This window comes from Comamonas sp. A23, assembly GCF_004522605.1.
Taxonomy (GTDB): domain Bacteria; phylum Pseudomonadota; class Gammaproteobacteria; order Burkholderiales; family Burkholderiaceae_C; genus Comamonas; species Comamonas thiooxydans.
Map to the genome: position 1 here is coordinate 1 of NZ_RSDT01000002.1, position 227462 is coordinate 227462.

Genomic DNA, 227462 nt, shown 5'->3' on the forward strand with positions numbered 1-227462 from the left:
GACGGAATCAAGAAGAATTAATTCTTCCTCATTACTGTTTTTGTGAGCGCTTGATAACTCCGAAGAGTTTGTTCCGAAGAACTGGCTGCTTGCCCTCAAACGCCCACGCTTATCGGCTGTATTTTTTTAAGGAACCAAGCGCAAAACCGGAAAACCCGATCTTGAATCTCGTTGCTTGCTGCGATCAGCGAAGCCTTGCATTGTAGCCCGTTTTCACCAGACTCAAATCAAAGTTTGAAACTTTTTGTCAACACCCAAAGGATCTTGACAAAAAGAAAAAGCCTTGCGGCTTTTTCTTTGATTTGGCGGAAACGGAGGGATTCGAACCCTCGATGAGGCTCTACACCCCATACTCCCTTAGCAGGGGAGCACCTTCGGCCACTCGGTCACGTTTCCGGAATGACGCTATTGTAAACAGCTTTTTTGTTCGTTTTTGGAAAGTTGCGAAAATTATTCGCTTTTATCCAAACCGAAGGCTGTGTGCAGGGAGCGCACGGCCAGCTCCAGGTACTTCTCGTCGATCACAACCGAAGTCTTGATCTCGGAAGTCGAGATCATCTGGATGTTCACACCTTCCTTGCTCAGGGCACGGAACATGGTGGAGGCCACACCCACATGGCTGCGCATGCCGATGCCGACGATGCTGACCTTGGCGATATTGGGATTGCCCACCACTTCGGAAGCACCCAGTGCAGGAACAACGCTTTCACGCAGCAGTTCCATGGCACGCTGGTAGTCGCCCTGACTCACGGTGAAGCTGAAGTCGGTCTTGCCGTCCTTGGAGATGTTCTGGATGATCACATCGACTTCGATGTTGGCATCAGCCACGGGGCCCAGGATGGCAGCAGCCACGCCGGGGGTATCAGGCACTCCCAGCACGGAGATCTTGGCCTCGCCACGGTTGAAAGCGATGCCGGATACGACAGCCTTTTCCATTTTTTCGTCTTCCTCAAAAGTAATCAGCGTGCCGGACTTGGCTTCTTCTTCCAGATCGATATCCCAGGGCGTGAAGCTCGACAGCACGCGCATGGGCACCTTGTACTTGCCCGCAAACTCCACGGAACGGATCTGCAGCACCTTGGAGCCCAGGCTGGCCATTTCCAGCATTTCCTCAAAGCTCACCGTACCCAGGCGCTTGGCAGCAGGCACCACACGGGGATCGGTGGTGTAGACGCCATCCACATCGGTATAGATCAGGCATTCGGCCGCCTTCAGGGCGGCAGCCACGGCCACGGCCGAAGTATCGGAGCCGCCACGCCCCAGCGTGGTGATATTGCCTTCTGGATCGATGCCCTGGAAGCCAGTCACGATCACGACACGACCTGCCTCGAGGTCGGCGCGCACGCGCTTGTCGTCGATGGACTCGATGCGAGCCTTGGTGTAGCTGCTATCGGTGCGCACGGGCACTTGCCAGCCCGCATAGCTGACGGATTCCATGCCTTCGGCCTGCAGCGCAATGGCCAGCAGCGCCGAGGATGCCTGCTCGCCAGTGGCGGCCAGCATATCAAGCTCACGATAGTACGAACTCTTGGCGTGGCTGGGAGCCAGTTCGCTGGCCAGACCCAGCAAACGGTTGGTTTCGCCACTCATGGCGCTGGGCACAACCACCAACTGGTGACCTGCCCGAGCCCATTTGGCCACACGCTTGGCGACGTTGCGGATGCGCTCTGTCGAGCCCATCGAGGTGCCGCCGTATTTATGAACGATCAGTGCCATTGGATACTAAAGGGTGACGAAACAGCAGCCACGGCGCAGATCACAAAGGTTTTGGCGCGCCGGCGGTTTTCGTACAGGTAAAAAAACCAAAACCTAGGAATTGTACCAACCGAGACTTGCCCCCTGGCGCTCTACAAAACCTCGCCCCACCTTGATGTGGATGCGGTGCCCTCGCGTAGTGCAAACGCCGAGCTGCGCCATGAGCTGCGCAAGCTGGGCCGCCGTCGGCGTCGTGCCATGCTCGGTGCGCAACCAATAACGCAGGACATTGCCCAGACGCAGCTCGCTCAAACCCTGCAATGCCTTGATGGCGGGCGGCACCCCCACCAGCAGCAGATCTGCCGCCGCCTGCTGATCCAGCAACTGCGACGCCTGGGCGCAATGGGCGCTGCTGCGTGCAAACGTGCTGCGAAACTGCGGAAAGACCTGCTCCAACACCGGCAGCAACTGAGCCCGGATGCGATTACGCGTGTAGCCTGGATCGGCATTCGTCGGATCCTCGACCCAGCTCAAATTCCTGAGCCGCAGCCAGTCACGCAGCACCTGCCCCGGCACCTCCAGCAAGGGCCTGAACCATTCCAGCCCTGCTCTTTGCCAATGCCCTGGCATGGCCGCCAGACCGGCCACACCTGCACCGCGCGAGAGCGCCAGCAGCAAGGTCTCGACCTGATCGTCGGCATGCTGAGCCAGCGCCATGGAGCGCACCGCATCCAGCGCAGCGCCCTGCGCATCGAGCCAAGGCTGCCGGGCCGCCTGAATCAAAGCCGCATAACGCCCCTGGCGCGCCGCATCTTCGGGGCTTTGCCCCTGCACATTGCGCGCATCGATGGCGCAGACCTTGAGGGCAATGCCGTGCCGGGCACACAGTTGCTCACAGTGCCGCTGAAATTCATCAGCCGCCGCCTGCAAACCGTGGTGCACATGAATCGCCCTCACCCGCCCCGGCCAGCGCGCATGGCAGGCCAGCAGCAGAGCCGACGAATCGGCTCCGCCGCTGAAGGCCACGGCCAGTGGCAGCGGCGGCTCGAATGCCGCCATCGCTGCATCCACCCGAGCAGCCGAGGCCCGCAACAAGTCAGCATCTGACTGGGCTTGCATGAACAACAGACTCCCTATTTCCAATTCAATAGCAGCTAGCGCTTACCCCAAAAGGGCTAGAAACACACTTCACTCAAAGCCCTTCGGCAAAAACAAATGGCTCCCGAAGGAGCCATTGTGCGCAAGCAGCATCAAGTCCGCGGGATCAGCGGTTGTCAGCCTTGGTGTCGGCAAACTTGCCATAGCTCTGAATGCGGTCGTAGCGACGATCCTGCAGCTCCTTGGGCTTGAGATCGGTCAACTGGCGATAGGCATCGCCCAACGCACGCTTGAGGAAGGCACCCATTTGCTTGTGATCGCGGTGAGCGCCACCCACAGGCTCGTTGACGATCTTGTCCACCAGACCCAGCGCCTTGAGGCGGTGAGCGGTGATGCCCATGGCGTCCGCTGCTTCCTGAGCCTTTTCGCCGGTCTTCCACAGAATGGAAGCGCAGCCTTCGGGACTGATCACCGAGTACACGGAGTACTGCAGCATCAGCACCTGGTCTGCCACGGCAATGGCCAGCGCACCGCCCGAGCCACCTTCACCGATGATGGTGGTGATGATGGGGGTCTGCAGCTGAGCCATTTCGTAGATGTTGCGACCGATGGCCTCGGACTGACCACGCTCCTCGGCATCGATGCCGGGGAAGGCGCCGGGCGTGTCCACGAAAGTGAACACGGGCAGCTTGAACTTCTCGGCCGTCTTCATCAGACGCAAGGCCTTGCGATAGCCCTCGGGACGCGTCATGCCGAAGTTGCGCAGCGTACGCTCCTTGGTATCGCGACCCTTTTGATGACCGATCACCATGCAGGGCTGGCCGTTGAAGCGTGCCAGGCCACCAATGATGGACTGGTCATCCGCAAAGTGGCGGTCGCCGTGCATTTCGACAAAGTCGGTAAAGCACTCGCGCACATAGTCGAGCGTATAGGGGCGCTCGGTATGGCGTGCGATCTTGGTGATCTGCCAGGGGGTCAGGTCGCTGTAGATGTCCTTGGTCAGCTGCAGGCTTTTCTTGCTGAGCTGATCGATCTCTTCCGAGATATCTACTGCGCTTTCAGTCTGCACATAGCGCAGTTCTTCGATTTTGGATTCGAGTTCGGCAATGGGCTGCTCAAAATCCAGAAAGTTCTTTTTCGCCAACGTATTTCTCCTTGTGCCAGCCTGTTGCAATCCTTGCAATCGGCCAGTGGACAGATGTCATCAAGCCACAGGCTGCGCCTCGAGCGAGCGCCAAATATACCAAGTTGCAACCGTACACCACGGTTTCCAAGCCTCGGCAACTTCACGGGCATCGCTGCGACTGACAGGATCGCCCGAAAAATGATTGAGAGAGATGCCCTGTATCAAACCGGCATCATCCAGAGGCAGCACATTGGGCCGCCCCAGACAGTAAATCAGAAAATTCTCGGCCGTCCAGCGGCTGAGGCCGCGTATGGACATCAGCTCGGCAATGATGACTTCATCGCTCATCTGAGCCCATTCATCCATATGCAGACGGTTCTCGGTGAAGTGCAGAGCCAGATCGACCAGATAGTCCACCTTGCGGGCCGACAATCCCACCGCACGCATATCGTCCACCTTGAGCCTGAGCACCTGCTCGGGCTGCATGGCAGCGGGCAGCCTGACGAACTTGTTCCACAAGGTCTTGGCGGACTTCGCCGAAATCTGCTGCCCGATGATGGACCAGGCCAAAGTGGCAAAGGCCTGCTCCTGCCCGCAAGGCAACAGCGCCTGGCTGCCGAGTTGCGGGATCAGGCGCTTGAGCACACGGTCGCGGCGCATGAGCTGACGACAGGCCTCAGCCCAATAGGCGGGCACACCATCAGGCAAATCCAGATGGATCTTTGGAGCGGCCACTTTGGACGCAACTGCCTGCTTTGCAGTTGTACCCGCAGGCTGAGCAATGGCTGCGGCCCCCAAAGGCGCTACAGGCAAAGGCGCAGCCGGCCCCATGGGCACGGGCAGATCAGCCACCAGCGGCAGCTGTTCAAACTCCATGGTGTCCAGATGCTTGGCCGCACTCATGCACGACTCTCCGCACTGCTCACACAGTTGATGGAATATTGCATGCAGCCTCAGCCCTTGGCGGCCGCTTCCCAGGTCGTGCCCGCGGCCGAGTCCTTGAGGACGATGCCCTGATCAAGCAGCTCCTTGCGGATGCGGTCGGCCTCGGCCCAGTTCTTGGTAGCCTTGGCCTCTGCGCGTGCGGCAATCTGCGCCTCGATCGCTGCCGCGTCCACCCCTTCAGCACCAGCCTGCAGAAACTTCTGCGGCTCGGCCTGCAGCAGGCCCAGGCAGGCCCCCAGAGCCTTGAGCAAGCCAGCCACTTCGGGCGACTTGCTGCGGTTGACCTCGGCGGCCAGCTCGAACAGCACGGCCACGGCCTCGGGCGTGCCGAAGTCTTCGTCCATCGCCGCCTTGAAGCGGGCGGCATAGGGATTGCTCCAGTCGATCTGCACCTCGGCAGGCGTCACCAGGTCCAGCGCGGTATAGAGGCGCTTGAGCGCACCGCGCGCATCATCGAGATGCACATTGGAATAGTTCAGCGGGCTGCGGTAGTGACTGCGTACGACGAAGAAACGGATGGTCTCGGCGTCGTACTCCTTGAGCACGTCGCGGATGGTGAAGAAGTTGCCCAGCGACTTGGACATCTTCTCGTTGTCCACGTTGATGAAGCCGTTGTGCATCCAGGTCCGGGCGAACGGCTTGCCGGTCGCACCTTCGCTCTGGGCAATCTCGTTCTCGTGGTGGGGGAACTGCAGATCCGCACCGCCGCCATGGATGTCGAAGCTCTCGCCCAGCAGCTCGCAACCCATGGCCGAGCATTCGATATGCCAGCCGGGGCGACCTTCGCCAAACGGACTCTGCCATCTCACATCGGCCGGCTCGTCGGCCTTGGCCGACTTCCACAGCACAAAGTCCAGCGGGTCGTGCTTGCCGTCTGCCACGGCCACACGCTCGCCGGCGTTGAGCTCGTCCAGCGACTTGCCCGAGAGCTTGCCGTAGCCCGGAAACTTGCGCACGGCGTAGTTCACATCGCCGTTGCCGGCCTGATAGGCCAGGCCCTTGTCCTGCAAACGGGCGATCATGCCCAGCATCTGCGGCACGTATTCGGTGGCGCGCGGCTCCAGCGTGGGGCGCTCGATGCCCAGCGCATCCGCGTCCTGGTGCAGCGCATCGATCATGCGGTCGGTCAGGCTGCGTATGGTCTCGCCGTTTTCCACCGCTCGCTTGATGATCTTGTCATCGATGTCGGTGATGTTGCGCACATAGGTCACCTTGTAGCCGCTGGCGCGCAGCCAGCGCTGCACCACGTCGAAAGCCACCATGGAGCGTGCATGGCCCAGGTGGCAGAGGTCATAGACCGTCATGCCACAGACGTACATACGCACATGGCCCGGCTCAAGCGGCGAAAACGATTCCAGTGCACGCGACAGCGTGTTGTAGATACGCAAACTCATGAATCTTGAAATAGGGAGAGAGGGTGGCGAGCAGCAGCACTGGTCATGCCTGCGATGCATAAACCATGCCTGCCATTCCCTGAGGCTGAAAAATGCGCACTAGCATCCAGACACATCCCGGTCCGGCCAGACGCCTAAGCGCCGCACACCCCTCAGCTACAATTCCCCGCAGTATAAGCTCCCGCCGCAGCGCAGTTTTGCGGCGCCATGAAAGCACCTACATGCCTGTACGCAACTTGTTCAGTACCGCAGCGCGTGCGGCAGCCCTGGCTGCCTTGCTCGCTGCAGGTAGCGCCTACGCCGACGATTACACGGATGTTGCCCAGTTGCTCAAGAGCGGCAAGACACAGCAGGCGCTGCAAAAAGCGGACACCTATCTGGCCAAGAATTCACGCGACCCGCAGATGCGTTTTCTGCGCGGCATCGCGCTGAGCAATGACGGCAAGACCGAGGACGCGATTGCAGCGTTTCGCCAGCTGACCGAGGACTATCCCGAGCTGCCCGAGCCCTATAACAACCTGGCCGTGATCTATGCACGCCAGGGTGACTTGGATCGCGCCCGCGCCGCGCTCGAAGCCGCCGTGCGCAACAATCCGAACTATGCCGTGGCGCACGAGAACCTGGGCGATATCTATGCCCGCCTGGCCTATCAGTCCTATGCGCAGTCCCTGGCCAAGGGCGGTCGCCCCGCAGCCCTGAACCCCAAGCTCAAGCAGCTCAAGGACTTGCTGCAGCCTGCGGCCTCTCTCGCAACGCCTGCCCCGGCCCAGCCTGCACAGCGCTGAACCCGTTTTTTGCCATCGCCGCCCTTCTCCCTCTTGTGAAGCAGGCCGGCGCCCTCAGCTGCCTCAAGCCTGTTTTTCGCAGCCGCCATCCCTGCGGCCCTGCCCAAGGCTCACTTACCCAGGAATATGACCATGCTGAATTTCCGTCGAAACAGCCTCAAGGCCCTGTCTGCCATTGCGCTGACAGCCACTGTTTTTGCCATCCCCGGCCTGGCCCAGGCGCAATCCAAGGTGCAGCTCAAGACCAGCATGGGCGATATCGTGGTCGAGCTCAACGATGCCAAGGCCCCCAAGAGCGCGGCCAATTTTCTGCAGTATGTGCGTGACAAGCACTATGACGGCACGGTGTTCCACCGCGTCATCGACGGCTTCATGATCCAGGGCGGCGGCATGGACACCAATCTGAACGAAAAGCCCACACGCGCCCCGATTCCGCTGGAAGCCAGCAACGGCCTCAAGAACGACCGCGGCACGATTGCCATGGCGCGCACCGGCAACCCCAATTCCGCCACCTCGCAGTTCTTCATCAATGTGGTGAACAATGACATGCTCAACGCCCCCAAGCCCGACGGCCATGGCTATGCCGTCTTCGGCAAGGTCGTCAAGGGCATGGACGTGGTGGACAAAATCCGCGCCGTGGCTACGGGCAACCGTGGCATGCACCAGAATGTGCCCACGACGCCGGTAACAATCCTTTCCGCCACCGAAATCAAGTAAACAACCCGGCGGCGCTGCACCTGCCGGGCCGCGCCCGCCTCTTTACTCCATCCTCTAGAAAGCACAGACATGAGCAATCCCCAAGTCGAACTGCACGTGACCATCAACGTGGCTGACACCGCAACCCAGGGCGTGATCACGCTGGAACTGGACGCCGTGAACGCGCCCAAGTCCACCGAGAACTTCCTGAACTATGTGAACCAGGGCTTCTACAACGGCACCATCTTCCACCGCGTGATCAAGAATTTCATGATCCAGGGCGGCGGTTTCGCAGCCGACATGAAGCAAAAGGACACTGCGGCTCCCATTGAGAACGAAGCCAAAAACGGCCTGAAGAACGACAAGTACACGATTGCCATGGCTCGCACCAGCGATCCTCACAGCGCAACCGCCCAGTTCTTCATCAACACCGTGGACAACGGCTTCCTGAACCACACCGCCCCCACCGGCCAGGGCTGGGGCTATGCCGTGTTCGGCAAGGTGGTCAAGGGTGAAGAAGTCGTGGACGCCATCAAGAAGGTGCGCACCACCCGCAAGGGCTTCCACGACGACGTGCCTTTCGACGCCGTGGTGATCGACAAGGCCGTGGCCCTGTAATCTCCCCCTGAGGCGCTAACGCGCCTTCCCCCTCTCTGCTTCGCGGAGGGGGACGACGGCCTCGCTGCGGGGCGGCCCTTGCTTGCCGTCTCTTTGTGAGGCCGTTATTGTTTTCAGGCTGCGCACTTTTCATTCATGGCTGAATCTTCTGATCCACGCACTGCCGCTCCTCAAGTCGCGCAGCTCCAGGCTGAGCCCCACTGGCGCACGCTTGATTTCATTTCCGACCTGCACCTGCAGCCTTCGGAGCCGCAGACGGTTGAAGCCTGGCGCAGCTATCTGGCACGCAGCACGGCCGACGCCATCTTTATCCTCGGCGATCTGTTTGAAGTCTGGGTGGGTGACGATGCACTCGATGAGCCCGGCAGCTTCGAAGCCGAATGCGCTGCCGTGCTACGCGAGGCGGCGCAGCAGCGCCCGCTGTTCTTCATGGTCGGCAACCGCGACTTTCTGGCCGGTGACGAATTTCTGCGCCGAAGCGGCATGACCGGCCTTTGCGACCCCACGGTGCTGCGGTGGGCAGACACCAGCATCCTGCTCAGCCATGGCGATGCGCTGTGCCTTGACGATGTGGATTACCAGCAATTCCGTGCTGTTTCGCGCTCCGCCGCCTGGCAGAAGCAACTGCTGGCCCAGCCCCTGGCCGTGCGCCGCGCGATCGGCAGATCGGCACGCAGCGAAAGCGAGCAACGCAAGCAAAGCGGCGCACCCTACGCAGATGCCGACGCGCAGATGAGCGCCACCTGGATGCAGGCCGCGCAAGCGCCCTGGCTGATTCACGGCCATACCCATCAGCCCGCCGACCACGCACTGGGCGATGGGCAGTGGCGCATCGTGCTCAGCGACTGGCATATCGATGCAGATACGCATCGCAGCGAGGTGCTGCGAGTAACGCCCGAAGGCTGGCAGCGCATGCCGCCCGAGCTGGCCTGACGCACCGCCCCAGTTGGTACTATCCAATTCAGAGCTTCTTACGCTTGCCATTCATAGATTTCAGATTGAAAGCCATCCAAGTTCTATGAATAACAAGCGCTAGCAGCTATCAAATTTGCTGAACCGGCAGACACCCAGAGCCCGCTGCCCACAGAACTAAGGCATCAGACCTTGGAGTCAACTGCGGGATCTCAGACCGAGATCGCGGAAGCCGAGCCTGCTTGCTTGCGCAGCTCGAACTTCTGGATCTTGCCCGTGCTGGTCTTGGGCAGCTCGCCAAACACCACGGCGCGCGGCACCTTGTAGCCGGCCAGATGCTTTTTGCAGTGGGCAATGATGTCTTCGGCCGTGGTCTCGGCTCCGGCCTTGAGTTCGATGAAGGCGCAGGGCGTCTCGCCCCATTTGGGATCGGGCTTGGCCACCACGGCCGCAGCCAGCACAGCGGGGTGGCGGTAGAGCACATCCTCCACTTCGATGGACGAGATGTTCTCGCCGCCCGAGATGATGATGTCCTTGCTGCGATCCTTGATCTGGATATAGCCGTCGGGATGCTGCACGGCCAGGTCGCCGCTGTGGAACCAGCCGCCGCGAAAAGCCTCCTGCGTCGCTTGCGGGTTCTTGAGATAGCCCTTCATGGCGATATTGCCCTGGAACATGATCTCTCCCATGGTCTGGCCGTCGTGCGGCACGGGCTGCATGGTTTCGGGGTCCAGCACGGCCGCAGAGCGCTGCAGGTGGTAGCGCACGCCCTGGCGCGAGTTCAGGCGGGCGCGCTCGCCGATATCGAGCGCATTCCAGCTTTCATGCTTGGCGCAGACCGTAGCCGGGCCATAGGTTTCGGTCAGGCCATAGACATGGGTGATGTCAAAGCCCATGGCCTCCATGCCCTCGATCATCGATGCGGGCGGCGCTGCCCCTGCCACCATGGCCTTGACGCCGGCGGGCACGCCCTGCTTCATGGCAGCCGGCGCATTCACCAGCAGGCTGTGCACAATGGGCGCGCCGCAGTAATGGCTCACGCCATGGTTGCGAATGGCGTCAAAAATCGCCTGCGCATCCACCCGGCGCAGGCAGACATTGACCGCCGCGCGTGCGGCCACCGTCCAGGGGAAGCACCAGCCGTTGCAGTGGAACATGGGCAGCGTCCACAGATAGACGGCATGTTTGGGCATGTCCCACTCCAGCACATTGCTGATGGCGTTGTTGTGCGCGCCGCGATGGTGGTAGACCACGCCCTTGGGGTTCCCGGTGGTTCCGCTGGTGTAGTTCAGCGCAATCGCATCCCATTCGTCGCCGGGCAACTGCCAATCGAAACCGGCATCGCCCTGGGCCACGAAGCTCTCGTAGTCGATGGCACCGATCTGCTCGGCCGCCTCGCCGTAAACCGGGTCTTCGACCTCGATCACATAAATGGGCACAGTGCTCTGGCGCAGCTTGAGCGCCCTGGCCATTAGAGGCGCGAACTCGGGGTCCACGATCAAGGCCTTGGCTTCGCCATGATCCAGCATGAATGCCAGGGTCTCGGCATCGAGCCGGGTATTGAGCGTGTTGAGCACGGCACCGGCCATGGGCACGCCAAAGTGCGCCTCCACCATGGGCGGCGTATTGGGCAGCATCACGGCCACGGTGTCGTTCTTGCCAATGCCGATTTTCTGCAGGCTGCTGGCCAGCTGACGGCAACGCGCATAGGTTTGCGCCCAGCTCTGGCGCAGGTCGCCGTGAACAATGGCCAGGCGCTCGGGGTAGACCTCGGCCGTGCGGGCAATAAATCCCAGCGGCGTCAGCGCGGCATGGTTGGCAGTATTTGGGGCGAGGTTCAGATCGAAAGAACTTGTCATGTTTGTCTCCTGAGCGTTTTGTACTCCAGCATCCGTCACGCCAGGCTTACAAGCGAGCGCCATGCAGGCTTGTTGTGATCGGGATCAAGCAGTTGCGCCCGAAATGGCTGCACCGCGCCGGCAAACCGGCATGCGACATCCGCAGACAAACCAGAGCAATGCAAAAGGTCATTCAGCGAGACAGTACTTTCAACAGCTTCTGAAAATCGATAAATTCATTTGAAATCAACCACATGGAATCCTATTGAAAAATCCCCTCATTCCCCAGGCAGGGCCAACTCATGCAAGTCATCTATAAGACATCATTTATCTGACAGACCAATCACCAGGACTTCGAATCGCTTTTAGAATGCGCACATGTTTTGAGTACATGACTGCCTGCATCGGCAATGCAAGACCGGCATCTCTGCCCGCACGGAGCCGGTCGCAAGCCTCAAGACTGAGTGGCGGAGGAGACGTTTTAGAGGAGAGCCTGGCAATGACCCAGGCATCAGGAGACCTGAGCCTGCACCCATGGGTGCAGGCTTTTTTTTTGCCCGTCTGCCCCATTCCTGCCGCCCCCTCGGCCATTGCCGAAAAAGGCAGAATACGCGGGTGGCCATTCCCCAATCATTCATCCAAGAGTTGCTATCCCGCGTCGACGTGGTCGACATCGTGGGCCGCTATGTGCAGCTCAAAAAGGGCGGCGCCAACTTCATGGGCTTATGCCCGTTCCATAGCGAGAAGTCGCCCTCTTTCACCGTCAGCCCCAGCAAGCAGTTCTTTCACTGCTTTGGCTGTGGCAAGAATGGCAATGCCATCGGCTTTCTGATGGAGCATGCCGGCATGGGCTTTGTCGAAGCCGTGCAGGAGCTTGCCAACCAATGCGGCCTGCAAGTGCCGCAGGACGACATCAGTCCTGCCGAGCGCCAGCGCCAGGCTCAGCAAAAGCAAAAGGCGGAAACACTGAGTGATCTGCTGGAAAAAGCCGGCGAGTCCTATCGCAAGCAGCTCAAGGCAGCTCCGAAAGCCATCGAGTATCTGAAAAAGCGCGGCGTCTCCGGCGAAGTCTCCAAGCGCTTTGGCCTGGGCTATGCCCCTGCAGGCTGGCATGGTCTGGCCAGCGTATTTGCCGAGTACGACAACCCGCAGCTCGAAGAATGCGGGCTGGTCATCGTGGGCGAGGACGACAGTCGCCGCTATGACCGCTTCCGCGACCGGCTCATGTTCCCGATTCGCAATGTCAAAGGCGAGTGCATAGGCTTTGGCGGGCGGGTGTTCGGCGATGAAAAACCCAAATACCTGAACTCGCCCGAAACCCCGGTCTTCCACAAGGGCCGCGAACTCTACGGCCTTTACGAGGCCCGGCAGGCCCTGCGCGACATGGGCTACGCCCTGGTCACAGAAGGCTATATGGACGTGGTGGCACTGGCCCAACTGGGCTTTGCCAATGCCGTAGCAACGCTGGGGACGGCCTGCACGCCCGAGCATGTGCAAAAGCTGTTTCGATTCACCGATGCCGTGGTCTTCAGCTTCGACGGTGACGGTGCGGGGCGGCGCGCCGCCCGCAAGGCGCTGGATGCGGCCCTGCCACTGGCGACGGACACGCGCTCCATCAAATTCCTGTTCCTGCCTTCGGAACATGACCCTGACAGCTTCATCCGCGAATTCGGCCCCGAGGCCTTCTCGCGCTATGTGGGCGATGCCACGCCGCTGAGCCGCTTTCTCATCGAATCGGCCAGCGAAGGCTGCGACCTGGGACAGACAGAAGGCCGTGCCCATATGGCCAGCAACGCCCGGCCGCTGTGGTCGCTGCTGCCCGACGGCGCGCTCAAGCGCCAGTTGCTCTCCGAAATCGCAGCCCTGGCTCAGCTGGACTCGCGCGACCTCTCCGATATCTGGGCGCAGGAGGCGGCACGCACCGCCCCCATTGCCCGCCGCGCGCCTGCGCCCCCCGGCCCTCAGGCACCGGAATGGGATGCGCCTGCGGGCAACTGGGAAAGCGCTCCCGACTGGGCCGATGCCGCGGCACCGGCTCCCTCCTACCCGAGCCAGGGCAGCGGTGGCAACTGGTCGGGCCGCAAGGAATTCGGCCGCCAGCGCAAACCCTGGGGCAAGAAGGGTGAGGACTGGAACCCGCCGCAGCTGGGCCCGCGCCCCACGCCGGTCAGCCGCGAAGACCAGGCCGCACGCCTGCTGATGTGTCACATGGAGTTCATGGAAGAGATGACCCATGAGGACTTCGATGCCCTGGCTCGCTGCAACCAAAGCCATGCCCCCTTGTTCCGTTGGCTGGAAGCCCAGTTCACCGAATCCGGCCCGCGCTCCTGGGCAGTGCTGCGCGAGCAATTGCAAGGCTCTCCCTGCGAGCCGCTGGCCCAAAAGCTCATGAGCGGCGCCCATGCCAACCCCGAGGGCGAGGTGGACGAGTTGCGCAAGGAGTTGCGCGGCACTCTCAATCTGATCCTGGTGGATCATCTCAAGCGCGAAGAAGCCAAGGCCCTCAAGGAAATTGCTACGGACCCCACCGCGGCAAGACGTTACATTGAGTTTCAACAGCGGCGAAAAAATTTATCTGTAATTCTTAGCTCCACCTCTTGACATCTTTAAAAAAGGTATAATTTAGTGGATATAGGCAAGAGCGACAGCAACACCTCCGACCCGGGCACCGTGAAGAAATCACGTGATGGCAGCAACTGCATGGCCCATTTCTCGCAAGGATTGCATACCAAATGATCGCCCCAACATCTTGCCATGGAGTCTTTGTGCTCCACCGGACAGGCTAGGCCTGTTCTTGCGCCAGCTTTCATGGCGTTTGTTTGCATTTTCCGTTTTCCTTTGTGTGTTTGTGTGTGTTCGTACCGTGAGAGGTGTTCATGCCCGTTTCAAAGTCCGTGAAGTCCAAGCAGGCCCCAGAAGCTTCAGCAAAGCCCAAGACCTCTAAAACTTCCACTTCCGCAGCAGAGCCCGCGAAAAAGGCCAGTGCCGGCAAGCCTGCTGTGAAGAAGAGTGCTGCATCTGCAGCCGAAGCAAAGAAAGACACCACCGTGGTTACCAAGTCACAAGCCGAACTCAAAGCCATGGCCGATGCGCTGCTGGCGCAGGCAACTCCCAAGCGCGGCCGCAAGAAGGCCGAAGAAGACGACGACACAGCTGCCGCTCCTGCCGCCAAGAAGACTGTTGCCAAAAAGGCACCTGCTGCCAAGAAGGCCGCCGCCGTCAAGGCCCCTGCTGCCAGTGCCGATGCCGACAAGGCTCCCGCCAAGCGCGGCCGCAAGCCCAAGGCCAAGGAGGCCGACGAGGACATGGATGATGCAGACCTGTCGGATATCGACAGCGATCTGGAAGGCGAAGTCGAAGAGGAGGCATCGACCGAAGCGTCTGCTGCTCCTGCCGAAAAGGCCAAGCCTCTGCGCATGAAGATCAGCAAGGCGAAGGAACGCGCCTTGATGAAGGAATTCGGCCTGGACGAGACTGTTCTGACCGAAGAGGAAATGAACACCCGCCGTCAGCGTCTGAAGATGCTGATCAAGCTGGGCAAGACCCGCGGCTACCTGACCCACGCCGAAATCAACGACCACCTGCCCGACAAGCTGGTCGATGCCGAAACGCTGGAAGTCGTGATCTCCATGTTGAACGACATGGGTGTGGCCGTGTACGAGCAGACTCCCGATGCGGAAACCCTGCTGCTGAACAACACCGGCCAGTCGGCCACCACCGAAGAAGAAGCGGAAGAAGAGGCCGAAGCGGCTCTGTCCACCGTGGACTCCGAATTCGGTCGCACCACCGACCCCGTGCGCATGTACATGCGTGAAATGGGCACCGTCGAACTGCTGACACGCGAAGGCGAAATCGAAATCGCCAAGCGCATCGAAGGCGGTCTGATGGACATGATGGAAGCCATCTCGGCCTCCCCCGCGACCATCGCCGAAATCCTCAACATGGCCGAGGAAATCCGCGAAGGCAAGGTTGTCATCTCCACCGTGGTGGACGGCTTCGTCAATGCCAACGAGAACGACGACTATGTGGCCGAGGAAGACTTCGACGAATACGACGAAGAAGACGACGACGACGGCAAGGGCGGCTCCAAGGCCCTGACCAAGAAGCTCGAAGAGCTGAAGAACGAAGCCCTGGGTCGCTTTGACTCCATGCGCGAGCTCTTCGACAAGATGCACAAGGTGTATGACAAGGAAGGCTACGGCACCGAGGCATACATGAAGGTGCAGAAGGCCATCACCGAAGAGCTGATGACCATTCGCTTCACGGCCAAGACGATCGAGAAGCTCTGCGATCTGGTGCGCGCCCAGGTGGACGACGTGCGCAAGAAGGAACGCGAGCTGCGCAAGATCATCGTTGACAAGTGCGGCATGCCCCAGGAGCAGTTCATCAAGGACTTCCCGCCCAATCTGCTGAACCTGGACTGGGTCATCAAGCAAGTGGCGGCAGGCAAGAACTACAGCGCCGTGCTGGAGCGCAACATCCCGCCCGTGCAGGAGCTGCAGCAGAACCTGATCGACCTGCAGGCCCGCGTGGTCGTGCCTCTGGAAGAGCTCAAGCACATCAACAAGCGCATGAACAGCGGCGAGCGCGCCAGCCGCGATGCCAAGAAGGAAATGATCGAGGCCAATCTGCGTCTCGTGATCTCCATCGCCAAGAAGTACACCAACCGCGGTCTGCAATTCCTGGATCTGATCCAGGAAGGCAATATCGGCCTGATGAAGGCCGTGGACAAGTTCGAATATCGTCGCGGCTACAAGTTCTCGACCTATGCAACCTGGTGGATTCGTCAGGCCATCACGCGCTCCATCGCCGACCAGGCCCGCACGATCCGCATCCCCGTGCACATGATCGAGACCATCAACAAGATGAACCGCATCTCGCGCCAGCACTTGCAAGAGTTTGGTTTCGAGCCCGATGCGTCCATCCTGGCAGCCAAGATGGAGATCCCCGAGGACAAGATCCGCAAGATCATGAAGATCGCCAAGGAACCGATCTCGATGGAAACCCCCATCGGCGACGACGACGATTCCCACCTGGGCGACTTCATCGAGGACGGCAACAACACGGCGCCTATCGACGCCGCCATGCAGGCCGGTCTGCGCGATGTGGTCAAGGACATTCTCGACGGCCTGACGCCTCGCGAAGCCAAGGTACTGCGCATGCGCTTCGGTATCGAAATGTCCACCGACCATACGCTGGAAGAAGTCGGCAAGCAGTTTGACGTGACGCGCGAGCGCATCCGTCAGATCGAAGCCAAGGCGCTGCGCAAACTCAAGCACCCTTCGCGCTCCGACAAGCTGCGCAGCTTCATCGACTCGCTGTAAAGTCAGTCCGAGGAACCGGCTCGCCGGTTCCCTGCTACTCAAAGCCCCGACCTGCCCAGGTCGGGGCTTTTTCGCATGCAGCCCAGGTCAGCAAGCCTTCGCTTGCGGCCAAACACACCAAAAGACACATAACAACGGAGACAGACATGAATACCCCCCACTCGGACAATGCCCTGACACGCCGCCACTGGCTAAGCTATTCCGCTGCCTTGCTGTCTACACCTTTTGCAGCCATCGCCAATCCTCCCCAGCGCCTTGGCACGCAGCTGCGTATCGTGATCCCCGCCAACCCCGGCGGCGGCTGGGACCAGACTGGCCGCGCCCTGGGCGCAGTGCTGACCAGCAGCGGCACGGTGGACAAGGTCGTTTATGAAAACATCGGCGGCAAGGGCGGCACCATAGGCTTGGCCGAGTACACCAAACGCTATGGCAGCGACCCCAACAGCCTGCTGATCGGCGGCATGGTCATGGTCGGCGCCCTGGCATTGAACAAGAAGTCAGCAGAGCTGCAGCAGGTGCAGCCCCTGGCGCGCCTGACCAGCGACTATCTGGTGGTGGCCGTGCCCACCGACTCGCCGCTTGCCAACCCCAAGGCACTGGCCAAGGCCATGCGCGAGAACCTGCCGGCACTGACCATTGCCGGAGGCTCTGCAGGCGGTGTGGACCATATGTACGCAGGCATGCTGGCCCGCCTGGCCAAGGCCAATGCGGAGCAACTGCAATACAAACCCTTTGCCGGCGGTAACGATGTGCTCCAGGCCCTGCTGCAAAAGCAGGTGCAGGTGGGAATCTCTGGTTACAGCGAGTTCAGAGAAGCCTTGCAGGCGGGCAAACTGCGCGCCCTCGGTGTTTCGTCACGCCGTGCCATGTTCGGCATTGCCTCCATGCGCGACCAGGGTCTGGATGCTGAAATGTCGAACTGGCGTGCCGTCTTTACAGGCAAGAATCTGCCGGCAGAACGCGCCCAGCAACTGCTGGCTGCTATCGACCATGCAAGCAACCAGGACAGCTGGAAGCAAGCCCTGGTCAGCAATAATTGGAACTCTTCCTGGCAAACCGGCAAGGCACTACATGAATTTCTGGAGGTCGAAACCTCCACTGCCCAGCTGATGACCTATCTGCTCAAGCTCAAGAGCTGAGCCTCTTTGCGAGATAGCCTCATGAACATGGTCAACCACACCGCCGCCTCCGCCCGCCTGTCCATTGCCGTCATGGGTGCGGGCTCGGTGGGCTGCTACTTTGGTGCTCTGCTGGCACGCGCCGGCCACCCGGTCACGCTGATCGGTAGAACATCGCATATGCAGGCCATCAGCCAGCACGGGCTACGACTGCAGACGGCGACAGAAGATCTGAACATCCCAATCACCACCAGCACCGAAGCCAGTGCCGTGGCAGGCGCCGATGTGGTGCTGTTCTGCGTGAAATCCACCGACACCGAAGCAGCGGCTGCACAGATCAAACCCCACCTGGCAGCGCACACTCAGGTACTGAGCTTGCAGAACGGCGTGGACAACGACCGGCGCCTGCGCCTGGTACTGGGGCAGCAGCCGGTGGCTGCTGCCGTGGTTTATGTCGCCACCGCCATGGCCGGCCCAGGCCATGTGCGTCACTTCGGCCGGGGCGAGCTGCTCATCGCCCCCTGTCCGCAGGGGGACGAGATTGCACTCCAGTTCAGCGCAGCAAACATCCCCACCCAGACCTCGGACGGCGTGCTGACCGCACTCTGGCAAAAACTCATCATCAACTGCGTGTACAACGCACTCTCCGCCCTCACCCAGCAGCCCTATGGCTGGCTGATCGCGCAGCAGGGCGTACCCGCCGTCATGCAGGATATTGCCGCCGAATGCAAGGCCGTAGCTCTGGCCGACGGCGTGCTGCTGCCGGCCTCCGTGGACGAGGCTGTAGCGGCCATAGCGCGCACCATGCCCCGACAGTTCTCTTCCACGGCCCAGGATCTGGCGCGCGGCAAGACCACGGAAATCGACCATCTCAACGGCTATGTGGTGCGGCGCGGTCAGGCGCTGGGCATTGCCACGCCGATCAACCGTCTGCTGCAGGTGCTGGTGCAACTCAAGCAAATGCCGGCACAAAAGCAGGAACTATGATTTCCATAGCTGCTTGCTCTGACAAATCAATGGCTAGAGTCAATTTTTACACCCGGAAACACCTAAGCCAGTACTAACACTTCCGGCATGGCTCGCCACCCCGTCCCGAGGGCTGCTTCAGTTCTGCCCCTATTGCTACAAACCCTGAAGCAAGCGAGTCTTCTCCCTGATTCGTGGCTGACCCGCAACACTTGCGCGCTGTTTGTGGCCTTTATCACTTCAAGGCGTTGCAGTCGAAGATTTGAAGCTACTAAACTTGTAGCAAAATAAATTAACCGCTATAGTCCATTGGACATGGCACTGAAAGCGCCTAGTGCGCCCAGCTCGACAACATCATTGCGCAAGGAGAAGCGTCCATGAGCTCCAAGGAAAACGCCGCCATCAACCAGCTGTTCGAGAAGCTCGAATGCCGCTATGCGCTGCGCGTGCTGTGGGCTTTGCGGGATGGTCATCCCCAGACCTTCCGACTGCTGCAAGACAGTGTGGGCGGCATCACCCCCAACACCTTGAACACCCGTATCAAGGAGCTGCGCGAGTGCGGCCTGCTCGAGCATGGCAGCGACGGCTACACCGTCACCCTGACCGGGCAGGATCTGCTCAAGCGCCTGTCCGATGTACAAGCCTTTGCCAACCGCTGGGTTGCCGCGCGCGCCAAGAAGTAAACCTTGCCGCTGTTGCGGCCGGGGGACTGGCAGCAAGCGGGTGCACCACTATCATCCAAGGGCCCCAAGCGTGCTTGGCGGGCCCTTTTTTCCATCGCCTTTTTCTGCTTTGCGCTGAAAGGAAATCATCATGGCATTCAACACTACTGCCTCCGGCCTGCAATACGAAGACACCGTCGTGGGCGAAGGCGCCGAAGCCAAGGCCGGTCAGAACGTGACCGTGCACTACACCGGCTGGCTCTACAACAATGGCGTGCAAGGCGCCAAGTTCGACTCCAGCAAGGACCGCAACGATCCTTTCGTCTTTCCCCTGGGCGCCGGCATGGTCATCAAGGGTTGGGACGAGGGCGTGCAGGGCATGAAGGTGGGCGGCCAGCGCACGCTGCTGATCCCCGCCGCCCTGGGCTATGGCGCGCGCGGCGCCGGTGGCGTGATCCCGCCCAACGCCACGCTGAAGTTTGACGTGGAACTGCTGGCTGTCTAAAAACAGGCTGGTTCATCAAAAAAGCGGCTCTCCGAAGCCGCTTTTTTCTTTGCGAGAGGCTCGGCACAGATGGTGCTTATGTCTCATCCGCCTCAAACAGCGCCCTGTGCAACGACGTATAGGCCTTGTCACCCGCAGCATCTCGTATGCGTGGAGCCAGCGCTGCCAGTTGCTCATAACCCATGGCCGCCTCCACCGCCAGATTCAGCCGGAAGCCCTTGAGCCCAAGAGCCCCCGTGATGGACACCGCTATCGGATAGGCCCTCTGGTAGCGCCTCTGGGCGCTGCCAGGGTCGACGTCAGCAGTTGCCAACGATGCCGAACTGCTCTTTGAGAGCGAAGATGCATGGGCCTGTGCTGCAGCATCAGCCGCGACGGACGACTCTCTTGTGGCCAGCCAGCCCTTGCCGACCAGCGCCAGAATATCGTCCTTGTTCACCCCCAGCGCCGAGGTCGCCTCCAGCACCTGCATAAGACTGCGACGACCGTCAAACAGCAAAAAGGCCGAGCGCAGCCGCTGGCTCAGATCGGCATGGCGCTCCTTGAAGGCCAGCTGACCCTCGGGTGTTTTGACTAGATACATCGACCCCGCCCTCTGTGCATTGAATTGCGTCCCGCCCTGCAGAGTGGCAGTTATGGCTGGAGCTGAAAAGCGGGTTTTCCTGCAAGCCTGGTCCGCCCATGCTCCAGATCAGCTCACGGCGGATATTCAGCAGAAAACTGCCTCGAACCCGACCCAAAAGATCGCTGAAGGCCATCCAATCAAGAGTTTTTCAAACTCTCGCCCGCCGCTGCTCCCACCAGCTGACGAGCAATGTGGTGGCCAAGCCCACCGGCACGCCAAACACTCCGGCCGAGATGGGCTGAATACCCCACCAGAGTGCCTCGCCACGAAGGACCGATGGCAGCACCCCTTGCAGGCCCGGAACGTGCGAGGCCATGTAGTAAAGCGTCACGGCCAGGCCCAGCAGCATGCCGGCCACCGCACCACGACGCGTGGTGCCACGCCAGAAGATGCCCAGCACCATGGCCGGCACCAAAGCCGAGCCCGCCAGAGAGAAGGAGGCAGAGACCATGGGAAGAATGTCCGAAGAGCGTCGTGCCGCCACAAACGCCGCCGACAAGGCCACCAGCAGCAATGCGAATTTGGAAAGAATCACGCGCTGTTCAGGCGAGATGCGGCGCTTGCGCGTATCCAGGCGCTGGCGCTCCTGGAAATAGAGATCCCGCACCAGGGCATTGCTGATGGTCAGCAGCAGACCGTCGGCCGTGGACAGGGCCGCCGCCAATCCGCCCGCAGCCACCAGCCCGGAGAGCACATAAGGCATGCCGCCGAGTTCTGGAGTGGCCAGCATGATGAGGTCGGCCCCCATGCGGATTTCGGCGAACTGCAAAATGCCATCGCCGTTGATGTCCTCCACCGACAGCAGCGAGGCGTCCACCCTTGACCACTGCGCTATCCAGTTGGGCAAGGCATCGAAATGCGTGCCAACGAGATTGCTCATGACCTCGTACTTCACCAGTACGGCCAAGGCTGGCGCCCCCAGATACAGCAACCCGATGAAGAACAGCGACCAGGCCACGGAGGTACGTGCGGCAGACACCGAGGGAACCGTGAAATAGCGCGTGAGCAAGTGCGGCAGCCCGGCCGTGCCAACCATCAGGCAGAACATCAGCGCCAGGAAATTGCGCCGACTTTCCTCATAGGCCTGCCGCTCGGCCGGCGAGCCATCCGGATCCCCCGCGAAAGGCTGGCTTTGCAGCGGCATGCCGCCCAGCGGCTTGGCCCGCTCATAGGCCTCGTGCAACTCACGGCTCCAGAGCTCGCGCGCCGCCGCCTCGTCCTTGGGCATGGCGGCCAGCTCCCGGCTGGCCGCCATGATGGCGCCGATGTTGCCGCTGCTGGTGCGCAGCTCGCGGATATGCTCGCTCAGTGCCTGGCGTTCGGCCGCCAGCACATTGGGCACATCGCGCAGCTTGGCCTGCAGCACCTGAGCGCGGGTGCGATAGGCCTCCAGCACCGACTGCTCGGCCTCTGAGGAACGCAACTGCTGCTCCATGGCGCCGATCTTGCCCAATTGCTGGCTATAGGCCAGCTGCGCCCAGGGGTTGCCCAGCTGTTTGTAGGCCAGCCAGGAGACAGGCAGCATGAAGGCCAGCAGGATCACCACATATTGCGCCACCTGGGTCCAGGTGATCGCCCGCATGCCGCCGAGGAACGAGCACAGCAGCACGCCGCCCAGCCCCAGCATGATGCCGATCTCGAACTGCACGCCGGTCAGTCGCGCAGCAATCAGGCCCACGCCATAGATCTGCGCCACCACATAGGTGAAGGAACAGGTGATGGCCGCCAGCGCAGCAATAATGCGCGGCCAACGTCCGCCATAGCGCGCCTGAAAGAAATCCGGCACGGTATAGAGATTCATGGCCCGCAGATAGGGCGCAATCAGCATGCCGACCAGACAGAACCCGCCCGTCCATCCCAGGACATAGGCCAGTCCGCCGGGCTGCGTGCCGGTTCCAGAAAAGCCTTGCAGATAAAGCGCACCGGAGAGGCTGATGAAGGAGGCTGCGCTCATCCAGTCGGCAGCGGCCGCCATGCCGTTGTAGAAAGGTGGAATGCGCCGGCCGGCGACAAAATACTCCTCGGCATCGCTGGTGCGCGAATACACGCCTATGGCCGCATACACCATCACCGTGGAGAACAGGAAGATGGGCCCGATCCAGTGGCGAGAGAGCCCGCGCTCCTCGGCCCAGAGCATGGTCAGCAGAAAGCCTGCCGTTCCCAGCACATAGAGAAACAGGATGCGATGCAGCCGCCAGTGATAGGCACGGCTCAGAACTGGCCGCTCAGGCATGAAGATCGGAAGCGGCAGAGGAGGCGTCGTGAGCCTCAGCCGCTTTGCGCGCCTCGTCACGCGCCTGCTGGCGTTCAAAATAATCCATGGCCACACAATAGACCACGATGATGAGCAGGAACATCAGGACCGCCCCTTGGGCCGCCATCCAGTAGGCCACGGGCCAGTCGGGCACCAGCGCCTGGATATCGCGCGCAAAGTAGCAGATGCCAAATGAAAATACCACCCAGACCGTCAGCAGCAAGGCCTTGAGTCTCAGGTGGTAGGTATCGTGCAGATCCGGCGGGAAGGTGACTTCCACCGGATTGCCCAAAGCATCGAATGCCTGTCGCGGAGCATCCGACACAGCATCGTCATGCACGGGCGCGTGATGCGTCTGCATGCCGATGCGCAAGGCTTATTCAGCCAGCTTCTGCCAGGTGGAGACCACGCTGTCAGGGTTCAGAGAGATGGACGAGATGCCTTCGTCGGCCAGCCACTTGGCAAAGTCGGGGTGATCCGAAGGGCCTTGGCCGCAGATGCCCACATACTTGTTCTGGTCGCGGCAGGCCTTGATGGCATGAGCCAGCAGCTTTTTGACGGCGGGATCACGCTCGTCGAAGTCGGCGGCCAGCAGCTCCAGGCCCGAGTCGCGGTCCAGGCCCAGGGTCAGCTGGGTCAGGTCGTTGGAGCCCACGGAGAAGCCGTCGAAGTACTCGAGGAACTCTTCGGCAAGGACTGCGTTGGAGGGCACTTCGCACATCATGATCAGCTGCAGGCCGTTCTCGCCGCGCTTGAGGCCGTTCTCGGCCAGCAACTCGGTCACGCGCTTGGCCTGGCCCAGGGTACGCACGAAGGGGATCATGATCTTGACGTTGGTCAAGCCCATGTCCTCACGCACACGGAGCAGGGCTTCGCATTCCATCTTGAAGGCCTCGCCGAACTCGGCCGAGATGTAGCGCGCGGCACCACGGAAGCCCAGCATGGGGTTCTCTTCCTCGGGCTCGTAACGGCTGCCGCCGATCAGCTTGCGGTATTCGTTGGACTTGAAGTCCGACATGCGCACGATCACGGGTTTGGGCCAGAAGGCAGCGGCAATCGTGGCCACACCTTCGGTCACCTTGTCCACGTAGAAGGCACGGGGCGAAGCATGGCCACGCGCCACGGACTCGACCGCCTTCTTCAGGTCGGCGTCAACGGCGGGGTAGTCCAGGATGGCCTTGGGGTGCACGCCGATGTTGTTGTTGATGATGAATTCCAGACGGGCCAGACCCACGCCTTCATTGGGCAGCTGGGCAAAGTCGAAAGCCAGCTGGGGATTGCCCACGTTCATCATGATCTTGGTGGAGATGCTGGGCATCTCGCCGCGCTTGACCTCGGTCACTTCGGTTTCCAGCAGGCCATCATAGATCTTGCCGGTATCGCCTTCCGCGCAGGACACGGTGACCAGTGTTTCGGCCTTGAGCAGATCGGTCGCGTTGCCGCAGCCCACGACGGCAGGGATGCCCAGCTCGCGCGCAATGATGGCGGCGTGGCAGGTACGGCCACCGCGGTTGGTGACGATGGCCGAAGCCTTCTTCATGACGGGCTCCCAGTTGGGGTCGGTCATGTCGGTCACCAGCACGTCGCCGGCCTGCACCTGATCCATCTGCGAGATGTCGGACACCAGGCGCACGGGGCCGGTACCGATCTTCTGGCCGATGGCGCGGCCTTCGGCCAGCACGGTGCCCGTGCCCTTGAGCTTGTAGCGCAGCTCGGCCTGGCCCTTGGCCTGGCTCTTCACGGTTTCGGGGCGCGCCTGCAGGATGTAGAGCTGGCCGTCGGTGCCATCCTTGCCCCATTCGATATCCATGGGGCGGCCGTAATGCTGCTCGATCACCAGAGCGTAATGCGCCAGCTGCTGCACTTCCTCGTCGGTCAGCGAATAGCGGTTGCGCAGTTCGTGGGCCACATCGGTGGTCTTGACCAGCTTGCCGTCTGCAGCCTTTTCCTCGGGCGTGGCAAAAATCATCTGGATCAGCTTGGAGCCCAGATTGCGGCGGATCAGCGCCTTGTTGCCAGCCTTGAGCATGGGCTTGTGCACATAGAACTCGTCGGGGTTCACGGCGCCCTGCACCACGGTCTCGCCCAGGCCGTAGCTGGAGGTGATGAAGACCACTTCCTCGAAACCGGATTCGGTGTCGATGGTGAACATCACGCCGGCAGCGCCCTTGTCGGAGCGCACCATGCGCTGCACGCCGGCGGACAGTGCCACCACATCGTGCTCGAAGCCCTTGTGCACGCGGTAGGAGATGGCGCGGTCGTTGTACAGCGACGCGAACACTTCCTTCATCTTGTGCAGCACGTCTTCGATGCCCACCACGTTCAGGAAGGTTTCCTGCTGGCCGGCAAACGATGCATCAGGCAGGTCTTCTGCCGTGGCGGAAGAGCGCACGGCAAACGATGCCTCGGCATTGCCGCCTTGCAGGCGGACAAATTCCTCACGAATGGCCTGCTCCAGATCGGCAGGGAAAGGCTGGTTCTCCACCATGGCGCGGATTTCCGCGCCCACAGCGGCCAGAGCGCGGACATCGTCCACGTCCAGAGCGGCCAGCTTGGCCGAGATCTTGCCGGCCAGACCTTCAAATGCCAGGAACTCGCGGAATGCATGAGCCGTGGTGGCAAAGCCGGTAGGCACGCGTACGCCCTGGGGCAGTTGCGAGATCATTTCGCCGAGCGAGGCGTTCTTGCCGCCTACGGACTCGACATCAGACATTCTCAGTTTTTCAAACGGAACGACCAGAGCGGTCGCCTCGAACAGTTGAGACATGGGAAGCTCCAAAGTTAAAAACCGGTACGCAGGCGGCTCTGGGCTGAATGGCCAGGGCACGCGAACCCATGCTGCTTGAGTGCAGTGCTTTGCTGTTCTGGATGTTGACCGTCAACGAGCATGGGCTTGAATTTGGGAATAATGGGCGCCATTGTAGGCTGAGCCGGCGAGCGCCGCGTGGCTCAAACCAGATTCAGAGTCCGGGACATGGCATTGCTTGCACAGGTCCCACCTAATAACTGCGCGCACCATGCATACCCATACAATTTTTGTCATTTCTGACGGCACAGGCATCACGGCCGAGACCTTTGGCACGGCCATCATGGCCCAGTTCGAGAGCAAGCCGAGGCTGATTCGCATCCCCTTTGTGGACTCGATGGACAAGATTCATCAGGCCGTGCGCCAAATCAACCATGTGGCCGAGGTGGAGAAGAGAAAGCCCATCATCTTCACCACCCTGGTCAATCAGGAGATGCTGGAATTCCTTGAAGCCAACTGCAAGGGCAAGCTGTTCGACATGTTCGGCACCTTTGTGCGCCCGCTGGAGGTGGAACTAGGCCAGAAGTCGCTGCACCGCGTGGGCCGCTTTGCCGACATCAGCGAGAGCAAGGAATATCTGGAGCGCATGGAGGCCATCAATTACACGCTGGCCCATGACGACGGCCAGACCCATTCCGACCTGAGCGGCGCCGACGTGATTCTGGTGGGCGTGAGCCGCTCGGGCAAGACGCCAACCAGCCTGTACCTGGCCATGCAGTTTGGCCTCAAGGTGGCCAACTACCCGCTGATTCCCGAAGACTTCGAGCGTAAGCAGCTGCCGCCCGCGCTGGAGCCCTATCGCAAGAAGCTGTTCGGCCTGACGATTCAGCCCGAGCGCCTGTCCAGCATCCGCAACGAACGCCGCCCCGACTCCAAGTACGCCAGCCTGCCCAACTGCCGCTACGAGGTGGCCGAGGCCGAAGCCATGATGCGCAGAAGCGGCATCGAGTGGCTGTCCAGCACCACCAAGTCGATCGAAGAGATTGCCACCACCATCTTGCAGGAAGTGCTGCCGCAGCATCTGGGACATTAAGCCTCCCCCTGAGCGGCTTCGCCGCTTCCCCAAGGGGACGCAGCCCTCGCTGCGAGGCGGCTCTTGCTCGGCCGCCCTTACCTAGCCCGTGCCTTTAGCCCGCGCCGGCGTCAAGAACTACGGTTAATGCAGGCGCCACGCATTGTCCTCGCTCAACGCAGGACGGGCTGCTGCGGCAGCTCCTGCAGCAGATAGTCCACCAGGGCGCGAACCTTGGCCGGCACATATTTACGGTCCTTGAAGCAGGCGAAGAAGTCCAGCGGGGCATCCTCGAACTGCAACTGGCCCTTGCGCGCCGGCTTGAGTGCCAGAGGCACCAGCCGCCCCTTGCGCATCTCCTCATGGACGATGAAGCTGCCGGCCCAGGCGATGCCGCCACCGGCAGCGGCGAACTCCACCAGGGCATCGATATCGCTGCCTATGGCCGCAATTTTCTGCTGCGGATCGGTGCGCTGGCCATCGCGCATAAAGGGCCAGCGCATGAGCCTGCCGTCGCGCTCGCGCCGATACAGCAGACAGGGATGCTCGAGCAGATCCTGTGCCGACTGCGGTCGGCCATGCTGCTGCAGGTACTGGGGCGAGGCACACAGAATGCGCGGCACCGAGGCCAGCAGCCGCACCGACATGCCGGGCTCCAGCACATCGCGGTAGCGCACGCTGATGTCCACATCCTCCTTGAGCACATCCACATGCCGGTCCGTGATCAAGAGCTCCAGCTCCAGTCGCGGATGCAGCGCGGCAAACGCCGGCAGCAGCGGCGCCAGCACATGGCGGCCGAAGGCTGCCATGCAGGCAATGCGCAGGCGGCCTTGCAGCTCTCCATGAATCAGCGAGAGATCGGATTGGGCCTTTTCGAGCTCGTCGAGCACCGGAGCGACGCGCGCCAGATAGCTCTCGCCGGCCTCGGTCAAGGCCATGGACCGGGTGGTGCGGGTGATCAGGCGCGTGCCCAGCTCGCGCTCCAGCCGCGCGATGTTCTGGCTGGCAGCGGCGGGCGAAATGCCCAGCTGGCGCGCAGCCGAGGCGATGGAGCCGCCCTCCAGCGCTTTGACAAAGGTTTCTATGGCTCGCAGATTCGGCATGACTGCGAATGTATCTCCAATTGAATTCGAAAGTTCTGCTTATGAGTACAACAAGCCCCGGACCTCTACCGCCGGCCGCCGCTGATGCTTACAGTTCAACCCTGTTTCCCATCCATGCATTCGGCCTCAAGCCTTTGACACAGCAACGCAGGTCGCCATGACGCCGAATGCATTTTCAGCATCGTTCCCATGAATTCATACTCCAGCTCCTTCTCCTCCAGACTTTCCGCACTGAAGCTGCACAGGCGTTACACGCCGTTTGTTTTCGCGTTTTTCATGGCCGGCATCATGGCCTTCCTGATGTGCTGCACCATTGTGGCGGCCAATACCGGCTTTGATGCCGGCTACGTCCGTCGTGTGTTCAGCGCCTATGCGCTGGCCATGCCGGTGGCGTTTTTCTGCGTAATGATGGTCAGGCCGCTGGTGCTCAAGCTGGTTGCGCTGACCGTGCATACACATTGACAGCCAGTGACAGCCAAGTCGTGAGATATTGAATCTGAAGCAGCCTGCGCATGACTGGCTTCAGAATTCAATGCAGTCCACTGAAGTTTCAAGCTGACAAAGCGGTATCCGCTACAAAAATATATTGCAGCGCGCCGTCGCTGCTGTGCACCGGGTCGCACTGCATGCCCCAGACCTGGCGCACCAGCGCAGGCTGCAGCACATCCAGCACCGCACCGTGATGCACTCCGGCATCACCGCCCAGCACCAGCACATCGTCGGCATAGCGCAGCGCCAGGTTCAGGTCATGGATCACCGCCACCACGCCTGCGCCCTGCTGCCCGGCCCAATGGCGCAGCAGGCGCATGGCGTGGTGCTGATGGGCCAGATCGAGAGCGGCAGTGGGCTCGTCCAGCAGCAGCCAGCGCGCCGCGCCGTCGGCGGGCGGCTGCCAGATCTGCGCCAGAGCCCTGGCCAGATGGGTGCGAGCCCGCTCGCCGCCTGACAGCGTGTTGATGCTGCGCTGCGCCAGATGATCAACCCCGGTCAGCGCCATGGCCTGCACCGGAATCTGCGCCTCCCCGCTGCCTGGCTGGTGACGATGCGGATAGCGCCCCAGCTCCACCACCTCCTGGGCCGTGAAGTCAAAGGCCACGCTGCAATCCTGGGGCATGACGGAGCGCCGACGTGCCAGGCCCTCCACCGCATGCCCGGACAGCTCCAGCCCGTCAAGCAGAACCTGGCCCGACTGCGGCACGCGCTCGCCCACCAGCATGGACATCAGCGTGGACTTGCCGGCGCCGTTGGGGCCGAGGATGGCGGTAAAGCGCCCGGCCTGAATCCGCACATCCACCGTCGCCAGGCGCGGCCCCTTGGCTACGCCTACGCCCAGATTGCGGCATTCGAGGCTGGACAGCCTGTGGTGCGCACTCATACCTTGCTCCTGAACTGGCGCAGCATGGCCAGGAAAAGCGGCACGCCGATAAACGCGGTGAGCACGCCCAGCGGCAGCTCGGCCGGCTTGACGATGGTGCGCGCCACGGCATCGGCGCTGACCACCAGCGCCGCACCCAGCAGGGCCGATCCCGGCAGCACCACGCGATGATCGGGACCGGCAATCAGCCGCACCCAGTGCGGCGCGACCAGACCGATGAAGCCGATGATGCCCGTGGTCGCGGTCACCGCGCCCACAGCCAGCGCCGCCACCATCACGGCGCGGCGCTTGGTTTTCTCCACGGCCACGCCCAGCAGATTGGCCTGGGCCTCGCCAAGAGCGATCGCATTCAGCGGCCTGGCCAGCGCCAACGCCGCCGCCGCGCTGACGGCCACGGCCGCCGACACCAGGGCTACCGCGCTCCAGCGGGAGGCGCCCAGGCTGCCCAGCAGCCACATCTGCAGATTGCGCAGCTGCTCGTCCGTGGACACAAAGCTCAGAAAGCCCAGGCCGGCACCGGCCAGCGCATTGATGGCAATGCCGGCCAGCAGCATCAGGCCGATGCGGGTCGTGCCCTGAACCTGGCCCAGCACATAGACCACGGCAGTCACGGCCAGACCGCCGCCAAAAGCCATGGCCACCAGGGCCCAGCTGCCCAGATGACGCGGCAGCCAGGGCAGATACAGGCCGCCCAGCACGATGGTGATGCCCGCAGCCAGGGCCGCTCCGCTGCTCACGCCAATCAGCCCGGGGTCGGCCAGAGGATTGCGAAACAGCCCCTGCATCAATGCGCCGGCCAGCCCCAGTCCTGCACCCGCAGCCACGCCCATGAGCAGGCGCGGCAGGCGGATATTGAGAAAGACCAGATGCTCGGGGCCGCTGTCCACGGCAGCGCCAAAAAGACTGCGAAGCCCGTCCCAGGCAATCCCGGGCAGTTGCCCCGGTGCAATGGCATAGGCCCCGCTGGCCGCGCCCCACACCATGGCCAGCAACACCAGAGCCGCCCCCAGCAGCAGGGCTGCGCTGCGGCTGAGCCGCCCAGCAGGAGTGCGCCAACGTGATGCGACAGGCAGCTCGACTGCTGGCTTTGGCGCCACGCTCCCCATGCTTGCACTCATGTTCAGGCCACCCACTGCAAAGCGCGCATATGCAGCGCCTGCACGGCACTGGGCAGGCGCGGACCAAAGCCCAGCAAATGGCTGGCTTCCAGCGTCACCAGTGCCTTCTTGGCAAAGGCCGGCGTCAGTGCCAGCTCGGGCCGCTTCCAGAAGGCGGCCTCGCCGCCCAGAGCCTCGATACCCTGCGTGGTGTTGATGATGACCTCGGGCGCAGCGCTGGCCATGGCTTCGGCAGTCAAGGGCTTGTAGCCGTCGAACTGGTCGATGACATTGACACAGCCCGCGTACTGGATCAGCGCATTGGCTGCCGTGCCTTTGCCCGCCACCTGCGGACTGCCGCTGTGCGAGAGCACAAACAGCACGCGCGGCTTGCGCTGGGCCTTGGCCACCTGGGCCTGGACGCTGCTCCACTGCGCATCGAGCTGGGCCAGCAGCTTGTCGGCCTCGCTGGAACGACCTGTCTCGCGCCCCACAACCTTGACCTTTTCCTGGACCTCGGCCCAGTTGTGCCTGGCCGCAACCAGCGATACACGCACGCCAGCCTGACGGATCTGATCGAGTACCACGGGAGGCCCGGCCTCGCTGGTTGCGATCACCGCATCGGGCTTGAGCGAGAGCAGGCCTTCGGCCGAGAGCTGGCGCACATAGCCGACCTTGGCGGTTTTTTGCGCCGCCTCGGGGAACAGGCTGGTGGTGTCCGTGCCCACCAGCAGGTTCTGGGCATTGAGCAGGTAGACCACCTCGGTCAGTGCGCCGCTGAGCGACACCAGCCGCTTCGCTCCTGGCGCGGCAGCGGCGGTCTGTGCCAGGGCCGGCAGGGCCGTACCCGCCACGGCCGCGCCCAGCCAGTGCAGACCCTGGCGTCGAGAAATGCCTGGGGTGCTCATGCGGCCTCCGCCACTGCAGTCTTGCGCGGCAGGCCTGCCACCAGATCGCGCCAGCCTTGCAGCTCGGGCTGGCCGGGCTTGCGCTCGCCAAAGAACATGGCCATGTTGTTGCCTTCGGCATCAAAGGCCTCGACCGAGGTCACCACGCCATCGCTGGTGGGTTTCTGCACCACCCAGACATTGGCGATCAGGTCGGTGCGCAGATGTAGATTGAAGCCCTTGTCCAGCACATTGATCCAGCGCACGCCGTCCTTGCCGTCCATGGGCTGGATATTGCTCACGGGGCCGGTGTGGATCTGGATGCAGCCGCTGCTGCCCACAAACACCATGATGGAGACACCGTCCACCGCCGCATCGCCCAGCAGCTGCGCGACCGCGTCGGTGCTCAGGCGTTCGCAGTACTGGGGCACCAGACGGAAGGCCTGCTGGCGCTCGGCACCGAACCTGCGCAGCATCTCGAAGAACTCATGCGTGTCCTTCATATCGGTCCAGGCCTGGGTCAGCGCGGGTACGTCGATCTCGGCATCGGCCTTGACGGCAGGCTTGGCCGCAGGCTCGCGGAACACATAGCCTGCGGAGGGCTCGGCAAAGCGCTCCACCAGTGCATTCCAGGCTGCCATGTCCGTGGCCTCGCGCGCAAACACCTTGTGCACGGCACGGCCGGCTGCGTCATAGAACTGCAGGCTGCGCATGGCGGGGCGATTGCCGTTGGCGGACTCCTCGGTCACGGCAAAGCCGGCATGCCAGTGCATGAAGAACAGGCGCAGATCGATCTCGCGGCTCAGCGCCAGACCGACCGGTCCCTGGGCCGAGAGGTTCTGATAGATGCCGTCTTTTTCATGCACGGTGGATTCATTGCGCGTGAGCGCCATCACGGTGCCGCAGGCTTCCAGGCCTTTAAGAATGTCCAGCCATTCGGCGCGCAGCGGCACGGCCTTGAGCGTGCGCTCATGCTCGCCGCCATGGGCGGCGATGACCGCGCCTTCGCTCAGCTGCAGCGCCTCGGCCGCATCCTTGGCGCGCAGGCCTTGCTCGCGCTTTTGCGCGAATTGCTCACGGATCTGCACCGCGGTCATGGTCTGGATTTCGGGGGAGGTGATGGCGTTCATTGCAGGGTCTCCGGGCTGTGATGCCAATGTGGTTGTGGGTTGGAAAATTCGTCGTCAAAGCGGGGAGCCGAAGCCTGGGCTTCGGGCTCTTGTTCAGGCAGGGCCAGCACCCGGGCCACGGAGGCCCAGCGCTGCTCCAGCTTTTGCAGAAAGTGGCGCATGTCCTCGGAGCGCTCACAGCCGTCCAGGCCTTCGGCCATGCGCGCCAGTTGCGTCGATACCCTCTGAGCCATGGGCGCGCGGTGCGCCGCACAGCAGCCCTGGCTGAAACCGGTCATCAACGCCAGCACCGTAGCCAGCTGGGCTTCGCCCTCGGTGAGCAGATATTCCTCATCGCGACTGCCAGAAGCACTCTGGGCATTGGCGGCGTTCTCGAAAACAGACATGGCACACTCCCGCAGTTTTTGAGTCAAACAGATCTCAAGCGCTTATCAAACAAGCGCTTTCAGCTACAAAATCAGAAGTCCTGAACCAGGGACACGCGCACATTGCGGCCCGGCTGGGTATAGGCATCGGCAATCTGCGTCGTGCGGCTCAAGCCACGTACATCCGCCCAGCGCGAATACTTTTTGTCGGTCAGGTTGTAGATACCCACATTCAGACGCGTGCCCGGACGGATACGCCATTGCGCACTTAAATCCAGCACCGTCGCGGATGGGCTGAGCAAGGGGCGGCCAGTGGAAAGATCAGGCGCATCCTTGTCTTTTTTGCCTGCCCAGTGCGAGGCGCTGAGCTGCACGCCCACATTCGAGCGGTCGTAGCGCACGCCCAGCACCAGTTGCTGAGGCGAGATGGTGTCCACCGGCTTGTTGGTGCTCTTGTCCGTACCCTTGGTGTAGCCATAGGCGGCATTGGTGCGCCAGTTGCCGCCCGCAAACCGGCCCCAGTCATAGTCGGCCTTGAGCTCGAAGCCGCTGATATGCACGCGGTTCAGATTGACGGACTGGAACGTGGCCGGGTTGTTGCGATCACCGTATTCGCCCGCAACCTGCACCTGATCCTGAATGAAGTCCTTGTAGCGGCCCGTGAATACTGCGGCATCGAGGCGCAGCGCACTCATGCGGCCACGCAGGCCCAGCTCGAAGGTATTGCTTTTTTCCGCCTTGAGATCGGGGTTGGGAATGCTCTTGTAGAACATGAACGGGTTCTCGAAGAAGGCATTGATCTGCCCTGCGTTCGGCGCCCTGAAACCGGCGGCATAGTTGCCATAGACCGACCAGGCATCGTTCATCTGGAACATGGCGCCCAGCTTTGGGGAGACGGCGGAGTCCGAATTGCTGACCGCTGTGCCGCCAAACCCTTGCTGCTTGGGCTTGATGCTGTAGTGCTCGGCCCGCAATCCGGGCGTCAGGCTGAAAGCACCATAGTGCAACTCGGCCTGGGCAAACAGCGCGGTCGAGGTTTCCGTGGTGTCGGGGAAGCGCTTGAGCGGAAAGCTCTCGCCTGCCGGCGGCGTGATGCCGTTCTGCTCGTTGACCACCTTGCCGCGCAGATAGTCGACGCCATAGCTGAGCTTGCCGCTGAGGCCATTGCTCCAGCGCAGCGTCTTGCCGGCCTGGGCGTGCAGCTGCAGCGCATCCTCGTCATAGGTCACATCGCGCTCGCGATAGGCCAGCGGTGGGGTGCGGGTTTCGGTCACGAACTCGCGCGAGCTCGAGCTTTGATAGCTTGCCATCAGCTTGAGCTCGTCGGCCAGTGCCGTATCGAGCTGCTGCCACTGCCCCTGCCAGGTAGCGCGCCAGCGCTTCATGGTGGTCTCGGCACGCGAATCACTGACGGTGGCGCTGCGAGCGCTCAACAGGTCGTAGTCGGCGCGCTTGTCCACGTTTTCCAGCGTGAAGACATGTTTTTGCACGGCCGAAGGCGTGTAGACCAGGCGCCCCAGCAGCGAATGGCTCTTGTCCTTTTCGGGATTGGGCGTGGTGCGCAGAGCACCCACGGTGTTATTGCTGCCCATATTCTCCAGCGCGCTGGAGCGGCCCACACCGGCCGAAAGCAGCCAACTCCATTCATCGCTGGCCTTGCCCGCGAGGGTTGCGCCCAGGCGCTTGCCGTTGTCCGAGCCGTCATAGCTTGCCGAGACGCGGCCGCCGATGGTCTTGCCGTCCTTGAGCAGATCGCTGGGCTGCACGGTGATGAAGTTGACCAGACCGCCCATGCCGTCCGAGCCATAGAGCGCAGGCACGGCACCGCGCAGAATTTCCACACGCTGCACCAGACCCAGGTCCAGATAGTCACGGCCAAAGGCATTGGCACTGAAGGTATAGCTGCGTGGCAGACGCACGCCATCGACCAGCATCAGTACGCGGTTGCCTTCCAGGCCGCGGATATTGAAGCCGCTGTTCTGGTCGCGACCGGTAGGAGAGCCGGCCAACGTGAAACGCGCCGGACTGCGCGGCACGGTCACATTGGGCAGCTTGGCTGCAAGCTCGCGGATGTCGCCGATCTGCTCCTCCTCCATCTGCTTGGCATCGATGACGTCCACCGTCATGGGCAGGCTGTCGGCGTCCTGCTCGTCGCGCGAGGCACTGACCACCACATCGCGCAGCACGGGAGTGTTGCGGTCGGTGCGGGCCGCTGCAACTTGAATGGATTCGGAAGACTTTTGCTGCGCCTGAACCGAGATGGCAGCGCAGGCCAGTGCGCAGGCCAGAGCCAGCGGACGGAGATTGGAGCGTGGCGCCAGCATGGCGCGGGCGTGCAAAGCGGTGGCGGATGCCATACCAGAAACCCTCTTTATTCATAGAAATGGACAAGAGCTGGCTTCTGATAGGTACCTCAATGGCCACAGGTCGAAACGTCAGAGGCTTCGCGGCCTGTAGCTGGCACGGCATTGGCTGGCTGAATGGAGAAAGTATATGCGAATAATTCTCAACCGCAAATAAATTCGTTACAAAACCGGGAATTGGGCCTTGCCGCAAGGCTGCGGCTTGCTCCACCGCCTGTTTTCAGGCGGCTGTCCCGACCCAATGAACGCTGCAGCCCTGACGATCCCGGCGGCCATGCCCCCTCCTCGCGGCCGTCCATAAGAAAAAAGGACTGCCCAAGCAGTCCTTTTTTAATAGCTACCATCGCTTACCTTGCAAGCGATGCAGGCCGTTTAGTTGCGGATCAGATGGTCAAAGGCCGACAGCGCTGCAGTGGCACCGGCGCCGGCGGCGATCACGATCTGCTTGTAAGGCACCGTGGTGCAGTCACCGGCGGCGAACACCCCGGGCAGACTGGTCTGCCCCTTGGCATCCACCATGATTTCGCCGAACTTGCTCAGCTCCAGTGTGCCCTTGAGCCATTCGGTGTTCGGCACCAGGCCGATCTGCACAAACACACCTTCGAGCTCCACATGGTGCTCTGCGCCGCTTGTACGGTCCTTGTAGCTCAGGCCGTTGACCTTGCCGTTGGCACCCGTGATCTCGGTGGTCTGGGCATTGGTGATGACGGTCACATTGGGCAGGCTGTGCAGCTTCTTGACCAGCACGGCATCGGCCTTGAGCTGATCGGCAAATTCCACCACTGTCACATGGGCCACCAGACCCGCCAGGTCAATCGCAGCTTCGATGCCGGAGTTGCCGCCGCCGATCACCGACACGCGCTTGCCCTTGAACAGCGGACCATCGCAGTGCGGGCAGTAAGCCACGCCCTTGTTCTTGTACTCGGCCTCGCCGGGCACGTTCACATTGCGCCAGCGCGCACCGGTGGACAGGATCACGGTCTTGGCCTTGAGCGAGCCGCCATTGGCCATTTGCACTTCCACCAGGCCGCCGGGCTGCGCAGCGGGAATCAGCTTCTCGGCGCGCTGCAGGTTCATGATGTCCACGTCATAGGCACGGGTGTGGGCTTCCAGGGCTGCGGCGAACTTGGGTCCGTCGGTTTCCAGCACGGAGATGTAGTTCTCGATCGCCAGTGTGTCGTTGACCTGGCCGCCAAAGCGCTCGGCTGCCACGCCGGTGCGAATGCCCTTGCGAGCCGCGTACACGGCGGCTGCCGCGCCGGCAGGGCCACCGCCGATGATCAGCACGTCGAAAGCTTCCTTGGCCGACAGCTTGGCTGCGTCACGCGAGGCTGCACCGGTGTCCAGCTTGGCCACGATTTCTTCGATGGTCATGCGACCGGAGCCGAACACGCTGCCGTTCATGAACACCATGGGCACGGCCATGATTTCGCGCTCGGTCACTTCCTTCTGGAAGGCACCGCCTTCGATCACCGTGGTCTTGACCTTGGGGTTGAGAATCGCCATCAGCGACAGCGCCTGAACCACGTCGGGGCAGTTGTGGCAGCTCAGGCTCATATAGACCTCGAAGTTGAAGTCGCCGTCCAGAGCCTTGATCTGGTCGATCACATCCTGCTCCACCTTGGGAGGATGGCCGCCCGTCCACAGCAGGGCCAGCACCAGCGAGGTGAACTCATGACCCAGGGGCAGGCCGGCAAAACGCAGCTGGGTGGCCGTGCCCTGGCGCTGCAGCGTGAACGAGGGCTTGCGGGCATCGCTGCCGTCGGTGCGCAGCGAAATCTTGTCGCTGCGCAGGGACTGGATGGTCTTCAGCAGATCGTGCATCTGTGCACTGGTCTCGCTGTCATCCAGAGAAGCCACCAGCTCAAACGGCTGCTGCACGCGTTCCAGGTAGGCGGCGAGTTGGGCTTTGAGTTGATCGTCAAGCATGGTGGATTCCTTTGAATTTAGAGTTGTTGATGCAATGCAGCAAAGTGCTTTTGAGGCCTTTGCCCGCCCATGAGAGCAAAAACTGGGCGAAAAAAAGCCGGACGGACAGGCGGCACTCGCCTGAACGTCGTCCGGCTTTCAGAGCGCTTGCACGCTCAGCCGATAGGTATCAGGCTTAGATCTTGCCGACCAGATCCAGCGAAGGAGTGATCGTGCTGGCGCCTTCCTTCCACTTGGCGGGGCACACCTGGCCGGGGTTGGCGGCGGTGAACTGGGCAGCCTTGAGCTTGCGCAGGGTTTCGGACACGTCACGAGCGATTTCGTTGGAATGCACTTCCATGGTCTTGATCACGCCTTCGGGGTTGATCACGAAGGTGCCGCGCAGAGCCAGGCCTTCTTCAGGGATGTGCACGCCGAAAGCGTTGGTCAGCTGGTGTGTGGGGTCGCCAACCAGGGGGAACTTGGCCTTGCCCACTGCGTCGGAAGTTTCGTGCCACACCTTGTGCGAGAAGTGGGTGTCGGTGGTCACGATGTAGACCTCGGCACCGGCCTTCTGGAACTCGGCGTAGTTGTTAGCTGCGTCTTCGATTTCGGTGGGGCAGTTGAAGGTGAAGGCAGCGGGCATGAAGATCACCACAGACCACTTGCCCTTCAGGCTCTCTTCAGTCACGGTGATGAATTCACCCTTGCCGTTGCGGTTCACATAAGCTTCGGTCTTGAAAGGTTGAACTTGAGTGTTGATCAGAGACATTTGCTGTTTCCTTGTGGTTAGTGTTTGAAGACAGGATGAAGTTTAGAGCGGTCCACTTAATAAAACCAATCGATTGATTTCATCAAATTGATTTACAAAACCTATCAAACAAGATTCCCGGCTTCTGAAGTCAAGCCGCACCGCTGTGCAGCTCAGCTTTCTATTGTGGGCCGAAACCAGGTAGTTCAAGCCAATAGTCCTTCAATCACGCTCATAGCTTTTGTTGTCATCACTGAGTCAAACCTCGCGCGGGAAGTCCGTCCGGCAACAACGTAAGCTAAACGAGAACGCGCATCAGATGCAGCCAATTCGCGCGGGCATGGACTTTGTTTGATTTGCCTCATAAAGCATGGACAATCGACGCGAACAACAACTGCCCGAGAAGGAGTCGCCATGAAAGGTGATGCACAAGTCATTTCCTGGCTGCAAGCCCAGCTCAAGAACGAACTGACCGCCATCAACCAGTACTTTCTGCATTACCGCATGTACAAGCACTGGGGCTTCGACAAGCTGGCCAAGAAGGAATATGAGGAATCCATCGGCGAGATGAAGCATGCCGACGTGCTGATGGATCGTATCTTCATGCTTGACGGCCTGCCCAATCTTCAGGACCTGGGCAAGCTGCAGATCGGCGAGGACGTGCCGGAAGCCCTGGCCTGCGACCTGCGTCTGGAGCAAGCGGCGCAGCAGACCATCAAGGACGGCATCGCACACTGCGAATCCGTGCGCGACTATGTTTCGCGCGATCTGCTGCAGAAGATTCTGGACGACACCGAAGAGCACATCGATTTCCTCGAAACCCAGCTCGACCTGATCGACAAGGTCGGCACGCAGAACTATCTGCAGTCTCTGATGGGCGAGATCGAGTAAGTTCGGCTTCACGCTGAAAGACAAAAGCGGCCTCAGGGCCGCTTTTTGCTTTGGAGACGCCGGCCTCAGGTCGGCATCAGGAAGTCCCGGCTGATGCCGGACCCCAGATCGTTGACGCGATCGAGAAACTGCGTCAGATAGGCGTGCAGGCCGGTGGTCAGTATCTCGTCGATGCGACCGTATTGCAGATCGGCCAGCAGGCGCCCGGCCTTGCGCGTGGTTTCCTGCGAATGGTCGTTGGCCACCCGCTCCAGGTTCTTGACCACCTCATGCATGCTGGCCAGCAACGAGCGCGGCATATCGGCGCGCAGCATCAGCAGCTCGGCCACGCGTTCGGGCGTGATCACATCGCGGTAGACCTTGCGGTAGACCTCGAAGGCCGAGACGCTGCGCAGCAAGGCGCTCCAGTGATAGAAGTCGAAGTTCATCAGGGCGCGACCGCGCGGCATGCCGTGGTAGTCGCGCTCTATGGAATGGAACTTCACATCCAGCAAACGTGCCGTGTTGTCGGCCCGCTCGACAAAAGTGCCCAGGCGCACAAAGTGCAGCGCCTCGTCCTTGAGCATGGTGCCCAGCGACACACCGCGCCACAGGTGTGAGCGGTATTTGACCCATTCGAAGAACTGCGCCGGATCCTTTTTCCAGGCATCCTTGCCGAAGTGGCGCTGCAGCGCCAGCCAGGTCTGATTCTGCGTTTCCCAGGACTCCGTGGTCAGCGCACCGCGCACGGCACGCGCGTTCTCGCGTGCAGCCTTCAGACAGGCAAAGATGGAGGACGGATTGGCCTCGTCCGACACCATGAACTGCAGCACCGACTCACGATCCACCACGGGAAACTGAGCCTTGAAGGCCGGGATCAGCTCGCTGATGGACAGCACGCTCTGCCAGCCACGGTGCGCATCATGGATGGCCTGCGGCAGCATGGCGGTTTCATAGGCCACGCTGAGCATGCGCGCGGTGTTCTCCGCCCGCTCGGTGTAGCGAGACATCCAATACAAATGATCGGCAGTACGGCTCAGCATAGGCCCTCCTTGGGCAGAGAACCCCGCACGCGCTGAACGCGCGCGCCGTATTCTGGTGAAAAAATGCTTGCAGCATTTTTTTCCGCCCGCTCGGTGTAGAGGGACATCGAGTACAAATGATCTGCGGTACGTGACAGCATCAGCGAGCTCCCCCTTGATCTTCAAGCACCCAGGTATCCTTGGTTCCGCCGCCCTGAGACGAATTCACCACCAGTGATCCCTGCTTGAGCGCCACACGCGTGAGTCCACCGGCCACCATATTGACCTCGGTGCCCGTGAGCACAAAGGGCCGCAGGTCGATATGGCGCGGCGCTATGCCTTTTTCCACCATGGTCGGGCAGGTGGACAGGGAGAGCGTGGGCTGCGCGATATAACCCGAAGGATTGCCGACCAGCACGCGGCGGAAGGCCTCTATCTCGGCCTTGGTCGCCGCCGGCCCGATCAGCATGCCGTAACCGCCGGCACCGTGCACTTCCTTGACGACCAGCTCATGCAGGTGGTCGAGCACGTATTTGAGGTCGTCCTCCTTGCGGCACAGCCAGGTCGGCACGTTCTGCAGAATGGGCTCCTCACCCAGATAGAAGCGGATCATCTCCGGCACATAGGGATATACCGATTTGTCGTCGGCCAGGCCCGTGCCCACGGCATTGCAGATATTGACGTTGCCTGCGCGGTAGGCCCGCATCAGGCCCTTGCAGCCCAGCGTCGATGTGGGCCTGAAGACCTCGGGGTCGAGGAAATCATCGTCCACACGGCGGTAGATCACGTCCACACGCTGCAGCCCCTGGGTGGTGCGCATATAGACCACGTCTTTCTCGACCACCAGATCCTGGCCTTCGACCAGCTCCACCCCCATTTGCTGGGCCAGGAAGGCATGCTCGAAATAGGCGCTGTTGTACATGCCCGGCGTCAGCACCACCACCGTGGGCTCCAGCACGCCCGACGGTGCGCTGGCACGCAGGGTGTCGAGCAGCATGTCGGGATAGTGGGCCACGGGTGCCACGGCATGCTTGCCGAAAAGTTCGGGGAACAGGCGCATGGTCATGCGGCGGTTCTCCAGCATGTAGGAAACACCCGATGGCACGCGCAGATTGTCTTCGAGCACGTAATAGACGCCGTTGCCCTGCTCATCGGGCGCGCGCACGATGTCTATGCCGGCGATACTGGCGTAGACATCGTTGGGCACCTGAATGCCCTCCATCTCGGGCCTGTACTGGCTGTTGCCGCGCACCAGCTCCGTCGGAATCAGACCGGCGCGCACCATGTCCTGGCCATGGTAGGCATCACGGATAAAGCAGTTGAGCGCCTTCACGCGCTGAGCCAGACCGGCCTGCATGCTGGCCCACTCATGGGCCGGAATGATGCGGGGGATCAAATCGAACGGAATCAGGCGCTCCGTACCGGCGCCGCTCTCGTCCTTGTCGCCATAGACGGCAAAGGTGATACCCACGCGGCGAAAAACGATTTCCGCCTCGGCACTGCGCGCTCGCAGATATTCCTGCGATTGTTTGCCCAGCCACTGCGCATAGTCCCGATAGTGGTCTCGCACCGCACCACCTTCGGCGGGCAAGCTCAGATACATCTCATCGAATGTGCGCATCTTGTCCTCTCTATTTTTGCCGCTGCTCACGCAGGCAAGCCACGGATTTCAGTTTAGCGACGCCGCACCGGACAAGCTGCCAGGCAACGAGCGTGCAACCATGCATGTCTGCATCCGCCCGAAAGCGGTACAGCATCAATGCAAGCTCCATGCCAGTTTCTCAGGGCTGCTCCTTGGAAATGGCATGGACATCCCAATAATGCGCCCGAATCAAGCGCTCGCATTCCAATTTTTCAGGTTGAGCAGAGTTCCAGTAGGCTGCGCCGCAGCGATCCTGAGCCACCAGCTGGCTGCCCACCGCCTGATAGCGCTGCACCACAGCTGCCACCGGATGCCCGAAGCGATTCCGATAACCCGCCTGCACCACCGCCCAGCGCGGCCGCAGCGTGTTGACCCAGGACTCGGTCGATGAAGTCTTGCTGCCATGGTGAGGCACCAGCAGCCAGTCCACAGGCTCGTCCAGACTGGTTTGCAACAGTTGCTGCTCCTGCGCTGCCTCGATATCTCCGGCCAACAGGGCCACGCGCCCGCTGGCCGAACGCAGGCGCAACACGCAACTGCCAAAGTTCGGCTTGGCCTTGCGACCATTGAGCCAGGCCTCTCCTGCAGGCGGGTGCAGCACTTCAAACGTCACACCATCCCATTGCCAGTGCTGCCCCTGTGTACAGCGCTGAACCGGAGCCAGGCCCGCCAGTTGCGGGGCTTGAATCACCGAGTCCGAGCCCCAGACTTGCGCGCGAGGCTGAGCCGCCTTGACGGCCAGAGCTCCACCTGTGTGATCCTTGTCGCTGTGACTGAGCATCATGGCATCAATCTGCATGCCATTCGCGGCCATCAGCGGCAGGAGCACACGCTCGCCGGCATCGCTCTGGCGGCTGTACTGAGGCCCTGCGTCATAGAGCAGACGATGGCTGGCTGTGCTGATGATGACGGCATTGCCCTGGCCGATATCCGCCGCCAGCAGTTCAAACTCGCCCGCACGCGGCCATGATCGAGGCCAAAACAGGGCTGGCAAAACAAATATGGCCGCCACCAGCCGCAACCTGAGTGGCAAAGGCGCAATCACCAGCAGTCCGGCGACTATTGCCAGCACACTGGCCCACCAGGCAGGCTGCGGCAAGGCCCATACGGCTCCGGGCAGCGCAGCCAGCCACTGCAGCAGGCTCATCAAGGGCAGCATGGCGACGGCAGCAGCGCTTGCCGCCATGGGCAGCACGGCAGCCAGCAAGGCCAGCGGCGTGACCACCAATGTCACCCAGGGAATGGCCAGCAGATTGGCCAGCAGGCCCACGACGGACACCTGACCAAACAGCAACAGACCCAGTGGTGCCAAGGCAAGGGAGATCAGCCACTGCTCGCGCCACAATTCCTTCAATCGTGCGAGAAATCGTTTTTTTGCGCTTGCAGCTTCAGCGCTAACGGCCCCTGAATTGGAAGCAAGCAATACACCGACGGCGACAAAACTGAGCCAGAACCCAGCCTGCCACAACGCCCAGGGATCGGCCACAACAATCACCGCCAGTGCCAGCAGCCATACACAGGCCCAGGGCCAGCGCACGCCCAGCCATTGAAGCAGCGCCACTACGGCCAGCATGCAGATCGTGCGTTGCGCAGGCAGGCCCCAACCGCTGAACAAGGCATAGGCCGCCGCCAGTAACACGCCCATGACCAGGGCCGCGCGCGGGGCAGGCATCCAACGACAAGCGCGCGCACTCAGCCTCCATACACGGCCCACGATCAAGACTGCCAGCCAGGCAAACATGGTGATATGCAGGCCCGATATGCTCATCAGATGCGCCACACCTGTCTGACGGAACAGGGTCCAGTCCTTGCGGTCAATCGCCTGCTGATCGCCCACGGCCAGCGCAGCCACCACACCCAGAGCGGTCTGTGCATGCTCTGCACCGCCACCTGGCAACCAGCGCTGCAAGCGCAATGCCTCGCCCTGAATGCGATCGCGCAAGCCCTGTCGCCAGCGCTGCAGCGGATATTGGCTTGTCACGGCCAGCAGTTCGGGCGCGGGCTGCTTGCGCACATAGCCCGTGGCCTGCACTCCTTGCTCCCAGGCCAGCAGCTCATAGTCAAAGCCGTGCGGATTGCGCGAGCCATGCGGGCGCTTGATGCGCACCGTGAAGCGCCAACGCTGGCCGGGACTCAACGCCATGCCCTGGGCCCAGTCAGGGACGAGAGGCTGGCTGGCGTCCGGCACCTGCCCGAACGGGCCATACCAGGACAGCTCCAGCAGCCTTGGCACGCCGGCATCCGAACTATCGACCACAAAACGCCAGCGCTGGCCGTTGACCTGGTTCTGCAGCATGGAGGCAATCCGCCCTTCCACCTGCAAGTCCACCGCCTCCAGCGCCTGTGGCAGGGTCTGCGTCAGATAAGCATGTGCACGCCAACCCATCCCCCCCGCCACACAGCAGGCAGCACCCAACAGCATCAGCCACCAGCTCTGCCAGGGTCTGCCACGCCATCTGCATGCAAACAGCAGTGTCAGCAAACCCCAGGCCAGCAAGATCTGGTAGAGCGACAGATGCCACAGCCTGGCCTGGGTCACCTGCCATGCAGCGCCCAGCACACAACCCCAGAGCGGCGCCAGCCACGACAGGCGGTGATGCTGAGAGCTTGGAGTCTGATGGAGCGGCATGCTGTCATGCTAGGAGCGAGCGCCCGCGCCCAGCATTGCGACTATCCCTGTCCTGTCTCGCACACCAAAACGGCATCAAACACTTGCTCTCATTATGCGAGCAGCTATCAATTCAAAAGCTATGGCCGCTGTGCCAAGGCGATCCATGCCCGGGCCCGCTGCTGTGTCAAACTTGTCGATCCTTAGCCTCGCACTTTTTGGAGCCGTCATGAGCGTCTATGAAAAACTCAAAGCCCTGAACATCACCCTGCCCGAAGTGGCCATGCCTGCAGCCGCCTACCTGCCCTATATGCAGACCGGCAATCTGGTGTTCCTCAGCGGCCATATCGCCAAGCAGAACGGCCAGCCCTGGGTCGGCAAGCTGGGCGAGAACATGACGACCGAAGAAGGCAAGCAGGCAGCCCGCGCCGTGGCCGTGGATCTGATGGGCACGCTGCAGCATGCCTGCGGCGGCGATCTGAATCGCGTCAAGCGCATCGTCAAGGTCATGAGCCTGGTCAACTCCAGCACCAGCTACACCGAGCAGCATCTGGTCACCAACGGCTGCAGCGAACTGTTGGGCGAAGTCTTCGGCGAAGCCGGCAAGCACGCCCGCAGCGCCTTCGGCGTGGCCCAGATCCCCCTGGGCTGCTGCGTGGAAATCGAGCTGATGGCCGAGCTGGGCTGAGACTTCCGCTCACACACATAAAGTGAGCTAATACCACTTGCCATTCATAGAGTTCAGATACAAAACTATCTGAATTGATTGATTGGCAAACGCAAGCAGCTCACTTTATCTTTGCAGCGCGATGCTTGCCGCAAGCATCTCGATCACTCACGAAAGAGCCCTCATGCCCAGCACGCAGGCACCCCCGCTGGTTCTCAGCATTCAATCCCATGTCGCCTACGGCCATGTGGGCAACGACGCCGCCATGCTGCCGCTGCAGCTGCTGGGCATAGAACCCGTGGCCGTGCATACGGTGCAGTTCTCCAACCACACGGGCTACGGCGAATTCAAGGGCCAGGTCTTCACGCCGGCCCATGTACAGGATGTGCTGGACGGCCTGCGCGCCCGCGGCGTGCTGGCGCGCTGCACGGCCGTGCTCTCGGGCTATCTGGGCGATGCCGGTGTGGGCGAAGCCATTCTGGCCGCCGTGCAGGAGGTGCGCGCCGCCCAGCCCAAGGCACACTATCTGTGCGACCCGGTCATGGGCGATGTGGGGCGCGGCGTGTTTGTGCGCCCCGGCATCCCGGACTTTCTGCGCAAGCGCGCGCTGTCCCAGGCCAGCGTCATCACGCCCAACCATTACGAGTTCGAGCTGCTGTGCGGCGGCCAGCCGCTGAGCACCGTGGAAGCGGCCACCCAGGCGGCCCGAGCCATGCTGACGCAACTGCATCACAGCCCGTCGGCCCTGATCGTCATCACCAGCCTGCGCACCGACGATCTGCCTGCCGACCAACTGGCCACGCTGGCCGTGACTGCCGACAAGTCCTGGCTGGTACAGACGCCCTATATCGACCTGCACCCCCTGCCCAACGGCATGGGCGATGTGTTCTCGGCCGTGCTGCTGGGCCATCTGATTCAAGGGCGCGCCGTGCCCGATGCCGTGTCCAGGGCCGTGAGCACCTTGTATGCCCTGGTTTCTCGCACCGAATCGGGGCAGCGCGACCTGCCCCTGGTCGCCTGCCGCGACCAGATAATAGCTCCCGCGCAAACCTTCACGGCACTGCCTGTGCCAGCGCAGTGAATGGGCGCAAGAGCTTTGCCAAAGCTCTTTGCATCAACAGGCCTCCGGGGACTGGAGCGAGCTAGGCCTCAACCCAGGTCGAAATCGAATTTCCTGCTGTAAGCATTAATCCCCGGCGGCCGAAATTGAGTCAGCGAGGCGGGCTGCTTTGGAATAGATTTTGACTGTCGCCGTTCAGCGCCCCAAAGCCGCCGCACGCGTACTTTATGAAACGACAGCTTTGGACCAAAGCTGCGGCGCGCTGTTGCAAAAGCAGAGCAACCTCAAAATCCTGCCTCTTGCCTGGAGTCAGTTGCCCGTCTGCTGCTTGGGTAAATGACGAGCCAGCACCAAAACGACTAGCGCGAGAGAAAAAAGCAACGCGATGACAACACCGCTAACCGCGGCAAAAGACGCTTCAAACGCTTGCATTGCGCTTTGTAAAACGGCTGGAGATTGGATGCCTTGTTGGGTATTTCGATACGCTTCGTCCAGGCCGCTGCCAGCCATGGCCTCTATACCGCCGTGTCGTACATGCGCGACGTAGACCGCAGTCATCAGGGAGCCAAAAATAGTCACCCCCAACCCTCCTCCAAACTCATAGGCCACGCCTTCTACAGACCCCGCCATGCCTGCGCGGTCTTCTGACACATTCGTCATTACCAGCGCGCTGGAGGCGGTCAGGCTGAAGCCTATTCCCACACCGCACAAGGCCAGGACCCCCACTTGCCACAATGCGCCTGCCTCGTTCAAGCCAAGATATCCCCAGATGCCTGAGGCACACATGACCAGGCCGGCAGCAATGACACGCGGACCGCCAATGTGTCCAATCAATACCCCCGCCAACGGTCCTGCGAAGAAAGACCCCAAGGAGATAGGCAGAACAAATGCTCCTGCCTCAAGGGGACTTTTTCCCAGAACCAACTGCAGCCTCTGACTGAGCACCAACTCAAAGCCGATCAGCGTCATTGACGCCACGAGCGCGATAAAAATACCCATGGCTATGGGGGCGACTGAAAGCAAGCTGAAATCAATCAATGGTTGCGGCAGCCGGAGTTGACGTCGCACAAAGACTGTCAATGTCACGGCTCCCGCAAGCAAAGCCCCCCAGGCCAAGAGCACATGACTATCGAGCCTGGCCAATTCCTTGATGCCATAAGCCAGTGCGATGATGCCAAGCGTGCTTTGCCAGCAGCTATGCAAGTCGATGGTGACGTTCGCATTCCCCGCGCTCTTGGGAACCAGCCACCAGGCCAGCACTGCAGCCACAGCAATGATGGGGACGTTGATCAGAAAAACCGAACCCCACCAAAAATGCTCCAGCAAGACTCCACCCAAGACCGGGCCCACCGCAGCGCCACCAGAGGCCACAGACGCCCAGACACCAATGGCAAAAGCCAGTTCTTTGGAGTCATGGAAGGTGGTACGAACAATGGCAATCGTGGCCGGCATCATGGCTGCGCCGCCAATGGCAAGCAATGCACGAGCAGCGATCAGTACAGCGGCGCTGGGAGCAAATGCTGCAATCACGGAGGCCAGTCCAAACAGAGCCATGCCACTGATAAAGACCATCCGGTGACCCAGACGATCGCCTAAGGCACCCATGGCCGGCATCAATCCGGCCATCACCAAAGAGTAGACATTGAGAATCCACAGCTTCTCCGAAGCCGTGGTGTGCAGGGCCTGCGCCAGACTCGGCAACGCCGTGTAGAGCACCGTCATATCGATGACGATGAGCAGCAACGCCGTTGAAACCACGCCAAGCGTGAGCCAGCGGCTCTGGAATTTCATAGAGAACCTTCGAACATTGACTTCGGTGCCGTGCAGATGCAGGCCTTGTGGCATTCGATGGATAGCGCGACTGGCTAGCCTCCATGCCAAGCGACATGATGGGCGCTCCAATTCAGTCTTCAGTCCGACACTGGATTGCGCGGGGAATCCGTAACTGCAACTCAAACCTGCACTACGTCATGAAGCCAGCCCCTCCATGAGACTTGGCACCCAAGCCGGGCTGTGAACTATGAAGCCTCGCCCAAGTTGGAAACAACCTGAGGACGGCTATTTGCCCTGACCGGAAAAAAACGGTCATAGGCGACGTTGAACACAAAGTTGTAAACAAGATAGAACACGACGATAGCCAGATCGAGCACCAGCGTATCGAGTAGCGTCATATTCAGATACCAGGCTATCAACGGCAGCAGAATCAGCAACAGACCCGCCTCAAACAAGACAGTGTGCAGCAGGCGTGCTTTGAAGCTCTTGCGAATATGGCCGTACATCTCCCGCATGCAGCGATCAAATCCGATGTTGAACGTGAAATTCCAAACCGTCGCGATCGTGGCAGAGCCGATACCCACCACACCCATGTGCGTCATGGGCTTGTTGAACAAGGCTGCCGAGGCCGGGATGATGATCATCAACCCGATAGCCTCGAACATCAAAGCGTGCCGCACCCGATCAGAAAGACTGCGCGTTTTCATCATTTTTCTCCAATCACATTGATTGGTGTGCAATGTATCTTGATATCAAATAATGAAAAGTTATCTTCCATCTTAAAATCAGATAGATGAGCATATCCATGGATCAACTGGAAGCATTCGTCTCGGCGGCAGAAAAAGGATCGTTTTCTGCCGCCGGACGAGCTTTGCGCAAGGCGCAATCGGCCGTCAGCACCCAGGTTTCCAACCTGGAAACGGATCTTGGGGTGATGCTGTTCAACCGTGCCGGGCGCAACCCCTCGTTGACGGCCGCGGGCGAGCGCCTGCTGGCTGAGGCCAGGCTGATCCTCGATCGCCGCGAACACCTCATTGGGGTTGCGGCGAGCTTCGAGGCGCATGTTGAAAAGCGCCTTGTCGTAGCCATCGACGAGCTCTACCCGGAGCATGTGCAGGGAGAGCTATTCGCCGAGTTCGCGAGCCTCTTTCCCCATGTCGAACTGGAGTTGCTGTTCCCCATGATGGAGGATGTCAGCAATATGATTCTTGATGGAAAAGCGGATATCGGAGTGATGTGGCGCCAGGAATCGCTGCCCGCAGAACTTGGCTTTCACACTATTGGCTGGGTACCGCTCAAACTGGTTTGCGGAAGCAACCATCCGCTTGCGCACACCGTTGTCGACTGGGAGGAGCTCAAGCGTCACCGCCAAATCATGGTGACCCTGAGGTCCGAGGGAACCGAAAAGCATCGCCTTCGCGTCGCTGCCGAGGTCTGGTGGGTCGAAAGCCATTGGGTCATCCTGCAAATCCTCAAGCAAGGAATTGGCTGGGCACTGATCCCTGATCACATCATCGCGCGCTCGCCTATCGCCAAGGACCTCGTCATGCCAGCGCTACGATTCGACGAAGGGGCGCACCCAGTGGCCTTGGAGCTGGTTTGGCACAAGCAGCGGCCCAGCGGGCCCGCGGCCACATGGCTGCGCGAGAGATTTGCGGCAACGAAGATCTATACGTGACAATTTCCGAGAAAGATCGAAGCGATACCGTTGACGGCTTCGACACAAACGTCCGCCACGGATCGTTCTCTGCCATTCCTTCTTCAAGCCCGATCAAAAAAAACCGCTCCAGCAAAACTGACGCGGTTTTTTTCATGGGCGTATCGATCACCTATTCCACACGCGTCACCGCCTGGGGCTTGAAACCCAGGTCGGCGGCCTTGCCCTTGCGGCCGCGGTTGCCACGGGCGTTGTTGAGGCTGCGGATCTCCAGCGTCTCGGTACGCGCCTTGCCGCCACGCCCCACGCCATCCAGGCGGATGCTGCGCGTATAGGCGGCCGCGCCGGCCAGTTGATCCTTGTCTTCCAGGCTGATCAGCATCAGGCCGCGCCCGCCCTTGGGCATGGCCTTGAGCTCTGCGATCTCGAAGGTCAGAATGCGACCGCCCACCGAGGCGCAGATCACATGGCTGGCGGGGTTGAGCAGACCTGCTCCCTGCTCGCCGCCTTCCACATACTCGGCACGCGCATTCATCGGCACGCCATGCACCACCGAAGGTGCGCACAGGGTCTCGCCCTCGCCCAGCGTGACAAAGGCCTTGCCGGCCTTCTGGCGCGAGACCATATCGCCCACATTCGCCGTGAAGCCATAGGCGCCCGAGCCCGAGAGCAGCAGCTGCGTGCTTTCACTGCCGGCAAAGTAGTACAGCAGCTGGGTGCCGGCTTCGAGTTCGATCATCGTCGTCACAGGCTGGCCGTCGCCGCGTCCGCCCGGCAGGGCCGACACCGGCACCGAATAGACCCGGCCGTTGCTGCCAAAGGCCAGCAACTGATCGACGGTGCGGCACTCGAAGGTGCCGTAGAGGCTGTCGCCGGCCTTGAAGCTCAGCGTACCCGCATCCACGCCGTGGCCTTGACGCGTGCGCACCCAGCCCTTTTCGGAAATGATCACGGTCGTGGGTTCATCCACCACCTTGACCTCGGCCACCACCTTTTTCTCCTCGTGGATCAGCGTGCGACGGGCATCGCCGAAGGTCTTTGCATCGGCCTCGATTTCCTTGCAGATCAGGCGGCGCATGGTCGCCTCGCTGCCCAGGATGTCCTCTAGCTTGCCCTGCTCGCTGCGCAGCTCCTTGAGCTCCTGCTCGATCTTGATGGCCTCCAGGCGCGCCAATTGACGCAGACGGATTTCAAGAATGTCCTCGGCCTGACGCTCGGAGAGATTGAAGGCGTCGATCAGGGCCTGCTTGGGTTCATCACTGGCGCGGATGATGGCAATGACCTTGTCGATATTGAGCAGCACGGCCTGACGGCCTTCGAGGATGTGGATGCGATCGAGCACCTTCTCCAGCCGGTGCTGGCTGCGTCGCGTCACGGTCTGGAAGCGGAAGGCAATCCACTCCTCCAGCATCTGGCGCAGCGACTTCTGCACCGGGCGGCCATCGAGGCCGATGCTGGTCAGGTTGATCGAGCTCGAAGACTCCAGGCTGGTGTGGGCCAGCAGCGCCGTGATCAGCTCCGACTGCGGAATCTTGCCGGTTTTGGGCTCGAACACGATGCGCACCGGCGCATCCTTGCTCGACTCGTCGCGCACGCAGTCCAGCACGGCCAGCATGCTGGCCTTGAGCTGGGTCTGCTCCTGGCTCAGCGCCTTCTTGCCGGTCTTGACCTTGGGATTGGTGATGTCCTCGATCTCTTCGAGCACCTTCTGGGCCGACACGCCGGGCGGCAGCTCGGTCACCACCAGTTGCCACTGGCCGCGTGCCAGCTCTTCGATCTTCCAGCGCGCACGCACCTTGAGACTGCCACGGCCCGTGCGGTAGGCATCGGCAATATCGCTGCTCGATGAAATGATCTGGCCGCCGCCCGGATAGTCGGGGCCGGGAATCAGCGCCAGCAGCTCCTCCTCAGGCAGTTGCGGCTTCTTGATCAGGGCCACGCAGGCCGCTGCCACCTCGGGCAGATTGTGGCTCGGGATTTCCGTAGCCAGACCCACGGCGATGCCGCTGGCGCCATTGAGCAGCGAGAACGGCAGACGCGCCGGAAGCTGCTTGGGCTCCTGAGTGCTGCCGTCGTAGTTGGGCACAAAGTCCACGGTGCCCATATCGATTTCGTCGAGCAGCAGGCCGGTGATCTTGGACAGGCGCGCCTCGGTGTAACGCATGGCCGCTGCGCCGTCGCCGTCGCGGCTGCCGAAGTTGCCCTGGCCGTCGACCAGCGGATAGCGCTGATTGAAGTCCTGGGCCATGCGCACCAGTGCGTCGTAGGCCGACTGGTCGCCGTGCGGGTGAAAGCGGCCCAGCACGTCGCCGACGACACGGGCGCTCTTGACCGGCTTGGCCGCCGTATTGCCATTCGGGCCGCTATAGCCCAGACCCATGCGGTCCATGGCATAGAGGATGCGGCGCTGCACGGGCTTGAGGCCATCGCTGACGTCGGGCAGGGCACGGCCCTTGACCACCGACAAAGCGTATTCGAGATAGGCGCGCTGTGCGTATTGACCCAGGTCCAGTGCATCGCCAGCGGCTTGTTGAGACAAATCCAGTGTGGTTTGATCGCTCATGAATTCTTTGTGATTTTCCAAATTGCGCCGATCCGGCGACTCAAGGTATTTGCGCGTCCGCGGCCGCAGAGGCCGCGCCCGGCAGAGTCATGCGTATGCGGGAGCCGCCGCGGCCAGCCGAACCGGCCGCAGCCAGCCGGCCGCTCAGGGGCCGGGCTGCCTGCAACTGCTCGTAAATGCCCGTGACGGCCTTGACGTAATTCATTGTTTCTTTGTAGGGCGGAATCGCCTTGCCAAACTTCTGCACCGCACCTTCGCCTGCGTTATAGGCTGCCAGCACCAGATCGAGCCGGCCCGGGAACAAGTCCATCAGATAGCTCAGATAGCGCGCGCCGGCAGGCACGTTCACGGCCGGGTCGGTCAGTTGCTGCTGCATGCTGCGCTTTTTGCTGGCCGACACGCCAAAGCGCTCTGCCGTGGCCGGCATCAGCTGCATCAGACCGACGGCGCCCTTGGGCGAGACGGCCTGGGCATCAAAGCCGGACTCCACGGCGATCACGGCCTTGATCAGGTCGTAGTCCACGCCGGTTCTCTCGGCCGCTTTCTGCAGATGCGGCCTCACGCTCTTGTAGCGCGGCGAGACCTCGAAAAAGCTCTGCATGCGCGTGCGGGCGCTGAGCCCCTCGGCCGCCGAATCCGGCTTGAGCTGTAGACCCGGCTGGCTGCTGTCGTAGAGCTCGCCCTTGAAGAACAGCTTGTAGCGTTCGTCCAGCGCCTCGGCCGCAAAGTGCGTGACCCCAAATTCGTCGACATAGGCCCAGAGATCGGCATGCGCCGCCGGCGCCAGGGCCAGCCAGCCCAAGCCCGCCAGCAGGGCAGCCGCCACTGCACGTCGCAAACGCACAGACGCGAACCCGCCGCGCGCAGGCGGCTGGCTGGGTGAGGCATCGAACATGGGCTTGTGCATGGCTGGCTCCATCGACCGCTGGTGAGCGCTAGTGCAGACGTTGGCAACGCCCGCCTAGATATCGACCTCCACGGCATCGCCATGCAGCTCCATCAGCTCGCGGCGGGCGGCGGCTTCGCCCTTGCCCATGAGCTTGGTGACCACGGCCTCCGACTGTGCAAAGTCCAGATTCATGAACTGCACCGGCAGCAGACGACGCGTATCGGGGTTCAGCGTGGTTTCCCACAGCTGTTCGGCATTCATCTCGCCCAGGCCCTTGAAACGGCTGACCTGGCATTTCTCGCGCGGCACGCCGTCCTTGGCGCATTTTTCGATGATGGCATCGAGCTCGCCCGCATCGAGCGCATAGACCTTGATGGCGGGCTTTTTGCCGCGCGCCGGCACGTCCACCCGGAACAGCGGCGGCAGCGCCACATGGATGTGGCCGGCTTCGATGAGCTTGGGGAAATGCTTGAAGAACAGCGTCAGCAGCAGCACCTGGATGTGCGAGCCGTCCACGTCCGCATCCGAGAGAATGCAGATCTTGCCGTAGCGCAGGCCGGACAGGTCTGGCTCGTCATTGGGGCCATGCGGGTCCACGCCGATCGCCACCGAGATATCGTGGATTTCGTTGTTGGCGAACAGCCGGTCGCGGTCCACCTCCCAGGTGTTGAGCACCTTGCCGCGCAGCGGCAGGATGGCCTGGGTTTCCTTGTCGCGGCCCATCTTGGCGCTGCCGCCGGCAGAGTCGCCCTCGACCAGAAACACCTCGTTGACGGCTATATCCTTGCTCTCGCAATCGGTCAGCTTGCCGGGCAGCACGGCCACGCCGCTGCCCTTGCGCTTTTCCACCTTCTGGCCGGCCTTCTGGCGCGTCTGGGCGGCCTTGATGGCGATCTCGGCCAGCTTCTTGCCCCAGTCCACATGCTCGTTGAGCCACAGCTCCAGCGCCGGGCGCACAAAGCCCGAGACCAGACGCACGGCATCGCGCGAGTTCAGGCGCTCCTTGATCTGGCCCTGGAACTGCGGATCGAGCACCTTGGCATTGAGCACATAGCTGGCGCGCGCAAACACGTCGTCGGGCATGAGCTTGACGCCCTTGGGCAGCAGCGAGTGCATGTCGATGAAGGCCTTGACGGCCTGGAAAAGGCCGTCGCGCAGGCCGCTGTCATGCGTGCCGCCAGCGGTGGTGGGAATCAGGTTGACATAGCTTTCGCGCAGCGGCGCACCGTCTTCGGTGAAGGCCACGCACCAGGCCGCGCCCTCGCCTTCGGCAAAGCTGTCGTTGTTCTTGTCGGCAAAGCCCTCGCCTTCGAACAGGGGGATGACGGGCTCGCCATGCAGGCTCTGCGCCAGATAGTCGCGCAGACCGCCCTTGAACTGCCAGCTCTGGGTGTCACGCGATTTTTCGTTGATCAGCGAAACGGCCACGCCAGGCATGAGCACGGCCTTGCTGCGCAGCAGATGCACCAGCTCGCCCATGGGCAGGGCCGAGGATTCGAAGTATTTGGCATCGGGCCAGGCACGTACCGTCGTGCCCTGCTTGCGCTCGCCAGCCTGCAAAGGGCGCACCTTGAGCGGCTCGATCACATCGCCGCCCGAGAACACCAGCGTGGCCACCTGGCCGTCGCGGTGCACCTGCACCTCCAGACGTGTGGCCAGCGCATTCGTCACCGAGACGCCCACGCCGTGCAGACCGCCCGAGAAGCTGTAGGCGCCGCCATTGCCCTTGTCGAACTTGCCGCCCGCGTGCAAGCGCGTGAAGACCAGCTCCACCACGGGCGCCTTTTCCTCGGGGTGCAGACCGAAGGGAATGCCGCGCCCGTCGTCCTCCACGCTGTAGGAGCCGTCGGCGTGCATGGTGAATTTGATTTTCTTGCCGTAGCCGGCAAGCGCCTCGTCGGCCGCGTTGTCGATCACCTCCTGCAGGATGTGCAGGGGGTTGTCGGTGCGCGTATACATGCCAGGACGCTGTTTGACAGGCTCCAGACCCTTGAGAACGCGGATCGAGCCTTCGGAATATTCGTTGGACGGTTTGACTGCCATGGGGGCGGATTGTAGTAGCCTCTCCGAGTGAGAGCTGGATAAATTCACAGTTGTTTACTCCCAATACTCTTGCACAAAGCCCGAACATCTGTCTTGGCAACGTGTTTTTACCGGGTCTTCATCGCTGCGGACACTCTGAAAACAATAGCATTTACCGCTTGCCATTCATGCGTTATGGATAGTTTCAAATCGATATCCATTACGCAGATTGCGCAAAGCGCTCACTTTTTATTTTTTTCTGCCCGGCTGCGGCTCCCGCGCCGCAGCTTGCCGGTCACGCATTCTGGCAGGGCAGCCTGCCACGCATGTGACGGCCTGTGCAGGCGCAAAACAGCTTGTTTCGTTAAAGTGGCAAGTTGACCGCACCCCAAGCCTTTTTTCGCACACACGGCATGACTACAAAGACAACTCAAGCCCCCATGTCCATGGCGCAGATTCTTCTGTGCGGTGGCGCCATCGTCACGCTCTCCATGGGCATACGCCACGGCTTCGGCCTGTGGCTGCAACCCATTACCCAGGAGATGGGCTGGACGCGCGAGAACTTCTCCCTGGCCATTGCCGTGCAGAACCTGTCCTGGGGCATCTTGGGCATCTTCGTCGGCATGCTGGCCGACCGCATCGGCGCCTTCAAGGTGCTGATCGGCGGCTCCATCCTCTATGCCCTGGGCCTGGCCGGCATGGCGCTGTCTCCCGATGCCACCGTGTTTTTGCTGACCGCCGGCGTGCTGATCGGCGCGGCCCAGGCCGGCACCACCTATGCCGTGATCTACGGCGTGCTGGGCCGCCAGATTCCGGTGGCGCGGCGCAGCTGGGCCATGGGCGTGGCCGCGGCGGCAGGCTCGTTCGGCCAGTTCTTCATGGTGCCCGTGGAGGGCAAGCTGATCGCGCAGTTCGGCTGGTCCAATGCCTTGTTGATACTGGCGCTGTTCGCGCTGCTGATCGCCGCCCTGGCCTTTGGCCTGCGCGAGCCGGGCTTTGGCGGCAGCACGCCCATCAAGCGCGAGCAGACCGTGGGCCAGGCGCTCAGGGAAGCCTGGACCTACCCCAGCTTTCTGCTGCTGATGGCGGGCTACTTTGTCTGCGGCTTCCAGGTCATGTTCATCGGGGTGCACATGCCCAGCTATCTGAAGGACTTCGGCATGGCGCCCCATGTGGCCAGCTATTCGCTGGCACTGGTCGGCCTGTTCAATATCTTCGGCACCTATCTGGCCGGCAATCTGGGCCAGAAGCTGCCCAAGCGCTACCTGCTGTCGGGCATCTACGGTCTGCGCTCGGTGGCCACCGTGGCCTTTTTGCTGGCACCGCTGTCGCCCTGGTCGGTCTATGCCTTCTGCGCCGCCATGGGCTTTCTGTGGCTGTCCACCGTGCCGCTGACCAATGCCACCATCGCCCAGATCTTCGGCGTGCAGCATCTGTCCATGCTGGGCGGCTTTGTCTTTTTCAGCCACCAGATCGGCAGCTTCCTGGGCGTATGGCTGGGCGGCTATCTCTACGATATCAACGGCAACTACGATATGGTCTGGTACATCTCGATTGCCCTGGGCATTTTTGCCGCCATCGTCAACCTGCCCGTGCGCGAGGCCGCCATTGTGCGCAGCTCGCCCAGCGCAGCCTGATACCGGAGACACCACCATGCCGCTCAAACTCTGGCAACGCATCTCTATCTGGTGTGCCGTGCTCGTGCTGCTGCTGGCGGTGTTTGCCCTGTATCTGCAACCGGAATTCATGCTCACACTCGCAGACCAGGTCTGGGCCTGCTTCTGAGCTCTTGGGCAAGCTGCCCGGGCGGCATGGCCGGGAGAGAGCATGGCCCGCATCATCATCACCGGAGCCTCGGACGGCATAGGCGCCGAAATGGCCCGCCAGCTGGCGCAAACCCATCAAAGCCGGCTGCAGCTGACGCTGGCCGCACGCAATGCAGGCAACCTGCAGGCCGTGGCAGAACAATGCCGGGCCCTGGGGGCGCAGGTGCTGACAGTTCCCACCGATGTGAGCGAAGAGGCCCAGTGCCGCGCGCTGATCGACGCAGCCGTGCAGCAGTTTGGCGGGCTGGACGCCCTGATCAACAACGCCGGGGTCTCGGCCCATGCGCTCTTTGAACAGGTCAGCGCACAAGACCTGGGCTGGTATGAGAGGTTGATGCGCATCAACCTCTGGGGCAGCGTCTGGTGCACCCATGCGGCGCTGCCGCACCTCAAGGCCAGCCAGGGCTCCATCGTCGCCGTGTCTTCGCTGGCCGGTCTGATCGGCGTGCCGGGTCGCACGGCCTACAGCGCCAGCAAGTTCGCCATGGCCGGCTTCTTCGAAGCCCTGCGCATCGAGCTCAAACCCGCTGGCGTGAGCGTGACCACGGCCTACCCCGGCGTGGTGGATACGCGCATCCGCTACCACGGCTACAACGCCAGAGGCGAGGCCGCAGGCGTCAGCGGCCTCAAGGAAGACGGCGCGATGACGGTGGCCGAATGCGCGCGCCTCATACTCGACGGCATGAGGCGCCGCCAGCGCGAGGTGGTGATGACGGGCAAGGGCAAGCTGGGCCGCTTCATCAAGCTGATCGCCCCTGGCATGGTGGAAGACATGGCCCTGGCCGCGCTCAAGGACGATGTGACGCCGCACTGAGCCGGCGCGAGCTGCTGCCGATGCAGCGACGCACGGGCCATGCAAGGATTTGGCTACGGGCACTGCTATAGTTTTCGCAAGATGACCAGCAACACCCAGCCTCCCCCACCCGCCGCCATTCCTGCGATTGCCGCCAGCCACTGCGCGCCGGCGCCCTCCGCCTGGATTGCCCGCTTTGCCCATCTGCTACGCCCGCAGGGCTCTGTACTGGATCTGGCCTGCGGCATGGGTCGCCATACCCGTTTCCTCTCGGCCTTGAATCACGCGTTGACCAGCGTGGACAAGGCGCCGGAAGCGACCCGGTCCGTGGCGGATATCGCCGAGACGATTACCGCCGACATCGAGAACGACGCCTGGCCGCTGACGGGCCGCAGCTTTGATGGCGTGGTCGTCACCAACTATCTGTGGCGTCCGCTGTGGCCGCAGATTCTGAACAGCGTCAAGCCCGGCGGCGTGCTGCTCTACGAAACCTTCGCCCAGGGCAACGATGCCTATGGCAAGCCCTCGCGCCCGGACTTCCTGCTGGCGCCAGCCGAGTTGCTGCAGGTCTGCGCAGGCTGGAACATCGTCGCCTACGAGCACGGCCTGCTGCACCAGCCCGAGCGCGTGGTTCAGCGCATTGCCGCCATCAGGCCCGATGGCCCGGCCGCGCCTGCCGCATTGCTTCAAGCCTGACGCCCTTCTTCTGCATCTACATCTGCCCGACCGCCATGCCCGCCTACGCCCTGCTGCTTGCCCACGACGAACACCCCAGTGCCTCGACAGAGTGGCCCGCAGAGCCCGGCGGCAGTTGTGACGGCTGGGCCGAATGGTTCAGCAGCACACCGCTGCTGTTCAGCGTGCTGCTGGGCGATGCGCGGCATCTGCCCGAACTGGTTCCCTGCAGCGCCTACCAGGACAAGCAAAGCCTCTCGGCCCTGGCCGCACCCATGGAGCAGGTCCGGGCCCGCTGGCAATGGCTCAAGAGCGTGATTGAGCCACTGCCCGCAAAATGCCCTGCGCATTGGCCCGACTCCGTCAAGAAGCAATGGCAGCACATCGATCACACCATCAGCACCAGCACGCGCCAGTGGCTGCTGCTGGACTGCGCCACGTTATGTCCGCATGACTTTGACGAAGCGGAGTTCACGACCTTTTTGCAGGCCCAGCGCGAGCTATGCCGGCAATGGAGCTGCAGCGGCGGCGAGCTGCCCGAATCCCTGCAGGCCTTGAAGCGGGCACCGCAATCCCATCTGGGATGGTGGAGCGATTCGGTCATTGCACGCACCGAGGTGATCGAGCAGCAAAGCGAAGAAGACTGGCCCGCCTGGCTGGCCGATCACTACGAGCCGCGCCACCATGGCGCCTGGGACGAAGCGACCGAAAGCTATTACGTCATGCCCAAGCTGCACCCGCGCACGGGCCTGAAGCCACAGAACGAAGCCGAGCGCGACCACTGGCCTGTGGGCATGGTCACGCCCTATGGCCGCTGGCTTCAGCGCCCCCTGGAAGGCGCGAGCATGACTTTTGTCTCTGGCGAGCATCTGAGCGTGCACTATCCCGAGACCACGCCGGGCGAAGGCGCGAGGTCCGGCATCAAGGATTTGAACGGCATCTGGCTGGTATCGCCCTCCGAGGGCTATCGCGACGCCTATGCTGTCACTCCCCATGTGATGGCCTGCAGATCACCGAGGCAGGAAAACATGCAGGAGCTGCGCAACCTGCCCGGCCTCGCGTTGCTGCACGAAGGGCTCAGCAGCATCGACTACAACGAGGAGCAGGACGAATTCATCCGTGCCGAACAAGGCTCTTATGGCGACTCGCGCCAGCTGCTGCTCAAGCCCGACGGCCACCCTGTGTTTGATGCGGGCCGCTATGAGCACATCAACGACTTCAGCGCCAAGACAGAACTGGCCGTCGCCTGCGTCCGGGAACCCTTTGTCAACGAGCAGGGCGAACAGGAGCACCGCATCCTCGAAGGCGTGATTGACATCCGCGGCCAGGAAATCATCCCCTGTCAGTTCAAGACCATAGAGCGCGGCTTCAGCAGCTCGCCCCCCAAGGTATTTCCCGGTCGCAAGCTTCTGGCCATCACCGAAAAAGGCGAGCCGCGCATCTTCAACACCAAAGGCAAGCTGCTGGCCGCCCCTGATATCTGGTGCCCGCCGCTGAACTGCAGTCCGAAGAAAAATGAACTGCTCACCTTTGTGGGCGAAGGGCCGGAGGCCGAACTGGTCATGTTCTCTATCCAGGATTTCAGCATCACCCGCACCGGAGAAACCTGGGAGGACTACCGTAACGCACTGCGCGGCATGTTCAAGGGCCTGGGTGGCGACACCCCCGAAACCACGACCATGACCCGCGCGGAACTGATAGAGGCAGAGGATGGGGCCTGGATGCAGGATATATCGCGCATCCTCTGCCTGAATGACGAAAGCCGGACCGCAGAACTGCTGCAGCAATGGCGCGACTGCGTGGCGGCACCTGATCCTGACGACATGGGCTGGGACGAAGATGACGAGATCGACCCCGATGTCATGCATCTGCCCGCTGGTGAAAACGCGCTGACCCTGTACTGGGTGCATCTGCTTGCCGTTGCCGGTCAGTTCGCCCGCTTTGACTGGAAGGATGCCGACGGCATTGCGAACACGCGCTGGCTTCCCGGCACCGATGACTGGCAGTGGGACACGCCCGCTGACGGTGTTGAATCGGGCCTGGAGCATATGGCCGAACATCTGGCTGACCGCCAGCTGGCCCTGATCAAGCTGGCCACCGATGACGACAGCCTGCGCGTGACCGTGGTGCGCTCGGCAGATGCCGAGGACTTCATGGAGCGACTGGCGCAGGCCCATATCAGCGCCTGGAACTACAGCGCGAACTGAAGCGATGCCGGCGGGGCAGGAACCACGGTCGCCGGGCCTGCCTGCAGGCTTTGAGGAAAACGGCCGGGCCGCATTGAGCAAGACTTGCAAAGCCGCCAGATTGCAGCCATGCCGTCCGAAACAAAGCCACGATCAACGAACAATATGACGCACAGAAATTAAATATTTCGTCATTTCGTCATTTATCAACAACACTTCGACAAAAACAGAGTTTTGCTAGGCACTGTTGATCGCAAACCACTGCCTGCACCCTGTCCCTGTTTGTAGAATTCATTTTTACCGTTTTCTGATTGCGGATATGACATCACCCTCCGTTGCTCTCACTGGCAGCATTGTTGCCCTCATTACGCCCATGCTCGAAGACGGTAGCGTCGACTACCCGTCGCTGCGCAAACTCATCGACTGGCATGTGGCCGAAGGCACCAACTGCATCGGTGTGGTCGGCACCACCGGTGAATCGCCCACCGTGAATGTCGAAGAGCATTGCGAAATCATTCGTGTCGCCGTGGAACAGGCCGCCGGTCGCGTCTCCATCATGGCCGGCTGCGGTGCCAACAGCACGCACGAAGCCATCGAGCTGGCCAAATACGCCAAGAAGGTGGGCGCTGACAGCCAGCTGCAGGTCGTTCCCTACTACAACAAGCCCACACAGGAAGGCCAGTACCAGCACTTCAAGGCCATCGCCGAAGCCACTGGCGACCTGCCCGTGGTCCTGTACAACGTGCCCGGCCGCTCGGTTGCGGACATGCAGCATGACACCGTGCTGCGCCTGGCCCAGATCCCCGGCATCATCGGCATCAAGGAAGCCACCGGCAACATCGAGCGTGCCCAATGGCTGATCCGCGACGTGCCTGCCGGCTTCGGCGTCTACTCCGGTGACGACCCCACCGCCGTGGCACTGATGCTGTGCGGCGGCCACGGCAATATCAGCGTGACGGCCAACGTCGCGCCCCGCCTGATGAGCGAGCTGTGCAAGGCCGCCATGGCCGGCGATACCAAGCGCGCCATGGAAATCCAGTTCAAGCTCATGCCCCTGCACAAGAGCCTGTTTGTGGAAGCCAATCCCATTCCCGTGAAATGGGCAGCAGCCCGCATGGGTTTGTGCGGCCCCGCCATGCGCTTGCCCATGACGCCGCTGAGCGAGCAATGCGAAGCAGTTGTTGAGGATGCTCTGCGTAAAGTTGGCGTACTCTGATCGAGTTGCGCTAAGCTAGCGGTTTTTCGCACATAGCTTGAACGCTACCCAAGGACAATCCGCGTGAAACAACAAACAGCACGTTTGAGCCTGCTCAGCATCGCGCTGGGCCTGTCTGCCTGCACGACCACGTTCCAAGAGACCAAGATCGACTACAAGAGCGCGGGCAAGAATCAAGCTCCCTCTCTTGAAGTCCCTCCGGATCTGACGCAGCTGTCGCAAGACTCGCGCTATACCGTCCCTGGTGGCGTGGTATCCGCTGCTGCCATGCAGGCCAATGCCAAGGCCGCCAAGCCTGCCGACAACAACACCGCGGCCAACAAGATTGGCGACGTCCGCATCGAGCGCGACGGTGCCGAGCATTGGCTCGTGGTTGATCGTGCAGCCGACAAGCTCTGGGAGCCCACTCGCGACTTCTGGCTGGAAAACGGCTTCATCTACTCGATGGAAGACCGTCAACTGGGCATTCTCGAGACCGACTGGGCCGAAAACCGCGCCAAGCTGCCTCAGGACATCATCCGCAAAAGCCTGGGCAAGGTGTTCGATTCGCTCTATTCCACCAGCGAGCGAGATAAATTCCGCACCCGCCTGGAGCGCGAACCCGATGGCAAGACCCGCATCTATGTCACCCACCGTGGCATGCAGGAGGTCTACACCAGCGAGCGCAAGGACAACACCATCTGGCAACCACGTCCTCGCGACCCCGAACTGGAAACCGAATTCCTGCGCCGCATCATGGTCAAGCTGGGCGTGAGCGAAGAGCAGGCATCTGCCGTCGCCAAGGCGGACAAGTCTGCAGCTACCACCTCGACCGGCGCACGCATGGACACCATCAACGGCGTGCCCACGCTGCAGCTGGAAGAAGGCTTTGAGCGCGCATGGCGCCGCGTTGGCGTGGCGCTGGACCGCACCGGCTTCACCGTGGAAGACCGCGACCGCAGCCGCGGCCTCTACTACGTGCGCTACGTGGACCCGAACGCCAAGCCTGAGTCCAAGGGCTTCTTCAGCAAGATCTTCAGCCAGGGCAAGGAAGCTGCCGCGCCTCAGAAGTATCAGATCCAGGTCAAGGGTGATGGCAACAAGTCCCAGGTCAGCGTGCTCAATGAGCAAGGCCAGCCGGACAGCTCCACCAACGGCCAACGCATCGTGCGCATCATCACCGATGATCTGAAGTAAAGAGCGCTGCACCCCATACAAAAGCCACCGGGCTCCGCTCTGGTGGCTTTTTTCATGTCCGAACAAGCCGACCTTCGGCTTGGGCTGCAATGCTCATGGCGCGCGCTTGCCCGCCAGAATCCGCCCAAGTGCAGAGACAGGTGCAGATACAGGTGCAGACCTTGCATACCAGCCCACATCCGCAGCGCGAAAATCCTCTGCAAAATCCAGACGTAAAAAAACCGCACCTGAGTGCGGTTTTTTCATGCTCGAGACCTGGGCCTCAAGCTGGCTGATGCAGCGAATTACTTGGCAGCAGGAGCTTCAGCGGCGGGAGCAGCAGGAGCGTCAGCGGCGGGAGCAGCAGGAGCGTCAGCGGCGGGAGCAGCAGGAGCGTCAGCGGCAGGAGCAGCAGGAGCGTCAGCGGCGGGAGCAGCAGCGTCAGCGGCAGGAGCAGCAGGAGCTTCGGCAGCAGGAGCGGGAGCAGCAGGAGCTTCCACAGCAGGTGCGGGAGCAGCAGGAGCTTCTTCCTTCTTGCCGCAAGCAGCCAGAGCAGCAGCAGCGATCACGGTAGCCAGAATCAGAGAGTTCTTCATGACAGTTTCCTAAATGGTAGGTTCAGCAGACGGTATGCAGATTGCCATTACGGTCAGCCTTTTGCAGCTATTGATCGCTCTGGCAGATCAGGTCAAACGATAAATTCGACTCAGCCCGCATTATAGGTAGTTTTGCCCATTGCTGACTAACACTGACAGCAACCAAACAATTCTGCACAAATCGGTGCGTTCTCATTTACCGGGCAAGCCCATGCTTGCCTTGAGCCACACTGTGGAGCATAAATTTATTCCTGTCAAATCCCTGACAAAGCTTTGATAAAGATTTACATAACCTACACAAAGCCTGCGAAATCTGCAGGAGCCACAGAGGACAAACACGTAAGTTAGCACGATCGCTGTTACAAGTCCACCCTGTTTCAGTCGCCCGAGCGAACCCAGCCAGCATCAAACCACGACGACAGCAACTCCAGCGCGTCATCGCTGGCAGTTGCCAGATCCTTGCGCGACAGCGCCCGGGTGTCAGCCAGCTTGCGCATCAGCGTGGCATCGCGGCCGCCCGCCAGATAGCTTTCGCCATTGATGAAGATGTGCTTGGCGTCATACATCATGCGCGTGCGGCGATCCAGCACCACGCTTTCGAACATGCCGTTTTCATCGCCGTGCTCGAACCAGACATTGGGCTTGGGGTCGCTCAGATACTCGCCCAGCGCGCGCTCCAGCGCCAGCGGCTCGGCCATGGCCTTCTTCAGTGCCTCGCGGGCAAAGTCATACATGCCTTCAGGAATCAGCGCCGGGCTGCTCACGGCCTCCTGCTTGGGGTCGCGATAAATGACCGGAGTTTCGGGCTCGTCGGGCTCGTCCGACATGCGCAGCAGCAATTCGCGGCCCAGCTCGCTGCGATCGGGCGAGCGAAAGCCTATCGAATACGTCATGCATTCGCCTTCGGCCACTCCGTCATGCGCCCATTTGGGCGGCAGATACAGCATGTCGCCGGGCTCCAGAACGAACTCTTCCTCGGGCTCGAAGTTGGAGAGAATCTTCAGTGGTTTGCCCTGCTGCAGAGACAGGTCTTTCTGACGACCGATGCGCCAGCGGCGCTTGCCGTGGGCCTGCAGCAGGAACACGTCATAGCTGTCGAAGTGGGGCCCCACGCCGCCTTGATCGGTGGCAAAGCTAATCATCAGATCATCGAGGCGCGCCTCGGGCACAAAACGGAATTGCTGCAGCAGCTCGTGCGCCTTGGCGTCATGCATGTCCACGCCCTGCACCAGCACGGTCCAGCCCGGCTTGGTCAATGCCGGCAGGCTGCGACGAGACAGCGGACCGTGACTGAGCTTCCAGCTATCACCTTCCAGCTGTTGAATCAGGCGCGACTCCACGCCCTCTTCGCCCGCCATGGCCAACAGGCGAGCACGCGGAATCGGGGCCTTGAAGCCGGGAATGGCCTGGCGCACCAGCAAAGGCTTTTTATGCCAGTGCTTGCGCATGAATTGAGAAGCGGTAAGTCCACCCAGCAGGGTGAGCGGCGTATTGATGTCCATGAATACAGTCCTGCTTTCTAAGCAACGGACTGCATTGTCCTATAGGCCTAGAAAACGCTGGTCAGCACAGATCAATGACCAAGCGCTCTGAATTCGGACGGCGACATGCCGGCATAGGCCTTGAAGGCACGACTGAAGTGCGCGCTGTTGCCAAAACCACAGCCCATGGAAATCTCTGTAATGGTGCGGTGCGCGAGCGCCGGGGAATGCAGCTCCCGCATGCAAAGCTCCAGTCGGCTCTGCTGGATGAAGCCGCCCAGCGACTGGTCTCGCCCCGCAAAGGCGTTGTGCAGATGCCGACGGCTGCAATTGAGCGCTTCGGCCACCTGATCGACCGACAACCCCGGGTCGCGCACATGGCTGGCCACATGCTCGCAGATGCGGTCGTACAGGGCCTGCTTCTGCGTCACCGCCGTGGCCTGCCCGCCAAGTGCCTGCAGGGACAGATGCACCATGTCCACCAGCAACTCCCCGGCGCGGCGCGCCAGCGGTGCCGTCATATTGTCCAGTTCCTGGTAAGTGCTGCGCATGGTCTGCAGAGCGATGCGCGCAATGCCGGCGCTGCCCCCCACGGATCGACCCATGAGGTTTTCCAGACGCAGACCTCGCTCGGCAATGCTTTGTTTGGGCACCATCATGATCAGGTGCTCCGTGTGCCGGGGATTGGCCACCACATAGGGCTGCGAGGTGTCATAGATGGCCCAGCTGCCATTGCTCACGCAGGCCTTGCTGCCGTACTGTTCCACCTCGGCATGGCCGCTCCAGGGCGCCACGATCTTGAGATAGGCCGCTTCGCTGTCGCGCAGACGGTGGCTGTCGCGTATGACGCGATGGCGCCCGGCATCCAGCTTGGTGAGCATCACATCGCCGGCGTATGCCACGCTCAGATGCCCGTCAAAACAGGTGTCGCCATACAGATCCGTCTCCAGACCCGAGAACAGCTGCGCCATCCAGCCCTGCCAGGCTGGTGCAGTTTCCTTCTCGGGAAGACCATCGGTACTCAGTACCACGGGCGCGGTCATGGGCCTTGACTCCTCGTTGTATCTATCTCTGCCTGTACCGACAAAGTACAGCAATTATCGGTAAGTGAGCACTTTCGTGCTCAGGCCGGAAAGAATCTCCCACACTGCATTCAAACTAGTGCAAACCCTAGGTTGCGTGCACGATTCGTCAAACGGTTTGTGCACATTGCGCACAGCATCTTGCCAAGGCTTTTCCTACGATCACTCACACGCCAGTGTCAGGCGAAACACCACAAAAAGGGGGAGACAAGCCCGGTGACACAAGCCTTGTGCAACGGCACCAGCTCCCACTTTTTTCAACTTGCAGCAACAAGCAGTGACCGCGGTCACGCGACCTTGGTAGCGAAGGAAGCGAAGATGATTGAACAAAGCATGCTCATCGGCGGTCAGACCGCACAGGCCAGCAATGGCGCCACTTTCGAGCGCAGAAACCCTCTGGACGGATCGGTCGCCACGCGTGCCCCGGCCGCCACAACAGCCGACGCCGTGCGTGCCGTGGAAGCCGCTCAGGCGGCCTTCCCTGCCTGGGCGGCCCTGGGCCCCACAGAACGCAGGCTGATGCTGATGAAGGCCTCGCAGGCCCTGGAGGCCAAGGCCGAAGCCTTTGCCGCAGCCATGGCGGCAGAAACCGGCGCCTCCGGCATCTGGGCCGGCTTCAATGTGCATCTGGCCGCCAATATGTTTCTCGAAGCCGCGTCGCTGACCACCCAGATCAACGGCCAGCTGATTCCTTCGGATATCCCCGGCAGCATGGCCATGGCCGTGCGCCAGCCCGCTGGCGTGGTGCTGGGCATCGCCCCCTGGAATGCCCCCATCATCTTGGCCGTACGCGCCATTGCCACGCCCCTGGCCTGCGGCAACACCGTGATCCTCAAGGGCTCGGAGCTGTGCCCTGCCACGCACGGCCTGATCATCGAAGCGCTGCAGGAAGGCGGCTTGCCGCCCGGCGTGGTGAACTTCGTGACCAATGCACCCGAAGACGCCGGCGCCGTGGTCGAGGCCATGGTGGCTCACCCCGCCGTGCGCCGCGTGAACTTCACGGGCTCGACGCGCGTGGGCCGCATCATCGGCCAGACCTGCGCCAAATACCTCAAGCCCGTCATTCTGGAGCTGGGCGGCAAGGCACCGTTTCTGGTGCTGGACGATGCCGACATCGACTCCGCGGTGGCCGGCTGCACCTTTGGCGCCTTCGCCAACTCGGGCCAGATATGCATGTCCACCGAGCGCATCATCGTGGACGAGGCCGTGGCCGAGGAATTCATCGCCAAGCTGGTGAGCCGCGCCCAGACCCTGCCTCTGGGCGACCCTCGCCAGGGACCGGTGGTGCTGGGCTCAGTCGTGGACATGAACACCGTGAACCGCGTCAACGAGCTCATCGACGATGCCGTGAGCAAGGGTGCCAGAATTCTTTGCGGCGGCAAGGCCAACGACACCTTGATGGCAGCCACGCTGATAGACGGCGTGACTCCCGAGATGCGAATCTTCCGTGAAGAGACCTTTGCCCCGGTAAAAGCCATCGTGCGCGTGCGTGGCGAAGAGCAGGCCATCGCCATGGCCAACGACAACGAGTTCGGCCTGTCTTCCGCCGTCTACACCAGGGACACAGCGCGCGGCTGGCGCGTGGCCGGCCGCATCGAAGCGGGCATCTGTCATGTCAACGGCCCCACCGTGCACGACGAGGCACAGATGCCTTTCGGCGGCGTGAAGAACTCGGGCTACGGCCACTTTGGCGGCCAGGCCGGTATCGATGCCTTTACCGACACCCGCTGGATCACCATGCAGACCACCGCACGTCACTACCCCTTCTAAAGCGTCCAGGACAGCAGTCGTAGCCGGCAGGCATGACTCCTGTCTTCGCTTGAAACCTCCATCGCGGGCACTGGGCCATGAGGCAAAGACCTCAGGTGCAGCGCCCGCATGGGCAAGGCGCGAGCCCTAGCCCGCGCCTTGTGTCTGCCGACCCACAGAACCACCGGAGACCCACGTTGAAACATGCCTCCCAACTGGCCATGGCAGCCCTGCTGTCTGGCCTCAGCCTCGCCGCCTCGGCTGCGGACTCTCACAACATTGGCCCCGGCCAGCGCTTCTACGAAAAGACCTGCGCCAAATGCCATGAAGCCGGCATAGGCCCCGTCATCAAGGGGCGAGGCTTTCCGCCCGCGACCTACGTGATCATTGCGCGCAACGGCATGAACGCCATGCCGTCTTTTCGCGTGACCGATATCGACGACGCCACGCTGGAAGACTTGGCAAACTACCTGTCCAAGACAGAGGCCCCCAAGGCAGCCGAGCCAGCCAGGAAATAAGGAGGACGATGCAATGCAAACCGATCGTCGCTCCCTTCTCAAAGGTCTGACCGCTGCAGGTCTGGCTGTCTCCGGCATAGGCTGGGCACAGGCTGCCACCTCCGCTGCAGGCCGCACCGCCAGCGCAGCCACACGCTCTGCCGAGGTGCTGGCCGTGACCTCCTCCATGCACGCCAGCGCGCTGGACAAGGCCTTTGCGGCCGGTGTTCAGAGCACCTCCCGCAACGTGGTGCACACCGGCCTTCAAGGTCTGGACAGCGCCGCATTCAACCAATTGGGCGAGCTGCTGACCGACAGCCATGAAACCCTGCTGGTGGGTCTGCTTGATGACGCCTCGGCCACGTTGGTGCTGGACCTGGTTCGCTCCAGCGGTGGCCGCGTGCTGGCCGTGGAACACCATCGCGTAGACGGCGCCGCCGCTGACTGGGCCCAGGCGCTGGGTCGGTCGCTGGCGTCCGGTCAAGTCATGAACACCACCACGGCGGCAGCAGGCAAGGAAGCCCGCGTGTCCTTTAGCTGCGTAATCTAAGAAACAAGGAAAGCAGAGCATGACAAGCAAATACATGGCCCTGCCCAAGGGCATGAGCGAGAGCAGCTTCGATGCGGCCATCGCCCAATTCAAGAAGGCCCTGGGCGAAGACAATGTGATGATCAAGGACGAGCTGGTTCGTCCCTACACCAAGGTGATGATGGCTGTGCCTACCGAAGAGCACACACCTTCCGCCGTTGTGACTGCCACCACCGTGGAGCAGGTGCAAGAGGTCGTCAAGATCTGCAACGCGCACAAGGTGCCCGTGTGGACCATCTCCACCGGCCGCAACTTCGGCTACGGCTCGGCCGCACCGGGCCAGCGCGGCCAGGTGGTGCTGGATCTGCGCAAGATGAACAAGATCATCCACGTGGACCCCGAACTGTGCACGGCCCTGGTCGAGCCTGGCGTGACCTACCAGATGCTCTACGACTACCTCGAAGAGAACAAGATTCCCTTGATGCTGTCGTTCTCGGCACCTTCGGCCATTGCCGGCCCTCTGGGCAACACCATGGACCGCGGCGTGGGCTACACACCTTATGGCGAACACTTCATGATGCAGTGCGGCATGGAAGTGGTGATGGCCAACGGCGATGTGCTGCGCACCGGCATGGGAGGCGTCAAGGGCGACAAGGCCTGGCAGGTGTTCAAATGGGGCTACGGCCCGACGCTGGACGGCATGTTCACCCAGTCCAACTACGGCATCTGCACCAAGATGGGTTTCTGGTTGATGCCCAAGCCCCCGGTCTTCAAGCCGCTGGAAATCCAGTTCGACGAAGACAGCGATATCTCCGAGATCGTGGAATTCATCCGCCCCCTGCGCATCGCCCAGGTCATCCCCAATTCGGTGGTGATCGCGGGCGTGCTGTGGGAGGCATCCACCTGCAACACCCGCCGCTCGGACTACACCACCGAGCCCGGCCATACGCCCGACGCCATCCTCAAGCAGATCCAGAAGGACAAGCATCTGGGCGCCTGGAATGTCTACGCGGCGCTGTACGGCACCAGGGAGCAGGTCGACGTCAACTTCAAGATCGTGCAGGACGCGCTCAAGAAGCTGGGCAAGGGCCGTCTGATCACCGAAGAAATGGCTGGCGACACCCAGCCCTTCAAGTACCGTGCCCAGCTCATGTCGGGCGTGCCCAACCTGCAGGAATTCGGCCTCTACAACTGGCGCGGGGGTGGCGGCTCGATGTGGTTTGCTCCTGTGTCGCAGGCGCGCGGCAGCGAGTGCGACAAGCAGAAGTCGCTGGCCAAGAAGATCCTCAACAAGCATGGTCTGGACTATGTGGGCGAGTTCATCGTCGGCTGGCGCGATATGCACCATGTCATCGATGTGCTCTACGACCGCAGCAACGAAGAGGAAACCAAGCGTGCCAACGCCTGCTTTGCCGAGCTGCTGGACGAGTTCGAAAAGGAAGGCTATGCCGTGTACCGCGTGAACACGGCCTTCCAGGAGCGCGTGGCGCAGAGCTACGGTCCGGTCAAGCGCGATATCGAGCGCAAGATCAAGCGGGCTCTGGACCCCAACGGGATTCTGGCTCCGGGCAAGTGCGGAATAGATATCTGAGGCTCCCCCTGAGCGGCTTTGCCGCTTCCCCCTCTCTCGCTGCGCGGGAGGGGGACAATACCTTCGCTGCGGGGCGGCCCTTGCTCGGTATTACTGAATCAGAGCATGCTCAATCCAACGCTCTTGGTCGCAGCCAAGCACGCAAAAAAGCCACCCGATTTGAAAACGCCGGGTGGCTTTTTTGTTTTTGGATTGCTACCTTATTGATAGCTTACAGCGTATTTAGCATCTGAACCTGAGGCTTGTTTAACTCTTAATTGAGCAATTTGGAGCCAAACATGCCTGCCCTGAACTGCGCCGGCGTCTGCCCCGTGTGCTGCTTGAACAGGCGGCTCAGATGCGCGCCGCTGGCAAAGCCGCTAGCCAGCGCCAGCTCGGTCAGGGTGCAGTGGCGATTGGCAGGACTGAGCAGTTCGCGCTGGAACAGGGCCACGCGCTCGGCCCAGATATGCTGGCTGATGGACAGGCTCTCATCGGCAAAGGCGTTGTAGAGATGACGCTTGCTGCAGTTGAGCGCTGCGGCCACGGCATCGACGCTCAGGGCCGGATCGCGCAGGTGCTGGCGCACATAGGCCTTGATGCGGCCCAGCAGCAGCTCGCTGGCGCTCAGGGAGGCCGCACGGCCGCAGGCATCGAGCAGGGACAGCTGGATCAGCTGCAGCAGCGAATCCGTCACATGCTGGGCCAGACCCTGGCCCATGGCCCGACATTCGGCAAAAGTGCCGCGCATCATGTCCAGCGCAATGCGGGACACGCCTTCGCTGCCGCCCACATAGCGCCCCATGAGCGCGTCGATGGCGCGACCATGGTCTTCGAAGCGGCTTTTGGGCAGGGTGATGATCAGATGCTCGCACCACTCGGGGTTGAGCACCTCGTACTCCTGCGTGGTGTCATAGATCAGCCACTGGCCGCTGCGCGCCACGGCTTCGCGCCCGTTCTGGCAGACGCGGGCCTCGCCATGCCAAGGAGCCACGATCTTGAGAAAGTCCGTGCTGTGCCGCGCCATGCTGGCCGATGTGCGCCGCACGCGATGGCGGCTGGCCTCGATCCGGGTCATGCCCACCGGCCCCAGCTCCAAGGTTCCCAGCCGCGCCGAGAAATGCTGATCGCCATAGACATCGCTCTCCAGTCCATAGAGCGTTGACATCCAGTGCTGCCAGGCGCCCACGGCTTGGGCACCTTGCATCTCGGTCATCTTCTCGGTCACTTGGTAGGCAGGAATGTCTGGCCGCATCTGGGCTCCTGAAGAAGTAACAGGATGCTTCATTATCCATAGCGACCCGGACCCGGGTCCGGGCAAAACCGGCGCCTCGCAGGGAAATCAGTGTTTACCCACAGACACTTGCATGCACAGACAAGACGCAGTGCACGCACAGACAAGCCCCTTGCGCCGCGATTTCCTACGATGGCCGAAAACCCGGACACCCGTCCATAAAAAGGAGACAAGCATGACATTCGCCGACAAGCGTTTTGTTCTCAAAAGCCTGGTCGCAGCCACGGCCCTGGCGGGTCTGTGCGGCCAGGCCCTGGCCCAGGAAGCGCCCAAGTCCATCCGTATCGGCTGGGCAATTGCCAAGACCGGCGTCAACGCGGGCGGAACCTCCGTGACCACGGCGCCCAACTACAAGCTCTGGGTCAAGGAGATCAACGACGCCGGCGGCATCATGCTCAAGGCCTACAACAAGCGCGTGCCCATCGAGGTCATCGAATACGACGATCGCTCCAGCACCGAGGAGGCCGTGCGCGCCACCGAGCGCCTGATCACCCAGGACAAGGTGGACTTCGTGCTGCCGCCCTGGGGCACGGGCTCCAACCTGGCCGTGGGGCCGACCTACGAAAAGCACAAATACCCGCTGCTGGCCGCCACCTCGGTGACCGACAAGGCCCCCGATCTGGCCAAGCGCTGGAAGCATGCCTTCTTCTTCCTGGGCACGGGCGGCGAATATGCCGAGGGTCTGGTCGCCATGCTGGAAAAGGCCAAGAAGGACGGCAAGATCAACAACAAGATCGCCATGATCAACATCGCCGACGGCTTTGGCGTGGAGCTGGCCAATGCCACGCGCAAGGCCGCCAAGCAGCATGGCTTCGAGCTGGTCTACGACAAGAGCTATCCGATCGGCACCCAGGACATGACGCCCATCATCAACGAGGCCAAGGGCAAGGGTGCCGACACCTTCGTGGCCTACTCCTACCCACCCGACACCATGCTGATCAACGAGCAGGCCAGGACGCTGGGCCTGGCTCCCAAGGTGCTGTTCACCGGCGTGGGCACGCAATTCCCCATGTTCAAGGGCAAGTTCGGCGCAGCGGCCGAAGGCGTGATGGCGCCGGGTGGCATCGATGCCGGCAACCCGCAGATGCAGGCTTACCTCAAGCGCTTCAAGGAGGTGACCGGCCAGGAATCGGACCGCTTTGCCAGCCCCATCGTCTACACCTCGCTGCAGATGCTGCAGCAGGCCATCGAGCGCGTGGGCAAGATCGATCGCGCCGCCGTAACGCAGGAACTCAAGAGCGGCAGCTTCGAGACCGTGCTCGGCCCCGTCAAGCTTGAAGGCCAGATGCTGACCAAGCTCTGGCATGTGGGCCAGTGGCAGAACGGCGAGTTCAATGCGATTGCGCCGACCAACCGGGCGGGGGTCAAGCCTGCGGTGATACCGCGGGTCACCCCCTGAGGCGCTGCGCGCCTTCCCCCTCTCTCTACGCGCTTCGCGCTATGGGAGGGGGACGACAGCCTCGGTGCGGGGCTGCCCTTCCTCGCTGTCCCGTTGCTGGGGCATGCCTATTCCAGCATTCGCCCAGCTCCGCAAGAACTATCAAAACAAGAGCTGGTTGCGCATGTTTCGCTTTCACTTTGCATTGATTTCATAACAAGAACAATGAATCACCAGCGGTATACGCTATGAATTTAATAGACATCCTTCTCGCTGGCGCCATGCTGGGCGGGCTCTACGGCCTGGTGGCCATGGGGCTGACGCTGCAGTATGGCGTGGCGCGCATCATGAATCTCTCGTATGGGGAGTTTCTGATTGCGCCGGCCTTTCTGGCCTTTTTTGCGGTGAGCAGCTGGGGTATTTCACCGCTGCTTCTGGTGCTGCTGGTGGTGCCGCTGGGCTTTGTCATCCAGTGGCTGATCTATCAGCTGCTGCTGACGCCGCTGGTGCGCCGCGCCAAGGGCGGACCGGCGCTGGAGGTGGATTCGATTCTGGCCACCTTCGGCATGCTGTTCGTCGTGCAGGGCGTCATGCTGGTGATGTTCGGCGGCGACTATCACAGCTACAGCTATCTGGCCGATCCCGTGGAGATCCTGGGCAGCAAGGTCGCGGCCAACCGTCTGCTGGTGCTGGGCTTTGCCATCGTGCTGGGCGGCGGCCTGTACCTGCTGCTGACACGCACGCGTACCGGCGCCGTGGTGCGCGCCGTGTCCGTGGCACCTCAGTTCGCACATCTGGTCGGCATCAATGTGCGCAGCACGGCGGCCCTGGCCTATGGTCTGGGCGGCGCGCTGGTGGCGGTCTGCGGCGTGCTGGTCAGCATGTTTCTGCCCTTCTCGGCCGGCATGGGCACCATGTTTGCCATGAAGGCGCTGATCGTCGTCATCATGGGTGGCGTGGGCAATCTCATGGGTTGCCTGGTGGCCGGCATGCTGCTGGGCTTTGCCGAAACGCTGGTGGCCTCCTTTGTCGACCCCGGCCTGACGCTGGCCGTCAATTACGCGGTGTTCCTGCTGGTGCTGCTGTTCAAGCCCACCGGTTTGTTCGGGAGGACTGCACGATGAGCCGCAAAGAAATTCTGATCTGGGCCATCTGCGCCATCGCCACCGCCGGTCTGGCACTGCTGCCGCGCTGGCTGACGGATGAGTACTACCTCTCGCTCATGATCAGCATTCTGATGTACTGCGTGCTGGCCACGGCCTGGGCGCTGTTCTCGGGGCCGACGCGCTATATCTCGCTGGCCACCGTCGCCTTCTTCGGCATGGGCGCCTATGTCACCGCCGTGTTCGGCGAGTCCCTGCCCTGGGCCGCCGTGCTGGGCATTGCGGCCGGCGTGGGCCTGGTCATGGCCTTGATCGTGGGCCTGTCCACGCTGCGGCTGTCGGGCGTGTACTTCGTGATCTTCAGCTTCGGCCTGGCCGAGCTGGTCAAGCAGCTCGTCACCTGGTGGGAAGTCAACATCACCAAGGACCTGGGCCGCTATGTATTCGTGGAGATCACCCAGCTCGATATCTACTGGCAGTTGCTGGCCATGCTGGCCCTGGTGCTGGCGCTGCGCGCCCTCATCAACCGCTCGCGCCTGGGCCTGGCGCTGCGCGTGATCGGGGAGGACGAGACCGTTGCCACCCATGTGGGCATCAACACCACCACGGCCAAGCTGCTGCTGTTCGCCCTCAGCGCCGTGTTCATCACCGTCACGGGCGCCATCATGGCTCCGCGCTGGACCTATATCGACCCCAGCATTGCCTTTGCTCCTGCCGTCTCGTTCCAGACCCTGATCATGGCCTTGCTCGGCGGTGCCGGCGCGCTATTCGGCCCGATTCTGGGGGCCGTGCCGCTGGTGCTGCTGTTCGAGTACCTGGCCGCCAACTTCCCCAACCATTTCTCGATTCTGCTGGGCCTGGTATTCATCGTGATCGTGTACTTCATTCCCCAGGGCCTGTCTGGCGTGCTGGCCAGACTGCTGGGCAGGAATGCGGCCAGCAAGGGAGAGCAGCCATGAAGACCGCCACCCTGCTTTCCGTGCGCGGTGCCACCAAACGCTTCGGCGGCCTGGTGGCCGTCAACGCACTGAGCTTTGACGTCTATCCGGGCGAGGTCGTGGGCCTGCTCGGCCCCAATGGCTCGGGCAAGACCACGGCCATGAATCTGATCTCGGGCGCCCTGCCCGTCAACGGCGGCGAGATCGTATTCAACGGCAAGCCCATCCACCCGCTCAAAAGCCACCAGATCGCCCGCCTGGGCGTGGCGCGCACCTTCCAGCTGGTCAAGGTGCTGGGCTCCATGAGCTGCAGCGACAACGTCATTGCCGGCATGGCCTTCAAGCCCCGGCCGCTGTTTGGCAAACCTGCCGCTGCGCGTGCCCTGCAACTGCTGAATCAGGTGGGTCTGGCCGAATTGGCGAATACTCCCGCGGGCGAGCTCACCTATATCAACCAGAAGCGCCTGGAGCTGGCCCGCGCGCTGGCGCTGGAGCCGCAGATCCTGCTGCTCGACGAATGGCTGGCAGGCCTGAACCCCACGGAGCTGCAGCAGGGCATTGCACTGATCCGGCAGCTGCAGGCCACGGGGCTGACGATTCTCATGGTCGAACATGTGATGGACGCCGTACACGCGCTGTGCAGCCGCTGCGTGGTGATGAACGCGGGCACGAAAATAGCCGACGGCCCCACGGCCCAGGTGCTCCAAGAGCCCGAGGTGGTGCGTGCCTATCTGGGGGAAGACGTGACTGCAGATGAAGACCGGTCAGCGGAGGCCAGCCATGCTTGAAGTGCGCAATATCTCGGTGAGCTACGGCAAGCACGAGGCGCTGCACCAGGTCAGCCTCCAGGTTCAGCCCGGCGAGCTGGTCGTCATGCTGGGCGCCAACGGAGCGGGCAAGTCCAGCCTGCTCAAGGCGCTGGGCGGCATGGTCACGCCGCAGGCCGGCGCCAGCGCCCAACTGGCGGGCCAGGAGCTGATGCAGCTGCCCCAGCATGCCATCGTGCAAGCCGGCCTGGCCCTGGTGCCCGAAGGGCGCGGCGTATTCGGCGATCTCAGCGTCAAGGAAAACCTGCTGCTGGGAGCCCAGCCCCAGCGCGCACGCGCCAACGAGGCCAGCAATCTGGAGCAGGTCTTCGCCCTCTTTCCCAAGCTGGGCGATCGCCTGCCGCAAGTCGTTCGCACCATGAGCGGCGGCGAGCAGCAGATGGTGGCCGTGGGCCGCGCTCTCATGAGCCAGCCCGATATCCTGCTGCTGGACGAGCCTTCGCTGGGCCTGTCGCCGCTGATGTGCAAAGAGCTTTTCGCCGCCCTGGCGCGCATCAAGACACTGGGCATGGGCGTGCTGCTGGTGGAACAGAACGCGCGCCAGAGCCTGGCCATCGCCGACCGTGGCTATCTGCTGGAGACGGGCCGCATTGTGGGCGAAGGCTCGGCCACAGAACTCAGCAACAGCCCCGCCGTGCGTCGCGCTTATTTGGGCGGAGAGCACTGAGATGAATCCTCCTGAGCGGCTTCGCCGCTTCCCCCGGAGGGGGACGATGCCATCGCTGGGGCAGCCCATGCTGGGGCAGTCCATGCTGGGGCAGCCCACGCTGCGGGGCTGCTGGGCCGCCTAGGCCCTTGCTCGACACCTCTGTGCTGGGCCGCGTCTAATTTCAACGGTATGAACAACAGGCAGCTTTGATGACTGCTTTCACGTCAAAAGGAGATGAAAAATGATCGAACAAAAAATGCTGATAGCCGGCCAGGAATGCGCAGCCGGCAATGGCGCGACCTTTGAACGCAGGAACCCGCTGGATGGCAGCGTGGCCACACGCGCGCCGGCAGCCACGACCGAGGACGCGATTCGCGCCTGCGATGCAGCGGCAGCAGCCTTCCCCGCCTGGTCGCAACTGGGGCCGAATGCCCGCCGCGCCATGCTGATGAAGGCCTCGCAGGCGCTGGAAGCCAAGGGCGAAGCGATTGCCGCGGCCATGGCTGCCGAGACCGGCGCATCGGGCATCTGGGCCGGCTTCAACGTGCATCTGGCCGCCAGCATGCTGCTGGAAGCGGCTTCGCTGACCACGCAGATCAATGGCGAGATCATTCCCTCCGACGTGCCCGGCAGCGTGGCCATGGCCGTGCGCCAGCCCGCCGGCGTGGTGCTCGGTATCGCGCCCTGGAATGCCCCCGTGATTCTGGCCGTGCGCAGCATCTCCACGGCCCTGGCCTGCGGCAATACCGTGATTCTCAAGGGCTCGGAACTCTGCCCCGCCACCCACGGCCTGATCATCGAAGCGCTGCAGGACGCAGGCCTGCCCGCCGGCGTGGTGAACTTTGTGACCAATGCGCCCGCCGATGCGGGCAGCGTGATCGAGGCCATCGTGGCCCATCCGGCCGTGCGCCGCGTGAGCTTTACCGGCTCCACACGTGTGGGCCGCATCATCGGCCAGACCTGCGCCAAGCATCTCAAGCCCGCACTGCTGGAGCTCGGCGGCAAAGCCCCGTTTCTGGTGCTGGACGATGCCGATATCGATGCGGCCGTGAACGCCGCCACCTTTGGCGCGTTTGCCAACTCGGGCCAGATCTGCATGTCCACCGAGCGCTTTGTGGTGGATAACAAGGTGGCCGACGAGTTCATCGCCAAGTTTGCCGCCAAGGCCCGCAGCCTGCCGCTGGGTGACCCGCGCAAGGGACCCGTGGTGCTGGGCTCGGTGGTCGATCTGGCCACGGTGGAGCGCTGCAATGCCATGATCGACGACGCGCTGGCCAAGGGCGCAAAAATCGTATGCGGCGGCAAGGCCGAGAACACGCTGATGCCCGCCACGCTGATCGACCATGTGACGCCGGCGATGCGCATCTTCCACGAGGAGACCTTCGGCCCGGTCAAGGGCATCGTGCGCGTGAACGGCGAGGAAGAAGCCATTGCCACGGCCAATGACAACGAGTTCGGTCTGTCCTCCGCAGTCTTCACCCGGGACACGGCCCGTGGCTGGCGTGTGGCAGCGCGCATCGAGACCGGCATCTGCCATATCAACGGCCCCACGGTGCATGACGAAGCTCAGATGCCGTTTGGCGGCGTCAAGGCCTCGGGCTACGGCCATTTCGGCGGCCAGCAGGGCATCAATGCCTTTACCGAAACCCGCTGGGTGACCATGCAGACCACAGAACGCCACTATCCGTTCTAAAGACCCCCTGAGCGGCTTTGCCTAGGCGGCCCCGCCGCTTCCCCCTCTCTGCTTCGCGGGGGGACGACAGCTTTGCTGCGCGGCGGCGCTTGCTTGCTGTCCCACACTTAGGTCGCGCCCTAGTTAAAGCTCACGCCCATCGCTACTGAAATTAAAAAAGCCACCTGATTTGAAAACGCCAGGTGGCTTTCTTTTTTCCTTCTCACTATCTAATCCATAGCTGCTAGCGTTTGATGGAAAAGGGCTTGAGCCTCAAAAATCTCAAAGCATGTAATCAGGCAAAGTCATCGTCAAAGAAGCCGCCGCCATCGTCCCAACTGCCGCTGTCAAAGCTGGCTGAGTTGTCTATGCTGCCAAGGCCCGCATCGTTGGCCAGGCTCGAGGTATTGCCGCTATCGCCATGCAAGCCCTGGTTGCTGCTGTCCTGCGCCAGCGACTTGCTTTCGCCGCCACTCTGACTGCCCGAGCCGGCGTGATGGCCGCCCATCAGATTCTCCAGCCCGTTGAACAGAAACATGCCGCCAGCCACGCCGGCTGCGGCCGCTGCGGCATTGCCCAGGAAGCTGCTGCCGGCAGAGGTTGCAGGCTGGCCGTAGGCCTGCGGCGCTGCAGCACGGGGCGCCGAGCCGCCGCCAAAGAAACGGTCGCGCCAGCTGGAAGGTTGAGGCGCCACTTGCGGCTGGTTCTGCGGCTGGTACTGGGGTTGATAGGGAGGCTGGGCATTGGCAGCGTAGCCACCATCCTCGACATGGCGCTCGGGAGCGCGGCCGAAGTGCGTGCCCAGGCCGCCCGAGAGAAAGCTGCCGGCGCCCTGGCTCTGGCTTTGCTGGGCCAGCTTCACCTGCTGCTGCAACTCGCCGATCTGCTGCAGGGCCTGCTGAATGGCTTGCTCCAGCATCAAGGTGCGCTGGGCCAGCCAGTAGACCGCATCGGGCGCGTTGCTCAATCCACGGCGCAGCTCGGCATCGGCCTGCGCGTCCTTGGGCTGACCCTGGGTCAGCGTCAGCCTGGCGCACAGGTCTTGCAGCAGTTGTTGTTCCTGAGAGGTCATGGTGCCTTCCTTAAAGCCCGCAAATTACTTGCAGCAGAGATGGGGTCAGTATGCAGGCCTGCAAGAGCGCCAATGTGAAGGCTGTGCAAGTGCTTTTTGCAGGGTGTAACAAAAGGCCTGTGCTGCAGTTGCGGGCAGCGCATGGGACAATGCCTGCCATTGCGCCACGGCCGTGGCGGCGTTTCAATTTCGGCTGCGGGACTGGCCCGCGGCCCACCAACTGCATACACACACCATGGAAGTTACCCAACAATGCGTGGTCGCCCTGACCTGGACACTGAAAGACACCCTGGGCGAGGAGCTGGATGTGCTGGACGAGCCCGTGGAGTTCCTTGTCGGCGGCGATGACCTGTTCAAGCGCATCGAAGAGGCTCTGCAAGGCCACGGCGTAGGCACCACACTGGACCTGCACCTGGAGCCCGAAGAGGCATTCGGCGACTATGACGAGAGCCTGATCTTCCTGGAAAAGCGCGAGCTGTTCCCCGAGGAGATCGAGGAAGGCATGAGTTTCGAGAGCACGGCCATGCCCAAGGGCACCAACCCCGTGCCTCCCGATCTGCTCTACACGGTCACCGAAATCTATCCCGAGCATGTGGTGCTGGACGGCAACCACCCACTGGCCGGAATCGCCATCCGCCTGCACCTCAAGATCGAAGCCGTGCGCGAGGCCACCGAGGAAGAGATCGGTCGCGGCACGGCCGGTACGGGATTTTTCCGTATCGAGCCCATGGCTCCGGGCAACGAAACACTTCACTAACCCCCTGAGGCGCTTTGCGCCTTCCCCCTCAGGGAGACGACGGCTTCGCTGCGGGGCGGCGGGGCCGCCTAGGCTCTTGCTTGCTATCTCTGGCTTGAGAACACGCCAGTTTTTAAGGCTGTACTGCTCTTGACTGGTGAAGTAAAAAGGGACTCCTCAGAGTCCCTTTTGTTATGTGCGCCTGTCTGCTCAGCGGCGGAAGATCTGGTTGCCTTCCACGCGCACATATTCGCCGATGCTCAGCTGCGGAGGCTGCTGGTAGTCCAGAGCGCGCACGCTGCCGTCCTGCAGTTGCACGGTGACGCGGTAAATATCGCGCACGCTGCCGCCGCCCATGTTGTTTTGCACGGCGTTGCCGGCGAAAGCGCCTGCAGCCACACCGGCGATGGTCGCCAGTGTACGGCCCGAGCCCTTGCCCACCTGGTTGCCCAACACACCGCCGATCACGCCACCGGCAATCGCGCCGCCGGCGCCAATGCCGCTGCCGTCTTGTACGCGCACGGTCTCGATATTCATCACACGGCCCTGCTGGGCGTATTGCTGAGGCTGCTGCGAGTAACAGTTGGGGTTGTTGTAGCCGCAGTTATTGGCGGGATAGGTCTGGACCTGGTTGTTGCCCACGGGGTAGGCCTGTGTGCTGCCTGGGTAGCCTGTACCCGAATATGCACCCTGGGAGTAACCTCCCTGGTAGCCGCCGCTCTGGTAGCCCCCCTGGGGATAGGCCGCGCAGGCCGACAGAGCCGCAACGATTGCGCTCACCATGGCCAAGCGGCCCCAGCGTTGATTGATTTGCATGGAAATCTCCTGATTGGCGCATGCACATTCCATGCGCCGCAGTCCCTGTTATGAGTTGCTCTGCAAACCTTGCACGGTCTGCCTTTCCATTGCAACGCGGCACAGGCTCGCCAGGACGACAGCTTTCACATTTGCTCACAATACTTCGAGTAAAGCGCAGCCGTTTACAACTCTTCAAACCATAGCGCCTTGCCCAATACCTGGCTTCTTTGCTCTGCAAACCGTCATGGAATCCACAACGGCAGGGCGCTGATAGCTATCGAATCCGGAGCCAATCCTAGCCCTTGGTGCGTACGCGCAGCACTTCGCCGCTACGGCCGTCGACATAGAGCTTCACAAAGCGTCCATCGCTGGCCGTGGCCTTGACCTTGTAGAGGCCGTCGTCCCATTCCACTTCCTGGAATTCGCGATAGCCGGCCTTCTCCAGCCGGTCGCAGACATCGCGGATGGACAGGGCCGGCCCGAGCGCCATGCCGCGCACGGCGGCCACCGAGGCCGAGGCACGATCCGCCAGGGAGTTTTCTGCGGCCAGGCAAGTGCCGGCCGACAGCAGCGCCGCGCCTGCGAGCAAGACCGTGCCGCTGCGACGCCGCAGGGAGCGGAATACGGACAGGGGGCCTGAGGACATGGAAAAAGCCGGGCTGGGAAGATGGGACATGAAAACTCCTGCAGTCGCTGGGTCGAAGAAAGGGACAAAACACGGCCCGCCAGTGCACAAGCACTGCGCAGCGGGTTGGTGCCGATTGTTCGCAAGTCAGGCTGAACCGTTTCTGAAGCCGCCATTCAGCTTCCGTTCATCGATGCAGGCCTATAACCTTGGCTGCAGACCGCTACCAGACCTCATCACCTCCAACTCCAGCCCTCTCGCCATGTCTTTTCTCAACGCCTCGAATGACCCGCAATCTGCGCACCGCCCACGCCGGCGCGCCCTTCATGCCGTGCTGGCCATGCTGCTGGCAACGGCAGGCTTTGCCGCGCTGAGCCTGTGGCCCGCCACCTCGGATGCCGGCGACAACGACCACGAGCTTGCCCGTCAGGCCCTGCGCCAGGGCCAGGTGCTGCCGCTGCGCACCGTTCTGGATCAGGTCGAGCAGCAATACCAGGGCCAGGTCATCAAGGTGGAGTTCGACCGCGAGGACGGCCGCTTTGTCTACGAGATCCGGCTGCTGCAAAACGACGGCAAGGTGGTCAAGCTGGAGATCGATGCCAGCAACGGCAAGCTGATCAGCATGAAGCGCAAGAAGTGAACCCCGGCACTCAGGAAGGCTGCAGAGCATGCGAATTTTGCTGATTGAAGACGAACCCACGCTGCGCGAGCAGCTGCATCAGGCCCTGCTGCAGGCCGGCCACACCGTGGAGACGGCCGCCGATGGCGAGACGGCGCAATACCTGGGCGAGGTCGAGAGCTTTGACGCTGCGGTGCTGGACCTGGGCCTGCCCGTGCGCGACGGGCTCAGCGTGCTGCGCGCCTGGCGTACGCAGGGCCGCTCCATGCCGGTGCTGATCCTCACCGCCAGAGCCGCCTGGCATGAAAAAGTCGCGGGCATGGATGCCGGAGCCGACGACTATCTGGCCAAACCCTTCCACATGGAAGAGCTGCTGGCGCGCCTGCGCGCCCTGCTGCGGCGCCTGAGCCCGCATGCCAGCGCACTGTGGCAATGCGGCTCCATCACCCTGGATTCGCGCCAGGCGCGCGTCACCGTCGAAGGTCAGGCGCTGACGCTGACCAGCCATGAATTCAAGGTGCTGGCCCTGCTGATGCAGCGCATGGGCGCCGTGGTCTCACGCACCGAGCTGTCCGAGCATATCTATCCGCAGGACAGCGACCGCGACTCCAACACTATCGAGGTATTTGTCGGGCGCCTGCGGAAAAAACTACCCGCCGGCTCGATCGAAACCGTGCGCGGCCTGGGCTATCGCCTGGCCGCGCCATCCAACCAAGAATAAAGCCTATGTCCGAGCACACTCTGACCTCCCCCATGGCCCAACAGCAGCCACCGCTGAGTGCGGGCTCCTGGAAGAACTCGCTGCGCCTGCGACTGCTGGCGGGTGCCCTGATCTGGGTGCTGGCAGCACTGCTGCTCACCGGCTGGGGCCTGCGCACGCTGTTTGCCGAGCACCTGACCCAGCAGCTGCGCAGCCAGTTGGTGGCCAAGCTCGACCGGCTCAGCGGCGCCGTCAACTACCAGCCGGAGCAGACCGTCCCGGTCACGGTCTCGCCCTTCTCCGGCGACCCCTTGCTGCAGCAGCCGCTGTCGGGCATGTACTGGCAGGTGGACCAGCTCGATGCGGCCGGCAAACAGACGGTTCAGGCCGGCATCCAGCGTTCCCGTTCGCTCTGGGACCAAACCCTGGACTGGCCTTTCTTCAAGGCCGACAAGGTCTGGGAGCCCACCCTGCCCCTGCACGCTCCCGCCAGCTATGGCCATATGTCGGACGGCAATGGCAACACCCTGGTGATCGTGACGCGTACCGTACAGCTACCCGAGGCCGATGCCCCGCCGCTGCGCCTGATGATTGCCGCCGACGCGGCCATGCTGGCCACGCCGCTGCAGCGCTTTACCAAGATGCTGGTGGCCGCGCTGTGCATGCTGGCTGCGGGGCTGATCGCCGCCGTGGTCGTGCAGCTGCAGCTGGCACTGGCTCCGCTGGCCGCCCTGCGCCGTCAGCTGGCCGCCGTGAGCCAGGGCGAAGCTTCTGAAATCAGGGGCGAGCACCCGGCCGAAATCATGCCCCTGGTTCAGGAGTTCAACCATGTGCTGCGCATGAATGCCGAGATGGTGGAGCGAGCCCGCACCCAGGCTGGCAATCTGGCTCACGCAGTCAACACTCCGCTGAGCATCATGGGCAACGCGGCCGCGCAGCAGGACAGCCCGCTCGCGACCCTGGTGCGCGAGCAGGTCGCCAGTGCCAGCCGCCAGGTCGAATATCACCTGGCCCGCGCCCGCGCCGCCGCAGCAGCGGCGCAGCAAGGCCATGGCCTGCGCACCGCGCTGGCCGGACCGCTGCACTCCCTGGTCCACACCATGGACAAGCTGCATGCGGCGCGCTGCATACGCTTCGAGCTGCAGGGGGATGCCACCCAATGGGACTTCAAGGGCGACTCCCAGGACCTGATGGAGATGCTGGGCAATCTGCTGGACAACGCCGGCAAATGGGCCAGGTCGAAGGTCGTGCTGAAGGTGCAGCCTATAGCCGATGACAGCCAGCAACTGACGCTGTGCATAGACGACGACGGCCCGGGCATTGCACCCGAGTTGCGCGAGCGCATCTTTGCGCGCGGCGAGCGGCTGGACGAACAGCGTCCCGGCGCCGGCCTGGGCCTGGATATCGTGCGTGATCTGGTTCAGACCTATGGCGGCAGCATCCAGGCTCTGCCGTCGCCGCTGGGCGGGCTGCGCATGCAGCTGCAACTGCCCGGCGCCAGGCACCAGGACTGAGGACGATCAAAGACTGCGCAGCACCTGTGCGAGGGTATCGGCCTGGGGAAACAGCCAGTCGGCGAGCAGCCCCAGCACCACGGCCGCGACCAGGGCGCCCAGCACGGGCTTCCAGCTGATGCGCAGCGCCGCCAGCAACCAGCCTTCGCGCTCCACCACATACAGGGTTCGGGTCATCAGCAGCGCAAACGCCACCTCTACCGCCACGGTCAGGAACAGATCGGCACCAAACACCAGCCACACCAGCGAGCCCATGCCCGTGACCGCGATCAGCAGGGCCGCAAAAACCAGCAGCACCGGCACGAGCACCACGGCGCCTTCATCGAGTCCGTCCAGCCCCGACACATCGACATCGGGCAGCTCCAGGCCGGATGACGCAGGCACGATATCAGGCACGACTGCGCCATCGTCCCAGTGGCCGCCGGCACCGCCGCCGCCGTAGGAGCCTCCCTGCCCGCTTTCAAAGCCCGCAGCGTCGGCACTGCCCGACTTGCCGCCCAAGCCGGGACCATCGGAGGGCAGCTCGCCCCCGTCCCAGTCGCGGCGCAGCATGCAGCCCGCCCACAGACGCACCAGCAGCAGATAAAGCAGATAGCCGCAGGCCAGCGCCAGCCCATAGCGCAGCCCCATGCTATGCACACCGGCATGCAGCAGACACAGACTGATCAGGGACATGGCAGCCAGACTCAGGCCGCCGGTCAGAGCGGCATGCAGACGCAGCCAGTGGCGTTTTTGCAGCCGTCGCCGCATGTGCTGGTCGCGCCCCAGCTGCACCTTGGTCCAGGAGGCAGAGCGGCTGCGGGTCTGGCGGCTCATGTTGCGCGAGATGCGGGCGAGTCCAGAGACTCAGTGCTTGCCGGTGGAGCCGTAGCCGCCTTCGCCGCGCTCGCTGGCGTCGGCAAAGTCATCCACCAGATTGAACTGTGCCTGCACCACGGGCACGATGACCAGTTGGGCCAGACGGTCCATGGGCTGCAGCGTGAAGGCGGTCTGCGAACGGTTCCAGGCGCTGACCATGAGCTGGCCCTGGTAGTCGGAGTCGATCAGGCCGACCAGGTTGCCCAGCACGATGCCGTGCTTGTGGCCCATGCCCGAGCGCGGCAGGATGAGCGCCGCGTAATGGGGATCCTTGAGGTGCATGGCCATGCCGGTGGGAATCAGCTGCCACTGGCCGGGCTCCAGGGTCACGGGCGCGTCGATGCAGGCGCGCAGGTCCAGTCCGGCGCTGCCGGGGGTGGCATAGGCGGGCAGGTTGTCGCGCAGGCGCGCATCGAGAATCTTTACATCAACATTCATAAGGATCTGGCTAGTCTTGTCTGTCTTGAAACAAGGCCCGTGAACCGGGCCTTGCATCCATTGCGGCAGCTGCATGGCAGCGGCCAGCAGCTTTCCTGAAGGGCGCCATTGTGCCCGCTGCCGGGCAGGCGTCGGCGCTTGACGCCTGTCAGCGGCCTTGCAGGCGCTTGAGCACGCCGCCCACCAGCGACATCAGGCCCATGAGTGCGAGCAGCACGCCAAAGCCCTGGATGAACTGGGAGAGGATCACCCCGCCCACGATCAGCGCCAGCGAGCCCGGAGACACCCAGGGCTTGCGACCGTTCTGAGCCTTCTGCCCCTCGATCTCGCGCTCCATGGCCCTGAAGCGCTGCTGCGCCTCCTGCTTGGTCACGGCCGTATTGGGGCGCCGTGCAGCAGCCGTGCGCGGGGCCGGTTGAGCAGCCGCCGTGGTTCGCGCTCCCGGCACCTGCTGCGCCTGCTCGGCCATGTCGCGCGCCTTCTGCAAGGTGTTGCGCAGTTGGGACATGGGCGAGGCGGCCTGGGAGCCGGGCGTGACGACCGCGGTCTGAATTGCTCCGTCGATGCTGCGCAGCGTGCGGCGGTACTCGGGACTGGCTCGCATCAGCTGATCCACATAAGCCACATAGTCGCCATTGCGCGGGCCTTCATAGCTGGAGGGATTCATGTTCGGGCTCCTGGGATCACGGGTCAGGGATGCTTGGCGCTCAGGCGCTGCGCAATTTCATCGACCAGCTGGCGCGCCAGCACGTCCTTGCTGGCATGGGGCAGCTCCTTGGAGCCCTGATCGTCGATCAGCAGCAGTGCATTGTCGTCCTTGCCAAAGGTTGCGGGACCGATATTGCCGACCAGCAACGGCACGCTCTTGCGCAGCCGCTTGGCGCTGGCGTGCTTGAGCAGATCATGGCTTTCAGCCGCAAAACCCACGCAATACAGCTTGCCGGACCGGGCCTGATCGGACTGGGCCACGCCGGCGAGAATGTCGGGGTTCTCGACAAAGTCCATGGCCGGCACATCGCCCGAGCCATCCTTCTTGATCTTCTGATCAGAAAACTCGGCCGGACGCCAGTCGGCAACGGCGGCCGTGGCAATGAAGATCGAGGCCCCCGCCACCAGGGACTGCACGGCAGTCTGCATCTGGCGCGCCGACTGCACGTCGACGCGGGTCACTCCGCGCGGCGTTGGCAGATGCACGGGCCCTGCCACCAGCGTGACCTGGGCGCCGGCCTCGCGCGCCGCACGGGCAATCGCGAAGCCCATCTTGCCGCTCGAAAGATTGGTGATGCCGCGTACCGGATCGATCGCCTCGAAGGTCGGGCCGGCCGTCACCAGCAGATGCTGGCCCTGCAGGCTCTTGGCCGTGAAGTGCGCCGCCAGCTCCTCCATGATTTCCTCGGGCTCGAGCATGCGGCCGTCGCCGGTCTCGCCGCAGGCCTGACTGCCGTTGCCCACGCCCAGCACCTGGGCACCGTCGGCTTGCACCTGGGCCAGATTGCGCTGGGTCGCGGGGTGGGCCCACATCTCGCGGTTCATGGCCGGGGCCAGCAGCAGGGGCACGCTCTCCATGGGGCGGGCCAGGCACATCAGGCTGAGCAGCTCGTCCGAGCGGCCCTGCACCAGGCGCGCGATGAAGTCCGCGCTGCAGGGTGCGATGAGGATGGCATCGGCCTCACGGCTCAGATTGATGTGGGGCATGTTGTTGGGTTCGCGCACATCCCACTGGGAGGTGTAGACTGCGCGCCCAGAAAGCGCCTGCATGGTGACGGCCGTCATGAACTGCTCGGCCGCCGCCGTCATGACCACTTGCACCGTGGCACCGGCCTGGACCAGCAAGCGGCACAGCATGGCCGATTTGTAACAAGCCACGCCTCCGGAGAGACCCAGCACCAGATGTTTGCCTGCGAACACGTCATTCATGCTGCGCAATTTATCAGACCTGAGCGGCTTTGCTGCCGCACAAGCATCCCTGTACGCCACGCCGAAATTCGTGGCGAACCTATAATCCTGTTTTACCACCACCAAAAAAAGACATGACCAAGTTCGTCTTCGTCACCGGCGGTGTGGTGTCTTCCCTAGGTAAGGGAATCGCCTCAGCCTCCCTTGCTGCGATTTTGGAATCGCGCGGTCTCAAAGTCACCCTCATCAAGCTCGATCCCTATATCAACGTGGACCCGGGCACCATGTCGCCCTTCCAGCACGGCGAAGTGTTCGTGACCGATGACGGAGCCGAGACCGATCTGGACCTGGGACACTATGAGCGTTTCATCGAAACGCGCATGCGTCAGAGCAACAACTTCACCACGGGCCGCATCTATCAGTCCGTGCTGGAAAAGGAACGCCGTGGCGACTATCTGGGCAAGACCGTGCAGGTCATCCCCCATGTCACCAACGAGATCCAGGAATACATCAAGCGCGGCGCGGGCCTTGGCACCGACCACGAAGTGGATGTGGCCATCTGCGAGGTCGGCGGCACCGTGGGCGACATCGAGTCCCTGCCCTTCCTGGAAGCTGCGCGTCAGCTGGCGCTCAAGCTCGGCCCCAACAACTCCGCCTTTGTGCACCTGACCTACCTGCCATTCATCGAGACGGCCGGCGAGCTCAAGACCAAGCCCACCCAGCACACCGTGCAGAAGCTGCGCGAAATCGGCATCCAGCCCGATGCGCTGCTGTGCCGCGCCAAGCACCAGGTGCCCGAAGAGGAAAAGAGCAAGATTTCCCTCTTCACCAATGTGCCCGAGTGGGGTGTGATCTCCATGTGGGACGTGGACACCATCTACAAGGTGCCGCGCATGCTGCACGAGCAGGGTCTGGACGGCCTGATCTGCGACAAGCTGCGCCTGAACACGCCTCCCACCAATCTCAAGCGCTGGGACGATCTGGTCTATGAGACCGAGCATCCCCAGGGCGAAGTCAAGATTGCCATGGTGGGCAAGTACGTGGAGCTGTCCGACGCCTACAAGTCGGTCAACGAAGCGCTCAAGCACGCCGGCATGCGCAACCATGTGCGCGTGAAGATCACCCATGTGGACTCGGAAACCATCCACGACGCGGATGCCACCAAGCTGCTCAAGGATTACGACGGCATTCTGGTGCCCGGCGGCTTCGGCTCGCGCGGTGTGGAAGGCAAGATCTCCACGGCCCGTTTCGCCCGCGAAAACAAGGTGCCCTACCTGGGCATCTGCCTGGGCATGCAAGTCGCCACCATCGAGTACGCCCGTCATGTGGCCGGCCTGGCAGGCGCCAACTCCACCGAGTTCGACCCCGCCACCCCCAACCCCGTGATCGCCCTGATCACCGAGTGGAAGGATGCGGACGGCACGATCAAGACCCGTGACGAGAACTCCGACCTGGGCGGCACCATGCGTCTGGGCGCACAGTCTTCCGATGTGCAAAAGGGCACGCTGGCGCACAGCATTTACGGCGACGTGGTGACCGAGCGTCACCGCCACCGCTATGAAGCCAACACCCAGTATCTGGACCAGCTGCGCGAAGCCGGTCTGGTGATCTCGGCCCTGACCCAGCGCGAACAGCTGACCGAAATCGTCGAGCTGCCCGCCAAGGTTCACCCCTGGTACATCGGTGTGCAATTCCACCCCGAGTTCAAGTCCACCCCCTGGGATGGTCACCCGCTGTTCAACGCCTTCATCAAGGCGGCCATGGACAACAAGGCCCAGCCGGGCAAGAAGGCCTGATTCCCTTCCTTCGGAATCAATCCTCAAATAGGAGCTGCCAGCGCTTGAAATGCAATGACCTCAGCATCAAATGATGTTGAAACCATTCAATGTAGAGCGCTGGCCGCTTCAGTTTTTGAAGCATGCGCGGCGTGCAAAAAGGAACCCACCATGAAACTCTGCGGCTTTGATATTGGTCTGGACAAGCGCTTCTTTCTGATCGCCGGCCCTTGCGTGGTCGAATCCGAACAGCTGCAGATGGACGTGGCCGGGCAACTCAAGGAAATCACTTCCTCGCTGGGCATTCACTTCATCTTCAAGAGCAGCTTCGACAAGGCCAACCGCTCCTCGGGCACCAGCTTTCGCGGCCCCGGCATGGAAAAAGGCCTGGAGATCCTTGCCAAGGTGAAGAAGGAATTGAACGTGCCCATCCTCACCGATGTGCACACCGAGGCCGAAGTGCCTTACGTGGCGTCTGTCGTCGACATGCTGCAGACCCCCGCCTTCCTGTGCCGCCAGACGGACTTCATCCGCGCCGTGGCCCAGTCGGGCAAGCCCGTGAACATCAAAAAGGGCCAGTTCCTGGCCCCGCATGACATGAAGAATGTCATCGACAAGGCCCGTGCTGCGGCTGTGGAAGCGGGCCTGCCCGCGGACAGCTTCACGGCCTGCGAACGCGGCGCCAGCTTTGGCTACAACAACCTGGTCAGCGACATGCGCTCGCTGGCCATCATGCGCGAGACCGGCGCCCCTGTCGTGTTCGACGCCACCCACAGCGTGCAGTTGCCCGGCGGCAACGGCACATCCAGCGGCGGCATGCGCGAGATGGTGCCCGTGCTCTCGCGTGCGGCCGTGGCCGTGGGCGTGGCAGGTCTGTTCATGGAAACCCATCCCGATCCCTGCAACGCCCTGTCGGACGGCCCCAATGCCGTGCCGCTCAAGCACATGAAGGCACTGCTGGAGACACTGGTGGCGCTGGACGATGTGACCAAGCGCAACGGCTTCCTGGAAGACCATTTCCAGGCCTGAGCATGCATACACAGCGCATCAGCAGCGACATGACGGCCTTGCTGCAGGCCTGCATGTCCATACGCCCCGGCCGCCCCAAGGCGGGCACCGGCGTCTGAACCGATGATGCACCCCGGCATGACCGACACGATGAAGCGTGGCGTCATGCCTTTTTTGTATCCGCTTTTGTGTCCGAATGCTTGCACAGAAACGTCTTGCGCAAGAAATTCGACGGCTGCAACACGTCAAGGCAAAAGCGGCCCACCAAATTTGTGCACAATAGCCGCCTCAGCCTCTTCCATACTCGTCGCGTGCATGGCGCGCGCGCAGCATGTGGAGAAGAGTCGGCTTCACAATTTTGATAGCAGCTTGCGCTTTATGCACAAGCGCTTGGGCGTGATTTCATGAAAGAAGTCAGCCTGCACGTACCGATTTCAGAAACCCAAAGGAAATGCAATGAGTGCCATTGTTGACATCGTAGGCCGCGAAGTGCTGGACAGCCGCGGCAATCCCACCGTTGAGTGCGACGTGCTGCTGGAATCCGGCGTGATGGGCCGTGCCGCCGTGCCCTCGGGCGCATCCACCGGCTCGCGCGAAGCCATTGAACTGCGTGATGGCGACAAGAGCCGTTACCTGGGCAAGGGTGTCCTGAAGGCTGTTGAGCACATCAACACCGAAATCTCCGAAGCCGTGCTGGGCCTGGACGCTTCCGAGCAGGCTTTCCTGGACAAGACCCTGATCGACCTGGACGGCACCGACAACAAGAGCCGCCTGGGCGCCAACGCCATGCTGGCCGTCTCCATGGCCGTGGCCCGCGCAGCAGCCGAAGAAGCCGGCCTGCCCCTGTACCGCTACTTCGGCGGCATGGGCGGCGTGCAGCTGCCTGTCCCCATGATGAACGTGATCAACGGCGGCGCCCACGCGAACAACTCGCTGGACCTGCAGGAGTTCATGATCATCCCCGTGGGTGCCCCCACCTTCCGTGAAGCCGTGCGCTGGGGCGCCGAAGTCTTCCACGCACTGAAGGCCATCATCCACCACAATGGCATGTCCACCGCCGTGGGCGACGAAGGCGGTTTCGCACCTTCCGTGGAAAACCACGAAGCCGCGATCCAGCTGATCATCGAAGCCATCGAAAAGGCCGGCTACAAGCCCGGCGAGCAGATCGCCCTGGGCCTGGACTGCGCAGCTTCCGAGTTCTACAAGGACGGCATGTACGTGCTGGCCGGCGAAGGCAATATGACACTGACTTCGACGCAGTGGACCGACATGCTGGCCGGCTGGTGCGACAAGTACCCCATCATCTCCATCGAAGACGGCATGCACGAAGGCGACTGGGATGGCTGGAAGATCCTGACCGAGCGCCTGGGCGCCAAGGTTCAGCTGGTGGGTGACGACCTGTTCGTGACCAACACCAAGATCCTCAAGGAAGGCATCGAAAAGCGCATCGCCAACTCGATCCTGATCAAGATCAACCAGATCGGCACCCTGACCGAGACCTTCGCCGCCATCGAAATGGCCAAGCGCGCCGGCTACACCGCCGTGATCTCGCACCGTTCGGGCGAAACCGAAGACAGCACCATTGCCGACATCGCCGTGGGCCTGAATGCTGGTCAAATCAAGACCGGCTCCATGAGCCGCTCCGACCGTATCGCCAAGTACAACCAGCTGCTGCGCATCGAGGAAGACCTGGGCGATGTGGCCGAGTACCCCGGCCGTGCTGCCTTCTACAACCTGCGCTAAAGTGCGCAGCTGAAGTAAGTGCCCGGCAACCGCTTTGCGGCTGGGGCGCTTACCCTTGATTCCACCAGGTTTTTTTATGGTCAACCGCGTCGTCTGCGTCACTTTGCTGGTCTTGCTGACCGCCATTCATGCCCAGCTCTGGCTGGGCAATGGCAGCATGGCCTATGTGCACGAGCTGCAGCAGCAAATCAAGGATCAATACGCGGCCAACGCCCTAGAAAAATCGGAAAACGACAGGCTGCAATCCGAGGTCAATGACCTCAAGGACGGCCTGTCCACCGTGGAAGAAAAGGCCCGTTACGAGCTGGGCATGGTCAAACCCAATGAAATCTATATTCAGGTTTCCAAGCGCTGACCCGGCACCCGCTCTGCAGCAAAGCCAGCCTCGCGCTGGCTTTGCTGTTCCTGCGCCCACGCTGGTGCTGCTGGGTGCGCCTCATGCACTGGCGCGCGGCATGGCACATGGCTTGCTGCAGGCCCGTCTGGATGCGGGCCATGCCACGCCCTGGCAATGCCTGGCCCCCGCGAGCGGCGATGAATGGCCGGCCGATGCCCTGGTCTATGTGCTGGGCCAGGACTGGCGCGATGCCGACCCGGATCCCGCCATCGCGCAGCAGATCGGCCAATGGCGCGCACTGCTGGAAGCACGCTCGCAGAGCTATGTGATGCTGTACGGCAGACCGTCTGCCCAATGGCAGCAACTGGCTGCCTCTCTGAAATTCATGGAACCGGCCGCAGACTGGGATTGGATTTCAAGCAAAAATCCATGGAGTTCCAGTCAGAAAATACGCCGCAAAGCCTGCGAGCAATGCGGCGATCCCGAGTGCGAGCTGGCACTGTTCGAGGCCTTGAAAAACGCCCCCTGAGGCGCCTCGTGCCTTCTCCCCCTGTCTTTTCCGAGCTGGAAGACACCCGCGCTGCCCGGCCTGGGCTCTTGCAGGGTGTCTCCACCGCCATCAGAGCTCCATAGCCGCGAGCAGACTGTTCAGTTACTGCACCGAGCTGGAGCTGGGCGGCTGCTTTTGCACTTCGGTGAACAGACGCGCCGCATCGATGGCGTCGAACTGGTATTGCTGGCCGCAGAAGTCGCAGCCCACCTCGATCTTGCCACGCTCGGCCACGATGGAATCCACCTCTTCCTCGCCCAGCGAGGTCAGCATGGCGGCCACACGGTCACGGCTGCAGGTGCAGGCGAAACGCGGGGCCTGCTCGTCGGCCTGAGGAGCGAAGCGCAGCAGCTTCTCTTCCCAGAACAGGCGCCGCAAAATGGTCTCCACATCCAGCGTCAACAGCTCTTGCTGCGTCAGGCTGGAGGCCAGCGTGGCAATGCGGTTGTACTCCTCGTTCAGGCCCTGGGCGTCATGCTCGGCCTCCCCGCTTTCGGTGGCCGCGGCCAGATTCGCCTCGCCCTTCACAGGCATGCGCTGCAGCATCAGACCGGCAGCGATCTGGTCATTGGCAGCCAGCACCATCACGGTGTCGAGTTGCTCGGACTGCATCATGTAGAACTGCAGCGCATCCGACAGACGCTCGAAGCGACCGCCAGCGCCATCGTTGAGCGGCACCACGCCCTGATAGGGGTTCTGGCCGGGCTGGCGGTCCTTGGGGTCCAGCGTGACGGCGCAGCGGCCCGCGCCATGGGCATTGACCAATTCTGCCAGCGGGGCCAACTGGCCGCGCAGGGGCAGACTGGCCTCTCCCACCAACGATGCCGTGGCACGCAGGCTCAGGTCCGACTGCACTTCGGCCACAGCCAGTTTGACGGGGCCATCGCCCATGACCTGGAATACCAGCGCGCCATTGAACTTGATATTGGACTGCATCAGCACGCCAGCCGCCGTCATCTCGCCGAGCAAGGTGCTGACGGCCTCGGGATAGGCGCCGGTATCCTTGTTGCCGGCACGGCGCTGCAGGATTTCCTGCCAGGAGTCAGTCAGGCGAACAATGGCACCACGCACGGGCAGGCCGTCAAAAATGAATTTATGCAGTTCAGACACGCTAATCGATTCCGGTAAAAAGCAGGGCCCTCAGCCCAGCTTGCGCAAGCCGCGCTTGAAGCGGCGAGCATTTTCAACATAGTTCCTGGCGCTCTGGCGCAGACCTTCGATCTGCTCGGGCGATAGCTCGCGCACGACCTTGGCGGGGCTGCCGAGGATCATGGAGCCGTCGGGAAATTCCTTGCCCTCGGTCACCAGCGAACCTGCGCCCACAAGGCAGTTCCTGCCTATCCTGGCGCCGTTGAGCACCACTGCACCGATGCCGATGAGCGAGCCATCGCCAATCGTGCAGCCATGCAGCATTACTTGGTGGCCAACCGTCACATTGCAACCCACCGTCAGCGGTTTGCCGAAATCGGCATGCAGCACGCTGGCATCCTGAATGTTGGAGCCCGCACCGATGCTGATGTTTTCGGTATCCCCGCGGATGACCGTTCCAAACCAGACGCTGGCGTCCTTGTCCAGCTTGACGCGGCCCATGACCTCGGCGCTGTCGGCCACCCAGGCGCTTTCGTCGATCTGCGGCGCAACGCCGTCGAGTTCGTAAATTGCCATCTGCTTGTCTCCCTGTGGGTTGCTTCTTTATAGAACCTAGAATTGTAGGGATGGAGTTACGTCATCGCGCGCTAGAGGTCTTGTGTCTTGCAGACCCTGAGAAAAAAGCTGCTGCAGCCCTTGATCTGCATGCACAAAAAGCTCTCTATTCGATAGCAGAAACAGCACCGACACTGCGCATCCCCGAATCCGAGCTTCCCGGTCGCCCGGCCCGGCCCGAGCTCAAGCACCACACCGCCGTGGCGCGCCGCTCGCCGGCCACCCTGGAAGGCCGGGCCGTGCTCATCCATGCCATTGCACATATAGAGTTCAATGCCATCAACCTCGCACTGGACGCCATCTGGCGCTTTGACGGCATGCCCGGGCAGTACTACCACGATTGGCTTCAGGTGGCTGCAGAGGAAGCCAAGCATTTCCGCCTGCTACGCGATCATCTGCGCCAGCATCATGGTCAGGACTATGGCGACCATCCGGCCCACCAGGGCCTGTGGACCATGTGCGAGAAAACGGCAGGCGACATCGTGGCCCGCATGGCCCTGGTACCCAGAACGCTGGAGGCGCGCGGCCTGGACGCCACGCCGCAGATCCAGAACAAGCTGCGCAACACCCACGCGACCGATGCGCTGGCGGCCTGTGACATTCTGGACATCATCTTGCGCGAGGAAGTGGGCCATGTGGCCATAGGCAACCACTGGTATCGCTGGCTGTGCGAGAAAAACGGCCTGGACCCCGAGTCGTTGTACCTGGAGCTGACACAGCGCCATGAAGCGCCGCGCCTGCGCCCGCCCTTCAATGAGAAGGCACGCCGCGCCGCAGGCTTCACCGCGACCGAGATCGCCTGGCTGCAACAGATTTAGGTATTTTTTCTTGACTCGAATCAAGAACCACCGGCAAGCAAGGCCCGCGAGCCGAAGTTGTTGGCACAAACGGCCTGAACGCACGAAGCTGACACTATGATCGGCTCGTTCTTACAATAACCGGCCCAGCCAACCATTTCCCACACAGACGTCATGCAGCAATGAGTGAACAAACCATAGAGGACCAGGCATTCGCCTCGCCGCGCAACCTGTCCAAAGGCATGATTGCACGCCAGCCCATCGTCAACGGGTTGCAGCAAATCATTGGTTACGAGCTGTTCAACCGCTCGCGCTCGCCTTATGGCCACACCATGGCCTCAGACGCGACGCTGATCTTTGCGGCCCTCACGCATGCTGGAGAGGAAGATCTGGTCGGCACCAAGCTCATGTTCGTGAACTGCACTCACGAAGGCCTGACCGGCGAGCACCTGGAGCTGCTGCCGGCCGACAAGGTGGTACTGGAGATCCCTCCTCTGGGCCATGCCGCCGTGCATGAGGTGGCAGCCCGCCTGCCCACCTTGCTGGCACTCAAGGACCAGGGCTTTCATCTGGCCTTCAACCACACGGTACTGGAGTCTGTGTATTCGGCCTGGTTGCCGCTGGCCGACTACATCAAGCTAGACCTCTCCACGCTGGCACCGGACCAGCTTACGGTGCTGGTCAAGTTCGCCAACCGCCACACCCGCGCCGAGTTGATCGCCGAAAAAGTCGAAAGTGCCCACCAGCATGAGTTGGGCCAGCGCCTGGGCATAGAGCTTTTCCAGGGCTTCTGGTTTGCCCGTCCCACGGTGATGCAGACCCGCCTTCTGACCCCGACGCAGCAAAGCATCATCCAGTTGCTGACGCTGGTACGCGAGCAGGCCAGCACCGATGCGATCGAGGAAGTTCTCAAAAAGGACGCCGCCCTGGCCTTCAACCTGCTGCGCCTCATCAACTCGGCCAGCTTTGGCGCCCATCGCAAGATCACCTCTTTCAAGCAGGCCGTGATGCTGCTCGGCCTGAACAAGCTGTTTCGCTGGGCTGCCATGCTGCTGACGGCTGCCCGCGAAGGCGGCCCCCCACCGGCCGTAGGCCAGACCGCCGTGATTCGCGGCCGTCTGATGGAGCTGCTGGCCAAGCACTCGCTGACGGACACCGACGCAGATCTGGCCTTTATCTGCGGCATGTTCTCCATGCTGGACCGCATGCTGGGCATGCCTTTGCCTGCAGCGCTGGCACTGATTCCGGTGTCCGAATCGGTCTCTGCCGCGCTGCTGCATCATGAAGGCATTCTGGGCGAGCTGCTGATGCTCACCAAGGCCTGCGAGAGTCATGACCAGGAGCAATTCGACCGCAGCGCCTGCAGCCTGGAGCTGGAGCACGGGGACATCAATCACGCTCATCTGCAGGCTCTGAGATGGACGGAGTGTCTGTCCGACTGACAGCGCTTCTGCCCCACACCCAAGCGATAACCGACATGGATACCTCTGACACCAACTCCTCTTCACCGACCGCCAGCCCCGTTGCAGACAGGGACGAGGCCAATATGGCCAGCATTGCGCGTCAGGCAATCGTCGATGAAAAACGGGATGTGTATGGCTACGAGCTGTTTGACCGCTCGGTTGCACATAACGCACACACTGCTGCATCCGATGCGGCGCTGCTGTTCAATGCACTGTCCTACGCCGGTGCCGAGGCCCTGGTGGGCAAAAAGACGGTTTTCATCAACTGCACCCATGACAGCCTGAGCGGCGGCCACCTGGAGCTGATTCACCCCGACCGTGTGGTACTGGAAGTGCCGGCCCTGCCTGCCGATGCCACGCAGGAAAACATCGAAGCCTGCCTGCCCACATTTGCGGCCCTGCGCCAGCGTGGCTTTCGCCTGGCTTTCGACCAGAACCTGCTGCGCCGCAACTATGCGTCATGGCTGCCCATGGCCTCCTTCGTCAAGCTGGACATGCAGAGCTTCGGAATCGAGCATGCCGAAAAGCTGGTGAAGTTTGCCCAGACCTACACACGCGCCCAGATCGTTGCCGAGAAGGTCGAAACGGCCGAGCAGTTCGAGCATATGCGAAGCCTTGGCGTGAAGCTGTTCCAGGGCTACTGGTTCGCCCAGCCCCAGCTTGTGCAGGCGCGTACCATCCGCCCCACGCAGACCACCATCATCCAGCTCATCAACCTGGTGCGCCAGCAGGCCAGCACGGAGGAGATCGAAGAGCTGCTCAAGAAGGACCCCACGCTGTCCTTCAACCTGTTGCGCTTCATCAACAGCTCGGGCTTCGGCCTGTCCTGCGAGATCACCTCCTTCCGCCATGCGGTGATGATTCTGGGCCTCAAGAAGCTGTTCCGCTGGGCGGCCCTGCTGCTGACCACCTCACGCGCCGGCGGCACACCGCCGGCTGTGGGCCAGACGGCCGTGGTGCGCGGCCGCCTGATGGAGCTGCTGACCGCCGAGCTGCTGCCGCCCGAGGAATGCGACCACGCCTTCGTCGTGGGCGTTTTCTCGCTGCTCGATGTGATGCTGAGCCAGCCCATGGCCAAGGCCCTTGAATCCGTGGCCCTGCCCCAGTCCGTGGTTGACGCACTGGTACACAACCAAGGCGTTTTTGCGCCCTTCCTGGATCTGACGCGCGCCTGCGAGTCGGGCGACGAAGCGGCTTTTGCCCGCGCCGCCAATGCGCTGCAGCTGTCCAACCACCAGGTCAACTGGGCCCATCTGCAGGCGCTGAGCTGGGCCGACAACCTGGCCAGTGAAGTGATCTGAGCCAATCCGCTTCGCGACCAGTCAGTGCGCTTGCTGCGCACAACGAAAAAGGGCTTGCGGCCGATGTGACCGCAAGCCCTTTTTCATTCAAGAAAGTCCCGATCAATTGGTCTGGATACCTGCAGCCTTGATGATCTGGGCGTTGGACCTGGACTCGGCTTCGATCTGCTTGGCAAAGTCCGCTGCCTTGCCTCCGGTAGGAACATTGTCCGTGGCCTCCAGGCGCTGACGGATCTCGGGCAGCGCCAGCGCCTTGTTCACCTCGGCATTCAGGCGAGCCAGCACGGGGGCAGGCACACCGGCGGGAGCGAAGATGCCGAAGACCGATGTGGTGTTGGCGTTCTTGTAACCCAGCTCGGCCAGCGTGGGCACCTGGGGCAGCGAGTCCAGACGCGCCGGAGCACCCACGGCCAGGGCCTTGAACTTGCCGGCCTTGATGTGCTGCATCACTGCCGGGCCGGCATTCGTGGACAATACCTCGAACTGTGCACTCAGGCCGTCATTGAGCTGCTGGCCACCGCCCTTGTAAGGCACATGGGTGATCTGAACCTTGCCCTGATCGGCAATCTGCTCGAGCATGATGTGGCCCAGCGAGGCCAGACCGGCCGTGGCCCAGCGCACATCGCCAGGGTGGGCCTTGGCCTGGGTCATCAGCTCGGGAAAGCTCTTGGCAGTCAAGCGAGTCGTTCCCAGCAGCAGCACGGGCGAGTACATCACGCTGACCACGGGAACAATATCCTTGTGCGGATCGAACAGCGGCTTGCCCAGATGGGGGCTCAGCGTCAGCGGGCTGATGGACGAAAAGCCCAGCGTATAGCCATCGGGGTTGGACTTGGCGACCTGATCCAGGCCAATCGCGCCACCCGCACCGGCCTTGTTGTCGATCACCACCGACTGACCCAGCGACTGCGACAGCTTTTCACCCAGTGCACGGGCCACCACATCGCTGACACCACCGGCAGGGTAGGACACCACCAGACGAATGGGACGGCTGGGCCAGCCAGCCGCGTCGGCTTTGTCGGCCGCCTGGACATTCAGGGACAAGGTGGCAGGCAGCACGGCTGCCAGGGCACAGGTCAGCATGCTGCGACGCAGAAAGTTAGTCATCACTCGAAATCCAAAAATCAAGACCTGCATTTTTGACCAAAGTGAATTCCCCGGTTGATTTGGACGACGATTCGTCAATTCATTGGACAGAAAACATCAAAATAAAACTTCAAACATTCAAATAGACCAAAACTCCAACCGACCAACATCTTCATCGACGTGTCGCAATGACGCCCGCAAGGCTTGCCGCTAGACTGCAGCAATCTCCACAAAGAAAGCGCCCCATGGCAGAAAAACAACCTCTATCACGTCGCTCCATCTTGCTGCGAAGCGGTGCTGCGGGCGCTGCACTGGGCGCCATGGCTCTGCCCGCCGCGGCCACACGCAAGGCCTCCCGCACCTGTGTGCTCGATGGCCTGCAACCCGCAGTGCTCACCATCAGCGGCCCCGGCGTGCAGGCCAATCGCGGCAAGCCGCAGGCCGTGGCGGACCGCATGCTGATCATCCATGGCTATCTGTTCGATGCAGCTTGGTCCTGCGGCATGGATGCGCTCAACAGCCTGGAGCAGCAGACGCTCAGGACCACGCTTGAATACGACGAAGCCGAACACAACCTGCAAGGCCCGCTGCTGGAGCAGGTGCTGCAAGCCGCCGGCGTGGATGTAGGCCAGGCCATGGCGCGCGGCCTGCAACTGACTTTGCAGGGCATAGACGGCTATCGCAGCCAGATGCCGCTGGCCCAGGCCGTGCGCTGGCGCATGCTGATCGCCACCCAGCTGGACGGCGTGCCGTTGGCCATGGGCGGCGTGGGCCCGCTCTGGGCCATTTTTGCAGCCCATCAGATTCCGGAGCTCGGCCAGTTGCCCGTCAAGCAGCGCTTTCCTGCCGCCGTCTGGGGGCTGTACCACCTGCAGCTTGGCAGCGCGACAGCCTAGGCAGCGGCTCAGCCGCGCGGGTGATGCTCGGCGTGCAGGGCCTTGAGCCGCTCACGCGCCACATGGGTGTAGATAGTGGTGGTGGAGATATCGGCATGCCCCAGCAGCATCTGCACCACGCGAAGGTCAGCGCCATGGTTGAGCAAATGGGTGGCAAACGCATGGCGCAGCGTATGCGGCGAGAGGGGCGAGTTGATCCCCGCGATCTGCGCGCATTTCTTGACGATGACCCAGAACATCACGCGGCTCATGCCCGCACCGCGCTGGGTCACAAACACCTCCTCGGTCTGCTGCCCTCCCAGAATCGCCGCTCGCGCCTGCTGCAGATAGCGCTCCAGCCAGTGCTGCGCCTCCTGGCCGAACGGCACCAGCCGCTCCTTGCGCCCCTTGCCCGTCACGCGCAGCACGCCCGAGCGCAGGTCCAGTTCATGCATGCGCACGCCCACCAGTTCGCTGACGCGCAGACCGCTGGCATACATGAGCTCCAGCATGGCGCGATCGCGCAAGCCCAGCGGGCTGTCCACATCGGGCGCATCGAGCAGGGCCTCCACCTGCTCCTGGGTCAGGGTCTTGGGCATGCGCGGCGGCTGTTTGGCCGCCAGCATGCGCACCGTGGGGTCGGCAGCGATGCGCTTTTCACGCAGCGCCCAGTGAAAATAGCGACGCAACACCGTCAGCCTACGGTTCGAGGAGGTTGCCTTGGTGCCCTCCACACGGGCCGTGAAATAGCCCTGCAGATCGCCTTCCAGCGCAGCATCCAGCGCCTTGGGCGGCTGCAGCCGCGCCAGCCAGCGCGCAGTCGCCGTCAGGTCACGCCGGTAAGCGGACAGGGTATTGCGCGAAAGCCCGTCCTCCAGCAAGAGGGCATCGATGAACTGATCGAGCGCATGCTGGCTCTGCGGCAAGGGCTGCGGCCAGTCATCGGGAATCTGCGGTTTGCGGGCTTTTTTGGGGGCATCGGACATGGGGCTAGCGTACACGCTGGTGAAGGCAGTGCGTGTTTGACGGCGGACCCATGCGATATGGCGCTACTGGTCAGATCGCGGGCCAGAGGCAATCCATGCTCGAAGTTGGCCGTGGAGTAAGCTCAGGGCGGACAAAATCAGACTGAAGACGGATTCGGAGACATGGGACGAGAGTACAAAATCAAATGTGTCGTACCAGGCAATTACGACCCCACTGCGCTGCTTGGAAGGTTGCCCAACCCGAACAATCCAGAAGTGATGGGCGAGGCTTACAGCTACGCGATAGAGCCGGACGGTTTCTATTTCATCGACCACCTAGCGGATCGTACTGTCGCGGCCTTAGCGTTGCAAAGCCTCCTCGATGAGGCGCTTGGGCTCAACGACACTGTCGAGCTCACCCAGCTTTAGCCCATCCACTTCGCCTGCCGTGGCGCAAACGGCCATGAGCCGCCGCTTGGGCCGACCAGAAACGGGCACTCAATGTTGAAGCCGAGCCACAAGCGACAGCTTGCCGATGTGAGCCGGCTTGAGAGACTGCCTGGATCTCGACCGGCTCTCCAGCTCGCGCCGATATGCACGCAGCATCTGGCGCGGGTAGTGACTGCCGCTGGCGAACAGGCTCTCCTGGTACTTCTGGCGCAGATACCTCATATCGAGATCCGATTTTGTAATCCCGCCTTGGCCCGCTTTGACGCTCGTGACCGCATCTTTGTGCAAGGCACAGAAGCCCCCAGACCATCAGCTGATGCGCCTCGCTCCACGCCTTGGCATGAGCTTGTGCAAACTCCAGCAGCCCGGACAGCTGCGGAAACAGACCGCCACCGCCAGCCACGAGCTTCCCATCTGAAATCGCCATCCGCGATGGCCAGAACCTTAACGCTTCACGCAGCACCCTCTTGAATTTCATGGCTCGGATGGATATGGAAACCTCATGCCATATAGGCGGCAGCGGTACTCAGTCCGCATCAGGCGCTTGCAGTCCATATTGGATTGGCACTCAACGGAACGGTAGACAGGGATGGAAGCCCGGTTTTTCGGCATATACACTGCATGGCCATACGACACGCAAGTGAAGCGGCATCGGCCTGAATCATCTAACAAGCGCCGGGCTGTTCCCTATGGTATGCAACAAGCGCGTTCGCATGTCCATGACCGATGCCGTGCTCGAGCTTGAGATGTGCAACCTGCTCCATATGTTTTTTATCGCGCAGCTCATCGAGAATCTTGAGCCAGTGCGTGACCGGCTTTCCATAGCTCTTCTCGATGGAAGGAAAGTAGGACGCGGGTCCTTTGATCTTTTGTTCACTTGCCATGCACACCTCCGATGACTGGATAAAGGATCTGACGCAAAGCACCCGACAAATCGAGCTCAACGCCTTGGACAATGAGCACATGGATGCTTCTTTGGCTTATTCACCCTCACCTGGCCTTGTTTTTGTGTATCGATTGGCTGCTCAGGGCCGAAATCAGCCCACCTCATCGCCCTGTCCCGGCCCCGGCATATAAAAACAAAGCCCGAATGGCCTCAAAGGCAATTCGGGCTTGCGGTATCCGCTACTGCATCGGCAGCAGATCAACTGCTTAGTCCAGTGTCAGCTTCTGCTTGGCCACGACCTGCTTGTAGGTTTCGAACTCTTCCTTCAGTTCCTTGGCGAATTCCTGAGGAGAGTTGCCCACCACCAGCGAACCGGTGTCTTCGATGCGCTTCTTGACCGCGGGATCCTGCAACACCTTCTTCACGGCGGCATTGATCTTGTCGACCATGGCCTTGTCCATGCCCTTGGGGCCCAGAATGCCGTAGGAAGCCATGCGATTGACCTGGGGCAGACCCACTTCCTTGAAGGTGGGCACATCAGGCAGCACGGCCAGACGCTGGGGAGCTGCCACGGCGATGGCCTTGAGGCGGTTGTCCTTGATGAAGGGCAGCGCCGAAGGCAGGTTGTCCAGAATCATCGGGATCTGGCCGGCAACCGCGTCGTTCAGGGCCGGGCCCGCGCCGCGGTAAGGCACATGGGTCATCTGGATGCCGGTCAGCGACTTGTACAGCTCCATCAGCATGTGCTGGATACCGCCCGTACCGGACGAGCCATAGGAGTACTTGCCGGGATTGGCCTTGAGCTCGGCCTCGAAAGCCTTGTAGTTAGCCGCACCGGGAAACTTGGGGTTCACGGCGATCACATTGGGCGTGGCCGCAATATTGATGATGGGCGTGAAGTCCGTCAGCGGGTTGTAGGGAGTCTTGGGGTTGATGGCCGGATTGGTGGCCATGGTCGACAGGGTGGAAATACCCAGGTTGTAACCGTCGGGCTTCTGGCGCGCGGTTTCCTGCGCACCGATGACGCCGCCGCCACCGCCCTTGTTGTCCACCACCACGGACTGACCCAGTTCCTTGCTCAGCGGCTCGGCGATCACACGCGCAATGATGTCGGTCGTGCCGCCTGCGGCAAAGGGCACCAGCAGCTTGATGGGCTTGGTGGGGTAGTTGGCCTCTGCCAACACACCGGTCGAGAAACCTACAGTTGCCAGAGCCATTGTCAGGCCCACGCACATACGACGATTCATGAAGGGGTCTCCTTATGAGTTCTGAAATTAACGGCTGATGGTACGTGCCGCAAAAAACCCGACACATTCTTGTTTGCCCTGATTTCTCAGTAATTACCCTAGATTCATGCCGTTTCCTTGAACTGCATCAAGCTTGAATACAAGGGTGCAGGTGGCGGCAATAAGTACTACTACATAGAAACTTGGCGACAGCTTTCTCTCAGCAAAGCTATGACCGGCCCTATGCTTACAGGCCGTGAACTATCTAGAACTGCTTTTTCCCGATTTCGCGCTCATCGTGCTGGGCTATGTGCTGTGCCGTTTCACGCCCATCAACCGCAGCATCTGGCAAGCCGTGGAGCAGCTCGTCTACTACCTGCTGTTTCCGGTGCTGCTGTTTCACTCCATCACGCGCAACCCGATCCAGTGGGGCGACGCCAGTCAGTTGCTGGCCGCCGGTGTGTTGGGAGGTCTGCTGGGCATTGCGCTGACCTACAGCCTTCCGCACCTGCCTCTTCTGGGCAGGCGCATCGATGCACGCAGCTATGCGGGAGCCGCGCAAGTGGCGTTTCGCTTCAACTCCTTTATCGCGCTGGCACTGGTTTCGCGCTTGGCGGGTCCTGACGGACTGCTCTATGTCTCGGTGCTGATCGGCGTATCCGTGCCGCTGTTCAATGTGGCCGCCGTCTGGCCCATGACGCGTGGCAGCGACCAGCATTTTGTCGGTCATCTGCTGCGCAATCCGCTGATCATCGCCACCGTCAGCGCCCTGCTGTTCAATGCCGCCGGACTGAAAATTCCGGCCTTGCTGGAAGCCCCCGTGGCACGCATCGGTGCGGCCTCGATCGCACTGGGCCTGATGGCCGCCGGCGCCGGCCTCAAGCTCAGTGCACTGGCCAGCAACAAGCTGCTGGCCAGCGAGTTGCTGCTGATACGCCATGCCATACAGCCGCTGATCGCCTTTGCCATGGTTCAGCTGTTCCACCTCAACCAGCCGCAGGCGATTGCGTTGATGGCGTTCTCCAGCCTACCTACTGCCTCGTCCTGCTATGTGCTGGCTGTGCGCATGGGCTATGAGGGCTCGTTTGTGGCCAGTCTGGTGTCGCTGTCCACGATGCTGGGCGTGCTCAGCCTGCCCTTCGGGCTCTGGCTGATCGGCATTTGAATTTGATAGCTTCTTGCGCTTACGTGATAGCGATAGAGGCCAATTTCACTAAAAATCAGGCGCGCTGCGCCAGCGCCCAGGCCACATGCTCGGCCACCACGGGGTCGGGATGATTGGCCCGGCTCTGCAGCGCGGCCCTGAGTTCGGGCCTGCCGGTTTCGCGCCAGGCATTGCCCAGGGCCACGGCCACATTGCGCAGCCAGCGCGCATGTCCGATGCGGCGAATGGGGCTGCCCTCGGTCACGCGCAAAAACGTGGCTTCATCCCAGGCCAGGAAATGCACCAGCTGAATGCCCGCCAATCCGGCGCGGGCGTCGAAGTCCGGCAAGACGCTGGGATGGGCAAACTTGTTCCAGGGGCAGGCCAGCTGGCAGTCATCGCAGCCATAGATGCGGTTGGCCATCAAGGGCCGCAGTTCCTCGGGAATGCTGCCCGCATGTTCGATGGTCAGATAGGAGATGCAGCGCCGCGCATCGACCTTGTGCGGTGAGATGATGGCGCCCGTGGGGCAGGCATCAATGCAGGACGAGCAGCTGCCGCAGTGCGCCGTGACTGCTGCTGTGGGCTCGAGTGCAAAGTCCACATAGATTTCACCCAGAAAGAACATCGATCCGGCCTCGCGGCTCAGCACCAGGGTGTGCTTGCCGCGCCAGCCTTGGCCGCTGCGGCTGGCCAGCTCGGCCTCCAGCACCGGCGCGGAGTCGGTAAAGGCACGGTGGCCGAACGGGCCTATTTCCTGTGCAATGCGCTCGGCCAGTTTCTGCAGGCGGTTGCGCAGCACCTTGTGATAGTCACGGCCTCTGGCGTAGATGGAGACAACGCCCTCCTCCGGACGCTTGAGCCGATCCCATTCCACGGCCTGCCAGCCGCCCTCGGTCTCGCGCGGCAGATAATCCATGCGCGCGGTGATCACGCTCACCGTGCCGGGAACTAATTCCGCTGGCCGGGCTCGTTTCAAACCATGGGCCTGCATGTAATGCATCTCGCCATGAAACCCTTGCGCCAACCATTGCAGCAAACCGGGTTCTGCCGAGGACAAATCCACGCCCGCCACGCCGATTTGGGAAAATCCCAGCTCGCGAGCCCAGGCTTGCATCAAAGGAACCAATTGACTGCTGCTCAACATACACCCCGAATTGTAGGAAGCGAGCCCACGCCGGCGCTGGCGCAGCGCCAGATACTCTGGCAAAGCGAACAGGAAACCGAGCGCTTCGCCCGGCAACTGGCCGCCCTGCCTCAGCTGCGCAACGCCTATGTGACCCTGCATGGCGACCTGGGTGCGGGCAAGACCACGCTGGTGCGCCACTGGTTGCGCGCCCTGGGCGTGCAGGGCCGTATCAAGAGCCCGACCTATGCCGTGGTGGAGCCGCATGAGGCCGGCGATCTCTCGATCTGGCACTTTGACTTCTACCGCTTCGACGATCCGCGCGAATGGGAAGATGCAGGTTTTCGTGACATTTTTGCCAGCGCCGGACTCAAGCTGGCAGAATGGCCTGAAAAGGCTGCAGCGGTTACACCTGTTGCGGATATAGCTATCCATATCGAAGCAATTGACGATGTGCAGCGACAGGTGACGCTCAAGGCCGGCACCCCCGCAGGCTGCACCGTGCTTGAAGCATTGACGGCATGAGCAAAACAACTTCCTCCACGGCTTTTCTCGATCAGCCCCGACTGGATCTCTCCCCGCCGGGCCCTTCCCGACCGGGCCTCTCCCGCCGCAATCTGCTGCAGGCAGGCTGCGTGGTTCTGCTGCTGGGTCGCCAGCATATTGCGCAGGGCGCGAGCATCGTGGCCGTGCGCGTCTGGCCCGCACCCGACTACTCGCGCGTCACGCTGGAATCCGATATTCCGCTGACGGCCAAGCCGGTCTTCGTGCCCAGCCCGCCGCGCCTGGCCGTCGATATCGAGGGCCTGGATCTGAACCCGGCGCTCAAGGAACTGGTGGCCAAGGTCCGCTCCGACGACCCCAATATCGCCAGCATCCGCGTCGGCCAGTTTGCACCCGGCGTGGTGCGTCTGGTGATCGACCTCAAGCAGGAAGCCAGGCCCCAGGTCTTCACGCTGGCCCCGATTGCTCCCTACAAGCACCGGCTGGTACTGGACCTCTATCCCGCCAAGGCCGTGGATCCGTTGGAAGCCCTGATCAGCGAGCGCCTGCGCGATGCTGGCAGCACGGCCGCCGCGCCGGCACCGCACAACCCTACCATCACGACACCGCCCCCTGTAGCGATTGCGACAGCCCCTCCGGCCGACCCTCTAGGCGATCTGATTGCCCAGCGCAACCAGCGCCCCAGCACTCCAGCACCGGCTCCCGCGGTAATTGCACAGGCTCCGGCACCGGCTCCCGTGCCGCCACCACCGGCTCCCGCGCCACGCCCGACACCGGCCCCAAGGCCTGCACCCAATATTGCCACCTCGCAAAGCACGGACCGCATCATCATCGTGGCACTGGACCCCGGCCATGGCGGCGAAGACCCCGGCGCCACCGGTCCCAGCGGCCTGCGTGAAAAAGACGTGGTGCTCAAGGTCGCCCATCTGCTGCGCGAGCGCATCAACAACTCGCGCATCGGCGGCAGCCCCATGCGCGCCTTCATGACGCGCGATGCCGACTTCTTCGTGCCCCTGGCCACACGCGTGGAAAAAGCCCGCCGTGTCCAGGCCGATCTGTTCATCAGCATACATGCCGATGCCTTCACTACCCCGGCAGCGCGCGGTGCCAGCGTGTTTGCGCTCAGCGAACGCGGCGCCTCGAGCACGGCCGCCCGCTGGCTGGCCAACAAGGAAAATCAGGCCGACCTCGTGGGCGGCCTGAACGTCGGCGGACTGCAGGACCAGCATGTGCAGCGCATGCTGCTGGACATGAGCACCACGGCTCAGATCAAGGACAGCCTCAAACTGGGCACTTCGCTGCTGGGCGAGATCGGCAGCATGGCCAAGCTGCACAAGGCCCGCGTGGAGCAGGCCGGCTTTGCCGTGCTGAAGGCCCCCGACATTCCCAGCGTGCTGGTGGAAACGGCCTTCATCAGCAACCCCGAGGAGGAAGCCAAGCTGGCCTCTGCTGCCTACCGCGAGCAACTGGCCGATGCACTGATGACGGGCATACGCAAGTACTTCGCCCACAATCCGCCCCTGGCGCGCAGCCGATCGGTTTAAGTGCGTGCTTACACAAAACCACCGTGCTGGCTGTCAGCCGACAAGCCGGCTTGATGACAGTCGCCAAGCCTGAATGACACAGGCTTGGCCCTCTCTCCTACCTGAAAGCAAGGGCAAAAGGTTCAAGATCAGGGCATGTTCTTATGAAAGCTGGCCTCTAGGGCAGCTGTACAGGAGAGACCTCATGAAACTGCGAACTCTTGCCATCACCGTGTCTGCAGCCTTCACGCTTGCCATGGCAGGCTGCTCCACTTCGCCCACCAATGCCCAGATCGGCACCGGTGTCGGCGCCGTCGCTGGCGGCGTGGTCGGTGATGCACTGTTTGGTTCCACTTTGGGCACCGTAGGCGGTGCCGCGGCAGGCGCACTGATCGGCAACGAGGTAGGCAAGCGCAAATAAACGCCTCGATGCGATCTGAATGCCAAAAAAGAAGCCCCGGCATGCCGGGGCTTTTTCATGGGTCAGCACTTTTCCGGTCGGGGCAAAGCGCTGGCAAGAGCGCGGATCAGGCGGTCCTGGCCTTTTCGGCCTTGCCGGCGCGCCAGGCACCGAAGATGGCGATCAGACCCGGCACCAGGATCAGACCCCAGATGATTTTTTCAAGATTGTTCTTCACCCATTCCATATTGCCGAAGAAGTAGCCTGCGGCGCTGATGCCCACCACCCAGAGCACTGCCCCCACGACATTGAACAGGCTGAACTTGGCGCGGCTCATATGAGCCACACCGGCCACGAAAGGTGCAAAGGTGCGGATGAAAGGCATGAAGCGCGCAAGAATGATGGTCACGCCGCCATAGCGCTCATAGAAGTTGTGGGCCTGGTCAAAAGCCTTGCGGTTGAACCAGCGCGAGTCCTCCCACTGAAACACCTTGGGGCCCAGGTAGCGGCCTATCGTGTAATTGCTCTGGTCACCCAGGATGGCTGCTGCCAGCAGCACCACCACCGCCAACGGGTAGCTCATGTAGCCGGCTCCGCACAGCGCGCCGACGATGAACATCAGCGAGTCACCGGGCAGGAAAGGCATGACCACCACACCGGTTTCGACAAACACGATGATGAACAGCAGGGCATACACCCAGGGCCCATAGGCCACGACAAAGGCTTCCAGATGCTTGTCGATATGCAGGATGAAGTCGATCAGAAACTGAATGATTTCCAAAACACGGTCCTCAAAAATGGATTGGCATACCGGCGTATGCCGGCCAGTAATGTACTGCGCCCCCAAAGCCCGCAGACGCTCCACCCTTTGCTGTAGTGCCATGTTTTTGAGAGCAAACTCACAGCTGCTTGCAGACTGCAACAAGGCCGGCCTTTTAATGCTGGTTTGTTACAAGTTTTGATAAAACTAAACGTCAACAATACGTCAGCTTGCCATTTCTGCTGGCACAGTAGAGATGTGTCGCCGCAAGCCGTGCATTGCAAATCACGACATCGGCCCCCTGGCCAACAAAGTCCGGCATCTCCAGCCTCCCGCATGTGCAGGAGTGGGTACAGAGACCAGACCGCTTTCCATAACTAGCACGACGAGAGGAATACGAACATGAAGACATTCACAATGCGCTATGGCAAGGCCCTGACTCTGGCAGCCGCACTGACCGGCGCCCTGGCACTGGGCGGCTGCGCCCATGGCCCCAGCCGTCAGCAAGTCGGTATCGGCGCAGGTGCCGTGGCCGGCGGTGCAGTGGGCAACGTGCTGTTTGGCGGCCCCGTGGGCACCATCGGCGGTGCTGCCGCCGGTGCGCTGATCGGTAACGAACTGACCAAGGGCGGCTACCGCCACCGCCACTAAGCCCTGCGCCCACGGACTGAACAAAGAGCTGCCAGAAATATTCCGGCGGCTCTTTGTGTTTTCGCCCTTCAAAAAACTCACTTCCCGGCCGGTTTGTACAGCCGCCTAGAATGGTTGCCGTGAACGCAACCAGCCCCGAACTCTCCCCCTCCCCTACCGAAACCGCCGACCAGGCTGCCCCCGTGCGCCGGCCGATTCGCGACCTGCCCGACGAGCTGATCAGCCAGATCGCTGCCGGCGAGGTGGTCGAGCGCCCCGCCTCCGTAGTGCGCGAACTGGTGGACAACGCACTGGACTCGGGCGCAGCCCAGATCACCGTGCGCCTGCTGGCCGGCGGCGTGCGCCTGATCGCGGTGGAAGACGACGGCTGCGGCATCCCGCGCGACGAGCTGCCCGTGGCCCTGCGCCGCCATGCCACCAGCAAGATCAGCGATCTGCATGATCTGGAAACCGTGGCCACCATGGGCTTTCGCGGCGAGGCACTGGCCGCCATTGCCTCGGTATCGGAAACCTCCATCTTCTCGCGCCCCGCAGGTCAGGACTCGGCCTATCTGCTGGATGCACGCAGCGGCGAGCTGCGCCCCGCCGCACGCAACCAGGGCACGACCGTAGAGGTCAAGGAGTTGTTCTTCTCCACGCCCGCGCGTCGCAAATTCCTCAAGACCGATGCCACCGAGCTCGCGCATTGCATAGAGTCCGTGCGTCGCCATGCGCTGGCTCGCCCCGATGTGGGCTTTGCCATCTGGCATGAAGGCAAGCTCGTCGAGCAATGGCGCGCTGCCGGCAGCACGCCCGACGAAGCCTTGTCGCGCCGCCTGGCCGATGTGCTGAACGACAAATTTGTCGACAACTCGGTCGCCGTCGATCACTGGGCCGGCCCCGTCCATGTCACGGGCCGCGCCGGCATCCCGGACGCGGCGCGCTCGCGTCCCGACCAGCAGTTCTGCTATGTCAATGGCCGCTTTGTGCGCGACAAGGTATTGACACATGCGGCCCGTGCAGCCTACGAGGACGTGCTGCACGGCAACAAGCAGCCGGTCTACGCGCTCTACATAGAGATCGACCCCGCGCGTGTGGATGTGAACGTGCACCCCACCAAGATCGAGGTACGTTTTCGCGACAGCCGCGAAGTCCACCAGGCGGTGCGCCACGCGATAGAGAACGCGCTGGCCACGCCGCGCGCCGCGGCCGTGGTCGAGGCGGCGGCCCAGGAAGCCGCACGCCAGCCCGGCCTGATCGACGACAGCACTGCCACGCCTGTCGCGGCCAAGGCCGCGACCAAGCCCGCCGCAGCCCCGGCCTGGCCGCAAACCCGCATGAGCTTTGGCGAACCCGCCATCGGCAACCCCGTGCGCGATATGGCCAAGCTCTGGGAGCCCATGCGTGAAGCCACTGCGGAAGCCGCACCCGCGCCCCAGATGGCGACTGCGGCACCAGCCCCAGCGAACGCCACGCCCGCGACGCCTGAATCGGCCACCGGCGCGACCACGATCACCAACACCACGGCCATGCCAAGCCCCGTGCCTCAGCCCGAGGACGAAGGCATCAGGCTGCGCCCTTCGGGCCAGTCCAGCTACTTTCAGCGAAAAGCGCCTGCACCCCAGATGCAGGAAGCACCAGCCGCTACGGAGATCGTTGCCAATGCTGCAGCTGCAGCCCCGGTCGAACCTACTGCTGCCACGCACACTGCCGAACATGCCGCAGCGCCAGCAGCGCAACCACCCGTAACGGCTGCGGCAGACAACACCCCCGTCTGGCCGCTGGGCCGGGCCGTGGCCCAGCTGCATGGCGTCTATATCCTGGCCGAGAACAGCCAGGGCATGGTCATCGTGGACATGCATGCCGCCCATGAGCGCATCGTCTACGAGCAGCTCAAGAATGCCGTGAATACGGAAAATGGCGACCAGCAGATTCCCAGCCAGCCGCTGCTGATTCCCGCCACCTTTGCCGCCACGCCCGAGGAAGTCGCCACGGCCGAGGCCCATGCAGAGACCTTGCTGACCCTGGGCATGGAAGTCTCGCCCTTCTCGCCCAAGACCCTGGCCGTGCGCGCCGTGCCGGCCACGCTGGCCCAGGGCGATGCCGTGGAGCTGGCGCGCAGCGTGCTGGCCGAACTGGCCCAGCATGACGCAAGCACCGTGGTGCAGCGCGCGCGCAACGAGATTCTGGCCACCATGGCCTGCCACGGCGCGGTGCGCGCCAACCGCAAGCTCACGCTGGACGAGATGAATGCGCTGCTGCGCCAGATGGAGGTGACCGAGCGCTCCGACCAGTGCAACCATGGCCGCCCCACCTGGCGCCAGCTCAGCATGAAGGAGCTGGATGCGCTGTTTCTACGCGGGCGCTGACGGCAGCTCGGCAATGGCCGCCAAATAGCCGCTACATTGCCAATATCGACAAAAAACAGCGGGCCGGCAGATCAGCGGGCCCGCCTGCCATCCGCCGTCATGAACCCCAGTCCCTCCACCCCGGAACCCGCCGAAGCCCACTCCTTCATCGCCCGCGTGCGTGCGGCCCTGCCGCAGCTGCCGCCCTCGGAGCGGCGGCTGGCTGAATTCCTGCTGGATTTTCCCGGCAATCTCTCGAGCTATGCGGCGGCCGAGATGGCCAAGCTCACGGGGGTCTCGAATGCCACGGTCACACGCTTCATACAGCGGCTGGGCTATGAGGGCTACGAGGATGCACGCCGCCATGCCCGCGCCCAGGGCGATAACGGCTCACCACTGTTTCTGGCTGCCGCATCGGCCCAGGGCCGGCCCACGGCAGATGTGATTGCCACCCATCTGCGCCAGGCCTCAGAGAATCTGGCTGTCACCATAGGACAGATCTCGGCACAGCAGCTGGAGGACATCGCCCTGGCCCTGATCGGCGCGCGCCAGCTGTTCTTTGTCGGCTATCGCCAGAACCGCAACTTTGCCGCCTATCTGCGCTGGCAGCTGCTGCAGGCACTGGAGATGCCCAGCCAGGTCATCCCCGGCGCCGGCGAGACCCTGGGCGAATACGCGGCCCAGATCGGCGAAAACGATGTTGTGGTGATCTTTGCCCTGCGCCGCAGCGTGCGCGTGGTCAGCGAGTTCGCGCGCCAGGCCAGGCTGCTGGGTGCCCGCCTGATCTGCATCACCGACCATGCCAGCCCGGCCCCCGAGGCGGACTGGCTGCTGCGCGTGCAGACCTCGGCCCCGGGACCGCTGGACAATCACACGGCGCTTTTCATGCTCTGCCACCTGATTGCCACGGCTACCTTGCAGCAAAGCGGCCAGCCGGGTCGCAGACATATGGCGGCCATCGAGACCAGCCACGATGCGCTGGACGAGATGCTATGAAATCAAAAGCTTGTTGCGCTTGTTATTCATAGACTTCAGATATTTTTCAATCTGAAAAACATGAATGACTGGCGGTATAAGCTCTTGAATCAATAGCAATCAGCTAGCGACGGCGAACGACAGGCCGGCCAGCGCCGCCTGCATCGCGGCCACCACGGGCGACAGCACCGGCACCTCAAAGCGCGGCGCCAGCCACAGCGCGGCTTCGGACAACGGGCCGCCGCCGATCACCACGGCCTGCGCGCCATCGCGCTGCACGCATTGGGCCACGGCATCGCCCAGGCGCTCGCACTGCAAGGCCGGATCTGCAGCCAGCACCAGCGGTTCGCCCTGGGCAATGCGGGTGCCGCAGAACCAGGGCGTCAGGCCCAGCGCCTCGACCGAGGCGGCAATCGAAGCCTCCAGCCCCGGCGTGGTCGTCGCAATGCCAAAGCAGCGCGGGCGGCCCTGCTCATCTCTAGCGGCCTGCAGCATGGCGGCTTCGCCTATGCCGAAGGCGGCAACCCGCTCCGGCAGGGCCGCACGCAGCAGCTCCAGCCCCGGATTGCCGAAGGCGGCCACGATGATGGCCCGGCCAGCCTGGCTGTCATCGCCCTGGGCAAAGCCCAGGCCCAGCCGCAGCACCTCCTGCTCGGCAATCTTCAGTCCCGCCTCGTCGGTAATCATGGCCGCTCCCCGCTCGGCCGTCGCGCCGTGCAGCAGCACGCCGGGCGGCAGACAGGCCCGCGCCTGTCTGAGCATCAGCGCCGTGGTCTGCTGCGAGGTATTGGGGTTGACCAGCAGAATATGCATGCCAGCCTTCATACCGTGCGCTCCTGGCCAGCAGCGACCACGCCTGCAGCGGCAGACTCCTGCTTGACATGGGATTCGCCGCCCGCGCCTTCCTCGATGGAGCGGCCAAAGGTCTCGGGGGCAAACTGAACGGCAATCGCAAAGATGAAATACATGGCCGCGATCATGCCGAACATTCCGGAGACGCCGTGCAGGTCGAACATCTTGCCCGCCAGCACCTGGGACATGGCGCCGCCAATCGTGCCCAGCGCCAGCAGGAAGGAGGTTCCCAGCGCCCGGATGCGCGTGGGGTAGAGCTCGGGCGCAAAGATCCAGATGGAGGTGTTGAGCGTCAGCACGCAGAACTGGAACAACGCACCGCAGACCAGGATCATGGCCACGCTATCGGTGAAGTTGCCGAACGCCAGCCCCGCCAGACAGGCGGCAATCGACCCTACCGTCAGCACCCGCTTGCGCGGAAAGTAATAGCCCATGGTCGATGCCGCGATCGCCCCAAGCAGACTGCCCATCTGCATGACGATGGTGAAGCTGAAGCTCTTGGTGATGGAATAGCCCTGGGCTACCAGAATCGTCGGCATCAGCGTGAGCACCGAGAGCTGCGCGCCAAACGTCATCCACGAAGCCACGCCCACGGCAATCGTGCGCCGCCCATAGCCGCCCCTGAAGATGTCGGTGAAGGAGCTGCGCTGCACGGTCTGAGCGGCAGCCGTCTGCGCCTGGGTGCTGCCTGGGGTGATGAACTCGCGCAGCTCGTACTGCGCATTGGCCAGCTTGCCGGCCGCCAGCATGCTCAGCACCTGATTGGCTTCCTCGACCCGTCCCTTGGAGAGCAGAAAGCGCGGCGTCTCCGGCACGAAGCGGCGGTAGAACACGATGAAGATGGCCGGCATGACCAGGCAACCGAACAGCCAGCGCCAGGAATCATCACCCGGGAACAGCGTGAACACGCCCAGCGCAAATGCCGGCGCCAGCATATTGCCCAGACCGCCGCCGCCCACATTGATGAGACCGACTGCCGTGCCGCGAAAGCGGGCCGAGCAGAACTCCGCCAGCATGGTCACGGCCGTGGTGATTTCTCCACCCAGACCAAAGCCCACGATGGCACGCGCCACGGCCAGGAAAGCGTAATCGGGTGCCAGTGCGCAGCCGACGGCCCCCAGCGTGAACAGCGCCAGGTTCACATTGAGCATGAAGCGCCGTCCCATGCGATCGGCCAGGTAGCCCGAAAGCAGGCGCCCCATGGCCGCAGCAAAGAAAGTGATGGTGTTGAGAAAGGCAATGTCCGTCGCATCCAGCCCCCATTGCTGGCGCAGCAGGGGGCCGACCAGGCCGACCGCGTTCTGTTCGAACACATCGAAGAGCACGCCGCAGACCACCAGAAAGATGATGCTTTTGTGCGAGCGCGTCACGCCGATCTGGTTGAGCGCATTTTCCAGTTGCTGCATCTGCGCCGCACTGGCTTTGCCTGACGCCGAGGGCGTCACGGGGATCTCACCTGCCATATCCACCTCCTGTGTGCTGATGACCGCCCAGGCGCTGGGCCGGTAATCCGAGTTTGAAATTAATTTTTCATATTTAAATTTATGAAAACATTTTTTCAAATCCATGTTTACCCAGCCCCGATGCTTGGTGAAAGAGGCCATCCCCAGGCTCATGTGACTGCCGTGATGAAAAAACAATTTCACAACTGCAGATTCCGTGCCTGAAATCACATGCACCACAGTGGTGCTAACACAGATAAGACAGGGCGAACGCATGAGGCCGGCCGTCACGCAACGAAAACACTTGTGCGACAGGCCGCAAAAATGTTTTTACGACACCGGAATGAAAAATCCTTTACTTCAAATGCACCATCCAAGTGCCTGAAAACTAAGAATAAATACAACAGCAATGTTCCAAATTCGGGCATGAGCGCACCAGAATTGCGCTCTCATGCACCGAATCCATGCATGACGGCATAACTTTTTGGCATAATTTTGGTTTCGCGAGTTTCAGCGCATTCCTCTGTCCCTGTCAGAAAGTTCTCTATGAAGTACGAGTCCGTAGGCCAATTCCTGGAAGAAGTGGCACAACGCAACCCCGGTCAGCCCGAATTCCTGCAAGCCGTCACCGAAGTGATGGAAAGCCTGTGGCCCTTCATCGAGAAGAATCCCAAGTACGCCGAGCACGCCCTGCTGGAGCGCCTGGTCGAGCCCGAGCGCATCATCCAGTTCCGCGTGAGCTGGACTGACGACAAGGGCCAGGTGCAGGTGAACCGCGGCTTCCGCATCCAGCACAGCATGGCCATCGGCCCCTTCAAGGGCGGTCTGCGCTTCCACCCCTCGGTCAACCAGTCCGTGCTGAAGTTCCTGGCTTTCGAGCAGACCTTCAAGAACGCACTGACCACGCTGCCCATGGGCGGCGGCAAGGGCGGCTCCGACTTCGACCCCAAGGGCAAGAGCCCTGCCGAAGTCATGCGCTTCTGCCAGGCTTTCGTGTCCGAGCTGTTCCGCCACGTGGGTCCCGACACCGATGTGCCCGCAGGCGACATCGGCGTGGGCGGCCGTGAAGTGGGCTACATGGCCGGCATGTACAAGAAGCTGTCGAACACTGCGGCTTCCGTGTTCACCGGCAAGGGCCTGTCCTTCGGCGGCTCGCTGATCCGCCCCGAAGCCACCGGCTACGGCACCGTCTACTTCGCCCGTGAAATGCTGGCCACTCGCGGCCAGTCCTTTGAAGGCAAGACCGTGTCCGTGTCCGGTTCGGGCAACGTGGCTCAGTACGCCGTGGAAAAGGCCATGGAACTGGGCGCCAAGGTCGTGACCGTGTCCGACTCCTCGGGCACCGTGTACGACGCTGCAGGTTTCACCACCGAAAAGCTGGCCATCCTGATGGACGTGAAGAACCACAAGTACGGCCGCGTCAGCGACTACGCCAAGCTGGTTTCCGGCGTGGAATTCCTGGCCGGCAAGAGCCCCTGGTCCATCAAGGTGGACGTGGCCCTGCCTTGCGCCACTCAGAATGAACTGAACGAAGCCGATGCCAAGACCCTGATCGCCAACGGCGTGCTGTGCGTGGCTGAAGGCGCCAACATGCCCTCCACCAACGAAGCCGCCCGCGCCTTCGAAGCTGCCGGCGTGCTGTACGCCCCCGGCAAGGCATCCAACGCCGGTGGCGTGGCCACTTCGGGTCTGGAAATGTCGCAAAACTCGGCCCGCCTGTCCTGGCCCGCTGAGGAAGTGGACGCCCGTCTGCTGCAAATCATGCAAAGCATCCACGCTGCTTGCGTGAAGCACGGCAAGCGCGAAGACGGCACCATCAGCTACATCGACGGCGCCAACATCGCCGGCTTTGTGAAGGTGGCCGACGCCATGCTGGCACAAGGCGTGATCTGAGCATCAGGCGCTCGTCACTCGCAAGAAAGGCCCTTCGGGGCCTTTTTTCATGCCCTCGGCCAGGTGATGAAACGGCTGCTTGAATGCCTTGCGTGCACAGCGCTCTAGGCCCGCACGCCCAGCCTCATCCAGCGTATCAAGAGCTTCTCGACCTCCAGCAACAGCAGCAGGGCAACACCCAGCCCTATCGCCAGCAATCCGGCCGCCAGGTCGACAGGACGGCTGTCGAACAGCGCCTGCATGGGCGGGGTGTAGGTGAACAGCAGTTGCACCAGGGTGACGCCGGCCACGCCCAGCAGCACTGCCGGGGTGCCCAGGACGCCGCGCAGGCTCAGCGAGGTTCCCTGCGTGTAGCGCACGCTGAACAGATAGAAGATCTCCATGATCACCAGCGCATTGACCACGATGGTGCGAGCCAGTTCGACCGAGTCACCGCGGCGTAGCGACCACTCGAACATGCCGAAGCAACCCAGCGCGAACAGCACCGAGACCAGGGCGACGCGCCACAGCAGATAGGGCTGCAGCAGTTGCTCGTCCGGCGAGCGCGGCTTGCGCTGCATCAGCGTGGGCTCGGGCGGCTCGAAGGCCAGCGTCAGGCCCAGGGCCACGGCGGTGACCAGATTGACCCAGAGAATCTGCACCGGAGTGACGGGCAGGGACAGGCCCAGCAGAATCGCCGCGACGATGACAATCGCCTGACCGCCGTTGGTCGGCAAGGTCCAGGCAATGACCTTGCGCAGGTTTTCGTAGACGGTGCGCCCTTCCTTGACGGCGGCGACGATGGTGGCGAAGTTGTCGTCGGCCAGCACCATGCCCGCGGCCTCCTTGGCGGCAGCCGTGCCGGTGATGCCCATGGCCACACCGATGTCGGCACGCTTGAGTGCCGGTGCGTCGTTGACGCCGTCACCGGTCATGGCGATGACGCTGCGATCTGCCTGCAGGGCCTGCACCAGGCGCAGCTTGTGTTCCGGACTGGTACGGGCAAATACCGTGGAGGCTCTGGCCACGTCGATCAGCTGGGCATCGTTGAGCCCGTCCAGCTCATGGCCTGAAGTGACTCGGATGGTGTCGGCCAGCGCCAGTTCCCTAGCGATGGCGGCTGCGGTGGCAGCATGGTCGCCGGTGATCATCTTCACGGCAATGCCGGCGCTGCGGCATTCGCGCACGGCCTCCTTTGCCGATTCTCGCGGCGGATCTATCATGCCCAGCACGCCAAGCAGGGTCAGGTCCCTGACGTCGGCCATGTCCACCCTGTCCTTGGCATCCTCGGGTGCGAAGCTGGCCAGACCCAGCACGCGATAGCCTTTGGCCGCCAGGGCATCGACCTGCTCCAGCCAATAGGCTGCATCCAGCGCCTGCACGCCTTCAGCGCCCTGCTGGTCGCGGCACATGGCAAGAACCTGCTCCGGAGCCCCTTTGACGAAAACCACGGCTGGAGCATCAACTGGGCAGTGCAGTGTGGCCATGTAGCGGTGGACGGCATCAAAGGGAACTTCGTCGAGTCGGCGCCAGTCCTGACGCAGGCGCTCCACATCCAGACCGGCGCGTGTGGCCAGGGTCACCAGCGCGCCTTCCATGGGATCGCCTTCGACTGTCCAGGCCGTACCTTCGGCATGTCTTACATGGGCGTCGTTGCAAAGTGCCGCGCCCGTGGCGAAGTGCAGCAGCTGCGGATGCAGCGCAGGCTCGATCTCCTCGCCCGCCAGGGTGAAACGCCCCTGGGGCGCATAGCCCTCGCCTTCTATGTCGAAGCGGGAACCGGGCAGCACCACGGCGCGCACGCTCATTTCGTTGCGTGTCAATGTGCCGGTCTTGTCGGAGCAGATGACCGAGACGGCGCCCAGTGTTTCAACCGCCGGCAGACTGCGCACGATGGCATAGCGTGCGGCCATGCGCTGCACGCCAATGGCCAGCGCTATGGTCATGACCACGGGCAGGCCTTCGGGGATGGCCGATACGGCAATGCCCACCACAGCGATAAAGGCGTCGGCTATGTCGTAGTCGCGCACCCACAGCGCAAAGCAGAACATCAGCGCGGACAGGCTCAGTATGGTGATGGTGAGCTGGCGCGCGAAACGGTCCATCAGCCGCGTCAGCGGGGTGGCCAGTGTCTGCACCGAGCCCAGCATGGTGCTGATCAGGCCCAGCTCGGTACGCGGGCCCGTGGCCACCACCACGCCCAGGCCTTGCCCCGCGGCAACCAGGGTGCCGGAGTAGGCCATGGAAAAGCGGTCGCCGAGAGCGGCATCGACAGCCACCGGATCGGCCGACTTGTCGACGGCCACCGATTCCCCGGTCAGCATGGCCTCGTCCAGCTTCAGGCTGCTGGCGCGCAGCAGGCGCAGATCGGCCGGGACGCGATCGCCAGCCTCAAGCAGCACGCAGTCGCCGGCGACAAGTTCCTCGGCCGGCACCGCCATGCGCAAGCCATCGCGCAGCACATTGGCGCGACTGGAAACCATGGCCTTCACAGCGTCCAGTGCCTTCTCGGCACGGCCTTCCTGCACGAATCCGAAGACCGCATTGATCAGCACCACCGCGAGGATGACCCCCGTATCAACCCAATGCTGCAGCAAGGCGGTGACCACGGCCGAGCCCAGCAGCACATAGATCAGCAAATTGTTGAACTGCGACAGAAAGCGCGCCAGCATGCTGCGCGAAGCGGCAGCAGGCAGGGCATTGGGCCCTTGCTGCTGCAAGCGCTCGCGGGCCTCTCCAGAGCTCAGCCCGGCGGCAGTCGATTGCAATTGAGCGAGTACGGTATCGGTAGCCAACGCGTGCCAGGCGGCAACGCGGTTCTGTTCCTGCATCTGAGACTCCCTGACGATTCAACTGAAACGCTTGTGAGCCGGATCTGTGCCCGGTTGGCTGGCTGCCGCGGAGAACGCGCCGTTGCATGGTATGCGCTGGGCAGGCCTTGCCACTGACTATAAGCAGGAATATCGATCATTGATTGACTGCAACGGGCTGATTGCCCCCGCCAGCCAACACTGCAGCGAAATCGGACTTTCAAGCTCGGCAGTGCGCCCTGCAGCTGGTTCAGCCAGCCGTACCGGCGCGAGGCACCGGCTAAAAATCATATGAAGCACTGGTTTTCATGGATTCCTATTCACATTAAATCTCATGACAATCAATTAAATTTTGTTGAGCAATTCAACACAAATCACTGAATCAACCTTCACCACAAATAATTGTGGAACTTATGAATCCAGACCGCGCCACTCTTTCCCGCCGACTTTGCATTGCCTGTGCCATGACCAGCCTGTTCGCAGGCGCGGTGCAGGCACAGGATGTCTATCCCAGCAAGCCCATCCGCATCGTGATTGGCTATGCCCCGGGCGGCTCTGTCGACATGGTCGGCCGCGTGGTCGGGGACATACTGGCCAGGCAGTTGAACGCTACCGTCGTGGTGGAGAACGTGCCGGGTGCCGCAGGCGTGGTGGGTGCGCAGCGCGTGGTCTCGGCCAAGCCCGACGGCTACACCTTGCTGGCCAGCTCCAGCAACGAAATGGCGGGCACCAAGTTTGTGAATGCCGCGCAGAAGTACGATCCGGCTGTGGATCTGACCCCGGTGAGCCTGACCGCCCAGGCCCCCAATCTGTGGGTGGCCGGTGCGCATGTTCCTGTCAAAACCGTGGATGACTTCGTCAAACTGGCCAAGGCCAACCCTGGCAAATACAGCTACGGCAGCCCCGGCATTGGCTCGACGCCGCATTTTTCGGGAGAGCTGATCAAGAAGACTGCGGGTGTCTACCTGGTTCACATCCCCTACAAGGGCTCTCCCGCCATGACCAGCGATCTGGGCGGCGGCAACCTGGACTTCGCCATCCTCTCGCCAACCGCTGCCGCCCCGCTGGCGCAGTCCGGAAAGATCCGGATTCTGGGCGCCACCACGGCCACCCGCATCGCCACGCTCAAGGAGGTGCCGGCGCTGGCAGAACACCCCGCGCTCAAGGGCTATGCCCTGAGCGGCTGGTTTGCTTTGGCTGCCCCCAAGGGCCTGCCTCCGGAAGTGCTGGCCAAGCTGCAAAAAGCGATACAGACAGGTCTCGCCGATCCGGCCATCCGCCAGAAGCTGGAAGCAGCGGGAACCCCGCCCGCCAAGGGCAATGAAAGCCTTGCTCAGGTGATGCGCACCGACATGGACAAATACGCCGAGCTGGTGAAGTTCGCCCGGATCACGGCCGACAACTAAGGCAGCGGCCTGCAGCGCCATATCTCTCCTGCCCGCAGGGCCGCCCGGTGGTGTTCTCCGCGCCCCTGTGACTAGGGCTGCCCCCATGGCATGCCCGCGCTCCTTCCCGGTACAAGTGACAGGTTTCACACATCCGGAGGGATATCTGATGATCTTGATTCGCCGCGCCAGCTTTTCGACCCTGCTTTGCGGCAGCGCCTTCATGCTGTTCAGCCAGAATGCCCTGGCTCAGGCCGCATCACCCCAGCCGGGTGCGGCCCAAACCGGAGGCCTGTCCCGGACCATGGTCGGCAAGGCCGATGTTTCGGTACCAGGTCGCGAAGCCGTGGTGGCCAAGGTGGAGGTCGCCCCAGGCTCGCGCGCGGGCCGCCACACCCACCCTGGCGACGAGATCAGCTATATCAGCGAGGGCGAGGTCGATCTGCTGATCGACGGCCAGCCGCCGCGCACGCTCAAGGCCGGCGAAACCTTTGTCGTTCCCGCAGGTGTGATTCATGATGCACACAATGCCAGCAGTGGCACGGTCAAGCTGATTGGCGTGTATGTCGTGGAGAAGGGCAAGCCTCTGGCCACGCCAGCCCCTTGAGCAGCACACGGCTTCGACCGACCAAGACAAGGCCGCAGTCCATCGCTGCGGCCTTTGTTCCTTGCTCGGCTCTTCTTCTGTAGGATCAACCCACATGAAGCACACCGTTACCGCCTTGCTGCTAGGTGCAGCCTGCAGCTTGAGCCTTGCCGCATCGCCCACGCCGGCAGCGACTCAGGAGATCGAGTACCTGATCGGCCACCTCAAAGCCTCGGGTTGCGAGTTCCAGCGCAATGGCAGCTGGCATGACAGCGCCAAGGCCGCCGAACATCTGCGCGGCAAATACGACTATCTGCTCAAAAAGGGCTGGGTGGCGACGGCCGAGGACTTCATTGCCCGCGCAGGCACGGAGAGCAGCATCAGCCACAAGCCCTACCAGGTGCGCTGCAGCGGCAAGGAGGCCGAAGCCAGCGCCAGTTGGCTGCAGGCCGAGCTCAAGCGCTACCGCAACCACCAGTAGCGCTCAGCACCCCGCCTCAGTCTGCGCGCTTGACGGCCGCATCGCACCAGCGCTGCGCCACCTGGGGCGAGGTGCTGCAGACCGCATCGTGCGTGACCGTGGTCACGGCGCGCTCCAGCAACTGAATATCGGCTTCGTGCTGGCGTGCCACATGGGGGTCTTCGAAGAAGATGGCGCGGTGGCAGCGCTTTTCCAGAACCAGATCGGCAATCTGCGCATCACCACCCAGTGGACCACTGTTGTAGCGGTCCACCCAGGGCTTGTCAGCTGGCCAGCCCTTGCTCCAGGCCATTTCGTTGAGTTTCTGACCCGTGGTGCCCGTACCCACGCGGCGGCGGTAGCGGCTGAGCAACTCGAAGTTGTGTGCTGCAAAGTCCAGCATGGTGGGCTTCATGGCATCGTGGGCGATCAGCGCCAGCGTCTGGTTCTCATAGTCGTGAAAGCGGTCGGCATTGCGGTCGCGCGCCAGGCCGGCGTGAATGCGCTCCATCTCGATCCAGTCGCGCGTGGAGGCAACCGTGGAAAGAAAAGGCTTGCCGTGGATCACGCACTGGCGCTTCAAGGCCAGGGCTTCGGGGAAGATGGACGACGGATCCACCGGGTCCATCAGATAGATGGCGCCGTCGAGAGTGCGCTCGTCACCCTCCATGCCCACCACCTCGGCCACCAGCCTCATGAGCCCGCCCTCGCGGCCATAGGGATAGCGCACCAGGCCTTTGTAGCCCTGAAGCATGCTGGCCGCCGTGATGGCGTCATAGGTGCGGCCCACGGTATGAAAGCCCAGCTTGAGCTCGCGAATTCCGGCCTCGCAGGCGCGCAGCAGGGCAAACAGCGCGGCATCCTCGGTTTGGTGGTGGAGTTTGTTGGCGGCAAGGCCCAGGCAGATCGACATAGTGAACTAATCCTTCAAACAGGCTTCAAACGCTCGCAAACTCTGCGTAACCAGCTATGCATTTGCGGCTTGAAACACCCGCAAGAATATCGCCAATTCATGCACTCCAGATGACTGGGGCCAGGTCAGACAGCCATACTTGCACAGCACTTGACAGCCGCCCTCTTCCGTCGCTCTTCTTCTCATGCCCAAGACCTCACGCTTCTGGAGCCCCCGCCGCATCGCGGCAGCACTCGGTCTGGCCTTGCTGCTGGTGCTCGCGAGCTGGGGCATGCGCGAGCTCGATGCCAGGCAGCGAGTCTGGATTTTTCAGCCCAGCGACCGCAGCTGGCCCGGAGCCAACACGGCCGGCATGCAGGAGCGATGGATAGACTTTCGCAGCCGCGACGGCAGCGCCGCCAGGCTGCATTCCCTCTGGATGCCATCCAGCGATGCACGCGCTCCCCTGCTGCTGTTTCTGCATGGAGCGCGCTGGAATGTGACGGGCTCCTCGCCACGCATACGGCGCCTGCAGGCCATGGGCTTTTCGGTGCTGGCCGTGGACTACCGCGGCTTTGGCAAGAGCAGCCCGGCCCTGCCCTCGCAGGCCTCGGCCGCCGAGGATGCCCGTGCCGCCTGGGACTGGCTGGGCCGACAGGCCGCAGGCAGGCCGCGCTATATCTTCGGCCACTCGCTGGGCGGCGCCGTTGCTATCGATCTGGCCAGCTCCGTCAAGGATGAAAGCGGGGTGCTGGTCGAGTCCACCTTCACCAGCATTCCCGATGTGTTCGACTCCATGCGCTGGGGCTGGCTGCCCGTGAACTGGTTGATCACGCAGCGTTTCAACTCGGTCGACACCGTGGCGGACATCGGCTCGCCGCTGCTGGTCGTGCATGGCACGGCCGACCCGCTGATTCCGGCCCGGCTGGGCCAGCAGCTGTTCGATGCGGCGCGCGAGCCCAAACGCCTGATCCTGGTCGAGGGTGCCAGCCACCACAACACCCAGTCTAAGGCGCTGGCGCAATACCGCCAGGCGCTGCATGAGCTGTTCGGCCTGAATCCGCGCTGAGCGACATCGCCACATACTGTCTCGTCAGCATACGTACCAATGGACAGGTTCTGATAGTCTGTCTGGCTATGTCTGCGCCGCCTGCTCTGAAATCAAAGCCAAATCCCGCTCAATCTCTTGATGAGCAAGCGAAGAGTGCTCCTGAATCTGCAGTCCTTGTGATTCTCACACTGGGGCTGCTGCTGGGTCTGCAGCCGCTGGCAACCGATCTCTATCTGCCCGCCCTGCCTCAGCTGCAGCAAGGTTTCGGCGCCCATGTCTCGCAGGCCCAACTGACACTGACCGGCTTTTTGCTGGCCTTTGGCTGCTCGCAGATTTTCTGGGGCCCTCTGTCGGACCGGCTGGGCCGCCGCCCGGTCTTGCTGCTGGGCATCAGCGGCTATGTGATCGCCGCTCTGGGCTGCGCCAGCGCCCAGAGCATGGAGGCCTTGATTGCCTGGCGCAGCCTGCAAGGCGCAGCCCTGGGCGCCGGTGTGATGTGCGCGCGTGCCGTGGTCCGCGATCTCTACGCACCGCATATGGGCGCGCAAGTCATGCCCAAGGCGCTGACAGGCCTGGGCGTGCTGGCTTTTCTGGCCCCCATCAGCGGCAGCTTGCTCGTGGGCTGGCTGGGCTGGCGCTCCACCATGCTGGCCCAGGCCTTCATGGGCTGCCTGGTCTGGCTACTGGTGGTGCTGCGCTTCAGGGAGTCGATTCCCCAGCGCAACCCGCAGGCGCTGCAAGCGGGCAATCTGCTGCGCACCTGGTCGCGCATTGTGCGCAACCCCATGTTCCAGGCCTACAACCTGCTGACCTGCTTCAGCTATGCAGGCCTGTTCACCAATCTGGCGGCCTCTTCGTTCACCTACATCAACGTGCTGCATATGGAGCGCACGCAATACGGGCTGATGCTGGGCGGCAACGCGCTGTGCTATATCGCAGGCACCTTTGCCTGCCGCCGTCTGCTGCGCAGCATGAGCGTGCAGCGCACCGTGGCCGTGGCAGGGGTGTTGTCGCTGACGGCAGGCTCCCTCATGGGCCTGGCGGCCCTGGGCGATCTGCGCAGCATCTGGGCCTATGCCCTGCCCTTCTGTCTCTACCAGATCGCCCACGGCATTCACATGCCCTGCGGACAAAGCAATGCCATCGCGCCCTTCCCCCAGGCAGCGGGCACGGCCTCGGCCATCAACGGCCTGGTGATGATGCTGATGGCTTTTGCCATGGGACATTGGCTGGGACTGAATCTGGATGCGGATTCCACCATGCCGCTGGCTTTCGGCATCTGGTTCTGGTCGGCTTGCACGGCGGTCACGGCATGGACGCTGGTACAGCGTTTCGGCATCAGCAAATCATGATTTGAAATAAGATGTATTGGTTATTTAAAAACCAATTTTTATTATTTTTCTTTTTATAGAGATTTTTTGAGAATGCCTGGACTGGCCAACGCGCCGCACTTTTGTGATCTCCAGCCATGCATTCTCGCCGCTCCTTTCTGCAGCAATCGCTGCTTGCCGCCAGCTCCGCTGGTTTCTCCCTCAGCTCTCTGGCCAAGGCCGCCGAGATCTCCGCCGTTCCTCAGTCCAGTCGCATTCTGGTGGGCTTTGGCGCAGGCGGCGGCATCGATCTGCTGGCACGCGTGCTGGCCGAAAACATCGCCGCACAGCTGGGCAGGAGCCACTATGTGGTGGTGGACAACAAGCCCGGCGCCAACGGCCAGATTGCCGCACAGACTCTGCTCAACGCCCCCAGCGACGGCAGCACCTATCTGATCGCACCGCTGATCACCCCGGTGCTCTCGCAGATCGTCTACAAAAAGCCCGGCTACGACCCTGCACGCGACTTCTCTCCGGTGGGTCTGCTCGCGCATTTCCAGTTCGGCCTGGCCGTCCCCGCCAGGCACCCGGCGCGCAATATTCAGGAATATGTGGCTTGGCTCAAGGCCAACCCCGAGAAGGCCAACTTCGGCAGTCCCGCTGTGGGCAGCCTGCCGCATTTCTTCGGCCTGCTGCTGGGCGAAGCTGCCGGCGTCAACATCGTGCATGTGCCCTACAAGGGCGGTCCGGCCATGATGACGGATCTGATCAGCGGCCAGTTGGCCTCCGCCATCCAGACCACCAGCGAGCTTGCTCCGCTGCACAAGGAAGGCAAGGTGCGCATTCTGGGCACTTTCGGCAGCCAGCGCGGTCGCGAGCTGCCCGATGTACCGACCTTTGCCGAAGCCGGCTACCCCAAGGCCACAGGCAGCGGCTGGTACAGCCTGTGGGCACGCAAAGGAACTTCGCCCGAAGCCATTGCCGCCGTCAACCGCGCCGTCAACCACGCGTTGCTGGACCCCAAGCTGCAGCCCAGATGGGCCGAGCTGTCCCTGCAGCCGGACCCGCGCACGCCGCAGGCGCTGGAGCAGTTGCGCGTGGCCGAAGTCGCCAAATGGCGTCCCGTGATTGCCAACTCCGGCTTTGCCATCGAATAAGCAGAACGACCTACTCATGACCGCACCGAACATCGTTTTCATCCTGGCCGACGATCTGGGCTGGGCCGACCTGGGCGTCTATGGCGCCACCGATTTCAAGACCCCGCATCTGGACCGCCTCGCCGCCCAGGGCGTGCGCTTCAATCAGGCCTATGCCAACTCGGCCGTCTGCTCGGCCACCCGCATTGCGCTGATCACCGGGCGCTATCAGTACCGGCTGCAGGCCGGGCTTGAAGAGCCGCTGGCACGCCATGGTGCGCAACTCGGCCTGCCTGCCGATCACCCCACGCTGCCATCGCTGCTCAAGCAAGCCGGCTACGACACGGCACTGATAGGCAAATGGCATCTGGGCAAGCCGCCCGCCTACGGCCCACAGCTCAGCGGCTACGACTACTTCTTCGGCAACCACAGCGGTGCCATCGACTACTTCACGCACAAGCCCGGCGTGGGTGAACAGTTCAGCTCCGACCTCTGGCAAGGCAACGAGCCCGTGGAGCGCACGGGCTACTACACCTACATCCTGGGGGATGAGGCCACGCGCTATGTGCATGAGCGCAAGGGCCAGGACAAGCCTTTTTTCCTGTCGCTGCACTTCACTGCGCCGCACTGGCCCTGGGAAGGGCCCGACGACGAGCATGTCGCGCACAGCATCAAGGATCTGTTCCACTACGACGGCGGCAGTCTGAAGAAATACGGCGAAATCGTCGAGGCCCTGGACAAGGCCGTGGGCCAGGTACTGCAGGCGCTCGATGACAGCGGCCAGGCTGACAACACCATTGTCATCTTCACCAGCGACAACGGCGGCGAGCGCTTTTCCAAGACCTGGCCCTTCACGGGCCAGAAGACCGAGCTGCTCGAAGGCGGCATCCGCGTGCCCACGCTGCTGCGCTGGAGCGCCCGCATCCAACCCCAGGTCCAGGAGCAGATCACGGCCAGCTTTGACTGGCTGCCCACGCTGCTGGCTGCTGCCGGAGCCAGGCAACACCCGGATTTCCCGAGTGACGGCCAGAACATCCTGCCCATACTGGAAGGCCACGCGGCCCAAACCGAGCGCAGCCTGTTCTGGCGCTACAAATCCCAGGCCCAGCGTGCCGTGCGCCAAGGTCCCTGGAAATACCTCAAGATCAACGACAACGAGTTTTTGTTCAATGTGGAGGAGGACGCCCGCGAGCGCGCCAATCTCAAGGAGCATCAGCCAGAAATCTTTGCCGGACTGCGCAGGCAATGGGAGGAATGGAACGAACAACTTCTGCCGATCAGCGCCGAAAGCTACAGCCACGGCCTCTCGCCCGATATTCAGGCCGACCGCTATGTGCCGGCACGGCTGAGCCAGGGCTAGGCTAGGCAGGTCACTAAGTCCCGCCGCTGCCGCAAGGCGGCAGGCTGCGTTATCCTTCACAACCAGCAAGAACCAATGACCGTCGGTCATTGGTTCTTGTGCTTTGACCTGTACGGATTTCGCCCCATGACTGCTGCCCACGCCCTGCCCTGTATCGCCATTGCCGGCCCCACTGCCTCGGGCAAGACTGCGGCAGCGCTGGCATTGGCCGAGCGGCTGGCGCAACGCGGTCAGAAGGCCGAGATCATCAGCGTGGATTCGGCACTGGTCTACAAAGGCATGGACATCGGCACGGCCAAGCCCACGGCGGCAGAGCTGGCTGCCGTGCCGCATCACCTCATCGACATCATCGATCCGTTGCAGGCCTATAGCGCGGCCGAGTTCGTGCGCGACACGCAGAAGCTGGTCGATGAAATCCGCGCCCGCGAGGCCATACCTCTGCTGGTGGGCGGCACCATGCTGTATTTCAAGGCGCTGATGGACGGGCTGGACGATATGCCCGCAGCCAACCCCGACGTGCGCGCCATGCTGGACGCGCAGGCCGCCGAGCTGGGCTGGCCCGCCATGCATGCAAGACTGGCCCAGGTGGACCCCGTCACCGCCGCACGCCTGGCCCCCGGCGACAGCCAGCGCATCCAGCGCGCACTCGAGGTCTGGCAGGTCTCGGGCCAACCGCTTTCGAGCTTTCACACGACCAGGAACAAAACGGGCCCAGCAGAACAGATGGGACTTGCAATGCTTTTCTCGCTGGAGCCTGCAGAGCGAGCCTGGCTGCACCAGCGCATTGCGCTGCGCTTTGACCTGATGCTGGAGCAAGGCTTCCTCGACGAAGTGCGCAGCCTGCGCGCGCGCGGCGATCTGCATCTGAACCTGCCCTCGATACGCTGCGTGGGCTATCGTCAGGCCTGGGAAGTGCTGGACGCGCTGGAGGCCGATCCCGGCAAACCGCTGGACATGGCAGGCCTGCGCGAGCGCGGCATCGCCTCCACGCGCCAGTTGGCCAAGCGCCAGATCACCTGGCTGCGCTCCATGCCCCAGCGCCATGCCATTGCCTGCGATGCGCCGGGCGCCCAGCAGCAACTGCTGGATGCGGCCATGGCGGCCATTGACGCAGCACAGCAGGCCGCAAGCTAAGGACCTTTCGCAGCAGCGTCCCTCGTTAAGATCGCTGCATGGCTGCCACCGACTCACCCCACGCCCATCCGCTGCTGCAGGTCAGCGACCTTGCCAAACGCTATGGCGAGGGCGAAGCCCAGACCACGGTCTTCGCGCAGGTGAGCTGCGAGATCGCCGCCGGCGAGTTTGTCGCCATCGTCGGCAACTCCGGCGTGGGCAAATCCACCTTTCTCAACTGCCTGGCCGGGCTGGACAGCTGGCAGCAAGGCCGGGTTCTGCACAACGGCACGGATCTTTCCACGCTCGATGAAGCCCGGCGTGCCATCTGGCGGCGCGCGCATCTGGGCTTTGTGTTCCAGGCCTTTCATGTCCTGCCCCATCTCGATGTGGCGCAGAACGTTGCCCTGCCGCTGATGCTGCTCGGGCGCATGGACGTGCAGGGTCAGCAGCGCGTGCAGCAAGTGCTGCAAGCCGTGGGACTCGCGGGTCTGGGCCAGCGCCTGCCCCAGCAGCTCAGCGGCGGCCAGCTGCAGCGCGTGGCCATAGCGCGAGCCCTGGTGCATTCACCGCCTCTGCTGCTGGCCGATGAGCCCACGGGCAATCTGGACCCATCCACAGCCCAGCAGATCATGGATTTGCTGCTGCAGCAAACCCGCGACAACGGCACGGCGCTGGTACTGGTCACCCATTCCGCAGAAGCGGCCAGACGCGCCGACCGCGTGCTGCGGCTGACGGCCTATGGCATGCAGGCCGAGCTCTCGGTGTCGCAGCAAACATCGCTAGGCCTGTGACTTCACGCCCTCCGCTTCTTATGCTGCTGAGCAGCTTCTCCTGGCAGGAGCTGCGCCAGCATCCCTGGCGCACGGCCACGGCGCTGATTGCCATCATGCTTGGCGTGGCGCTGGGCTTTGCCGTCCATGTGATCAACCAGTCGGCACTGGACGAATTTTCCAGGGCTGTGCGCAGCGTCAACGGCCAGCCCGATCTGCAACTGCACGCCATGCAGGGTGGCCTGCCGCTGGCACTCTATCCGCAGGTGGCGCAGACCCGGGGCGTCGCCACCGCCGTTCCCTGGGTCGAGACCACGGTGCTGCTGCCGGGCAGCACTGCAGATTTGCAGACGCGCAGCACGCCAGGAGCAGCGCAAGGCGTGAGCTTGCGCGTGCTCGGCAGCGATGCCCTCAAACTGGCACCTGTCGCCCCGGCACTGATGCCGCGTTTGTTTGAGGGCGGCGAGCGTCTCGATCTATTTGCTCCCGACGCCGTGTTTCTCAATGCCGCCGCCTTGCAGGCCCTGCGACTGAGTCCTGAACAGGCCGTCAACGCCCCCATGCAATGGCTGCTCAACGGCCAGGCCCAGCAACTTCGCATTGCGGGCACGGTCGCCGCCAGCGGCGCACCGGTCGCAGTCATGGACATTGCCGCACTACAGCAGAAGCTCGGCCTGTTTGACCGTATCGACAGGCTGGACCTTTTGCTGACCGACAGCGCCAGCCGCAGCCAGGTGGTCACCGCCCTGCACGCCCTGCCGGCCTGGCAAGACCAAGTATTGATCCAGCAGCCCAGCGACGATCAGCAGCGCGTGGGCGAGATGTCGCGCGCCTACCGCGTCAACCTCACGGTGCTGGCGCTTGTGGCCTTGTTCACGGGAGCGTTTCTGGTGTTCTCGGTGCTGGCGCTCAGCGTGGCACAGCGCGCGCCGCAGTTTGCGCTGCTGGCCGTGCTCGGCGCCACGCCGCGCCAGCGCATGGCACTGGTGTTGATGGAAGCGCTGGCGCTGGGGCTTATAGGCAGCCTGGCCGGTATTGCACTGGGTACGGCACTGGCCTGGCTGGCGCTGCAGGTGCTGGGCGGCGATCTGGGCGGCGGCTTCTTTGCCGGCGTGCAGCCCGCCCTGCACTGGAGCCCTGTGGCAGCGCTGGTCTTCGGTCTGCTGGGCATTGCCGCCACGCTGGCCGGAGCCTGGTGGCCCGCACGCGCCGCCATGGATCTGCCGCCAGCGGCCACGCTCAAGGGACTGGGCAGCACGCATGAGAGAGCCCCGCGCCTGTGGCCCGCAGTGACGCTTCTTGCAGCCAGCCTGGTGCTGGCCTTTATGCCACCGGTGGCAGGTATCCCGCTGGCGGCCTATATGGCAGTGGGCCTGCTGTTGCTGGGCGGCATGTCAGCTCTGCCCTGGCTGCTGGGTTCGGTGCTGGGACTGGTACCCAAGGCCTTCTCGCGCCAGCCGCTGGCCATGCTGGCGCTGGAGCGCGCGCGGCGCATGCGCCACGCCACCACCGTGGCCGTGGGCGGTGTGGTGGCCAGCCTGAGCCTGGCCGTGGCCCTGACGGTGATGGTCACCAGCTTTCGCGGCAGCATGATGGAGTGGCTGGACGCCGTATTGCCCGCCCCCATGTATGTGCGCGCCGCCGGCGGCTCCAGCCGTGTCGATGCAGCCCTGCTGCCGGCCGATGCGGCGCAGCGCCTGGAGCAGTTGCTCGGCATAGAACGAGCCCAGGCCATGCGCAGCAGCCAGTTGGTACTGAGCCCCGAACGCCCGGCCATCAGTCTGCTGATTCGACCTCTTCAAGGGCAGCAGGCCATGCAGCTTCCCTGGGTGGAGGGTCCAATTCATAAGACACGCCCAGGCATTGCCGTGCACATCAGCGAAGCCGTGGCCCAGCTCTATGGCCTGAAGCCCGGTGATGCGTGGCCGCTGCTTTCCAAGGCTTTCAGCCTTCAAACCAAGGACCACCAAGCGCCGGAAGCTTCTTTTTACATAGCATCCGTGTGGCGCGACTATGTGCGTCAGTTCGGTGCCGTGGCCCTGGATTGGAAGGACTACCTGACACTGGTGGGTCATGCAGGCAATGCCGCGCAGATCAGCGAGATCGCCGTCTGGCCGGAGTCCCAAAGCCAGCTGTCTGGCACTGATCTGCAAGCAGCGATAGAGCAGGCCCTCGGCACGCCGGGGCAGCCGCCCCCAGCGCTGGAATTTGTCAGCAGCCAGGCGCTGCGCGAGCGCTCCCTGCGCATTTTCGATCGAAGCTTTGCCGTCACCTACTGGCTGCAGGCCGTGGCCATAGGCATAGGCCTGTTCGGCATTGCGGCCAGCTTCAGCGCCCAGGTGCTGGCCAGGCGCAAGGAGTTCGGGCTGCTGGCCCATCTGGGCCTGACGCGCCGCAATGTGCTGAGCGTGGTCGCCGCCGAGGGTCTGGCCTGGACCCTGCTGGGCACCATCGCGGGCACGCTGCTGGGCCTGGGCGTGGCCGTGATCCTCGTGCATGTGGTCAACCCGCAGAGCTTTCACTGGACCATGGAGCTGCGCCTGCCCCTGCTGCGCCTGCTGGCGCTGGGTGCTGCCGTGGTGCTGGCAGGCGTCATCACCGCGTGGCTGGCCGGGCGCCGGGCCGCCAGTGCCGACGCGGTGCTGGCCGTCAAGGAGGACTGGTAGCTATACCTGCACCCCTGTCAGCGTTTTTCACATGATTGCGCCATTGCGCAGCGCACAATGAAATCTTCACCGCTGCGAGGAGTTCGTATGCAAGTCCAGCCCTATCTCTTTTTCGATGGCCGCTGCGAAGAGGCCCTGGATTTCTACCAGGCCGCACTTGGGGCCGAGATCACCATGCTGATGCGCTACAAGGATGCTCCGCCGCAGCCCGAGTCATCGACCCAGCAAGGCTGCGGCCCGGGCCAGATGGATCCCGAAAAAATCATGCACGCCAATGTCCAGATTGGCGAGGCGCAGATCATGGCATCTGACGGCATGAACGGCGGCAAGCCGGATTTCAAAGGCTTTTCTCTGTCCATCACCGCGCCCAGCGAGAATGAGGCCGACCGCATATTTGCCGCCATCGGCCAGGGCGGCAAGGTACAGATGGCGCTGGACACCACGTTTTTTGCGCGACGTTTTGGCGTGGTGACCGACCGCTTCGGAGTCAGCTGGATGGTGATCGTTCCCCTGATCGATATCGGCTGAGGCAGCTCAAAGCAGCACCTCGAAGCTCATGGCATTGCGCTGATCGGCTGGGCGACAATGGGCCATGCCTTATCAGCCCATGCCCTCCCAGCCTCAACAACCGGCACTGCTGGCCCTGTCACGCAGGCAGTCCCTGCAGAGGCTGGCTGCTGCCGGTCTGGGCTGGGCGACTCTGGGCCTGCCTCTGCCAGGCATGGCTTTGCCGTCCAGAACCTTGCAGTTTCCGCGCGACTTCGGCAGCCACCCGGATCTGCAGACCGAGTGGTGGTACATAACCGGGCAGTTGCAGGCCGGCGGCAAGCCCTGGGGCTTTCAGCTGACTTTCTTTCGCTCGCGCATCGAAGCCACGCAAAGCCTGCAATCGGCGCTCGCGGCCAAGCAGTTGATCTTCGCCCATGCGGCCCTGTGCGATGTCGAGGGCCAAAAGCTGCGCCACGACCAGCGCATGGCGCGCGCGGGACTGGGCCTGGCCGGAGCCAGCGAAAACGATACCGATGTGCATATCAACGACTGGTATCTCCAGCGTCGACCCGTACCAGGGCGAAGCGCCAGCGAAGCCAGCCGCTACAGAGCTCTGCTGAGCAGCCAGGACTTCATACTGGATCTTGAATTTGACAGCACTCAGCCACTGCTGCTGCAGGGCTTGAATGGTCTTTCACGCAAAGGCCCGCGTGAGGAACAGGCCAGCTACTACTACAGTCAGCCTCAGCTCAAGGTCGGCGGCTCCATCACCGTGGGCGGGCAGCAACTGCCTGTGCAAGCCAGCGCACACAACCGCGCCTGGCTGGACCATGAATGCAGCGCGGCCATCATGGACCCTGAGGCTCAGGGCTGGGACTGGATAGGCATGAATCTCGATGACGGTAGCGCCCTCACGGCCTTTCATCTGCGCCGCCGCAATGGATCGGCGCTCTGGGCCGGTGGTTCATTCCGCGGGCCGAACCAGAGCGCGCACATCTTTGCCGCCGATCAGGTACGGTTCAAACCGCTGCGCCACTGGAGCAGCCCGCACAGCAAAGCAAGCTACCCTGTGGCCTGGAGCGTGCAGACACCGGCGGGCCGTTTCGAGGTTCACGCCCTGGTGGACGACCAGGAACTCGACAGTCGCGCCAGCACCGGCGCCATTTACTGGGAGGGTCTGTGCGAGCTGCGCAGCATCGGCGCCGATGGCAAAAGCGTCCGCGTAGGCAGCGGTTACCTGGAAATGACCGGCTATGCGAATGCACTAAGGCTTTAGGGCCTGGGGCTTGCACACCAAAGCGCGGAGCTGATCGAGCAGAAGCTGCAGATGGCGCTCGCGCAAGTTGTCGCCCAAGAGATCGACCTGCAGCAGGCTCTGCCAGGTCGCGGCATGATCCACGCGGAAGCCGGACAGGGCCGAAATCAGATAGTGGACATCGACCGCGCTCAGTTGATCCTTGAACAGGCCCTGCGCCACGCCGCGCTGCAGAATGCGCTCGATCGGCTCCAGCGCCGCCTTGCGCAACAGCTCGGTCTTGGAGATCTGGCCCAGCATCTCGCCGCCCTGGAAATTCTCCTGCAGCACCAGACGCGTGAACTCCTGGTTCTGCTCGTGATACTCGAAGCTCCTTTGCGCCAGCGCATGCAACGCCTGCAAGGGCTCCAGCGCATCGAGATTGAGCTGCTCCTCCGACTCGCGAATATCCGAGTAGCTCTGCTCGATGACCGCGAGGTACACGTCTTTCTTGTTGCCGAAGTAGTAGTAGAGCATGCGCTTGGCGCAGCCCGCCTTGGCGGCAATGCGTTCCAGCCGCGCTCCGTCATAGCCGTAATTGGCAAACTCGGTCTTGCCCGCGTCCAGCAGGGCTCGGCGCATATCGGCCGATGCCTCGTCTGCCGAAGGCTGCTGGCTCAGTGAATTTTCAGGACCTTGCTGCTCGCTCACGACCACATCTCCATTGACTCAAGCGCGCGAGCGTAACACGCAGCTCAGGCATGAAAAAAGGCCCCCACGCTTCCCACTGCGTGTGGTCGCTGCCCCTCCGGGAGGGGCGCTGCCCGGCGATGAAAAAAGCCATGGCTCTGACGAGCCATGGCTGTTCGGTTCAATGCCTGCGTCGCTTATTTGCCGCTATCGGGCAATGCGTAGGCAATCACATAGTCACCTCGGTCGGGCGACTGGCGGGCGCCGCCGGCCGAGATGACCACATATTGCTTGCCGGTTCTGGGCGACTTGTAGGTCATGGGGCCGCCCTGGCTGCCAACTGGCAGTCGGCCCTTCCAGATTTCCTTGCCGGTGGCGCTATCCCAGGCGCGCAGGTAGTAATCCTGCGTGCCGGCAAAGAACACCAGACCGCCCTGGGTCGCCAGCGTGCCGCCCAGTGTGGGCAGGCCCACAGGCATGGGCATGCGCATCTTGATGCCCATGGGACCCTGATCCTGCACCGTGCCCACGGGCACCTGCCAGACCACTTGCTGGGTCTTCATGTCGATGGCGGTCAGCGTGCCGAACGGAGGCTTCTGGCAAGGAATGCCCAGAGGCGACATGAAGCGGTCCTTGATCACCGCATAGGGAGTGCCTCCCAGCGGCACCTGACCCATGCCGGTGTTGGGCGCCTCGCCGCCGTCGGACAGCTTGTCCTTTTTCTGCTGGGGCATCATCTGCACCCACAGGCCCAGACGCATGTCGTTCACAAAGATCAGATTATTGCCGGGATCCGCAGACAGACCGCCCCAGTTCATGCCGCCCAGCGAACCCGGGAAGCTCAGCGACACATCGGTGCCAGGCGTGGTGAACAGGCCTTCATAGCGCATGGACTTGAACTTGATCCGGCAGATCAGCTGATCCACCGGCGTCGCGCCCCACATATCGGCTTCGGTCAGGGTCTTGGTGCCGATCTGCGGCATGCCCACGGACAGAGGCTGGGTCGGGGCATACTTTTCGCCGGGAATATGGCCGGGCTTGACGGCAATGTCTTCCACCTTGGTCAGCGGCTTGCCGCTGTGGCGGTCCAGCACAAAGATCTGACCGGCCTTGGTACCGACCACCAGCGCTGGCGTCGTCTTGCCGTCCTGCTGAGGGAAATCGATCAGTGTGGGAGCCATGGGAAGGTCGAAGTCCCACAAGTCGTTGTGCACGGTCTGGTACACCCATTTTTCCTTGCCCGTGGCAGCATCCAGCGCGAGGATGGACGCACCGTACTTCAGGTCCGCTGCAGAGCGCGTGACGCCATACAGGTCCACCGAAGCCGATCCCATGGGCAGGTACACGGTATTGGAGCTCGGGTCGTAGGTCGTTCCCGCCCAGACATTGGCCGATGAGCGGGTGTAGGTCTCGCCGGGCTTGAGCACTTCATTGGGTGTGGCCGAGCCGGAGTCGAACGCCCAGCGCTGTGCGCCGGTCATTACATCGAAGCCGCGAATCACGCCACCAGGCATGTCCACCTGTACGTTGTCGGCCACGCGGCCGCCGATCACCACCGTGGTGCCGGCCACCGTGGGCGCCGATGTCAGGGTGTAGAACGCGGGATTTGAAATAGTGCCGACGCCCTGCTTGAGGTCGACCACGCCGTGATCGCCGAACTCGCCGCACAACTCGCCGTTGTCTGCGTTGATGGCAAACAGACGTGCATCGATGGTGTTCATCAGAATGCGGCGCTTGCAGGCGGCGCCAGCAGGCAGGCTCACAGCCTGCACGGGAGTCGATCCCGGCACGCTGGGCTGAGCCAGTGCGGCATCCGCATCGAAGTAGGCCAGTCCGCGGCAGCGCTCCCACACACCGCCCACATGGGAGTTGGTGTCATGACGCCACAGCTGCTTGCCGGTGTCGGCGTCGAGCGCAATCACGTTGTTGCTGGGCGTGCAGACAAACACCTTGTCGCCCACCTGCAGCGGTGTGGTCTGGTCTTCAGCGCCGGCGCCTGTGGACTTGGGTATGTCGCCGGTGCGAAAAGTCCAGGCCACCTGCAACTGGCTCACGTTGTCCACGTTGATCTGATCCAGCGCGGCAAAGCGGTCGTTGTTGCTGCTGTTGCCGTAGTGGCTCCAGTCCTTCTGCTCGCCGGCAGCATCCACGGGCTTGCGTGCCACGGTAGACTGGGTCTGCACCTCGGGGTGAATCTGGAACATGGACACAAAGGCCGCCATGCCAGCCACCAGCATGACCGCCGCTGCAGCAAATGGCAGCTTGCTGGACGACGCCTTGCCCGGCTCACCAGCCTTACGCAGCAGGGGCATGCTGGCCAGCACCACCACGGCAGCAAAGGTCAAGGCCAGCAGGCGCGAAATCAGGCTCCAGTAATCCAGACCCACTTCGGCCAGCGCCCATAACACGGTCGCGCCGAAAGTGCCCAGGTAGAACCATGCACCGCTCACGCGGCGACGAACCAATTGCACGCCGGACAGCAGCAGCCCCAGGCCAGCGAGCAAAAAGTACCAGCTGCCGCCCAGGCTGATGAGCTTGCCACCGCCTATCAAGAAGAACAGGCCGGCAAGCGCCAGCGCCGCCCCCAGAACCCAGAGCCAGATGCGCGCGGCCAAGGGCTGCGCCTGCTCCCGATGTGTCATATCGAACCTCGAACTGTATGCGCCTGCACGCGCACCGGCATCCGGCTGCACTCAGGCATTTTTGAAATGAGAAAAAAAGTCCATTGTTGTGAGAAATAAAGTCCATCGCTTGCAAACGTGTACCAGCAATTTCAGAAATCTCTGAAAATCACCCTCTCCTGATCTGAGTCATGGCAATAAAAAAGGCCGCAGATGCGGCCTTGGTAGCGAGAGTGAAGCGCCCTATTTGCGACGTTGCAGCCAGGCGATCAGCTCGCCCATGATGCCCTTGCGGAACAGCAGCACACAGAGCACAAAGATCAGGCCGGTGACGATGGTGACCGACTCGCCCAGCGTGCTGAACCATTCCACGCCGGTTGCATGGGCCAGGAAGCTGCCGAACTCACCAATCTTGTTTTCCAGCGCCACGACGACCGCCGAACCCAGCAGCGGACCCGACAGCGTGCCCAGCCCCCCCATCAGCGTCATCAGAATCACATGACCGGAGGTGGTCCAGTGCACATCGGACAAGGTGGCGAAGCCCAGCACCAGGGTCTTGAGGGAACCGGCCAGACCCGTCAGGGCCGCAGAGATGACAAAGGCCAGCAGCTTGAAGCGGTTGACGTCATAGCCCAGCGAGATGGCACGCGGCTCGTTCTCCTTGATGGCCTTGAGCACCTGCCCGAACGGCGAGTGGATGGTGCGCACGATGAGTAGAAAAGCCGCTGCCACAATGATCAGCGCCACGTAGTACATGACCATATCGCTGCTCAGATCGATCACGCCGAACAGCTTGCCACGCGGCACGCCCTGCAGGCCGTCTTCGCCGCCTGTGAACTTGGCCTGCAGCGCGACAAAGAACAGCATCTGCGCCAGCGCCAGCGTGATCATGGAGAAATAAATGCCCTGGCGACGGATGGCCAGCCAGCCAAAGATCAGGCCCAGCAGACCGCCGACCACCGTACCCAGCAACATGCCGACTTCGGGCGTAAAGCCCCAGGCCTTGATGGTGTAGCCCGCCACATAGGCCGCACCGCCCAGAAACGCGGCGTGGCCGAAGGACAGCAGACCCGTATAGCCCAGCAAGAGATTGAAGGCCGAAGCAAACAGTGCAAAGCACATCAGCTTCATGACAAAAACCGGATAGGCACCGAGGAAGGGCGCGACGATCAGGCCCAGCAGCAGCAGGCCATAGCCCACGGGGGCAATGCGTTGAACAAGCGTCTTGGATTTCATGTCGTGCCCCTCTTATTTTTCTTTACCGAACAAGCCAGCGGGGCGAATCAGCAAAACAATGACCATGATGAAAAACACGACGGTGGACGATGCTTCAGGCCAGAAAACCTTGGTCAGCCCTTCGATGACACCCAGCGCCAGACCGGTGAGGATGGAGCCCATGATGGAGCCCATGCCGCCGATCACCACCACGGCAAACACCACGATGATCAGGTTCTGCCCCATCAGCGGCGTGACCTGGTAGACGGGAGCGGCCAGCACGCCGGCAAAAGCCGCCAGCGCGGCACCGAAGGCATAGGTCAGCGTGATCATCACGGGCACGTTGACGCCGAAAGCCTCGACCAGGCGCGGATTTTCGGTACCGGCACGCAGATAGGCGCCGATGCGCGTCTTCTCGATCACAAACCAGGTGGCTACACACACCACGATGGAAGCCACGACCACCCAGGCACGGTAATTGGGCAGGATCATGAAGCCCAGATTGGTCGCGCCTTCGAGCAGCTCGGGCGTGTCATAGCCCAGGCCCGAGACGCCATAGACGGAGCGGAACACCCCCTCGATCAGCAGCGACAACCCCAGCGTCAGCAGCAGGCCGTAGAGATGATCGAGCTTGTAGATCCAGCGCAGCAAGAAGCGCTCGATCAACACCCCCAGAATCCCCACCAGCACCGGCGACAGGATCAGCATCACCCAGTAGTTGATGCCGAAATAGCTCATGGCCATCCAGGTGCACATGGCCCCCAGCATGAACAGGGCGCCATGCGCAAAGTTGATGACATTGAGCAGGCCGAAGATCACGGCCAGGCCCAGACTCAGAATTGCGTAGAACGAACCGTTGACCAGCCCCAGAAGGAGCTGGCTCATCAGGCCGGGCAATGAAACGCCGAAGATTTCCATGAGAGATACGCTGGTGAGGGTGAGGTCTGCATCAAACCGGTAGTGCCATTACTTCCAGAGCGCGCACTTGGTTTCGGCCTTGGTCGTCCAGACCGTCTCGGCAGGCAACTTGGTCAGCACCTTGAGGTAGTCCCAGGGCTTGGTGGATTCGCTGGGCTTCTTGGCTTCGACCAGATACATATCGTGGGCAAACGTACCGTCGGGACGGATCACGCCCTTGCCGTAGAAGTCGTTGATGGGCGTGCTCTTGAGGTGGGCCATCACCTTGTCGGCATTGGTGGTCTTCACCGCTTCGACGGCCTTCAGATAGTTCATCACGGCCGAGTAGTCGGCGGCCTGCACATCGGTAGGCATGCGCTTGGTCTTGGCAAAGAACTTGTTGGCGAACTTGCGCGATTCGTCGTTCATGTCCCAGTACCAGCTGGTGGTGTGCAGCAGGCCTTCGGTGTTCTTCAGACCCAGGCTGTGGATGTCGGTCAGAAAGACCAGCAGACCGGCGGTCTTCATGGTCTTGTTGATGCCGAACTCCTTGGCGGCCTTGATGGCATTGATGGTGTCGCCGCCCGCATTGGCCAGACCCAGGATATGGGCCTTGGAGCTTTGCGCCTGCAGCAGGAAGGACGAGAAGTCCGAGGCATTGAGCGGGTGCTTGACCGAGCCCAGCACCTTGCCGCCCTTGGCGTTGATGACCTTGGTGGTGTCGGCCTCCAGTGCCTGGCCGAATGCATAGTCGGCCGTCAGGAAGAACCAGTCCTTGCCGCCGCGATCCACCACCGCACCGCCCGTGCCCTTGGCCAGGGCCACGGTGTCGTAGGCATAGTGCACGGTATAGGGGTTGCACTGCTCGTTGGTCAGCGCGGAGGAACCCGCGCCGCTGTTGAAGTGAACGCGCTTTTTCTCGTTGGCGATCTGGGAAACCGCCAGAGCCGTGCCGGAGTTGGTGCCGCTGAAGACCATGGAGATACCCTGCGTATCAATCCATTCGCGCACCTTGGAGGCAGCAATGTCGGCCTTGTTCTGATGGTCTGCGCTGACCAGCTCGATGGGCTGGCCCAGGGCCTTGCCGCCGAAGTCGTCGATCGCCATCTGCATGGCGACCGCACCGTTCTTGCCCTCCACGTCGGCGTACAGGCTGGACATATCGGTGACGAAACCGATCTTCACCTTCTCCTGGGCCTGGGCCAGGGGGCTGGACAGACCGGCCACGGCCAGCATGCACGAGAGAACGCTCAGTTTTGCTTTCATCTTTATCTCCACGGGTTGGTTCTTTGTTATGAACGAATGGGAATTGCTTGCAGGCTCAGACACCCAGCAGCTCGTTGAGTACGGACATCTTCTCGTCCAGTTCGCTGGCTCCGAAGCGCAAGGCGACATGACCGTGCTCGACCACATAGAAGCGGTCGGCCAGCGGCGCGGCAAAGCGGAAGTTCTGCTCCACCATCACCACGGTGTAGCCCTTTTCGCGCAGCGTGGTGATCATGCGAGCCAGGGTCTGGACGATGACGGGGGCCAGGCCTTCGGAAATTTCATCGAGCAGCAGCAGGCGCGCGCCCGTGCGCAGAATCCGCGCCACGGCCAGCATCTGCTGCTCGCCGCCCGACAGGCGCGTGCCCTGGCTGTTCCTGCGCTCATAGAGATTGGGGAACATCTGGTAGATCTCGTCGATGCTCATCCCCGGCTCGCCGGTCTTGAGCGGCGGCGGCAGCATCAGATTCTCTTCACAGGACAGGCTGGAGAAAATGCCGCGCTCCTCGGGGCAGTAGCCCACGCCCAGGTGGGCGATCTTGTGCGTGGGCATGTGAATGGTTTCCACGCCGTTGATCCTGATCGAGCCCTTGCGCGAGCCGGTCAGCCCCATGATGGCGCGCAGCGTGGAAGTGCGCCCTGCGCCATTGCGGCCGAGCAAGGTCACCACCTCGCCGGGATTGACCACCAGATCCATGCCATGCAGCACATGGGATTCGCCATACCAGGCATTGAGTCCCGAAATTTCCAGCGCCGGAGTACTTGTCTTATTCATTCGTCTCACTCAAATCACGCACGAAACCATCAAAGAGGCAGCGAGGAAGGGCCGCCCCGCACCGAGGTTGCCGTCCCCCTCCGGGGGAAGCCGCAAAGCGGCACAGGGGGAACGATCAATGCGCCCCCTGAAGCTGTCCGTCCGTGGTCCCCATATAGGCTTCCATCACCTGCGGATTGCGCGAAACCTCTTCGTAGCGCCCTTCGGCCAGAACGGCGCCGCGCTGCAGCACGGTGATGCGATCGGCGATGGTGGCAATCACCTTCATGTTGTGCTCCACCATCAGGATGGTGCGGCCGGCAGAGACCTTCTTGATGAGCTGGGTCACGCGGTCCACGTCCTCATGGCCCATGCCCTGTGTGGGTTCGTCCAGCAGCATCAGCTCGGGCTCCATGGCCAGCGTGGTCGCAATTTCCAGGGCGCGCTTGCGCCCATAGGGCAGGTTCACGGTCACTTCATCGGCCAGGTCCTGCAGCCCGACTTCGGTCAGCAGCTCCATGGCGCGGTCATTGAGCTGATTGAGCGTCTTCTCGCTGGTCCAGAACTGATAGGCCGTGCCCAGCTTGCGCTGCAGGCCGATGCGCACGTTCTCCAGCAAGGTGCAGTGAGGAAACACGGCGGAAATCTGAAACGAGCGAATCACGCCACGTCGCGCAATCTGTGCCGGCGCCTCGCGGGTAATGTCCAGCCCGTTGAACTGGATGCTCCCGGAAGTGGGCTCCAGAAACTTGGTCAGCAGATTGAAGCAAGTAGTCTTGCCCGCTCCATTGGGCCCGATCAGCGCGTGAATGGAGCCACGCTGCACGGCCAGATCCACCTTGCTGACGGCGGTAAAGCCTTTGAACTCTTTGGTGAGTTGCCTAGTTTCGAGAATAAGGTCGCTCATGCGCTGGCCGTCAGTCCTGAATGCTGCAAAACAAAGAGGGGAGCAACTTGATGTACTTCCTCTGCCTGAGCGGCATCTTGGTCTTTCATGCTGCAGTGCCGCAGCGGGAAACTCCTAGGAATGAAGAGCCATCGGGCTTATGCTTTCCCTAATCTTCCATAAAACAAACAGCAACAACAGAAGTAAATGCAAACTTCAAACTCATCGCAACTGCAAGTCATGCCAGAGACAGCGGCATCCCCAGGAATATCAGCATCCACTTCGGAATCTCTAAAAAAGCTTATGCCTTATACATATTGCGCTATCAATATTAATAAGACTGGGAGAAATGTGCCCTCATAGCACAGCACTCCCCAGATTGGCCCTGATGCCGTAAACCCTGAGTCGCTCAATTCCCACTGGAGTAACCAGGTTACTAGCCCAATGCTCGCAAATATGCTTGCCATTTGTCGCCCTCAAAAACCAAGGGCGACAAAGAACAGCCATATCGCTATAAATTTAAAAGCTGCTTCCGATTGCCTCATATGAATTTCATGTTCTTTTATCCATGAAATAAATACTCAATAGGCGATAGCAGCTATCAAATTATTCAGCAATCGATGCCTGAGGCCATGCCTGCAAGACCTGTCGCGCTGCTCTTGAGTTCCTGCGTGAAAACGCATGGAATAAAACCCCTTGCAGAACTGTTTACTGAAGGTCAACCACAAGGAGAGACCTCATGTTTCGCATCGCTTCTCTGACGCTAGCTTCCGCCGCCCTGTTGGCGGCCTGCTCGACCGGCTCGGTCACTTCGGCAAAATCCCCTGCCACCACCCTCAACGGCGTGCTGGTCGGACCGACCCAGATGACGCTCTACGTCTTTGACAAGGATGCCGCAGGCTCCGGCAAAAGCGTCTGCAACGGCGGCTGCGCCACCAACTGGCCGCCTTTGATGGCCCCCGCGAATGCGGCGCCAATCGGCGACTGGAGCGTGGTGATGCGCGACGACGGCAGCAAGCAATGGGCTTACAAGGGCCGCCCCCTCTATCACTGGGTCAAGGATGCCAAGCCCGGCGACATGACGGGTGACGGCTTCCTCAATAATAGCTGGCATGTCGCCAAGCCCTGAGTGAAGGTCGACGCCGCCCTGGTCCATATTCCCCGCCTGCGCCGCTATGCGCGTGCGCTAGCGGGCGATGCCGCGCTGGCAGACGATCTGGTGCAGGACACCCTGGAGCGCGCCTGCCAGAAGTGGGCCTTGTGGCAGCCGCCGGCAGCCGCCTCGGCCGAGCAGGTGCAAAAAGCCTTGCTCAGCTGGCTGCTGACCTTGATGCACAACCTCTATGCCAATCAGTGGCAGCAGTCGTCGCGGCATCGCATGGTGGCGCTTGACGAGGCGCAGGACACGCCTCACGACCCCATGCCCAGACTGACGCTGCAGCTGGATCTGGAGCGGGCCCTGTCCCATCTCACGCCGCAGGCACGCGAGGTGCTGCTGCTGATCGGCATGGAGCAGTTCAGCTATGGCGAAGCCGCGCAGATGCTGGGCGTTCCCGTGGGAACGGTGATGTCGCGCCTCTCGCGCGCCCGCGAGCAGCTCAGGCGCCTCATGGAAGGAGAAAGACCCGCGACGACCGTGTTGAGGGCTGTCAAATGAAGGAAAGTGCAATGACACCCCAGCGCCCCGATGAAACCACGCTGCATGCCTGGGTGGATGGAGAGTTACAGCCCGATGCCGCTGCGACCGTGGCGCAATGGCTGGCCGAACACCCCGAAGAAGCAGCGCGCATGGCCGCCATTCAGGCCCAGAACGCGGGCCTTCAGGCTCTGCATGCGCAATTGCTCGAAGAGCCGGTCCCGCCCCGGCTCATACTATCCCTGCAAAAGCCGGCGCTGCAGTGGCGCTGGCAACATGCGCTGGCCGCAGGCATCATGCTCAGCGTGGGCCTGGGACTTGGCTATGGTGCAGGCCAGCAAAAATCCGGCTCGCCGCCGGCCGACACGGCCGTGCAGTTGCCAGGCTTTGTCCGCGAGGCGGCTGCGGCCCATGCCGTCTATGTGCCCGAGCAGCGCCACCCCGTCGAGGTCGCGGCACAGCAGCAGGCGCATCTGGTGCAGTGGCTGTCCAAGCGGCTGGGAGTTGCGCTCAAGCCGCCGGTGCTGGAAGCCCAGGGCTTTCATCTCATGGGCGGGCGGCTGCTGCCCGGGGAGACCGGCCAGGCCCGCGCCCAGTTCATGTACGAGGATCAGGCCGGCCAGCGCGTCACCCTGTATGTCTCGGTGCTCAAGCCCGGGACGGCAGCCACCTCCGCCCCTGCGTCCTTTCAATGGAGCAGCGACGGTGCAAGCCATGGCTTTTACTGGATCGATGGCCGGCAAGGCTATGCCTTGAGTGCCTCCCTGCCGCGCGAGCGCCTGCAGACTCTGGCCAACGCGATCTATCAGCAACTGAGCTGAAGCCGCAGGGCGCTGACCGGAAGCGGGGTTGTCTTATTGCAGGCTGCCGTTGCCGCCTTCGCCACTGGCCGACTCGGGCAAGGCCAGGGGCAGAACGCCAATGCCCTCTTCCAGCAGCTCCATGGCCTCCTGGGCGCTGGTCTGGCCGCGAATGGCGCGCTCCTCGGTTTCACCGTAGTGAATGCGGCGCGCCTCTTCGGCGAATTTTTTGCCGACGTCCTCGGTATTTTGCGCAACCTGGCGCGACCACTGCATCCAGGCGGCATGCATGGACTGCAGATGTGCCCGCGCCTCGGCGCTGATCTCGGGTACGGCGACGGAAAGCTCCGGCGCTGCGGCAGGAGCCGGTTTTGCAGTCGGGGCAGTTTTTGGCGGCTGTGCGCCCAGATTGAGACGGGGAGCACTCAAGCGCTTGGTCACATCACTGTCGCCGCAAACAGGACATTCCACCAGCTTGCGCTGCAGCTGATTCTGAAAATCATCTTCCGAAGCAAACCAGCCTTCAAAGACATGGCCTGCAGGGCAGTGAAGATCAAGCACTTTCATGGCGCCACTCAACCCTTGCGGTGAACCAGATAGCGATAAACGAAGCCGGGAAATGCCAGCGTCAAAAACAGCGTAGCAGTAATGGCATAGAACTCCCAGCCTTGGGGAGATATCTGGCCGGCGCGGCGCTCCAGCAGCAAGCCCAGGCCGCCCACCAGCAGATACAGGGCAATCATTTCCAGCAGGCGCACCCACAGCGGCTTGCGACCGGCCATGACGGGGCCGACAATGCCCAGACGCTGGTTGATAAAAGGCAAATTGGCTGCCACAAGGGCAGCCAAGATGATGAGCCAGATAGAGGCGGTTATAGACACAAAGCCATTCCTAGAAAAAGCGATGAGGGCATCAAGCCCTCATCACGTTCGTCTTATCAGGAAGCCAGGGCACGCACAACGGCGTCAGCGCACAAGGCCATCAGACCGCCAGGCAGTATGCCCAGCAGCAGAACCAGCGCACCGTTGATCGTCAGCACAACGCGCACATCCAGAGGAGCAGACACGCTGGTAGCAGTGATTGGAGCATCAAAGTACATGACCTTGACCACGCGCAGGTAATAGAAGGCACCGATCAGCGACATGATCACGGCAAACACGGCCAGACCGATGTACAGGCTGCTGCCCGAAGCGACCAGGGCCTGCAGCACGGACAGCTTGGCGTAGAAGCCGACCAGCGGAGGAATACCGGCCATGGAGAACAGGCAGATGGCCATCACACCGGCGTACAGCGGGCTGCGCTGGTTCAGACCGGCCAGATCGGCGATCTCTTCGCTTTCAAAGCCTTCGCGGGCCAGCAGCAGGATCACGCCGAAGGAAGCCAGAGCGGTCAGCACATAGGTCACGATGTAGAACATCGCCGAGCTGTAGGCGTTTTCGACGGTGGCAGGATCGACCTTGCCGTCCACCACACCCGACATCAGACCCAGCAGCACAAAGCCCATCTGGGAAATCGTCGAGTAAGCCAGCATGCGCTTGAGGCTGGTCTGCTGCAGACCGGCCAGGTTGCCGATGAGCAGCGAGCAGACGGCCAGCACCATCAGCATCTGCTGCCAATCGATGGCCAGCGGCAGCAGGCCGTCCACCAGCAGGCGGATGGTCATGGCAAAGGCAGCCAGCTTGGGCGCGCCGCCGATCAGGGCGGTGATGGCGGTAGGTGCACCCTGGTAGACGTCGGGCACCCACATGTGGAAGGGAACCACACCCAGCTTGAAGGCCAGACCGGCGACCACGAAGACCAGACCGAAGACCAGCACCTGGTGCTTGATTTCACCGGAATTGATGGCCTTGAAGACCTGTCCGATATCCAGCGAACCGGTGGCACCGTAGAGCATGGACATGCCGTACAGCAGGAAGCCGGAAGCCATGGCACCCAGGACGAAGTACTTCATGGCGGCTTCGACGGACACGGTGTGGTCACGGCGCAGAGCCACCAGCGCATAGCTGGACAGTGTCAGCAGCTCCAGGCCCAGATACAGGACCAGGAAGTTGTTGCCGCTGATCATGATGAACATGCCCAGCAGGGCCAGCATGGACAGTGTGAAGAACTCACCGCCGCGCAGCATGTCGCGCTCGGCCGCATAAGGGCGGCCGTAGACCATGGTGATCATCACGGCGATAGTGGCAAAGCACTTGAGCCAGTTGCCCATGGCGTCCGAGACAACCATGTTGCCCCAGCCGTAGAAGGTATTGCCGCTCGCGGCGTACATGCCTTGCATCACCGCCACGACAAGCAGGGTGAGCATGGTCAGAACATAGGTGCCGGTGCGACGGGCGCTCTTGACGCCCAGGTCCACCAAGGCAATGACGCAGGCCATGACCAGGAGAGTGATCTCCGGGTAGATCGCCAGCCAGCTGATGTTGTCAATCATCTCGTGTCTCTCGTTTCAGTCTGGTCAGTTGAGCTTGCTCACAGCCACATGCTTGATGAGCTCTGCCACAGACACATCCATCACATCGGTGAAGGGCTTGGGATACAGACCCATGACCAGCACGGCCGCGGCCAGCAGGCCCAGCACCAGGAATTCGCGGCAGTTGATGTCCTTGAGTTCAGCCACATGGTCGTTGGCCACGGCACCCAGGTACACGCGCTTGTACATCCACAGGGTGTAGGCAGCGCCGAAGATCAGAGCGGTTGCAGCGCCCAGACCAATCCAGAAGTTGTATTGCACGGCACCCAGGATCACCATCCACTCGCCGACAAAACCGGCGGTTGCAGGCAGACCACAGTTGGCCATGGCAAACAGCAGGGCAAAGGCAGCGAACTTGGGCATGGTGTTGACCACACCGCCGTAAGCGGCGATTTCACGCGAGTGAACGCGGTCGTACAACACGCCGATGCACAGGAACATGGCGCCGGACACGAAACCGTGGGCAATCATCTGCACCAGGCCACCGGAGATGCCCAGGTTGTTGAACATGAAGAAGCCAAGGGTCACAAAGCCCATGTGAGCCACGGACGAATAAGCCACCAGCTTCTTCATGTCCTTTTGCACCAGAGCCACCACACCCACATAGATCACGGCAATCAGCGACAGCGTGATCATCAGGCCCGACCACTCATGCGCCGCATCGGGAGCAATGGGCAGAGAGAAGCGCAGGAAACCATAGGCACCCAGCTTCAGCATGATGGCGGCCAGCACGGCGGAGCCGCCGGTAGGGGCTTCAACGTGAACGTCGGGCAGCCAGGTGTGGACCGGGAACATGGGCACCTTCACCGCAAAAGCGGCGAAGAAGGCGAAGAAGATCAGCGTCTGTGCGGTACCGGACAGGGGCAGCTTGTGCCAGTCCAGGATCTCGAAGCTGCCGCCCGACTGGGTGTACAGATAGATCAGAGCGACCAGCGTGAGCAGCGAGCCCATCAAGGTGTACAGGAAGAACTTGAAGGCTGCGTAGATCTTGTTAGGACCACCCCAGATACCGATGATCAGATACATCGGGATCAGAGTCGCTTCGAAGAACACATAGAACAGCATGCCGTCCAGAGACGCGAACACACCAATCATCAGACCCGACAGGATCAGGAAAGCGGCCATGTACTGGTTGACGCGCTCGGTGATATTGGTCCAGGAGGCGATCACCACGATGACGGTGATGAAGGCCGTCAGCGGCACAAACCACATGGAGATGCCATCCACTCCCAGGTGGTAGTGGATGTTGAAGCGCTCAATCCAGAGCGCGTTCTCCACAAACTGCATATTGGCAGTCGTGGTGTCGAAGCCGGTGACCAGAGGAATGGTCACCGCAAAACCGATCAGCGCACCGATCAGTGCCAGCCAGCGCACCGCGTTGGCCTGCCCTTCTTTGCTGAAGGCCAGCAGGAGGGCGCCAAAAGCAATCGGCACCCAGATAGAAAGACTCAACAAACCCATTTTTGTTCTTCCCCTACTACTTGTTGAGCCACACGAAGTACGTCATGAGGGCAACGATACCCAGCAGCATGACCAACGCGTAGTGATAGAGATAGCCTGTTTGCAGGCCGCGCACCCACTGACCGAACTTGGCCATGAGCTTCCAGGAGCCGTTCACGATGGCGCCATCGATGATGGCCTGATCGCCGGCCTTCCAGAAGAAGGTACCGAAGGCACGGGAGCCGCGGGCGAAGATGTTCTCGTACACCCAGTCCACGCCGTACTTGCCTTCCAGAACCTGGTAGAGACCAATCTTCTTGGAGAAAGCCATGATGGCGGCAGGAATCTCGGGCTTGACCATGTAGAACACATAGGACACCACCACACCGGCCAGAGCCAGCCAGAACGGTGCAGCCGTGAAGCCGTGCAGAGCCATGGGCACCCAGCCGTGGATCTGCTCGGCCAGTTCGGCCATGGCGCCATGCTTGGAGCCATCGACGTGGATCACGCCCTTGAAGAAGTCGCCAAACAGCATGGGCATCAATGCAATCGCACCAATTACCACCGAAGGAATGGCCAGCAGCACCAGAGGACCGGTCACCACCAGAGGCGACTCGTGGGGCTTGGCATCATGGCCATGGCCGTGGTCGTCATGACCGTGGTGGTCATCATGGTGGGCATCGGGGTTCTGGTCGTAGCGCTCCTTGCCGTGGAAGACGATGAAGTACAGACGGAAGGAGTAGAAAGCCGTGATGAACACACCGGCCAGCACTGCAAAATTGGCAAAGCCGGCAGCAGGCAGGTTGGAAGCGTGAACCGCCTCGATGATGGCATCCTTGGAGTAGAAGCCCGAGAAGAACGGCGTGCCGATCAGCGCGAGGTTACCCAGCAGGAAGGTGATCCAGGTGATGGGCATGTACTTGCGCACGCCGCCCATCCAGCGGATGTCCTGATTGTGGTGCATGCCCATGATGACGGAGCCGGCACCGAGGAACAGCAGCGCCTTGAAGAAGGCGTGGGTCATCAGGTGGAACACGGACACCGAGTAGGCCGACACACCCAGAGCGATGGTCATATAGCCCAGCTGGGACAGCGTGGAGTACGCAATCACGCGCTTGATGTCGTTCTGGATGATGCCCAGAATACCCATGAACAGCGCTGTGATGGAGCCGATCACCAGGATGAAGTTCAGCGCAACATCCGACAGCTCATACAGAGGAGACATGCGCGACACCATGAAGATGCCGGCCGTCACCATGGTCGCCGCGTGAATCAGCGCGGAGATAGGCGTGGGACCTTCCATGGAGTCCGGCAGCCAGGCGTGCAGCGGGAACTGAGCCGACTTGCCCATCGCGCCGATGAACAGGCAGATGGCAGTCACGGTCACCAGCAGCCAGCCCGTACCGGGCAGCTGGGTGTTCTGGATCTCTGGCAGCTTGGCAAAGATTTCAGAATAGTTCAGCGTGCCGGTGTAGGCAGCAATCAGGCCGATACCCAGAATGAAGCCGAAGTCACCCACGCGGTTGACCAGGAAGGCCTTCAGGTTCGCGAAGATGGCCGTAGGCTTCTTGTAGTAGAAGCCGATCAGCAGATAGGACACTAGGCCCACGGCTTCCCAGCCAAAGAACAGCTGCAGCAGGTTGTTGCTCATCACGAGCATCAACATGGAGAAGGTGAACAGCGAGATATAGGAGAAGAAACGGTTGTAGCCGTCATCCTCTTCCATGTAGCCCATGGTGTAGATGTGAACCATCAGCGACACAAAGGTCACCACGCACATCATCATGGCCGTGATGGAGTCGATCAGGAAACCGACTTCCATCTTCAGGCCACCGACAACCATCCAGGTGTAGATGGTTTCGTTGAACTTTGCGCCGTCGAACACGACAGCCTTGAACGTGAGGGCCGACAGAACGAAGGCCAGGAGCACGCTCAGAATCGTCAGGGAACTGCTGCCGGTGCGACCAATCTTGTTGCCGCCAAAGGCCGTGCCCCAGATACCCGCGAGTGCGGAGCCGACCAGCGGTGCCAACGGCACCGCAAGCAGCATGGATGCAGAAAGGGTTTGACTCATTTCTTGAGAACCTTGCAAGTTACGGCGGACTCAACCCTTGAGGGCGTTGAGATCTTCCGCATCGATGCTTGTCTTGTTACGGAACAGCAGCACCAAGATCGCCAGACCGATGGCCGATTCAGCAGCAGCCACTGTCAGGATGAAAAACACGAACACCTGGCCGTGCATGTCGCCCAGATAGCTGGAAAACGCGACAAAGTTCATGTTCACGGCCAGCAGCATCAGCTCGATGGCCATGAGCAAGACGATCAGGTTCTTGCGGTTCAGAAAGATGCCAACCACGGAGAGTGCAAACAGCATGGCACCCAGCGTCAGGAAGTGGCCCAAAGTCAGCGTCATGCTTTTGTCTCCACAGCAGACGCTGCAGCCGCGGCTTCAGCGTCAGGTTTTTGTGCAGGCTTGGTGCTGTCGACCTTGACCAGCTTGATGCGGTCAGAGGCGCGTACACGAATTTGATCTGCAGGGTTCATGGCCTTGCTGTCCTTGCGCTTGCGCAGCGTCAGGGCAATTGCGGCAATCATGGCCACCAGCAGGATCACGGCCGCAATTTCCACGGGATACAGGTATTCCGTGTACAGCAGCTTGCCCAGAGCCTGTGTGTTCGAGTAAGGAACGGTCTGGCCGGCTGCATTGACCATGGTCGCACCAACAGCCTTGGCGTCTTCGACGTCGCCGAAACCGCCCATCAGCACCATGCCCATTTCAAAGGCGATCAGCACACCGATCAGGGCGGCGAACGGGAAATGCTTCCAGAAGCCGCGGCGCATGGAGTCGATACGGATATCGAGCATCATCACCACGAACAGGAACAGCACCATCACAGCGCCCAGATAGACCAGCACCAGAGCGATGCCGAGGAATTCAGCCTTGAGCAGCAGCCAGATGGCGGCAGCTTGCGAGAAGGCCAGAATCAGATTGAGCACGGCGTGCACAGGGTTGCGAGCCGTGACAACCCGGAAGGCTGCAAACAGCAGCACGACCGAGAACAGATAGAAAAAACCAGTTTTGGCGTCCATGGATCGAATCTTTTCAAGTGATCAAGGAGCCGCTTCAGCGGTACTTGGCATCTGCCGCCTTGTTGGCAGCGATCTCGGCTTCATAACGGTCACCCACTGCCAGGAGCATGTCCTTGGTGAAGTAGAGATCACCGCGCTTTTCGCCGTGGTATTCGAAGATGTGCGTCTCCACGATGGAGTCCACCGGGCAGCTTTCTTCGCAGAAGCCACAGAAGATGCACTTGGTCAGATCGATGTCGTAACGCGTGGTACGGCGCGAGCCGTCGTCACGCACATCGGACTCGATGGTGATGGCCATGGCAGGGCACACGGCTTCGCAAAGCTTGCAGGCAATGCAGCGCTCTTCGCCATTTTCGTAACGGCGCAGGGCGTGCAGACCACGGAAGCGTGGCGACTGAGGTGTTTTTTCCTCAGGGAACTGCACCGTGATCTTGCGACGGAAGGTGTAGCGGCCAGTCAGGGCCATGCCCTTGGCCAGTTCCCAGAGCATGAAGCTCTTGAGGAAATCCTTGAAGGAGAAAGGTGTTGCAGCTACTGCAGACATACGTACTCCGCTTATTTCCAGATGTTCCAGGGCGAGTACAGCCAAGCACCCACAACCACCAGCCACACCAGGGTGACGGGAATGAAGATCTTCCAACCCAGACGCATGATCTGGTCATAACGGAAGCGCGGGAAGGTAGCGCGAATCCAGATGAAGCACGACACCACCAGGAAGGTCTTGATCGCCAGCCAGATCCAACCGGGGATGAAACCCAGGAAGTCGAACGGAGGCAGCCAGCCGCCCAGGAACATGATCACGGCCAGGATGGAGACCAGCCACATGCTCGCGTATTCGGCCAGGAAGAAGACCGCAAAGCCCATGCCCGAGTACTCGACCATGTGACCAGCCACGATTTCGGCTTCGCCTTCGACCACGTCAAACGGGTGACGGTTGGTTTCGGCAACGACCGAGATCAGGTAGACGATGAAGATGGGCAGCAGCGGCAGCCAGTTCCAGGACAGGATGCTCATGCCCATGGATGCGAACTGACCTTGACCCTGGCTCATCACGATGGCCGAGAGGTTCATGCTGCCCGTGACCATGATGACCACCAGGAAACAGAAGCCCAGCGCGATTTCGTAGCTCACCATCTGGGCCGAGGCACGCAGCGCGCCCAGGAAGGCGTACTTGGAGTTGGAAGCCCAGCCCGCAATGATCACGCCATAGACTTCGATGGAAGTGATGGCCATCAGCAGCAGCAGACCTGCGTTCACGTTGGCCAGGGCCACATCGGGGGCAAAGGGAATCACCACCCAGGCCGCCAGGGCCGGCATGATGGCCATGACGGGGCCCACATAGAACAGGCCCTTGGCAGCTGCCGTGGGCTGAATCAGTTCCTTGGTCAGCAGCTTCAGGCCGTCAGCCAGAGGCTGCAGCAGACCCGAAGGACCCACGCGGTTGGGGCCCAGACGGATTTGCATGAAACCCAGCAGCTTGCGTTCCCACAGCGTGAGGTAGGCCACGGCACCCATCAGGGGAGCCACGATGGCCACGATGCCGAGCAGAATCCAGATGACGGGCCAGGCCACATCGGTCCAGAAAGGAGCGGCGGACAGGCCCGCGCCCCAAGCTTTCAATGCGTCGATCATGCGGCGCCTCCCTCACGAACCTGACGAGCGTCAGCCGTCAATTGCAGCGACGTAGCGCGGCGCACGATGCTGTCGAGCTGGTAAATGCTGGCGACTGCAGGCGCAGTCACATTGCCGGCGGGCACTGCGCTCACGGCCTGGGCCGCGTTGCTCAGCACATTGGCTGGCACTTGGGCAGCGCCGCCGGTAGCCTCAGCCAGCACGTCCTGCGATGTCTCATAGTCCACGCCCGGCACACCCATCAGGTTGGCCAGCACGCGCAGCACCTTCCATGCGGGACGCGTGTCGGCCAGAGGCTTGACCACGGCGTGGAAGCTCTGCAGACGGCCTTCGGCGTTGACAAAGCTGCCCGAGGTTTCCGTGAACGGAGCAATGGGCAGCAGCACATCGCTGAATTCCAGATTGGCCTTGAAGGGGCTCAGAGTCACCACCATCTCGGCCTTGTTCAGACCAGCGATGGCGGCCTTGCCGGCAGCGCTGTCGAACTCGGGCTCGTTGTTCAGCAAGATGGCAGCCTTCAGGCCACCGCCAATCATCTGAGCCGCATTCAGACCGTTGCCAGCAGGCATGGCCTTGACCCATTGCGCGCCCACAGTGTTGGCGGCTTCGGTCAGATAGCCTACGGCAGCGCCGGTCTGTTCGGCAACCCAGCTGGCCAGAGCCAGCAGTGCAGAAGCCTGAGCATGGTGCGCTGCGGCATTGCCCAGCAGCACGGCCTTTTGCTCGCCAGCCAGCAATGCAGCGGCAATCGCCTTGGCTTCGTCATGGGCCTGACCGGCCACGGGTGCCGAGACACCCTTGGCTTCGGCCACGGCAGCAGCCACATCGGCCAGAGCCTGAGCCCAGTCGCCGGCAGCGACCACCGATGCGTTGACGGGCAAGGCCCAGTCATGGATGCGATCGTTGATGGCGAAGACCTTGCAGCCCTTCTTGGCAGCCTGGCGAATGCGCTGTGCGAACAGCGGATGGTCCTTGCGCAGGTTGGAGCCCACGATCAGAGCCGACTGCAGATTGCTCAATGCAGCGATGGGCAGACCCAGCCACTGCACGCCTTGCGTGGCAGCGAACTCGGCATTGCGCAGACGGTAGTCGATGTTCTCGCTACCGATGCCGCGCACCAGCTTGCCGGCCAGGAACAGCTCTTCCACTGTGCTGTGAGGGCTGACCAGAGCGCCGATGGCGCTGGCGCCATGGTTGCTCTTGATCTGCTGCAGGCCGTTGGCCACATATTCGAGGGCGGTCTGCCAGTCGACTTCCTTCCACTCGCCGCCCTGCTTGAGCATGGGCTTGGTGAGGCGTTCGTCGCTGTTCAGCGCCTCATAGGAGAAGCGGTCGCGGTCGGCAATCCAGCATTCGTTGACTTCTTCGTTCTCGAAGGGCACAACGCGCATGACCTTGTGGTTCTTGACCTGAACGATCAGGTTGGAGCCTGTGGAGTCGTGCGGAGCCACCGACTTGCGGCGCGACAGTTCCCAGGTACGGGCGCTGTAGCGGAAGGGCTTGCTGGTCAACGCGCCCACGGGGCAGATGTCGATCATATTGCCCGACAGTTCGGAGTCCACGCTATCGCCCACCACGGTGGTGATCTCGGAGTGCTCGCCGCGGTGAATCATGCCCAGTTCCATGACGCCGGCCACTTCCTGGCCAAAGCGCACGCAACGTGTGCAGTGAATGCAGCGGCTCATTTCCTCCATGGAAATCAGCGGCCCCACGTTCTTGTGGAACACCACGCGCTTTTCTTCTTCGTAGCGCGAAGAGCTGCTGCCATAACCCACTGCCAGATCCTGGAGCTGGCATTCGCCGCCCTGGTCGCAGATGGGGCAGTCCAGCGGGTGATTGATGAGCAGGAACTCCATCACCGACTGTTGTGCCTTGATGGCCTTCTCGCTCTTGGTGCGCACGATCATGCCTTGCGTCACTGGCGTGGCGCAGGCGGGCATGGGCTTGGGAGCCTTTTCCACATCCACAAGGCACATGCGGCAGTTGGCCGCAATGGATAGCTTCTTGTGGTAGCAGAAGTGAGGAATGTAGGTGCCGGCCTTCTCGGCTGCATGCATGACCATGCTGCCTTCCGTCACCTCGACCTTTTTTCCGTCCAGTTCAATTTCAACCATATGCTTGTCTCGCGATCAGGCGCTCATGCAGCCTGTTTGGAAGCGTTCTGGATCTTCGCTTCGAACTCGTGGCGGAAGTGCTTGATCATGGCGCGAACCGGCATGGCTGCCGCGTCGCCGAGCGCACAGATCGTGCGGCCCATGATGTTCACGGATACCGAGTCCAACAGCTCGATATCTTCCGGACGGCCTTCGCCGTGCTGAATACGGTTCACCACGCGCCACAGCCAGCCCGTGCCTTCACGGCAGGGCGTGCACTGGCCGCAGGACTCGTGCGAATAGAAGTACGACAAACGCAGCAGGCACTCGACCATGTCGCGCGAATCATCCATCACGATCACGGCGCCCGAACCCAGCATGGAGCCAGCCTTGGAGATGGAGTCATAGTCCATCGTGCAGTCCATGATGATGTCGGCAGGCAGCACGGGCGACGAAGAGCCGCCGGGGATCACGGCCTTGAGCTTGCGTCCGGTGCGCACACCGCCTGCCAGCTCCAGCAGCTTGCTGAAAGGCGTGCCCATGGGAACTTCGTAGTTGCCGGGCAGGTTCACGTCGCCGCTGACCGAGAAGATCTTGGTGCCGCCGTTGTTGGGCTTGCCGCATTCCAGATAGGCCTGGCCACCGTTGCGGATGATCCAGGGAACGGCCGCAAAAGTCTCGGTGTTGTTGATGGTCGTGGGCTTGCCGTAGAGACCGAAGCTGGCGGGGAATGGCGGCTTGAAGCGGGGCTGACCCTTCTTGCCTTCCAGCGATTCCAACAGCGCGGTTTCTTCGCCGCAGATGTAGGCGCCAAAGCCATGGTGGGCATGCAGCTGGAAGCTGAAGCTGCTGCCCAGGATGTTGTCACCCAGGTAGCCGGCAGCGCGTGCTTCTTCCAGGGCCGCCTCGAAGCGCTCATAGACTTCGAAGATCTCGCCGTGGATGTAGTTGTAGCCGATGCTGATGCCCATCGCGAAAGCGGCAATGATCATGCCTTCGATTACGATGTGCGGGTTGAACATCAGAATGTCGCGGTCCTTGCAGGTACCGGGCTCGCCCTCATCCGAGTTGCAGACCAGGTGCTTCTGACCGGGGAACTGGCGGGGCATGAAGCTCCACTTCAGACCCGTGGGGAAGCCCGCACCGCCACGGCCGCGCAGACCGGATTCTTTGAGCGTCGCGATGACCTGATCTTGCGTCAGGCCTTCGCCGCCATCCTTGCCCAACAGCTTGCGCAGGGCCTGATAGCCGCCGCGTGCTTCATAGTCCTTGATGGACCAGTTGCTGCCGTTCAGATCCGCATAGATCTGGGGATTGATGTGACGATCGTGGAAGCAGGTTTCATTGCCAGTCGATGCGAACTTGGCCAGCACGGCATTGGCGGCAGGATTGTTCAGAATCGTGCTCATGCCTTGCCCTCCGCAGCGCGCAGGCCGTCGACCAGCTCGTCGAGCTTTTCATTGCTCATGAAGCTGCACATGCAACGGTCGTTGACCAGCATCACGGGCGAATCGGCGCAGGCGCCCAGGCACTCGGACTGCTGCAGCGTGAACAGGCCGTCCTTGGTGGTCTCGCCCATCTTGATGCCCAGCTTGTGCTCCAGGTGGTGCAAGGCCTTGTAGCCGTCGCGCAGCTGGCATGGCAGATTGGTGCAGACATTGAGCTTGTACTTGCCAACAGGTTGCTGGTTGTACATATTGTAGAAAGTGGTGACTTCGTGCACCGCAATCTCGGCCATGCCCAGGACTTCGGCAATCACTGCCTCGCTTTCCTGGCTGACCCAGCCCTGCTCCTGCTGCACGATAGACAGGCAAGCCATGACGGCAGACTGTTTCTGGTCAGCCGGATACTTTGCCACCTCACGCGCAAAGCGTTCTCTGGTCGCTTCGGTAATCATCGGTCAACGTCTCCAAACACGATGTCCAGGGTACTGAGCACCATCACGGCGTCAGCCAGCATATGGCCACGGCTCAGTTCATCGAGAGCAGCCATGTGCGCAAATCCTGGTGGACGAATCTTCAGTCGATAGGGCTTGTTGGCACCATCGCTGATCAAATAAATGCCGAACTCACCCTTGGGATGCTCGACGGAAGCGTAAGCCTCGCCTTCGGGAACCTTGAAGCCTTCGGTAAAGAGCTTGAAGTGGTGAATCAGCTCTTCCATGCTGGACTTCATGGCTTCACGGCTTGCGGGCGCAACCTTGTGATTGTCCGTGATCACCGGGCCGGGATTGACACGCAGCCAGTCCACGCATTGCTTGATGATCTTGTTGGACTCGCGCATCTCGGCCATGCGAACCAGATAGCGGTCATAGCAGTCGCCCGTGGCACCCACCGGAATATCGAAGTCCAGCTTGTCGTAGACCTCGTAGGGCTGGGTCTTGCGCATGTCCCAGGGCATGCCCGAGGCGCGCAGCATGGGACCGGTCAGGCCCAGATTGATGGCACGTTCCGCAGACACCACACCGATGCCGACGTTACGCTGCTTCCAGATACGGTTGTCGGTCAGCAGGGTTTCGTACTCGTCCGCGCACTTGGGGAAGCGCTGCGTGAAAGCATCGATAAAGTCCAGCAGCGAGCCCTTGCGGTCTTCGTTCATGGCCTCCATGGAGCGCACATTGCGCACCTTGCTGGCCTTGTACTGTGGCATGCTGTCCGGCAGGTCGCGATACACGCCACCGGGACGGAAGTAAGCCGCGTGCATGCGCGCACCCGACACTGCTTCGTACATGTCCATCAGCGCTTCGCGTTCGCGGAAGCTGTAGATCAGGATGGTCGAGCTGCCGGCATCGTTGCCCGAGGAACCCAGCCACATCAGGTGATTCATGATGCGGGTGATTTCCGAGAACATCACACGGATGTACTGGGCACGGATAGGCACTTCGATGCCCATCAGTTTTTCAATGGCCAGGCAGTAAGCGTGCTCGTTGCTCATCATCGAGCAGTAATCCAGGCGGTCCATATAGGGCAGCGACTGGATATAGGTCTTGCTTTCGGCCAGCTTTTCGGTCGCGCGGTGCAGCAGACCGATGTGCGGGTCGGCGCGCTGCACCACTTCGCCATCGAGCTCCAACACCAGACGCAGCACACCGTGCGCTGCCGGGTGCTGCGGACCAAAGTTCAGGGAATAGTTCTTGATTTCAGCCATGGTCTTCCGTCAAAAGGCGACGTGCGCCTTTAGTGCAGGCCTCCGCCGTAGTTTTCTTCACGAATGATGCGCGGCGTGATTTCGCGAGGCTCGATCGTGACGGGCTGGTACACCACACGTTGCTGTTCGGCGTCGTAGCGCATTTCCACGTGACCGGACAGGGGGAAATCCTTGCGGAATGGATGGCCGATGAAGCCATAGTCGGTCAGGATACGACGCAGGTCTTCGTGACCCTCGAACACGATGCCGAACAGATCGAAGGCTTCGCGCTCGAACCAGTTGGCCGAGTTCCAGATGGGGTTGATCGAGGCCACCACGGGGAAGTCATCGTCGGCGCAGTACACACGCACACGCAGGCGCTGGTTCAACGTCAGAGACATCAGGTGGGATACAACGGCAAAACGCGGACCGTCCTTGCCGACTTCCGCATAAGTGGAATAGTCCACGCCGCACAGATCCAGCAGCATCTCGAACTGGCAGTCCGGAGCATTGCGCAGAATCTGCATCACGTCCAGATACTTGTCAGCGGATACTTCCACCGTCACTTCACCATAGGCCAGAGTGACGGAGCGCACCCTGTCACCCAAGGCAGCAGTAACCACATCCCGAAGCTTCTCGGGGTGAATTGCAATTGCAGTCATCTCAGCCCTTTAAACGCGAGCGATGGTGTGGGTACGACGAATCTTCTGCTGCAGCTGGATGATGCCGTAGATCAGCGCTTCCGCTGTCGGGGGGCAACCAGGCACATAGACGTCGACGGGAACAATGCGGTCGCAACCACGCACCACCGAGTAGCTGTAGTGGTAGTAACCGCCACCATTGGCGCAGGAGCCCATGGAAATTACCCAGCGCGGCTCGGACATCTGGTCGTACACCTTGCGCATCGCGGGAGCCATCTTGTTGCACAGCGTACCGGCAACAATCATCAGGTCAGAGTGGCGGGGGCTGGCACGGAACACTTCGGAGCCGAAGCGACCGATGTCATAGCGAGCAGCTGCTGCGTGCATCATCTCCACCGCACAGCAGGCCAGGCCAAATGTCATGGGCCAGATCGACCCTGTCTTGGCCCAGTTCACCACCGTGTCATAACTGGTGGTGACGAAGCCTTCCTTCATCACGCCTTCGATCATCGTGTTTCCTCAGAAAAGCTGCTTATTCCCAATCCAGGGCGCCTTTTTTCCACTCGTAGGCAAAGCCCACGACCAGAATGGCCAGGAAAATCAGGACAGCAACAAAACCCACGCCGCCGACATCTTTGAGTGCGACAGCCCAGGGCAGCAGAAATGCGATTTCCAAGTCGAACAGAATGAACAGGATGGCGACCAGGTAGTAGCGCACATCAAACTTCATTCGAGCGTCTTCAAACGCCTCGAAACCGCATTCGTAGGGGGAGTTCTTGGCAGCATCAGGGCGGTTTGGACCCAGCACGTAGCCGAGCACCAGGGGTACAACACCCACAGCCATGCCAATAAGAATGAACAGAAGAACGGGAAGGTACTGATCGATGTTCATCGAGTGGGCCTTGTTATGAAAACATGCCTCACCGATCACTGCCTGATCAGCAGGGCAGGTTTTTAGTTATGTGTTGGTGCCGTCGGCGAGACTCGAACTCGCACAGCTTTCGCCACTACCCCCTCAAGATAGCGTGTCTACCAATTCCACCACGACGGCTTCGTCTCAAAGTCCGGCAATCTCTGGAACCTTCGTTGCAAAGATTCTGATCCCCAGACAATCCCTAGATTCTAGCCTGAAAAACCCCACTCTTTGGGGTTCTTCAGGATTTTCTCCAAATTATTTCGTTGGGATCTGGGCTGCGCCCTCAGCACCAGCCGCCGGAGCTGCAGGAGGCACGGCTGCATCGCCGGCAGTTGCGGGCGACACATTGGCAGCAGGCGCAGGAGCCGAAACAGGAGCAGCGCCTTCCAACACACTACCCGAGCTCACTGGGCGAGCGTTGCCCAGATAAGCCAGAGCCAATGTAGCCACGAAGAACACGGTGGCCAGAGCCGCCGTGGAGCGCGACAGGAAGTTGGCACTGCCCGAGGCGCCAAACAGGCTGCCCGACGAACCGCTGCCAAAGGAAGCCCCCATATCGGCACCCTTGCCGTGCTGCATGAGGATGAGGCCGATCATGCCCAGAGCGGCCAGCATCTGGACCGCGAGAATGACGCTGGAAAAGACGTTCATATCAAAACCTAAAAGTCTGAATCATTGCGCACCACACCGGAGTGCGGCGCAGACGAATTATTGCGCTGCCGCAATAATGGTGAGGAAATCCGGAGCCTTGAGAGCCGCACCACCGATCAGGCCACCGTCAATATCGGCCTGAGCCAGCAGCTGCGCCGCATTGCCTGCATTCATGCTGCCGCCATAAAGCAGAGGCACGCGATCAGCCTTGTCGCTGGCCGCCGCCAGCTGCGCCCGCAGCACGGCATGCACCTGCTGGGCCTGCTCGGGAGTGGCAGTCTTGCCGGTGCCTATGGCCCAGACAGGCTCATAGGCCACAACCAGCTCGCTCACGCAGTGGCCGACCTGATGAATCACGGCTGCCAGCTGACGCTTGACCACGGCCTCGGTCTGACCCGCTTCACGCTCCGCCAGGGTCTCGCCCACGCAGACGATGGGCGTGATGCCCTTGGACAGCGCAGCCTGGGCCTTGGCAGCAACCACGGCATCGGTCTCGCCATGATACTGACGACGCTCGGAGTGACCGACCAGCGCATAGCGCACGCCGAACTCCTTGAGCATGACAGCAGAAGTTTCGCCCGTGAATGCGCCCTGCTCGTGCTGGGACACATCCTGTGCGCCCACCCCAATGGAAGTACCCGCAAGTTCCGCCTGGACTTGAGCCAGATAGGGCGCAGGAGCAGCCACGGCCACGCCCGCCTTGTTGCCAGCAGGCAAGCCCTGCTTGATGGCCTGCAGCAAAGCAGCATTGGCAGCCAGGCTGCCGTTCATCTTCCAGTTGCCAACAATGAGTTTTTGCTTCATGTTTCCCAAGTCAAAACGATTTTTCCGGTGTGCTGGCTGGATTCCATCAGCGCATGAGCCTGCGCCGCATCAGCAGCATCGAATTCACGATAGATGGCTGGGCGCACCTTGCCGGACTCCAGCAGGGGCCAGACATTGCGCTTGAGCGCCTCGGCGATCGCCGCCTTGAAGGCCACGGAGCGCGGGCGCAACGTGGAGCCAGTCACGGTCAACCGCTTGCGCAGCACCAGGCCGGCATCGAACTCGGCCTTGACGCCACCCTGCACCGCAATGATTACCAGGCGACCATCAGGAGCCAGGCATTGGACTTCGCGCGCCACATAGCTGCCGGCGACCATGTCGAGAATGACGTTGACGCCCTCGCCTGCCGTGATGCGCTGCACTTCTGCCGCAAAGTCCTGGGTCTTGTAGTTGATGGCGTGGTCGGCACCGAGCTTGAGACAGTCATCGCACTTGGCATCACTGCCCGCCGTGACAATGACCGTCGCGCCCCAGGCCTTGGCCAGCTGAATCGCCGTCACGCCAATGCCGCTGCTGCCGCCCTGCACCAGCAAGGTTTCACCGGGCTGCAGAGCCCCCCGGTCAAACACATTGCTCCAGACCGTGAAAAAGGTCTCGGGCAAGGCCGCCGCCTGCACGTCGCTGAAGCCCGCCGGCACCGGCAGGCACTGGTCCACGGGCGCAGCGCAGAAACTCGCATAGCCGCCACCGGCCACCAGTGCGCAGACGCGGTCGCCAAGCTTGAAGCCCGCCTTGGCCATGGCCGCCTCGTCGCCCGCCACGATCACACCCGCCACCTCCAGCCCCGGAAGATCGGAGGCTCCGGCAGGCGGTGCGTAATGACCTTTGCGCTGCAGCACATCAGGGCGATTGATGCCGCTCGCGGCAACGCGAATCAGCACCTCACCCTCAGCCGCCACCGGCATGAGACGTACACCCATGCGCAGCACGTCTGGCGCACCATAGCTGGTGATCTCCACCGCTCGCATTGTGTTGGCTTCCATAGTCAGGCTTTGCTCTATCAAAGAAATCAGGCTCAAACGCTTATGCAGAAAGTGCCGACAGCTACAAAATCAGGATCAGCCAGCAAACGACAAAACAGGAGACCGCCTCGCGGCGGACTCCTGCTCAGCCATTACTGCTGCTGTTGCTGCTGCTCGTCAGCGGCTGCGCGGTTTTCACGTGGCTCGCGATTCTCGCGGGGTTCGCGATTCTGGCGAGGAGCACGTTCGCGGTACTCGCGATCGCCACGGGGTTCGCGCGGCTCACGCTCGGGCATGCCGGCAGGACGCTCGGTCAGCGCCTTCATGGACAGCTTGACACGACCCTTGTCGTCGGTTTCCAGAACCTTGACCTTGACCACTTGACCTTCTTGCAGGTAGTCGGTGACCTTTTCCACGCGCTCGTGAGCAATCTGGCTGATGTGCAGCAGGCCGTCCTTGCCGGGCAGCAGGTTGACCAGGGCACCGAATTCCAGGATCTTGACGATGGGGCCTTCGTAGATCTTGCCGATCTCGACTTCGGCCGTGATCTGCTCGATGCGCAGCTTGGCGGCTTCGGCCTTGGCGCCGTCGGTGGCGGCAATGGTGATGGTGCCGTCTTCCTCGATGTTGATCTGGGTGCCGGTCTCTTCGGTCAGCGCACGGATAGTGGCGCCGCCCTTGCCGATCACGTCACGGATCTTCTCGGGGTTGATCTTCATGGTGTAGAGCTTGGGCGCGAAGCTGGAGACTTCGGTCTTGGCTTCACCCATGGCTTCCTGCATCTTGCCCAGGATGTGCATGCGCGCTTCCTTGGCCTGAGCCAGGGCGACCTGCATGATTTCCTTGGTGATGCCCTGGATCTTGATGTCCATCTGCAGGGCAGTGATGCCGTTGGTGGTACCGGCCACCTTGAAGTCCATGTCACCCAGGTGATCTTCGTCACCCAGAATGTCGGTCAGCACGGCAAACTTGTTGTCTTCCTTGATCAGACCCATGGCGATACCGGCCACATGCGCCTTCATGGGCACGCCGGCGTCCATCATGGACAGGCAGCCGCCGCAGACCGAAGCCATGGACGAGGAACCGTTGGACTCGGTGATTTCCGACACCACGCGGATGGTGTAGGGGAACTCTTCCTTGGTCGGCAGGCAAGCGGCCAGAGCGCGCTTGGCCAGACGGCCGTGGCCGATTTCACGGCGCTTGGTCGAGCCCATGCGGCCCACTTCGCCGGTGGCAAAGGGAGGCATGTTGTAGTGGAACAGGAAGCGGTCTTCGAACTCGCCAGCCAGCGCGTCGATCTTCTGAGCATCGCGCTCGGTACCCAGCGTGGAGATCACCAAGGCCTGGGTCTCACCACGCGTGAACAGCGCGGAGCCGTGGGTGCGGGGCAGCACGGAGGAACGGATCTCGATGGGGCGCACGGTACGGGTGTCGCGGCCGTCGATACGGGGCTCGCCCGCCAGGATCTGCGAACGCACGATGCCAGCTTCGATGTCGAACAGCATGCCTTCGACCTTGACGCCGTCGAACGCCACGCCTTGCTCGGTCAAGGCGGCCTTGACATCGGCGTATGCAGTGCGGCAAGCCAGGGTACGCACCTGCTTGTTGCGCTCCTGGTAAGCGGCGCGCAGCTTGGCTTCGCCCAGCTCGGCCACCTTGGCGATCAGCGCCTCGTCCTTGGCGGGAGCAGTCCAGTCCCATGCGGGCTTGCCGCCTTCACGCACCAGGTCATGGATGGCGTCGATGGCGATCTTGCCTTGCTCGTGACCGAACACCACGGCGCCCAGCATCACTTCCTCAGGCAGTTGCAGGGCTTCGGATTCCACCATCAGCACGGCGGATTCGGTGCCGGCAACGACCAGATCCATCTGAGAATCCTTGCGCTGGGTCTGACCGGGGTTCAGCACATATTCGCCGTTGATGTAGCCCACGCGAGCAGCACCGATGGGGCCGCTGAAGGGAATGCCGGACACAGCCAGGGCCGCCGAAGTGGCAATCATGGCAGCGATGTCGGCGTCGACTTCGGGATTCAGCGAAATGGTGTGGATGACCACATGCACGTCGTTGTAGAAGCCTTCGGGGAACAGGGGACGGATGGGACGGTCGATCAGACGCGAGGTCAGAGTCTCCAGCTCGGAAGGCTTGGCTTCGCGCTTGAAGAAGCTGCCGGGGATCTTGCCGGCGGCATAAGTCTTCTCGATGTAATCAACGGTCAGGGGGAAGAAGTCCTGGCCGGCCTTGGCGATCTTGGAACCCACGACAGTGGCCAGCACCACGGTGTCGTCGATGTTGACCAGCACGGCGCCGGAGGCCTGGCGGGCGATTTCGCCAGTTTCCATGGTGACCGTATGCTGGCCCCACTGGAAGGTCTTGGTAACTTTGTTGAACATGGTCATATGACTCCCTTATGAATAGCTGGATACACTCATCCAGTCTTGATTTGGAGTGCAAACAGAACACGATGCCATTCCAGTGCTGCGCTGAGCGCTATCAATAGTGCAGCACTGGAATGACACAGCTTCGCTCTGTTTTGCGAACTCCGAAGTAAAAAACGCCTGAGCTAGGCAATCTAACTCAGGCGTTTCGATCTTTCACCGTGCTTACTTGCGCAGGCCCAGCTTGGCGATCAGTGCTGTGTAGCGGTCAGCGTCCTTGGACTTCAGGTAGTCCAGCAGCTTGCGGCGACGGCTCACCATGCGCAGCAGACCGCGACGACCGTGGTGGTCCTTGGCGTTAGCCTTGAAGTGGGGAGTCAGTTCGTTGATGCGAGCAGTCAGCAGAGCCACTTGCACTTCGGGGCTACCAGTGTCGTTTTCGGAACGAGCATTGGCCTTGACAACTTCAGCCTTCTTATCGGCAGCGATCATTTTGTTTTCCTTAGGATTTGGCACTCGACGAGGAGCACCTTGGTTACTTGCGCCAAGGCTGGAAAGGCCTCAGCGTGCGTCTTGCACCATGCAAAACTTGGCGATTATATCAAGAGGCGATTTATTCCCTATGCAATAGCACGACTAGGCACCAGACCAAGGCAGACAAACCCGCTTGCCCGCTCCTAAGCAAGACTCGGACAATGCGCCCATCACCTCCAGCCGGAGATCTGCAATGACCAGCTTTTCTAGACGCTATTCGTTTGCCAGCCTCTGCACTGCGGTCCTTATGGTCTTCGCTCTCGCAGATCAGCCAGCACTCGCAGCCAACGCAGGCCAGCGCAAGCACAAAGCAGCCAAGAAGCAAAGCGGCAAGGTCAAGATCCAGAACACCCGGAGCAGCTCGGAAGAGACAACCGCCGAACGCGATAAACGGCTCTATCGGGAATGCCAGGGAAGACCCAACTCCGGGGCGTGCGCGGGGTATGCCTACCCAGCTTCCGGCCGCCGCCGCTGAAAGCGACCACCGATCTCTCCATCAAGACCACTCATCCAGTCACAAAGCATTCGGCATGCAACGAAACGTAATATGCCGGCATGCCCAATTTGCCCCTCATTCGTCGCCATTTTTCCAGAGGCTTCACAGCCATTGAACTCATGGTCACGGTTGCCATTCTGGCCGTTTTGGCCGGCCTTGCCGCGCCCAGCTTCAATCCAATCATTGAACGCTGGCGAGTGCGCCAGGTTTCGGAAGAGTTGCAGTCCACGTTTTACTTTGCGCGCTCCGAAGCCATCAAGCGCGGCGGCAATGTGACTATTTTGCGCAGCGGTGATGGCGGAGGCTGCACAGCAGTGGGCACAGACACCAGCCTCTGGAGCTGCGGCTGGATTGTGTTTGCCGACTTGGACAACGACGGCGCGCAGGATAGCGGCGAAGACACATTGCAGACTGCCCCCGCCCCCAACAAGGTAAGCGTGCAGTTCACCAATACCAGCGATGCCAAGCTGACCGACCCGATCAAGGTTGACCGCTGGGGAAGGTTCTCAAGCACGAATGCCGCCATCGATTTTGCATTTCGATTGACCCCAAAAAGTGGCAGCGCCGCCAGCGCATCCTCCATCTGCGTCAGCAGCAGCGGACGCATCAAGCGACTCGACTCTGCAACCGGCTCATGCAGTTAACCAAACGAACAGGATCATTGGGCAGCGGCACAGGCCCGCCCTCAACGAGGAATATGTATGTACCCCGGCTTAAACAACGCTCCGCACCTCGCAGCCCCCGGTTTCAGCAGTTACGGATTCACTTCCATTGAGCTGATAGTGACCGTTGCCATAGCCGCAGTCCTCAGCGCCATTGCAGTGCCCAGCTTCAATTTTATTTTTGAGCGCTGGCGCGTCATCGAGGCCGTGGAGATCATGAAATCCAGTCTGATGTTCGCCCGCTCAGAAGCTATCAAGCGCGGTGGCAACGTATATCTGGAAAAGCTTCCCCGAACCACTGTTGGCTGCGTCACCGACGGGACCAACCAGGACTGGGATTGCGGCTGGGTCGTCTTCGTGGACAGCAATGGCAACAGGCGCTGGAACAGCGGAGAGGAAATCCAGCGCTATGAACCACCAACCAAAGTAAGCGTCACCAGAACCAAATCAGGCGCCACCATCCGTGTCGACCGCTGGGGAATGATGGATGGCGCCAATTTGATCGGCTTCACGATAGCACCTCAGCCTACTGGAATAGCCTCTGCCGCCACCAAGGGCATTTGCATGTCTTCGGGCGGACGAATTCGAGTCATTGAACAAAAAGACGTGCCATGCACCAACTGAATCACACTCGCCAAATCGGCAAACAGCGAGGCATCACTTTGCTGGAATCGTTGATTGCCATCGTCGTTGCCGCACTGGGCATCCTCGGCATCCTCGGCGTACAAATGCGCACGCTGACCGACACCCAGACCAGCATGCGCCGCGCTCAGGCCATCCGTTTGATTGAAGACCTCAGCGAGCGCATGAAGGTAAATCCCAATGCACTGAGCGGTATCAACACCTACGTCACGGGCTGGACCGCAACACCGCCAACCACTGCGGCGACCAAAAAATGCGTTGACCGCACTACCTGCACCCAGGCCGAATTGGCCGAGTACGACCTCAAGGAATGGAAACGCCTGGTGGAGCGCTCTCTCCCGCTTGGCAATGCCGCCACCTTCCTGGCCCTTGCCGACGGCGATTCCAGCAGCATCACCAACCGCCGGCAACTGGGCGTGCTCATACGCTGGCGGGAAAACGAGCGCGAAGACTTTGCAAGCGATGCCACCGGCACTGCTGCCAAAAAAGCCTACAAGGACGCCATCAACACCGGAGCCAGCATCAAGAGCGACGGCAGTATCAGCACCAAAGACCCCACCTCCTGCCCCGCCAACTTCACTTGCCATCTTCAATACATACCAGTCAGTGCACGCTGCGCACCTGACTTTCGTGCAGGCAATAGTGCACCTTTGTTTTTCTGCCCCGGAACCTGACGCATCCCTATGAAAGCCTCCAGCATCGCGAGAAGCCAGCCTCAGCGCGGCGTGACTCTGATTGAACTACTCGTCGGCATCGTCATCGGACTTCTGACGATAGCCGTTGCCATGGGTGCACTGATGGTCTCAAGAGGCGTTACCGGCACGGTCAGCGATAGCAGCATGCTGCAGCAACAAGCGGCATACGCTTTTCGCGTCATCGGGCAACAGATCCGCCAGGCTGGCTCCTTGAGACTGAATCTGGCCTCACAGAAGTCAGAAGGAGCCGATATCGATATGTCGGACCCGGTAGCCTTTGAGACCAAAGCCACAGATTTCGATCCTGCGGTCAATACCATCAGCGGTATGGACAGCCCCGGAACCAATGAATACAAGCTCACCTTGGGTTATCGCAACTATAAAGAGCCGGTATATACATCTACAAATGCGGCATCCATGCTGCGCGATTGTCTCGGTCAATCACCCAATGACAATTTGATTCAAAGCCGGTTCTCGCTCAATTCCACAAATAATGAATTGCGCTGCGTGGGCGCATCTGGAAACCCGCAGCCCATCATTCAGAATGTCGCTAATTTTCAAGTGCGATATTTGCTGCAGACATCGGCATCCAGTGGTTCCCCACAGATCAGCTATGTCGATGCAGCTACTGTGGCAAGCGCCTGGCCGCAGGTTGTCGGCGTTGAAATATGTCTGGTGCTTTATGGCAATGAAGCCATTGATATGCCGGACAACACCACCTACCTGGACTGCGACAACACTACATCCGTCACCATGAATACATTGGCTGCCCCACGTACGCGGCGAGCGCACATGGTTTTCCGCAACATCTACCAGCTGCGCAGCCAGGGACTGACTACCGTCAGCTGAATATCATGAATACATTCAAAATTCCCCGGCAAAGAAAACAACGAGGTATATCACTATTCGTTGTAATCATCTTTGTCATGCTCTCCATGCTGCTCGCCCTGTGGGCATCCCGCACATCGCTTTTCAATGAGTTGATCGTCGGCAATGATGCTGATTACCAGCGAGCCTTCGAGGCAGCCCAGGCCATCTTGCAAGATGCCGAACTCGATATTCGCGGAGAAAACTCTGATGGCAGCTTTTGCACACCCAATGACAGCGACGGAAACATATGCCGACGCACGACTGCAGAGAAAATCCCGCTAGAAGCACAGGAGGTGGGCACTCTTCTGGCGGACCTGGCAGACCCCACCAAGATTGCCAGCACAGCGCCGAAATGCAAAAACGGCATTTGCATCAAGCGCGCTGATCGCCCTGGCATCAAAGACAAACAGGACTTCTGGAACAACACAGATTCGACCAAGGGCATTACGCTGACACAAATGACCGGTGTTCATACAGGCACCACTACGCCCGTCGGCGCGCGCTATGGTCAATTCACAGGCGCAGCAATCGGAGATGATGATAGTCCGGCAAGTGCCATATTGCGAGACCGAAGTGCCGCCAACCAAGGGGCCTGGTACTGGATCGAGATTCTCCCCTATGACGATAGCAGCAAAAATTCCGGTGTTCTTGTCAACAGCACTGGAACAGGTGCAATAAACCCACAAAGCATTTTGGCACTCAACCTGACACCTAATATCGTCTATCGAATTACAGCTCTGGCGTATGGCCGCAAGCCCAACACAATGGTTGTGCTTCAGCAGACGTATGCAAGACAAAAACTCAAAGACTAGATACCTATATTTTCTACTGATCAGATCAGGTGATCGCCATGCAAAAAAAAATGCCCACTCACTTCAAAAAGAAGTCACTCGCCATAGCAGTAGGTGCAGTTCTAATACCCTCGATCGCAACATCCATCGAGTTGCTTCAGGCCCCTCCGGGCACAGTGCAGCCCTACGTCACACCTAATGTAATTATCTCCGTCGACGATTCTGGAAGCATGGACTTTTGCTCAAATGCCGAAAGCAGCTCCCAATGCATTTACGAGAATCGTCAATGGAAAGGCGCAACTAATGAAAAAAAACCCAATGCGGATGGAACTTGGCCAGTAACAAGCCGTCGAATTAATGTTTTAAAGTATGCTTTAATTGGTGCACAAAAAACTGATGGCACCTGGGAAGGAGGCGTCTTTCGGGATAAAAACTTACTCCCCGATAGAAAAATTCGTCTTTCTTGGCAAGCAATGTGGAACAACGGCAAGGCACCCGATGCAAAGAATGTCGACTCCGATAAAATGAATCAAAATTCTATGCGTTTCTTAGGAGAAACGCATAGAAATAACTTCATTAGCTTCATTAATGGATTAGATGCAAATAGTGGAACACCTTCCCATTTAATGTTCAAACAAGCCGACGCCTACATGCGTCGCGACTTATCAATAAATAGTCCCTGGGCATCAGACCCGGGGAGTCAAGCTACACCTTACCTCGGTTGTCGTCGAAACTACCATATCATGATGACGGATGGCCGCTGGAACAATACATCATATGACATCGGCAACACAAATCGTCGAGATAATGCAACCAATATTACCCTACCAGATGGAACTGTGTATGGTGGAACACAAACCCAACAAAAACAGACATCTTTATATAGAGACTCCCACACAGAAACCCTAGCTGATTGGGCGTTCTATAGTTGGGGAACAGCCTTGCAAACAGCCAAAGATGACTCCGGAATCACAGGCTTAAAGGGCTCCATACAGCCAACGCCAGAATATGACAAAGCACCTCAAACCGAGAACTTCGGGAAAGACTCCAGCGGCAAAGAGGCAATACTAGAGAGGTATTGGAATCCAAAGTACAACCCGGCCAATTGGCCTCATATGGTTACTTACACCATCGGCTTCAGTAATATGGCCGTCACCTGGCCTGGCGCATCTGACATTATTGCACCGACTAATAAAGTTCCATTTGGATACAACGGAAGCTTTCTTGATTTCGTTACAGGAAACAAATCCTGGCCTGCGATGGACAATGAAAACAAGAGATCTCTTGATCTTTGGCATGCTGCCTTAAATGGTCGTGGGCGCTTTTATGCTGTTGAGAAAGGTGAAGATCTAGAAAAAGCATTCCGTGAAATTTTTGGGCAAATCAACACCCAAACTGATCCAGATATGACATCCACTGCTACAAGTGGATCCAATAATACGCGCTATGACGTTGGAAAGTTCACAGGAAATTATGAACCCAAAAATGGCTGGAAAGGCTTCATCAAGGCTGAAACTGTCAGAACAGATGGATCGATAATATCTACTCCTGGATGGGGTGGTCAGAATACGGCAGAAAAACTTGACGCCTTAAATGTAACAGGTGCCACAAAAAACACAACCAGCAGAACCATCCTCAGCTGGAGTGACAAATGGGGCAGCGAGGACAAGTATCAAGGTGGCGTTCCATTCCTGTGGGCAAATGATGAATCCACACTAAGCACAGCCCAAAAGCTATGGTTACAGAAGAAGCCTGATGGATCTGGAACCGACGAAGGTGCAGCAGCTGGGCAAAACCGCCTGAACTTTATACGAGGCATACGAGCCCTTGAAGGCTCTGAAAGCACCGGCTACACAGCAGCCAAGCCGTTTCGTGAGCGCAAGAGTATCCAAGGAGACATCATCAACTCCATTATCTGGTTTACTGGAGCTCCTTCGAGCAACTACGCTTTAAAGGGCTATGCAGACTTCACCCGATCCAAGGGTACAAGAACGCCGATGATTTATGCAGGTGGCAATGACGGAATGCTGCATGGATTCTCTGCTGCTGATGGCACAGAGAAAATTGCATACATTCCGCGGGGAATCATCCCTAGCTTAGGTCGTCTTACAGACCCCACATACAACCAAAAGCATCGCAATTTTGTTGACGGCTCCCCAATGACAGGGGATATCTATATCGGCTCAAACATCGACACAGACACCAACCCTGGCAACAACTGGAAAACAATTCTGGTTGGTTCACTGGGCGCTGGCGGAAAAGGTTATTTTGTTTTGGATGTCACCAACCCAGATAGCTTTTCCACGACAGCGGCTTCGAGCCTCGTCAAATTAGACCGAACTCGCAGTACTGATGCTGCGATGAATGCCGCAGCAGCACCCAACTGCGCATTGACTGGCATGAGTACTCCCGAAAAGACGGCCTGTGCCAAAGCCGTATCGGAGGATCGTGACATTGGTAACATCACAGCAACACCCGTCGCTGATGAGAACAACCCTATGCGCACCACACAGATCACGCGCATGAATAACAACCGCTGGGCAGTTGTTATGGGTAACGGCTACAACAGCAGCAACCAGCGCCCCGTATTGCTGATTCAGTATCTGGACAACGATATGGAACTCAAGCGTATTCCTGTCGTAGGCGCCGTTGATGCGAGTACTACAGACATTGGTACAGGTAGTGGCATTGCCAACGACAATGGCCTGGCTGCCCCCCGCTTAGTTGACCTCAATGGTGATGGATTGCCTGATATTGCATACGCTGGTGATAACTTGGGAAATATGTGGAAGTTTGATCTCACCAGTGCTGATGCAAGCAACTGGGAAGTCGCTTTCAGCGGAAGGCCATTATTCACTGCACAAGGCCCCGCATCCTTGAACAGCGCCAGAACTCTTGTCCAGTCCATTACGGCCCCACCAACTGTACGTGCCAACGACCGGAAAATGACCATTGGAACGGGCAACGACAAGAAAACCATTGCTGTAGGCGGCATGATGGTTGCTTTTGGCACAGGCCGCAACGCTACCAAAGCTGACGAAAACAACCGGAATGTGCAAACCATTTACTCCGTCCTGGACAACACACGCTACAACTTGATTACCACAAGCCTTGGCCCACGCGTGCAAGTCAATAGTGGCAATACATCCTGCACAACCCCCAACGGAACCTGCATTCCAGTCCCCACTGCCTTGGGCACCGGCGTAACCGCAGCCAAACTTGCTCAGCAAAGCATTACGGAACTGAGCAACGGTGACTTTGGCACCATTGGAGCAAGTAATGACGACAACAAGCTCACCACCAGCACCTGGGCCAACTACAACGGCTGGTATCTGGACTTGCCGGCCGTAGGAGAGCGTCAGCTCAAACCCATGGAGTTCTATGACGGCAGCAATATCCTGGCCATTTACTCTCAGGTTCCGGCCAAGGGCACCGATGTAGACCCCAATGTGGAAAGCTGTGAGTCCACGACGGTTGATGAAGAGCGCCAGTACCGCACCTTTATCAACATCATGGATGGGCTTCGTCCATCGGTTCAGATCGTGGACAAAAACAACGACGGTCTCTACAACTCGCTGGATCTGAATGTGTCTCGCGTCAAGGTAAGCAAAGGCTCCCACACGCTAATCGCCCAGAAAAACAAGATCGCAGATATCGACACCAAGAACGATAAAGAGATGCTGGCACGCATGCCCGAGCAATCTCTGCGCCCCAGCTGGCGTCAGCTGCGTTGAGCGCTGCCTGCTTCATGAGGAAAAATGAAAATGCAAAAAAAACAGCAAAAAGGCTTCACCTTGATCGAATTGATGATCGTCGTGGCCGTCGTCGGCATCCTGAGTGCCATCGCCTACCCCAGCTATACCGAGTATGTGCGCCGCGGCCATAGAGCAGATGCACGCGCCGGCCTGCTGCAAGCCCAGCTCTGGATGGAGCGTGCAGCCACGGCAACCGGGGTATATCCAACCAATGCAGACCTCACCAAGGTGCTACCCGCCAACCTGTCCTGGTCCACCGACGCCAGCAAGCGCTACCAGATCGAAATGAAAGCCAGCTCCACCGCCGCCTACACTTTGATCGCCAAACGCAAAAACCCGGGAGCGCAGGCAACTGACAAGTGCGGAGACTTCACCCTCAGCAACACAGGGGTCAAGAGTGCTGACAATCTGGCAAGCGGTACCACGGCCTCGGACTGCTGGACCAAGTAACGCAGAGCCCTCTGCATTACCATCCTGGGCATGACACCCTCTGCCCACTTCATGAACAAAGCGCTTGAGCAGGCTGCCCAGGCGCTTTTTCTTTCTTCACCCAACCCGCGCGTCGGCTGCGTGATCGTCGATGCCTCGGACCGCATCATCGGCCAGGGCTTTACCCAGCAGGCCGGTGGTCCGCACGCCGAGGTGATGGCATTGCGTGATGCTTCTGCAAAAGGCAACGATGTGCGTGGAGCCACGGCCTATGTGACGCTGGAGCCCTGCTCGCACCATGGCCGCACCGGCCCCTGCTGCGACGCCTTGATCGCAGCCGGCATCGGCAAGGTGGTGGGAGCCCTGACGGATCCCAATCCGCAAGTGGCCGGCCAGGGTTTCGAGCGGCTGCGCGCTGCGGGTGTTGATGTGGAGATCGGCCCCGGCGGAGCTGAATCACGCGAGCTCAATATCGGCTTTTTCAGCCGCATGATTCGCGGCACACCCTGGGTGCGCATGAAGGCAGCCAGCTCGCTGGACGGCGTCACGGCCTTGCACAATGGCCAAAGCCAGTGGATCACCTCGGCGGCCGCCCGAGCCGACGGACATGCCTGGCGTGCCCGTGCCTGCACGATTCTGACCGGCATAGGCACGGTGCTTGAAGACAATCCGCGCATGAATGTGCGTGATGTAGACACGCCACGCCAGCCACGCATTGCCGTGGTGGACAGCAAGCTGGACATCCCGCTGGACGCTCATGTTTTGAAAGCACCTAGCGGTTGCCTCATCTATACCTGCAGCACAAAGCAATCCAGAATTGAAGAACTGCAAGCGCTAGGTGCTACGGTTATTGCTATGCCCAATGCTGCAGGCAAGGTCGATCTTGCGGCCATGCTGCGAGATCTGGCCGCGCGCGGCACGAATGAGCTGCATGTGGAAGCTGGCTTCAAGCTCAACGGCTCCCTGATTCGCGAAGGTCTGGTCGATGAGCTTCTCTTCTATCAAGCCCCGAAACTGCTGGGCACGGGTGCCATGGGTATTGCCAACTTCGGCCCGCTCGACAGCCTGGACCAAGGTCTGCCACTGGTGTTCCATGATGTCGCCCGCCTCGGACCGGACCTGCGCATTGTTGCCAGAGTCCAGGGCCGAGAGCAGTTCTAGCGCAGTCTGTGTCCGACATGTGAACCCGGTCATCATGGGTTACAAAGCAGCAATGACGGCTTCTATCTCCACATCGTCACGGCTGCAACCATCAGGGCCGCAAACGCATCTGGCGCTGCTTGCCGGCGTCATTGCCGCGATGCTGCTCACAGGCTGCGCGGCATCGCTGCCCAAGAATGTGGAGCGCCCCGTCAGCACCGCATTGAGCCAGCCCCAAAGCACCGAGCTGGGCCTGTTCATCTCTCAGGCTCGCCCTGCCAAGGCAAAGCCAGACGCCTCGGCTTTTGCCTTGCTCTCCGGCCCCAAGCATGCCCTCAGCAGCCGCATGGCGCTGGTGGAAAACGCACAGAAAACGCTGGATCTGCAGTACTACGCCATCCATGCAGACCAAAGTACCGGGCGACTGCTGCGCGCCGTCTTGCAGGCTGCCAGGCGCGGCGTGCGCGTACGCGTGCTACTGGACGACTTCCACAGCACGGGGCCGGACGCGCAGGTCATGCGCCTGGCTTTTGTGCCCAATGTGGAGATGCGCATGTTCAACCCGCTGGCCGGCTCGCGCGCCTCCACCATCGGCCGAGCCTGGACCCTGCTGACCGACTTTCAGCGCGCGCAGCAGCGCATGCACAACAAGCTGTTTGTGGCCGACAACACCCTGGCCGTGATTGGCGGGCGCAATCTGGGCGATGCCTACTTTGACGCCTCCAATGAAGGTAATTTTGTCGATCTCGATGTCTTGACCGGCGGCCCGGTCGTCAAGGATTTGTCGCGCAGCTTCGACCGCTACTGGAACAATGTGCGCGCCTACCCCGTGCAGTCGCTAATCAGCGAGCCTGACTTGCTCAAACTCAAAAAGCAGTTTGACCAGGAAGACGCAAGGAGCGAAGCCGAGCATGCCCGTAACACCACCGTCCCCAAACCGGAACCCGAAGACAGCCCTTTGAATCTGAACCAGATCCCGTGGATCTGGGCTCAGGCCATGGTATTGGCCGACAGCCCGACCAAGATTCCTGCTGAAGGTGCGGAGCGGACTGCCGCCGATGAGTCATTCGAAGCAGCGGTGCTCAAGGCCGACGACGCCAACAGCCTCCCCCCCTTGGCCGCACCGGCGCTGAATGCCGAGTCGGTGGTCGATGGTCTGCTGGCTCTGATTCGCTCTGCCAGGCGGGACTTGCTGGTCGTTTCGCCCTACTTTGTACCGGGGCCGGAGATCATGGATGCCTTTCGCACCGCACGCAGCAAAGGCGTACGCATCCGGGTACTGACCAATTCGCTGGCCTCCAACGATGCTCCACTGGCACATGCCGGCTATGCCCGCCACCGCAAGGCATTACTGGAGATGGGCATCGAATTGCACGAAATGCGCAGCGAAGCGGCCAATGTCAGCTCCGCCCTGCGCGCAGGTGGCACGGGCTCCAGCGGGGGCAGTTCCGGTGCTTCGCGGGCCATGCTGCACACCAAGCTGCTGGTCATAGACGGGCGGCTGGTCGCAGTGGGCTCCATGAATCTGGACATGCGCTCACGCCTGCAGAACACCGAGATCGCCGTACTGATCGCCAGCCGCCGCTTCAGCCAGCTGGCCAGCGACAGCATCGATGAAAGTCTGCCCGAAAACAGCTGGCGTGTGGATCTGAACACCAAGGGGCAACTGGTCTGGCGTGCGCCGCAGGACAGCGGGCTCAGTGATTCGTATTCCGAACCCGATGCCAGCCTGGGTCTGCGCCTTATGCTGCAGCTGCTCGGGCCTCTGGCTCCAGACAGTCTGCTTTAGGCATGGTTTGCGGCCAGGCCCATTCCTGCTGCAGATCACGCTGCGGCAGCGCCTGCACCCAGTCGCTGATGGCGCGTTGATCGGTCTGGGTGCGCACTTCCTGATAAGCCAGCTCGGCCTCGGGAAAACGTCTGCGCATGAGGTTGAGCCACTGTTTGAGGCGACCCGCACGCTGGCGCGGCTCCAGATCCTCGCAGACCATATGCCAAAAACGCTGCACCTGGGGCACCAGCGCCAGCCAGTCAATGCCAGCGACCGCACTGACGCTGCCGTGCTCCACGGCTCGGCGCACGGCCAGGGCCAGACCCGGATCGGCCACAATGCCGCGCCCGAGCATCAGATCGTCGCAACCCGAAACTTCGCGGCAGCGCAAGGCCTCTTCCACAGTCCAGATCTCGCCATTGGCCACCACATTCACGCCCACCGCCTCGCGGATGCGTGGAATCTCTTCCCAATAGGCCGGCGGACGATAGCCGTCCAGCTTGGTACGCGCATGGACGACGATTTCACAGGCACCGCCCTGCTCCATGGCCTGGGCACATTCGGTCATCAGCGCACGGTCGTTGAAACCCAGCCGCATCTTGGCCGACACCGGCAGCTGCGCGGGCACGGCACGGCGCACGGCGTCCACCACGCGCACGATCTGCTCGGGATCCTGCAGCAGCGATGCACCGCCGCCATGGCGGTTGACCACCTTGGCCGGGCAGCCGAAATTCAGATCGATGCCCTCTGGCCCCAGGCGCGCCAGATTGGCAGCGTTCTCGGCCATGCTGACGGGGTCCGAGCCCAGCAGTTGCGCCCGCACCGGCACGCCGGCCAGCGTCCTGCTGCCGTTGCGCAGCTCGGGCATGGTACGCAGATAGACCTTGTCCGGCAGCAGCGAGCCGCTGATGCGAATGAATTCGGACACGCAGCGATCCGCGCCGCCCACCCGGGTCAGCACATCGCGCAGCACAAAATCCAGCAGCCCTTCCATGGGCGCGAGCAGCAGTCTCATTTCAGATTCAAATCAGATTGACCTGTGGCGCTTATTCAGAAAACGCCAGCAGCTATTAATTCAGAAGCAATTGGCAAGCTTGGGCAGTAATGACTGGCCGATCCACTGCGAATTGGCGCAGATTCACACCAGTGTCATCGTCAGCCCATGCAATAGCGCATCCGCACTTGTAATGCGCCAGACAGAAGCAGCCATGATTTTGCAGAAAACCGCCAAGGCCCAGGAGGAACTTCAGCCCGGATCGCGCCAGCTGCCGCAGCGCGCGCGCTCCCTGCTGTTGCTGGCCGGCGGCAAGAGCATGGAAGAACTTGCCGCCATGCTGGGCAGCGATCATGCCGCACTGGCCCAGCAATTGGTGGAACAGGGATATCTTCAACTGATGCCAACCAGCGCCTCCAAAGAGCGCAGCCTGGCCACTCATCGAGCACCGCCTCTCGCCAAAGTTGGAGACAGCCCGGCCACACCAGCCCTGGCGCCAGCCGAAGAAGCCACTGATTCGACACCAGCCATCAATATGGCGGGCACGCGCATGTATTTATTCGATATGTGCGAGCGCCTGTTTGCCAACCGCCATGAGGCCCTGGCCCAGACATTGCGCACCCAGCTGCGCGAGGCCAGAGATCTGACCAGCTTGCGCAGCGCCGGTATCAGCCTGCTGACTGCGGTAGAGGAATATGCAGGCGAAGAGCGCGCACATTCGCTGCGCGAGAGGCTGGCGGCCCTGCTGGCGCACGGGGAAGCCGCTGATCCACCCTGCCAGGAACTGCAAGGCGCAGCGGCCTAGCAGCCTGGCTGTCAGCCCGCCTTGGCCAGACGCCAGAGCGAGGTCACTTCGGCAGAGCGCGCAATGTGCAGAGGGTCCTCTCGGTCCTGTACCTTGCCATGATGCGGGCGAACATCCTCACGCCCCAGCACCTTGAGTCCGGCGGCTTCAATCCAGCCCAGCAGCTCGTCACGCGTGCGCAGCTTCAGATGCTCGGCCAGGTCGGAGATGATGAGCCAGCCTTCGCCACCTGGCAGCAGGTGTGCCGCCAGCCCTTGCAGAAAGCCACGCAGCATGCGGCTGTCTTCGTCATAAATCGCCTGATCAAGCACCGATGCTGCCTTTCCCGGCAGCCAGGGCGGGTTGCAGACGATCAGACCGGCCTGCCCTTGCGCAAACAGATCGGCATGCTGCAGCTCCACCCGGGAAGCATGACCCAGGCGCTGCAGATTCTCGCAGGCACAGGCCAGCGCACGCTCGCTGGTATCGGTGGCGACCACCGACTTCACGCCGCGCTTGAGCAGCAATGCCGAGAGCACGCCCGTACCAACACCAATATCCCAGGCCTGCTCCAGACCGGCTGCGGGAATGCTCGCACGCGCCACCAGATCGAGATACTCGCCGCGCACGGGTGAGAAAACACCGTAGTGCGCATGAATGCGGGCGCCATCCAGGGCAGGAATCTCCACCCCCTTCTTGCGCCACTCATGGGCGCCGACCACCCCCAGCAGATCGCGCAGCGGCACCAGCACGGACTGCGCATGCACTTCGGCCGGAACTGTGCCCCAGGCCTCGGAGCAGGCCTGGCTCCAGTCAGGAGCCCGGCGCAAGGCGCAATGCCACTGCACATCCAGCTCGATCAGAATGCTGGCCAGCATGCGTGCACGCTGAGCCTGGGACTGGCGGTACAGATGAAAAGCATGGGGAAAGCCTGCTGCAGCAGGGCTCTTTGCCGGGCTCTTGCGTCGCGACTTCTTGTCCAGCCGGCGGCCCAGTGCCAGCAGCAGCTGGCGCGCATTCTGAAAATCACCGCGCCACAGCAGCGACGCACCTTCGCTGATATGGCGAAACGCCGTATCAGCGGGCATGGTGTCATCGGCAACTTCGATGCGACGGGGCTTGGGCAAGCTGCTTTCGCTGCGCCACAAAGCCGTATGGGCCTGGGCTTGCTCCTGCCATTGCAGCAGGTCGAAAGCAGATGCGGGAGCGCAGACTGAGGCCGCGAGCTTGCTGTTGGGAGACGTCACGGCCTGTCTTTCAGTGAGTGCTGAACGCTATGATCAGCCGTTCAGAGGACGCTTGACGCGCACTTCTTCAATCTTGATGCTGCCAATCACAGCCGTCTTGGCCGTGGACATTTCACGCTTGAAGCCTGCCATTTCATGGAAACGCAGGGCACGCTCGTTGCGCAGCGGAATCCAGGCTGTCACATTGGTGCAGCCTTCTTCCAGCAAACCATCTCGGGCGGCGTCCCACAGGGCAACGCCAACACCTTGATTCCAGTGCGAGGGAGCTGCATAGATAGCCCAGATCTCGCCGGTGGTCTGGCGGGATTTTTCATCACGGGAACGGTCAAAGCCGACAAAGCCAACGATCTTGTCGCCGTCAATGGCGACCTGGACCTGTGGCTCACAGTATTCAATAGCTTCGCGCCAGTAAGCCTGGCGCTTTTCAACCGAGGACATGGCCTTCAGTTGATCATCGGGAACCAGACCTCGATAAGCCTCCAGTGCGGAAGCAGTATGGATCTGGGCAATCGCTTTTGCATCGCGAAGAGTAGCGGGACGGACCTGGATACTAGACATGGAAAAACCGGGGCGGAAACATGTAAGAATAGAAGGGCGTAATTGTCTACAGATTCAGAGTTTTGGCACGCGGTGCAGTGGTTAGCCATTTGCTCAACTGCGGCTGTTCGCAATTTCTTGCTATGGCGCAATCTATGTGCTATGCGCTCCACTAAGCAGAGCAGCAAGCCCGCAACCATCAATGGTTTGCGTCACATTTGATGACAATCTGGCAAGCACTCACGACAGCACCGAAGCGCTCAATCCCTGTTCGACGGCCAAGAAACTTCAGAGCCAGCGTCGCATGAAGTCCATCACCCGGTCGAATTTTTCCCCGAACGGCGGGTACAGCAGGGAAGTCGCCGCCCAGCGCGACTGCACGAAAACCGCCTTCTGGTGCACAAAGCGCAAAAAGCCCTGCTCTGCGTGATAGGCACCCCAGCCGCTGTCGCCGACACCGCCGAATGGCAAGTTCTCATGCGCCACATGCAGCAAGGTGTCGTTCACACAGACGCCTCCGCTGACGGTGCGCATCAACACCGCATTGCGCTCGGCCTCGTCGTTGCCAAACCAGTACAGCGCCAGCGGGCGCGGGCTGGCGTTGATGGCATTGATCACGTCTTCGATATGCTCGTAGGAGATCACAGGCAGGATGGGGCCGAAGATCTCTTCCTGCATCAGTTGCATCTCGCCGGTGGCACCGAACACCAGCGCCGGAGCGAACTGCCTCTCCACGGCCTCGCCCCAGGCCGTGGTGTCACCGTCCGCAGCCGGGGCAGCCGCTTCATGCATCCAGTGCACCTGCGCTCCCAGACTTTGCGCCTGGCGCAGCATCTGCTTGAGTCGTGCCAGATGGCGCTTGCTGATGATGGCCGTGTAGTCCGGGTTGCCCGAGATGCGCGGGTACAGCTGCTGCACCGCCGCCTGATAGGCCTCGGCAAACTCCTGCTCCTTGCCGCGCGGCAGCAGCACATAGTCGGGAGCGATGCAGGTTTGCCCGGCATTGACCAGCTTGCCATAGGCCACCTTGAGCGCAGCGGCCTGCATATCGCAGTCCTGCGCAATGATGCAGGGCGATTTGCCCCCGAGCTCCAGTGTGGTGGGCGTCAGGTGCACGGCTGCCGCCTGCGCCACACGCCGCCCCACGGCCGTGGAGCCGGTGAACAGCAGATGATCGAATTGCAGACCCGAGAACTGCGTGGCCACGGCCACGTCCCCCTCGATCACGCAGAACTCTTCGGGTGCAAAGAACTGGGCGACCAGCTCGCCCATTTTTGCCGAGGTATGCGGCGTCAGCTCGCTGGGCTTGAGCATCACGCGATTGCCCGCCGCCAGAGCCGTGATGGCTGGCGCCAGCGATAGTTGCAGCGGATAGTTCCAGGGCGAGATGATGCCCACCACGCCCAGAGGCTGGCGCTCCACCCAGGCCTTGCCTGGCTGCAGCATCAGCGGCGTGCGCACGCGCTGACGCTTGCTCCACTTGGGCAGATGCTTGAGCGTGTGCCTGAGCATATTGCGCACCAGCATCAGATCCAGCATCTCGGTCCAGCGCTCGGAGCGCACACCAAAGTCCTGCTCCACCGCCGCGCACAAAGCCGGGCCGTTCTCGTCCAGCATCTTCTGCAGACGCAGCAGCCTCTCCCGGCGCACCAGCAAAGGTACATCGACCTGCGTGCGGCTGGCTTGGTACTGCAAGTCAAAAATGCGGTGCAAGTCCATGTAGTTCATGCCTGTCTGAAAATCCCAAGATCACAGTCCCGACCATACCGCGAGACTGCGTAAACACAGCGTAAAAAAAGAGCCTGATGCAACACTGCACAGGCTCTTGTGTGTTGACCGCGAAACAAGCCTGCGGCCCTTTATTGCCTCACCTGCTCCAAAGTATGAAGCCTGTGTAAGCGCTTGTCATTACGACTCGTGCACCTCGCGCGGCTGCACATCAGTCACATCGCCGGCACCGGGCAGAACGCCGCGGCGCCCGCGGGTTTCACGCCCATCCTTTTTGGCATCGGCATTGCCCGACGATTGCGCCATCCACTCGGCTCCCGAACGGTACACCGTCTGCCAGCCGGCAAAAGGACTCATGGCGCCCATGCTCATGGGCACCACGGGCTGGCCCGTGAGCCTGGCCCACAGGGCGCGCACGCCCCAGGCCAGGGCAATGAGGCAGGCCACGGCCATCAGGCACAGGAAGAACACCAGGCCCACCAGCATCAGCATGATGCGGACGGCCCAACGGGTTGCAGTGGCGGCGAAATCGTTCAAAGCAATACCTCTTTCTAGGGTTCGGGGCCTCAGGCAGTGCCTGCGGACTCGAACCGGAACACCCCGGGATCATTCACCGGGTCGACTGTCACAGCTATCGTACTCTTGGGCGGGAACTTTCCCTCAAGTAACAACTTGGACAGCGGGTTTTCAATACGCTGCTGGATGGCGCGCTTGAGCGGACGGGCACCGAACACGGGATCGAAGCCCACCTTGGCCAGCTCGGCCAGGGCTTGCTCGGACACCTGCATGCTCAGTTCCATCTTCTGCAGACGGCTTTCCAGCAACTTCAGCTGAATCCTGGCAATCGCCTCGATGTTCTTGGCATCCAGGGCATGGAAAACCACGGTTTCATCGATGCGGTTCAAGAATTCGGGTCGGAAATGGTTTTTAAGTTCCCCCCAGACCGCTTCCTTCACATCATCAGCATCCTCGCCAACCATGGCCTGTATCAGATGCGAGCCGATATTGCTGGTCATCACGATCACGGTGTTCTTGAAGTCCACCGTGCGACCCTGGCCGTCGGTCAATCGACCATCGTCCAGAACCTGCAGCAACACATTGAAGACATCGGGGTGGGCTTTTTCCACCTCGTCCAGCAGCAGCACGCTATAGGGCTTGCGGCGCACGGCTTCCGTCAGGTAGCCGCCCTCTTCATAGCCCACATAGCCGGGAGGCGCACCGATCAAGCGTGCCACAGAGTGCTTTTCCATGAACTCACTCATGTCAATGCGCACCAGATGGTCCTCGCTGTCGAACAGGAATCCTGCCAGCGCCTTGCACAGCTCGGTTTTGCCCACGCCCGTGGGGCCGAGGAACAGGAAGGAGCCGGTGGGACGATTGGGATCTGACAGGCCCGAGCGCGAGCGGCGGATGGCATTGGCCACGGCGCTGATCGCCTCCTCCTGACCCACCACACGCTCGTGCAGCTTGCCCTCCATGTGCAGCAGCTTGTCTTTTTCACCCTGCATCATCTTGGCCACGGGGATGCCAGTGGCACGGCTGACCACCTCGGCAATCTCTTCGGCTCCGACCTGGGTGCGCAGCAGCTTGTTGGCCGTTGCGCCGTCCTGGCCCTCCTCCTTGGCCTGAGCTTCATGCAGCTGCTTTTCGAGTGCGGGCAGCTTGCCGTATTGCAGCTCGGCCACCTTGTTGAAATCGCCCTTGCGCTTGAACTCCTCAATCTGGATGCGCAACTGGTCCACTTCCTTGCGGATCTGCTCCGAGCCCAGAGCGCTGGCTTTCTCGGCCTTCCAGATTTCCTCGAGGTCGGCGTACTCGCGCTCCAGGCTTTCGAGCTCTTCCTCGATCAACTGCAGGCGCTTTTGCGAAGCCTCGTCCTTTTCGCGCTTCATGGCTTCGCGCTCGATCTTGAGCTGAATCATGCGGCGCTCGAGCTTGTCCATCACCTCGGGCTTGGAGTCCATCTCGATCTTGATCTTGGCCGCGGCCTCGTCGATCAGGTCAATGGCCTTGTCGGGCAGGAAGCGGTCGGTGATGTAGCGATGGCTCAGCTCCGCAGCGGCAACGATGGCGGGGTCGGTGATATCGACGTTGTGATGCGCCTCGTACTTCACCTGCAGGCCGCGCAGAATGGCGATGGTGTCCTCCACCGAAGGCTCGTCCACGATGACCTTCTGGAAGCGGCGCTCCAGAGCGGCATCCTTTTCGATGTACTTGCGGTACTCATCGAGCGTGGTCGCACCCACGCAATGCAGCTCGCCACGCGCCAGCGCGGGCTTGAGCATATTGCCGGCGTCCATGGCGCCATCGGCCTTGCCGGCGCCCACCATGGTGTGGATTTCGTCGATGAAAAGAATGATGCGGCCTTCGTCCTGTGCAATTTCCTTGAGCACGGATTTGAGGCGCTCCTCGAAGTCGCCGCGGTACTTGGCACCAGCCAGCAGGCCCGCCATGTCCAGCGACAGCACGCGCTTGTTCTGCAGGCTCTCGGGCACCTCGCCGGCCACGATGCGCTGGGCCAGACCTTCAACAATGGCGGTCTTGCCCACACCAGGCTCGCCGATGAGCACGGGGTTGTTCTTGCTGCGGCGCTGCAGCACCTGGATGGCGCGGCGGATTTCATCGTCGCGGCCAATCACCGGGTCCAGCTTGCCGCTGCGGGCACGCTCGGTCAGGTCCAGTGTGTATTTTTTTAGCGCTTCGCGCTGGCCTTCGGCTTCTGCACTGTCCACGTTCTGACCTCCTCGCACGGCATTGATGGCAGCCTCCAGGCTGGACTTGCTCACGCCGCTTTGCTTGAGCAAAGCACCGGCACGCGTGGCCGAGCCTGCGGCATCGGCCAGCGCCAGCAGAAACAGCTCGCTGGCGATGAACTGGTCACCGCGCTTGAGCGCTTCCTTCTCCGAGGCCTGCAGCAGCCGAGCCAGCTCGGAGCCGACCTGCACATCGCCTTGCTGCTGCACGCGCGGCAGATCAGCCATGGCCTGTTCGGCCAGGTTCTTGAGTTGTTGCACATTGCCGCCGGCGCGCTGCAGCAGCGCGCGCGGGCCGTCGTCCTGGCGCAGCATGGCTACCAGCAGGTGCAGTGGGTCGATGGTGGATTGATCAGCACCGAGCGCCAGGGACTGCGCGTCGGCCAAGGCTTCTTGGAATTTGGTCGTCAGTTTGTCAATTCGCATGGTTTGTCGCTTTCGCTCCAATCAGATTCATTGCCATTTATCTGATAGTCAAACAGGGGGTTTCAAGACCCTAATGCGCAAAAAACAGCAAAAGGCAGATCCACAACCACCCTGCTTGCGGTATATCAAGTCAAGCATCGCGCCAGCAGCGGGCCAGTTGCGTAGGAGTAAGCCCATATTGCTTGCGAAAGCTGCGCAGCAAATGGCTGGCATTGGCAAACCCCGTTTCGGCGGCCAGCCATGCCAGCTGCGGCGTGCGCCTCCTCACACTGCCTGTGCTGCCCTGCAGGCGGGCGCAGACCTTCTGCAGACGCCGCTGCATGACCCAGTCATGCACGGTGCAACCCATGCTTTGATGGAACATACGGGCAAAGTGATATTCGGACAAGGCCACGACCTGCGCCAGCGCGGGCAAGCTCAGGGCTTTGCTATCGGCCAGATGGGCATCCACATAGTCAAGCACCTTGCGCCGAGCCGTGGATGACAGGCCACCCAGTGGTTTCAGCAGCTTGTGCCGCTGCCAGGGCGCCGCCGATTGCAGCACCAGCCGGTCCAGCACTTGCTGGCTCAGGCAGTCCGCCTGCCATATGTCGTGAGCCCCACTCCAGTCCAGTCGCCACAGCGCCTGTGCCCATTGCGCATAAATTGGGTCTTGGGAATAAATCTGTGGTGTCAGCGTAATGCTGCGCGGCTCGGCATCCAGCAGGCGCACCACACGGTCGGCCCAGGCAATATCCGAGACATACAGGTGCAGAAACTGCACGGGCTCGCGCACCAGCCAGCGCGATTCATGCTCGGCCGGGAGAACGCAAAAGCGCCCTGCTTCGCCTCGGGCCAGTGCATCGTCCTTGAGTTGCGATCCCTGACCTCCGGCCAGATAGACAGACAACGTGTGATGCCCTTGCTGGCGGTAGTGCACCTCATCATCGTGATTGGCCCAGATTGCCAATTCCAGCGACTGGCTCAAACCCGCTCTGCGCCTGATCTGGGCACGTGACCGAGCCAGTACATGACTCAGATGCGAAGGGGCGGATACAACGCTGGCGGGCATGCCTGCATTGTGGCGCCAGCCATCTGGCCGCGCTTGCTGCAGCGCCACAAAACCGCAGGAATGTGCAATGCAGAGCCAATCCAGGCGCGCAAGATCTTGGTTCTTCCAAGCACCAGGACTTGCCATGCTTTTACCTCTTTATGCCCTGGTCGTGCTGATCTGGGGCTCCACCTGGATCGCTCTCAAGATGCAGCTGGGCAGCGTACCCGTAGAGCTGTCCATCGCCTACCGCTTTGGTCTTGCCTCCCTGGTGCTTTTTGCCTGGCTGCTGCTGACCCGCCAGTGGCGTGTCCCCCGCGGCGCAGCCATTCCACGCGTGCTGGGCCAGGGACTATGCCTGTTCAGCCTGAACTTTGTCTGCTTCATGCACGCCAGCGAGACCCTGACCAGCGGTCTGGCTGCCGTGGTGTTTTCCAGTGCCAGCATCTGGAATGCATTTCTGGCGCGAGTCATCCATGGTCGCAGGCTTGCGCCCAATGTGCTCGCAGGCAGCGCTCTGGGCCTGACGGGCCTGGTGATTCTGTTCTGGCCGGAGTTGCAACAAGGTCAGCACGCCAGCTGGCAAGGTCTGTTGTGGGCGCTGGGTGGAACGCTGTGCTTTTCCTGCGGGAACATGCTTTCTGCATCGCTGCAGAGCCTGGGCTACAGGCCGCTGCACACCAATGCCTGGGGTATGCTGGCCGGCACGCTGCTGCTGCTAGCGTATGCGCTGATTGCCGGTCTGCCCTGGCACTTTGATACCAGCCTGCAATATACAGGCGCGCTGCTGTATCTGGCCATTCCCGGCTCGGTGATTGCCTTTACCGCCTACCTCACACTGGTAGGCCGACTGGGACCCGAAAAAGCCGCCTATGCCACAGTGCTGTTTCCCATTGTGGCGCTCAATATCTCGGCTCTGTTCGAAGGCTACCAGTGGACTGCTGCCGGCATGCTGGGCCTGATCCTGGTGATGGCTGGCAATGTACTGGTCTTCAAGCCACCTCGCTGGCTGCAGCGGAACGATCTACAAAAAGCATAGCATCCACCGCTCTTTCGTATTGCGTTTCAGATGATTTTTCAATTGAAACTCAATGGGTAAATGCGTAAGCAGCTATCAATTCATAGAATCACTGCCATCGCGCCAATGCCTGCTCATCGCTGACACGCGCATCCACCCAGCGTGCGCCTTGCCCGGTCTGCTCTTTTTTCCAGAACGGCGCTTCGGACTTCAGATAGTCCATGATGTATTCGCAGGCCTCGAAGGATTTGCCGCGGTGGGCGCTGCTCACCGCCACCAGAACGATCTGGTCCATTGGCTGCAGCAGGCCGATACGGTGAATCACACGCGCGCCATAGATGCCAAAGCGCGCCACGGCCTTGTCGATGATGGCTTCGATCGACTTTTCGGTCATACCGGGGTAATGCTCGAGCTCCATGCTGGAGACGGCATCGCCCTCGTTGCGGTCGCGCACCGTGCCGACAAAGCTGCAGACCGCGCCCACGCGTGCATCGCCGGTGCGCAAAGCGGCAATCTCGGCCGAGAGGTCAAAGTCCTGGGTCTGAATGGATACACGTGCAGCAGTCATAGCCGCATTGTCGCAGGCCAGCATGGGCATGTCCGGCGCATTAGCATTGCGCCATGGCCACACAAACCATCAATCTGCCGGAGTACACGCTGTACCCCTCTCCGCGCAACGAGCACCGGATGATTTTCGAGTTCCAGCTCTTTGTGCCCTATCCCTATGAGCTGATCCATCTGCCCGACTACAACTTCAAGGGCAAGGCCACGCTGTTTGCCGCCCACCGCAAGCGCGACAACAAATCGGGCCAGCTCATTACCTGCGAGCTGGCCGTGGACATCGAGCGTTTCGAACGCCTTTTCGAGCCGAGCTAAAGGTCAAGGCCCTATGGACGACACCAGCCAGATTCAGCCGCCGCCCAGCTTTGCCGAGCTGTTTCGCACGCGCAGCGGCAAGCTGTCCGCCCCGATTGCCGAGGTCGTCGCACGCTATGAGCTGTGCGAAGACCTGGCAAGCCATCTGACCGAGCAGGCGCAGACGCTTTATCACTCGGGCAATTCCTCCGAAGAGCAGGTACTGCTGGGCATGCATGCGGGCCTGGCCGCGGAGGGCTCGGTCGTCACGGCACTTGAAGCGGGCTGGATCGTGCAGCGCCTGGCCGAGCTGCTGGAATGGCGTGCACCGCAGTTTCCCACTCCTGCAGACCCGGCCTGAAAGCCCGGACAGAACCCGTTTTCAGCGCTCTCGGACCAGCATTTGTCGCTTCAGATTTCAGGAACCTCTTCCACTCGAGAGCAGATCAGAAGGCTCCGGCAGGCGCATTGAGACGCTGCCAGGCCAAGGCCCGCCAGGCAGGCGTTCCGTAGGCGGCGACCAGATCTCGCCCTATGGCGGCCCAGGCCGGGTCGGCCGGTTTCAAGCCCAAGGCCTCGATGAACGGCGCTTGCACGATGAAGCACTGGCGCCGATAAGGCAGCAAAAAACCATCCGCCTGCTGTGCAAGCACGCTGCGCGCCTGTGCATACTCGCTGAACCAGATGTGCAGAAGAATGCCGCTACGAGGCACATGCCAGAAGCTGCCCATGTCATCTCCCGGCCCAGCCAGAGCTCCCAGCACCCGACGCGCCTGCTCCCAGCCGGCAAAGCCGACCTCGCGCGCCGCCTGATGCAAATGGTCGCGCAATGTGGCCGAGCCCGCAGCACCCTCGCGCCGCGCACGGTTCAGGCGCACGCGGGCGCGCACCTTGAGTTCGTCGACCAGGGCCTGCGGCGAAACGAATCCGGAAACAGAACCGGCCCCCGTGGCCGAACCCGACGGATCAATGGCTGCAGCACCACCGAGCAGCGCTTGGCCTGAACACATGGCATTCACGGTTTCACTGCTCATGGCTGTACCCCTTGCAGCTCTTGCTGCCACAGGGAAAGCAGGGCCTGAAGTTCGGCGTCATAGTCGAACAAAGGATCGTCGCGCTCCTTCACGCGGTCCAGTACCTCAAAACGAAATGCCTGTGCGCCATGGCAAGCCCAGGCCTGGGCCAGTGCCGCATCGCGCCGGAAGCCATTGCTCAGCTCGAACCGCAGGCGGTTGAGTATTGCGTCCACGTTACGGCTGGCCCCCAGGCGCAACAAGTCAGCGGCATCGCAGCGCACCGCGTAGATACCCATGGCGGGAAAAGCCTGTTTATAGTCCCGCGTCAGCGCGCGCCGCGCCTGGGGATGGAGAGATGAAGTCATGACAGTGCTCCAGGTTGCATCGGAGCCTCCCGCGCTGGGCCCCTAGAACAACCATGGTCTGACAGAACATCGAAATCGAGCGTGAACACGCTGTCGAAAGCAAGGGTGAGAGCCTCTTGTGCGGGCAGGCGCCCCTTGGCACCTGTGAGCCGCGATTCTAGGGCAAGAGCCTCAGACCTGCTCAGGCACCAGTTGTTCGACCAGCTTGCGCCCGAACGCCACATCGGGCTGCAGACCATAAAGAATGCGATAGACGATGGGTGCCACCAACTGGTCCAGCATGGCTTCCACATCGGGCACCTCTTCGCCACGCGCGCGGGCCCGGCCCAGCACAATGCCAAGCTGGTCGCGAATGATGTCCACGCAGGCGCAGGTCACCTGGTCTTCCTGGGTTGCCACCAAGGTATCGCGCAGCAAGGTTCGTCCCAGGGGAGAGCCCATTTCCTCGATGTATTGCTCGGTCCAGGCCTGCAGATCGCCATGCAGACTGCCCGTGTCCGCAGGCTCGGCAATGGGACGGATGCGCTCCAGCGCCACATCGGCCAGCAGTTGCGGCAGATCGCCCCAGCGGCGATACAGCGTGGAAGGCGTCACGCCGGCCTCGGTGGCGATCAGGGGAAAGGTCAGCTCCTCGCGCGGCATGTGCTCCAGCAGTTTCCTCACCGCCTGATGCACGCTGGCCTGTACACGGGAGCTGCGCCCGCCCGGCCGGGATTGGACTGGGTCTTTTGCAATCATGGTCATTAAAGCTAAATATTTGCGTTAATGATGAATTAACGCAGAATACGCAAACGCAAAAAATTTGCTTTTATGGTAGCGGAGCCTGCTTTTCCATGCCCACATCCTCTGTATCCCTGACTGCGGTATCCAGCACCCGCAATATGGCTGCTGTCGCCCTGACCCTGGCCAGCTTTCTGGCGGCATCCAGCGCTCCCACGCCCTTGTATAGGCTCTACCAGCAGGCCTGGGGCTTTTCCTCGGGCATGCTGACCCTGATCTTCGCGGTCTATGCCTTCAGCCTGCTCGTCGCCCTGCTCACCATGGGCGCGCTGTCCGATTACCTGGGCCGGCGCCCCGTCATTCTTGCGGCCCTGGGACTGGAGGCGGTCTCCATGCTGATGTTCACCCATGCACAGGATGCGCAGGCTCTGCTCTGGTCGCGTGTGGTGCAGGGTTTTGCCACCGGCATGGCGAGCGCAGCCCTGGGCGCGGCCCTGCTCGATCTGGACCGTGAACGCGGTGCGTTGATCAATACGCTGTCTCCCATGCTGGGTATGGCAGCCGGCGTGTTCGGCGCCAACCAGCTGGCCAGCCACGGCCATGACGGCTTGCACCAGATCTACTGGTGGCTGCTGCTGGTCTTTGCGGCATCGGCCTGGGCCATTGCCGTGATGCCTGAAACCGTCAGCCGCCGCAGCGGAGCCCTGGCCTCCATGCGCCCTCGCATCCGCCTTCCCGCGCATATCCGCCCGGCCTTCCTGCGCATGGCACCGCTGGATATCGCCGCCTGGGCGCTGGCGGGCTTTTATCTGTCGCTAGGCCCCACCCTGCTGCGTGTGATCACCGGCTCCACCCTGATGGCAGGCCTGGCCGTGTGCATCAACACCCTGAGCGCCGCAGCGGCCATCTGGCTGCTGCGCCACTGGACGGCCCAGCGCATGCTGCGCTTCGGTGGCTCGGTTCTGCCGCTGGGCATCGTGATTCTTCTGCTGGGCGTGGCCAGCCACAGCCTGACGCTGATGGTGGCCGCCTCCATCATTGCCGGTGCGGGCTTTGGCGTGGGCTTTCAAGGGGCGCTGCGCAGCGTGCTGCCGCTGGCCGAGCCACATGAACGCGGCGGCCTGCTGTCCACCATCTATGTGCTGAGCTATCTGGCCTTCAGCCTGCCGGCCATCGCCGCAGGCCTGCTGACCCAGAGCCTGGGGCTGGTGCCCACCACCTATGGCTATGGTCTGATGCTGATTGTGCTTGGCTTGCTGGCACTGGCTGCCACAAGGCAGAAAGCGGTCACCCGGCATGGTGCATAAGCTGTGCGTTGCGGTCTTGCTCTACATTGCCTGACTCATTCGTCCCCGACCTCCATCAAAAAAGGCGTGCAGCAAACGCAGCACGGCTTTTTGATCGGCATGACGGCCTCAGGCCTGGATCGACTCGGCAGCCTTCCAGTCCGCGTAGCGGTTCAGTATGCGCTGCACTTGCCCATGGGTCCACTCACCGCCCTTGGCGGCCGCAATGCCCCGTGCATTGAGTTCAGCCGCCATGGCGCGGTGGGTCAGACCTTGTTGCAGCAATTCGGCGAACAGCGCTTCGTGCTGCCTGGCAAAGGCATCGGCCGCCGATTTACGTTTTTCCACCGTGGCGCGGATATTGGCCGCGCCGGCCGTGCCCAGCTTGACTCCGCGCTCACGCGCTTCAGCCAGAGCCTTGCGGGTACGGGCGCTGATCTCTGGGTTCACTTCGGTAGATGGCAAATCGGCGGTTTCGGTCATGGCATTACAGGGGGGATATAGCTCAGGGTCTGACCCAGGAACCATAACAGGAACAGCACCACGGGCGCATGAACCAGCAACTGCACAAAGTTGAAGCCGATCAGATCACGCGCCTTAAGGCCCAGCACGCCCAAGAGCGGCAGCATGTAGAAGGGGTTGATCAGATTAGGTAGAGCCTCAGCAGCGTTGTAGATCTGCACGGCCCAGCCCAGGTGGTACTGCAGATCATTGGCCACCTGCATCACATAGGGGGCCTCAACAATCCACTTGCCACCGCCCGAGGGCAGGAAGAAGCCCAGCACGGCCGAGTAGGTGCCCATCAGCAGTGCATAAGTGTCATGCGTGGCAAAGCTGGTGAAGAAGGTGGAGATATGGTGGGCAATGCTGGCACCGCCGTCACCCTTGACGTCCGTCATGATGGCCGCAATCGCGCCGTACAGAGGGAACTGGATCAGCACGCCGGTCGTAGTGGGCACGGCACGTGCCACGGCATCGAGAAAGCTGCGGGGGCGCCAGTGCAACAGCGCACCGGCCATGAGAAACAGCAGGTTGTAGGTGTTCAGCCCAGAGATCGCCTGAATGAAAGGCTTGCTCGAGAACTCCTCCACCATCCAGCCCACGGTCAGCGCCACCAGCAAGATGATGAGAATGGGGCTGTATTCCAGCCATTCACCGGGGCGGCTGGGCTTTTTGACTTCCTGCACGACTTCTGTGCCCAGGTCGACCTGGCATTGGGCCGCATCACGCGCGGTCTTCTCACCGGGTGCAGTCATGTAAGCCACGACGATGGAGATCACCATCAGCACGCCCAGCATCACGCCGGACTGCCAGAGGAAAATAGTCTGCGTGAACGGAATCACGCCGGTAATGGCCAGAATGCCGGGAGGCAGGCTGGCTGGGTTGGCCTGCAGCTGCGCTGCCGAAGACGAAATGCCCAGCGCCCACACGGCACCCAGACCCAGATAGACGGCGGCACCGGCGGCGCGGTAGTCCATCTTGATGTCGGTGCGGCGTGCCAGTTCCTTGACCAGCAGACCACCGAACACCAGGCTCAGCCCCCAGTTCAGCAGCGAGGCGCTCAGCGCCACAAACGCCACCCAGGCCACGGCGCCACGGCCGGTCTTGGGCACGCGGGCCAGCGCCTTGATGAGTGCAGATGCGGGCTTGGAGCTGGCCACCACATAACCGCCAATCACCACAAAAGCCATTTGCATGGTGAAGGGGATCAGACTCCAGAAGCCCTTGCCGAAGGCCTTGCTGGTTTCCTGCACCGGCGCACCAATGGCAAACGCTGCCAGCACCACGATGAAGATGCCGACCACGGCAAACACCCAGGAATCCGGGAACCACTTCTCCGCCCAGCTGGCGCAGCGCATGGCAAAGCGCGCAGAGCGGGTCTCCTCCATATTGACGTGAGTTGTCATGAGTAAGTGCTTTCTGTCTTTCTTGTAGAAAGCGCGGATTCTCCAAAATGAATCTCGTCAGATTCACGAAAATACGCCCAGGAAAACCCTAGTAAGCAATCTCACGATCAAGGCTGGCACCTGGAAACCGACAAACAGCAAAAAGGCCTGTGCAAGCGGTTTGCACAGGCCTTCTGTGGACTTCAGGCTTCTTCAGAAACCGTTTTTAGAGGCTCACAAGCGCTCAGAGACTCATCAGCCCCCCGTCACTGGCGGAAAAAATGCCACTTCGTCGCCATTGCTGAGCACGGCATCGGCATCGCAGATATCCTGGTTCAGCGCCATGCGCACAGCCTTGCTGGCAGCCAGCACCTGGGCAGCCGCATCGCTGCGGCTCATCAGTTGCTCGCGCAATGCTCCCACGGTGGCTGCCGGGGTCTGCAGGCTTTCGCTGCCCGTACCCAAGGCTTCCCGGATAGAGGCGAAATATCGAATCGTAACGGTCTTCATCTCCAACTCCATCAGGCCATAAGCTCGGTAAACGGGATAAAGCGCACACTGTCGCCCATGGCAACCGTGGTGCCGGCAGGGTTGTCCACCACGCCGTCGCCCCAAGCCGTGGAAGTCAGCACGCCCGAGCTCTGGTTTCTGAACAACTCCAGCCCGCCACGCTCGTTGTAGCGCACCCGCAAAAACTCTCTGCGCTTGTCGCCCTTTGGCCAGACGAAATCAGCGCGCGCTTCGATGGCTCGCGGCAGCACATGCTGCACGCCCTGCAGACGCAGCAGGAACGGGCGCACCAGCACCTGGAAGGTGACAAAGCTGGAGACCGGGTTGCCCGGCAGACCGATGAAATGCGCAAAGCCCGTGCCAGACTCGCGATTGACGCGGCCGTAGGCAAAAGGCTTGCCGGGCTTGATGTTGATCTGCCAGAGGTCCAGCTGACCCAGCTCCTGCACGGCAGGCTTGATATGGTCTTCCTCGCCCACGGAGACGCCGCCGCTGGTGACGATCACGTCGTGGTCCATGGCGGCATCGGCCAGCGCGGCAATCGTGGCCTCGCGGTCGTCGGGAACAATGCCCAGATCCGTGACCTCGCAGCCCATGCGCAGCAGCAATGCACGCAGGAAGAAGCGGTTGCTGTTGTAGATGCTGCCCGCTGGCATGTCCTGCGGCGCAACGGTACCGGGCATGACCAGTTCGTCGCCGGTGGAGAACAGGGCCACACGCGGCTTGCGTGCCACCTGCAGGCTGGCAAAGCCCATGCTGGCTGCAAGACCCAGATGGGCCGGCGTGAGGCGGGTGCCGGCTTCGATCACGGTGGCGCCCTGCGTGATGTCCTCGCCCGCGCGGCGAATCCACTGGCCGGCACGGGGCTGGGCCTTGATGCGCACGCGGCCGTCCTCGAGCAATTCGCAGTCCTCCTGCATGACGATGGCATCGGCCCCGGCCGGCACGGGCGCCCCCGTGAAGATGCGGGCGACGGAGCCGGCAGCCAGCGCATCGGGGGAGGTGCCGGCAGGGATGCGCTGCGACACCGGCAGCACTGCAGCGCCGTCGGCACATTCGACGGTGCGCACCGCATAGCCATCCATGGCCGAGTTGTCCTGAGGCGGCACCTGCAGCGGCGAAACGGCGGCCTGCAGCAGCACGCGGCCATCGGCATCAAAGGTGTCCACCATTTGTGCGCCGGCCTGGGGCTGGGCATGGGCCAGCAGCTCCTGCAGGGCTTCATCCAGAGGCTTGAGCGGCTTGCGAGGCGTCTGTGGTGCTTGCATTGCTGTGTCTTTCCTTAGTTCTTGTATTGCAGGGAGTCCGAATGAGCCAGCAGCCATTGCAGCACAAGCTGGGGCTGGTTGAGATCCAGCACGGGCTGGACAGGCACTTGAGGCAGGTCATGGGCAGCGTCGGTGGCAACTGCCAGCACCCTAGGGTCATGCGCAAACAGCGGCTCCAGGCTCTTGCCCTTGTCCAGCCTGTCCTGCTGCTGCCGCCAGACCTCTATCTTGGGCAGCCCGCCATGCTTGAAGCCTTCGATCAGCACCCAGTCCACGCTGGGGTCCAGCTGCGCCAGCATATGGTGCATGCTCAGCTGAGCAGGCTGCTCGTATTCGCGCATCAGCGCCATGCGTCTATCGGATGCGAGCAGCACTTCATAAGCGCCAGCCTTGCGGTGGCGCCAGCTGTCCTTGCCCTCGCGATCCACATCAAAGTCATGGTGGGCATGCTTGATGACCGAGACCCTGAGTCCGCGCTGCTTCATCAGCATCACCAGCGCCTCCACCAGGGCGGTCTTGCCCGCGCCCGAATATCCGGCAAAGCCTATGACCTTCATCTTGATTTCAATATGTTTTTGATAGCTACCAGCGCTCTATGGGCAAGCGCAAAATACCAATTTCATCCAAAGAAAAAAAGCACCTGTCGCCAAGCCACAGATGCTTTTCAAGCTTAACGCCGCAGGACTTTATCTGCAGTTTTCGGCGATAAAGGCCTTGACCTGGTCCACGTCGGAGGCCATGACGACCACACGCTTGGGCAGGTCTTCGATGCCGTTGAACTTGGCGGGACGGTCGGGCTGGCGGCCCAACGCTTCTTCGATCGTCGCCGCAAACTTGATGGGCAGAGCGGTTTCCAGCACCAGCATGGGCTCGGCGCCCAGATGCTCTCGCGCCACCTTCACGCCGTCGGCGGTATGGGTGTCGATCATCTGATCAAAACGCTCGAAAGTGTCCTTGATGGTGGCCAGACGGTCGGCGTGCGTGCTCTTGCCGCTCACAAAGCCGTACTTGCCGGCCGCATCCTTGAAGGCGGGATCCGCGCTCAGATCGAACTTGCCGGCCTTGGCCACGCCTTCGGCGAACAGTTGCTTGGTGCGCACGCCGTCGCGCCCCACCAAGTCGAACACAAAGCGCTCGAAATTGCTGGCCTTGGAGATGTCCATCGAGGGGCTCGATGTCTCGTAGGTATTGGCCGAGCCTCGCACCTGGTAGACGCCGGTGCGGAAGAACTCGTCCAGCACATCGTTCTCATTGGTGGCCACCACCAGCTTGGCAATGGGCAGACCCATCTGGCGCGCCACATGGCCTGCGCAGATATTGCCGAAGTTGCCGGAAGGCACGGTGAAGCTCACCTTCTGGTCATTGGAGCGGGTGGCCTGCAGATAGCCGGCAAAGTAATAGACCACCTGGGCCAGCAGACGTGCCCAGTTGATGGAGTTGACGGTGCCGATCTTGTACTGGGCCTTGAAGGAGTGGTCGTTGGAGACGGCCTTGACGATGTCCTGGCAGTCGTCGAACACGCCTTCGATGGCGATGTTGTGGATGTTCTCGTCCTGCAGGCTGAACATCTGCGCCTGCTGGAAAGGGCTCATGCGGCCGTGTGGGCTGGTCATGAAGACGCGCACGCCCTTTTTGCCGCGCATGGCGTATTCGGCCGCGCTGCCGGTGTCCCCGCTGGTGGCACCCAGGATATTCAGTTCCTCGTTGCGGCGGGCCAGTTCGTACTCGAACAGATTGCCCAGCAGCTGCATGGCCATGTCCTTGAAGGCCAACGTGGGACCGTTGGACAGGGCTTCGATGTGCAGCACGCCGTCGAGTTGACGCACGGGCACGATGGCGTCGCTGCCAAAGACTTCCCTGGTATAGGTCTTGGCACACAGGGCACGCAGATCCTCGGCTGGAATGTCGTCGATATAGAGCGACAGAATCTCGAAGGCCAGGGCTGCATAGCCCTTGGCGGCCAGCGTCTCCCGCAACTGGCTCAGCTTGGCATCGTCGATCTGGGGATACTCGACGGGCAGGTACAGGCCGCCATCGGGAGCCAGGCCTTCGAGCAAAATGTCGCAAAAACGCTTGCGGTCAGCATGGCCGCGGGTGGACAGATACAGCATCTCAAACTCGCCAAAAACTAAAATTCGGAACCGGCAGCCAAACGGACAGAAGTCATGCCGCCAAGCCGACCATTATCGGTCAGCAAGCCCGATTTGACTGCGCGCGAATGCAGAGACCGGCCAACGCCATTGCCTCATATCGCGCCGGACGGGACTCAGGGCTGGAAATAGCGCTGCGCCCCCGGCTTGATATAGGGCTTGAGTTCCTTGAACGGGACACTGACGCCGCTGCCCAGGCACACACCCATGGCATGACCTATGCCCGAGATCACAAAGCTCATCTTGTCGGGCTTGTCGAGCATCAGCGCCATGTACTGGGGCAGCAGCTCGGTACACTCCTTGTCATCCTCGGAATGCCGGTTCACGGCCTTGCTCAGAAAACGCGACAGCCGATCACCATACTCCAGCTTGTACTCGCCATATTTCACGTCCTTGAGCAGGCGGGTGAAGTCCATATAGCCGCCCTTGAGCAAGTCCAGCACAAAGGGGTCGTAATGATTGTTGGGATGGGCCCCGCCGCAACCGGTTGAACCGGACTCCACCACACTCATCAAGGCACTTGAGAGGTAGGTCACCTTGATCGACTCGTTATTAAAGTCCCCCAGTGAGCCTGCCGCCGGGCCAGCGTTCTGGTAGATCGAGCCTACACAGGCCAGCGCCTCCAGACTCATGCCCCAGTGGCGCTGCTCCAGAACGGTATTGGTCTGCGCCAGAATTTTGCTATCCGGGTGACGCGTGAGGCGCGGATACCAGAACTGGGTACGCGCATCGCGCACCGGCCTCCAGGCCAGCGTGGGGCTGACCACCACTTCCTTGCCCTGCTCCAGCTTTTGCTCGGCCACTTTCAGATAGTCGTAGGGCGTGGCCTGTGCCGAGATGGCAACGCCCGATGCAATACCGCTGCCCGCACCTTGCACAATCGCCAACGTCACGGCCTCCACACCGAATGGCGCTATCTTTTCAGGGTCGTACTGCGCAATATGGGTAAGGGCTAGCGGCAGTTTTTTGCCGTGAATATCATCCACCCATTCACCTGCCAAAGCACTGCCTTGCTGGCGCAGTTGCCAAACGATGCGGCGCTGTTGGGAGTCGGTCAACACGGGAGGCTCGCCACCGCTTTCACGCGCCCAGTCGTTATTCAAAGGACGTGCCTCAGACAGCGCATTCAGCGAGCCCCGGAGCGGAATATCCACTCCATGCCGCAGATAGAAATAGCGCCCCTGGCGTTCACCATCCTCACCCGGCTTGCCCAGCTCCATCACCACCGCCGAGCCGCCCAGCGTGCCACGATAGACATCGACGGGTGCCGCTTGCGCACCCGCCGCCACCAAAAACAAAAAGGCTGACGCCATAGGGCACCAGCCTTTGAAGGAGTTTGCAATACCGACACCGCACTGAACAGGGAATAAACCGGTTTGAGTGCGACGGTACATGCTCAAGTCCTTAGTTCAGCTCTTCCTTGCGGATGCGGGTGATGGGAGCCAGCACCGTGGGCAGCCCCTGGATTTCGGCCAGGGCCTTGTCCATATCCCCTTCGCGGGTATCGTGCGTGAGAATGATCAGGTCGGTCTGGGTCGAGCCTTCGCCGCCCACTTCATCGGCTTCGCGCTGCAGCACGGCGTCGATGCTGATGCCGGCACCCGCCAGCAGGCCGGTGATCTTGGCCAGCACTCCGGCTTCATCGGCCACGCGGATGCGCAGGTAGTAGCTGGTCACGACCTCGGCCATGGGCAGCACGGGCAGCTCGCTGCCAGCGGCAGCCAGGCTGCTGCTCTGGAAGGCCAGGGCTGGCACGCGGTGGGCAGGATCGGACCCGTCCATGCGAGCAATATCCACCAGGTCGGCCACCACGGCGGAGGCGGTGGGCTCGGACCCGGCACCCTTGCCGTAGTACAGCGTGGTGCCCACGGCATCGCCGTTCACCACCACGGCGTTCATCGCGCCTTCCACATTGGCAATCAGACGCTTGGAAGGCACCAGCGAGGGGTGCACGCGCAGCTCGATGCCCTTGTCCGTGCGCTTGGTGATGCCCAGCAGCTTGATGCGATAGCCCAGTTGCTCGGCGTAGCGGATATCGGCACCGGCCAGCTTGGTGATGCCTTCCACATAGGCCTTGTCGAACTGCACGGGAATGCCGAAGGCAATCGCGCTCATCAGCGTGGCCTTGTGGGCCGCATCCACACCCTCGATGTCGAAGGTGGGATCGGCTTCGGCATAGCCCAGACGCTGCGCTTCCTTGAGCACCACGTCGAAGTCCAGGCCCTTGTCGCGCATTTCGGACAGGATGAAGTTGGTCGTGCCGTTGATGATGCCGGCCACCCACTGGATGGAGTTGGCGGTCAGGCCTTCGCGCAAGGCCTTGATGATGGGAATGCCACCGGCCACGGCAGCTTCATAGGCCACCATCACGCCCTTCTCGGCTGCGGCCTTGAAGATTTCCGTGCCGTGCACGGCCAGCAGGGCCTTGTTGGCGGTCACCACATGCTTGCCGGCCGCGATGGCTTCCAGCACCAGGGCCTTGGCAATGCCGTAGCCGCCGATCAGCTCGACCACCACATCGATATCGGGGTTGGCGATGACTTCACGTGCATCGCCGACCACCTTGACCTTGTCACCCACCACGCTCTTGGCGCGTTCGGTATCCAAGTCGGCGACCATGGTAATTTCAATGCCACGACCCGCACGACGGCGAATCTCGTCTTGGTTGCGTTCCAGCACATTGAAAGTACCGCTGCCTACGGTGCCAATGCCCAACAGGCCTACTTGGATGGGTTTCATAAGTTCTAAGGTCAAAAAAGCGCTGAAGCGCTTGAAAATCAAGCGCCACCAGCTATCAAAAAGATGAGTTACGCGGCTTTCTCAGCCTTGGCAGGCTTGAGTGCCTTTTCTGCCGGCACTGCCTTGGGCTTGTCCGTGCCATGGCGCTTGCGGTACTTCTCGAGGAAGGCTGCCAAGCGGTTGATGGCCTCGCGCAGATCTGCCTCATGCGGCAGGAACACGATGCGGAAGTGATCAGGCTCGGGCCAGTTGAAGCCCGTACCCTGCACCAGCATGACCTTGGTTTCCTGCAGCACTTCGAGGAAGAACTCCTGGTCGTCCTGGATGGGGTAGACGGCGGGATCGAGGCGCGGAAACATGTACAGCGCGCCCTGAGGCTTGACGCAGCTCACGCCGGGAATGGCGTTGATCAGCTCCCAGGCCAGATCGCGCTGCACACGCAGGCGACCGCCCTCCTGCACCAGGGCGTCGATGCTCTGGTGGCCGCCAAGCGCCGTCTGCACGGCCCACTGGCCGGGCACATTGGCGCACAGGCGCATGTTGGAGAGCATGTTCAGGCCCTCGATGTAATCCTTGGCGGGCTTTTTGTCGCCCGAAATCACCATCCAGCCAGCACGGTAGCCGCAGGAGCGGTAGGCCTTGGAGAGGGAATTGAAGGTGATGGTCAGCACATCGATGGACAGGCTGCCCAGCGGCGTGTGCTTGGCATCCTCGTACAGCACCTTGTCGTAGACCTCGTCCGCGAAGATGACCAGGCCATGCTCGCGCGCCAGCTCCACGATCTGCAGCAGCAGCTCCCTGGAGTACAGCGCACCCGTAGGGTTGTTCGGGTTGATGACAACGATGCCCTTGGTGCGCGGCGTGATCTTGGCGCGGATGTCGTCCATATTGGGCATCCAGCCATTGGACTCGTCGCACATGTAATGCACGGGCGTGCCGCCGGACAGGCTGGTGGCTGCCGTCCACAGCGGGTAGTCGGGCGCAGGCAGCAGCATCTCGTCACCGTTGTCCAGCAGCGCGTTGGTGGCCAAGCTGATCAGCTCCGAAGCACCGTTGCCCAGATAGATGTCGTCCAGCGTCACGCCCTTGATGCCCTGGCGCTGGGTTTCGTGCATCACGGCCTTGCGCGCCGCGAAGATGCCCTTGCTGTCGGAATAGCCGGCCGAGTTGGGCAGATTGCGGATCATGTCCTGCTGCACTTCCTCGGGAGCATCGAAGCCGAACACGGCCAGATTGCCGATATTGAGCTTGATGATCTTCTGGCCGTCGTCCTCCATCTTCTTCGCCGCGTCCATGATCGGCCCGCGGATGTCGTAACAGACGTTTGCTAATTTGGCGGATTTTTGAACGGTTTTCATGCGAATCAATGCAAAAGGATTTCAGGCACGCCAGGGCGCATTAAACGCCATGGTGAAACCTATAATTTAAGCACAGTTCCGCGCTGCAGCAATGTCCCCACCCTCTCTGTATGGAGACAGCAGCCATCGCCCCCGTCCAGCGCGCCGATTGCGCAAACTCTCCATCATGAAATTTCAGGCAGACAAATCCGATGCGCAAACCATCACCGGCTATGGCCCGGGCTGGATCGCGGTTGACAAGCAAAACCACGAAACCAGTCTGCTGGTCGGAGCCCGCGGCCTGCTGACCGAGTGGAACTGCGCCCGTTTCGAAGACCTGACTGCCGAGCATTTCGAGGAGCTCGCTAAGCTGGATGCGGAAGTCGTCCTCTTTGGCAGCGGCAGCAAGAACCGCTTTCCACCCGTGGCCTGGCTCAAGCCGCTGATCGCCAAACGCATTGGCCTGGAGAGCATGGACACCGCCTCGGCCTGCCGTACCTATAACGTGCTGGCCAGCGAAGGCCGCAACGTGGTCGCAGCCCTGCTGCTAGCATAGACTTCTGAGCTTACATTGAGAGAAATACGTATTTCAGGGTAAAATCGCAGGTTGCGGTTGGGGGCGATCGATTGATAAAAACAAAAATACCACCGACGCCCTCGGCATTTCAACGAACACACCCGAGAGATACAAGCGCATGGCGATCGTTGTCAACAAACCACTCCCAGAATTTGAAGCCAACGCCACCGGCGGCGTCAAGGTGTCCAACACCTCGCACAACGGCCAGATTCTGATCCTGTATTTCTACCCCAAGGACAACACGCCGGGTTGTACCACGGAAGCAATGCAATTCCGCGATAAGTACAAGGATTTCGTGAAGGCTGGCGCCACCGTGTTCGGCGTGTCGCGCGACAACATGAACTCGCACAACGACTTCAAGGAAAAGCTGGAACTGCCGTTCGAGCTGATTGCCGACACCGAAGAAAAGATGTGCCACATGTTTGGCGTAGTCAAGAACAAGATCATGTACGGCAAGAAGGTCAAAGGCATCGAGCGCTCCACCTTCCTGATCGGCGCCGACGGCATCCTGATGCAGGAATGGCGCGGCCTGAAGGTTCCCGGCCATGTGGACGAAGTACTCAAGGCTGTCAAAAGCCTGAAGACCCAAGACAAGAAGGTGGCCTGAGCCCCGCCCGGGACTGAAAACCTTGCAATCATCTACACGCAAAGTATTTCAAAGTCTTTAAACAAGGCAAAACAGGAAATACTGCATTCAGGCCCTCGCAGCCTATGCATAATGGGGCATGCCTCAGTGCTACGCAGTATTCTCTGTTCACCCCACCAAAGCCGCCTCGGTTTCCAGGCGGCTTTGTGCTTTTTGAATCTTGTTGAGAACGGTTCGTCCACTATGCCCCTGCCCCCCGCACCCGGCCACCGCGCCGCAAAGCTTTCCGCAGAAGCCTTTTCGTCCATCCGCAAGACTGCCAAGCAGACTGCAGAACTTGACGAGGATCTGAACCCCTCCAACGGAGCCGCCCTGAATGCGGCTCCAGAGACCGCGCCCGCGGTCACCAAGCCGCGCCGCAGCACCAGCAAGCCCAACGCAACCGCCAAGCCGCGCAAGACCGCCACAACGGCTGGCGCAGCGCCGACGACAGCAGCATCCACTGCCGCAATACCTGCAAAACCTGCCGACGCAGCTGCCAAGCCTGCCCGCCGCGCCCGCAATACGCGCACCGGCCCGACCACGCTGTTCGTGCTGGACACCAATGTGCTGCTGCACGACCCCAGCAGCCTGTTCCGCTTTGAAGAGCACGACATCTTCCTGCCCATGGTGGTACTGGAAGAACTGGACAACCACAAAAAGGGCATGACCGAAGTGGCGCGCAACGGCCGCCAGGTCAGCCGCACGCTGGACTCCCTGGTTGCCTCCCAGCCCGCCGACGGTCTGGAAAAAGGCCTGCCGCTCAATGCCACAGGTCAGCGCAGCGCCACCGGCACGCTGTACTTCCAGACCAACCCTCTGGATGCCTCCCTGCCCGAGAGCCTGCCCCAGGGCAAGGCCGACAACCAGATTCTGGGTGTGGTCGCCGCCCTGCGCGAGCAGCACAAGGATCGCGAAGTCGTGCTGGTGTCCAAGGACATCAATATGCGCGTGAAGGCGCGCGCCCTGGGCCTGGCCGCCGAGGACTACCAGAACGACAAGGTGCTGGAAGACGGCGATCTGCTGTACTCGGGCGCACTGGCCCTGCCCCACGACTTCTGGGCCAAGGCCGGCAAGAATGTGGAGAGCTGGCAGGAAGGCGCCATCACCTACTACCGCGTCAGCGGCGCCATCGTCGACCAGTTGATGATCAACCAGTTCGTCTACTACGAAGCACCGGGCGAGCCCAGCCTCTATATGCGCGTGACCGAGATCCGCGACAAGACGGCCGTGCTCAAGACGCTGCGCGACTTCGGCAACCCCAAGAATGCCGTCTGGGGCGTGTCCACACGCAATCGCGAGCAGAACTTCGCCATGAACCTGCTGGTCAACCCCGAAGTCGACTTTGTCACGCTGACGGGCACGGCAGGTACCGGCAAGACCCTGCTGGCCCTGGCCGCCGGTTTGGCCCAGGTGCTGGACGAGCGCCGCTATACCGAGATCATCATGACCCGCGCCACGGTGAGCGTGGGTGAGGACATCGGCTTCCTGCCCGGCACCGAAGAGGAAAAAATGGGCCCCTGGATGGGCGCCCTGGACGACAACCTGGAGTTCCTGGCCAAGGGCGACGGCGGCAATGCCGGCGAGTGGGGGCGCGCCGCCACCAACGAGCTGATCCGCAGCCGCATCAAGATCAAGAGCATGAACTTCATGCGCGGTCGCACCTTCCTGAACAAATACGTCATCATCGACGAGGCCCAGAACCTGACCCCCAAGCAGATGAAGACCCTGATCACCCGTGCCGGCCCCGGCACCAAGATCATCTGCATGGGCAATCTGGCCCAGATCGACACGCCCTATCTGACCGAAGGCAGCTCGGGCCTGACCTATGTGGTGGACCGCTTCAAGGGCTGGCCCCACAGCGGCCACATCACCCTGGCGCGCGGCGAACGCTCGCGCCTGGCGGACTTCGCCAGCGAGGTGCTGTAAGTGGCGAGCTGGATCGCGGCACTCAAGCTCGTGCCCTGGGGCGAGGTCATCAAGGCCACGCCTCAGGTGGTGAAGGCCGCCCAGGGCATGCTCAAGAAGAAAGAAGCCCAGGCCGAGGCGCGCGAGCAGGACGCCAGCGCGCAAAGCGCTGCGCAGCGCATCTCGCCACCGGCCTCCGCCGGCGAGCAGGCGCTGCTGCTGATCCAGCAGCAGGAGGAGCGCATCGCCCAGCTCGAGCAATCGCAGCGCCAGTCGCTGGAGATCATCGAGAAGCTGGCCCAGCAAAATGCCCAGATCGTCGCAACCGTGGGCGCGCTGCGCATAGGTGCACAGCGCCTGGCCTGGGCCTGCGGCGTACTGGGACTGTGCGTGATCGGTCTTGGCGTCTACCTGTTCAGCCGCTAACCCCGCAGCTGCTCAAAAAAACAAAGCCCACAAGGTCTGTGCCTTGCGGGCTTTTCTTATGTCCTTCAATTTGATAGCTTGCAGCGCTTGATATTCATAGCTTGCATATTCATAGAGTTATGAAATCCATACCCAACAAGCGCTAACAGCTATGATTTTTAGTATTCGTCCGTGCCGTAGCCCTGCGCCAGGTTCTCGAAACGCGTCTGGTTCTTCTGGAAGAAGAGCTTCACCGTTCCCGTCGGCCCGTTACGCTGCTTGCCGATGATGACCTCGGCAATATTGGGCTCCTTGCTCTCTTTGTTGTAGTAATCGTCGCGGTAGATGAACATGATGATGTCCGCATCCTGCTCGATGGCGCCCGATTCGCGCAGGTCGGACATCATGGGACGCTTGTCGGTACGCTGCTCCACCGAGCGGTTGAGCTGGGACAGCGCGATCACCGGGCATTGCAGCTCCTTGGCCAGCATCTTCAAACCCCGCGAGATTTCGCCCAGCTCGGTGGCACGGTTGTCGGAACTGGCTGCAGATCCCGATCCGCTCATCAGCTGCAGGTAGTCAACCACGATCAGGCCCAGCTTGCCGCACTGGCGCGCCAGACGACGCGCATTGGCACGCAGCTCGGTTGGAGACAGGCCCGGCGTTTCGTCGATATGCAGCGACACGGTGCGCAGACGCTCGATGGCCTCGGTCAGACGCGGCCACTCGTCGTCGCTGAGCTTGCCGGTACGCAGATTACCCTGGTTGACGCGGCCGATGGAGCCGACGATACGAACCGCCAGCTGGGCCGCACCCATTTCCATGGAGAAGATGGCGACCGGCAAGCCCTCATTGAGCGCCACATGCTCGGCAATATTCACGGCAAACGAGGTCTTGCCCATGGAGGGACGCGCCGCCAGCACCACCATGTCGCCGGCCTGCAGGCCCGAGGTCATGCGATCCAGATCGACAAAGCCCGTGGGCACGCCGGTCACATCCATGGGGTTGTCGGCCATCTCCTGGACCCGGTCCAGCAGATCCACCACCAGCGAATCCAGCGACTGGAAACCCTGCTTGTTGCGCGCCCCCTCCTCGCCGATCGCCATGATCTTCTGCTCGGCTTCGTCGAGGATGCGCTCCACGGTCTTGCCCTGCGGATTGAAGGCATTGGTCGCGATGTCGTCGCTGGCCGTGACCAGTTTGCGCAAGATGGCGCGCTCGCGCACGATTTCCGCATAGCGGCGGATATTGCTGGCACTGGGCACATACTGCGCCAGCTGGTTCAGGTACATCAGGCCGCCGATTTCCTCGGCTTTGCCCATGCCCTGCAGATGCTCATAAACCGTGATCACGTCGGCCGGCTTGCTGGCGTTGATCAGCTTGCCGATGGCTTCGTAGATCAGCTTGTGCTCGTGTCGGTAGAAGTCGCCGTCGCCAAGCAGATCACCAACGCGCTCCCAGGCATTGTTGTCCAGCAGCAGACCGCCGAGCACCGAAGATTCCGACTCCATGGAGTGCGGCGGCACACGCAGTTGCGCCACCTGCTGATCGGCAGTGGGAACCGGGGCGAATGCATCATCTTGCAGATCAAGCGGGGGCATTACTGACGACATGAGACTCCTAGAGACAAGTCCTCCATCGTAGCGGGAGGCGGTGGCGACGTCACGGCGGGTGACGATAAAAACGCTGGCGAGACAAACAATTACCAGAAAACAAAAAACCGCCCGAAGGCGGCTTTTTGCCAATTCAGAACAGAGCCTGAATTAGGAGTGGTCGCCGTACACGGAGACGGCCACTTCTGCAGCCACGTCGGTGTGCAGAGCCACCACCACAGTGGCGTCGCCAACGGTCTTGATGGGGCCGTTGGGCATGCGCACTTGCGACTTGTTCACTGCGAAACCGGCCTTGACCAGTTCTTCAGCGATGTCGGCGTTGGTGATGGAACCAAACAGACGACCGTCAACGCCAGCCTTCTGAGTGATCTTCACGTTCACGCCGTTGAGCTTTTCGCTCAGTTCTTGAGCGGCAGCCAGCTTCTCGGCGGCAGCCTTTTCCAGCTCAGCGCGCTTGGCTTCGAATTCAGCCTTGGCAGCAGCTGTTGCACGACGTGCAGCGCCGGAGGGGATCAGGAAGTTACGAGCGTAACCGTCCTTGACCTTGACGATATCGCCCAGGTTACCCAGGTTCACAACCTTTTCGAGCAGAATGATTTGCATAGTCGTGCTCCTTAGATCTTGTGCTGGTCAGAGTAGGGCAGCATAGCCAGGAAGCGAGCGCGCTTGATGGCTGTGTTCAGCTGACGCTGGTAGATGGCGCGCGTGCCGGTCAGGCGTGCGGGCACAATCTTGCCGTTTTCGGCGATGAAGTCACGCAGGGTGTCGACATCCTTATAGTCGATTTCTTCGACGCCGGCGACTGTGAAGCGGCAGAAACGCTTGCGCTTGAACAGCAGCGACTGGGTGTTGCGCTTAGGACGCTTGTCCTTGTTGAATTTCTTGAACGTGGCCATTGCTGGACCTCTTGAAAATTAATTTTGTTGAATATCCTGAATGTGCAAAACCAGCATCTTGCTATTGCGCGGCGTGGCCAGAAAACCTTGAAAGGTCCATTGACTACCGGGTGCTTGGCGGGCCAGCTTTTCAGCCAGGGCGCCAAAGGCAACAGCCTTGACAGATGCATTCACGTTGCGCGCACTGCCCAGCTCTTGTTGCTGCGAACTGTGTTCAATTCGCAAATCCAGGGCCGGCAATCCGGCGGGCGTGTAGCGCAAAGCAGCTTGCTCTACGAGAAGGCCCGTCAATACAACGCGGTTTTCCACTCCTTCAGTGTCTGATGCTATTAAGCGTGCTCAGCCTGGTTGGCCTTGCGGGCTTCTTCGCGCTCAACGCTCTTCATCATGGCGGAAGCAGCTGTTTCAGCCTTCTTCTTCTGCACAGTCAGGTGACGCAGCACGGCATCGTTGAACTTGAAGGCGTGTTCCAGTTCAGCCATCACAGCCTGGTCGGCTTCGATGTTCAGGCACAGGTAGTGAGCCTTAGCGAGCTTGTTGATCATGTAAGCCAGCTGACGACGGCCCCAATCTTCTTCGCGATGCACCTTGCCGCCACCAGCGGCAATCATGCCCTTGTAGCGCTCCAGCATCGCGGGAACTTGTTCGCTTTGATCCGGATGGATCAACAAAATGATTTCGTAATGACGCATAACGACTCCTTTTGGGTAAACGCCGCCCACTGCGTCTGTAGCGGTGCGGCAAGGCAAAACGTGAGATTCTAGCCGAGTAGCAGACTATCTGTACACTCTGGGGCCTATAAACCTGCGATTACCATTGGTCAATCAAGGCGAGATGTCTTGAAATCACAAGTACTCACTCTCCTGGAATGTCCCGCAAATCCCGCAGGATCACCCCAGCCGCTGCGCCCGCCGCCCTTTGTTGGGCGGCACGGGTCTTGAAATAGACCTGGCGGAGCGCATCTGGCAGACAGATTGTCTTAAGTTTTGAGAAACCTTCACCAACTATGACCGAGAACCACAACCCCAATACCATCAACGACGCCAGCCCCGAGGAACTGGAAGCGGCCCTGGCAGCCAATGCGTCGGACGAACTGGGACGTCTGCAGGCCGAGCTGGAAGAACTCAAGGCCAAGAGCGCCGATCTGGCCGACCAATACCTGCGTGCCAAGGCCGACGCCGAAAACATGCGCCGTCGCGCCGAAGAAGAGGTCGCCAAGGCACGCAAGTTCGGCATCGAGAGCTTTGCAGAAAGCCTGCTGCCCGTGATCGACAGCCTGGACGCGGCCCTGGCCATCCAGAACGCCACGCCCGAACAGCTGCGCGAAGGCTCGGACGCCACGCTGCGCCAGCTGAATTCGGCCCTGGAGCGCAACAAGGTACTCGCCATCAATCCCGCTGCGGGCGAGAAGTTCGACCCTCACCACCACCAAGCCATCTCCATGGTTCCCGCCGACCAGCCCACCAACACCGTGGTTGCCGTGCTGCAAAAGGGCTATGTGATCGCCGACCGCATCCTGCGCCCCGCGCTGGTGACCGTGGCCCAGGGCTGAGCTGGCTAGACACCCCAAAAAAACAACCGTCAGGGCAAAAAATAGTAAGTGACGGCTCTTGAAGCCGGCCACTACGCCCACAAGTGACGAATCAAGCAAACATTCAACAGATTACGGAGAGAATTATGGGAAAAATCATCGGTATTGACCTGGGTACCACCAACAGCTGCGTCGCCATCATGGAGGGTAACAACACCCGCGTGATCGAGAACAGCGAAGGTGCCCGCACCACCCCCTCCATCGTTGCCTATCAAGAAGACGGCGAAATCCTGGTCGGTGCATCCGCCAAGCGCCAGGCCGTCACCAACCCCAAGAACACCATCTACGCTGCCAAGCGCCTGATCGGCCGCAAGTTCGCCGAAGCCGAGGTGCAAAAGGACATCGACCTGATGCCCTTCCAGATCGTCAAGGCCGACAACGGCGACGCCTGGGTGCAAGTGCGCGACCAGAAGCTGGCACCTCCCCAGATCAGCGCCGAAGTGCTGCGCAAGATGAAGAAGACCGCCGAAGACTTCCTGGGCGAAGCCGTGACCGAGGCCGTCATCACCGTGCCCGCCTACTTCAACGACGCACAGCGCCAGGCAACCAAGGACGCCGGCCGCATCGCAGGCCTGGAAGTCAAGCGCATCATCAACGAACCTACCGCTGCTGCCCTGGCCTTCGGCCTGGACAAGGTGGGCAAGGGCGACCGCAAGGTGGCTGTGTATGACCTGGGCGGTGGTACGTTCGACGTCTCCATCATCGAAATCGCCGACGTGGACGGCGAAAAGCAGTTCGAAGTGCTGTCGACCAACGGCGACACCTTCCTGGGCGGCGAAGATTTCGACCAGCGCATCATCAACTACATCATCGACGAGTTCAAGAAGGAACAAGGCGTCGACCTGTCCAAGGACGTGCTGGCCCTGCAGCGCCTGAAGGAAGCTGCCGAAAAGGCCAAGATCGAGCTGTCGAACTCCGCACAGACCGACATCAACCTGCCCTACATCACCGCCGATGCCACAGGCCCCAAGCACCTGAACATCAAGCTGACCCGCGCCAAGCTGGAATCGCTGGTGGACGATCTGATCGAGCGCACGATTGCACCTTGCCGCACCGCCATCAAGGATGCAGGCATCTCGGTCTCCGACATCCACGACGTGATCCTGGTCGGCGGCATGAGCCGCATGCCCAAGGTGCAGGAAAAGGTCAAGGAATTCTTCGGCAAGGATCCCCGCAAGGATGTGAATCCCGACGAAGCCGTGGCCGTGGGCGCTGCCGTGCAGGGCCAGGTGCTGGGTGGCGAGCGCTCCGACGTGCTGCTGCTGGACGTGACTCCCCTGTCTCTGGGTATCGAAACCCTGGGCGGCGTCATGACCAAGATGATCAGCAAGAACACGACCATTCCCACCAAGTTCGCGCAGACCTTCTCCACGGCTGAAGACAACCAGCCTGCCGTGACCATCAAGGTGTTCCAGGGCGAGCGCGAGATCGCCAGCGCCAACAAGATGCTGGGCGAGTTCAACCTGGAAGGCATTCCGCCCGCAGGTCGTGGCGTGCCCCAGATCGAAGTGACCTTCGACATCGACGCCAACGGCATCCTGAACGTGTCCGCCAAGGACAAGGCTTCCGGCAAGGAAAACAAGATCACCATCAAGGCGAACTCCGGCCTGTCGGAAGAAGAAATCCAGAACATGGTCAAGGATGCTGAGCTGAACGCAGCCGACGACAAGAAGAAGCTGGAGCTGGTGACTGCAAAGAACCAGGGCGAAGCCGCTGTTCACAGCGTCAACAAGAGCCTGGCCGAGCATGGCGACAAGCTGGATGCCGCCGAAAAGAGCGCCATCGAAACTGCCGTCAAGGAGCTGGAAGAAGCGCTCAAGGGCGAGGACAAGGACGCCATCGACGCCAAGACAACGGCCCTGATGACGGCCAGCCAGAAGCTGGGCGAGAAGATGTACGCCGACGCACAGGCCGCTGGCGGTGCCGAAGCTGCTGCTGCCGCAGCAGGTGCCTCCGCCGGTGCCGGCGCCTCGGCTGCCGCTGACGACAACGTGGTTGACGCCGAAGTCAAGGAAGTCAAGAAGGACTAAGCGCGGGCAGGTCCTGGCCTCAAACCATTGACCGCTTGCCGCCGCGCCGAGCTCCCTGGAGCTGGCGCGGCGTTCCTGTTCCATTCGACCGAAAACTCACATGTCCAAACGTGACTACTATGAAGTTCTGGGCGTTGCCAAAAGCGCCTCGGACGATGATATCAAGAAGGCCTATCGCAAGCTGGCGATGAAGTTCCACCCTGACCGCAATCAGGGCGAGAAGGCCAAGGAAGCCGAGGAAAAGTTCAAGGAGGTCAAAGAGGCCTACGAGATGCTTTCCGACAGCCAGAAGCGCGCGGCCTACGACCAGTACGGCCATGCCGGCGTGGATCCCAATCGCGGCATGGGCGGCGGCGAGGGCTTTGGCGGCTTTGCCGAGGCCTTTGGCGACATCTTTGGCGATATGTTCAACGGTGGCGGCCGCGGCGGTCGCGGCGGCCGTCAGGTCTACCGCGGCAACGACCTCAGCTATTCCATGGAAATTACCCTGGAAGAGGCTGCCAAGGGCAAGGATGCCCAGATCCGCATTCCAAGCTGGGACAGCTGCGACACCTGCAGCGGCAGCGGCGCCAAGCCCGGCACCAGCACCAAGACCTGCACCACCTGCAACGGCATGGGCACGGTACAGATGCGCCAGGGCTTTTTCAGCGTGCAGCAGACCTGCCCGCACTGCCGTGGCACGGGCAAGATCATCCCCGAGCCCTGCACATCCTGCGGCGGCCAGGGCAAGGTCAAGCGCCAGAAGACGCTGGAAGTGAAGATTCCAGCCGGCATCGACGACGGCATGCGCATCCGCTCGGCCGGAAATGGCGAGCCCGGCACCAATGGCGGGCCGGCAGGCGACCTCTATATCGAGATTCGCGTCAAGGACCATGACATCTTCGAGCGCGACGGCGACGATCTGCACTGCAACGTGCCCGTGAGCTTCATCACCGCCGCCCTGGGTGGCGAAATCGAAGTACCCACGCTGCAAGGCAAGGCGGCGATCGACATTCCCGAAGGCACGCAAGCCGGCAAGCAGTTCCGCCTGCGCGGCAAGGGCATCAAAGGCATTCGCTCGAGCTACCCAGGCGATCTGTACTGCCACATCGTGGTGGAGACTCCGGTCAAGCTCACCGAGTACCAGCGCAAGCTGCTCAAGGATCTGGACGAATCGCTCAAGAAAGGCGGCTCCAAGCATTCGCCCAGCGGCGAAAGCTGGACGGACCGCCTGAAGAGCTTCTTCAGCTAGGCCCCTGCACCCAACAAAAAGCCCATCGGCAATGCCTGATGGGCTTTTTTCATGGCGCGTCGATCACTCCTTGCCGGGCTTCCAGTTGCGCACCTCGCGCTGCACCTTCAGCCGCTCTGCGGGGCTCAATGTCTGCTCGGCCGTCTGCATGCGGCTTTGCAGCGAGGGATCCTTGGCATGAGCGATAGCCAGCCAGAAATAGGCCTTGCCCATGTCTTTCTGCACGCCCTGACCACTGACATACATGGCTGCCAGATTCGACTGCGCCAGGGTGTAGCCCTGCTTGGCTGCACGATCGAACCAGCGCGCCGCCTGGCCTGCATCCTGCGGCACGCCCTGGCCGTTGGCATACAGGAAACCCAAAGACGACTGGGCCGCCGCATTGCCCTGACCGGCGGACTTCTCCAGCCACCGCGCCGCGCGCGTCAGATCCTGCGGCACCAGCGCACCTACGGCATAGATCATGCCGGTGTTGTACTGGGCGTCGGCATGGCCTTTCTCGGCCGCCTGTTCAAACCATTGCAGGGCAGCCCGACCGTCCTCCTTGACGCCCCGGCCGCTGGAGAGCATCACCCCCAGGCTGTACTGACCTGCAGCCTCGCCGCTTTTGGCCGAACGCTCGAACCATTGCACAGCCTGTGCATCATCGGCCGCCACGCCTCGGCCCTCGGCATACATCAGACCCAGGTTGTTCTGGGCGATGCCGTCGCCCTGCTCTGCCGCCTTGCGGTACCAGTTCACAGCCTGCGCCTCGTCCAGAGTCACGCCCCTCCCATTGGCATAGAGCACTCCCAGGTCGGACTGCGCAGGTGCATAGCCCTGGTCAGCCGACTGGCGATACCAGTGCACAGCCTGTGCCAGGTCCTGATTCACACCTTTGCCAAAACGGTAGCGCGAGCCCAGCAGATACTGGGCCTTGGCGTCGCCCGCCTGTGCTGCTGCACGCATGGCGGCCAGCTCCTTGGCATCTTCGGCCTGATTGTTCCTGGCCTCCGGCGTCCAATGCTCACGACCCAGCGGAGCTGCCGCTGCCGCACCTGCTGCCGCAGCACCAGCGACCGCTGCATTGCGGCCGGTGCGCCCTTTTTTACCGGCCTTGCCGGTGGACTTGGCCGATGAAGATTTGGCAGCACCTGCACTCGTGCTCTTGGTGGACTTGGACGATTTGGCTGGCGCGGCCGCACTGGATTTGGCCGGGGTCTTGCCTTTGGCCACAGCTGGCAAGGCAGTGCCGCCCAGCGCCAGTGCAGCTGCCAGCAGGCAGGCATGGCTCCAGCAACGGCTTCGGTGCAAGCGGGGCGCCCCCGAAGCCATAGCTGGCAACTCGGAAGGCTCACTGTCGGACATCGGATGGTTGGGAACTCTCATGACTCACATTTTTGCAGCGAATAGCGTCGATTCCAGGCTGCTTTACTGACGATTTACTTTGTAAAAAAACACCGGAACTCAGGCAGCAGGAAGACTTCCGCACCTCAGGCCGGATCATGCTTGAACGATTCTGGCATCTAGAGTCTTCGCTATGAAAATGCAAGTACACAAGACTGACAAATGCAACATCGCTTTCCAAGGTCTTGCCAAGTCATCGCAAAGTAAGAAATCACCCATCTCCAAAATTTACCCATCGCCAAGCAAGACATCTCATTCAAAGATGGATGCAGCTAGATTAATCGGTAAAAATGCTGAAAACTTCTCGAAACGAGAAGACTTGAGCCTACCCCATGAAGAATTCAGAGCGCAGTTTTGCGCGCCGCATCGATCTCACCTCGCTTCAGCTGTTCGTCGCCGTGTGCGAACTGGGCAGCATTGGCCGCGCCGCTGAACGCGAGTTCATTGCAGCCTCGGCCGTCAGCAAGCGGCTGTCCGACCTGGAAGCGACGGTGGACACCGCCCTGCTCTATCGCCACAGCCGCGGCGTGACGCTGACGCCGGCCGGCGAGAGCCTGCTGCACCATGCGCGCAATGTGCTCTACGGGCTGGAGCGCATGCAGGGCGAGCTCTCCGAATACGCCGACGGCGTGCGCGGCCATGTGCGCATGCACGCCAATATGTCGGCCATCGTGCAGTTTCTGCCCGAAGACCTGGGAGCCTTTGCGCGCGAACACAGCCAGATCAAGATCGATCTGCAGGAGCACCTGAGCCCCGACGTGCTGAGCGCCGTGGCCGAGGGCACAGCCGATATCGGCATCTGCACGCTGGGCAATATCAGGAGCAGCGAAGGCAATCAGGCCACCGTTCAGCTGACCCAGGGCAATGTGCCGCTGCAGTACCGCAGCTATCGCAAAGACCGATTGGTCGTCGTCGTGCCCGAGCGCCATGCCCTGGCCGACCGCGAAAGCGTCGCCTTCACGGAAGTGCTGGAATGGGACATCGTCAGCCTGCATGCCGGCTCCTCGATCAGCCTGGCCATGCGCGCTGCCGCAGCCCAGGCTGGCCACCCGCTGCACCAGCGCATCCAGGTCACCAGCCTGGACGCCATGTGCCGCATGATCGACAACGGCCTGGGACTGGGCCTGCTGCCCGACCGCGCATTCGAGCTGATGCATGGCGTGGGCCATCTGCGCGCCGTGCAGCTCACCGACGACTGGGCGCACCGCGAACTCTGCGTGGTGGCCCGCGACTTCGAAGCGCTGCCGGTGACCACCCGCCTGCTGGTCGATCACCTCTGCCCCGCCAGCGCCAAGGCTTGAAACATCGCATCAAGCCACAACAGAATCCTCCCAACAAACCAACCTCACGAGACCATCATGGGACGCACCCTCTACGACAAGATTTTTGACGAGCACGTCGTTCACACCGAGGAAGACGGCACCTCCGTCCTCTATATCGACCGCCATCTGGTGCACGAAGTCACCAGCCCCCAGGCCTTCGAAGGTCTGCGCATGGCAGGCCGCAAGCTGTGGCGCGTCAGCTCGGTCGTGGCCACGGCCGACCACAACACGCCCACCGACGGCTGGGAGCGTGGCTATGACGGCATTGCCGACCCCATCAGCAAGGAACAGATAACCACGCTGAACAGCAACATCGCCGAGTTCGGCTCGGCGGCCTTCTTTCCCTTCATGGACAAGGGCCAGGGCATTGTTCACGTCATGGGCCCCGAGCAAGGCGCGACCCTGCCCGGCATGACCGTGGTCTGCGGCGACAGCCACACCTCCACCCATGGCGCTTTCGGCGCGCTGGCCCATGGCATCGGCACCTCCGAGGTCGAGCATGTGATGGCCACCCAGACCCTGCTGGCCAAGAAGGCCAAGAACATGCTGGTGCAGGTCAACGGCAAGGTCGCGCCCGGTATCACCGCCAAGGACATCGTGCTGGCCATCATCGGCAAGATCGGCACCGCCGGCGGCACGGGCTACACCATAGAGTTTGCCGGCGAAGCCATCCGCGACCTCAGCGTGGAAGGCCGCATGACGGTCTGCAACATGGCCATCGAAGGCGGCGCCCGCGCAGGTCTCGTGGCCGTGGACGACAAGACCATCAACTACATCAAGGGCCGCCCCCTGGCGCCCACGGGTGGCGAATGGGATGCCGCCGTCACTTACTGGAAGACGCTGCATTCCGACGCCGATGCGAAGTTCGACCGAGTGGTGGAGCTGAACGCCGCCGACATCGTGCCGCAGGTGACCTGGGGCACCAGCCCCGAGATGGTGCTGGGCATCGATGCCGCCGTCCCCGATCCCGACAAGGAAAAAGACTCGAACAAGCGCGGCGCCATCGAACGTGCGCTGACCTATATGGCACTGGAACCCGGCAAGCCCATCAACGACATCTTTGTCGACAAGGTGTTCATCGGCTCCTGCACCAACAGCCGCATCGAGGACATGCGCGAAGCCGCCGCCGTGGTCAAGAAGCTGGGCCAGAAGGTCGCCAAGAACATCAAGCTGGCCATGGTCGTGCCCGGCTCCGGTCTGGTCAAGGAACAGGCCGAGCGCGAAGGCCTGGACCAGATCTTCAAGGCCGCCGGCTTTGAATGGCGCGAACCCGGCTGCTCCATGTGCCTGGCCATGAACGCCGACCGCCTGGAGCCCGGCGAGCGCTGCGCATCGACCTCGAACCGCAACTTCGAAGGCCGTCAGGGCGCCGGCGGCCGCACTCATCTGGTCAGCCCCGCCATGGCCGCTGCGGCAGCCATCCACGGCCACTTTGTCGACATCCGTAAATTTGCGTAACCCCCTGAGTCGCTGCGCGTCTTCCCCCAAGGGGGACGACGGCCTTTGCTGCGGGGCGGCCCTTGCTGGCCGTCTCTGATGCAAGACGCGAACGTCGCCAAGACCAAAGATTCTGGAATCACACCATGCAAAAATTCACCGTGCACAAGGGCCTCGTCGCCCCCATGGACCGCGAGAACGTCGACACCGACGCCATCATCCCCAAGCAGTTCCTCAAGTCCATCAAGAAGACCGGCTTCGGCCCCAATCTGTTTGACGAGTGGCGCTATCTGGACCAGCCCGGCCAGCCCGGCGTGCCCGAAGCCGACCGCAAGCCCAATCCCGACTTCGTGCTCAACCAGCCCCGCTTCAAGGGCGCCAGCATCCTGATCGCGCGCAAGAACTTCGGCTGCGGCTCCAGCCGCGAGCACGCGCCCTGGGCCCTGGACCAGTACGGCTTCCGCGCCATCCTGGCCCCCAGCTTTGCCGACATCTTCTTCAACAACAGCTTCAAGAACGGCCTGCTGCCCATCGTGCTGCCCGAGGCCACGATCGACCAACTGTTCAACGACGTCGCGGCCTTCCCCGGCTACGAGCTGACCATCGACCTGGAGCGCCAGGTGATCCTAAGGCCCCAAGGCGAAGAAATTGCCTTCGACGTCATCGCCTTTCGCAAGTACTGCCTGCTCAACGGCTTCGACGATATCGGCCTGACCATGCGCCATGCCGACAAGATCAAGGCCTTCGAAGCCGAGCGTCTGGCGCAAAAGCCCTGGCTGGCGCATACATTGATTCAGAAGTAACCCCCTGAGCCGCTGCGCGGCTTCCCTCTTTCTCGATGCGTTGCATCGGAAGGGGGACGGCATCTTCGCTGCGGGGCGGCCCTTGCTTGATGCCCCTTGTTTGGGGCGTGCTTGTTTTTAGGTTGCTACCCATAAATGAGCTGCTTGCGCCTTCTATTCATGAACATCAGCATTAATTCAATCTGAAATCTATGAATATCAAGCGCTAGCAGCTATCAAATTAATCAAAGGAACATCATGAAGATTGCAGTTTTGCCCGGTGATGGCATCGGTCCCGAAATCGTCGCGGAAGCCGTCAAGGTGCTCGAGGCCCTGAATCTGGGTCTGGAGATGGAAACCGCTCCCGTGGGCGGTGCCGGCTATGAAGCTGCCGGCCACCCCCTGCCTCCTGCCACGCTGAAGCTGGCACAGGAAGCCGATGCGATCCTGTTCGGTGCCGTGGGCGACTGGAAGTACGACACGCTGGACCGCCCCCTGCGCCCCGAGCAGGCCATTCTGGGCCTGCGCAAGGCCCTGGGCCTGTTCGCCAACTTCCGCCCCGCCATCTGCTACAAGGAGCTGACCCACGCCTCCAGCCTCAAGCCCGAGCTGGTGGCAGGCCTGGACATCCTCATCATCCGCGAACTGACCGGCGACATCTACTTCGGCCAACCGCGCGGCCGCCGTGTGGCTCCCGACGGCCATTTCCCCGGCGCCGAGGAAGCCTTCGACACCATGCGTTATTCGCGCCCCGAGATCGAGCGCATCGCCCATGTCGCCTTCCAGGCCGCCCAAAAGCGCAGCAAGCGCGTGACCAGCGTGGACAAGGCCAATGTACTGGAGACCTTCCAGCTGTGGAAGGACGTGGTCAGCGAAGTCGCCAAGCAATACCCCGACGTGGCCCTGGACCATATGTATGTGGACAACGCCGCCATGCAACTGGTCAAGGAACCCAAGCGCTTCGACGTGGTGGTGACCGGCAATATGTTCGGTGACATCCTTTCCGACGAAGCCTCCATGCTGACCGGCTCCATCGGCATGCTGCCCAGCGCCAGCCTCAACGACAAGAAGCAAGGCCTGTACGAACCCAGCCACGGCTCGGCTCCCGACATCGCCGGCAAGGGCATCGCCAACCCCCTGGCCACCATTCTGTCGGCCGCCATGATGCTGCGCTTCAGCCTGGGTCAGGAAGCAGCCGCCCAGAAGATCGAAGCCGCCGTGCAAAAGGTGCTGGCCGACGGCCTGCGCACTGCCGACATCTACAGCGAAGGCACGACCAAGGTCAGCACCCGTGAAATGGGTGATGCCGTGGTCAAGGCGCTGGCCGGCGTCTGAGGCACCGAAACCGCTGAAGCCCAGCCGCCGCCGTAAGCGGCGGCTTTGGGTTTGACGCAAAATTCGGCACCAAATAAAACAAAACGTCAAAAATAAATCATTTATTTCGACGTTTTGACTAGAGTTTCAAGCACTTTTAGTTCTTCAAGCTTTTTCTCTAGTCGCTAGAATGACAACTCTTATGTTTGCCGCACGCACCTTCGCTCCCGAAATCGTCACACCCGCAAAGACTGCCGGTGTGAATGCGCGCGCAATCACCATTAAGACGATTACAGGCTGACCCAGCCCGGTTCGTCGCGCGCCCCTTCCGGCCCTGACGAGCCGGCCGAAGCAGTCTCAAGCTACTGTTTTCAAAACTGAAAGGGCGTTTCAAATGAGCAAGCAATTGGTAGGTTTGGTGGGCTGGCGCGGCATGGTCGGCTCCGTGCTGATGGATCGTATGCAGGCCGAAGGCGACTTCGCGCTGATCGAGCCCGTGTTCTTCTCCACCTCCAATGCCGGCGGCAAGGCCCCGGCCATGGCCACGGTGCACACCGAGCTGAAGGACGCCAACGACATCGCCGAGCTGTCCAAGTGCGACATCATCATCACCTGCCAGGGCGGCGACTACACCAAGGAAGTCTTCCCCAAGATCCGCGCTGCCGGCTGGAACGGCCACTGGATTGACGCCGCCTCCTCGCTGCGCATGGAGAACGACGCCGTCATCGTGCTCGACCCCGTCAACGACGACCTGATCCAGCAAAAGCTGGCCGCCGGCGGCAAGAACTGGATTGGCGGCAACTGCACCAACTCCATCTTGCTGATGGGTCTGGGCGGTCTGTTCAAGGCCGGTCTGGTGGAATGGGTCTCTTCCATGACCTACCAGGCCGCATCGGGCGGTGGCGCCAACCACATGCGCGAGCTGCTCAAGGGCATGGGCGTGGTGCACGCCGCCGTCGCCGACGAACTGGCGACTCCTGCTTCGGCGATTCTCGAAATCGACCGCAAGGTGGCCCAGACCATCCGCGAAGATGTGCCCACCGAATTCTTCGGCGCGCCTCTGGCCGGCGGCCTGATCCCCTGGATCGATGTGCAGCTGCCCAACGGCCAGTCCAAGGAAGAATGGAAGGGCCAGGCCGAGGTCAACAAGATTCTCGGCACCGAAGCCACGATACCCGTCGACGGCCTGTGCGTGCGCATCGGCGCCATGCGCTGCCACTCTCTGGCCCTGACCCTGAAGCTCAAGAAGGACCTGCCCCTGGAAGAGATCGAGGCCCTGATCAAGGGCGGCAATCCCTGGGTCAAGTTCGTGGCCAACGACCGTGCACTGACCGTCAAGGAGCTGACTCCTGCTGCCACCACCGGCGGTCTGGAAGTGGCCGTGGGCCGCGTGCGCAAGCTGAACATGGGCCCCGAGTACGTTTCGGCCTTCGTGATCGGTGACCAGCTGCTGTGGGGCGCTGCCGAGCCGCTGCGTCGCATGCTGCGCATCCTGCTGGCAGCCTGATCCCGTCCACCATCAAGCCTGCGAATGGCTTGATCCAGCACAGCAAAGCGCCAGTCATCCTCGTGATGGCCGGCGCTTTTTTCATGTCCAAGCTCCAGGCTTGGGCGACAATTGCCCGCTTATTCGGGCGAATGCAAACCGTCAGCAAACCTACATTAAGTTTCATCTCGTTGCCAATCGACAACAATTGAGAGCCTTGCCAGCCATGCTTTTGCTCACATTGCAATAGCGTCGTTGACAATGCAAACTGTGTCCGCCGGGCCGAGAGACCTTTGCCGCCTGCTGGAATTTCCAATTTTTATGTGCACCGCAGCCACAAACCCGATCAAGAACAAGAGGGCTGTAGGCTGCACGAATCAAGTCTGAGCCCTATGCAACGCTGGAAACTATCTGCGCTCGCCGCAGCCACCCTCGCACTGTCAAGCCTCCCGGCCACCGATGCATGGGCATTGGCGCTGGGACGCATCACGGTGCAGTCGGCTCTGGGCGAGCCCTTGCGTGCCGAGGTCGAGATCCCTCAACTCAGCGCAGCCGAGGCCGACAGCCTGCAGGCAGCTATCGCATCGCCAGCTGCATTCCGTGCCCAGGGCATGGAATTCACGGGCACGGCCAACTCGGTGCGCGTGCAGGTGCAAAAACGTGCCAACGGCTCGGCCGTGCTCAAGCTCAGCAGCTTTCAGCCAGTCAATGATCCCTTTGTCGACCTGGTGATCGATGCCAACTGGGCATCAGGCAAGCTGCAGCGCAACTACACCTTGCTGCTCGACCCTCCTGCAACGCGCCGCCCTGCTCCTGCGCCCACCACCGCTGCCCAGGCCACGCCTGCCGTGGTGCCTGCGCCTGCGCGTCCCGCCGTGACTGCACGCCCGGCGTCCAGCCCTGTCAACACGGCCGGCCGGGACCTGCGCAATGACCGCGATCAGGACGAAGCTGCAACCAAGCCTCAGCGAAAACGCCAGGCCGGCACTGCGGCACCGGCTGGCAGCAGCGATGAAGTTCGCGTCAGGACAGGCGACACCGCAGGTCGCATTGCTGCAGCGCACAAGCCAGCAGGCGTCTCGCTTGATCAGATGCTGGTCGCCATGCTGCGCAGCAACCCGCAGGCCTTTGTCAATGGCAATATCAACCGCATGCGCAGCGGCGCGGTGATTCAGTTGCCCGATCAGGCGGCCGCCCAGGCCACCTCGGCCAAGGAAGCCCGCCAGATCATGGCGGCCCAGTCTCAGGATTTCAACCAGTTCCGCCGTCAACTGGCTGGCGTGGCACCTGTGGCTCCTGTGGAAGCTGCATCGCGCAGCGCTTCCGGCCAGGTTCAGGCCCATGTCGCCGATGCCAAGGCCGCCACCGCAGCCCCCGACAAGCTGACCCTGTCCAAGGGCTCCGTCAAAGGCGTGGCTGCCGATGAGCAAGTGGCCCAGCAAAAACAGGCAGCAGACCAGTCTGCGCGTGCCGATGAGCTCAAGCGCAATATGGCCGAGCTAAGCCAGATTGCGGCAGCCACCAAACCTGCAGGTACGGCCGCAGCTCCCGCGGCAAGCGCCCCGGCTGCAGCTGCACCAGCGGCAAGCCCTGCAGTCACCGTACCCGCGGCCAGCGCCGCCAATGCTGCAGCGCCTGCCCTCGCACCGGCTGCTGATGCGGCTGCAACGTCTGCGCCCCCAGTCACACCCGAGGCGGCTGCAGCCGATGCCGGCAAGCCAGGCGACACCGCGCCTGCACCAGTTCCGGCCGAAGGCGAACCGGCACAGGCCGCAGCCGAGCCTGCAGCGCCCGCACCGGCACCGGTTGCACCTCCCAAGCCTGTGGCAGCACCGGCCCCCATTCCCGAAGAGCCCAGCTTTATCGACAGCCTGATGGAAGACCCGACCATCCCGCTGGCTGGCGCAGCACTGCTGGCCCTGCTTCTGGGCTATGGCGGCTACCGTGTTTCTCAGCGTCGCAAAGCCGCTGCGGCAGGCGCGGACAGCACGCTGGGCGACAGCCAGCTGTCGGCGGACTCCTTCTTCGGCGCCAGCGGCGGCCAGCGCGTGGACACCACGACCAGCAGCAGCCAGATGTCGGGCCAGTCCATGCAGTACTCTCCCAGCCAGCTCGACGCCGGCGATGTGGACCCGCTGGCCGAAGCCGATGTGTACCTGGCTTACGGCCGCGACCTGCAGGCCGAGGAAATCCTCAAGGAAGCGCTGCGCAGCGACCCCAACCGCCTGGTGCTGCACCAGAAGCTGGCTGAAATCTATGCCAAGCGCCATGACCGCATGGCCTACGCATCTGTAGCCAACAACGTCTTTGCCCTGACCCAGGGCAAGGGGCCCGAATGGCAGCGGCTGGCCGATCAGGGCCGTATCCTGGATCCGGAAAATCTGACTTACCAGCTGGGCGGAGCTCCCCAGGCTCATGCAGCGGCAGCTGCGACCCCAAGCGCCTTCAACCCCACCGATCCCTCAAGCGCCCTGCAAGGCGGCGTGGCCGCCGCCGTGGGCTTCGGCTCGGCACTGGCTGCTGCACAGGCTGCGGAAGCCGCTGCCAGCCACGAAGGGCCACCCACAGAGCCCGCCGGCATGGACTTCGACATGGATCTGGAGCTGCCGGCGGACCTGCCTGACACCGCAGCCAGCGCAGCGCCTGTGGCCTCCGAGCCCGTCTCCTTGCCCAACGAGCAGGATTTCGCGGCACTGGCACAGTGGGACACCCCTGTCACCGCATCCGAGCCAGCACCCGCAGCAGACAATGGCCTGAACCTGAACCTCGACGATCTGGCCTCGTTCAGCCTGCCCGCCACGGCATCTCAAGCCCCGGCCCCTGTCGCAGCTCCCGCGCCCGCCGAGCAAAGCTCCCTGAATGCGCTCGAGTTCGACCTCGACAGCTTCACACTGCCTTCGCAGGCACAGCCCGAGGCCGAGAGCGGACAGGAAACTGCGCCGCTGGAACTATCTTCCAACCAGGAGCGCCTGGACACAGAGCAGGACATCGAAGCCCTGACCTTGCAGCAACCGGGTGAAGAGGCCGCCAGCCCTGCCGCCGCCCCTGCGCAAGCCGATGTGACCTTCGACCTCAGCGGCCTGTCGCTGGATCTGGGCACATCCGATATCGCTGCGCCAATCGATGCCGTGCCAGCGCCCTCCGAACCCGAAGACCCGCTAGCCACCAAACTGGCCCTGGCCGAAGAGTTCAATGCCATCGGCGACAGCGACGGAGCGCGTACACTGATCGAGGAAGTGATCGCCGAAGCCCATGGCGATCTCAAGGCCAAGGCTCACAGCCTTCTCTCTCAGATTGGTTGATTGATTTGATGCATTCAGACCCCGCGCCGGGAGCCATGCCATGCGCATAGCTCTTGGCGTCAGCTACAACGGTCAGGCCTATCGCGGCTGGCAAAGCCAACCCGATGGCAACACCGTACAAGACAAACTCGAAGCGGCCCTGGGCCGCTTTGCTGCTCAAGAAGTCTCCACCATCTGCGCCGGTCGCACCGATTCCGGTGTGCACGGCCTGATGCAGGTCGTGCACTTTGACACCGAGTTGCAGCGCGCGCCCAACTCCTGGGTGCGCGGCACCAACACCTTTTTGCCCAAGGACATCGCCGTGCAATGGGCGGCCGAGGTCGCCGACGGCCCGAATGGCTTCCACTCCCGGGCCTGTGCCACTGCACGCCGCTATGCCTATGTGCTGCTGCAGTCACCCGTGCGCCCCAGCGTCGACCATGGCCGCGTGGGCTGGGTGTTTCAGGCCCTGGATGCGCAGCGCATGCGTGCAGCCGCCGACCTGCTGCTGGGCGAGCATGATTTTTCGTCCTTTCGCGCGGCAGGCTGCCAGGCCAAGAGCCCGGTCAAGACCCTGCGCCGCATCGACATCCACTACCGTCCCGCAGGCCAGGCACCCATGCGCGACGGACAGATGGAATGCGGCTACTGGCGTTTCGAGTTCGAGGGCAGCGCTTTTCTGCACCACATGATCCGCAACATCATGGGCTGCCTGATCTACGTGGGCCAGGGCTCCAAGCCCGTGGAATGGATGCAGCAAGTGCTGGAGGCACGCTCGCGCGAAGTGGCAGCCCCCACCTTCTCCCCTGACGGTCTGTACTTTCTCGGCCCCATTTACGATACGCGCTGGGGCCTGCCTGTAGACACCCCCCCGTTTGCCTGGCTGCCCTGAGCGGCCAGCGGCCAACGATTGCTGCAACGCCAGAGATTTGCCATGTCTTCCATTGCCCCCCGCACCCGCATCAAGATCTGCGGCCTGACCCGCGAGCAGGATGTCGACGCTGCAGTGGCCGCCGGTGCCGATGCCGTCGGCTTTGTGCTTTATGCGCCAAGCCCGCGCGCCGTGACGCTGCAGCGCGCGGCCGAGCTGGCCCGGCGGCTGCCGCCCTTTGTCACACCTGTTTTGCTCTTTGTGAATGAAACAGCTACCAATGTGATAGCTGCTTGCGCCCTAATACCCAACGCCTGCGTGCAATTTCATGGTGATGAATCGGCAGCGGATTGCGAGGCCGCCACCCGGGGCGTCCAGCCCTGGTTGCGCGCCGCGCGCATACCCCTTGGAGACGATGCGGCGCGATTTGACCTCGTAGAATATGCCCAACGTTATTCAAAGGCCCAAGCCATCCTGCTCGACGCCCATGTCGATGGTTATGGTGGCGGCGGCAAGGCATTCAATTGGTCACTTCTGCCAACAAGCGTCGACTCTCACCTCGTTTTGTCTGGTGGACTCACGCCTGCAAACGTGACCGATGGCATCTTGCAAGTGCGCCCTCGCGGGTTGTCTCTGGCCGTTGATGTGAGCTCTGGAGTCGAGGCCGAAGGCCCCGACGGCAAGCCCCTCAAAGGCATCAAGGATGCCCACAAGATTCATCGCTTCATTGCTGCCGTACGTGCAGCTGATGCCCAAATTTTGCAGACTGACACATGTTTGAATACCAGTATCCCGACGTCCACGGCCATTTCGGCCGCTACGGCGGCAGCTTCGCCAGCGAAACCCTGACCCACGCGCTCACCGAGCTGCGTGAGGCCTACGCTAAGTATCAGAACGACCCCGAATTCATCGCCGAATTCCAGTCCGAGCTGGCACACTATGTAGGCCGTCCCTCGCCCGTCTATCACGCCTCGCGCATGAGCCGTGAAATGGGCGGCGCGCAAATCTATCTGAAGCGCGAGGACCTCAACCACACGGGCGCACACAAGATCAACAATGTGATCGGCCAGGCCATGCTCGCCAAGCGCATGGGCAAGCCGCGCATCATTGCCGAGACAGGTGCCGGCCAGCACGGCGTGGCCACGGCCACCATCTGCGCTCGTTACGGCCTTGAATGCATCGTCTACATGGGCGCCGAGGACGTGAAGCGTCAAAGCCCCAATGTCTACCGCATGAAGCTGCTGGGCGCCACCGTGGTGCCCGTGGAATCGGGCTCCAGAACGCTCAAGGATGCGCTCAACGAAGCCATGCGCGACTGGGTGGCCAATGTGGACAACACCTTCTACATCATCGGCACCGTGGCCGGCCCCCATCCCTATCCCATGATGGTGCGCGACTTCCAGAAAGTCATCGGCGACGAGTGCCTGACGCAGATGCCCGAGTTCCTGGGCGCCGACAAGCAGCCCGACGCGGTAGTCGCCTGCGTGGGCGGCGGCAGCAATGCCATGGGCATCTTCTACCCCTATATCCCCTACGAGAACACCCAGCTGTTCGGCGTGGAAGCGGCGGGCGAAGGCCTGGAGTCCGGCAAGCACTCGGCCTCGCTGCAAAAAGGCAGCTCGGGCGTGCTGCACGGCAACCGCACCTTCATCCTGCAGGACGAAAACGGCCAGATCACCGAGACGCACTCGGTGAGCGCCGGCCTGGATTACCCCGGCGTGGGCCCTGAACATGCATGGTTGCAGGAAATCGGCCGTGCCCAGTATGTGGGCATCACCGATCAGGAGGCGCTGGACGCCTTCCACTATCTGTGCCGCGCCGAAGGCATCATCCCGGCTCTCGAGTCCAGCCACGCCGTGGCCTATGCCATGAAGCTGGCCAAGACCATGCGCGCCGACCAGTCGATTCTCGTCAGCCTATCGGGCCGTGGCGACAAGGACATCGGCACCGTGGCCGACCTCTCGGGTGCCGAATATTTCGACCGTCCCTCCATGCGCGGTCTCACCGTCAAGGGCGCTCCCGGACATGATGCAGCCAAGGCTGCCGCAGGGGGCAACAAATTATGAGCCGAATTACCGCCACTTTCAGCAAGCTCAAGGAAGAAGGCCGCAAGGCCCTGATTCCCTATGTGACTGCAGGCTTTCCATTTGCCGCCATCACCCCCTCCCTCATGCACGGCATGGTGGAAGCCGGTGCCGACGTGATCGAGCTGGGCGTGCCCTTCTCGGACCCCATGGCCGACGGCCCCACCATCCAGCGCGCGGGCGACAAAGCCATCGCCAACGGCGTGGGCCTGAGCCAGGTACTGGCCTATGTGGCCGAGTTCCGCAAAAAGGACCAGACCACGCCCGTGGTGCTGATGGGCTATGCCAACCCCGTGGAACGCTACGACCAGATCCATGGCGAGGATGCCTTCGTCAACCATGCGGCGGCTGCCGGCGTCGATGGCGTGCTGATCGTGGACTATCCGCCCGAGGAGTGCGAAGAGTTTGCAGCCAAGCTCAAGGCCCGCGACATGGACCTGATCTTCCTGCTGGCACCCACCAGCACCGAGGAGCGCATGCAGCAGGTGGCGCGCGTGGCCAGCGGCTATGTCTACTATGTCTCGCTCAAGGGCGTGACCGGTTCGGGCGCACTGGACACTTCGGCCGTGGAGGCCATGCTGCCGCGCATTCGCCAGCATGTCAGCGTGCCCGTAGGCGTGGGTTTCGGCATTCGCGATGCCCAGACCGCACAGACCGTGGGCCAGGTTGCCGACGCCGTCATCATCGGCAGCCGCATCATTGACCTGCTCGACAACCAGCCCCACGAGAAGATCGTTCCTTTGGCAATAGACTTTCTGCGTGGTGTGCGAAAGGCTCTCGACGCATAATGCTGCCCTGAAATCAGCCACCCCCTGAGCGGCTTCGCTGCTTCCCCCTTGAAGGGGGACGACAGCCTCGCAGCGGGGCGGCCCTTGCTCGCTGTCCCTGACCGGGATTGCGCCAGTGCCTGCGCCGCGCCGCCCTCATGGGTTGCGGGTGGCGCGCAGTGCAGTGGAAACTGAAAAGGAAATAACCATGTCCTGGCTTGAAAAACTTCTGCCTGCAAAAATCCAGCAGACCAATCCGACGGAACGCCACCAGCAGATTCCCGAAGGTCTGTGGATCAAGTGCCCCAGCTGCGAAACCGTTCTGTACAAGACCGATCTGGAAAAGAACCAGAACGTCTGCCCGACCTGCGGCCACCACCACCGCATCGGCGCGCGCGCGCGTCTGAACCATTTCCTCGATGCCGAAGGCCGCTATGAAATCGCACAGGAAGTCATTCCTGTCGACCCGCTGAAATTCAAGGACAGCCGCAAGTACCCCGAGCGTCTGAAGGAAGCGCTGGAGAACACCGGCGAGACCGATGCACTGATCGTCATGGGCGGCTCCGTCAAGAGCATCAATGTGGTCGTGGCCTGCTTCGAGTTCGACTTCATGGGCGGCTCCATGGGTTCCGTGGTCGGCGAACGCTTTGTGCGCGGCGTGGAAACTGCCATCGAGCAGAAAGTGCCTTTCATCTGCTTCACCGCCACCGGTGGTGCCCGCATGCAGGAAGGTCTGCTGTCGCTGATGCAAATGGCCAAGACCAATGCCGCGCTGACACGTCTGGCCAAGAAGGGTCTGCCCTATATCTCCGTGCTGACCGACCCG

209 protein-coding genes and 2 tRNA genes (1 of these 211 running past the window's edge) are annotated in these 227462 nt (G+C 61.6%); 103 read left to right on the forward strand and 108 right to left on the reverse strand.

The features are described 5' to 3' along the window. Nucleotides 1-303: 303 nt before the first annotated feature. The 6 genes from EIC84_RS04455 to cysS form a co-directional block, all read right to left on the reverse strand. Nucleotides 304-396, reverse strand: a tRNA-Ser gene (locus tag EIC84_RS04455). Nucleotides 397-450: 54 nt separating this feature from the next. Beyond that, on the reverse strand, nt 451-1716 hold the full coding sequence (locus EIC84_RS04460; protein WP_003057587.1) for an aspartate kinase: 1266 nt from the start codon (nt 1714-1716) through the stop codon (nt 451-453). Between the two features lie 93 nt (nt 1717-1809). Continuing rightward, entirely contained in the window at nt 1810-2814 is a 1005-nt protein-coding gene (gene tilS, locus EIC84_RS04465) for a tRNA lysidine(34) synthetase TilS (protein ID WP_034363427.1), read from the reverse strand. 145 nt (nt 2815-2959) lie between these two features. Continuing rightward, nucleotides 2960-3937, reverse strand: a complete 978-nt coding sequence (locus tag EIC84_RS04470) for an acetyl-CoA carboxylase carboxyltransferase subunit alpha (protein ID WP_003057594.1) — start codon at nt 3935-3937, stop codon at nt 2960-2962. A gap of 60 nt (nt 3938-3997) precedes the next feature. Next, nucleotides 3998-4822: a DNA-3-methyladenine glycosylase gene (locus EIC84_RS04475; protein WP_003070697.1), complete on the reverse strand. Its 825-nt coding sequence runs from the start codon at nt 4820-4822 to the stop codon at nt 3998-4000. A 50-nt stretch (nt 4823-4872) separates the two neighbouring features. Next, nucleotides 4873-6258, reverse strand: a complete 1386-nt coding sequence (gene cysS, locus EIC84_RS04480) for a cysteine--tRNA ligase (protein WP_003070695.1) — start codon at nt 6256-6258, stop codon at nt 4873-4875. A 221-nt stretch (nt 6259-6479) separates the two neighbouring features. On the opposite strand from cysS, the gene EIC84_RS04485 reads away from it, so the two are divergent. From EIC84_RS04485 to EIC84_RS04500, 4 genes are all read left to right on the forward strand, one after another. Then, nucleotides 6480-7043: a tetratricopeptide repeat protein gene (locus tag EIC84_RS04485; protein WP_003070694.1), complete on the forward strand. Its 564-nt coding sequence runs from the start codon at nt 6480-6482 to the stop codon at nt 7041-7043. A gap of 132 nt (nt 7044-7175) precedes the next feature. Next, the gene (locus tag EIC84_RS04490; protein WP_003070692.1) at nt 7176-7760 is read left to right on the forward strand and encodes a peptidylprolyl isomerase; all 585 of its coding nucleotides are present in this window, start codon (nt 7176-7178) and stop codon (nt 7758-7760) included. A gap of 69 nt (nt 7761-7829) precedes the next feature. Then, nucleotides 7830-8357, forward strand: a complete 528-nt coding sequence (locus EIC84_RS04495) for a peptidylprolyl isomerase (RefSeq protein ID WP_003070690.1) — start codon at nt 7830-7832, stop codon at nt 8355-8357. Between the two features lie 135 nt (nt 8358-8492). Continuing rightward, a complete protein-coding gene (locus EIC84_RS04500) occupies nt 8493-9290 on the forward strand; it encodes a UDP-2,3-diacylglucosamine diphosphatase (RefSeq protein ID WP_003070688.1) in 798 nt (265 codons plus the stop codon). 191 nt (nt 9291-9481) lie between these two features. Here the strand turns inward: EIC84_RS04500 and EIC84_RS04505 are convergent, their stop codons facing one another. Next, nucleotides 9482-11128 carry an acyl-CoA synthetase gene (locus EIC84_RS04505; protein WP_003070686.1) on the reverse strand — a complete coding sequence of 549 codons (1647 nt, stop codon included), beginning with the start codon at nt 11126-11128 and terminating at the stop codon, nt 9482-9484. A gap of 594 nt (nt 11129-11722) precedes the next feature. On the opposite strand from EIC84_RS04505, the gene dnaG reads away from it, so the two are divergent. The 6 genes from dnaG to EIC84_RS04535 all read left to right on the forward strand — a co-directional run bounded on the left by dnaG (nt 11723) and on the right by EIC84_RS04535 (nt 19682). Beyond that, nucleotides 11723-13708, forward strand: coding sequence for a DNA primase (gene dnaG, locus EIC84_RS04510; RefSeq protein ID WP_034363424.1), 1986 nt, complete (start codon nt 11723-11725; stop codon nt 13706-13708). Between the two features lie 275 nt (nt 13709-13983). Then, on the forward strand, nt 13984-16431 hold the full coding sequence (gene rpoD / locus EIC84_RS04515; RefSeq protein WP_003070680.1) for an RNA polymerase sigma factor RpoD: 2448 nt from the start codon (nt 13984-13986) through the stop codon (nt 16429-16431). A 146-nt stretch (nt 16432-16577) separates the two neighbouring features. After that, on the forward strand, nt 16578-17570 hold the full coding sequence (locus tag EIC84_RS04520) for a tripartite tricarboxylate transporter substrate binding protein (protein ID WP_003070678.1): 993 nt from the start codon (nt 16578-16580) through the stop codon (nt 17568-17570). Between the two features lie 21 nt (nt 17571-17591). After that, nucleotides 17592-18536 carry a ketopantoate reductase family protein gene (locus tag EIC84_RS04525; protein WP_003070676.1) on the forward strand — a complete coding sequence of 315 codons (945 nt, stop codon included), beginning with the start codon at nt 17592-17594 and terminating at the stop codon, nt 18534-18536. A gap of 356 nt (nt 18537-18892) precedes the next feature. Continuing rightward, nucleotides 18893-19198 carry a helix-turn-helix domain-containing protein gene (locus EIC84_RS04530; protein WP_003057624.1) on the forward strand — a complete coding sequence of 102 codons (306 nt, stop codon included), beginning with the start codon at nt 18893-18895 and terminating at the stop codon, nt 19196-19198. Between the two features lie 130 nt (nt 19199-19328). After that, complete coding sequence (locus EIC84_RS04535; protein ID WP_003070674.1) at nt 19329-19682, forward strand: FKBP-type peptidyl-prolyl cis-trans isomerase; 354 nt, start codon at nt 19329-19331, stop codon at nt 19680-19682. Between the two features lie 76 nt (nt 19683-19758). Here EIC84_RS04535 and EIC84_RS04540 read toward each other — a convergent pair whose 3' ends face one another. The 4 genes from EIC84_RS04540 to ppsA form a co-directional block, all read right to left on the reverse strand. Next, nucleotides 19759-20265: a hypothetical protein gene (locus EIC84_RS04540; protein WP_003070671.1), complete on the reverse strand. Its 507-nt coding sequence runs from the start codon at nt 20263-20265 to the stop codon at nt 19759-19761. Nucleotides 20266-20455: 190 nt separating this feature from the next. Further along, on the reverse strand, nt 20456-22540 hold the full coding sequence (locus EIC84_RS04545) for a VC_2705 family sodium/solute symporter (protein ID WP_003070668.1): 2085 nt from the start codon (nt 22538-22540) through the stop codon (nt 20456-20458). Beyond that, nucleotides 22533-22922, reverse strand: a complete 390-nt coding sequence (locus EIC84_RS04550; protein ID WP_034349047.1) for a DUF4212 domain-containing protein — start codon at nt 22920-22922, stop codon at nt 22533-22535. Before EIC84_RS04550 ends, EIC84_RS04545 begins: the two co-directional genes overlap by 8 nt. 15 nt (nt 22923-22937) lie before the next feature. Then, complete coding sequence (ppsA, locus tag EIC84_RS04555; protein WP_034363420.1) at nt 22938-25328, reverse strand: phosphoenolpyruvate synthase; 2391 nt, start codon at nt 25326-25328, stop codon at nt 22938-22940. A 250-nt stretch (nt 25329-25578) separates the two neighbouring features. On the opposite strand from ppsA, the gene EIC84_RS04560 reads away from it, so the two are divergent. After that, nucleotides 25579-26400, forward strand: coding sequence for a pyruvate, water dikinase regulatory protein (locus EIC84_RS04560; RefSeq protein ID WP_003070661.1), 822 nt, complete (start codon nt 25579-25581; stop codon nt 26398-26400). A gap of 152 nt (nt 26401-26552) precedes the next feature. Here EIC84_RS04560 and EIC84_RS04565 read toward each other — a convergent pair whose 3' ends face one another. Continuing rightward, nucleotides 26553-27482, reverse strand: coding sequence for a LysR family transcriptional regulator (locus EIC84_RS04565; protein WP_003070657.1), 930 nt, complete (start codon nt 27480-27482; stop codon nt 26553-26555). Between the two features lie 189 nt (nt 27483-27671). Here EIC84_RS04565 and EIC84_RS04570 point away from each other — a divergent pair, with 189 nt between their 5' ends. Beyond that, nucleotides 27672-27944 (forward strand): DUF2798 domain-containing protein, encoded by a 273-nt coding sequence (locus EIC84_RS04570; RefSeq protein ID WP_003070654.1) that lies wholly within the window; start codon nt 27672-27674, stop codon nt 27942-27944. 88 nt (nt 27945-28032) lie between these two features. Here EIC84_RS04570 and EIC84_RS04575 read toward each other — a convergent pair whose 3' ends face one another. From EIC84_RS04575 to ahpC, 8 genes are all read right to left on the reverse strand, one after another. Continuing rightward, nucleotides 28033-28857 carry a heme ABC transporter ATP-binding protein gene (locus tag EIC84_RS04575; protein ID WP_003070651.1) on the reverse strand — a complete coding sequence of 275 codons (825 nt, stop codon included), beginning with the start codon at nt 28855-28857 and terminating at the stop codon, nt 28033-28035. After that, nucleotides 28854-29963, reverse strand: coding sequence for an iron ABC transporter permease (locus EIC84_RS04580; protein WP_003070649.1), 1110 nt, complete (start codon nt 29961-29963; stop codon nt 28854-28856). Before EIC84_RS04580 ends, EIC84_RS04575 begins: the two co-directional genes overlap by 4 nt. 14 nt (nt 29964-29977) lie before the next feature. Next, on the reverse strand, nt 29978-30862 hold the full coding sequence (locus tag EIC84_RS04585) for a hemin ABC transporter substrate-binding protein (protein WP_003070645.1): 885 nt from the start codon (nt 30860-30862) through the stop codon (nt 29978-29980). Beyond that, nucleotides 30859-31971, reverse strand: a complete 1113-nt coding sequence (locus tag EIC84_RS04590; RefSeq protein ID WP_003070643.1) for a hemin-degrading factor — start codon at nt 31969-31971, stop codon at nt 30859-30861. Before EIC84_RS04590 ends, EIC84_RS04585 begins: the two co-directional genes overlap by 4 nt. Next, nucleotides 31968-32357 carry a hypothetical protein gene (locus EIC84_RS04595; protein WP_003070640.1) on the reverse strand — a complete coding sequence of 130 codons (390 nt, stop codon included), beginning with the start codon at nt 32355-32357 and terminating at the stop codon, nt 31968-31970. The genes EIC84_RS04590 and EIC84_RS04595 overlap by 4 nt, the downstream gene beginning before the upstream one ends. Nucleotides 32358-32428: 71 nt before the next feature. Beyond that, the gene (locus EIC84_RS04600) at nt 32429-34693 is read right to left on the reverse strand and encodes a TonB-dependent hemoglobin/transferrin/lactoferrin family receptor (RefSeq protein ID WP_003070639.1); all 2265 of its coding nucleotides are present in this window, start codon (nt 34691-34693) and stop codon (nt 32429-32431) included. A gap of 378 nt (nt 34694-35071) precedes the next feature. After that, complete coding sequence (gene ahpF, locus EIC84_RS04605) at nt 35072-36628, reverse strand: alkyl hydroperoxide reductase subunit F (RefSeq protein WP_003070637.1); 1557 nt, start codon at nt 36626-36628, stop codon at nt 35072-35074. A gap of 175 nt (nt 36629-36803) precedes the next feature. Then, the gene (gene ahpC / locus EIC84_RS04610; RefSeq protein WP_003057651.1) at nt 36804-37379 is read right to left on the reverse strand and encodes an alkyl hydroperoxide reductase subunit C; all 576 of its coding nucleotides are present in this window, start codon (nt 37377-37379) and stop codon (nt 36804-36806) included. A gap of 393 nt (nt 37380-37772) precedes the next feature. On the opposite strand from ahpC, the gene bfr reads away from it, so the two are divergent. Then, nucleotides 37773-38249, forward strand: coding sequence for a bacterioferritin (gene bfr / locus EIC84_RS04615; RefSeq protein ID WP_003070634.1), 477 nt, complete (start codon nt 37773-37775; stop codon nt 38247-38249). Between the two features lie 65 nt (nt 38250-38314). On the opposite strand, the gene EIC84_RS04620 is transcribed toward bfr, so the two are convergent. From EIC84_RS04620 to EIC84_RS04635, 3 genes are all read right to left on the reverse strand, one after another. Beyond that, entirely contained in the window at nt 38315-39271 is a 957-nt protein-coding gene (locus EIC84_RS04620; protein WP_003057653.1) for an alpha-E domain-containing protein, read from the reverse strand. Between the two features lie 139 nt (nt 39272-39410). After that, nucleotides 39411-40871: a circularly permuted type 2 ATP-grasp protein gene (locus tag EIC84_RS04630; protein ID WP_003064606.1), complete on the reverse strand. Its 1461-nt coding sequence runs from the start codon at nt 40869-40871 to the stop codon at nt 39411-39413. A 160-nt stretch (nt 40872-41031) separates the two neighbouring features. Continuing rightward, nucleotides 41032-43521, reverse strand: coding sequence for a DNA internalization-related competence protein ComEC/Rec2 (locus EIC84_RS04635; RefSeq protein ID WP_003064602.1), 2490 nt, complete (start codon nt 43519-43521; stop codon nt 41032-41034). 208 nt (nt 43522-43729) lie between these two features. Between EIC84_RS04635 and EIC84_RS04640 the strand changes: the two genes are divergently transcribed. Next, nucleotides 43730-44188 (forward strand): RidA family protein, encoded by a 459-nt coding sequence (locus EIC84_RS04640; protein WP_003064600.1) that lies wholly within the window; start codon nt 43730-43732, stop codon nt 44186-44188. Nucleotides 44189-44351: 163 nt separating this feature from the next. Then, nucleotides 44352-45248, forward strand: a complete 897-nt coding sequence (gene pdxY, locus EIC84_RS04645) for a pyridoxal kinase PdxY (RefSeq protein WP_012837395.1) — start codon at nt 44352-44354, stop codon at nt 45246-45248. A 288-nt stretch (nt 45249-45536) separates the two neighbouring features. Here pdxY and EIC84_RS04650 read toward each other — a convergent pair whose 3' ends face one another. Both EIC84_RS04650 and EIC84_RS04655 read right to left on the reverse strand, forming a co-directional pair. Then, nucleotides 45537-47018 (reverse strand): MFS transporter, encoded by a 1482-nt coding sequence (locus tag EIC84_RS04650; RefSeq protein WP_003064598.1) that lies wholly within the window; start codon nt 47016-47018, stop codon nt 45537-45539. A 227-nt stretch (nt 47019-47245) separates the two neighbouring features. Then, on the reverse strand, nt 47246-47710 hold the full coding sequence (locus tag EIC84_RS04655) for a PACE efflux transporter (RefSeq protein ID WP_197565153.1): 465 nt from the start codon (nt 47708-47710) through the stop codon (nt 47246-47248). 83 nt (nt 47711-47793) lie between these two features. On the opposite strand from EIC84_RS04655, the gene EIC84_RS04660 reads away from it, so the two are divergent. After that, the gene (locus EIC84_RS04660) at nt 47794-48678 is read left to right on the forward strand and encodes a LysR family transcriptional regulator (protein ID WP_012837392.1); all 885 of its coding nucleotides are present in this window, start codon (nt 47794-47796) and stop codon (nt 48676-48678) included. A gap of 151 nt (nt 48679-48829) precedes the next feature. Here the strand turns inward: EIC84_RS04660 and parC are convergent, their stop codons facing one another. Genes parC through EIC84_RS04675 form a run of 3 tightly spaced genes read right to left on the reverse strand, consistent with a single transcriptional unit; the run spans nt 48830 to nt 54152 of the window. Beyond that, complete coding sequence (gene parC, locus EIC84_RS04665; protein WP_003064592.1) at nt 48830-51220, reverse strand: DNA topoisomerase IV subunit A; 2391 nt, start codon at nt 51218-51220, stop codon at nt 48830-48832. A gap of 40 nt (nt 51221-51260) precedes the next feature. Then, the gene (locus EIC84_RS04670) at nt 51261-52127 is read right to left on the reverse strand and encodes a lytic transglycosylase domain-containing protein (RefSeq protein WP_003064591.1); all 867 of its coding nucleotides are present in this window, start codon (nt 52125-52127) and stop codon (nt 51261-51263) included. Between the two features lie 54 nt (nt 52128-52181). Next, the gene (locus EIC84_RS04675) at nt 52182-54152 is read right to left on the reverse strand and encodes a DNA topoisomerase IV subunit B (protein WP_003064589.1); all 1971 of its coding nucleotides are present in this window, start codon (nt 54150-54152) and stop codon (nt 52182-52184) included. A 419-nt stretch (nt 54153-54571) separates the two neighbouring features. Here EIC84_RS04675 and EIC84_RS04680 point away from each other — a divergent pair, with 419 nt between their 5' ends. From EIC84_RS04680 to bamC, 7 genes are all read left to right on the forward strand, one after another. After that, entirely contained in the window at nt 54572-55768 is a 1197-nt protein-coding gene (locus EIC84_RS04680; RefSeq protein ID WP_003064587.1) for an MFS transporter, read from the forward strand. Between the two features lie 16 nt (nt 55769-55784). Then, nucleotides 55785-55916 carry a hypothetical protein gene (locus EIC84_RS26530; RefSeq protein WP_003064585.1) on the forward strand — a complete coding sequence of 44 codons (132 nt, stop codon included), beginning with the start codon at nt 55785-55787 and terminating at the stop codon, nt 55914-55916. A 42-nt stretch (nt 55917-55958) separates the two neighbouring features. Continuing rightward, nucleotides 55959-56771: an SDR family oxidoreductase gene (locus EIC84_RS04685; protein ID WP_003064583.1), complete on the forward strand. Its 813-nt coding sequence runs from the start codon at nt 55959-55961 to the stop codon at nt 56769-56771. Between the two features lie 39 nt (nt 56772-56810). After that, nucleotides 56811-57446, forward strand: coding sequence for a bifunctional 2-polyprenyl-6-hydroxyphenol methylase/3-demethylubiquinol 3-O-methyltransferase UbiG (locus tag EIC84_RS04690; protein WP_003064582.1), 636 nt, complete (start codon nt 56811-56813; stop codon nt 57444-57446). A gap of 35 nt (nt 57447-57481) precedes the next feature. Continuing rightward, on the forward strand, nt 57482-59632 hold the full coding sequence (locus tag EIC84_RS04695) for a hypothetical protein (protein WP_003064580.1): 2151 nt from the start codon (nt 57482-57484) through the stop codon (nt 59630-59632). Nucleotides 59633-59930: 298 nt separating this feature from the next. Then, nucleotides 59931-60827: a 4-hydroxy-tetrahydrodipicolinate synthase gene (dapA, locus tag EIC84_RS04700; RefSeq protein WP_003064577.1), complete on the forward strand. Its 897-nt coding sequence runs from the start codon at nt 59931-59933 to the stop codon at nt 60825-60827. Between the two features lie 63 nt (nt 60828-60890). After that, nucleotides 60891-62003, forward strand: coding sequence for an outer membrane protein assembly factor BamC (gene bamC / locus EIC84_RS04705; RefSeq protein ID WP_034361860.1), 1113 nt, complete (start codon nt 60891-60893; stop codon nt 62001-62003). A gap of 93 nt (nt 62004-62096) precedes the next feature. Here the strand turns inward: bamC and EIC84_RS25935 are convergent, their stop codons facing one another. The 4 genes from EIC84_RS25935 to EIC84_RS04720 form a co-directional block, all read right to left on the reverse strand. Then, the gene (locus EIC84_RS25935; RefSeq protein ID WP_160162808.1) at nt 62097-62249 is read right to left on the reverse strand and encodes a hypothetical protein; all 153 of its coding nucleotides are present in this window, start codon (nt 62247-62249) and stop codon (nt 62097-62099) included. Between the two features lie 38 nt (nt 62250-62287). Beyond that, the gene (locus EIC84_RS04710; RefSeq protein ID WP_034361858.1) at nt 62288-62578 is read right to left on the reverse strand and encodes a hypothetical protein; all 291 of its coding nucleotides are present in this window, start codon (nt 62576-62578) and stop codon (nt 62288-62290) included. Nucleotides 62579-62955: 377 nt separating this feature from the next. Next, a complete protein-coding gene (locus tag EIC84_RS04715) occupies nt 62956-64080 on the reverse strand; it encodes a JmjC domain-containing protein (RefSeq protein WP_003064569.1) in 1125 nt (374 codons plus the stop codon). 71 nt (nt 64081-64151) lie between these two features. Further along, a complete protein-coding gene (locus EIC84_RS04720) occupies nt 64152-65102 on the reverse strand; it encodes a helix-turn-helix domain-containing protein (protein WP_003064567.1) in 951 nt (316 codons plus the stop codon). A 357-nt stretch (nt 65103-65459) separates the two neighbouring features. Here EIC84_RS04720 and EIC84_RS04725 point away from each other — a divergent pair, with 357 nt between their 5' ends. From EIC84_RS04725 to EIC84_RS04740, 4 genes are all read left to right on the forward strand, one after another. Then, nucleotides 65460-66911, forward strand: a complete 1452-nt coding sequence (locus tag EIC84_RS04725) for an aldehyde dehydrogenase (protein WP_003064565.1) — start codon at nt 65460-65462, stop codon at nt 66909-66911. 176 nt (nt 66912-67087) lie between these two features. Continuing rightward, nucleotides 67088-67408, forward strand: coding sequence for a cytochrome c (locus EIC84_RS04730; RefSeq protein WP_003064562.1), 321 nt, complete (start codon nt 67088-67090; stop codon nt 67406-67408). A 13-nt stretch (nt 67409-67421) separates the two neighbouring features. Next, entirely contained in the window at nt 67422-67937 is a 516-nt protein-coding gene (locus tag EIC84_RS04735) for a hypothetical protein (protein ID WP_003064560.1), read from the forward strand. Between the two features lie 19 nt (nt 67938-67956). Further along, nucleotides 67957-69507 (forward strand): FAD-binding oxidoreductase, encoded by a 1551-nt coding sequence (locus tag EIC84_RS04740; RefSeq protein ID WP_003064558.1) that lies wholly within the window; start codon nt 67957-67959, stop codon nt 69505-69507. Nucleotides 69508-69760: 253 nt separating this feature from the next. On the opposite strand, the gene EIC84_RS04750 is transcribed toward EIC84_RS04740, so the two are convergent. Continuing rightward, on the reverse strand, nt 69761-70741 hold the full coding sequence (locus tag EIC84_RS04750; RefSeq protein ID WP_003064557.1) for an AraC family transcriptional regulator: 981 nt from the start codon (nt 70739-70741) through the stop codon (nt 69761-69763). Nucleotides 70742-70955: 214 nt separating this feature from the next. On the opposite strand from EIC84_RS04750, the gene EIC84_RS04755 reads away from it, so the two are divergent. The 6 genes from EIC84_RS04755 to EIC84_RS04780 all read left to right on the forward strand — a co-directional run bounded on the left by EIC84_RS04755 (nt 70956) and on the right by EIC84_RS04780 (nt 77368). Next, complete coding sequence (locus tag EIC84_RS04755; protein ID WP_003064554.1) at nt 70956-72179, forward strand: amino acid ABC transporter substrate-binding protein; 1224 nt, start codon at nt 70956-70958, stop codon at nt 72177-72179. A 227-nt stretch (nt 72180-72406) separates the two neighbouring features. Next, nucleotides 72407-73282: a branched-chain amino acid ABC transporter permease gene (locus EIC84_RS04760; RefSeq protein WP_034361855.1), complete on the forward strand. Its 876-nt coding sequence runs from the start codon at nt 72407-72409 to the stop codon at nt 73280-73282. Next, nucleotides 73279-74220: a branched-chain amino acid ABC transporter permease gene (locus EIC84_RS04765; protein WP_003064547.1), complete on the forward strand. Its 942-nt coding sequence runs from the start codon at nt 73279-73281 to the stop codon at nt 74218-74220. Before EIC84_RS04760 ends, EIC84_RS04765 begins: the two co-directional genes overlap by 4 nt. Continuing rightward, nucleotides 74217-74987, forward strand: coding sequence for an ABC transporter ATP-binding protein (locus tag EIC84_RS04770; RefSeq protein ID WP_003064543.1), 771 nt, complete (start codon nt 74217-74219; stop codon nt 74985-74987). The genes EIC84_RS04765 and EIC84_RS04770 overlap by 4 nt, the downstream gene beginning before the upstream one ends. After that, the gene (locus EIC84_RS04775) at nt 74980-75693 is read left to right on the forward strand and encodes an ABC transporter ATP-binding protein (RefSeq protein WP_003064540.1); all 714 of its coding nucleotides are present in this window, start codon (nt 74980-74982) and stop codon (nt 75691-75693) included. Before EIC84_RS04770 ends, EIC84_RS04775 begins: the two co-directional genes overlap by 8 nt. Nucleotides 75694-75916: 223 nt before the next feature. Next, nucleotides 75917-77368: an aldehyde dehydrogenase gene (locus tag EIC84_RS04780; RefSeq protein ID WP_003064537.1), complete on the forward strand. Its 1452-nt coding sequence runs from the start codon at nt 75917-75919 to the stop codon at nt 77366-77368. A 274-nt stretch (nt 77369-77642) separates the two neighbouring features. On the opposite strand, the gene EIC84_RS04785 is transcribed toward EIC84_RS04780, so the two are convergent. Next, entirely contained in the window at nt 77643-78419 is a 777-nt protein-coding gene (locus EIC84_RS04785; RefSeq protein WP_003064534.1) for a DUF2076 domain-containing protein, read from the reverse strand. A gap of 235 nt (nt 78420-78654) precedes the next feature. On the opposite strand from EIC84_RS04785, the gene EIC84_RS04790 reads away from it, so the two are divergent. After that, complete coding sequence (locus tag EIC84_RS04790) at nt 78655-79176, forward strand: peptidylprolyl isomerase (protein ID WP_003064531.1); 522 nt, start codon at nt 78655-78657, stop codon at nt 79174-79176. Between the two features lie 189 nt (nt 79177-79365). Here the strand turns inward: EIC84_RS04790 and EIC84_RS04795 are convergent, their stop codons facing one another. Together EIC84_RS04795 and EIC84_RS04800 are read right to left on the reverse strand one after the other, a co-directional pair. After that, entirely contained in the window at nt 79366-79971 is a 606-nt protein-coding gene (locus tag EIC84_RS04795) for a glycine zipper 2TM domain-containing protein (RefSeq protein WP_003064528.1), read from the reverse strand. Nucleotides 79972-80248: 277 nt separating this feature from the next. Continuing rightward, nucleotides 80249-80629: a PepSY domain-containing protein gene (locus EIC84_RS04800; protein WP_003064525.1), complete on the reverse strand. Its 381-nt coding sequence runs from the start codon at nt 80627-80629 to the stop codon at nt 80249-80251. Between the two features lie 280 nt (nt 80630-80909). On the opposite strand from EIC84_RS04800, the gene EIC84_RS04805 reads away from it, so the two are divergent. The 3 genes from EIC84_RS04805 to EIC84_RS04815 are packed head-to-tail and all read left to right on the forward strand — an operon-like array spanning nt 80910 to nt 83411. Continuing rightward, nucleotides 80910-81218: a PepSY domain-containing protein gene (locus EIC84_RS04805; protein ID WP_012837366.1), complete on the forward strand. Its 309-nt coding sequence runs from the start codon at nt 80910-80912 to the stop codon at nt 81216-81218. 28 nt (nt 81219-81246) lie between these two features. Beyond that, complete coding sequence (locus EIC84_RS04810; protein ID WP_003064519.1) at nt 81247-81918, forward strand: response regulator transcription factor; 672 nt, start codon at nt 81247-81249, stop codon at nt 81916-81918. 5 nt (nt 81919-81923) lie between these two features. Then, nucleotides 81924-83411: a sensor histidine kinase gene (locus tag EIC84_RS04815; RefSeq protein ID WP_003064516.1), complete on the forward strand. Its 1488-nt coding sequence runs from the start codon at nt 81924-81926 to the stop codon at nt 83409-83411. Between the two features lie 6 nt (nt 83412-83417). On the opposite strand, the gene EIC84_RS04820 is transcribed toward EIC84_RS04815, so the two are convergent. The 4 genes from EIC84_RS04820 to coaBC form a co-directional block, all read right to left on the reverse strand. Next, a complete protein-coding gene (locus EIC84_RS04820) occupies nt 83418-84227 on the reverse strand; it encodes a hypothetical protein (RefSeq protein ID WP_003064515.1) in 810 nt (269 codons plus the stop codon). A gap of 30 nt (nt 84228-84257) precedes the next feature. Then, nucleotides 84258-84707 carry a dUTP diphosphatase gene (gene dut, locus EIC84_RS04825; protein WP_003064513.1) on the reverse strand — a complete coding sequence of 150 codons (450 nt, stop codon included), beginning with the start codon at nt 84705-84707 and terminating at the stop codon, nt 84258-84260. A gap of 148 nt (nt 84708-84855) precedes the next feature. Continuing rightward, nucleotides 84856-85374 (reverse strand): hypothetical protein, encoded by a 519-nt coding sequence (locus EIC84_RS04830; RefSeq protein ID WP_003064511.1) that lies wholly within the window; start codon nt 85372-85374, stop codon nt 84856-84858. Nucleotides 85375-85397: 23 nt separating this feature from the next. Continuing rightward, nucleotides 85398-86624, reverse strand: a complete 1227-nt coding sequence (coaBC, locus tag EIC84_RS04835) for a bifunctional phosphopantothenoylcysteine decarboxylase/phosphopantothenate--cysteine ligase CoaBC (protein WP_034361852.1) — start codon at nt 86622-86624, stop codon at nt 85398-85400. A gap of 113 nt (nt 86625-86737) precedes the next feature. Between coaBC and EIC84_RS04840 the strand changes: the two genes are divergently transcribed. The 5 genes from EIC84_RS04840 (at nt 86738) to EIC84_RS04860 (ending at nt 91995) form a co-directional block, all read left to right on the forward strand. Further along, nucleotides 86738-88399, forward strand: coding sequence for a CTP synthase (locus EIC84_RS04840; RefSeq protein WP_003064508.1), 1662 nt, complete (start codon nt 86738-86740; stop codon nt 88397-88399). Between the two features lie 150 nt (nt 88400-88549). Then, nucleotides 88550-89407, forward strand: a complete 858-nt coding sequence (kdsA, locus tag EIC84_RS04845) for a 3-deoxy-8-phosphooctulonate synthase (protein ID WP_003057718.1) — start codon at nt 88550-88552, stop codon at nt 89405-89407. Between the two features lie 435 nt (nt 89408-89842). Further along, nucleotides 89843-91129 carry a phosphopyruvate hydratase gene (gene eno / locus EIC84_RS04850; protein WP_003057720.1) on the forward strand — a complete coding sequence of 429 codons (1287 nt, stop codon included), beginning with the start codon at nt 89843-89845 and terminating at the stop codon, nt 91127-91129. A 76-nt stretch (nt 91130-91205) separates the two neighbouring features. Then, on the forward strand, nt 91206-91484 hold the full coding sequence (locus tag EIC84_RS04855) for a septum formation initiator family protein (protein WP_003064503.1): 279 nt from the start codon (nt 91206-91208) through the stop codon (nt 91482-91484). Further along, nucleotides 91453-91995, forward strand: coding sequence for a hypothetical protein (locus tag EIC84_RS04860; RefSeq protein ID WP_003064501.1), 543 nt, complete (start codon nt 91453-91455; stop codon nt 91993-91995). The genes EIC84_RS04855 and EIC84_RS04860 overlap by 32 nt, the downstream gene beginning before the upstream one ends. Before the next feature lie 123 nt (nt 91996-92118). Here the strand turns inward: EIC84_RS04860 and EIC84_RS04865 are convergent, their stop codons facing one another. Beyond that, nucleotides 92119-93126: an Hsp33 family molecular chaperone HslO gene (locus EIC84_RS04865; protein WP_003064499.1), complete on the reverse strand. Its 1008-nt coding sequence runs from the start codon at nt 93124-93126 to the stop codon at nt 92119-92121. A 30-nt stretch (nt 93127-93156) separates the two neighbouring features. Continuing rightward, the gene (locus EIC84_RS04870) at nt 93157-93681 is read right to left on the reverse strand and encodes a gamma carbonic anhydrase family protein (RefSeq protein ID WP_003064497.1); all 525 of its coding nucleotides are present in this window, start codon (nt 93679-93681) and stop codon (nt 93157-93159) included. A 50-nt stretch (nt 93682-93731) separates the two neighbouring features. On the opposite strand from EIC84_RS04870, the gene EIC84_RS04875 reads away from it, so the two are divergent. The 3 genes from EIC84_RS04875 to EIC84_RS04885 all read left to right on the forward strand — a co-directional run bounded on the left by EIC84_RS04875 (nt 93732) and on the right by EIC84_RS04885 (nt 97281). Beyond that, nucleotides 93732-94538 carry a ferritin-like domain-containing protein gene (locus EIC84_RS04875; RefSeq protein ID WP_034361850.1) on the forward strand — a complete coding sequence of 269 codons (807 nt, stop codon included), beginning with the start codon at nt 93732-93734 and terminating at the stop codon, nt 94536-94538. A gap of 161 nt (nt 94539-94699) precedes the next feature. Further along, nucleotides 94700-95959, forward strand: a complete 1260-nt coding sequence (locus EIC84_RS04880) for an EAL and HDOD domain-containing protein (RefSeq protein WP_003064492.1) — start codon at nt 94700-94702, stop codon at nt 95957-95959. Nucleotides 95960-95994: 35 nt separating this feature from the next. Continuing rightward, nucleotides 95995-97281 (forward strand): EAL and HDOD domain-containing protein, encoded by a 1287-nt coding sequence (locus EIC84_RS04885; protein WP_003064490.1) that lies wholly within the window; start codon nt 95995-95997, stop codon nt 97279-97281. A gap of 102 nt (nt 97282-97383) precedes the next feature. On the opposite strand, the gene EIC84_RS04890 is transcribed toward EIC84_RS04885, so the two are convergent. Beyond that, a complete protein-coding gene (locus EIC84_RS04890; protein WP_003064488.1) occupies nt 97384-98388 on the reverse strand; it encodes a tripartite tricarboxylate transporter substrate binding protein in 1005 nt (334 codons plus the stop codon). A gap of 224 nt (nt 98389-98612) precedes the next feature. On the opposite strand from EIC84_RS04890, the gene EIC84_RS04895 reads away from it, so the two are divergent. Then, entirely contained in the window at nt 98613-99263 is a 651-nt protein-coding gene (locus EIC84_RS04895) for a twin-arginine translocation pathway signal (protein ID WP_003064486.1), read from the forward strand. 8 nt (nt 99264-99271) lie between these two features. On the opposite strand, the gene xerD is transcribed toward EIC84_RS04895, so the two are convergent. Continuing rightward, nucleotides 99272-100228: a site-specific tyrosine recombinase XerD gene (xerD, locus tag EIC84_RS04900; protein WP_003064484.1), complete on the reverse strand. Its 957-nt coding sequence runs from the start codon at nt 100226-100228 to the stop codon at nt 99272-99274. Between the two features lie 162 nt (nt 100229-100390). On the opposite strand from xerD, the gene EIC84_RS04905 reads away from it, so the two are divergent. Next, complete coding sequence (locus EIC84_RS04905) at nt 100391-100636, forward strand: hypothetical protein (RefSeq protein ID WP_003064482.1); 246 nt, start codon at nt 100391-100393, stop codon at nt 100634-100636. Nucleotides 100637-100705: 69 nt separating this feature from the next. On the opposite strand, the gene EIC84_RS26300 is transcribed toward EIC84_RS04905, so the two are convergent. The 3 genes from EIC84_RS26300 to EIC84_RS04920 form a co-directional block, all read right to left on the reverse strand. Next, entirely contained in the window at nt 100706-100879 is a 174-nt protein-coding gene (locus tag EIC84_RS26300; protein WP_240701972.1) for a hypothetical protein, read from the reverse strand. A 443-nt stretch (nt 100880-101322) separates the two neighbouring features. Next, a complete protein-coding gene (locus EIC84_RS04915; protein ID WP_080554123.1) occupies nt 101323-101541 on the reverse strand; it encodes a DUF4287 domain-containing protein in 219 nt (72 codons plus the stop codon). Nucleotides 101542-101809: 268 nt separating this feature from the next. Beyond that, complete coding sequence (locus tag EIC84_RS04920; protein WP_034359925.1) at nt 101810-102790, reverse strand: tripartite tricarboxylate transporter substrate binding protein BugE; 981 nt, start codon at nt 102788-102790, stop codon at nt 101810-101812. Nucleotides 102791-103025: 235 nt separating this feature from the next. Here EIC84_RS04920 and EIC84_RS04925 point away from each other — a divergent pair, with 235 nt between their 5' ends. Next, a complete protein-coding gene (locus EIC84_RS04925) occupies nt 103026-103934 on the forward strand; it encodes an AEC family transporter (protein ID WP_003064473.1) in 909 nt (302 codons plus the stop codon). Between the two features lie 55 nt (nt 103935-103989). Here the strand turns inward: EIC84_RS04925 and queG are convergent, their stop codons facing one another. Beyond that, entirely contained in the window at nt 103990-105030 is a 1041-nt protein-coding gene (queG, locus tag EIC84_RS04930; protein ID WP_034361846.1) for a tRNA epoxyqueuosine(34) reductase QueG, read from the reverse strand. Nucleotides 105031-105042: 12 nt separating this feature from the next. Here queG and tsaE point away from each other — a divergent pair, with 12 nt between their 5' ends. The 3 genes from tsaE (at nt 105043) to EIC84_RS04945 (ending at nt 107487) form a co-directional block, all read left to right on the forward strand. Then, complete coding sequence (gene tsaE / locus EIC84_RS04935) at nt 105043-105564, forward strand: tRNA (adenosine(37)-N6)-threonylcarbamoyltransferase complex ATPase subunit type 1 TsaE (RefSeq protein WP_003064470.1); 522 nt, start codon at nt 105043-105045, stop codon at nt 105562-105564. Further along, a complete protein-coding gene (locus EIC84_RS04940; protein WP_003064468.1) occupies nt 105561-107087 on the forward strand; it encodes an N-acetylmuramoyl-L-alanine amidase in 1527 nt (508 codons plus the stop codon). Before tsaE ends, EIC84_RS04940 begins: the two co-directional genes overlap by 4 nt. A 184-nt stretch (nt 107088-107271) precedes the next feature. Continuing rightward, entirely contained in the window at nt 107272-107487 is a 216-nt protein-coding gene (locus EIC84_RS04945) for a glycine zipper 2TM domain-containing protein (protein WP_003064466.1), read from the forward strand. 106 nt (nt 107488-107593) lie between these two features. Here EIC84_RS04945 and EIC84_RS04950 read toward each other — a convergent pair whose 3' ends face one another. Further along, a complete protein-coding gene (locus EIC84_RS04950) occupies nt 107594-108247 on the reverse strand; it encodes a DedA family protein (protein WP_003064464.1) in 654 nt (217 codons plus the stop codon). A 381-nt stretch (nt 108248-108628) separates the two neighbouring features. On the opposite strand from EIC84_RS04950, the gene EIC84_RS04955 reads away from it, so the two are divergent. From EIC84_RS04955 to EIC84_RS04965, 3 genes are all read left to right on the forward strand, one after another. Continuing rightward, a complete protein-coding gene (locus EIC84_RS04955; protein WP_003064462.1) occupies nt 108629-108877 on the forward strand; it encodes a hypothetical protein in 249 nt (82 codons plus the stop codon). A gap of 110 nt (nt 108878-108987) precedes the next feature. Further along, a complete protein-coding gene (gene mutL, locus EIC84_RS04960; protein ID WP_003064460.1) occupies nt 108988-111225 on the forward strand; it encodes a DNA mismatch repair endonuclease MutL in 2238 nt (745 codons plus the stop codon). A gap of 99 nt (nt 111226-111324) precedes the next feature. Continuing rightward, nucleotides 111325-112200, forward strand: coding sequence for a MurR/RpiR family transcriptional regulator (locus EIC84_RS04965; RefSeq protein ID WP_003064458.1), 876 nt, complete (start codon nt 111325-111327; stop codon nt 112198-112200). Nucleotides 112201-112299: 99 nt separating this feature from the next. On the opposite strand, the gene EIC84_RS04970 is transcribed toward EIC84_RS04965, so the two are convergent. Both EIC84_RS04970 and EIC84_RS04975 read right to left on the reverse strand, forming a co-directional pair. Further along, nucleotides 112300-113004, reverse strand: coding sequence for an aspartate/glutamate racemase family protein (locus tag EIC84_RS04970; RefSeq protein WP_003064457.1), 705 nt, complete (start codon nt 113002-113004; stop codon nt 112300-112302). After that, complete coding sequence (locus EIC84_RS04975; protein WP_003064455.1) at nt 113001-114494, reverse strand: MFS transporter; 1494 nt, start codon at nt 114492-114494, stop codon at nt 113001-113003. The genes EIC84_RS04970 and EIC84_RS04975 overlap by 4 nt, the downstream gene beginning before the upstream one ends. 525 nt (nt 114495-115019) lie before the next feature. Here EIC84_RS04975 and gdhA point away from each other — a divergent pair. Continuing rightward, nucleotides 115020-116366 carry an NADP-specific glutamate dehydrogenase gene (gene gdhA, locus EIC84_RS04980; RefSeq protein ID WP_003064453.1) on the forward strand — a complete coding sequence of 449 codons (1347 nt, stop codon included), beginning with the start codon at nt 115020-115022 and terminating at the stop codon, nt 116364-116366. Nucleotides 116367-116470: 104 nt separating this feature from the next. Here the strand turns inward: gdhA and EIC84_RS04985 are convergent, their stop codons facing one another. Continuing rightward, a complete protein-coding gene (locus EIC84_RS04985) occupies nt 116471-119176 on the reverse strand; it encodes an HAD-IC family P-type ATPase (RefSeq protein ID WP_003064452.1) in 2706 nt (901 codons plus the stop codon). Between the two features lie 443 nt (nt 119177-119619). Here EIC84_RS04985 and EIC84_RS04990 point away from each other — a divergent pair, with 443 nt between their 5' ends. From EIC84_RS04990 to EIC84_RS05000, 3 genes are all read left to right on the forward strand, one after another. Beyond that, nucleotides 119620-120561, forward strand: coding sequence for a tripartite tricarboxylate transporter substrate binding protein (locus EIC84_RS04990; protein WP_003064449.1), 942 nt, complete (start codon nt 119620-119622; stop codon nt 120559-120561). Nucleotides 120562-120709: 148 nt separating this feature from the next. Further along, nucleotides 120710-121147, forward strand: coding sequence for a cupin domain-containing protein (locus tag EIC84_RS04995; protein ID WP_003064447.1), 438 nt, complete (start codon nt 120710-120712; stop codon nt 121145-121147). Between the two features lie 94 nt (nt 121148-121241). Further along, complete coding sequence (locus EIC84_RS05000) at nt 121242-121607, forward strand: DUF5329 domain-containing protein (RefSeq protein ID WP_003064444.1); 366 nt, start codon at nt 121242-121244, stop codon at nt 121605-121607. Nucleotides 121608-121623: 16 nt separating this feature from the next. Here the strand turns inward: EIC84_RS05000 and EIC84_RS05005 are convergent, their stop codons facing one another. Beyond that, on the reverse strand, nt 121624-122499 hold the full coding sequence (locus EIC84_RS05005) for a methylglyoxal synthase (protein ID WP_003064441.1): 876 nt from the start codon (nt 122497-122499) through the stop codon (nt 121624-121626). 184 nt (nt 122500-122683) lie between these two features. Here EIC84_RS05005 and EIC84_RS05010 point away from each other — a divergent pair, with 184 nt between their 5' ends. From EIC84_RS05010 to EIC84_RS05050, 9 genes are all read left to right on the forward strand, one after another. Next, the gene (locus tag EIC84_RS05010) at nt 122684-123547 is read left to right on the forward strand and encodes an alpha/beta hydrolase (protein ID WP_003064439.1); all 864 of its coding nucleotides are present in this window, start codon (nt 122684-122686) and stop codon (nt 123545-123547) included. A 158-nt stretch (nt 123548-123705) separates the two neighbouring features. Further along, the gene (locus EIC84_RS05015; RefSeq protein ID WP_003064437.1) at nt 123706-124881 is read left to right on the forward strand and encodes a multidrug effflux MFS transporter; all 1176 of its coding nucleotides are present in this window, start codon (nt 123706-123708) and stop codon (nt 124879-124881) included. Nucleotides 124882-124997: 116 nt separating this feature from the next. Further along, the gene (locus EIC84_RS05020) at nt 124998-125996 is read left to right on the forward strand and encodes a tripartite tricarboxylate transporter substrate-binding protein (protein ID WP_003064435.1); all 999 of its coding nucleotides are present in this window, start codon (nt 124998-125000) and stop codon (nt 125994-125996) included. 16 nt (nt 125997-126012) lie between these two features. Then, nucleotides 126013-127335: a sulfatase gene (locus EIC84_RS05025; protein ID WP_003064433.1), complete on the forward strand. Its 1323-nt coding sequence runs from the start codon at nt 126013-126015 to the stop codon at nt 127333-127335. 126 nt (nt 127336-127461) lie between these two features. After that, complete coding sequence (gene miaA / locus EIC84_RS05030) at nt 127462-128469, forward strand: tRNA (adenosine(37)-N6)-dimethylallyltransferase MiaA (RefSeq protein ID WP_034361896.1); 1008 nt, start codon at nt 127462-127464, stop codon at nt 128467-128469. 38 nt (nt 128470-128507) lie between these two features. Further along, nucleotides 128508-129242, forward strand: a complete 735-nt coding sequence (locus EIC84_RS05035) for an ABC transporter ATP-binding protein (RefSeq protein WP_003064429.1) — start codon at nt 128508-128510, stop codon at nt 129240-129242. Nucleotides 129243-129262: 20 nt separating this feature from the next. After that, a complete protein-coding gene (locus tag EIC84_RS05040) occupies nt 129263-131887 on the forward strand; it encodes an FtsX-like permease family protein (RefSeq protein WP_003064426.1) in 2625 nt (874 codons plus the stop codon). Nucleotides 131888-131974: 87 nt separating this feature from the next. Next, the gene (locus EIC84_RS05045; RefSeq protein ID WP_003064425.1) at nt 131975-132415 is read left to right on the forward strand and encodes a VOC family protein; all 441 of its coding nucleotides are present in this window, start codon (nt 131975-131977) and stop codon (nt 132413-132415) included. Nucleotides 132416-132479: 64 nt separating this feature from the next. After that, nucleotides 132480-133652: a lipocalin-like domain-containing protein gene (locus tag EIC84_RS05050; RefSeq protein ID WP_003064423.1), complete on the forward strand. Its 1173-nt coding sequence runs from the start codon at nt 132480-132482 to the stop codon at nt 133650-133652. Here the strand turns inward: EIC84_RS05050 and EIC84_RS05055 are convergent. From EIC84_RS05055 to EIC84_RS05085, 7 genes are all read right to left on the reverse strand, one after another. Then, nucleotides 133641-134321 (reverse strand): TetR/AcrR family transcriptional regulator, encoded by a 681-nt coding sequence (locus EIC84_RS05055; protein ID WP_003064421.1) that lies wholly within the window; start codon nt 134319-134321, stop codon nt 133641-133643. The genes EIC84_RS05050 and EIC84_RS05055 overlap by 12 nt on opposite strands. A 176-nt stretch (nt 134322-134497) precedes the next feature. Beyond that, on the reverse strand, nt 134498-136942 hold the full coding sequence (locus EIC84_RS05060; protein WP_003064419.1) for a membrane-bound PQQ-dependent dehydrogenase, glucose/quinate/shikimate family: 2445 nt from the start codon (nt 136940-136942) through the stop codon (nt 134498-134500). Nucleotides 136943-137164: 222 nt separating this feature from the next. Then, a complete protein-coding gene (locus EIC84_RS05065) occupies nt 137165-138157 on the reverse strand; it encodes a branched-chain amino acid ABC transporter permease (RefSeq protein ID WP_003064416.1) in 993 nt (330 codons plus the stop codon). 12 nt (nt 138158-138169) lie between these two features. Next, the gene (locus EIC84_RS05070; RefSeq protein ID WP_003057801.1) at nt 138170-139054 is read right to left on the reverse strand and encodes a branched-chain amino acid ABC transporter permease; all 885 of its coding nucleotides are present in this window, start codon (nt 139052-139054) and stop codon (nt 138170-138172) included. A gap of 48 nt (nt 139055-139102) precedes the next feature. Continuing rightward, nucleotides 139103-140299, reverse strand: a complete 1197-nt coding sequence (locus EIC84_RS05075) for an ABC transporter substrate-binding protein (RefSeq protein WP_003064413.1) — start codon at nt 140297-140299, stop codon at nt 139103-139105. A gap of 55 nt (nt 140300-140354) precedes the next feature. Further along, entirely contained in the window at nt 140355-141074 is a 720-nt protein-coding gene (locus EIC84_RS05080) for an ABC transporter ATP-binding protein (protein ID WP_003064410.1), read from the reverse strand. 115 nt (nt 141075-141189) lie between these two features. After that, entirely contained in the window at nt 141190-141960 is a 771-nt protein-coding gene (locus EIC84_RS05085; protein WP_003064407.1) for an ABC transporter ATP-binding protein, read from the reverse strand. A 718-nt stretch (nt 141961-142678) separates the two neighbouring features. On the opposite strand from EIC84_RS05085, the gene EIC84_RS05090 reads away from it, so the two are divergent. Genes EIC84_RS05090 through EIC84_RS05100 form a run of 3 tightly spaced genes read left to right on the forward strand, consistent with a single transcriptional unit; the run spans nt 142679 to nt 144396 of the window. Then, a complete protein-coding gene (locus EIC84_RS05090) occupies nt 142679-143068 on the forward strand; it encodes a hypothetical protein (RefSeq protein WP_003064405.1) in 390 nt (129 codons plus the stop codon). Further along, nucleotides 143069-143596, forward strand: coding sequence for an RNA polymerase sigma factor (locus tag EIC84_RS05095; protein ID WP_003064403.1), 528 nt, complete (start codon nt 143069-143071; stop codon nt 143594-143596). A gap of 11 nt (nt 143597-143607) precedes the next feature. Then, nucleotides 143608-144396, forward strand: coding sequence for an anti-sigma factor (locus EIC84_RS05100; RefSeq protein ID WP_003064401.1), 789 nt, complete (start codon nt 143608-143610; stop codon nt 144394-144396). A gap of 33 nt (nt 144397-144429) precedes the next feature. Here EIC84_RS05100 and EIC84_RS05105 read toward each other — a convergent pair whose 3' ends face one another. The 22 genes from EIC84_RS05105 to rpsO all read right to left on the reverse strand — a co-directional run bounded on the left by EIC84_RS05105 (nt 144430) and on the right by rpsO (nt 165088). Continuing rightward, nucleotides 144430-144942: a DUF1178 family protein gene (locus EIC84_RS05105; protein ID WP_003064400.1), complete on the reverse strand. Its 513-nt coding sequence runs from the start codon at nt 144940-144942 to the stop codon at nt 144430-144432. A gap of 8 nt (nt 144943-144950) precedes the next feature. Beyond that, complete coding sequence (locus tag EIC84_RS05110) at nt 144951-145256, reverse strand: DUF2818 family protein (protein WP_003057814.1); 306 nt, start codon at nt 145254-145256, stop codon at nt 144951-144953. Nucleotides 145257-145312: 56 nt separating this feature from the next. Then, complete coding sequence (gene nuoN / locus EIC84_RS05115) at nt 145313-146806, reverse strand: NADH-quinone oxidoreductase subunit NuoN (RefSeq protein ID WP_003064398.1); 1494 nt, start codon at nt 146804-146806, stop codon at nt 145313-145315. 24 nt (nt 146807-146830) lie between these two features. Further along, nucleotides 146831-148306, reverse strand: coding sequence for an NADH-quinone oxidoreductase subunit M (locus EIC84_RS05120; RefSeq protein ID WP_003064396.1), 1476 nt, complete (start codon nt 148304-148306; stop codon nt 146831-146833). Nucleotides 148307-148322: 16 nt separating this feature from the next. Next, complete coding sequence (gene nuoL / locus EIC84_RS05125; protein WP_171832483.1) at nt 148323-150359, reverse strand: NADH-quinone oxidoreductase subunit L; 2037 nt, start codon at nt 150357-150359, stop codon at nt 148323-148325. A 30-nt stretch (nt 150360-150389) separates the two neighbouring features. Then, nucleotides 150390-150698 carry an NADH-quinone oxidoreductase subunit NuoK gene (gene nuoK / locus EIC84_RS05130; RefSeq protein ID WP_003057821.1) on the reverse strand — a complete coding sequence of 103 codons (309 nt, stop codon included), beginning with the start codon at nt 150696-150698 and terminating at the stop codon, nt 150390-150392. Further along, the gene (locus tag EIC84_RS05135; protein WP_003064392.1) at nt 150695-151375 is read right to left on the reverse strand and encodes an NADH-quinone oxidoreductase subunit J; all 681 of its coding nucleotides are present in this window, start codon (nt 151373-151375) and stop codon (nt 150695-150697) included. The genes nuoK and EIC84_RS05135 overlap by 4 nt, the downstream gene beginning before the upstream one ends. A 34-nt stretch (nt 151376-151409) precedes the next feature. Beyond that, nucleotides 151410-151919, reverse strand: coding sequence for an NADH-quinone oxidoreductase subunit NuoI (nuoI, locus tag EIC84_RS05140; RefSeq protein WP_003057824.1), 510 nt, complete (start codon nt 151917-151919; stop codon nt 151410-151412). An 11-nt stretch (nt 151920-151930) separates the two neighbouring features. Then, the gene (gene nuoH / locus EIC84_RS05145) at nt 151931-153007 is read right to left on the reverse strand and encodes an NADH-quinone oxidoreductase subunit NuoH (protein ID WP_003057825.1); all 1077 of its coding nucleotides are present in this window, start codon (nt 153005-153007) and stop codon (nt 151931-151933) included. Further along, entirely contained in the window at nt 153004-155121 is a 2118-nt protein-coding gene (gene nuoG / locus EIC84_RS05150; protein WP_003064390.1) for an NADH-quinone oxidoreductase subunit NuoG, read from the reverse strand. The genes nuoH and nuoG overlap by 4 nt, the downstream gene beginning before the upstream one ends. Nucleotides 155122-155144: 23 nt before the next feature. Further along, complete coding sequence (gene nuoF, locus EIC84_RS05155) at nt 155145-156509, reverse strand: NADH-quinone oxidoreductase subunit NuoF (RefSeq protein WP_003064388.1); 1365 nt, start codon at nt 156507-156509, stop codon at nt 155145-155147. After that, on the reverse strand, nt 156506-156997 hold the full coding sequence (gene nuoE / locus EIC84_RS05160; RefSeq protein ID WP_003057829.1) for an NADH-quinone oxidoreductase subunit NuoE: 492 nt from the start codon (nt 156995-156997) through the stop codon (nt 156506-156508). The genes nuoF and nuoE overlap by 4 nt, the downstream gene beginning before the upstream one ends. After that, the gene (locus EIC84_RS05165) at nt 156994-158247 is read right to left on the reverse strand and encodes an NADH-quinone oxidoreductase subunit D (RefSeq protein ID WP_003064386.1); all 1254 of its coding nucleotides are present in this window, start codon (nt 158245-158247) and stop codon (nt 156994-156996) included. Before EIC84_RS05165 ends, nuoE begins: the two co-directional genes overlap by 4 nt. 29 nt (nt 158248-158276) lie before the next feature. After that, on the reverse strand, nt 158277-158888 hold the full coding sequence (locus EIC84_RS05170; RefSeq protein ID WP_012837316.1) for an NADH-quinone oxidoreductase subunit C: 612 nt from the start codon (nt 158886-158888) through the stop codon (nt 158277-158279). 9 nt (nt 158889-158897) lie between these two features. Beyond that, entirely contained in the window at nt 158898-159377 is a 480-nt protein-coding gene (locus EIC84_RS05175; RefSeq protein ID WP_003057832.1) for an NADH-quinone oxidoreductase subunit B family protein, read from the reverse strand. Nucleotides 159378-159399: 22 nt separating this feature from the next. Then, a complete protein-coding gene (locus tag EIC84_RS05180) occupies nt 159400-159759 on the reverse strand; it encodes an NADH-quinone oxidoreductase subunit A (protein WP_003064381.1) in 360 nt (119 codons plus the stop codon). 74 nt (nt 159760-159833) lie between these two features. Continuing rightward, nucleotides 159834-159918 (reverse strand) — tRNA-Leu (locus tag EIC84_RS05185). Nucleotides 159919-160038: 120 nt separating this feature from the next. Beyond that, nucleotides 160039-160434 (reverse strand): preprotein translocase subunit SecG, encoded by a 396-nt coding sequence (gene secG, locus EIC84_RS05190; protein ID WP_003064379.1) that lies wholly within the window; start codon nt 160432-160434, stop codon nt 160039-160041. Nucleotides 160435-160491: 57 nt separating this feature from the next. Then, on the reverse strand, nt 160492-161238 hold the full coding sequence (gene tpiA, locus EIC84_RS05195; protein ID WP_003064377.1) for a triose-phosphate isomerase: 747 nt from the start codon (nt 161236-161238) through the stop codon (nt 160492-160494). Continuing rightward, nucleotides 161235-162242 (reverse strand): NAD(P)H-quinone oxidoreductase, encoded by a 1008-nt coding sequence (locus EIC84_RS05200; protein WP_034361840.1) that lies wholly within the window; start codon nt 162240-162242, stop codon nt 161235-161237. The genes tpiA and EIC84_RS05200 overlap by 4 nt, the downstream gene beginning before the upstream one ends. Nucleotides 162243-162373: 131 nt before the next feature. After that, nucleotides 162374-164617, reverse strand: a complete 2244-nt coding sequence (gene pnp, locus EIC84_RS05205; protein ID WP_003064373.1) for a polyribonucleotide nucleotidyltransferase — start codon at nt 164615-164617, stop codon at nt 162374-162376. A gap of 204 nt (nt 164618-164821) precedes the next feature. After that, nucleotides 164822-165088 carry a 30S ribosomal protein S15 gene (rpsO, locus tag EIC84_RS05210; protein ID WP_003057844.1) on the reverse strand — a complete coding sequence of 89 codons (267 nt, stop codon included), beginning with the start codon at nt 165086-165088 and terminating at the stop codon, nt 164822-164824. Nucleotides 165089-165323: 235 nt separating this feature from the next. Between rpsO and EIC84_RS05215 the strand changes: the two genes are divergently transcribed. The 10 genes from EIC84_RS05215 to EIC84_RS05260 all read left to right on the forward strand — a co-directional run bounded on the left by EIC84_RS05215 (nt 165324) and on the right by EIC84_RS05260 (nt 176399). After that, the gene (locus EIC84_RS05215; RefSeq protein ID WP_003064370.1) at nt 165324-165605 is read left to right on the forward strand and encodes a hypothetical protein; all 282 of its coding nucleotides are present in this window, start codon (nt 165324-165326) and stop codon (nt 165603-165605) included. A gap of 80 nt (nt 165606-165685) precedes the next feature. Next, nucleotides 165686-166270, forward strand: coding sequence for a GspH/FimT family pseudopilin (locus EIC84_RS05220; RefSeq protein ID WP_003064367.1), 585 nt, complete (start codon nt 165686-165688; stop codon nt 166268-166270). A gap of 57 nt (nt 166271-166327) precedes the next feature. Continuing rightward, entirely contained in the window at nt 166328-166912 is a 585-nt protein-coding gene (locus EIC84_RS05225) for a GspH/FimT family pseudopilin (protein WP_003064365.1), read from the forward strand. After that, a complete protein-coding gene (pilV, locus tag EIC84_RS05230; RefSeq protein ID WP_003064363.1) occupies nt 166900-167604 on the forward strand; it encodes a type IV pilus modification protein PilV in 705 nt (234 codons plus the stop codon). Before EIC84_RS05225 ends, pilV begins: the two co-directional genes overlap by 13 nt. 9 nt (nt 167605-167613) lie before the next feature. Further along, a complete protein-coding gene (locus EIC84_RS05235) occupies nt 167614-168474 on the forward strand; it encodes a PilW family protein (RefSeq protein ID WP_003064362.1) in 861 nt (286 codons plus the stop codon). Between the two features lie 5 nt (nt 168475-168479). Next, complete coding sequence (locus EIC84_RS05240) at nt 168480-169307, forward strand: PilX N-terminal domain-containing pilus assembly protein (protein ID WP_003064360.1); 828 nt, start codon at nt 168480-168482, stop codon at nt 169305-169307. Nucleotides 169308-169345: 38 nt separating this feature from the next. Continuing rightward, a complete protein-coding gene (locus EIC84_RS05245; RefSeq protein WP_034361837.1) occupies nt 169346-173020 on the forward strand; it encodes a pilus assembly protein in 3675 nt (1224 codons plus the stop codon). A gap of 30 nt (nt 173021-173050) precedes the next feature. Then, nucleotides 173051-173491, forward strand: a complete 441-nt coding sequence (locus EIC84_RS05250) for a type IV pilin protein (protein WP_003064356.1) — start codon at nt 173051-173053, stop codon at nt 173489-173491. Nucleotides 173492-173521: 30 nt separating this feature from the next. Then, nucleotides 173522-174631, forward strand: coding sequence for a bifunctional diaminohydroxyphosphoribosylaminopyrimidine deaminase/5-amino-6-(5-phosphoribosylamino)uracil reductase RibD (ribD, locus tag EIC84_RS05255; RefSeq protein WP_034361835.1), 1110 nt, complete (start codon nt 173522-173524; stop codon nt 174629-174631). Between the two features lie 52 nt (nt 174632-174683). After that, entirely contained in the window at nt 174684-176399 is a 1716-nt protein-coding gene (locus tag EIC84_RS05260) for a phosphatidylserine/phosphatidylglycerophosphate/cardiolipin synthase family protein (RefSeq protein ID WP_003064352.1), read from the forward strand. On the opposite strand, the gene EIC84_RS05265 is transcribed toward EIC84_RS05260, so the two are convergent. After that, entirely contained in the window at nt 176353-177396 is a 1044-nt protein-coding gene (locus tag EIC84_RS05265) for a tRNA-dihydrouridine synthase (protein ID WP_034361832.1), read from the reverse strand. The genes EIC84_RS05260 and EIC84_RS05265 overlap by 47 nt on opposite strands. 172 nt (nt 177397-177568) lie before the next feature. On the opposite strand from EIC84_RS05265, the gene EIC84_RS05270 reads away from it, so the two are divergent. Next, entirely contained in the window at nt 177569-178180 is a 612-nt protein-coding gene (locus tag EIC84_RS05270) for a hypothetical protein (RefSeq protein WP_003064348.1), read from the forward strand. Between the two features lie 11 nt (nt 178181-178191). Here EIC84_RS05270 and EIC84_RS05275 read toward each other — a convergent pair whose 3' ends face one another. From EIC84_RS05275 to EIC84_RS05300, 6 genes are all read right to left on the reverse strand, one after another. After that, nucleotides 178192-179406, reverse strand: coding sequence for a class I SAM-dependent methyltransferase (locus EIC84_RS05275; RefSeq protein ID WP_003064346.1), 1215 nt, complete (start codon nt 179404-179406; stop codon nt 178192-178194). Between the two features lie 33 nt (nt 179407-179439). After that, nucleotides 179440-179964 (reverse strand): GNAT family N-acetyltransferase, encoded by a 525-nt coding sequence (locus tag EIC84_RS05280; RefSeq protein ID WP_034348967.1) that lies wholly within the window; start codon nt 179962-179964, stop codon nt 179440-179442. 267 nt (nt 179965-180231) lie between these two features. Beyond that, nucleotides 180232-181671, reverse strand: a complete 1440-nt coding sequence (locus tag EIC84_RS05285) for a coniferyl aldehyde dehydrogenase (RefSeq protein ID WP_003064341.1) — start codon at nt 181669-181671, stop codon at nt 180232-180234. A 180-nt stretch (nt 181672-181851) separates the two neighbouring features. Beyond that, a complete protein-coding gene (locus EIC84_RS05290; protein WP_003064340.1) occupies nt 181852-182208 on the reverse strand; it encodes a hypothetical protein in 357 nt (118 codons plus the stop codon). A 29-nt stretch (nt 182209-182237) separates the two neighbouring features. After that, nucleotides 182238-184850: an ATP-dependent chaperone ClpB gene (gene clpB / locus EIC84_RS05295; RefSeq protein ID WP_003064338.1), complete on the reverse strand. Its 2613-nt coding sequence runs from the start codon at nt 184848-184850 to the stop codon at nt 182238-182240. 130 nt (nt 184851-184980) lie between these two features. After that, nucleotides 184981-185901, reverse strand: a complete 921-nt coding sequence (locus EIC84_RS05300; protein WP_034361881.1) for a helix-turn-helix domain-containing protein — start codon at nt 185899-185901, stop codon at nt 184981-184983. Nucleotides 185902-186025: 124 nt separating this feature from the next. Here EIC84_RS05300 and EIC84_RS05305 point away from each other — a divergent pair, with 124 nt between their 5' ends. Continuing rightward, nucleotides 186026-186919 carry a DMT family transporter gene (locus EIC84_RS05305; protein WP_003064334.1) on the forward strand — a complete coding sequence of 298 codons (894 nt, stop codon included), beginning with the start codon at nt 186026-186028 and terminating at the stop codon, nt 186917-186919. Nucleotides 186920-187007: 88 nt separating this feature from the next. Here the strand turns inward: EIC84_RS05305 and EIC84_RS05310 are convergent, their stop codons facing one another. Next, on the reverse strand, nt 187008-187466 hold the full coding sequence (locus tag EIC84_RS05310; RefSeq protein ID WP_034361879.1) for a molybdenum cofactor biosynthesis protein MoaE: 459 nt from the start codon (nt 187464-187466) through the stop codon (nt 187008-187010). A gap of 53 nt (nt 187467-187519) precedes the next feature. On the opposite strand from EIC84_RS05310, the gene EIC84_RS05315 reads away from it, so the two are divergent. Together EIC84_RS05315 and EIC84_RS05320 are read left to right on the forward strand one after the other, a co-directional pair. Continuing rightward, nucleotides 187520-187774: a hypothetical protein gene (locus EIC84_RS05315; RefSeq protein WP_003057869.1), complete on the forward strand. Its 255-nt coding sequence runs from the start codon at nt 187520-187522 to the stop codon at nt 187772-187774. 13 nt (nt 187775-187787) lie between these two features. After that, nucleotides 187788-188114, forward strand: a complete 327-nt coding sequence (locus tag EIC84_RS05320) for a hypothetical protein (RefSeq protein WP_003064330.1) — start codon at nt 187788-187790, stop codon at nt 188112-188114. 85 nt (nt 188115-188199) lie between these two features. Here the strand turns inward: EIC84_RS05320 and EIC84_RS05325 are convergent, their stop codons facing one another. The 3 genes from EIC84_RS05325 to EIC84_RS05335 all read right to left on the reverse strand — a co-directional run bounded on the left by EIC84_RS05325 (nt 188200) and on the right by EIC84_RS05335 (nt 189872). Then, nucleotides 188200-188787 (reverse strand): hypothetical protein, encoded by a 588-nt coding sequence (locus EIC84_RS05325; protein WP_003064328.1) that lies wholly within the window; start codon nt 188785-188787, stop codon nt 188200-188202. Further along, a complete protein-coding gene (locus EIC84_RS05330) occupies nt 188784-189134 on the reverse strand; it encodes a GIY-YIG nuclease family protein (RefSeq protein ID WP_003064326.1) in 351 nt (116 codons plus the stop codon). The genes EIC84_RS05325 and EIC84_RS05330 overlap by 4 nt, the downstream gene beginning before the upstream one ends. 171 nt (nt 189135-189305) lie before the next feature. Further along, nucleotides 189306-189872, reverse strand: coding sequence for a TetR/AcrR family transcriptional regulator (locus EIC84_RS05335; protein ID WP_034361874.1), 567 nt, complete (start codon nt 189870-189872; stop codon nt 189306-189308). 95 nt (nt 189873-189967) lie between these two features. Here EIC84_RS05335 and EIC84_RS05340 point away from each other — a divergent pair, with 95 nt between their 5' ends. Beyond that, nucleotides 189968-191161: an MFS transporter gene (locus tag EIC84_RS05340; RefSeq protein ID WP_050788950.1), complete on the forward strand. Its 1194-nt coding sequence runs from the start codon at nt 189968-189970 to the stop codon at nt 191159-191161. Nucleotides 191162-191269: 108 nt separating this feature from the next. Here the strand turns inward: EIC84_RS05340 and EIC84_RS05345 are convergent, their stop codons facing one another. The 9 genes from EIC84_RS05345 to EIC84_RS05385 form a co-directional block, all read right to left on the reverse strand. After that, nucleotides 191270-191623, reverse strand: coding sequence for a recombinase family protein (locus tag EIC84_RS05345; protein ID WP_003064321.1), 354 nt, complete (start codon nt 191621-191623; stop codon nt 191270-191272). Further along, a complete protein-coding gene (locus tag EIC84_RS05350) occupies nt 191620-193047 on the reverse strand; it encodes a short-chain fatty acid transporter (protein ID WP_003064320.1) in 1428 nt (475 codons plus the stop codon). The genes EIC84_RS05345 and EIC84_RS05350 overlap by 4 nt, the downstream gene beginning before the upstream one ends. A 234-nt stretch (nt 193048-193281) precedes the next feature. After that, entirely contained in the window at nt 193282-193536 is a 255-nt protein-coding gene (gene moaD, locus EIC84_RS05355; RefSeq protein ID WP_003064318.1) for a molybdopterin converting factor subunit 1, read from the reverse strand. Between the two features lie 11 nt (nt 193537-193547). Beyond that, entirely contained in the window at nt 193548-194804 is a 1257-nt protein-coding gene (gene glp / locus EIC84_RS05360) for a gephyrin-like molybdotransferase Glp (protein ID WP_003064316.1), read from the reverse strand. 14 nt (nt 194805-194818) lie between these two features. Next, nucleotides 194819-195361, reverse strand: coding sequence for a molybdopterin-guanine dinucleotide biosynthesis protein B (gene mobB, locus EIC84_RS05365; protein WP_003064315.1), 543 nt, complete (start codon nt 195359-195361; stop codon nt 194819-194821). 129 nt (nt 195362-195490) lie between these two features. After that, nucleotides 195491-196915, reverse strand: a complete 1425-nt coding sequence (thrC, locus tag EIC84_RS05370; protein ID WP_003064313.1) for a threonine synthase — start codon at nt 196913-196915, stop codon at nt 195491-195493. 155 nt (nt 196916-197070) lie between these two features. Next, nucleotides 197071-198267, reverse strand: a complete 1197-nt coding sequence (locus EIC84_RS05375) for a hypothetical protein (protein WP_003064311.1) — start codon at nt 198265-198267, stop codon at nt 197071-197073. A 91-nt stretch (nt 198268-198358) separates the two neighbouring features. Further along, nucleotides 198359-199693, reverse strand: coding sequence for a homoserine dehydrogenase (locus EIC84_RS05380; protein WP_003064309.1), 1335 nt, complete (start codon nt 199691-199693; stop codon nt 198359-198361). 68 nt (nt 199694-199761) lie between these two features. Further along, on the reverse strand, nt 199762-201051 hold the full coding sequence (locus EIC84_RS05385) for a pyridoxal phosphate-dependent aminotransferase (RefSeq protein WP_003057902.1): 1290 nt from the start codon (nt 201049-201051) through the stop codon (nt 199762-199764). A gap of 166 nt (nt 201052-201217) precedes the next feature. On the opposite strand from EIC84_RS05385, the gene EIC84_RS05390 reads away from it, so the two are divergent. From EIC84_RS05390 to EIC84_RS05405, 4 genes are all read left to right on the forward strand, one after another. Continuing rightward, the gene (locus tag EIC84_RS05390; RefSeq protein ID WP_003064306.1) at nt 201218-201586 is read left to right on the forward strand and encodes an Mth938-like domain-containing protein; all 369 of its coding nucleotides are present in this window, start codon (nt 201218-201220) and stop codon (nt 201584-201586) included. Nucleotides 201587-201725: 139 nt separating this feature from the next. Continuing rightward, nucleotides 201726-202214 carry a peroxiredoxin gene (locus tag EIC84_RS05395; protein ID WP_003057908.1) on the forward strand — a complete coding sequence of 163 codons (489 nt, stop codon included), beginning with the start codon at nt 201726-201728 and terminating at the stop codon, nt 202212-202214. Nucleotides 202215-202436: 222 nt separating this feature from the next. Next, entirely contained in the window at nt 202437-204161 is a 1725-nt protein-coding gene (locus EIC84_RS05400) for a PhoH family protein (RefSeq protein WP_003064303.1), read from the forward strand. After that, nucleotides 204162-204566 carry a hypothetical protein gene (locus EIC84_RS05405; RefSeq protein WP_003064300.1) on the forward strand — a complete coding sequence of 135 codons (405 nt, stop codon included), beginning with the start codon at nt 204162-204164 and terminating at the stop codon, nt 204564-204566. It begins immediately after the preceding gene. A 158-nt stretch (nt 204567-204724) separates the two neighbouring features. On the opposite strand, the gene dnaB is transcribed toward EIC84_RS05405, so the two are convergent. The 5 genes from dnaB to rpsF all read right to left on the reverse strand — a co-directional run bounded on the left by dnaB (nt 204725) and on the right by rpsF (nt 207746). Then, a complete protein-coding gene (gene dnaB / locus EIC84_RS05410; protein ID WP_034359740.1) occupies nt 204725-206158 on the reverse strand; it encodes a replicative DNA helicase in 1434 nt (477 codons plus the stop codon). Between the two features lie 150 nt (nt 206159-206308). Next, nucleotides 206309-206761, reverse strand: a complete 453-nt coding sequence (gene rplI, locus EIC84_RS05415; protein WP_003064296.1) for a 50S ribosomal protein L9 — start codon at nt 206759-206761, stop codon at nt 206309-206311. Nucleotides 206762-206772: 11 nt separating this feature from the next. Further along, nucleotides 206773-207054 (reverse strand): 30S ribosomal protein S18, encoded by a 282-nt coding sequence (gene rpsR, locus EIC84_RS05420; protein WP_003057920.1) that lies wholly within the window; start codon nt 207052-207054, stop codon nt 206773-206775. Nucleotides 207055-207072: 18 nt separating this feature from the next. Then, a complete protein-coding gene (gene priB, locus EIC84_RS05425) occupies nt 207073-207363 on the reverse strand; it encodes a primosomal replication protein N (RefSeq protein WP_003064293.1) in 291 nt (96 codons plus the stop codon). A 20-nt stretch (nt 207364-207383) separates the two neighbouring features. Then, a complete protein-coding gene (gene rpsF / locus EIC84_RS05430; RefSeq protein ID WP_003064289.1) occupies nt 207384-207746 on the reverse strand; it encodes a 30S ribosomal protein S6 in 363 nt (120 codons plus the stop codon). Nucleotides 207747-208060: 314 nt separating this feature from the next. Between rpsF and grpE the strand changes: the two genes are divergently transcribed. The 3 genes from grpE (at nt 208061) to dnaJ (ending at nt 211906) form a co-directional block, all read left to right on the forward strand. Then, entirely contained in the window at nt 208061-208606 is a 546-nt protein-coding gene (gene grpE / locus EIC84_RS05435) for a nucleotide exchange factor GrpE (RefSeq protein WP_003064287.1), read from the forward strand. Nucleotides 208607-208731: 125 nt separating this feature from the next. Then, nucleotides 208732-210675 (forward strand): molecular chaperone DnaK, encoded by a 1944-nt coding sequence (dnaK, locus tag EIC84_RS05440; RefSeq protein ID WP_003064285.1) that lies wholly within the window; start codon nt 208732-208734, stop codon nt 210673-210675. A gap of 100 nt (nt 210676-210775) precedes the next feature. Further along, nucleotides 210776-211906 carry a molecular chaperone DnaJ gene (dnaJ, locus tag EIC84_RS05445; protein WP_003064279.1) on the forward strand — a complete coding sequence of 377 codons (1131 nt, stop codon included), beginning with the start codon at nt 210776-210778 and terminating at the stop codon, nt 211904-211906. 63 nt (nt 211907-211969) lie between these two features. Here the strand turns inward: dnaJ and EIC84_RS05450 are convergent, their stop codons facing one another. Then, entirely contained in the window at nt 211970-213253 is a 1284-nt protein-coding gene (locus EIC84_RS05450) for a tetratricopeptide repeat protein (protein ID WP_003064276.1), read from the reverse strand. Nucleotides 213254-213624: 371 nt separating this feature from the next. Between EIC84_RS05450 and EIC84_RS05455 the strand changes: the two genes are divergently transcribed. The 11 genes from EIC84_RS05455 to accD form a co-directional block, all read left to right on the forward strand. Continuing rightward, on the forward strand, nt 213625-214593 hold the full coding sequence (locus EIC84_RS05455) for a LysR family transcriptional regulator (RefSeq protein WP_003064272.1): 969 nt from the start codon (nt 213625-213627) through the stop codon (nt 214591-214593). A gap of 57 nt (nt 214594-214650) precedes the next feature. Then, nucleotides 214651-216072 carry a 3-isopropylmalate dehydratase large subunit gene (leuC, locus tag EIC84_RS05460; protein ID WP_003064269.1) on the forward strand — a complete coding sequence of 474 codons (1422 nt, stop codon included), beginning with the start codon at nt 214651-214653 and terminating at the stop codon, nt 216070-216072. 125 nt (nt 216073-216197) lie between these two features. Then, complete coding sequence (leuD, locus tag EIC84_RS05465; RefSeq protein WP_003057935.1) at nt 216198-216854, forward strand: 3-isopropylmalate dehydratase small subunit; 657 nt, start codon at nt 216198-216200, stop codon at nt 216852-216854. Nucleotides 216855-217091: 237 nt separating this feature from the next. Further along, a complete protein-coding gene (gene leuB / locus EIC84_RS05470; RefSeq protein WP_003064266.1) occupies nt 217092-218168 on the forward strand; it encodes a 3-isopropylmalate dehydrogenase in 1077 nt (358 codons plus the stop codon). Between the two features lie 373 nt (nt 218169-218541). Then, nucleotides 218542-219654 (forward strand): aspartate-semialdehyde dehydrogenase, encoded by a 1113-nt coding sequence (gene asd / locus EIC84_RS05475; RefSeq protein WP_003064263.1) that lies wholly within the window; start codon nt 218542-218544, stop codon nt 219652-219654. A gap of 371 nt (nt 219655-220025) precedes the next feature. Next, complete coding sequence (locus EIC84_RS05480) at nt 220026-222935, forward strand: FimV/HubP family polar landmark protein (protein ID WP_003064257.1); 2910 nt, start codon at nt 220026-220028, stop codon at nt 222933-222935. 40 nt (nt 222936-222975) lie between these two features. Then, a complete protein-coding gene (gene truA, locus EIC84_RS05485; protein WP_003064254.1) occupies nt 222976-223806 on the forward strand; it encodes a tRNA pseudouridine(38-40) synthase TruA in 831 nt (276 codons plus the stop codon). 42 nt (nt 223807-223848) lie between these two features. Then, a complete protein-coding gene (locus EIC84_RS05490; RefSeq protein ID WP_003064251.1) occupies nt 223849-224634 on the forward strand; it encodes a phosphoribosylanthranilate isomerase in 786 nt (261 codons plus the stop codon). Beyond that, nucleotides 224559-225851, forward strand: a complete 1293-nt coding sequence (trpB, locus tag EIC84_RS05495; protein ID WP_003064250.1) for a tryptophan synthase subunit beta — start codon at nt 224559-224561, stop codon at nt 225849-225851. The genes EIC84_RS05490 and trpB overlap by 76 nt, the downstream gene beginning before the upstream one ends. Then, a complete protein-coding gene (gene trpA, locus EIC84_RS05500; protein ID WP_003064247.1) occupies nt 225848-226657 on the forward strand; it encodes a tryptophan synthase subunit alpha in 810 nt (269 codons plus the stop codon). Before trpB ends, trpA begins: the two co-directional genes overlap by 4 nt. Before the next feature lie 187 nt (nt 226658-226844). Beyond that, nucleotides 226845-227462, forward strand: partial view of an acetyl-CoA carboxylase, carboxyltransferase subunit beta gene (accD, locus tag EIC84_RS05505; RefSeq protein ID WP_003064244.1) — the 5' portion only. Its footprint extends 258 nt past the window's final position; only the first 618 of its 876 coding nucleotides appear in the window; its start codon is at nt 226845-226847; its stop codon lies off the right edge, out of view.

What these genes read in the sequence shown, in the direction of transcription:
- EIC84_RS04460 (WP_003057587.1), bottom strand. Translation starts at nt 1,716, where the DNA reads ATGGCACTGATCGTTCATAAATACGGCGGCACCTCGATGGGCTCGACA.
- tilS (WP_034363427.1), bottom strand. Translation starts at nt 2,814, where the DNA reads ATGCAAGCCCAGTCAGATGCTGACTTGTTGCGGGCCTCGGCTGCTCGG.
- EIC84_RS04475 (WP_003070697.1), bottom strand. Translation starts at nt 4,822, where the DNA reads ATGAGTGCGGCCAAGCATCTGGACACCATGGAGTTTGAACAGCTGCCG.
- cysS (WP_003070695.1), bottom strand. Translation starts at nt 6,258, where the DNA reads ATGAGTTTGCGTATCTACAACACGCTGTCGCGTGCACTGGAATCGTTT.
- EIC84_RS04485 (WP_003070694.1), top strand. Translation starts at nt 6,480, where the DNA reads ATGCCTGTACGCAACTTGTTCAGTACCGCAGCGCGTGCGGCAGCCCTG.
- EIC84_RS04490 (WP_003070692.1), top strand. Translation starts at nt 7,176, where the DNA reads ATGCTGAATTTCCGTCGAAACAGCCTCAAGGCCCTGTCTGCCATTGCG.
- EIC84_RS04495 (WP_003070690.1), top strand. Translation starts at nt 7,830, where the DNA reads ATGAGCAATCCCCAAGTCGAACTGCACGTGACCATCAACGTGGCTGAC.
- EIC84_RS04500 (WP_003070688.1), top strand. Translation starts at nt 8,493, where the DNA reads ATGGCTGAATCTTCTGATCCACGCACTGCCGCTCCTCAAGTCGCGCAG.
- EIC84_RS04505 (WP_003070686.1), bottom strand. Translation starts at nt 11,128, where the DNA reads ATGACAAGTTCTTTCGATCTGAACCTCGCCCCAAATACTGCCAACCAT.
- rpoD (WP_003070680.1), top strand. Translation starts at nt 13,984, where the DNA reads ATGCCCGTTTCAAAGTCCGTGAAGTCCAAGCAGGCCCCAGAAGCTTCA.
- EIC84_RS04520 (WP_003070678.1), top strand. Translation starts at nt 16,578, where the DNA reads ATGAATACCCCCCACTCGGACAATGCCCTGACACGCCGCCACTGGCTA.
- EIC84_RS04525 (WP_003070676.1), top strand. Translation starts at nt 17,592, where the DNA reads ATGAACATGGTCAACCACACCGCCGCCTCCGCCCGCCTGTCCATTGCC.
- EIC84_RS04530 (WP_003057624.1), top strand. Translation starts at nt 18,893, where the DNA reads ATGAGCTCCAAGGAAAACGCCGCCATCAACCAGCTGTTCGAGAAGCTC.
- EIC84_RS04535 (WP_003070674.1), top strand. Translation starts at nt 19,329, where the DNA reads ATGGCATTCAACACTACTGCCTCCGGCCTGCAATACGAAGACACCGTC.
- EIC84_RS04540 (WP_003070671.1), bottom strand. Translation starts at nt 20,265, where the DNA reads ATGTATCTAGTCAAAACACCCGAGGGTCAGCTGGCCTTCAAGGAGCGC.
- EIC84_RS04545 (WP_003070668.1), bottom strand. Translation starts at nt 22,540, where the DNA reads ATGCCTGAGCGGCCAGTTCTGAGCCGTGCCTATCACTGGCGGCTGCAT.
- EIC84_RS04550 (WP_034349047.1), bottom strand. Translation starts at nt 22,922, where the DNA reads ATGCAGACGCATCACGCGCCCGTGCATGACGATGCTGTGTCGGATGCT.
- ppsA (WP_034363420.1), bottom strand. Translation starts at nt 25,328, where the DNA reads ATGTCTCAACTGTTCGAGGCGACCGCTCTGGTCGTTCCGTTTGAAAAA.
- EIC84_RS04560 (WP_003070661.1), top strand. Translation starts at nt 25,579, where the DNA reads ATGCATACCCATACAATTTTTGTCATTTCTGACGGCACAGGCATCACG.
- EIC84_RS04565 (WP_003070657.1), bottom strand. Translation starts at nt 27,482, where the DNA reads ATGCCGAATCTGCGAGCCATAGAAACCTTTGTCAAAGCGCTGGAGGGC.
- EIC84_RS04570 (WP_003070654.1), top strand. Translation starts at nt 27,672, where the DNA reads ATGAATTCATACTCCAGCTCCTTCTCCTCCAGACTTTCCGCACTGAAG.
- EIC84_RS04575 (WP_003070651.1), bottom strand. Translation starts at nt 28,857, where the DNA reads ATGAGTGCGCACCACAGGCTGTCCAGCCTCGAATGCCGCAATCTGGGC.
- EIC84_RS04580 (WP_003070649.1), bottom strand. Translation starts at nt 29,963, where the DNA reads ATGGGGAGCGTGGCGCCAAAGCCAGCAGTCGAGCTGCCTGTCGCATCA.
- EIC84_RS04585 (WP_003070645.1), bottom strand. Translation starts at nt 30,862, where the DNA reads ATGAGCACCCCAGGCATTTCTCGACGCCAGGGTCTGCACTGGCTGGGC.
- EIC84_RS04590 (WP_003070643.1), bottom strand. Translation starts at nt 31,971, where the DNA reads ATGAACGCCATCACCTCCCCCGAAATCCAGACCATGACCGCGGTGCAG.
- EIC84_RS04595 (WP_003070640.1), bottom strand. Translation starts at nt 32,357, where the DNA reads ATGTCTGTTTTCGAGAACGCCGCCAATGCCCAGAGTGCTTCTGGCAGT.
- EIC84_RS04600 (WP_003070639.1), bottom strand. Translation starts at nt 34,693, where the DNA reads ATGGCATCCGCCACCGCTTTGCACGCCCGCGCCATGCTGGCGCCACGC.
- ahpF (WP_003070637.1), bottom strand. Translation starts at nt 36,628, where the DNA reads ATGCTTGACGATCAACTCAAAGCCCAACTCGCCGCCTACCTGGAACGC.
- ahpC (WP_003057651.1), bottom strand. Translation starts at nt 37,379, where the DNA reads ATGTCTCTGATCAACACTCAAGTTCAACCTTTCAAGACCGAAGCTTAT.
- bfr (WP_003070634.1), top strand. Translation starts at nt 37,773, where the DNA reads ATGAAAGGTGATGCACAAGTCATTTCCTGGCTGCAAGCCCAGCTCAAG.
- EIC84_RS04620 (WP_003057653.1), bottom strand. Translation starts at nt 39,271, where the DNA reads ATGCTGAGCCGTACTGCCGATCATTTGTATTGGATGTCTCGCTACACC.
- EIC84_RS04630 (WP_003064606.1), bottom strand. Translation starts at nt 40,871, where the DNA reads ATGCGCACATTCGATGAGATGTATCTGAGCTTGCCCGCCGAAGGTGGT.
- EIC84_RS04635 (WP_003064602.1), bottom strand. Translation starts at nt 43,521, where the DNA reads ATGCCGCTCCATCAGACTCCAAGCTCTCAGCATCACCGCCTGTCGTGG.
- EIC84_RS04640 (WP_003064600.1), top strand. Translation starts at nt 43,730, where the DNA reads ATGAGCGTCTATGAAAAACTCAAAGCCCTGAACATCACCCTGCCCGAA.
- pdxY (WP_012837395.1), top strand. Translation starts at nt 44,352, where the DNA reads ATGCCCAGCACGCAGGCACCCCCGCTGGTTCTCAGCATTCAATCCCAT.
- EIC84_RS04650 (WP_003064598.1), bottom strand. Translation starts at nt 47,018, where the DNA reads ATGAAATTCCAGAGCCGCTGGCTCACGCTTGGCGTGGTTTCAACGGCG.
- EIC84_RS04655 (WP_197565153.1), bottom strand. Translation starts at nt 47,710, where the DNA reads ATGATGAAAACGCGCAGTCTTTCTGATCGGGTGCGGCACGCTTTGATG.
- EIC84_RS04660 (WP_012837392.1), top strand. Translation starts at nt 47,794, where the DNA reads ATGAGCATATCCATGGATCAACTGGAAGCATTCGTCTCGGCGGCAGAA.
- parC (WP_003064592.1), bottom strand. Translation starts at nt 51,220, where the DNA reads ATGAGCGATCAAACCACACTGGATTTGTCTCAACAAGCCGCTGGCGAT.
- EIC84_RS04670 (WP_003064591.1), bottom strand. Translation starts at nt 52,127, where the DNA reads ATGCACAAGCCCATGTTCGATGCCTCACCCAGCCAGCCGCCTGCGCGC.
- EIC84_RS04675 (WP_003064589.1), bottom strand. Translation starts at nt 54,152, where the DNA reads ATGGCAGTCAAACCGTCCAACGAATATTCCGAAGGCTCGATCCGCGTT.
- EIC84_RS04680 (WP_003064587.1), top strand. Translation starts at nt 54,572, where the DNA reads ATGTCCATGGCGCAGATTCTTCTGTGCGGTGGCGCCATCGTCACGCTC.
- EIC84_RS26530 (WP_003064585.1), top strand. Translation starts at nt 55,785, where the DNA reads ATGCCGCTCAAACTCTGGCAACGCATCTCTATCTGGTGTGCCGTGCTC.
- EIC84_RS04685 (WP_003064583.1), top strand. Translation starts at nt 55,959, where the DNA reads ATGGCCCGCATCATCATCACCGGAGCCTCGGACGGCATAGGCGCCGAA.
- EIC84_RS04690 (WP_003064582.1), top strand. Translation starts at nt 56,811, where the DNA reads ATGCAAGGATTTGGCTACGGGCACTGCTATAGTTTTCGCAAGATGACC.
- EIC84_RS04695 (WP_003064580.1), top strand. Translation starts at nt 57,482, where the DNA reads ATGCCCGCCTACGCCCTGCTGCTTGCCCACGACGAACACCCCAGTGCC.
- dapA (WP_003064577.1), top strand. Translation starts at nt 59,931, where the DNA reads ATGACATCACCCTCCGTTGCTCTCACTGGCAGCATTGTTGCCCTCATT.
- EIC84_RS25935 (WP_160162808.1), bottom strand. Translation starts at nt 62,249, where the DNA reads ATGAAAAAACCGCACTCAGGTGCGGTTTTTTTACGTCTGGATTTTGCA.
- EIC84_RS04710 (WP_034361858.1), bottom strand. Translation starts at nt 62,578, where the DNA reads ATGAAGAACTCTCTGATTCTGGCTACCGTGATCGCTGCTGCTGCTCTG.
- EIC84_RS04715 (WP_003064569.1), bottom strand. Translation starts at nt 64,080, where the DNA reads ATGGACATCAATACGCCGCTCACCCTGCTGGGTGGACTTACCGCTTCT.
- EIC84_RS04720 (WP_003064567.1), bottom strand. Translation starts at nt 65,102, where the DNA reads ATGACCGCGCCCGTGGTACTGAGTACCGATGGTCTTCCCGAGAAGGAA.
- EIC84_RS04725 (WP_003064565.1), top strand. Translation starts at nt 65,460, where the DNA reads ATGATTGAACAAAGCATGCTCATCGGCGGTCAGACCGCACAGGCCAGC.
- EIC84_RS04735 (WP_003064560.1), top strand. Translation starts at nt 67,422, where the DNA reads ATGCAAACCGATCGTCGCTCCCTTCTCAAAGGTCTGACCGCTGCAGGT.
- EIC84_RS04740 (WP_003064558.1), top strand. Translation starts at nt 67,957, where the DNA reads ATGACAAGCAAATACATGGCCCTGCCCAAGGGCATGAGCGAGAGCAGC.
- EIC84_RS04750 (WP_003064557.1), bottom strand. Translation starts at nt 70,741, where the DNA reads ATGCGGCCAGACATTCCTGCCTACCAAGTGACCGAGAAGATGACCGAG.
- EIC84_RS04755 (WP_003064554.1), top strand. Translation starts at nt 70,956, where the DNA reads ATGACATTCGCCGACAAGCGTTTTGTTCTCAAAAGCCTGGTCGCAGCC.
- EIC84_RS04760 (WP_034361855.1), top strand. Translation starts at nt 72,407, where the DNA reads ATGAATTTAATAGACATCCTTCTCGCTGGCGCCATGCTGGGCGGGCTC.
- EIC84_RS04765 (WP_003064547.1), top strand. Translation starts at nt 73,279, where the DNA reads ATGAGCCGCAAAGAAATTCTGATCTGGGCCATCTGCGCCATCGCCACC.
- EIC84_RS04770 (WP_003064543.1), top strand. Translation starts at nt 74,217, where the DNA reads ATGAAGACCGCCACCCTGCTTTCCGTGCGCGGTGCCACCAAACGCTTC.
- EIC84_RS04775 (WP_003064540.1), top strand. Translation starts at nt 74,980, where the DNA reads ATGCTTGAAGTGCGCAATATCTCGGTGAGCTACGGCAAGCACGAGGCG.
- EIC84_RS04780 (WP_003064537.1), top strand. Translation starts at nt 75,917, where the DNA reads ATGATCGAACAAAAAATGCTGATAGCCGGCCAGGAATGCGCAGCCGGC.
- EIC84_RS04785 (WP_003064534.1), bottom strand. Translation starts at nt 78,419, where the DNA reads ATGACCTCTCAGGAACAACAACTGCTGCAAGACCTGTGCGCCAGGCTG.
- EIC84_RS04790 (WP_003064531.1), top strand. Translation starts at nt 78,655, where the DNA reads ATGGAAGTTACCCAACAATGCGTGGTCGCCCTGACCTGGACACTGAAA.
- EIC84_RS04795 (WP_003064528.1), bottom strand. Translation starts at nt 79,971, where the DNA reads ATGCAAATCAATCAACGCTGGGGCCGCTTGGCCATGGTGAGCGCAATC.
- EIC84_RS04800 (WP_003064525.1), bottom strand. Translation starts at nt 80,629, where the DNA reads ATGTCCCATCTTCCCAGCCCGGCTTTTTCCATGTCCTCAGGCCCCCTG.
- EIC84_RS04810 (WP_003064519.1), top strand. Translation starts at nt 81,247, where the DNA reads ATGCGAATTTTGCTGATTGAAGACGAACCCACGCTGCGCGAGCAGCTG.
- EIC84_RS04815 (WP_003064516.1), top strand. Translation starts at nt 81,924, where the DNA reads ATGTCCGAGCACACTCTGACCTCCCCCATGGCCCAACAGCAGCCACCG.
- EIC84_RS04820 (WP_003064515.1), bottom strand. Translation starts at nt 84,227, where the DNA reads ATGAGCCGCCAGACCCGCAGCCGCTCTGCCTCCTGGACCAAGGTGCAG.
- dut (WP_003064513.1), bottom strand. Translation starts at nt 84,707, where the DNA reads ATGAATGTTGATGTAAAGATTCTCGATGCGCGCCTGCGCGACAACCTG.
- EIC84_RS04830 (WP_003064511.1), bottom strand. Translation starts at nt 85,374, where the DNA reads ATGAATCCCTCCAGCTATGAAGGCCCGCGCAATGGCGACTATGTGGCT.
- coaBC (WP_034361852.1), bottom strand. Translation starts at nt 86,624, where the DNA reads ATGAATGACGTGTTCGCAGGCAAACATCTGGTGCTGGGTCTCTCCGGA.
- EIC84_RS04840 (WP_003064508.1), top strand. Translation starts at nt 86,738, where the DNA reads ATGACCAAGTTCGTCTTCGTCACCGGCGGTGTGGTGTCTTCCCTAGGT.
- kdsA (WP_003057718.1), top strand. Translation starts at nt 88,550, where the DNA reads ATGAAACTCTGCGGCTTTGATATTGGTCTGGACAAGCGCTTCTTTCTG.
- eno (WP_003057720.1), top strand. Translation starts at nt 89,843, where the DNA reads ATGAGTGCCATTGTTGACATCGTAGGCCGCGAAGTGCTGGACAGCCGC.
- EIC84_RS04855 (WP_003064503.1), top strand. Translation starts at nt 91,206, where the DNA reads ATGGTCAACCGCGTCGTCTGCGTCACTTTGCTGGTCTTGCTGACCGCC.
- EIC84_RS04860 (WP_003064501.1), top strand. Translation starts at nt 91,453, where the DNA reads ATGAAATCTATATTCAGGTTTCCAAGCGCTGACCCGGCACCCGCTCTG.
- EIC84_RS04870 (WP_003064497.1), bottom strand. Translation starts at nt 93,681, where the DNA reads ATGGCAATTTACGAACTCGACGGCGTTGCGCCGCAGATCGACGAAAGC.
- EIC84_RS04875 (WP_034361850.1), top strand. Translation starts at nt 93,732, where the DNA reads ATGGAGTTACGTCATCGCGCGCTAGAGGTCTTGTGTCTTGCAGACCCT.
- EIC84_RS04880 (WP_003064492.1), top strand. Translation starts at nt 94,700, where the DNA reads ATGAGTGAACAAACCATAGAGGACCAGGCATTCGCCTCGCCGCGCAAC.
- EIC84_RS04885 (WP_003064490.1), top strand. Translation starts at nt 95,995, where the DNA reads ATGGATACCTCTGACACCAACTCCTCTTCACCGACCGCCAGCCCCGTT.
- EIC84_RS04890 (WP_003064488.1), bottom strand. Translation starts at nt 98,388, where the DNA reads ATGACTAACTTTCTGCGTCGCAGCATGCTGACCTGTGCCCTGGCAGCC.
- EIC84_RS04895 (WP_003064486.1), top strand. Translation starts at nt 98,613, where the DNA reads ATGGCAGAAAAACAACCTCTATCACGTCGCTCCATCTTGCTGCGAAGC.
- xerD (WP_003064484.1), bottom strand. Translation starts at nt 100,228, where the DNA reads ATGTCCGATGCCCCCAAAAAAGCCCGCAAACCGCAGATTCCCGATGAC.
- EIC84_RS04905 (WP_003064482.1), top strand. Translation starts at nt 100,391, where the DNA reads ATGGGACGAGAGTACAAAATCAAATGTGTCGTACCAGGCAATTACGAC.
- EIC84_RS26300 (WP_240701972.1), bottom strand. Translation starts at nt 100,879, where the DNA reads ATGAGGTATCTGCGCCAGAAGTACCAGGAGAGCCTGTTCGCCAGCGGC.
- EIC84_RS04915 (WP_080554123.1), bottom strand. Translation starts at nt 101,541, where the DNA reads ATGGCAAGTGAACAAAAGATCAAAGGACCCGCGTCCTACTTTCCTTCC.
- EIC84_RS04920 (WP_034359925.1), bottom strand. Translation starts at nt 102,790, where the DNA reads ATGAATCGTCGTATGTGCGTGGGCCTGACAATGGCTCTGGCAACTGTA.
- queG (WP_034361846.1), bottom strand. Translation starts at nt 105,030, where the DNA reads ATGCAAGCCTGGGCTCGCGAGCTGGGATTTTCCCAAATCGGCGTGGCG.
- EIC84_RS04940 (WP_003064468.1), top strand. Translation starts at nt 105,561, where the DNA reads ATGAGCAAAACAACTTCCTCCACGGCTTTTCTCGATCAGCCCCGACTG.
- EIC84_RS04945 (WP_003064466.1), top strand. Translation starts at nt 107,272, where the DNA reads ATGAAACTGCGAACTCTTGCCATCACCGTGTCTGCAGCCTTCACGCTT.
- EIC84_RS04955 (WP_003064462.1), top strand. Translation starts at nt 108,629, where the DNA reads ATGAAGACATTCACAATGCGCTATGGCAAGGCCCTGACTCTGGCAGCC.
- mutL (WP_003064460.1), top strand. Translation starts at nt 108,988, where the DNA reads ATGGTTGCCGTGAACGCAACCAGCCCCGAACTCTCCCCCTCCCCTACC.
- EIC84_RS04965 (WP_003064458.1), top strand. Translation starts at nt 111,325, where the DNA reads ATGAACCCCAGTCCCTCCACCCCGGAACCCGCCGAAGCCCACTCCTTC.
- EIC84_RS04970 (WP_003064457.1), bottom strand. Translation starts at nt 113,004, where the DNA reads ATGAAGGCTGGCATGCATATTCTGCTGGTCAACCCCAATACCTCGCAG.
- EIC84_RS04975 (WP_003064455.1), bottom strand. Translation starts at nt 114,494, where the DNA reads ATGGCAGGTGAGATCCCCGTGACGCCCTCGGCGTCAGGCAAAGCCAGT.
- gdhA (WP_003064453.1), top strand. Translation starts at nt 115,020, where the DNA reads ATGAAGTACGAGTCCGTAGGCCAATTCCTGGAAGAAGTGGCACAACGC.
- EIC84_RS04985 (WP_003064452.1), bottom strand. Translation starts at nt 119,176, where the DNA reads ATGCAGGAACAGAACCGCGTTGCCGCCTGGCACGCGTTGGCTACCGAT.
- EIC84_RS04990 (WP_003064449.1), top strand. Translation starts at nt 119,620, where the DNA reads ATGACCAGCCTGTTCGCAGGCGCGGTGCAGGCACAGGATGTCTATCCC.
- EIC84_RS04995 (WP_003064447.1), top strand. Translation starts at nt 120,710, where the DNA reads ATGATCTTGATTCGCCGCGCCAGCTTTTCGACCCTGCTTTGCGGCAGC.
- EIC84_RS05000 (WP_003064444.1), top strand. Translation starts at nt 121,242, where the DNA reads ATGAAGCACACCGTTACCGCCTTGCTGCTAGGTGCAGCCTGCAGCTTG.
- EIC84_RS05005 (WP_003064441.1), bottom strand. Translation starts at nt 122,499, where the DNA reads ATGTCGATCTGCCTGGGCCTTGCCGCCAACAAACTCCACCACCAAACC.
- EIC84_RS05010 (WP_003064439.1), top strand. Translation starts at nt 122,684, where the DNA reads ATGCCCAAGACCTCACGCTTCTGGAGCCCCCGCCGCATCGCGGCAGCA.
- EIC84_RS05020 (WP_003064435.1), top strand. Translation starts at nt 124,998, where the DNA reads ATGCATTCTCGCCGCTCCTTTCTGCAGCAATCGCTGCTTGCCGCCAGC.
- EIC84_RS05025 (WP_003064433.1), top strand. Translation starts at nt 126,013, where the DNA reads ATGACCGCACCGAACATCGTTTTCATCCTGGCCGACGATCTGGGCTGG.
- miaA (WP_034361896.1), top strand. Translation starts at nt 127,462, where the DNA reads ATGACTGCTGCCCACGCCCTGCCCTGTATCGCCATTGCCGGCCCCACT.
- EIC84_RS05035 (WP_003064429.1), top strand. Translation starts at nt 128,508, where the DNA reads ATGGCTGCCACCGACTCACCCCACGCCCATCCGCTGCTGCAGGTCAGC.
- EIC84_RS05040 (WP_003064426.1), top strand. Translation starts at nt 129,263, where the DNA reads ATGCTGCTGAGCAGCTTCTCCTGGCAGGAGCTGCGCCAGCATCCCTGG.
- EIC84_RS05045 (WP_003064425.1), top strand. Translation starts at nt 131,975, where the DNA reads ATGCAAGTCCAGCCCTATCTCTTTTTCGATGGCCGCTGCGAAGAGGCC.
- EIC84_RS05050 (WP_003064423.1), top strand. Translation starts at nt 132,480, where the DNA reads ATGCCTTATCAGCCCATGCCCTCCCAGCCTCAACAACCGGCACTGCTG.
- EIC84_RS05060 (WP_003064419.1), bottom strand. Translation starts at nt 136,942, where the DNA reads ATGACACATCGGGAGCAGGCGCAGCCCTTGGCCGCGCGCATCTGGCTC.
- EIC84_RS05065 (WP_003064416.1), bottom strand. Translation starts at nt 138,157, where the DNA reads ATGAAATCCAAGACGCTTGTTCAACGCATTGCCCCCGTGGGCTATGGC.
- EIC84_RS05070 (WP_003057801.1), bottom strand. Translation starts at nt 139,054, where the DNA reads ATGGAAATCTTCGGCGTTTCATTGCCCGGCCTGATGAGCCAGCTCCTT.
- EIC84_RS05075 (WP_003064413.1), bottom strand. Translation starts at nt 140,299, where the DNA reads ATGAAAGCAAAACTGAGCGTTCTCTCGTGCATGCTGGCCGTGGCCGGT.
- EIC84_RS05080 (WP_003064410.1), bottom strand. Translation starts at nt 141,074, where the DNA reads ATGAATAAGACAAGTACTCCGGCGCTGGAAATTTCGGGACTCAATGCC.
- EIC84_RS05085 (WP_003064407.1), bottom strand. Translation starts at nt 141,960, where the DNA reads ATGAGCGACCTTATTCTCGAAACTAGGCAACTCACCAAAGAGTTCAAA.
- EIC84_RS05090 (WP_003064405.1), top strand. Translation starts at nt 142,679, where the DNA reads ATGTTTCGCATCGCTTCTCTGACGCTAGCTTCCGCCGCCCTGTTGGCG.
- EIC84_RS05100 (WP_003064401.1), top strand. Translation starts at nt 143,608, where the DNA reads ATGACACCCCAGCGCCCCGATGAAACCACGCTGCATGCCTGGGTGGAT.
- EIC84_RS05105 (WP_003064400.1), bottom strand. Translation starts at nt 144,942, where the DNA reads ATGAAAGTGCTTGATCTTCACTGCCCTGCAGGCCATGTCTTTGAAGGC.
- nuoN (WP_003064398.1), bottom strand. Translation starts at nt 146,806, where the DNA reads ATGATTGACAACATCAGCTGGCTGGCGATCTACCCGGAGATCACTCTC.
- EIC84_RS05120 (WP_003064396.1), bottom strand. Translation starts at nt 148,306, where the DNA reads ATGGGTTTGTTGAGTCTTTCTATCTGGGTGCCGATTGCTTTTGGCGCC.
- nuoL (WP_171832483.1), bottom strand. Translation starts at nt 150,359, where the DNA reads ATGAGTCAAACCCTTTCTGCATCCATGCTGCTTGCGGTGCCGTTGGCA.
- nuoK (WP_003057821.1), bottom strand. Translation starts at nt 150,698, where the DNA reads ATGACGCTGACTTTGGGCCACTTCCTGACGCTGGGTGCCATGCTGTTT.
- EIC84_RS05135 (WP_003064392.1), bottom strand. Translation starts at nt 151,375, where the DNA reads ATGGACGCCAAAACTGGTTTTTTCTATCTGTTCTCGGTCGTGCTGCTG.
- nuoI (WP_003057824.1), bottom strand. Translation starts at nt 151,919, where the DNA reads ATGTCTGCAGTAGCTGCAACACCTTTCTCCTTCAAGGATTTCCTCAAG.
- nuoH (WP_003057825.1), bottom strand. Translation starts at nt 153,007, where the DNA reads ATGATCGACGCATTGAAAGCTTGGGGCGCGGGCCTGTCCGCCGCTCCT.
- nuoG (WP_003064390.1), bottom strand. Translation starts at nt 155,121, where the DNA reads ATGGTTGAAATTGAACTGGACGGAAAAAAGGTCGAGGTGACGGAAGGC.
- nuoF (WP_003064388.1), bottom strand. Translation starts at nt 156,509, where the DNA reads ATGAGCACGATTCTGAACAATCCTGCCGCCAATGCCGTGCTGGCCAAG.
- nuoE (WP_003057829.1), bottom strand. Translation starts at nt 156,997, where the DNA reads ATGATTACCGAAGCGACCAGAGAACGCTTTGCGCGTGAGGTGGCAAAG.
- EIC84_RS05165 (WP_003064386.1), bottom strand. Translation starts at nt 158,247, where the DNA reads ATGGCTGAAATCAAGAACTATTCCCTGAACTTTGGTCCGCAGCACCCG.
- EIC84_RS05170 (WP_012837316.1), bottom strand. Translation starts at nt 158,888, where the DNA reads ATGACTGCAATTGCAATTCACCCCGAGAAGCTTCGGGATGTGGTTACT.
- EIC84_RS05175 (WP_003057832.1), bottom strand. Translation starts at nt 159,377, where the DNA reads ATGATCGAAGGCGTGATGAAGGAAGGCTTCGTCACCACCAGTTATGAC.
- EIC84_RS05180 (WP_003064381.1), bottom strand. Translation starts at nt 159,759, where the DNA reads ATGAACATCGATCAGTACCTTCCCGTTCTTCTGTTCATTCTTATTGGC.
- secG (WP_003064379.1), bottom strand. Translation starts at nt 160,434, where the DNA reads ATGAACGTCTTTTCCAGCGTCATTCTCGCGGTCCAGATGCTGGCCGCT.
- tpiA (WP_003064377.1), bottom strand. Translation starts at nt 161,238, where the DNA reads ATGAAGCAAAAACTCATTGTTGGCAACTGGAAGATGAACGGCAGCCTG.
- EIC84_RS05200 (WP_034361840.1), bottom strand. Translation starts at nt 162,242, where the DNA reads ATGGAAGCCAACACAATGCGAGCGGTGGAGATCACCAGCTATGGTGCG.
- pnp (WP_003064373.1), bottom strand. Translation starts at nt 164,617, where the DNA reads ATGACCATGTTCAACAAAGTTACCAAGACCTTCCAGTGGGGCCAGCAT.
- rpsO (WP_003057844.1), bottom strand. Translation starts at nt 165,088, where the DNA reads ATGATCGCTGCCGATAAGAAGGCTGAAGTTGTCAAGGCCAATGCTCGT.
- EIC84_RS05215 (WP_003064370.1), top strand. Translation starts at nt 165,324, where the DNA reads ATGACCAGCTTTTCTAGACGCTATTCGTTTGCCAGCCTCTGCACTGCG.
- EIC84_RS05220 (WP_003064367.1), top strand. Translation starts at nt 165,686, where the DNA reads ATGCCCAATTTGCCCCTCATTCGTCGCCATTTTTCCAGAGGCTTCACA.
- EIC84_RS05225 (WP_003064365.1), top strand. Translation starts at nt 166,328, where the DNA reads ATGTACCCCGGCTTAAACAACGCTCCGCACCTCGCAGCCCCCGGTTTC.
- pilV (WP_003064363.1), top strand. Translation starts at nt 166,900, where the DNA reads ATGCACCAACTGAATCACACTCGCCAAATCGGCAAACAGCGAGGCATC.
- EIC84_RS05235 (WP_003064362.1), top strand. Translation starts at nt 167,614, where the DNA reads ATGAAAGCCTCCAGCATCGCGAGAAGCCAGCCTCAGCGCGGCGTGACT.
- EIC84_RS05240 (WP_003064360.1), top strand. Translation starts at nt 168,480, where the DNA reads ATGAATACATTCAAAATTCCCCGGCAAAGAAAACAACGAGGTATATCA.
- EIC84_RS05245 (WP_034361837.1), top strand. Translation starts at nt 169,346, where the DNA reads ATGCAAAAAAAAATGCCCACTCACTTCAAAAAGAAGTCACTCGCCATA.
- EIC84_RS05250 (WP_003064356.1), top strand. Translation starts at nt 173,051, where the DNA reads ATGCAAAAAAAACAGCAAAAAGGCTTCACCTTGATCGAATTGATGATC.
- ribD (WP_034361835.1), top strand. Translation starts at nt 173,522, where the DNA reads ATGACACCCTCTGCCCACTTCATGAACAAAGCGCTTGAGCAGGCTGCC.
- EIC84_RS05260 (WP_003064352.1), top strand. Translation starts at nt 174,684, where the DNA reads ATGACGGCTTCTATCTCCACATCGTCACGGCTGCAACCATCAGGGCCG.
- EIC84_RS05265 (WP_034361832.1), bottom strand. Translation starts at nt 177,396, where the DNA reads ATGAGACTGCTGCTCGCGCCCATGGAAGGGCTGCTGGATTTTGTGCTG.
- EIC84_RS05270 (WP_003064348.1), top strand. Translation starts at nt 177,569, where the DNA reads ATGCGCCAGACAGAAGCAGCCATGATTTTGCAGAAAACCGCCAAGGCC.
- EIC84_RS05280 (WP_034348967.1), bottom strand. Translation starts at nt 179,964, where the DNA reads ATGTCTAGTATCCAGGTCCGTCCCGCTACTCTTCGCGATGCAAAAGCG.
- EIC84_RS05285 (WP_003064341.1), bottom strand. Translation starts at nt 181,671, where the DNA reads ATGAACTACATGGACTTGCACCGCATTTTTGACTTGCAGTACCAAGCC.
- clpB (WP_003064338.1), bottom strand. Translation starts at nt 184,850, where the DNA reads ATGCGAATTGACAAACTGACGACCAAATTCCAAGAAGCCTTGGCCGAC.
- EIC84_RS05300 (WP_034361881.1), bottom strand. Translation starts at nt 185,901, where the DNA reads ATGCCCGCCAGCGTTGTATCCGCCCCTTCGCATCTGAGTCATGTACTG.
- EIC84_RS05305 (WP_003064334.1), top strand. Translation starts at nt 186,026, where the DNA reads ATGCTTTTACCTCTTTATGCCCTGGTCGTGCTGATCTGGGGCTCCACC.
- EIC84_RS05310 (WP_034361879.1), bottom strand. Translation starts at nt 187,466, where the DNA reads ATGACTGCTGCACGTGTATCCATTCAGACCCAGGACTTTGACCTCTCG.
- EIC84_RS05315 (WP_003057869.1), top strand. Translation starts at nt 187,520, where the DNA reads ATGGCCACACAAACCATCAATCTGCCGGAGTACACGCTGTACCCCTCT.
- EIC84_RS05320 (WP_003064330.1), top strand. Translation starts at nt 187,788, where the DNA reads ATGGACGACACCAGCCAGATTCAGCCGCCGCCCAGCTTTGCCGAGCTG.
- EIC84_RS05325 (WP_003064328.1), bottom strand. Translation starts at nt 188,787, where the DNA reads ATGAGCAGTGAAACCGTGAATGCCATGTGTTCAGGCCAAGCGCTGCTC.
- EIC84_RS05330 (WP_003064326.1), bottom strand. Translation starts at nt 189,134, where the DNA reads ATGACTTCATCTCTCCATCCCCAGGCGCGGCGCGCGCTGACGCGGGAC.
- EIC84_RS05335 (WP_034361874.1), bottom strand. Translation starts at nt 189,872, where the DNA reads ATGATTGCAAAAGACCCAGTCCAATCCCGGCCGGGCGGGCGCAGCTCC.
- EIC84_RS05340 (WP_050788950.1), top strand. Translation starts at nt 189,968, where the DNA reads ATGCCCACATCCTCTGTATCCCTGACTGCGGTATCCAGCACCCGCAAT.
- EIC84_RS05345 (WP_003064321.1), bottom strand. Translation starts at nt 191,623, where the DNA reads ATGACCGAAACCGCCGATTTGCCATCTACCGAAGTGAACCCAGAGATC.
- EIC84_RS05350 (WP_003064320.1), bottom strand. Translation starts at nt 193,047, where the DNA reads ATGACAACTCACGTCAATATGGAGGAGACCCGCTCTGCGCGCTTTGCC.
- moaD (WP_003064318.1), bottom strand. Translation starts at nt 193,536, where the DNA reads ATGAAGACCGTTACGATTCGATATTTCGCCTCTATCCGGGAAGCCTTG.
- glp (WP_003064316.1), bottom strand. Translation starts at nt 194,804, where the DNA reads ATGCAAGCACCACAGACGCCTCGCAAGCCGCTCAAGCCTCTGGATGAA.
- mobB (WP_003064315.1), bottom strand. Translation starts at nt 195,361, where the DNA reads ATGAAGGTCATAGGCTTTGCCGGATATTCGGGCGCGGGCAAGACCGCC.
- thrC (WP_003064313.1), bottom strand. Translation starts at nt 196,915, where the DNA reads ATGCTGTATCTGTCCACCCGCGGCCATGCTGACCGCAAGCGTTTTTGC.
- EIC84_RS05375 (WP_003064311.1), bottom strand. Translation starts at nt 198,267, where the DNA reads ATGGCGTCAGCCTTTTTGTTTTTGGTGGCGGCGGGTGCGCAAGCGGCA.
- EIC84_RS05380 (WP_003064309.1), bottom strand. Translation starts at nt 199,693, where the DNA reads ATGAAACCCATCCAAGTAGGCCTGTTGGGCATTGGCACCGTAGGCAGC.
- EIC84_RS05385 (WP_003057902.1), bottom strand. Translation starts at nt 201,051, where the DNA reads ATGAAAACCGTTCAAAAATCCGCCAAATTAGCAAACGTCTGTTACGAC.
- EIC84_RS05390 (WP_003064306.1), top strand. Translation starts at nt 201,218, where the DNA reads ATGAAATTTCAGGCAGACAAATCCGATGCGCAAACCATCACCGGCTAT.
- EIC84_RS05395 (WP_003057908.1), top strand. Translation starts at nt 201,726, where the DNA reads ATGGCGATCGTTGTCAACAAACCACTCCCAGAATTTGAAGCCAACGCC.
- EIC84_RS05400 (WP_003064303.1), top strand. Translation starts at nt 202,437, where the DNA reads ATGCCCCTGCCCCCCGCACCCGGCCACCGCGCCGCAAAGCTTTCCGCA.
- dnaB (WP_034359740.1), bottom strand. Translation starts at nt 206,158, where the DNA reads ATGTCGTCAGTAATGCCCCCGCTTGATCTGCAAGATGATGCATTCGCC.
- rplI (WP_003064296.1), bottom strand. Translation starts at nt 206,761, where the DNA reads ATGCAAATCATTCTGCTCGAAAAGGTTGTGAACCTGGGTAACCTGGGC.
- rpsR (WP_003057920.1), bottom strand. Translation starts at nt 207,054, where the DNA reads ATGGCCACGTTCAAGAAATTCAACAAGGACAAGCGTCCTAAGCGCAAC.
- rpsF (WP_003064289.1), bottom strand. Translation starts at nt 207,746, where the DNA reads ATGCGTCATTACGAAATCATTTTGTTGATCCATCCGGATCAAAGCGAA.
- grpE (WP_003064287.1), top strand. Translation starts at nt 208,061, where the DNA reads ATGACCGAGAACCACAACCCCAATACCATCAACGACGCCAGCCCCGAG.
- dnaK (WP_003064285.1), top strand. Translation starts at nt 208,732, where the DNA reads ATGGGAAAAATCATCGGTATTGACCTGGGTACCACCAACAGCTGCGTC.
- dnaJ (WP_003064279.1), top strand. Translation starts at nt 210,776, where the DNA reads ATGTCCAAACGTGACTACTATGAAGTTCTGGGCGTTGCCAAAAGCGCC.
- EIC84_RS05450 (WP_003064276.1), bottom strand. Translation starts at nt 213,253, where the DNA reads ATGTCCGACAGTGAGCCTTCCGAGTTGCCAGCTATGGCTTCGGGGGCG.
- EIC84_RS05455 (WP_003064272.1), top strand. Translation starts at nt 213,625, where the DNA reads ATGAAGAATTCAGAGCGCAGTTTTGCGCGCCGCATCGATCTCACCTCG.
- leuC (WP_003064269.1), top strand. Translation starts at nt 214,651, where the DNA reads ATGGGACGCACCCTCTACGACAAGATTTTTGACGAGCACGTCGTTCAC.
- leuD (WP_003057935.1), top strand. Translation starts at nt 216,198, where the DNA reads ATGCAAAAATTCACCGTGCACAAGGGCCTCGTCGCCCCCATGGACCGC.
- leuB (WP_003064266.1), top strand. Translation starts at nt 217,092, where the DNA reads ATGAAGATTGCAGTTTTGCCCGGTGATGGCATCGGTCCCGAAATCGTC.
- asd (WP_003064263.1), top strand. Translation starts at nt 218,542, where the DNA reads ATGAGCAAGCAATTGGTAGGTTTGGTGGGCTGGCGCGGCATGGTCGGC.
- EIC84_RS05480 (WP_003064257.1), top strand. Translation starts at nt 220,026, where the DNA reads ATGCAACGCTGGAAACTATCTGCGCTCGCCGCAGCCACCCTCGCACTG.
- truA (WP_003064254.1), top strand. Translation starts at nt 222,976, where the DNA reads ATGCGCATAGCTCTTGGCGTCAGCTACAACGGTCAGGCCTATCGCGGC.
- EIC84_RS05490 (WP_003064251.1), top strand. Translation starts at nt 223,849, where the DNA reads ATGTCTTCCATTGCCCCCCGCACCCGCATCAAGATCTGCGGCCTGACC.
- trpB (WP_003064250.1), top strand. Translation starts at nt 224,559, where the DNA reads ATGTTTGAATACCAGTATCCCGACGTCCACGGCCATTTCGGCCGCTAC.
- trpA (WP_003064247.1), top strand. Translation starts at nt 225,848, where the DNA reads ATGAGCCGAATTACCGCCACTTTCAGCAAGCTCAAGGAAGAAGGCCGC.